We start from the raw sequence: 230,686 nt of genomic DNA, 5'->3' as shown, positions 1-230,686 counted from the left end.
CTGGCCGAGCAGTTGCACGACCGGCTCGCCGGGCACGGGCTGGCCTGCACCCGACTCGGCATTGAGGCGGTCACCGAGCACGGGCAGGAGCTGCACCGGGTGTGGCGGCACGACGGTCTGCTCACCGCCGCCGCCATCGCCGATCGGGTGCGCTGGCAGCTCGACGGCTGGCTCTCCGGCAGCAACGGTCGCGCCGGCGCCCGCCCGGCCCGCCCGACGTCCGGCATCATCCGACTGCGGCTGATCCCGGACGGGGTGATCGCCCAGGGTGGCCTACAGGCCGGCCTCTGGGGGGAGACCGGCGAGGAGCGGGAGCGGGCGCACCGGGCGTTGAGCCGCGTGCAGGGCATCCTCGGCCCGGAAGCGGTGGTCACGGCGGTGCTCGGCGGTGGACGTTCCCCGGCCGACCAGGTGCGCCTCGTGCCGTGGGGCGACGAGCGGCTCCCGGCCCGACCCGGCCCACCGGCCGTCGCCGGCGCGGCCGTCGCCGTCGCAGGCGCTGGCGCCGGCGTTGCCGGTAGCGGTGGTGCCCGTGCCGGTGCCGGTGCCGGCAACGGCCGCGCCGGCGGTGTCGGTCGCGGCGGTGGTGCCGGTGTTGCTGGTGCTGGCGGTGGTGCCGGCGGTGCTGGCGGTGGTGCCGGTGGTGGTGGTGGTGGCGGTGGTGCCGGCGGTGCTGGTGTAGGCGGTGGTGGCAGTGGTGCCGGTGGTGCTGGCGGTGGCGGTGTTGGTTCTGCGACCGGTCGAGGTGGGGGCACCCCGCCGTGGCCAGGTCGGCTGCCGCCGCCCGCGCCGGCTGTGGTGCTGCCCAGTCCGCTCGCCGCGACCGTGCACGACGCCGCCGGCGAGCCGGTGGTGATCAGCGCGCGGTTGGCGGTGAGCGCCGCGCCCGCCCGGCTGGTGGTCGGCACCGGGCAGCCCGCGGAGATCGTGGGGTGGGCCGGGCCGTGGCCGGTGGACGAGCGCTGGTGGGCGCCGGCCGAGGGCCGCCGCCGGGCCCGGTTCCAGGTCAGCCTGGCCGACGGTGCTGCCCTGCTGCTCGCCGTGGAGTCCGGGCAGTGGCTGGTGGAGGCGATCTATGACTGAGTCAGGTCGATCCCTGCCCGGCGTTGGCTGGCTCGATGTCGGCTGCTCCGGCGTTGGCTGGCTCGGCGTCGGTGAGTCCGGTGCTGGTTGGTCCGGTGTTGGTCGGTCCGGTGTTGGTCGGTCCGGTGTTGGTCGATCCGGCGTCGGCTGGCTCTGCGCTGACCGGGGAGCAGATGTCCTGATGAGCGTGATGACTCACAGGCATCATGATGCCTGTGAGTCATCACGCTCATCGCACCGCGCGCCGCTAGCGGGGCGACCACCGTCCTGTTCGTCGTCGACGCGGCCGTCAACCACCCTGCGGCCGGTCGGCCGCGCCACCACCCCCCGGCCGACCGACGCCGGGCGGGCCAGCGCGAGGCGGACCGAAGCCGGGCCGACCGACGCCGGGTGGGCTAGCGCGAGGCGAACCGGCGCCGGGCCGATCGACGCCGGGTGGGCCAGCGCCGGGCGGACCGGCGCGGGGTCGGCCAGCGCCGCCGGAGCGGTCGGATGAGTTTTCACAACCCGAAGATGCCCTGGTCGGAGCTGGAGAGCGTGCTCTCCGGCCGGGCCGGCGGCGGGCGACCGCGCGCCGAGCGGCACCTGCATGTGGTGGATCCGCTCGCCGTGGACGCCGACGGTGGTGACTCGCCGGCCTGGAGTCGCCACCGCGAACGGTACGAGCCGCCGCCGGAGCTGGCCCGTACCGACGGCGTGGTGCCCTACGCGGAGCTGCACGCACACACCAACTTCAGTTTCCTCGACGGCGCGAGTCACCCCGAGGAGTTGGCCGAGGAGGCGGCCCGGCTGGGGCTCACCGCGTTGGCCGTCACCGACCACGACGGCTTCTACGGGGTGGTCCGGTTCGCCGAGGCGGCCCGGACGCTGGGCCTGCCGACCATCTTCGGCGCGGAGCTGTCCCTCGGGCTGCCCGGTCCGCAGAACGGCGAGCCCGACCCGCACGGCGCGCACCTGCTGGTGCTGGCGCACGGCCACGAGGGGTACGCCCGGCTGGCCACCACCATCGCCCGCGCCCAGTTACGGGGTGGGGAGAAGGGCCGCCCGGTCTACGGGGAGCTGGAGGAGGTCGCCGCCGAGCTGAAGGATCACGTGCTGGTGTTGACCGGCTGCCGCAAGGGGCACGTGCCGGGTGCCCTGCTCACCGAGGGGGTGGATGCGGCGGCCCGGGAGCTGGACCGGTTGACCTCGCTCTTCGGCGCGGAGACGGTGGCGGTGGAGCTGACCGACCACGGTCATCCGGTCGACGCCGACCGCAACGACGCGCTCGCCGAGCTGGCCGCCGCGGCCGGGCTACCGACGGTGGCCAGCAACAACGTGCACTACGCCAGCCCGGGCCGGCGGCGGTTGGCCACCACCGTCGCGGCGGTGCGGGCCCGGCGCAGTCTCGACGAGATCGACGGCTGGTTGCCCGCGGCGGCCACCGCCCACCTGCGCAGCGGCGCGGAGATGGCGGCGCGGTTCGCCGCGTACCCGGGCGCGGTGGCGCGGGCTGCCGAGTTCGGGGCCGAGCTGGCCTTCGACCTTCAGCTCGTCGCGCCGCAGCTGCCGGCGTACCCGGTGCCCCCGGGGCACACCGAGATGAGCTGGCTGCGCAAGCTGACCGCCGACGGGGCACACGAGCGGTACGGACCGCCGCAGGCGCACCCGGCGGCGTACGCGCAGCTCGACCACGAGCTGAACATGATCGAGGAGCTGGGATTCCCCGGCTACTTCCTGGTGGTCTACGACATCGTCTCGTTCTGCCGCCAGCAGGACATCTACTGCCAGGGCCGGGGTTCGGCGGCCAACTCGGCGGTCTGTTACGCGCTGCGGATCACCAACGTGGACGCCGTCCGGCACCGGCTGCTCTTCGAGCGGTTCCTCGCCCCGGAGCGGGACGGTCCGCCGGACATCGACGTGGACATCGAGTCCGACCGGCGGGAGGAGGTGATCCAGCACGTCTACACCCGCTACGGCCGGGAGCACGCCGCGCAGGTCGCCAACGTCATCTCCTACCGGCCCCGGTCGGCGGTGCGGGACGTGGCCAAGGCGTTCGGCTTCTCACCCGGTCAGCAGGACGCCTGGAGCAAGCAGATCGACAGGTGGGGCTCGGTCGCCACGGTCGATGTCGAGGGCATCCCGGAGCAGGTGGTGGAGTACGCCAACGAGCTGCAGACGTTCCCCCGGCACCTGGGCATCCACTCCGGCGGCATGGTGATCTGCGATCGGCCGGTGATCGAGGTCTGCCCGGTGGAGTGGGGGCGGATGCCCGGGCGCAGCGTGCTCCAGTGGGACAAGGACGACTGCGCCGCGGTCGGTCTGGTGAAGTTCGACCTGCTCGGCCTGGGCATGCTCTCCGCGCTGCACTACGGCTACGACATGATCGGGTCCCGGCTGGATCTCGGCGACATGACGCTCGACGATCCCGAGGTCTACGACATGCTCTGCCGGGCCGACTCGGTCGGGGTGTTCCAGGTGGAGAGCCGCGCCCAGATGGCCACCCTGCCGAGGCTCAAGCCCCGCGAGTTCTACGACCTGGTGGTCGAGGTGGCGTTGATCCGTCCCGGCCCGATCCAGGGTGGTTCGGTGCACCCGTTCATCCGACGCAAGAACGGCCAGGAGCCGGTGACGTACGCGCACCCGTTGATGCGTAACGCGCTGGAGAAGACCCTGGGGGTGCCGCTGTTCCAGGAGCAGTTGATGCAGCTCGCCATCGACCTGGCCGGGTTCGACGCGGCCGAGGCCGACCAGCTGCGCCGGGCGATGGGCGCCAAACGGTCGATCGAGCGGATGACCCGCATCGCCGACCGGCTCTACGCCGGGATGGCCGAGCGGGGCATCACCGGTGAGCTGGCCGACGACGTCTACCGCAAGCTCACCGCGTTCGCCAGCTACGGCTTCCCGGAGAGCCACGCGATGAGCTTCGCCTACCTGGTGTACGCAAGCTCGTGGCTCAAGCGCTACCACCCGGCCCCGTTCCTGGCAGCGCTGCTCAACGCCCAGCCGATGGGCTTCTACTCACCGCAGACCCTGGTCGACGACGCCCGCCGGCACGGGGTGGAGGTCCGCCGTCCGGACATCAACGCCAGCGGGGCCCTGGCGGTGCTCGAATCCACCCCGGACACCCGGTGGGGCAGCGAGCCGGGCGAGCCGCCGCACGCCTGGGGACTGGGCGGCCCGGCCGTCCGGTTGGGGCTGTCCAGCGTCCGTACCCTCGGGTCGGACGTGGCCGAGCGGATCGAGGCCGAACGGGCGGCCGGTGGGGCGTACCGTGACATGCCTGATCTGGCCCGGCGGGTCGGTCTGACCGCCACGCAGCTGGAGGCGCTGGCCACCGCGGACGCCTTCGCCTGTTTCGGCCTGACCCGGCGGGAGGCGCTGTGGGCCGCCGGCGCGGCGGCCCAGGACCGACCGGGCCGGCTGCCCGGCACGGTGACCGGCGCGGCGGCGCCCATGCTGCCCGGCATGGAGGCCGTGGATCGGCTGGTCGCCGACGTGTGGGCCACCGGGTTGTCGCCGGAGAGCCATCCGGCCCGGTTCATCCGGGGGCAGCTCGACGTGCTCGGCGCGGTGCCGATCGCCCGGCTCGGCCGGGTGGAGCCGGGCCAGCGGATCCGGGTCGGCGGCATCGTCACCCATCGGCAGCGCCCGGCGACCGCCGGTGGGGTGACCTTCCTCAACCTGGAGGACGAGACCGGGATGCTGAATGTCACCTGCTCACCGGGGCTGTGGCAGCGCTACCGGCGGGTGGCCCGCACCAGCGCCGCACTGGTGGTCCGGGGGCGACTGCAACGCCACGAGGGGGTGACCAACCTGGTCGCCGACCGGCTGGACGCCATTGAGCCGCCGGTCAGTCCCGCCTCCCGCGACTTCCGCTGAACAGTGATCCACATTACGGTTTCTGACGCTGCGGAGCGGGAGACTCGTCCTGAGCGGGCAGAGCGGCCCGTGATCCGTGAGGGGGACTGACAAGTGATGGGAAACCACGCGTACACCGGTGGCGGAATCGCCAACGTCCGGCGGACCCGGCTGGGTGCCGGCTGGATGCCGTCGCACCTCACCGACCCCCGCGAGTACGAGGTGACGAACGGGCCCGTCGCCAACGAGCGTCGATCCCGGGCTGAGGACGCGGTCGAGGGCACCCAGTCCTGACCACTAGGCTCGACCGGGTGGAGCAGACCCGAGGCCGGTTCGCCGCGCCGCCGCTGACCCCCCGTACCGCCGTGATCTGGTCGGTGCTGAGCGCCGAGCTGGACCGACGTGGCGACGCCGAGCTGACCGTGCTGGACATCGGCGGGGGCACCGGCGGTTTCGCCGTCCCGTTGGCCCGCGCCGGGCACCGCGTCACCGTCGTCGACGCCAGCCCCGATGCACTCGCCGCGCTCACCCGCCGGGCCGCCGAGGCCGGGGTCGCCGACCGGATCGTCGCCGTACAGGGCGACGGCGACGCCCTCGCCGGCCTGGTCGAGCCGGCCGGGGTCGACCTGGTGCTCTGCCACGCCGTCCTGGAGGTCGTCGACGACCCGACGCCGGTGGTCGCCGCGTTGGCCACCGCGCTGCGCCCCGGCGGCGCGGCCAGCGTGCTGGTGGCGGGCCGGGCCGCGGCCGTGCTGGGCCGTGCCATGAACGGGCACCTGGATGTCGCGGCGTCGCTGGCCGCCGACCCGGCCGGCAGCGCCGGGCCGCGCGACACCCTGCGCCGCCGCTACGACGCCCCCGAGGCCGTCGCGCTGCTCACCGCCGCCGGGCTGGAGGTCGAGGACATCCACGGGGTACGCGTGCTGGCCGACCTGCTGCCGGCCACCGTCTCCGACGGGCAGCCCGCAGCCCTGGTCGAGTTGGAACTGGCCCTGGCCGCCCAACCCCCCTACCGGGACCTGGCCGCCCAACTGCACCTGTTCGCCCGCCGACCGGCATGACCGGTCCGGGCCTGCCCGCCGACGGGCGTACGCCGGTCGGCTCGTTTGGCCCTGGGCTGCCCGCCGACGGGCGTACGCCGGTCGGCGGCGCTGCGGCGGCCGACGTCGACCCGTCGCTGGCGGTCCTCGCGCCCGATCGGGCCGGCGGACGGCTCGCCGACGTGCTGCCCAGCGCGCTCGCCGTACTGGGCGTGCCCGGCTCGCCCGACCCGCTCGGGCTGGCGTCCGCACTGACCGGGGTACGCCGGATCGCCGTCCTGCTCGTCGACGGGCTCGGCTGGTACCAGGTGCCGACCGCCGCGCCGTACGCCCCGACGCTCGCCGGGCTGACCGCGACGGTGGGTCGACCACTCATCGCCGGCTTCCCGTCCACCACCCCCACGAGCCTCGTGACGCTGGGCACCGGCGTCGCACCCGGCGCGCACGGGGTGCTCGGCTTCACCGTGCGCGTGCCCGGCACCGACCGGGTGCTCACCCATACCGACTGGGCCGCCGACCCGTCGCCGCTGCGGTGGCAGCCGGTGCCGACCCAGCTCCAACGGGCCCGGTCCGCCGGTGTGACGACGACCGTGGTGAGCCGGCCGGAGTTCGGCGGCAGCGGGTTGACCCTGGCCGCCAACCGGGGCGGCGACTTCCGGGGCGCCGCCGGCGCGGATCAGGTGGCCACCGCCATGCTGGCCGCCCTGTGCGCCGGCGACGGGCCCACCCTGGTCTCCGGCTACCACCCCGACCTCGACCGGCACGGGCACCTCAGCGGGGTCGGCTCGGCGCCGTGGCGAAGCGCCGCCGCCGAGGTGGACACGCTGCTCGCCCGGCTGGTCGACGGGCTGCCGCCGGACGCGGCGCTGCTGGTCACCGCCGATCACGGGCAACTCGACATCCCCCTCGGGCACCGCTTCGACCTGGACACCGATCCACGGCTGCGCGACGGCCTGCGGGTGGTGGCCGGTGAGGCACGGGTGCGGTACCTGTACGCCGAGCCGGGCGCGGTGGACGACGTGGTGGCCGCCTGGTCGGCGGTGCTCGGCGACGCGGCCCGGGTGCGCACCCGGGAGGAGATGGTGGCCACCGGCTGGTTCGGGCCGGTGCCCGAGGAGCACCTGGGCCGGATCGGCGACGTGGTGGTGACCTGCAACGACACGTACGCCGTCCTGGCCAGCCGCACCGAGCCGCCGATGGCGTCGAAGCTGGTCGCGTACCACGGGGCGGACACCGCCGCCGAGCTGACCGTGCCGCTGCTGGTCGTGCGGGGCTGACCGGGGCATGGTCCGGACGGTCGGTCGCTGGTGGTGTCGTACCTCGGGGATAACCTGCACCGATGGGCCGCAGTCAGTCGTTGCCCCGGGGCGGTGATCCGCGCTTCGGGCCGGACGCCGACGACTCCGCCAGCGGCATCCTGCACGTCGACATGGACGCGTTCTTCGCCTCGGTGGAGGTGCGCGCCCGTCCCGAGCTGCGCGGCCGAGCGGTCGTGGTCGGTGGCGTGGGCCCGCGTGGCGTGGTCAGCTCCGCCAGCTACGAGGCTCGCCGCTACGGCGTGCGCAGCGCGATGCCGACCTCCCGGGCCCGGGCCCTCTGCCCGCACGCCGTCTACCTCCCGCCGAACTTCGCCGCGTACTCCGAGGCCTCGCGGGCGGTCATGCAGATCTTCCGGGACGTCACCCCGCTGGTCGAGCCGCTATCCCTCGACGAGGCGTTCCTCGACGTCACGGGCGCCCGCAAACTGTTCGGCTCGCCGGCCACCATCGCCCGGCTGATCCGCCAGCGGGTCGCCGACGAGCAGAGGCTGACGTGTTCGGTCGGGGTGGCGCCCAGCAAGTTCGTGGCCAAGCTCGGCTCCACCCGGGCCAAGCCCGACGGCCTGCTTGTCGTACCCGCCGGGCAGGTCCTCGACTTCCTGCACCCACTCCCGGTGGACGCGCTCTGGGGCGTGGGGGAGCGGGCCGCCGAGACGCTGCGCCGGCTCGGTCTGGCCACGGTGGGGGACCTCGCCGAGGCCCCGGTCGGCATGCTGCGCAGGGCGGTGGGCGCGGCGTCCGCGGCGCACCTGCACGAGTTGGCGTGGGGGCGCGACGCGCGCCGGGTCAGCCCCGAACACGTCGACAAGTCGATCGGCGCCGAGGTGACCTTCGACGCCGACGTGGCCGACCCGTTGGAGATCCGCCGAGCCCTGCTCGCGCTCAGTGCGAAGGTCGGCGTCCGGCTGCGGAGCGCGGGCCACGTCGGGCGCACGGTCACCCTCAAGGTACGACTGGCCGACTTTCGCACCGTCAACCGTTCCCGCACCCTCGGCGTACCCACCGACACGGCCCGGGAGATGTTCGACACGGTGTGGGCGCTCTACACCGCGCTGGACCCGGGTGAGCGGATCCGCCTCGTCGGTGTCCGGGTGGAGGGGCTCACCCCGGCGCAGGGCGCGCCCCGGCAGCTCACCCTCGGCGCGCCCGAGCGCGGTTGGCGGGAGGCGGAAGCTGTCGCGGACGCCGCCGCTGCCCGATTCGGGCGGTCCGTCATAGGTCCGGCCAGTCTGTTAGGCGACCGTGACGCTCATCGAAAGGAAAATCCACCCCGCCCGTAGGTCGTCCCGCTTTCCGACGCGCGACCCCCCTCGTAGACTTGCGGGTAAGCAGCCGGTTGGCTGCCACGGTCTGTCGGCCCGAGTGGGCCGACCAACGTGACCGGGGAGGAGTGCCGTGCCGCTCTCGGAGCACGAGCAGCGGCTGTTCGAGCAGATCGAGCGGTCGCTTGCCGAGGACCCCAAATTCGCCTCGGCCGTGCGCGCCAGCGATCCGCGCTTCCACGCGCGGCGTCGCCTGCTCGTCGCTGCCGGCGTGATCATCGCTGGCTTGGCCCTACTGGTCTATGGCGCGGTGATCAAGACTCCACCGCTGGCGGTGGCGGGCTTCGTCGTCATGCTGGCGTCGGCCGCGTTCGCGGTGCAGTCGCACCGGCGGGCGCAGTCACCCGACCTGCACGTGGTGGGTGGCACGACGAGTCGTCGTCGTCCCCGCGGTGGCCGTTCCGGTCGCCGACGGTCGATGCTGGACCGGATGGAAGACCGATGGCGGCAGCGCCCGGAGGGGCACCGCTGAGCGCGTCCCGCCGCTGAGGCGGGTCGACCACCGCGACGAGCGGGCCACCGGGAAACGCCCGGTGGCCGCCGTCGTTCCCTCATGCCCGAAGCACCGTGCTCGCCCCGCACCGTGCTCGCCCCGCACCGTGCTCGCCCCGCACCGTGCTCGCCCCGCACCGTGCTCGCCCCGCGCCGTGCCGCCGTGCTCGCCCCCCACCGTGCTCGCGACGCGACGCACTGCGCTGCCGTGCTCGTGCCGCGCTGCGCTGCCGTGCTCGCGTCGCGCTGCCCTCAGAGATCGCGTCGATCTTGCAGTTTCTGTTGTCCGTATGAGTGGAAATCCCCCTTATGCCGCGACAGAAAGTGCAAGATCGCTGGGGCTGGGGCTGGGGCTGGGGCTGGGGCTGGGGCTGGGGCTGGGGCTGGGGCTGGGGCTGGGCCCAGGGCCCAGGGCCGGGGCTGGGCGCTGAGGCTAGGGCTCAGCGCTGAGCGCTGAGGGCTGGGGCCGAGCGCTGAGCGCTGAGCGCTGGGCGCTGGGCGCTGAGGGCTGGGCGCTGGGCGCTGGGCGCTGGGCGCTGGGCGCTGGGCGCTGAGGGCTGGGGGCTGGGGGCTGGGGGCTGGGGGCTGGGGTGGCGCCCCGGGGTGGGGCCGGGGCGCCGCGGCAGCGCGCTTGAGGGCGTCGGTCAGCGGGCGGCTCGACCGGCCAGCACCCGGCGCGGGTTCCAGCGCAGCAGCCGGTAGCGCACCCGTGCGGTCAGCGCCACCAGACGGCCGGAGGCGTCGGCCAGGGCGATCCGCCAGCGCAGCAGCACCGACGGCGGCAGCACGGCGGCGAGCACCCGGGTCCGTCGATCCGCCCGGGACGACAGCGCCCCACGGACCGTGCGCAGCGCCGACGGCAACGGTTCACCGGTCAGTGGGGCCCGCGCGTACCGGGCCCGCTCCTCGGCACGGCCGAGCAGCCGTGCCGCCCCGATCGCCTCGGCGTCGTCGGGGAGAGCGTCCCGGACCAGCCGGTCGGCGGTCGCACGCGGCGTCTCGGTCCGGTCCACCCGGACCCGGTAGTCGACGAGCGTGTCGAGCAACTCCGCCCAGGCGGCGTGGGCGTCCGCGCGAGCGCGACCGGGGTCCGCCTCGACCACCATCACGCGTGCGTCGTCGGCCGCCGGCCCGTCGCTCGAAGCGGTGGCGGCAGTCGCGGCGTCCGGCCGACCGGCCCGCCGACGACGCAGTGCCCGACGACGAAGCGCCGGCACCGCCAGCAGTGCCACCAGCGCGAGTACGGCCGCCAGCCACCACGGCCACACCGGCGCCTGTTCGGCCGGCTTCGAATCCCCGAGCGACAGCCCGGTGTCGGTGTCCCGGTCGGCATTGTCCTGGTCGGTCGGCCCGGCCGACGATTCCGCGCCGCTCGGGCTGTCCGTGGCGCCGGCCTCCGGAGTGGACGGCTCGGGGGCGTCCGTGTCCGGCGCCCAGGCCGACCGGGTGGAGCCGGGAACGCCGTACGCCGGGGTGGCGTCGAACGGCACCCAGCCGATCCCGTCGAAGAAGACCTCGGTCCAGGCGTGCAGGTTGAGGTTGGTCAGCGTGTACGTGTCGCCGTCGCGCCGGCTGCCGTTGGTGAACCCGAACGCGACCCGCGCCGGGATGCCGGCCGACCGCACCAGCCAGGCCATCGCGGCGGCGTACTGCTGGCAGTAACCGACCTTGTTGGTCAGGAAGTTGACGATGTCCTGGCCGCTGCTGCCGCTCTCGGTGCTCAACCGGTACGTGAACCCGTTGTCCGCAGAGAAGTGCTGGTAGATGGCCAGCACCCGGTCGTAGTCGGTCCGCTTGCCCTGGATCAGCCCTTGGACCAGCTCCTCCACCTCGGGCACCGGTCCGGGGGTGGCGGTCTGCTGCCGGCGGAGCGGGTGTTCGGCGGGCAGCGTCTTCGCGGCCCGCAGGGTCGCCGGGGTGTACGTCGAGCGGATGTAGTCGAACGAGTACTTACGTCCCCGCGAGCTCTCCCGGTTGGAGAAGACGATCTGCTGGTTGGGGTCGTACGACCAGTTGCTGTTGAGGTCCTGGGTACGCACCGGCTCGGCGTACACCGGCATCAGGGACATGCTGAGGCTCTTGGTCACCTCGACCGTCGCCCGGTACTCGGCCTGCTGCACCCCCGGCCCGACCCGTTCGCTCGGGTCGGGCAGGTCGCGGTTGGCCGGCCGGCCACTCGCGGCGCGGGCCTGGAAACCGTTCGGGCGCAGCTCGTCGGCGACCGCGTAGCGGAGGTAGAACGGGCTCTGTTCCGACGTGGTCACCTTGACCAGGTCCACCACCTCGGACTGGTTGAGTTGGCCGGCGAGCGACGCGAACAGGTCGATCCGACCGGACGAGCCACCCACCCCCCGACCGTTGCCGTTGCCGTTACCCGTGCCCTCGGTGATCCGGTCGAGCAGCCCACCGCTCAGGCCGGGCACCGCCAGCGGCAGCACCACGGCCAGCACCACACCGACCACGGCGAGCCGACGACCGGCGGATGCCAGCGGCGACGCCTCCCACACGTCCACGTCACGACCGTCGCCGGTGAACCGGCGCCCGAACCGGCGTACCCGGTCGACGTTGTCGCTCACCAGCAGCCACAGGTAACCGGCGGCGCCCACCACGAACGGCACCGGGGGGACGCTGTCCACGTAGACGGCGACCGGCACCGAGTAGATCGCGAGCATCGGCAGCCCGGCCAGCGCCGGCCGGCGCAGTCCCACGGCCAGGACGTCCACCAGCACGGCCACCCCGCCGACGCCGAGCACGGTGATGAACAGCAGCGGATCGGTGTCCGGGACTTCGACGCCGTACGAGCGCATGTCCTGCGCCGAGCCGGCGAGCAGGTCGGCGAAGTGGCCGATCGTGCTGGGCGTGGGCAGGAGGGCCAGCAGCTCGCTGCCGCTGGGGAACAGCCAGGTCAGGGCGAGCAGCAGGGCGGCCAGCATGCCGAGCACCTGGCCCCAGAGCGGCGCGCGGACGAGTCGGGTCAGCGCGGCGACCCCGGCCACCACGGCGACCGCTATCACGCACTGGATCAGCCACGTCCAGGTCTGGAAGATGGCCGACAGCGGCGCGGCGGCGAGCAGCGTCGCGGCGGCCGCCACCAGACCGGTGTTCCGGCTGGCGATCATGAGGGGGACCTTCCGTTCATCGCACGCGGCCAGCGACCGTCTCGGCCAGCGCGGCCCGTAGGGCGAAGCCCTGTGAGCCGCGGCCCGCCTGCGGCCACAGCGCCGGCAGTCGGCTGCCGTGGTCGGCGCCGACCACGCGCCAGCCGCTGCGCACCATGGTGAGCACGGCGGCGCCGTGCGCGTGCTCCGCCTCGGCGCGAGCCTTCTCCGGGAGGCTCAGCCAGGTGGAGCTGTCCAACAGGAACCCGACACACGTCGCGCCGTTGCCGCGCAGCCCGGCCAGCAGCTCGGCCTCGGCGACGCTCACCGCGCCGAACAGCCCGATGATCAGCCCGCCGTCGGCGCGCTGCCGGACCCGCTGCACCAGCCCAGCAACCTCGGCCCGCTGGTCCAACCGCACCTCGGCCAGGTGGTCGAGCAGCACGCCGTCGCCACCGCCCTCCGAGGCGTCCACGTCGACCCCGGAACCGGTGACCAGGCGCAGCTTGTAGCCGGCCTGCCGCAGGTGAACGGCGATGCTCGCGGCGGCCGAGACCGCCCACTCGAAACTCGCCGTCGGCCCGTCGCCCCGGTGGCCGTACGCCCGGGTGTCCAGCACGACCGTGGCGCGGCTCTCCCAGGGCTGCTCCTCCCGGCGCACCATCAGCTCGCCGGTGCGCGCCGTGGACTTCCAGTGCACCCGGCGCAGGTCGTCGCCCCGGCGGTACTCCCGGGTCGCCGCGTCGTCCTCGCCGTGCACCGCGACCGAACGCGCCCGGCTGTCGCCGCTGCCCGCGTACTCCCCGGGAAGCCGGATCGACGGCAGGGGGGTGACCTGCGGGATGACCGTGAGGTGGTCGGTGCTGGGGAAGGCGCGGGTGAGTTCGCAGAGACCGAACGGGTCGGTCATCCGGACCACCAGCGGACCCACGTCGTAGCGACCGCGCACGTCCGCGCGGACCGTGTACGCCACGGAGCTGGCCTGGTGCGCGCCGAGCCGTTCCAGCACGACGCGGGGCCGGCTGCCCAGCGCGTACGGCAGCCGGTCCTCCAGCAGCAGGGTGCCGGTGGGCAGCCGGGAGAGGTTCTGCAGGCGCAGCACGATCCGCGAGTTGGCCCCGACCGGAACCCGGTGCGGGTCCAGCGAGCGGTTGCAGGCCAGTTTGTAGCGGCTGCGGCCCACGTAGGCGGCGGCGAGCAGCGGCAGGATGGCCAACAGCAGAGCCACCCGGAGCAGGTCCTTCTCGCCCAGGATGACGGCCGAGACCGCCGCGGCGACCGCGGCGGCCAGGAACGAGCGCCCGCGGGTGGTCAGCCCGCGCAGCCCGGCACGCACGTCACGGCCTCCGCGGCTCGTAGGGCGCGCGGCCGTTGCCGGTGGCGGGCCGGGTGTCGTACGGGTTGCGCTGGCGGTCGTGCGGCAGGGGCAGCCGGTGCACCAGCTCGGAGAGGATCGCGTCGGTGGTGCGCCGGGCGAGCTGCGCGTCGGCGGTCGGGATGATCCGGTGCGCCAGCACCGGCACCGCCAGGGCCTGCAGGTCGTCGGGGAGGACGTAGTCGCGGCCCTCCAGCGCGGCGACCGCACGGGCGGTGCGCAGCAGTTGCAGCGTCGCCCGGGGGGACGCGCCGAGGCGCAGGTCGTGGGCCTCGCGGGTGGCGGTGACGAGGTCGACCGCGTACTGCTTGACCGCGTCGGCGACGTGCACCTGCCGGACGGTGGCGATGAGCTGCCGGACCAGGTCGGCGTCGGCGACCGGACGCAGCTCGTGCAGCGGGTCGGTGGCGCCGTGGCCGTCGAGCATCGCCAGCTCCGCGCCGGCGTCCGGGTAACCCATCGCGATCCGCGCGGTGAAACGGTCGCGCTGCGCCTCGGGCAGCGGGTACGTCCCCTCCATCTCGATCGGGTTCTGGGTGGCGATGACCATGAACGGGGTCTGTAGCTGGTAGGTCACGCCGTCGACGGTGACCTGCCGTTCCTCCATGCACTCCAGCAGCGCCGACTGGGTCTTCGGCGAGGCCCGGTTGATCTCGTCGCCGACCACCAGGTTGGCGAAGACGGCACCCGGTCGGAACTCGAAGTCGTGGGTTTCCTGGTTGTAGACGCTGACGCCGGTCACATCGCTGGGCAGCAGGTCAGGGGTGAACTGGATCCGGCGGACCGTGCAGTCGATGGACCGCGCGAGGGCCTTGGCCAGCTTGGTCTTGCCGACGCCGGGAACGTCTTCGATGAGAAGGTGGCCCTCGGCGAGCAGCACGGCCAGGGCCAGCCGCACGGTGGCGGTCTTGCCCTCGATGACCTGCTCGATGTTGGCCACGATGGCCTCGCTGGCGGCGCGGAACTCGTCGTGCGGCAACAGGCCGCCCACCTCGTCCCAGGTCTGTTGTGTCACGGGCCTCCTCCTCGTCGCCGTCACGGCAGCTCTGTAGAGAGCACCTGGACCCGCCGTTGGGTTCGCGACGTCGAGCCTCGTTTGCCGCAGGAATCTCACTGGCCTCTCAGGCTAACCATGTTTGTCGTTATCGCCGACCCCCGCAGGTAGTCCGCCGGTTACGCCCCGATATTCGCCAGCTAGGGGGAACGGGTCGGACACGCCCGGTGGTCGGCGGGCCGAACCGGGCGCGCGGTACACTGCGGGCATGGCCGGAGTCTTCCTGCTTCTTACCGGGCCGTGCTGATGCGCTGAAGGCGCGACAGCACGGCAGCCCCTCCTGCGCGAGGGGCTTTTTTGTGCCCGCCGCCGGTCCGGCCCGGCGGTGCCGAGACGAAGCGAAGCGAAGCGAGGAGAGACGATGAGCGAGGCAGCCGCACCGGCGGGCGACATCCCCCCGTTCCGGTACACCGCGGCCATGGCCGACGAGATCGAGACTCGTTGGCAGGACACGTGGGCGCGCGAGGGCACCTTCAACGCCCCGAACCCGACCGGCCCGCTGGCCGACCCGAGCCACCCCCGGGCCGGCGCGGAGAAGCTGTACGTGCTGGACATGTTCCCGTACCCGTCGGGCGCCGGCCTGCACGTCGGCCACCCGCTGGGCTACATCGGCACCGACTGCTACGCCCGTTACCAGCGGATGGCCGGGCGCAACGTGCTGCACGCGATGGGGTTCGACGCGTTCGGGCTGCCCGCCGAGCAGTACGCCGTGCAGACCGGCACCCACCCCAGGACCACAACCGAGCAGAACATCGAGCGGTACAAGGCGCAGCTGCGTCGGCTGGGGCTGGCGCACGACGAGCGGCGCTCGGTGGCGACCATCGACACCGACTTCTACCGCTGGACGCAGTGGATCTTCCTGCAGATCTTCAACTCCTGGTACGACCGCGACGCCGGCCGGGCCCGTCCCATCGCCGAGCTGATCGCCGAGTTCGAGGGCGGCAACCGGGCGACCCCGGACGGCCGGTCCTGGGCCGAGCTGAGCGTCGCCGAGCGCCGCAAGGTCGTCGACGACCACCGGCTGGCGTACGTCTCGGAGGCGCCGGTGAACTGGTGCCCGGGGCTGGGCACCGTGCTGGCCAACGAGGAGGTCACCGCCGACGGCCGCTCCGACCGGGGCAACTTCCCGGTCTTCAAGCGCAAGCTGAAGCAGTGGATGATGCGGATCACCGCGTACGGTGACCGGCTGCTGGACGACCTGGACACCCTGGACTGGCCCGAGCCCATCAAGCTGATGCAGCGCAACTGGATCGGCCGGTCGCAGGGCGCGCACATCGACTTCCCCACGGCCGGCAAGCCGATCCAGGTGTTCACGACCCGACCGGACACCATCTTCGGCGCCACCTACATGGTGCTGGCGCCCGAGCACGAGCTGGTCGACGCCCTGGTGCCGGCCGCCTGGCCGCAGGACACCCGGGACGCCTGGACCGGCGGACACGCCAGCCCCGCCGAGGCCGTCGAGGCGTACCGCAAGGCGGCGGCCGCGAAGACCGACGTCGAGCGGCAGTCCGACTCCAAGGAGAAGACCGGCGTCTTCATCGGCGCGTACGCCACGAACCCGGTCACCGGCGGGCAGATCCCGATCTTCATCGCGGACTACGTGCTGGCCGGCTACGGCACCGGCGCGATCATGGCGGTGCCCGCGCAGGACGAGCGGGACTGGGCGTTCGCCGAGGTCTTCGAACTGCCCATCGTGCGCACCGTGCAGCCGGCGGAGGGCTTCGACGGCAAGGCGTACACCGGCGACGGCCCGGCCATCAACAGCGCCGCGCCCGAGCGCGGCCTGGACCTGAACGGCCTGGGGGTCGCCGACGCCAAGGCGGCGATCATCGCGTGGCTGGAGACGAACGGGCACGGGACCGGCGCGGTGACCTACCGGCTGCGGGACTGGCTGTTCTCCCGGCAGCGCTACTGGGGTGAGCCGTTCCCGATCGTCTACGACGAGTCCGGCGCGGCGATCGCCCTGCCGGAGGAGATGCTGCCGGTCGAGCTGCCGGAGGTGGACGACTTCTCCCCGAAGACGTTCGACCCGGACGACGCGGACTCCAACCCGGAGACCCCGCTGTCGCGTCGCCGCGACTGGGTCGAGGTCGAGCTGGACCTGGGTGACGGGCCGAAGCGCTACACCCGCGAGACCAACGTGATGCCGCAGTGGGCCGGCTCCTGCTGGTACGAGATGCGCTACCTGGACCCGACCAACTCCGAGCGGTTCGTCAGCGCCGAGAACGAGCGGTACTGGATGGGTCCGCGCGGCGAGGGTGACTGCGGCGGCACCGACCTGTACGTCGGTGGGGCCGAGCACGCTGTGCTGCACCTGCTGTACGCGCGGTTCTGGCACAAGGTGCTGTTCGACCTGGGTCACGTGTCGTCGTTCGAGCCGTTCCGCAAGCTGTTCAACCAGGGCATGATCCAGGCGTACGCGTACACCGACTCGCGGGGCAGCTACGTGCAGGCCGAGGACGTGGTCGAGCGCGACGGCGCGTACTACCTGGAAGACCTGGTGGTCAACCGCGAGTACGGCAAGATGGGCAAGTCGCTGAAGAACGTGGTGACCCCCGACGAGATGTGCGCGGCGTACGGCGCGGACACCTTCCGGGTGTACGAGATGTCGATGGGCCCGCTGGAGGTGTCCCGCCCGTGGGAGACCCGCGCGGTGGTCGGCTCGTACCGGTTCCTGCAGCGGGTGTGGCGGGCGGTCGTCGACGAGCAGACGGGCGAGCTGCGGGTCACCGACGACCCGGCCGACGAGGCGACCCGCCGGCTGCTGCACACGGTGATCGACGGGGTCCGTGGCGACATGGACGGCATCCGGTTCAACACCGCGATCGCCAAGCTGATCCAGCTGACCAACGGGCTGACCGGACTGTCGGCCACGCCCCGCGAGGTGGCCGAGCCGCTGGTGCTGATGGTGGCGCCGTTCGCTCCGCACGTGGCCGAGGAGCTGTGGCGCAAGCTGGGCCACGACACCTCGCTGACGTACGCGGACTTCCCGGTCGCCGATCCGGCGCTGCTGGTGGCCGACACGGTGACCTACCCGGTGCAGGTCAACGGCAAGGTCCGGGGCCGCGTCGAGGTGCCCGCCGACGCCGCCGACGAGACCGTCCGCGCGGCGGCCCTGGAGGCGGTCGCCGCGTCACTGGCCGGCAAGGAGCCCCGCAAGGTCATCGTGGTGAAGGGCCGAATGGTCTCCGTAGTCGTCTAACCCACCCCACCCCCGCCCCGCCGAGCCCCGCCCCGCCGATCTTGCAGTTTCGGTTGACGTTCCGTCCCCTGTGTCAGGGTTTGTCGGGACAGAAAGTGCAAGATCGGCGGGCGCCGGGGCGGGTCAGGCCGGGATGGAGCGGCGGCGGCGTTGGCGTTCGGCGCGCCACCACTGGTGTACGAGCACCAGGCTGGCGATCAGGCCCAGGCTGGCGGGGGCGGCCGCGTACCAGTTGACGTGCCCGGGTGAGCTGACCGCCGCGCCGATCGCCGCGTACCCGAACGCGGTCGGCGCGGAGGCGATCACGCTGCCGGCCAGGAACGGCAGCACCCGCGCGCCGGTCGTGCCGTAGCCGTAGCTGACCAGGCCGAACCCCGCGATCGGCAGCAGCCGGACGGTGACCACACCGACCACGCTCTGCCGGGCGAACCAGCCGTCGAGGCGGGCCAACCGACCGCGTACCCGTTCGGCGACGAACTCCCGACCGAGCAGTCGGCCGACGGTGAACCCGATCGCCGCGGCCACCAAGGCGGCGCCCAGGGCGTACGCGGCGCCCTCCAGAGGGCCGAAGATCGCGCCCGCGGCGAGCGTCACGAAGGTGCGGGGGACCAGCGCGACCAGGAGCAGCGCGCCACCGAGGATCGCCGCCACCGGGGCGAGATCGCCCAGTTGGTCGGCGAGCGCCGGCAGCCGCGCCGGATCCGGGCGGGGCACCAGGAGAAGCAGCAGCCCGCAGGCGCCGATGAGTGCGACCAGCAGGGCGAACCGGGCGGCCGACGGCTGCCGGAGCAGCCGTCGGACAGCGCGGATCATGCCCGGGCGGCGGCCACCGCTGAACGGCGCTCGTCACGGAGCCGGTCGGGCCAGGTGTCGTCCAGCGGCGGGAGCTGGTGTGCCCCGGTGGCCCAGCGCAGCAGCAGGTCGGCCAGGGCCGGGTTGCGTGCCAGCGCGGGGCCGTGCGAGTAGGTGCCGAGCAGCTTGCCGCGCCAGGCGCCCTCGGTGGCGCCGTCGTTGCCGATGCCGGCGGTGACCCGCGCCAGGGGGGCGACCTCCGGGCCGAGGTGGGTACGACCGCCGTGGTTCTCGAAACCGGTCAGCGGCGGCAGGCCCAGCCGGGGGTCGATCTCACCGGCCAGCTCGCCGACGGCCCGGCTCTCGCCCCGGTCGGACCGCAGGTCCAGCAGTTCCAGACCGCGGCACTGCACGCCCTTGGCGAAGAAGGACATCCCGAGCAGCTGGTAACCGGCGCAGACACCGAAGACCACCGAGCCCTGTGCGACCGCCCGGTGCAGACCGCCGTCGGCGATGAGCCGCTGCGCGCCCAGCGCCTGCGGGCCGTCCTCGCCGCCGCCGACGAGGTAGATGTCGGCCGTCGACGGTAGTTGCTGGTCCGAGCGCACCTCCAGCACCTCGACCGGCATGCCGCGCTGGCGGGCCCGCCGGGCCAGGATCAGCGCGTTGCCCCGGTCGCCGTAGGTGGACAGCAGGTCGGGGTAGATCCAGACGATACGCAGGCTCTCAGTTGACACGGTCCAACTCCGCTCGGATGTCCTGGAACGCGGTGTAGTTCGCGATGACCTCGAGCCGGCCGGGCGGGACCGACCGGACGGCGTCGTCGAACGTGCGGACGTGCTGGAAGGGCACGTCGTTGACGTCCAGCCGAACCGCCAGGTCGTATGCCCGGTCGCCGGTGATCAACACCTGCCGGCCGCGGAGCGGGGCGAAGTCGACGTCGAACAGCCAGGAGGTGTCCAACCCGTCGGGGTCGCGCGCGTTGATGGACAGCAGGGTGGGCGCCTCGTCGGCCATGTCGAACGCCTCCAGCCAACTGGCCGGGTTCTTGGCCAGCAGCAGCCGGATGTTGCGCCCGTCCCTGTCGACCTGCGCGTACCGGCCGGCCACCGAGGTCACGATGCCGAGGCGGGTCACCGCGTCGACGGGGCGTACGCCGAACTCGGCCGCCACGGCCAGCGCGGTCGCCGCGTTGCCCAGGTTGACCTTGCCGGGTAGCTGGAGGGAGACCTTGTGCCACGCCCCGGTGGGGTCGAGCACCCCCTCGTCCTCGACGACCCACTGCGGCTCCGGACGGCGCAGCGCGCAGCCGGTGCACCACCACTGCTCGCCGGAGCGGGCGATGGTGGAGCCGCACTCCGGGCAGACCCAGGAGTCGTCGTGCCAGCGCTGGCCGGCGCTGAACCAGGTGACGTGCGGCGGGTTGATGCCGCGCGCTGGGTCGGCCGGCGGGGTGGCGGCCCAGACCACCATCGGGTCGTCGGCGTTGGCCACCACCCGGACGTCGGTGTGCCGGACCAGGGCCGCGCGCCAGAGCTGCGCCATCATGGCGACCTCCTTGGCGCGGTCGAGCTGGTCGCGGGAGAGGTTGAGCAGCGCGACCACGTGCGGCTCGGTCGACTCCAGCACCTGGGCGAGGTAGTGCTCGTCGACCTCCAGCACCGCGTACGGGGTGCTGCCGGCCTTGGCCAGCGCCGAGGTGTGCCCGGTGGGCATGTTGGCGCCGAACGAGTTGGTGGCGACCCGGCCGAGCACGCCGACCGCGGCGGCGGTCAACCGGGTGGTGGTCGTCTTGCCGTTGGTGCCGGAGACCAGCGCGATGGCGCGGCCGGCCGACAGGTGCGCCAGCAGGTCCGGGTCGATCTTCAACCCGATCCACCCGCCGATCACCGAACCGTCGCCACGGCCGGCGGCCCGGGAGAGCGCCGCGGCGGTCCGTGACACGGAGCTGGCCACCTTGGCCCGTAGGGGCATTTTCGCGTCCGTCACGCGAGCGAGGTTACCGGACCGCCCGCCTCGCCAGATCGCCGCCGACGGTGAACCGTTCGGCCGTGGCGTTCGTGCGAGAGGGCGGTACGCGCTCCGCCGGACGGAGTCGATCAATGTCGGAAAGCGGACCACGCCGGGCGGGCGTACCGGCCCTCCACTGCGCTCCACCCCCTGTGACGTGCGGTTTTGCGCGCGGATCGGACGCGCCACGCGGGCGAATCTGGTTGCAGGTGGAGGGAAGTGGAGTAGAGTGGGGCCCAATGGTGAGGCCGGGAGGGCTCACCGGCCCGGGGGGTCAGCGGCGCCGCGAACGCCGCTCAAGGGCGAGGGGGTTGGGCCGATGTTTCTCGGCACCCATACCCCGCGCCTGGACGAGAAGGGCCGGTTGATCCTTCCGGCCAAGTTCCGGGATGAGCTGGCGGGGGGTGTCGTGGTCACGAAAGGGCAGGATCGCTGCCTCTACGTCTTTCCGACGCCCGAGTTCCAACGAATCGCGGAGCAGTTGCGCGCGCAGCCGATGACGCACAAGGCGGCCCGGGCCTACAGCCGGGTCTTCTTCGCCAGCGCGCACGACGAAGTGCCGGACAAGCAGGGTCGCGTGACGATTCCCGCACACCTTCGTGAGTACGCGGCGCTCGACCGGGACCTGGTGGTCATCGGCGCGAGCACTCGGGTCGAGATCTGGGACAAGGTCGCCTGGGAGACCTACCTCGCCGAGAGCGAAGACGACTTCGCCGACATCGAGGAGGGGGTGCTGCCCGGCGGTCTGTAGGGCGGAACGGCGCCCGACGTACTGCGAGATCTCCAGCCGCTTTCGAGCTCCTGGCATCACTTCCCCGGTGCCAGGCGCACGATCCAGGAATCCGGCGGAAGTCGGTGTCCGGCGGGAGCGGATGGGGATCTGGCGGTACGACGGGAGCGCCGTCTCCACGGCAGGCGCGCGAGAAGAACGGACGTTTCAACCAGTGGGGGTCATCATGGGGGAGTTGCGCGGCACGCACGTGCCGGTGCTGCTCGAGCGGTGTCTCGAGCTGCTGGCCCCCGCGCTGGGTCGAGGCGGCCGGACGGTGCACGTCGACGCGACGCTCGGCCTGGCCGGGCACGCGGAGGCGGTGCTCGAGGCGCATCCGCAGACCGTCCTGATCGGGCTCGACCGGGACACCGAGGCGCTCGCCCACGCACGGGTGCGGTTGGCGCGGTTCGCCGACCGGGTGCACCTGGAGCACGCCGTCTACGACGAGCTGCCCGAGGTGCTCGAGCGGCTGGGCTATCCGGGCATCGACGGGATCCTGTTCGACCTGGGTGTCTCGTCGCTGCAACTGGACGCGCCCGACCGCGGGTTCGCCTACGCGCAGGACGCGCCGCTGGACATGCGGATGGACCAGACGCGGGGGGTGACCGCCGAAGAGGTGGTCAACACGTACGCCCATCCGGATCTGGCCCGGGTGCTGCGGGTGTACGGCGAGGAGAAGTTCGCCGGGCGTATCGCCTCGGCGATCATCCGGGAGCGTGAACGCGCCCGGATCACCTCGTCCGCACGGCTGGCCGAGCTGGTCCGGGAGTCGATTCCGGCACCAGCCCGACGAACGGGCGGTCACCCGGCAAAGAGAACGTTTCAGGCTTTACGGATCGAGGTAAACAGAGAGCTGGCAGCGCTGGAGACAGCGCTGCCGTCCGCGCTCGACGCACTGACCGTGGGCGGTCGCATGGTGGTCCTGTCCTACCACTCGCTGGAGGACCGGCTCACCAAGGCGGCGCTCGCGGACCGGGTCCGCAGTAAGGGCCCGGTCGACCTCCCGGTAGAGCTGCCCGGGTCCGGTCCGACGTTCCGGCTGCTCAGCCGGGGCGCCGAACTGCCCGGGGAGGCGGAGGTCGTCGCCAACCCGCGCGCCGCCTCGGTGCGGCTGCGGGCAGCGGAACGGCTCGATCCGGACGCGACAGAGAAGGGGCGGACCGACCGCGAACGGTCCCGCCGACGAGTGAAGGCGATGCACCAACCGGGGACGGGGTCGACGGAATCCGTGGGGGATTCGGCGACGCCGGCGGACGGCAGAGGGACGGATATAGAGGGGGAGGGGACATGAACATTGACAAGCGCGACCGCCGGGACGTCACCGGCGGCGGGCAGCGCGCACCGCGGTCGGGGGGCCGGACCGCGGCGGAGCGAGCCCCGCGCGTGGGGAACGGTACGCCACGCATCGATCGGGTCAACCGGCAGGGGGAGACTCGCGCCCGGGGGGCGCGCGAGTTCCCGACCCAGGGCAGCGCCGCGCTGCGCCCGGCCGAGAAGTCCGGCGCCGCGGCGACCAGGCGCCCGCCGCGGCTGCGGGTGGCGCCACCGCCACCGGTGTCGGTGCCGCGCGCGCCGTTCGCGGCCCTGATCGTGGTGCTGGTGGTCGGCGGGGTGTTCGGCATCCTGGCGGTCAACACCAAGATCAATGAGAACGCGTTCCGGTTGGAGAAGCTCCAGCAGCAGCAGGCCCGACTGGACCTGGAGAAGCAGCAGCTCGACAAGGAGATCGCCGACGCCAAGGCGCCGGGGAACCTGACCGCCGAGGCACGTCGGCTGGGCCTGGTGGACTCCGGCGAGCCGGGGTACGTCCGGCTGCCCGACGGGAAGCTGCCCCTGGGCGTGCCCAAGCCGGCGACCGGCGAGCCGTCCGTCACCAGCCAGGGCGCAGGAGGCTGACCGGTGCCACCGAGGTCGGACGAGCCGCGCCGGGACCCCACGGGGTCCCGGCGCGGTTCTCGCCGTGACGCCGCCGACTCCGAGCCGCGCACGGGTGAGCCGGGGATCGGCGGCATCTCCGGCGCCCGGGCGTACACCCCACGGGGACGGACGGTCCGCGAGGAACGCGGCACGCCCGTGCGCGGCGCGAACGCCGAGCAGCGGCGTACCCCTCGTGGCAGCACGCGCTCCGGCGACCCGTTCCGCCCCGCGTTGCAGGTGCTCGACGGCGGCCGGGCGGCCGCCCGCTCCGGCCGGCGTGACGCTCCGGCGGCCGGCCGTGGCGGTGTCGTGCGCACCGTCGCGCCGCGGACCCCACGCGGCACCCCCGGCGACGTCCCGCCGCCGCGTCGCCGCACCACGCCGCGCGCGCCCGGTCGCGGCGACCGTCCGGCGGCCCGTCGGCCGTCCCGTAAGCCGCCGCGCCCGCCGAAGCTCGCCGACCCGCGGCTGCGCCTGCGCCTGGGCACCGTGCTCACCCTGGCGCTCTTCGTCGCCATCGGGGTGCGGCTGATCTTCCTGCAGGCGGTCGACACCCCCGCCTACGCCGGTGGTGGCGTCGCCGACCGCACCCGCACGGTGGAGCTTCCCGCCCCACGTGGGGCCATCTACGACTTCCGGGGCGAGCCGCTGGCGCACAGCGTCGAGGCACGGTACGTGTTCGCCGACCCGACCCTGATCGAGGACCGGGCCACCACCGCGAAGGCGCTCTCTCCGCTGCTCGGCATTCCCGCGTCGAAGCTGACCGACCTGATGAAGCCCCGCAAGCTGGAGACCGGCAAACCGTCCCGGTTCGAGTACCTGGCCCGGGGGGTGGAGATCCCGACGGCCAAGCAGGTGCTGGCGCTGGACCTGCCCGGCATCGGGGTGCACCGCGACGAGCGCCGTGAGGTGCCCGGCGACGACCTGGCGGCCAACCTGATCGGCTTCACCAGTCAGGACATGGTCGGTCTGGAGGGGTTGGAGGCCCGCTACGACGACCTGCTCGCCGGGCAGGACGGTAAGCGGGTGTACGAGGCGGGTCTCGGTGACCTCGCCGCGCCGATCCCTGGCGGCTACAGCGAGACGACTCCGGCGAAGCCGGGCAGCTCGCTGACCCTCACCATCGACCGGGACCTCCAGTTCCGCACCCAGCAGATCCTCAGCGCGGGGATGGCGGGGCAGAAGGGCGCGACCGCCGCGGCCGTGATCATCGACGTCGCCACCGGGGAGGTGCGGGCGCAGGCCAGTGACCCCACCTACAACGCCGCCAAGCCGGGGGACAGCGATCCGGTCGCCCGGGAGGACGCCGCGACCAGCTTCGTGGTCGACCCCGGCTCGGTGCACAAGGCGATCACCTACGGCGCGGCGCTCCAGGAGGGGGTCATCACCCCGGACACCACGCTGCCCATCGCGAACAGCATCAAGATGGGCGACACCTGGTTCTCCGACACGCACCCCGCCAACGGCCGGAAGATGAGCCTGCCGGGGATGCTGGCCTTCTCGTCGAACGTCGGCGCCATCACCGTCGCCGACAAGCTCGGCAAGGAGCGGCTGATCGACTACCAGAAGCGGTTCGGCCTGGGGCAGCCCACCCGCGAGGGACTGCCCGGCGAGGCCAGCGGCCGGCTGCTGCCGGCCGACGAGTGGAGCGGCTCGTCGTACGGGTCGGTGCCGATCGGGCACAGCGTGGACGCCACCCCGCTGCAGATGGCTGCGGCGTACGCCGCGATCGCCAACGACGGCACGTACGTGCAGCCGCACCTGGTCAAGGAGACGATCGGCCCGGACGGCAAGCGCACCCCGGCTCCGGCGCCGATCACCCGTCCCGTGCTCAGTCCGCAGAACGCGGCGGCGCTGCGCACCATCCTGGAGGCGGTCACCACCGTCGAGGGCGCCACCGGCACCCTGGCCGCAGTCCCCGGCTACCGGGTCGCCGGCAAGACCGGCACCGGCTGGCGTCTGGTCGACGGCAAGAAGCAGCCGGGTGAGGTGTCCTCCTTCATCGGCATGGCCCCCGCGGAGAAGCCCCGGTACGTGATCGCGGTCTTCGTGTACGCCCCCGGTGGTGGCGGCGCGGCGATCGCCAACCCGGCATTCCGGGACATGATGCAGTTCACGCTGCGTCACTACCGGGTGCCGCCATCCCCGAGTGGTTCCGCACCGAAGTTCGTGGTCTATCCGCGCTGACCAGCGGAGGCGCGACATCATCGGTGAGTGCCGACGAACCACCGGGGCGGCTGTGCGGCCGGAACCGGACGACCGGGTAGGGTCTGACGCCGTGCCCGGCAATCCACGTCCACGTACCGTGACCGGCGTCCGGCTCGGTGATCTCGCCGCCCGGCTCGCCGTCGACCTGCCGGCGGACGCCGCCGACGTGGTCGTCACGGGTGCCACCCACGCGAGCCAGGAGGTCCGCCCCGGCGACCTGTACGCGGCCCTGCCCGGCGCCCGCAGGCACGGCGCGGAGTTCGCCGTCGGCGCGGCCGAGGCCGGCGCGGTGGCCCTGCTGACCGACCCGGCCGGCGCGGAGCTGGCGGCGGCGAGCGGCCTGCCCGCTCTGGTGGTGCCCGACCCGCGCGCGGTGCTCGGCGAGCTGGCCTCGGCCGTGTACGGCGACCCGACCGCCGACCTGACCGTCATCGGCATCACCGGCACGGCCGGGAAGACGTCCACGGCCTACCTGGTGGAGTCGGGGCTGCGCGCCGCCGGACACACCACCGGGCTGATCGGCACCGTGGAGACCCGCCTGGGCGATCTGGTGATCGACAGCGTACGGACCACCCCGGAGGCGACCGACCTGCACGCGATGCTGGCCACCGCCCGCGAGCGGGGGGTCACCGCCGTCGTCATGGAGGTCTCCAGTCACGCCCTGGCCATGGGCCGGGTCGGTGGGGTGCGGTTCGCCGTGGGCGGGTACACGAACTTCGGCTCCGACCACCTGGACTTCCACGCCGACAGCGCCGACTACTTCGCCGCCAAGGCGCAGCTCTTCGACGGCCGGTGCGCGGTCGAGGTGCTCAACCGCGACGATCCGGCGCTCACGCCGCTCTACAAGCCGGCGACGGTCAGCTACTCGGCCGCCGGCGATCCCACGGCGACGTGGTGGGCCGACGGCGTCGACGGCGAGGGGTACGCCCAGCGGTTCACCGCCCACGGCCCGGACGGCGTGGTCGTGTCGGCCGGGGTGGCGCTGCCCGGCCGGCACAACGTGGCCAACGCGCTGCTGGCCATCGCCGCGCTGGTGGGCGCCGGGGTGGACCCACGGACCGCCGCCGACGGGGTGGCCGCCTGCGGTGGCGTCCCCGGTCGTCTGCAACTCGTCGACGTCGCCGGGCCGGTACGCGGCGTCGTCGACTACGCGCACAAGGCGGACGCGATCGTGGCGGCGCTGGCCGCGCTGCGGGAGCTGAGCGCCGGACGCCTGATCTGTGTGATCGGCGCCGGTGGGGACCGTGACCGGGGTAAGCGGCCGGTGATGGGCGCCGCCGCCGCCGAGGGGGCCGACGTGGTGCTGGTGACCGACGACAACCCGCGCACCGAGGACCCGGCCGAGATCCGCGCCGAGGTGCTCGCCGGGGCGTACCGGGCCGGCACCGCCGCCCGGATCATCGAGGTGGCCGGTCGGCGGGACGCGATCGACGAGGCCGTGCGGTTGGCCGAGCCGGGCGACGTGATCGCGCTGCTCGGCAAGGGCCATGAGCGAGGCCAGGAGGTGGCGGGCGAGATGTTCCCGTTCGACGACAGCACCGAGCTGGCCGACGCGCTGCGGGCCCGCTTCGCGGACCGGGCGGGTCAGCGGTGATCGCCCTGACCCTGGCCGAGGTGGCCGCGGCCGTCGACGGGCGGCTCGTCGCCGCCGATCCGGCCACCACCGTCACCGGCTCGGTCGAGTTCGACTCGCGCAAGGTCGGCCCCGGTTCGCTCTTCGTGGCGTTCCCGGGGGAGAAGGTCGACGGGCACGACTACGCGGTGACGGCCACCGAGGCCGGCGCGGTGGCCGTGCTCGGCACCCGCGAGGTGCCCGGGGTCCCGATGGTGCTTGTCGACGACGCCCTGGCCGCGATGGGTCGGCTGGCCCGCGCGGCGGTGGCCCGACTGCCCGAACTGACCGTGATCGGGGTGACCGGCTCGTCCGGCAAGACCACCACGAAGGACCTGATCGGTCAGCTCACCGCCCGGCTCGGCGCCACGGTCGCGCCGCCCGGCTCGTTCAACAACGAGCTGGGTCACCCGTACACGGCTCTGCTGGCCGGGCCGGACACCCGCTACCTGGTGATGGAGAAGGGCGCGCGGGGCATCGGACACGTGCGCTACCTGTGCGAGCTGGTGCCGCCGCGGATCTCGGTGGTGCTCAACGTCGGCACGTCGCACATCGGCGAGTTCGGCTCACAGGAGGCGATCGCCCAGGCCAAGGGTGAACTGGTCGAGGCGCTGCCGGCGGACGGGCTGGCCGTGCTGAACGCCGACGACCCCCGGGTGGACGCCATGGCGAGCCGCACGCGGGCGCGCGTGGTCCGCTACGGCGAGGCGGCGGACGCCGACCTGCGCGCCGAGGACGTCACGCTCGACGAGCGGGGCCACCCGTCGTACACCCTGGTCACGCCGGAGGGGCGCGCTGCCGTGCGGCTCGCGCTGACCGGTCGCCACCAGGTGGGTAACACGCTCGCCGCCGCCGCGGTCGCCCGGGAGCTGGGCATGCCGCTGACCGAGCTGGCCACGGCGCTCGGCGAGCTGGGGCTGAAGTCCACCCGACGGATGGACGTCTTCGACCGGCCCGACGGGGTGACGGTCATCGACGACTCGTACAACGCCAACCCGGCCTCGATGGCGGTCGCGCTCCGGGCGCTTGGCAGCCTCGGACGTGAAAGGCGTACCGTCGCGGTGCTCGGTTACATGGCCGAGCTGGGCCCGTTCGAGCGCGACGGCCACGCCGAGGTCGGCCGGCTCGCGGCCGAGCTGGGCGTCGACCGGCTGCTCGTGGTGGGCGAGCCGGCCGCGCCGATCCACGAAGGCGCGACAGCGGTAGCGAACTGGGGAGGAGAGTCGGTGCTGCTCACCGATCAGGCGGCGGCCGTCGAGGTGCTGCGGGGCGAGCTACGGCCGGGCGATGTCGTCCTGGTCAAGGGCTCCCGGTACCGGACCTGGGAGGTGGCCGACGCCCTGCGCGCCGACGCCGCCGGGGAGGCCAGCCGATGAGGGCGATCATCGTCGCCATCGGGGTGGCCTTCGTCGTCTCGCTGTTCTGCACCCCGCTCGCGATCAAGGTGTTCACCCGGCTCAAGGCGGGCCAGCCGATCCGGTCCGACGGCCCGGCCATGCACCAGGGCAAGAAGGGCACGCCGACGATGGGCGGCGTGGTCTTCATCCTGGCCACGGTGATCGCGTACGTGGCCGGCCACCTGGCCCTGACCACGCTGCCGGACGCCCAGATCGCGCAGGTGGAGCCGACCATCACGGCGCTGGTGCTGCTGGGGCTGATGGTGTTCTCCGGCGCGGTGGGCTTCCTCGACGACTTCCTCAAGGTGCGCAAGCGCAACAGCGCCGGCCTCAACAAGCGCGGCAAGCTGCTCGGTCAGATCCTGGTCGGCGCGGTCTTCGGCGTGATCGCGCTGTGGTTCCCGAGCACGATGACCGACGCGACGGGCAACGCCACCAACACCCAGACCGTGGGCAGCACCACGCTGAGCTTCATCCGGGACATCGACTTCCTGGAGGTCAGCAAGGTCGGGGCGGTCATCATCTTCATCTTCGTGGTGATGGCCGCGACGAACGGCGTCAACCTCACCGACGGTCTGGACGGCCTCGCCACCGGCGCGTCGGTGATGGTGCTCGCCGCGTACGCGCTGATCGCGTTCTGGCAGTACCGGCACTGGTGCGCCGACCCGAGCTACACGCAGCCGTACTGCTACGAGGTCCGCGACCCGTTGGAGATCGCGCTGATAGCCGGGGCCGCCGCCGGGGCCTGTGTGGGCTTCCTGTGGTGGAACACGTCCCCGGCGCGGATCTTCATGGGTGACACCGGAGCTCTGGGGCTGGGCGGCCTGATCGCCGGCATGGCGATGTCGACCCGCACGATCCTGCTGCTGCCGATCATCGGCGGGCTGTTCGTGATCATCACGATGTCCGTGGTGATCCAGATCATCTCCTTCCGGACCACCGGTAAACGTGTGTTCCGGATGTCACCGTTGCAGCACCACTTCGAGTTGGCCGGCTGGAGTGAGGTCAACATCGTGGTCCGGTTCTGGATCATCGCCGGCATCGGCGTGGCCATCGCCCTGGGCCTGTTCTACAGCGAGTTCCTCGCCAACATGACCTGACCCGTCGGACGCCGGCTCCCCGGGGCCGGCGTCCGGCCCGGGCGCTCAGGTCGGGGTCGGTGTGGGCGCCGCGGCCGGGGGCCCAGGGCTTGGGTGGCACGGGTGGCAGGGTGCTCGGCACGTCCTTTGCTCTGCTTCAGCGGAGGCAACATCGCGGCGACTCAACTGTCGCGCGGGTTGAAGCAGAGCAAAGGACGCGGTGGGGAGGGCGACCTCTCCGCCGGCGAGGGGCGAGACGGGCGGGGGCCGGGGCCCGACGGGCGAGGTCCGCCGGGCGGGCGACGTGCGGGCAGAACCGCTCGACACGCCCGGTGCGGGCGTTGTCGACCTCTCGGGCGCGCCGAGCGGTGATGATGTCCGTGTGGGGGAGGAACAAGACACCGAAGACAGGACAGTCGGGCGACCGCGACGGCCACCGACCGCGGAGGCGGGACGCGCCACGGAGGCTGGCAAGCAGTCCGACGGGGCGCGTGCCGCGGAACCGGGCGTGGCCAGGCGCGACGCGGCACCGGAAACGCCGGCGTCGCCGCCGCTGCGCGGGCTGGACGCGGCCGGTGGACTGGCCGCGCTGCGGGGCCTGCTGGACCGGCCGTTGGCCTCGTACTACCTGCTGCTGTCCAGCGCCGGCCTGCTGCTGCTCATCGGGTTGACGATGGTCTTCTCGGCGACCAGCGTGAGGGACTACGCCGAGGACGGCAACGCCTCCGCGTCGGTGACCAAGCAGGCCATCTTCGCGGTGATCGGCATCGGGGCGTTCTGGGCGTGCCAGCGCCTGCCCGCCAGCACGTACCGCACCCTGGGACGGCCGCTGCTGATCACCTCGGTCGCGCTGCTGCTCGTGCTCAACCTGCTGCTCGCGTACGCCCGACTGGCCGGCAAGGATTCGGCCCAGCTCGGCCCGTTGCGCGCCGAGCTGCTCTGGCTGTTCGTCGGTGGGATCCAGCTGCAACCCTCCGAGCTGGCCAAGTTCGCACTGGTGCTGTGGGGGGCGCACATCATCGCCCGCAAGGGCGCCGCGTTGGGCTGGTGGCGGGAGTTGGCGACCCCGCTCTTTCCCGTGATCGGGCTGCTCTTCGTCCTGGTCGGCTACAACGACGTGGGGACCATGCTCTGCCTGCTGGCCCTGGTCGTCGGCCTGCTCTGGGCCGCCGGCGTGCGGATGCGGGTCTTCGGGGCGCTGACCGCCGTCGGGTTGCTCGGCGTCGGTCTGCTCGTGGCGGTCGCCTCGCTGGGCGCCGGCTCCGGCGAGCGCGGCGCGGAGAACTACCGCCTGGCGCGGCTCACGCTCTTTCTCAACGCGCCGCCACCGGACCAGTGCGGCGACCCCTGCTACCAGATCTACCAGGGTCGGCTGGCCATCGAGCACGGCGGCTGGTTCGGTGTCGGCCTGGGCAAGAGCAGCCTCAAGTGGGACTGGCTGCCCGCCGCCCACAACGACTTCATCTTCGCGATCATCGCCGAGGAGCTGGGTGTGATCGGCTGCGCCGTGGTGCTGAGCCTGTTCGCCGTGCTCGCGTACACCGGTCTGCGGATCGCCCGGCGGGTCGACGACCCGTTCCGGCGGCTCGCCGCCGCGGCGGTGACGACCTGGCTGGTGAGCCAGGCGGTGATCAACATCGGTGGGGTGGTCGGGCTGCTGCCGATCACCGGTCTGCCGCTGCCGTTCATCTCCGACGGCGGAAGTGCCCTGGTCGTGACGTTGGCGGCGATCGGGATGCTCGCGTCCTTCGCCCGCGCCGAACCCGATGCGGCCAGAGCGCTGCATGCCCGTCCGTCGGCCCGGTGGGTCCGACTACTCTGGGCCCCGTTGCCGCCGCTTCCCGGCCGGCGTCGCCGACCGGCGACGCCACCGGCGGCCCGAGGGCCCGTGCCCCGGTCGCGGGAGCGGCGGAAGGACGACCAGGCCGCACCGCGCGGTGTCCGGCAGGGCCGGAGCCGTCAGGGTACGGCGAGCGAGAGGAGACGCTGATGGGTCCGCTGCGTTCGGTGGTGCTCGCGGGAGGTGGCACCGGGGGGCACGTCTACCCGCTGCTCGCCTTCGCCGACTGCCTGCGCCGACACGACCCGGGCGTCCGGATCACCTGTCTCGGCACACCCAAGGGCATGGAGAACGACCTGATCCCGCCGCACGGCTACGACCTGCGGCAGATCCCGGCGTACCAGCTGCCCCGGTCGGTGAACATGAACCTGGTCCGTACCCCGGGCCGGATGTGGACCGCGGCCCGCGCGGCGGGCAAGGTGATCGACGAGGTGCGCGCCGACGCGGTCGTCGGCTTCGGGGGGTACGTCTCGGTGCCGGCCTACCTGGCCGCGTGGCGGCGCGAGCTGCCGATGGTGATCCACGAGGTGAACGTGCCGCCGGGCGTCGCCAACCGCCTCGGCATGAAGTTCACCAAGAACGTCGCCGTGGGTTTCCCGCACCAGCCGAGCCAGGCCGAGTCGCTGCGGGACGCCACGGTGGTGGGTGTGCCGCTGCGCCGCAGCATCGCCGCGCTGGACCGGTACGCGATGCGCAACGCCGCCCGCGCCCGGTTCGGCCTTCGCCCGGATCTGCCGGTGCTCTTCGTGGCGGGTGGCTCGTCCGGCGCGCGCTCGGTCAACCTGGCGGTCTCCGGCGCGGCCAAGGAGCTGGCCCGCAACGGCGTGCAGGTGCTCCACGTGATGGGCGCCCGCAACGAGCCGGTGCCGATCCCCACCGACCTGCCGGTCCCGTACGTGACGTTGCCGTACCTGTCCGAGATGGAGCTGGGCTACGCGGCCGCCGACCTGATGCTGGCCCGGGGCGGGGCGATGACGGTCGCCGAGGTGGCCGCGATCGGCCTGCCGACGATCTTCGTGCCGTACCCGCACAGCAACCAGGAGCAGCGGCGCAACGCCCTGCCCGTGGTGGAGGCCGGCGGCGGTCTGCTCGTCGACGACGCGGAGCTGACCCCGGACTGGCTGGAGCGGGCCGTCATTCCGCTGATCCGCGACCCGCAACGGCTGTACGCGATGGGCGCGGCCGCGTCCGCGTACGGGCGGCGCGACGGTGACGAGGCGCTGCGCTCGTTCGTCCTCGAGGCGGTGGCCCGATGACCGCGCAGTTCACCCCGGCCGGCACGCTGACCGCCGAGGACCTGGGCGCCGTGCACCTCATCGGCGTGGGCGGGGTGGGCATGCTCGGCGTGGCCCGGCTGCTGCTCACCCGGGGCATCCGGGTCTCCGGTAGCGACCTGCGCGAGTGGCCGTCGCTGGCGGGCCTGCGGGCGCTCGGCGGCACCATCTACCTCAGCCACGAGGCGTCCAACCTGGACGGCGTGGACACGGTCGTCTACTCCTCGGCCATTCCGAAGGACCACCTGGAACTGGTCGAGGCCCGTCGTCGTGGTCTGCGGGTGCTGCACCGCTCGGAGGCCCTCGCGGCGGCGATGACCGGCCGCCGGGCGATCGCGGTCGCCGGCACGCACGGCAAGACCACCACCACGTCGATGGTGACGATGGTGCTCCAGCAGGCCGGTGTGGACCCGTCCTTCGTGATCGGTGGGGAGATCTCCGAGGTCGGTTCGGGCGCCCACCACGGCACCGGCGAGCACTTCGTGGTCGAGGCCGACGAGAGCGACCGCTCGTTCCTCATCTACCGCCCGTACGTCTCGATCATCACCAACGTCGAGCCGGACCACCTGAACACCTACGGCGACTACGCGACGCTGGAGGCGGCGTTCGCGGAGTTCGCGCGGCTCACCGACCCGAGCGGGTTCATCATCACCTGCGCCGACGACCCGGGCGGGCGGCGGCTGGCCGAGACCCTGCGCGCCGAGGGACGGCGGGTGTTCACCTACGGCGCGGCCGAGGACGCCGACCTGCGGCTGACCGAGATCGCGTCCTCCGCGCGCGGCGTGCGCTACCTGGCCGCGATCGACGGACGGTCGCTGGGCGAGTTCCGGCTGCCGGTGCCGGGGCGGCACATGGGGCTCAACAGCGCCGCGGCGGTGCTGACGGCGTACCTGCTCGAACTGCCCCTGGAGGCGGCGGAGGCCGCGCTGGCGGTCTTCCCCGGCGTGCGGCGGCGCTTCGAGCGCAAGGGCGTCGCGGACGGCGTGCTGGTCTACGACGAGTACGCCTACCACCCGACCTCGATCACCCTGGCGTTGCAGACGCTGCGTGAGGTGGCCGGGGACGGGCGGTTGATCGTCGTCTTCCAGCCGTACCGGCTGTACCGCACCCGCGACAACCAGGCGGAGATCGCCGAAGGGCTGGCCATCGCCGACGAGGTGGTGTTGCTGGAGGTCTTCGGGCCGGGCGAGCTGCGCCAGCCCGGCGAGGGTTCGGCGGCGCTGATCGCGGCGGTGGACCTGCCGGCCGACCGTAAGGTGTTCGTCGACTCCTGGGAGGCCGTGCCGGGCGAGGTGGCCCGGCGGGCCCGGACGGGCGACGTCGTGGTGACCATGGGCGCCCCACCGATCTCGCTGATGGGTGACGAGCTGCTGGCGGCGTTGGGGGCGCGTGCCGCCGACCCGTCGGCGACCACGGCCGTCGAGGAGCTGGCGACGACCCCGGCGATCGGCCAGCCGGTGCCGGGCGGATCCATCGCCGGCGGCGACGGGGCGGCCCTCGGCGCCGCCGCACCGGACGGCGCGAGGCCCACGGCCGGATGAGTCCCGGCCCCGCCCGCGGGCGGACCAGCCCTTCCGACGGCGGCTCTCCGCGGCGCGGCCCGGTCCGGCGTTGGCAGCTGGTCCGGGCCGGCAGCGACGCGGTGCCGGCGTCGACCCGCCGGTTCATGGCCCGCGCCCGGCAGCGCCGGATGCGGGCGGCGATGCCGTGGGCGGTGGCCGCCGGCGTGCTGGCGCTGCTCGGACTGATCGCCTGGGCGGTGCTCGGTACCGGACTGTTCGGTGTCCGGACGGTCACCGTCCAGGGTGCCGAGCTGGTCACGGACGTGCAGGTGCGCGACGCGGTGGGGGTTGCCGACGGGGTGCCGCTGGCGCGGGTGGACCTCGCGGCCGCCGCGCGTCGGGTCGGTGCGTTGGCGCCGGTGGAGCGGGCCACGGTGACGCGGGACTGGCCGGGCACGCTGGTGGTGAAGGTGACCGAGCGGACGCCGGTGGCGGTGGTGCCGCAGGCGGAGGCGTTCACCATGATCGACCGCAGCGGTGTGGCGTTCCAGACGGTGGCCCGCCGCCCGGCCGGGCTGCCGCTGGTGCGGGTGGTCCGACCCGCCGCCGCCGACCCGGACACCCGGGCCGCGCTGGAGGTGCTCGGCGCGCTGACCCCGCAGTTGCGTGCCGAGCTGGTGGACGTGAGCGTGGAGGGTCTGGCCCGGATCAGCCTGCGGCTGCGGGGGAACCGCACGGTGGTCTGGGGAGACGCCACGCGGAGCACGGACAAGGCCCGGGTGGCCACCGCGCTGCTCGGGGAGGACAGCGAGCGGATCGACGTCAGCGCGCCGGACGTGGTGACCTTCCGCTGACCGGGTGAGCGGGCCGTGGACGTGACGAGTCGCGCTCCGGCCGGCGACACGCCGACCGGGTCCTTGGCTCATCGCGCGGCGGCGCTTACGTTGCCCCGAAGAGGATCAGTGGTTGACATAACTGTAAGCCTCTAGTAGAGGGTGAGGGTTCACCTCTGATCCTCGCTGGTGGCGCTGTCGTCGACCGCTGGGCTGGCCACGCCGTACCCGGTCGGTCGAAGCCAATCTCGAAGGGAAAGGACCGGAGATGACACCTCCGCACAACTACCTGGCGGTCATCAAGGTCGTCGGCATCGGGGGCGGCGGCGTCAACGCCGTCAACCGGATGATCGAGGTTGGGCTCAAGGGCGTCGAGTTCATCGCGATCAACACCGATGCCCAGGCGCTGCTGATGAGTGACGCCGACGTCAAGCTCGACGTCGGCCGCGAGCTGACCCGCGGGCTGGGCGCGGGCGCCAACCCGGACGTGGGCAAGAACGCCGCCGAGGACCACCGCGACGAGATCGAGGAGGTGCTCAAGGGCGCCGACATGGTCTTCGTGACCTGCGGCGAGGGCGGCGGCACCGGCACCGGCGGCGCGCCCGTGGTGGCGAACATCGCCCGCAAGCTGGGCGCGCTGACCATCGGCGTGGTGACCCGGCCGTTCTCGTTCGAGGGCAAGCGCCGCCAGGTGCAGGCCGAGTCCGGGATAGACGAACTGCGCAACCAGTGCGACACCCTGATCGTCATCCCGAACGACCGGCTGCTGGCGCTCGGCGACCGCAACATCAGCATGATGGACGCGTTCCGCACCGCCGACCAGGTGCTGCTCTCCGGTGTGCAGGGCATCACCGACCTGATCACCACCCCGGGTCTGATCAACCTGGACTTCGCCGACGTCAAGAGCGTGATGAGCGGCGCGGGCAGCGCGTTGATGGGCATCGGCAGCGCCCGCGGCGAGAACCGCGCGGTCGAGGCGGCCGAGGCGGCCATCTCGAGCCCGCTGCTGGAGCAGAGCATGGACGGCGCGCGCGGCGTGCTGCTCTCCATCGCCGGCGGCTCCGACCTGGGCCTGTTCGAGATCAACGACGCGGCGCAGCTGGTCACCGACGCGGCCCACCCGGACGCCAACATCATCTTCGGCGCGGTCATCGACGACGCGCTCGGTGACGAGGTGCGGGTGACCGTGATCGCGGCGGGCTTCGACGGCGGCACGCCGGCGTACAAGGCGGCCGAGTCGCCTCGCAAGACCAACACCAACCAGCCGGCGCCGCAGACCACCCCGGTGCCGCCGCCGGCCACCCTGCCGGCCCCGACGCAGTCGCCGCGCCGGGTGCTCTTCGACGACGTGGACGTCCCCGACTTCCTCAAGAACGGCTCCTGAGCGCCGCCGATGACCGACAGCTCAGCCACGGTACGACCGGACCGGCGCGCCGAACTCGCGGCCGGTCTGGCGACGGTACGGGCCCGGATCGCCGAAGCCTGCAACCAGGCGGGCCGGGACCCCGCCGACGTCACCATGATCGCGGTGACCAAGACGTACCCGGCCGGGGACGTGGTGGCGTTGGCCGGGCTCGGGGTGGCCGACATGGGGGAGAACCGCGACCAGGAGGCGGCCGGCAAGGCGGCCGAGGTGGCCGCTGCCGGGCTCCGTCCACGCTGGCACTTCATCGGGCAGTTGCAGCGCAACAAGGCCCGTTCGGTGGTCCGGTACGCCGACGTCGTGCACTCGGTGGACAGCGTACGGCTGGCCCGGGCCCTGGACGGCGCGGCGGCGCAGCGGGAACGGCCGCTGGACGCCCTGGTGCAGGTGAGCATCGACGGCGACCCGGGGCGGGGCGGCGCGCTGCCCGGGTCGGCCGACCCGGAGTCCGGCCTGGACACGGTCGCCGCGGCGGTCGCCGAGGCGTCCACGCTGCGCCTGGCCGGCCTCATGGCGGTCGCGCCGCTGGGCTGGCCGCCGGAGCGGGCCTTCGCCCGGCTGGCCGAGATCGCCGAGGAGTTCCGATCGGTCCATCCGGGAGCGACAGCGTTGTCGGCGGGAATGAGCGGCGACCTGGAAATCGCGATCCGCTACGGCGCGACACATGTCCGCGTCGGTAGCGCGTTGCTCGGAATGCGTCCCACGCTGCGGTAGCCTGACCGCGAGACAGGCAAATTACATCAGTGTTGTTTCAAGGGCGGCCGATCCTGTGGGGGTCGTGACACGCGACGCGAATCGCGTGTCAGGGGATTGCCGTCCTGGTCCGATGGGCATGGTTGTCCACTCGCGACGGGCGACATGGCACGGGGGCGAGTGCCGCACGGCGGACGGAAGGGCGCGGGATGGGTGCACTGCGCAAGGCGGGGGTCTGGCTCGGTCTCGTCGAGGAAGACGATGAGCGGGCCTACGACGACGGTGACTACGACAAGGGTGGTTACCGTGACTCGCGCTACCGGCAGAGCCGGTACGCCGAGGAGTTCGCCGACGAGGACGACGACGACACCGAGGAGCCACCGGCTCCCCGGTCGCGCGCGAGCGAGCGGGGCCGGCTCTCCGAGCGGTCGGCCGGGCGGATCGCCGAGTCCGACCGGGGCGACTCCGAGCGTCCGGAGCGGGCCGAGCGCTCCAGCGTACGGTCGATCACGCGGTCTCCGGCGAGCGAGATGTCGGGCGCGCTGACGTACCACACGCGCGACAACCTGGCTCTCGCGCCGCAGGCCGTGACGCGGGAGCGCGTGGTCGTGCCCGAGGAGGAGCAGCGCTACCAGATCACCACCCTGCACCCGACCACCTACCGGGAGGCGCGCACCATCGGTGAGCACTTCCGCGACGGCGTACCGGTGATCATCAACCTCACCGAGATGGACGAGGCCGACGCCCGCCGTCTGGTTGACTTCGCGGCCGGTCTGGCGTTCGGGCTGCGCGGTACGATCGAGCGCGTGACCAATCGGGTGTTCCTGCTCTCACCGGCCAATGTCCAGGTCACCGCTGAGGACAAGGCCAAGATCGCTGAGGGCGGTTTTTTCAGCCTGAGTTGACCCCGCCCGACCCGAGGGACGTCGCTGACCGTGTTGTCGATCTTGCTGCAAGTGTTGTACCTGGTCCTTTATGTCTTCCTGCTTCTTCTTCTGTCCCGGTTCGTGTTGAGCGCCGTCCTGCAGTACGGCCGCCGGTGGCAGCCGGGCCGCGGAGCGGCCGCAGGACTGGAATCCGTGTGGAGCGTCACTGATCCCCCTCTCAACGCGTTGAGGCGTGTGATCCCTCCGCTGCGAATTGGTACCGTGAGCATCGACCTGGCCTCCCTTGTGCTCCTGGTTATCCTGTTCGTGCTGATGGAGTTCGTGTTAGGGCCGTCGATCAGGGCATCTGCCTGATGACCGACGCGCTTTCGCGGCCGCAACTGACCCGAGGAGTTTCGATGCCGCTGACCCCGGCCGACGTACACAACGTCGCCTTCAAAAAGCCGCCGATCGGCAAGCGGGGGTATGACGAGGAGGAGGTCGACGCCTTCCTGGACGAGGTCGAGCGCGAGCTCGCCCGTCTCATCGAGGAGAACAACGAGCTGCGCGCCCAGGTGGAGCGCGGCGGCCGTGGCGGTGCCCCCGCCGGCCCCGGCGGCGACGCCCGACTGGCGGCGGAGCTCAACGACGTCAAGGCCCAGCTCGACCGGGTCCAGCGCGACAAGTCCGCTGCCGAGCAGGCCGCCCGCGCCATGCAGGCCGAGCTGGAGCAGGTCCGCGCGACCGGCGGCCCGGCCGGCGTCACCGGCGACGGTGAGCAGCAGGCGCTGCGGGTGCTGATGATGGCCCAGCGCACCGCCGACGACCACGTGTCGGACGCGCGTCGCGAGGCCGACCAGCTGCTGTCCGAGGCGCGGAGCAAGGCCGAGGAGGTGACCCGCGAGGCTCGCGCGAAGGCCGACGCCCTGGAGCGGGACGCCCGCCAGCGGCACCAGGAGGCCATGGGCGGCCTGGACGCCAAGCGCACGGCCCTGCAGAAGCACATCGAGGAGCTCAAGCAGTTCGAGCGCGAGTACCGCACCCGGCTCAAGGCGTACCTGGAGAGCCAGCTGCGGGACCTCGACGGTCGTGGCCAGGGCCTCGAAGCCGAGATGACCCGCTCCGAGGCAGGCCGGGTCGCCGGCGGCAACGGGCTGGCCGCAGCGGGCCTCGCCGGTTCGTACGGCGGCGGGCGCTCCGGCGCCCTCGAAGCCGGACGCTGAGCACCGGCCGGCGATCGTTCTCCGCAGATGGTGACGGTCGCCGGCCCCGCCTGGACGGTACGACGCGGCAGGGGTGAGCCGTGATAGTCGCGAGTCTCCTGCTCATCCTCGTCGCTGTGGTGCTGCTGGTGTTCGGCCTGGCCGGTGGCTCCAGCATTCTGTTGACCATCTCCATCGCGGCCAGTCTGCTGGCCGCCGTGGCGTTGGTGGTGGGTGCCCGCCAGGCAGCCGCCAACCGCGCCTCGGCGGACCCAGGTCGGGTCGGCCCGCGAGACCGTGGCTCCTTCGGCTCCGCCGGCCGGACCGGGACGGGATCCCCGTACGGGCCACCGCTGGCCGAGCCGGACGTGCCGGTCCAGCACGTACCTTCGACGGTCGACGACGGCGGCACCGGGTGGCGGCAACCACCCGCGCCGCCGTCCGACCCCGAGCCGGCGTACGAGGTGGTCTCGCCGTACGAGTCCGACGCGGCGGTCGACGGCGGTGCACGCTCCGTGCCCGTCAGTCCCGCGTCACCGTTCGTGGCCCGTGCCGACGAGGCGTACCGGGCCGACGCCGTGGTCGCCGACGCGCTGGCCGACGAGCCCGCGGAGCAACCGGTCACCCCCGCCGAGGCGGCCCGCATCTCCCGGCTGCCCGACCCCGTCGAGGTGGTCGACGGCCGGCCCCGCTACCACCTGGCCGCCTGCCCGCACCTGATCGGCCGGACCCCGGAGACGCTTCCCGTCGCCGAGGCCGTCGAGCTCGGCTTCACGCCGTGCGCGGAGTGCTCGCCGGCGACCGCCCTGCTCATCGACGCCCGGCCGATCTGAAGAGCGGTGCCGGTGCCCCCGCAGGACGCGCTCACCGTGGCGGTACGGGTGAAGCCGGGCGCCTCCCGCGACGCCGTCGGCGGTCGCTTCGACGGCCCGCACGGCCCCGCCCTGGTGGTCGCCGTCCACGCCCCGGCGGTGGACGGTCGGGCGACCGAGGCGGCCCGCCGCGCCCTCGCCGCCGCGCTCGGCGTCCGGCCGGCGACGGTGTCGCTGCGGACCGGCGCCGCCAGCCGGGACAAGCTCTTCGTCGTCGACCGGCCCGCCCCCGAGTTGCCCGACGTGCTGCGCCGACTGCGCGACGGAGCCGCGGGGTGAGGACCGCCCGGGCCCGGCAACCGTGACGCCCGGGCTGGACATCGCGCTGCTGCTCGGCGCGGCCGTGCTGTTGGTGGCGGTTGGCGCGGTCCGGCTCTCGACCCGCCTCGGGGTGCCCAGCCTCCTGGTCTACCTGGCGCTCGGTGTGGCCATCGGCGAGGCCGGGCTCGGTATCCGCTTCGACGACGTCGACCTGACCCGGACCCTGGGCTTCTGCGCGCTGATCGTGATCATCGCCGAGGGCGGTCTCACCGCGCGGTGGAGCACGCTGCGTCCGGTGCTCGCGCTGGCGTCCGCGCTCTCCACGGTCGGGGTGGTCGTCAGCATCGTGGTGGTCGGCGTCGCCGTACACCTGTTGTTGGGTCTGGACTGGCGGTTGGCGCTGCTCTACGGCGCGGTGCTCTCCTCCACCGACGCGGCGGCGGTGTTCGCCACCCTGCGGCGGCTGCGGTTGCCGCCCCGGCTGGTGGCCACACTGGAGGCCGAGTCGGGCATGAACGACGCCCCGGTCGTGCTGCTGGTGGTGCTGCTGTCGCACCGGGGCCTGTCGCATCCGTGGTGGTACGAGGTCTCGCTGCTCTGTTACGAGCTGGGCGTCGGCGCGGCGGTGGGCGTGGGCGTCGGCCTCGCCGGCACCTGGGCGCTGCGCCGGGCGGCGCTGCCCTCGGCCGGCCTGTATCCGATCGCGGCGGTGGGGATCACCGTCCTGGCGTACGCCGCCGGCGCCGTGCTGCACGCCTCGGGCTTCCTCGCCGTCTACGTGGCGGGGGTGCTGCTGGGCAACGCCCGCCTGCCGCACCGCCAGGCGATCCTCGGCTTCGCCGACGGGCTGGCGTGGCTCGCGCAGATCGGTCTGTTCGTGCTGCTGGGCCTGCTGGTCGCGCCGGGCCGGTTGGATGCGGCGGTCCTGCCGGCGGTGGTCGCCGGTCTCGCGCTGGTGCTGCTGGCCCGGCCGCTGTCGGTGGCGGTCTCGGCGTTGCCGTTCCGGGTTGGCCTGCGGGAGCAGGCGTTCCTGTCCTGGGCCGGGCTGCGCGGGGCGGTGCCGATCGTGCTGGCCACCATCCCGCTCTCGCAGCGGGTGCCGGGCGCGGAACGCCTCTTCGACGCGGTCTTCGTGCTGGTGGTGATCTTCACGTTGGTGCAGACCAGCACGCTCGGCCCGTTCGCCCGCCGGCTGGGGACCACCGCGCCGGCCGAGGCCACCGAGATCCACGTGGAGACCGCGCCGCTCGAGCGGATGCGCGCCGACCTGCTGCAACTGGAGGTTCCGCCGGGCTCCCGGCTGGCCGGCGTGCACGTCGACGAGCTGCGGTTGCCGCTGGGCGCCTCGGTGACCCTGGTGTTGCGCGACGGGGTCGGTTTCGTGCCCGGCCCGGACACCCGGCTGAAGACGGGCGACAGCCTGTTGATCGTCGCCACCGGTGGGGTACGTGACGCCGCCGAACGGCGGCTGCGGGCCGTCAGCCGACGGGGTCGGCTGGCCCGATGGTTTGGCGAGTACGGAGATGAAGCGGTCGGTTGATCTGCTAGCGTTCCCTTTGCCCCAGTTAGGCAGGGCTCGGGGCGGTTCAGCGGTACGACGGTGCGCCACGTTGTCGGACGCCTGTACGTTCCGTATTCTTGCCAACCTCGGGAGTGCGCGGCCAATGTCGCCGTGCGCCCCTTTTCGTACTCAGGGGACGCCTTCGTCGGCGGCCCCTGACCAGGTGCCGCGACCGCGCGGCTCCCCGGCCGAGGGAGCGACCCATGGCGAAGCCAGCCGACACCAGGACCGCCGGCCGCAAGCCGGTGGCCAAGGCCACCCGCAGCGCGGCGGAGACCGAGAAGATCCGGGCGGCGCTGGCGGCGCGGCGGGACGAGCTTCGCGCCGAGTACGATCAGACGCTGAGCGAGATCACCGAGCTGCAGCGCGATCGGTTGACGGACTCGGCCGGGGACGACCAGGCCGACACCGGCACCAAGACGTTCGAGCGGGAGCAGGAGATCTCTCTCGCCAACAGCATCCTGGAACGGATCACGCAGGTCGAGCGCGCCCTGGAGCGCCTCGACGAGGGTGGTTACGGCTGGTGCGAGCGGTGCGGCAACCCGATCCCGGTCGAGCGCCTCGCCGCCTTCCCGTCGGCCACCCTGTGTGTGACGTGCAAGCAGTTGGAGGAGCGGCGCTAGAAGGCCCGGTCCCCGTCTGCGACGAGACGGTGAGCGATCACCGCCGAGACACCTCGATGGGGAGCGCATGACCGCAGCACCGCCCGCCGAACCCGGCCGTACCGACCCGGGTGGCGGTAAGCCCCGCCCCCGGGCCGTCGCGATCCTCGCCGGAGTGGCCCTGGTGGCCCTGCTGGCCGACCTGGTGACCAAGCACCTCGCGCTGGCCGCCCTCACCGACCGCGAGCCGGTCCGGGCGCTGGGCGGGCTGGTGTACTTCAGCCTGACCCGCAACAGCGGTGCCGCCTGGAGCATCGGGGCGGACTACACCTGGGTGTTCCCGCTGATCACCATCGGCGTGGTCGGCTGGATCGTCTGGATGGCGCTGCGGCTGCGCTCGCTGCCGTGGGCGGTCTCCCTCGGCCTGGTGCTCGGCGGTGCGCTGGGCAATCTGATGGACCGGATCTTCCGGGCGCCCGCGCCCTTCCACGGGCACGTGGTCGACATGATCAGCGTTTTCGGGCCGTACGGCGAGTACTTCCCGGTGTTCAACCTGGCCGACAGCTCGCTCGTCTGCGGCGTGGTGCTGGCCGTGCTGCTCGAGTTGACCGGTCGGCAGCGCGACGGCCGGCGGGCCGGCGGTGTCGGCGCCACCGACGACGCGGACGCCAGTGCCGACGCCGAGCAGCGGGAGCGGGCATGACCTCCGCCTTCGCCGCCGGCGGCGACCACCGCTCCCTGCCCGTACCCGATGGTCTCGACGGCATGCGACTGGACCAGGCCGTGTCCCGGCTCTTCGGTCTCTCCCGGACCGCCGCGGCCGCCCTCGTCGACGCGGGTGACGCCCTCGTCGACGGCGTCACCCGAGCCAACTCCCACAAGGTCAAGGCCGGCTCCTGGCTGGAGGTCACGCTGCCCGCGCCGGTCGCTCCGCCGACCGTGGTGCCGCAGGCGGTGCCGGGCCTGCGCGTGGTGTACGCCGACGACGACATCGTCGTGGTGGACAAGCCCGTCGGGGTGGCCGCGCACCCCAGCCCGGGATGGACCGGCCCGACGGTGATCGGGGCGCTCGCCGCGATCGGTCACCGCATCTCCACCAGTGGCGCCGCCGAGCGCCAGGGTGTGGTGCACCGCCTCGACGTGGGCACCACGGGAATCATGGTGGTGGCCAAGAGCGAGCAGGCGTACACCGCGTTGAAGCGGGCCTTCAAGTACCGCGAGGTCGACAAGGGCTACCACGCCGTGGTGCAGGGCCACCTGGACCCGCTGCGGGGGACCGTCGACGCGCCGATCGACCGGCACCCCACCCACGACTACCGCTGGGCCGTGGTGTCCGGCGGCAAGCCGAGCATCACCCACTACGACACCCTCGAGGCGTTCCCGGCCGCCAGCCTGGTCGACGTCCGGTTGGAGACCGGCCGGACCCACCAGATCCGGGTGCACTTCTCCACCCTGCGGCATCCCTGCGTGGGTGACCTGACGTACGGCGCCGATCCCACCCTCTCGGCCCGCCTCGGCCTGTCCCGTCAGTGGCTGCACGCCCGCGAACTGAGCTTTTTGCATCCCCGTTCGGGGGACGAGGTCCGGTTCGTCAGCGACTACCCTGACGATCTGGAACGTGCGCTTGAGATCCTGCGTGACTGAGCGGCGACCACCCGACATCGATCTGACGAGGGGATCCCGCCCGTGCGTGCCGGCGACCTGCTGCGGCAGCTGGACCAACGGCTGCTGCCGCCGTTGACCCGGGCGGTGGCCCGTCTCGGTGACACCTCGACGCGGTCCGGCGTGCTCAGCTGGGCCGCGGTGCTCTCCGCGGCGGCGGTGCTGGGTACGGCCGTCTGGGCCGTCGACGACGCCCCGGTCAGCGACCCGACGGTGGGCGAGGTGACCCGCGTCGGGGTGGCCGACGGCGACTCCGTCCCGGGCTACCTCAGCTCCGCGGCGGCCGACCTGGCCGCCCTGGGTCCGACCGCTCCGGCTGCCGTGGACGGGACGTACGCGCTGGTCACGCTCGACGCGTACCTGCCGCCGCAGCGACTGGCGACGGTGCTCGGCGACGTCCCGGTCTCGACGGTCTTCGGGCGGGTGCCGCTGCCCGGTCGGCAGACCGAGATCGTCCGGATGCCCGCCCTGCGGGTGCCCGACGACGTGGTCGCCCAGATGGAGCGGGTGGCCGCGCGCAAGGACGGCGAGGCCGCCGACTACCGGGCGCGGGCCGCCGCGGTGCGCGGCGACGGCGTCGCCGAACGCGAGCTGCGGGAGCGGTACGTCGTCGGCGCCGACGTGGCGAGCGCCGAGGCCCAGGCGTACCGGGCCGGCTGCGCCTGCGTCTACGCCGCGGTGGTGCGCGCGGCGCCGGAGGCGCTGCGCCGGGTGGCCTCCCGCCCGGACGTGCGGGCCGTCGATCCGGCGCCCGAGGTGTACCGGCTGGACCGTACGGTCTTCACGCCACCGCTGCCCGAGCAGAGCGACGTGGTCCGGCCGCCGGTCGACACCGGGCCGAGTCCGACGCCGACGCCGCGCGCGAGTGACGGGTCGACCTCGAGCACACCGAGACCGCCGGTGCCGATGGGCGAATCGTCGGAACCCGCACCGCTCGTAACGATTGCGTCACCCGAGCCGACCCCGGCGGAGTCCACCGAACCTGCCCCGTCGGCGCTCACCACCTCCCCGGACGCGTCCGACACCGGGCTGCTGGCGACCTCCCCACCGTGATCTGGGCCGGGCGGCGTGCGTCCTCAGGAGTGGTCCGAATAGGGTTTGGTTCGTAGCCTGTCAGGCAGAGATCGATGGCGCTGGGAGGGCGGGCCGTGGAGGGCAGTGAGACCGGCTGGGGCCGGCCGGCCGAACCAGCGCCGAGGTGGCGGGCGTTGCTCGACCGTGCCCGGCTGGGCGGTCGGGCGGCGGAGCAGCCCGAGCCCGAACGCCGCGCCGACGAGGCGGCCCCGGACCCACTGCCGCGACGCGCGGCCCCCAACGGCTACGCGGGGCGCGCGTCGGCCATCGGGCATCCGGCCGATCTGTCGTACGGCCAGGAGCCCGGTTACCGGGCCGAGGGGACGTACCGGGTCGACCCGGCCTACCGTGCCGAACCGGGATACCGCGCCGAGCCGGACTACCGGGCCGAGCCGGCGTACCGCTCGGAGCCGGACTACCGCGCCGAGCCGGCGTACCGGTCCGAGCCCGCGTACCGCTCGGAGCCCGCGTACCGCGCGGAGCCGGACTACCGCGCCGAGCCGACGTACCGTGCCGACCCGACATACCGCGCCGAGCCCGGTTACCGCGGCGAGCCGGGCTATCAGGCCGAGCCGGGTTACCAGGCCGAGCCGACCTACCGGGCCGAGCCGGGTTACCAGGCCGCGCCGGGTTACCAGGCTGAGCCGGAGCCGCGTCGTGGCGAGCCGGAGTCGCGCTACGCCATCCTGGACAACGGCTACCGGCAGGGCAATCCCGTCGCTGAGTCCCGGTACGCGCTGCTGGAGACCGGTTACCAGCCGGAGACCGGCTATCCGGCGACCGCGCCGCCGGTGACACCGGCCCCCGCGATCGCGCCGCCGCCGGTGATCCCGCCCCCCGCCCCGCCGGTCGCGCCGCCGCCGGTCGCGTCGGTCACCCCACCCGGGTCGGCCCTCGCCGAGCGCGGCTACCCGGCCCGGGTGGAGTGGCGTCCGCAGGGCGTCGACCAGGAGTCCGAGCGCGCCACCGGGGTGCTCCGCCGTGACCTGGGCACACCCCGGGTGTTCGCGTTCGCCAACCCCAAGGGCGGCGTGCACAAGACCACCGCCACCGTGCTCGCCGCCGCCACCGTCGGAAGCGTGCGAGGGCGGGGCGTACTGGCCTGGGACGACAACGAGCTGCGCGGCACCCTCGGGTTGCGCGCCGGCAGCGCCCGGCACGCCCGCACCATCCGACACCTGGTCAGCGACCTCGCCCAGATCGAGATCCTGGAGGGCGCGACCCTGCTGGAGCGGCTGGACGACTACCTGCGGCACGCCTCCGACGGCTCGTACGACGTGCTGGCCGGCGAGGAGAGCCCGCGCTTCGCCCAGCGGCTCGACCAGTTCACCGTCAAGCGGGTCCTCGAACTGCTGCGGCGTACGCACGACGTGATCTGCGTGGACACCGGCAACAACGTGGAGAGCCCCAACTGGCGCACCGTGATGCACGCCGCCGACCAACTGGTGGTCACCACCGTGCCCCGCGAGGACGCGGCGTTCAGCGCCGACTGGATGCTCGACCTGCTGCACGAGGAGGGCATGGGCGAGCTGGCCGACAACGCGGTCACCCTCATCTCCTGCCCCACCCCCGGCCGCTCGTCCTTGCAGGACGACCTGGAACGGCACTTCGCCACGCGAACCCGCGCGGTGGCCGTGGTGCCGTACGACCCGGCGTTGGAGACCGGATCGTCGATCGAGTACCACCAGCTCCAGCCGGAGACCCGCCAGGCGTGGCTGCGCGCCGCCGCGGCGATGGCGGAGCCGTTCGCCCGGTGAGCTGGTTCGCCGCCACCGGCGCCGCGGCCCGTCGCGGGGCCTGAGAGGATCATCGGGTGAGCCCGGACAACCCCGACCCTGAGCGGCAGGCCGACACCACCGACGACCGGCCCGCGCCGCCATCGACGTCGGCCGTGCCGCCGACGTCGAGCGGGTCCGCACCGCCGAGCGCGTCGGCTGGACCGTCGCCCGCCTGGCCGCCGCCCTGGTCGCCGCCCGACGGGGGTCCGGCCTCGTCGGCGTACCAGAGCTCGCTGGAGCTGACCTTCGACGAGCCGCGCCGGCCGCTGCGGACGGCGGCCACGGTGCTCGGCGTCACCCTCGTCCTGGCCGTGCTGGGCGCGCCGCTCGGGCTGCTCTGGGCGGCGTTCGCGCCGGACACCCCGGTGCTCAAGACCGCCGAGGGGGCGATCTACGCCGAGCCCCAGCCGGAGCAGCCGATCGCCGCCGATGGCTGGTTCAGCCTGCTCGGGCTGGCATTCGGCGTGCTCGCCGCACTGGCCCTGTGGTTCCTGCTGCGTCGCCGACGCGGCCCGGTCGGACTGGTCGGCGCGGTGCTGGGCACGCTCGCCGCGGCCCCGGTGGCCTGGCAGGTGGGGCGTCGGGTCGGGCTGGCGACGTTCGACCGGCTGTTGGACACCGCCCCGGCGGGGCAGGCCTTCACCAAACCCGCCGACCTGCGGGCCGGCGGGGTCGACTGGCTCGGGCACGTGCTGCCGGTGCCGCACGGCAACCTGCTGCTGCCGGCGTTCGGGGCCGCCGTCACGTACACCCTGCTGGCCGGCTGGTCGCGGTGGCCGTCGCTGCGCCCGGAGCCCGACCCGGCGTCGTTCAGTTGGGTGTCGGCGGGGACGCCAGCTCCGACAACGGCACCGGAACCGCCCGCACCTGGCGCAGCAGAGCCGCCTCGCGGTTGAGCAGCCGTAGCTCGGCGCGCAGCCGGGCGGCGGTGTCGTCGATGGCGAGCAGCCGCTGCCGGTCGTCGACGGTCAGCGCGGCGGTGGCCGCCACCAGGTGCGACAGCACCGTCGGGTCCTCCGGAAGCTGCTCGGAGATCTCCTCCGGGTCGGGGCGGATCAGGCTCAGGTACTGCCGGAACACCGCGATCACGCGGGCGGCCAGCAGGTCGGCGACCTCGTCCGGCCCGTTGGCCTCGGGTAGCCACTCCACCGCGGCCGTCAGGTAGGGCGCGGTGGCGTCCTCGACGTCGGCGATGCGGAATCGACGTCGGCCGACCGTGACGATGTCGAAGCCACCGTCGGCCAGCTCGGTGACCTGACGCAGTTCGGCGGTGCAGCCCACCTCGTGCAGGGTGACGTCGCCGACCCCGTTGCCCGCGCGAGCGCCGGGCCCGGTGGGGGCGACCTCCCAGCCGGCCTGGATGGCCACCACGCCGAACTCGCGCGGCGCGCCCTCGGGCAGGTCGACAAGGTGCCGGACCAGGGCCCGGTAGCGCTCCTCGAAGATGTGCAGTGGCAGCACCAACCCGGGAAAGAGCACCGTTGCGAGCGGAAACACCGGCAGCCGTGCGGTCACGCCGTCGAGCGTAACCAATCGCGTCCGCGACGGCGTGGCCCGGCTCACCGTCCCGCCGAGCGGACGGCCCGGGTGGGCGACGGACGGGCCGCCTAGACTCGCAAGGGTGCTGAATCGGATCGACCTGCGCGACGGTCTCGGTGACCCGCGCCGTCTGCTGCCCCGTGCCCAGCTCGACGTGTCCGTTGCCGTCGAGCGGATCCGCCCGCTGGTGGAGGCGGTCCGCGAGCATGGGTACCCGGCGATCCGGGAGGCCAGCGAGCGGTTCGACGGCATCTCGCCGGAGGTGCTGCGGGTGCCGGTCGAGGCGATCGCCGAGGCTGAGGGGGTGCTCGACCCGGCCGTGCGCGAGGCGCTGCTGGAGTCGATCAGCCGGGCCCGCAGGGTGCACGCCGACCAGCGGCGTACCGACCACGTCACCCAGGTGGTGCCCGGCGGCACGGTCACCGAGCGCTGGCTGCCCGTCGACCGGGTCGGCCTCTACGTCCCCGGCGGCCTCGCCATGTACCCGTCGACGGTGGTGATGAACGTGGTGCCGGCCCAGGCGGCCGGAGTGCGTTCGCTGGTGGTGGTCAGCCCGCCGCAGAAGGACAACGGCGGCCTGCCCGACGCCCGGGTGCTCGCGGCGTGTGCGCTGCTCGGCGTCGACGAGGTGTACGCGGTCGGCGGCGCCCAGGCGGTCGCGATGCTGGCGTACGGGTCGGCCGTCGATCCGGCCGGCGAACTGCGCTGCGAGCCCGTCGACCTGGTCACCGGGCCGGGCAACATCTGGGTGACGGCCGCCAAGCGGCTGCTGCGCGGTGTGGTCGGCATCGACGCCGAGGCCGGTCCGACCGAGATCGCCATCCTGGCCGACGACACCGCCGACCCGGCGCACGTCGCCGCCGACCTGATCAGCCAGGCCGAGCACGACCCGCTCGCGGCGAGCGTGCTCGTCACCCCGTCGCCGGCGCTCGTCGACGCCGTCGAGGCGGAGCTGGCCCGGCAGGTGCCGGCCACCAAGCACGCCGAGCGGGTGACCACGGCGCTGACCGGCGAGCAGAGCGGAGTGGTCCTCGTCGACGACCTCGAGGCGGGGCTGCGGGTGGTCGACGCGTACGCGGCCGAGCACCTGGAGATCCAGACGGTCGACGCGCGGGAGTGGGCGCTGCGGGTCCGCAACGCCGGGGCGATCTTCGTGGGCGCCTGGTCGCCGGTGTCACTCGGCGACTACTGCGCCGGCTCCAACCACGTGCTGCCCACCGGCGGCTGCGCCCGGCACTCCTCCGGGTTGTCGGTGCAGTCCTTCCTGCGCGGGGTGCACCTCATCGAGTACACCGAGGCCGCGCTGCGCGACGTGGCGCCGCACGTGGTGACCCTGGCGACCGTCGAGGACCTGCCGGCGCACGGCCAGGCCGTCCAGGCCCGCTTCCCGGGAGAGTCGGCGTGAGCGGCCTCGACGATCTGCCGATCCGCGACGACCTGCGCGGACTGTCGCCATACGGGGCGCCGCAGCTCGACGTGGCGGTGCGGCTCAACACCAACGAGAACTCCTACCCGGTGCCGGAGCCGGTCGTCGAGGCGATCGGCAAGGCGCTCGCCGCCGAGCTGCGTGACCTGAACCGCTACCCCGACCGGGACGCGGTGGCCCTGCGCGCCGACCTGGCCGAATACCTGGGGCACGGGCTCACCGTCGAGCAGGTGTGGGCGGCGAACGGCTCGAACGAGATCCAGCAGCAGCTCCTTCAGGCCTTCGGCGGGCCGGGGCGCACCGCGTTGGGCTTCGTCCCGTCGTACTCGATGCACCCGCTGCTGGCCCTCGGCACCGGCACCCGGTGGGTGCCGGCGCGGCGCGGCGTCGACTTCGGGTTGACCGCCGACGAGGCGGTCGCCGAGGTCCGCGAGCACCGGCCCGACGTGGTCTTCCTCTGCTCGCCCAACAACCCGACCGGCACCGCGCTGGATCCGACGGTCGTCGCCGCCGTGCTCGACGTCGCCCCCGGGATGGTGGTCGTCGACGAGGCGTACGCCGAGTTCGCCCGGCCTGGCACGGTCAGCGCCCTCGCGGTGCTGCCCGGCCACCCGCGGCTCGTGGTGACCCGGACGATGAGCAAGGCCTTCGGCTTCGCCGGTGGCCGGTTGGGCTACCTGGCCGCCGACGCGGCGGTGGTGGAGGCGGTGCAGCTCGTCCGCCTGCCGTACCACCTGTCCGCGCTGACCCAGGCCGCCGCCCGCGCGGCGCTGACCCACCGGGACGCCCTGCTCGGTACGGTGACCGCCGTGATGGCGCAGCGGGACCGGATCGTGGCGACGCTGCGCGGTCGTGGCCTGCGGGTGGCCGACAGTGACGCCAACTTCGTGCTGTTCGAGGTCGGCGGCGACCAGGCCACCGTCTGGCGCGCCCTGCTGGAGCAGGGGGTGCTGGTCCGTGACGTCGGCCTGCCCGGCTGGCTGCGGGTGACCGCCGGCACGCCGGCCGAGACCGACGCATTTTTGACTGCAATGGAGGCTGCAGCGATGGGAGCGCGAGGAGTGAGCTTGCGAGCCCCGCAGTCGCGACCGAAAGGTAAGCAATGAGCCGGACCGCCCGGGTGGAGCGGATCACCAAGGAGACCAAGGTCCTCGTCGAGATCGACCTCGACGGCACCGGCGCCGCCGAGATCAGCACCGGTGTGGGCTTCTACGACCACATGCTCCACCAGATCGCCCGGCACGGCGGCTACGACCTGACCGTCCGCACGGTGGGCGACCTGGAGATCGACGCGCACCACACGATGGAGGACACGGCCCTCGCGCTGGGGGCCGCGTTCGACCAGGCGCTGGGCGACAAGGCCGGCATCCGGCGGTACGGGTCGGCGACCGTCCCGATGGACGAGGTGCTGGTCCGGGCCGCGGTGGACCTGTCCGGCCGCCCGTACGTGGTGCACGACGAGCCGCTGCTCGCGCCGTACATCGGGCCGGTCTACGCGACGAGCATGACGCGGCACATCTGGGAGTCGTTCGGCCAGGCGGCCCGGGTGACGCTGCACGTCGACGTGCTGCGGGCGGCGCGTCCCGGTGGCCACCCGGACGCGCACCACGTGGTGGAGGCCCAGTTCAAGGCGGTCTCCCGGGCGTTGCGCGAGGCCACGGCGATCGACCCGCGGGCGGCGGGCGCGATCCCGAGCACGAAGGGCGCCCTCTGATGGGTGCCGCGTTGCCGACTCTGCTGTTGATCCTTGCCGGGGTGCTGGTGGGTGGGGCGTGGTCGCTGCACCGGCAGGGCGCTCCGCGGGGGGCCGTCGTGGTGACCGCGCTGCTGGCGCTGCTCGCCACGGCCGCCGGGGTGCTGCGGCTGATTCCGGAGTCGGGGTCGTGACGGCCGATGTGGTGGTGCTCGACTACGGGTCGGGCAACCTGCGTTCGGCGGAGCGGGCGCTGGCTGCGGCCGGCGCGGCCGTCCGGGTGACCGACGACCTGGCCGCGGCGGCCGCCGCCGACGGTCTCGTGGTGCCGGGAGTCGGCGCGTACGCCGCGTGCATGGCGGGTATCGAGGCGCTCGGCGCGGGCCCGGTGATCGCGGAGCGGGTGGCGGCGGGTCGGCCGGTGCTCGGCATCTGTGTGGGCATGCAGGTGCTCTTCGAATACGGCGAGGAGCACGGGGTCGTGTCGAAGGGCCTCGGGCTGCTGCCCGGCGGGGTGACCCGGTTGGCGGCGCACCGTCTGCCGCACATGGGCTGGAACACGGTCCGCGCGCCCCGGGCTTCGGTGCTGTTCGCCGGCCTGCCGGCCGAGAGCCGGTTCTACTTCGTGCACTCGTACGCGATGGGCGACCCGGCGGCGTTGGCGGGCGCGGGCGCGCTGGTGACCACGGCCCATCACGACACCGACTTCGTGGCGGCCGTGGAGCGAGGGCCGCTGTCGGCGGCGCAGTTCCACCCGGAGAAGTCCGCCGACACCGGTGCCGCGCTGCTGCGCAACTGGCTCGCCACCCTGCCCGCCGGTGACTGAGCGTCGACACCGTCCCGCGTTCGACCTGCGGGCGTCGCGGTGAGTCGGGAACGGGCCCGCCGGCGGGCGGAACGTGAGGCGGAGTTGGCGCGCGAGCGGGCGGTCCGGCAGCGCCGGGTGGCCCGTCGGCAGCGCCGCCGCGCGGTCCTGCGTCGGCTGACGCCGCAGGTGCGGCGGGGTCGTTCGGGCCGGCTGGCCCGGCACACGCGGGGCGAGCGCGCGGCGATCGTGTTGCTCACCGGTGCGGCGATGATCCTGATCTGGACGTTCGTCGACGATCTGGCGCTGCGCGTCGCGCTGATCGTGTTGTTGCTGCTCGTACTGCCGGCGATCGTGGTGATCGCCCTGGACCGTCGTACCTGATCGAGGAGAAGACGTTGAGCCTCACCCTTTTACCCGCCGTGGACGTCGCCGACGGCCGGGCCGTCCGGCTCGTGCAGGGCGCCGCCGGCAGCGAGAGCGTCTACGGCGACCCGCTGGACGCGGCGCTGGCGTGGCAGCGCGACGGCGCCGAGTGGATCCACCTGGTCGACCTGGACGCGGCTTTCGGGCGGGGCACCAACGCGCACCTGCTCGCCGAGGTGGTGCGCCAGCTTGACGTGCAGGTCGAGTTGTCGGGTGGGATCCGCGACGACGAGTCGCTGCGCGCGGCGCTGGGCACCGGGGCGGCCCGGGTGAACATCGGCACCGCCGCCCTGGAGAACCCGGAGTGGTGCGACCGGGTCGTCGGGGAGTACGGCGACCGGGTCGCGATCGGGCTGGACGTCCGGGGTCAGACGCTGTCCGCGCGGGGGTGGACCCGCGACGGCGGTGACCTGTACGAGGTGCTGGAGCGCCTGGACAAGGCGGGGGCCACGCGGTACGTGGTCACCGACATCACCAAGGACGGCACCATGCGCGGGCCGAACCTGGATCTGCTGCGGGACGTGTGCGCGCGGACCGACCGGCCGGTGATCGCCTCCGGTGGTGTGTCCACGCTGGACGACCTGCGGGCCCTGGCCGCGCTGGAGCCGCTGGGTGTGGAGGGTGTGATCGCCGGCAAGGCGCTGTACGCGGGCGCGTTCACGGTGGCCGAGGCGCTGCGTACGCTGGCCGAGGCGTGACGGTCACCCGGCTGGGCTCGGGCGGGCCGTGGGAGCAGAGCTACGGCTACTCGCGGGTGGTGCGGGCCGGTGACCTGGCCCTCACGGCGGGGTGCACCTCCACCGTGGACGGTCGAGTGGTGCATGTCGGGGACGCCGCCGCGCAGACGGCGCAGGCGCTGCGGATCGGGTTGGCGGCGCTCGCCGAGGTGGGCGTGGAGCCGGGTGACGTGGTGCGGACCAGGATGTACGTGACCGACCGGCTGCACGCCGACGAGGTTGGCCGGGCGCACAACGCGGTCTTCGGCGCGGTCCGACCGGTGGCGACGCTCGTGATGGTGGCGGGTCTGCTCGATCCGGAGCATCTGGTCGAGGTGGAGTTGGAGGCGTACGTCGGCGACCGCTGACTCCGGCGGTGGTCCCCGTCACGGCGACTTCCGCGCTGATCGGTTGTGCACAACTTAATTGCGGGCTACGGTTCACCGGTGACCGATGACCTGGTGCTGCGCCGGCAGGTGTGCTTCGCGCTCTACGCCGCGTCGCGCGCCCTCACCGACGTGTACCGGCCGATCCTCGACGAGGCCGGGCTGACCTACCCGCAGTACCTGGTGCTGCTGGTCCTCTGGGAACGCCCCGACGACCCGCCCGCGGTGTCCGAGCTCGGCGCCGAGCTGCGGCTCGACTCCGGCACGCTCTCCCCACTGCTCAAGCGGCTGGAGAGCGCGGGCCTGGTGGTGCGCCGACGCTCGGCTCGCGACGAACGGCGGGTCGAGGTGGGCCTCACCGAGCAGGGTCGGGCGCTGCGGGAACGGCTCTGCGGCGTCCCGCTGCGAATCGCGCAGGCCACCGGCCTGGGCCTCGACGAGCTCGTCGCGCTGCGCGACACCCTCACCCGGGTCACCGAGACCGTCCATCGACAGAAGGAGCAGTGACCATCATGAAGGTTCTCTACACCGCGTCCGCGACCGCCACCGGTGACGGCCGGGACGGCCACGTCGAGACCTCCGACGGCACCTTCGCCATGGACCTGGCGTCGCCGAAGGAGTTGGGTGGCGAGGGTGGCGGCAGCAACCCCGAGCAGCTCTTCGCCGCCGGCTACGCCGCCTGCTTCCACAGCGCCCTGCGCATCGTCGGTCGCCGCGCCAAGGCCGACGTGACCGGTTCCGTCGTCTCCGCCGAGGTCGGCATCGGCCCGAACGGCAGCGGTGGCTTCGGGCTCACCGCGCAGCTCGTCGTCGACCTGCCCGCCGTACCCCGCGAGACCGCCGAGCAGCTCGTCGAGCAGGCCCACCAGGTCTGCCCGTACTCCAACGCCACCCGCGGCAACATCGACGTCGTGCTCACCGTCCGCGAGACCCTGGCCGCCTGACCGTCCGTAGCGGCCCCGGACCCCCATTCGCGTACGGAAGGACGACCACCCCGATGACCAGCAACCGCGAGATCCACCTGGCCCGCCGCCCCGAGGGTTGGCCCACCGAAGACACCTTCCGACTCGTCGAGACCGACGTCCCGACGCCCGGACCCGGCCAGATCGTGGTCCGCAACCAGTACGTCTCCGTCGACCCGTACATGCGGGGACGGATGAACGACGTCAAGTCGTACGTGCCGCCGTTCGCGCTCGACGCCCCGCTCGACGGGGCCGCCGTCGGCGAGGTGGTGGCCAGCGAGTCACCCGACATCGCCGTGGGCGACACCGTCCTGCACGGTCTCGGCTGGCGGGAGTACGCGCTCCTCGACGCCGGTCGCGCCCGCACCGTCGACGCGAGCCTCGCCCCGGCCAGCGCGTACCTGAGCGTGCTCGGCATGCCCGGGCTCACCGCGTACGCCGGTCTGCTGGAGGTCGCCGCCATGAAGCCCGGCGAGACGGTCTTCGTCTCCGCCGCGGCCGGCTCGGTCGGCAGCCTGGTGGGTCAGATCGCCAAGCTCAAGGGCGCGGGCCGGGTCATCGGCAGCGCCGGCTCGGCCGCCAAGGTCGAGCGGCTGCGGGCGCTCGGCTTCGACGCCGCGTTCGACTACCACGACGGCCCGGTCCGTGACTCGCTGCGCGCGGCCGCCCCGGACGGCGTCGACGTCTACTTCGACAACGTCGGTGGCGACCACCTTGAGGCCGCGATCTCGGCCATGAACCTGCACGGCCGGGCCGCCATCTGCGGCATGATCGCGCAGTACAACGCCACCGAGCCGCCGGCCGCGCCGCGCAACCTCGCGCTGGTCATCGGCAAGCGGCTCACCCTGCGTGGGTTCCTGGTCAACGACCACAACAACCTGCGCGCGACGTTCGTCCAGGACGTCGCCGGGTGGCTGCGCGAGGGCACACTCTCCTACGACGAAACGGTCGTCGACGGCATCGAGAACGCCCCGGCGGCGTTCCTCGGGCTGCTGCGCGGCGAGAACCTGGGCAAGATGCTCGTCCGGGTGTGACGTGCGTGTCCGGCGCGGCGGTCGGCCCCCTCGGGTCGGCCGCCGCGCCGTACGCGGAGGATAGGGTGGCGGCATGACGGTGGCGGTACGGGTGATCCCCTGTCTCGACGTGGACGCCGGACGGGTGGTCAAGGGGGTCAACTTCCTCGACCTGCGCGACGCCGGCGACCCGGTGGAGCTGGCCGCCGCGTACGACCGGGCCGGCGCCGACGAGCTCACGTTCCTCGACGTCACCGCGTCGTCCAGCGACCGGGGCACCATGCTCGACGTGGTGCGCCGCACCGCCGAGTCGGTCTTCATTCCGCTGACCGTCGGGGGCGGGGTCCGGCAGGTCGGCGACGTCGACACGCTGCTGCGCGCCGGGGCGGACAAGGTCGGCGTCAACACCGCCGCCATCGCCCGGCCGGAGCTGATCGCTGAGATCGCCGACCGGTTCGGTCGGCAGGTGCTCGTGCTCTCCCTCGACGTCCGCCGCGCGGCCACGGGCGACACGCCCAGCGGGTTCGAGGTCACCACCCACGGCGGCCGGCGCGGCACCGGCATCGACGCGGTCGGCTGGGCCCGGCAGGTCGCCGAGCTGGGCGCGGGGGAGATCCTGCTCAACTCGATGGACGCCGACGGCACCAAGGCGGGCTTCGACCTGGAACTGATCGGCGCGGTCCGGGCCGTGGTGGACGTACCGGTCGTCGCCAGCGGCGGGGCCGGTGAGGTGGCGCACTTCCCGCCGGCGATCGGGGCCGGGGCCGACGCCGTCCTCGCGGCCAGCGTCTTTCACTTCGGCGAGCTGACGGTGGGCGAGGTCAAGGACGCCCTGCGCCGCAGCGGCCACCCGGTGCGCTAGCGGCTCATGCGAAGGAGGACCACATGGACCGTGCCTTCCTGACCACCGCCACCTGGCGCAAGAGCAGCCGCAGCTTGAACGGGAATGCCGAGTGCGTCGAAGTTGCTCTGGCGTCGCACGCGGTCGCCATCCGTGACTCCAAGAACCCGTGGGGTCCGTCCCTGGTCGTGACCGTGGCGGCGTGGACGGCATTCATCGACGGGGTCAGGCACGCCAGCACGCGGCCCTGATCCACGCGAGTCGAACACCGACGCCGCTGACCCGCTGTGGCTGCCCGCCGTGTCGATGTGCTGTTGAGTGGTATACCTCAGAGGTATCAATATGACTCTCAGGTATACCGCTCACGACCGCATCCGCCCCCACGGCGGTGACCGGGGGTCACCGCCGACCGCCGGCGCAGGGTGACGGCGGACCCAGATGGTACGCGTCGTGCGCGACCAGATCCGCAAATGCTCCCGCCCATGCCCAGCACCGGACGCGGGCGCGGACCCCACATCTCGTGAGGAGTCAGCGCAGCACGGGGATGGTGTCGAGCTGATCGGGGCGGAGGTTCGACCTGATGATGCCGGACGGTCGCTGACGATCCGGAGCGCATGCGACGGCCTCTTCAGGAGTGACCGCGTAGTCGACGCTGAAGTCATGATCGGCGTGCGGTAGATCCTCGTCCAGAAGTTGGCTCTGGTGGACGGTGGTGGCGATTGCCGTTTCCCTGGTCACGAGGCCGGCCTCGGCCAGGAGCGCGATCTCCAGGTCGGAGTAGCCTGCCCCCTTGCCGAGCCGTACGCCGTTCGGTCGGCTGATCGCGACGCTGCCGCACACGATCACGTCCACCGGGCGCATGTCGTCGGTGCCGACTGTGGGCGCGACCTCGGGCGCACCGGTGCTCGTGGCCGCAATCTCGAACGGAACGTCCAGAACGGCCGGGTCGAGCAGGTAGAAGGGTTTCGGCGTGGCGAGTCGCGGGACCGCCATGTAGAGCAGCTTGCCCTCTTGGAGGGCGCGGACCCGGACGGGCAGCTGGGCCCGGTCGGGATTGCACTTGACGACCCGCGCCCGCTTCCAGACTTCCAGATCGGCGAGCCGGGCCGCTGCGTCTTCCTTGCCGGCGAAGTCGGGGATGTGGCCGTGGACGCCGGGCGGTGCGACGCCTTCGCGTTCGAGGAGGTCCCAGACGGCTCGTCGAACGGCCTGCTTGGCCTCGTCGGTGCTTGTCACGCTGGTGCTCCTAGGGAGTCATGAGGGTGAGGAGCCGGTCGTTGACGTCCTGGACCAACGGTTGCCCGCTCCAGGGACGCAGCTGCCGGGCAGCGGCAAAGGCGAGCGTGAGGCCACCTCCGGCCCGGGTCCGCTCGATGACATCGACGGCGAGATTCAGGTAGGAGACGGCAGTGTCGAGGTCGCGGTGGCGGATGTTGGCGAGGGCGAGATTGCCGAGGACGACAGCGGTCGACTTACGTCGCACGGCGATCAGGTGATGAGCTGTCTCCAATGCTTTGACGGCTTTGGTTGACTGGCCCAACGACAACCAGCAGGAGCCCGCCAGTCGCGCGTAATGGCTGGGACAGTAGAGAGCTGCGGCCGGATCCTGTGTGCCGACCGAGGCGAAATGATCTTCGGCGGCTCCAAGTGCCTCAGTGCAGTCAGGAACGTGGCCGAGCATGGCATGTGCCTCGGCACAGTGCAGGTGGGCGAGGCCAGCGAGCACGTGACTGTCGCGGCGACTCACCGCAGCGGCCTGTGTGGTCAACGCGAGGGCGGCGGTCGGCCGCCTCGTCCCGTAAAGCGCGAGGTAGCTCTTGCGAAGGATCGCGTTGGCTTCGGCGACCGGGTCGCGGGCTTCTCTCGCGGCGCTGATCGCCTGGTCGAAGTAGGTCGCGCTGGCGGCGTGGTCGTGTCGCTGCGTGGCGTCCCATACGAGCTGGCCCATCAAGGTTGCCGCTTCGGCGACCGCCGCGGCCAGTTCCCGCCGAACTGAACCGACATCGGCGTGCTGGCGGAGGAAGACCGCCTGACCGTGCAGTTGTGCCGCTTCGGCGAGCAGGAGGGTCGAGGGCGTCTGGTCGTAGCGTTCGTCCAGATGCCGCACGCGCTCCCGCAGGCGTGCCACGGTGATCAGGTCGACGCGACCAGGCAGCCGCAACGCGTAGGCGAGACGTCCGTCGGGGGTTGCGGGCGGCTGATGGGTGTCGGGCAGGAGAAGATCGGCCAGTTCCTCGATGGACACCTTGAGCGCCGTGGCCAGGTGTGGACGGTGCCAAGGCTGCGGGTCCGTCTCCGCGCGTTCCCACCGCACGATGGTGGAACGATCCACGCCGAGGACTTCGGCGAGCCGTTCTTGGCTGAGTCCGATCGCCTTGCGTCGCTGCGCCAGCCGATGCCGCCGAAAGCCGGGCGCGCGCCGCCCCATGCCGTCGCTGCGTGTCACAGACCCATTTATCCAGCTCATACAGGTCGTCGCAATGGGGATGCATCGGTTCTGCGCCATTGACGCACTGGGACCTGCCGGCTCGCAGCGGTTGGGTGGATGACGAGCGACCAAGCGAGCTACTGAGCGGAGGGTGCAGCGTGAGCTGTTCGAAGCGCGATCGCACCGATGATCTAGTAGAGCGCTCAGGTCTTGCTCATGTCCGGACGACTCCCCACCTGCGTACCGCCATCGGGGCTGCGCGGGTGGGTGATCGGCGGTCTCTCCCGAGCCGCCGTGCGGCGGCGGTGGGCTCGCCATTCCCCCGGCGAGCCCACCGCCGGCCGTCTCGAGGGAACGTGGGCGCATGACCGTGCACCGGAACCGGTCAAATGAAGGTGGGCATGTGCCGATGCGTCCCCTGTGGCTGTGCCACCGTTGCGGGCAGCCGTGGCCGTGCGGGTCGGCGAAGCTGGCTCTCGTGGCCGAGTACCGGGACGTGTCGTTGAGCCTGTTCCTCTACCTCGCCGGCTGTCTGCACGAGGCCATTGATGACCTGCACCGGCTCAACCCCACCGTGACCGGCACCGCGGCTGATCTGTTCGATCGGTTCCTCGGCTGGCCGGTCCGGCACCGCCGCCTGTCCAGCGCCGAACCGCAGACACCGGAGGGGACATGACAGCGCCCGTCACGTACACCGTGCACACCGCCGAATCGGCCACGACCGTGTTTGCGGCGCTGGTGTGTCTGTACGCGGTCGTCTACGCGGAGCCGCCCTACGCCGAGGGGCCGGAGCAGGTGGCCGGTTTCGCCGACGGCTTGCCCGACGAGTCACGACGCCCCGGGTTCACTCTCGTGGTCGCCGAGGACGCGGACGCGCTGGTGGGTGCGGCGTACGGGTGGACGATGCCTGCCGGGCGGTGGTGGAGGCGCGCCGACGCCGAGCCTCCTGCCGATCTCCGCGCCGCCGACAAGTTCGCGGTGCTGGAGTGGATCGTGCACCCCGAGCGGCGCGGTGCGGGCATCGGCGCGGAACTCATCCGCCGGCTCCTCGACGGGCGGCCCGAACGGTGGGCGACCCTCTCGTCCAACCCGGCCGCACCCGCCCGCATCATCTACCAGCGGGCGGGGTGGCAGTGGGTCGGCGGATCGGCGATGCCCGACGGCACGCCGATGCACCTGCTCGCCCTGCCGCTACCCGTCGCACCCGTCCAGCGTCCCTGAGCGCCGCTGGGCTTCAGTGGCCGCCGGAGTGGCCCTCGGGTGACCGGCGGGGGGTGGGGATCGAGCGCACCGCGTACTCCTGCACGGCCGCCGCGTGGTCGGCCTCCTCCAGGACCCAGTCGGCGCTGCCGGGCGCGTGCCGGCGGCTCAGCACGCCCTGCACCGTGTCGACCATCGTGGCGACGCCGGCCCGGGGGCGGCTGCGCCAGAGCTGCTCACCCTCGGCGGTGATGCGGAACCATCCGTCGGCGACGGTGACCAGGCCCGCGCCGACCAGCCGTTGGACCGCGGCCTCCACCTCGTGTCGTTCGGGAATCGCGTGGTTGAGATGGTCGGCGGTGGACAGCACGTCGGTCAGACGTACGCCCTCCGGGCGGCGGCTGGTCGCGGACCGTCGGTGTCGTCCGGCGCCGCTCGCGATGACCAACGACACGAAGATCCAGGCGTCGCTCCAGCGCCAACCGTTCTCCCCCATGCAGTGATGATGACGGCGAGCGACGCGGAAGGGAACACCCACCCTCCAACGAGCCCACTTCCACCAGCGCGGCGTGCCGGTCCGTGAACGGTCGGTGAACGGTCACGCGGCCGGGGCGTGCGAGGGGCCACCGGCAGTGACCGCCGATTCGTCGTCAGCGTCGGCCGTGGCCGGGGGCACCGCGACGAGCGGGATGAAGAACTGCGCCAGCGGACCGATGGCCAGCGCGTAGGCGACCGTACCGACGCCGACGGTGCCGCCGAGCAGCCAGCCCAGGGCGAGCACCGTGACCTCGATGACGGTACGCACCAGTCGCACCGAGAAGCGGGGATGGCGGGCGACGAAGCCGGTCATCAGCCCGTCGCGCGGGCCGGGGCCCAGGCGGGCGCCGAGGTAGAGCGCGGTGGCGGCGCCGTTGGCGACGATTCCGGTGATCAGAAACGCGATGCGGAGCCCGAGAGGGCCACCGGTGGGCATGAGGGCCAGGGTGGCGTCCACCACGAGGCCGACCACCACCACGTTGCTGACGGTGCCGAGGCCGGGCCGCTGTCGCAGCGGAATCCACAGCAGCAGCACCAGAGCTCCGACGCCGATGGTGACCGTGCCGAAGGAGAGCCCCGTGAGCTCGGACAACCCCTGGTGGAAGACGTCCCAGGGGTCGAGGCCCAGGTGGGAGCGGACCATCAGGGCCATGCTGAGCCCGTAGAGGACGAGCCCGGCGTAGAGCTGGGTGAGCCGTCGCACCGGCCGTTCCCGGAGATTGCCAATCAGTGCCATGCATGCCACCCTAGGTGCCAATCCTCCCGGAGGAAGAAGCCAATATCCGAGGAGTGGCCATGACCGGTCAGGTGCGAGGGGTCCAATTGGCGCGGCTGCTGGGGCAGTGGCACGCCCTCCCGGGCCGTCGCCGCAGCCCCGACTACGCCGCACTCGCCGGGGCGGTACGCGGGCTGCTCGCCGACGCCCGGCTTCCCCTGGGCGTACGGCTGCCGGCGGAACGCGAGCTGGCCGAGGCGCTGCGGATCAGCCGTACCACGGTCACCGCCGCGTACCGGGAGCTGCGCGAGACCGGCCACCTGGCCAGCCGCCGGGGCGCCGGCAGTTGGACGATGCTGCCGGGCAACCACCGGGTCGCCAGCACCGGCCTGTGGACCCCGCTGGACGACCGGGACATGATCGACCTCGGCGTCGCCGCGTTGGCGGCCCCGCCGCAACTGCTCGGGGCCTCCCGGGCCGCCGTCGAGGACCTGCCCCGCTACCTGGGCGGCGCCGGCTACCACCCGACCGGCATCGGTGAACTGCGCGAGGCGGTGGCCGCCGGCTACACCGCGCGAGGGCTACCCACCTCGGCGGACCAGATCATGGTCACCAGCGGCACCCAGCACGCCCTGGACCTGGTGCTGCGCCTCGCCCTGGCCCCCGGCGGGAACGTGCTGGTCGAGTCGCCGACGTACCCCAACGCGCTCGCCGCGCTGGCCGGCCGGCGGGCCCGGATCGCCACCCACGGTCTGTCCGCCGACGCCGGCGGCTGGGAGCCCGACCTGTTGCTGGGCAGCCTGCGGCAGACCCGGCCCAAGTTGGCGTACCTGATCCCGGAGTTCCAGAACCCGACCGGGCACCTGATGCCCGCCGCGTTGCGCGAGCGGGTGGTCGCCGCCGCCCACGCCGTGGGCACCGACCTCATCGTCGACGAGTCCTTCGTGGACCTCCCGCTGGACGGCGTCGAGCTGCCGCCCCCCACCGCCACGTTCGACCGGCACTCCCGGGTGGTCAGCATCGGAGGGATGAGCAAGCCGTACTGGGGTGGTCTGCGGATCGGCTGGGTACGCGCGTCCGCGCCGCAGGTGCAGCGGCTGGCCGCCGTCCGGGTCGGCGTCGACATGTCCAGCCCCGTGCTCGACCAGCTGGTGGCGGTACGCCTGCTCGCCGACGCGGCGGCCATCGTCGCCGACCGTCGAGCGCAGCTCGCCGCCCAGCGCGACGCGTTGCTCGGGGCGCTGGCGCACCGACTCCCGGACTGGCGGGTGACCGTGCCGCGCGGCGGCGTGACCCTCTGGGCCGAGCTGGACGGCCCGGTGTCCAGCGCGCTCGCCCGGGCCGCCGAGGAGGTCGGCGTACGGCTCGCGCCCGGGCCCCGGTTCGGTCTGGACGGCACCCTGGAACGTTTCCTGCGACTGCCGTTCACCCTGCCGGCGGCCGAGCTGGTGGAGGCCGTGGAGCGGATCGCCACGGTCCGTTACGACCTGGACCGCAGCGATCGGCAGCGGTGGCCGGAGCCGTCGGTCATCGCCTGAGCCCGTACGGCCGCCGATCGAGACGCCGGTGGCCCCACACCCGAGCGGGTGCGGGGCCACGACGGTCCGTTGCTACAGCTCGGCGAGGGTGCCGGCGTACATCTTGTCGATCTCGGCGGAGAAGTTGCCCTCCACGCCCCGTCGCTTGATCTTCAACGACGGGGTGATCTCGCCGTCCTCGATGGTCAGGTCACGCGGCAGGATCGCCACCTTCTTGATCGTCTCCCAGCGGTTCAGCTTGGCGTTGAGCTGTGCGACGTACTCCTCGACCATCGCCTGCGCCTCCGGCGAGGTGACGATCCCGGTGTAGTCGCGGCCCTCCAGCGGGCCGCCGGCCACCCAGCCCCGGATGGCGTCCGCGTCGAGCGTGACGAGCATCGTGCAGAAGTTGCGCGCCTGCCCGATCACGACCGCCTGCGAGGTGTACGGGCAGATGGCCTTGAACATGCCCTCGATGTGCGAGGGCGCGATGTACTTGCCGCCCGAGGTCTTGACCAGGTCCTTCTTGCGGTCGGTGATCCGCAGGTAGCCCTTCTCGTCGAGCGTGCCGATGTCGCCGGTGCGGAAGAAGCCGTCCTCGGTGAATGCGGCGGCGGTCTCCTCGGGCAGGTTGTGGTAGCCGCGCATCACCGGCCGACCCCGCACCAGGATCTCGCCGTCGGTGTCGATCCGGCACTCCAGGTCGCCCATCGCCTTGCCGACCGTGCCGATCTGCAGCCCGTCCGGCGGGTTGACGAAGTTGCCGGCGCTGGTCTCGGTGAGGCCGTAGCCCTCCGAGATCGGCAGGTTGGCCGCGGCGAAGAAGGTGGCGATCTCCGGGCTCAGCGGCGCGGCGCCGGAGACCAGCACCCGCATCCGGCCGCCCAGTCGCGCCTGGAGCTTGCTGAACACGAGCTTCTCGGCCAGCCCGTACCGGAGCTTGAGCCCGGCCGGCACCGGCTTGTCGGCCTGCTCCAACGCGACCTTCTCCTTGCCGACCTGCACGCCCCAGGCGAAGATCTTCGCCTTCGCGCCGCCGGCGCCCTGCGCGGTGGTCACCGCCCGGTTGTAGACCTTCTCGAAGACCCGGGGTGCGCCGCACATCAGCGTCGGACGGATCACCGCGAGCAGGTCGACCAGCTTCTCCACCCGCCCGTCCACGTAGGTCGGCAGGCCGACGTGGATCGCGCCGCAGAGCAGCGTCTTGCCGAACGAGTGCGCCAGCGGCAACCACAGGTACTGCAGGTCGTCGTCGCGCAGCAACCCGACGTCGGCCTGCGCCACCGCCTCCCAGCACCAGCCACCGTGCAGCAGCTCGACACCCTTGGGCTGACCGGTGGTGCCGGAGGTGTAGATCAGAGTGGCGAGGTGGTCGGGACCGATGCCGGCGACGAGCATGTCGATCAGATCGGGCTCGGCGGCCAGCGTCTGCCTGCCCCGTTCTTCCAGCTCGGTGAGGGTGAGCTGGGGGATCGCGGCGTTCGGGTCGGGGGTGCCGTCGAAGAGCACGACGTGGGTCAACGCCGGCAGGTCGGCTCCGGCTATCTTGGCCGCCTGCGCGGGGTTCTCCGCGAAGAGGACCCGTGAGGCGGAGTCAGCGATGATGTACGTCGCGTCCGCCGGCTCGGTGGTCGGGTAGACGGTGGTGGTCGCCCCGCCGGCGCACATGATGCCGAGGTCGGCGACCACCCAGTCGAGCCGGGTGTTGGCCAGGATCGCGACCGGGTTCTCCTGGCCGACGCCGAGCGCGTGCAGGCCGGCGGCGACGGCTTTGGCGCGCTGGCCGACCTGCTCCCAGGTCAACCAGTCGGGCCCCGAGTCGTCAGGGGTCGGGGACGCGAACGCGTGCCGGTCGGGGGTGGCCGCCACGCGCTTGAGGAACATGTCCGGGATGGAACGGTACGGTACATCGAGAGCCATCGCTGTAGCCGCCTTCGGGGGTGGTGACGTGACGGTCGTCACGTCATAGTGGTTACCGAAGAGTATTGCCTGATACCGGGCATCGGCTAGTGCCGGTGATCGTCCGGTGATCTCGCCGCGCCGACCGGCGCACCGGTCAGGCGTAGCGGGCAGCCACGACTGACCAGTCGTAGGTGGCCCGGACCCAGTTGCGTCGCGCCGCCAGCGGCGACTGGAACCCCTCGACGCCGCTGGCGAGCAGTCCCTCCTCCGCCGCCTGGTACGCCGCCAATCCCCGGTTGAAGCGGTCCGCGGCGGCCCGTAACGCGTCCGCCTCGTCGAGGCCGCGCTCCTGGGCGATGACCGTCACCAGGTTGTGCGCGTCCGGGTCGGACCGGCTCTCCTTGCCGTAGGAGAAGAGGTCGTTGCACCAGCACACCAGGTCCACCGCCAGCAGGTCCAGGGCGGTCAGGGCCGCGTCGGCGCGCCCGGCCGGCCCGAGTGGCTGATCCGACGCGAGGTCGGTCAGGGTGAGGCAGGGGTGTACGCCGCCGATGTGCCGGCGCAGTTGGACGTACTCCGTCACCCCCGGCACGCGGCGGCGCTCCCGGTTGGCGGCCTCCCAGAGCAGCGCCAGCAGGTACTGGCGGACCTGGCTGACGAACCGCAGCAGCATCGGCGGCCGACCCTCGGCCCGGGTACGGCGGCACAGGTCGTGCAGCGCGGTGCCCAGCGGGCCGACCTCCGGCGGTAGTGCGGCGGCCGGATCACCGGCGCGGTCCAGCACGTTGAGCAGGGCGGCGATGACCGGCGCGAGCCGGCTCGGATCGGCGCCGAGGCCGTCCTCGTCGCAGGTGTCGTCCATGACGAAGAGCCAGGAGATCAGGTCGGTGAGGAGGCGCAGCCCCCGCACCGGCCCGTCCGGGCAGGCTCGGCCCGCCAGACCGGCGGCGTCCGCCCGTTGCAGTCGATGAATTTGACCGGAGTTGACCAGGCCGAAAGCGCGCGCCCACTCGACGCTTTCGTTGGCCACCCGATCTGTGGACTTGTGGCGCCCCGCCATGAAGGAGGGTTCCCGTAGCGCCGAGATTGCGAAACTTCGCATCGTGTGCCCCCACATCGTGCCGCCCCGGCGCGGAACGGCGCGGTGAAGCGTACGGGAGGAGGTATCGGTACGCATCGTTGGGACTGGGGCATTCGTCCGACCTTGCTGTGACCGATTAAGCGCAGAAAGTCACATGCCCAGGCTGGCGTTGCGTAACTGTCGGGCCGACGCCGCGGAGCCGTCGAGCTGGACCCGCGCGACCCGCTGGCGTCCGGAGAGGAACAGGGCCAACTCGGCCGGTGCGCCCACCACGCGTAGTCGTTCGCCGCCACGGCCGACGGAGACCTCGCCGTACCCGGGCGCCTGCACGTAGAGGTCCGCCGGGAAGCGCCGCAGCGTCAGCCGGGCCATCGGTGCGGCTCGCTTCCACAGCGCGGCCTGCAGGCCGCGCGGCAACTCGCGCGGCTGCCAACCTCCGACGGCCCGCCGGACGTCCTCGTGGTGGATGAAGAACTCCATGGCGTTGACCAGCTCGTCGGTCAGCGGGTTGCTGACCGGGCTCCACAACGGCGGCCGGCGAACCTTCGCCACCAGTTCCGCGTAGGGCTCGGCGGCGAGCCGGCGGCGGACCCGTTCGGCGTACCCCCGCAGTGGCGGCAGCATGATCCCGCCGGCCGCGTCCAGACGGCGCTCGCGCAGCACCAGGTGCGCGGCGAGGTCGCGCGTCGCCCAGCCCTCGTTGATCGTCGGGGCGTCGGGCCCGAGGGCCAGGAGGAGGTCGGCCAGCGCCTCGCGCTCGGCTCGGGCGTACCGCGACATGGGCCGATCGTAGGCCCGGACCTCCGCCGCCGCGCGCCGAGCGGGAGCGGGTCGCGCCGGGCGTACGGCCTCGTCCGGTACGTGATGGTCGACATATCCCGTCGGGGTCGGCGGTGCCGGCCCGCAACGGTAAGGATGAGGTAGATAATTGTGGCTTACGGCGGGGGAGAGCGTGGCGAGCAGGACAAGCCGGGACGTGCTCGGCAGAGGGCTGGGGGTTCTGCGGCAGGCGATTCGGGAGCAGCCACGGATCTTCACGGTCGCCGTGGTCGGCAGCGTGCTGTTCGGCTCGATGGTCATCGTCAGCGCCTACGTGGTGGGCGCGGTGGTCGGCGACGTGGTGGTGCCGGCGATCGCGCGCGGCGAGGTCGGCGTGGGCGCGCTGACGCTGGCGGCGGTCGCCCTGTTCGGGATCAGCGTGCTGCGGGTGGTCGGCATCTTCGGCCGCCGGCTCGGCGCCGGCTACATGCAGTACCGGCTCCAGGCCTCCTACCGTCGCCGGGTCACCCGCCGCTACCTGGACCTGCCGCTGTCCTGGCACCACCGCAACGCCACCGGCACCCTGCTGTCCAACGCCAACTCCGACGTGGAGGCGGCCTGGTATCCGATCGCCCCGCTGCCCTTCGCGGTGGGCACGCTGGTGATGCTGGTCGGCGCGATGGTCTCGCTGTTCGCCACCGACTGGGCCCTGGCCCTGGTCGGTCTCGCGGTGTTCCCCGCGCTGTTCGCGCTCAACGTCGTCTACTCCCGCCGGATGGCGCCCCGCCAGGCCCGCGCGCAGCGGCTGCGCGCCGAGGTCAGCGGCATCGCCCACGAGAGCTTCGACGGCGCGCTGGTGGTCAAGACGATGGGCCGCGAGGCGCAGGAGACCGCCCGGTTCGCCGGCCGTGCCGGTGAGCTGCGCGACGCCCTGATCGCGGTCGGCCGGCTGCGGGGCGTCTTCGACCCGCTGCTGGAGACGCTGCCCAGCCTCGGCACCCTGGCCGTGCTCGTGGTCGGGGCGTTCCGGCTGCGCCAGGGCGCGATCAGCGTCACCGAGCTGGTCAGCGTCGCCTTCCTCTTCACCGTGCTGGCCTTCCCCGTGCGCGCCATCGGCTGGGTGCTGGCCGAGCTGCCCCGCAGCGTCGCCGGCTGGGACCGGGTGCGCCGGGTCCTCGACGCCACCGGCGAGATGCCGTACGGACAGCGGACGCTCGACCCGGCCACTTCCGGGCCGGCCACCCTCACCTTCACCGACGTGCACTTCTCCTACCCGCCCGCCGAGGCTCACCAGCCCGGGGCGCAGGTGCTCGGCGAGGTCGGCTTCACCGTCCCGGCCGGTCGCACGGTCGCCCTGGTCGGGCCGACCGGTGCCGGCAAGTCCACCATCGCCTCGCTGGCGGTACGCCTGGTCGACCCGGACTCGGGCACCGTCGTGCTGGACGGGGTCGACATGCGTGACCTGACCGCCGCGTCGCTGGCCGGCACGGTCGCGCTCGTGGCGCAGGTGCCGTTCGTCTTCGACGACACCGTACGGGCCAACATCGCCCTGGACCGCCCGGGCATCGACGACGAGGCCGTGTGGGCGGCGCTGCGCCTGGCCGAGGCGGACGGTTTCGTGGCGGCGCTGCCGGACGGGCTGGACACGATGGTCGGCGAGCGGGGTACCTCGCTCTCCGGCGGGCAGCGGCAGCGGCTCACGCTGGCCCGCGCCCTAGCCGGGCGGCCCCGCCTGCTGGTGCTCGACGACGCGACGAGCGCCGTGGACCCCCGCGTGGAGGCGGCCATCCTCGCCGGCCTGCGCTCCTCGGCCGGTGAGCCGGGCGTTCCCGCCGCGTCGATCCTCGTCGTGGCGTACCGCCGGGCCACCATCGCCCTCGCCGACGAGGTCATCTACGTCGAGCAGGGGCGGGTGGTCGCGCGGGGCACGCACACCGAGCTGCTGGCCACCGTGCCCGGGTACGTGGACCTGGTCACCGCCTACGAGCAGGCGGAGGTCGACCGCGCGCAGGAGCGCGCGTACGACGACGAGGTGGCGCCGCTGCCGTCGGGCCTGGAGATCGAGGTGGACCATTGAGTACGACGGTTACGACGGTGACGACCGACCAGCGGGACGAGCAGCCGGAGACGACCTGGCGGACGCTGCGGCGAGGGCTGGCCCTCTCACCGGAGCTGCGGACCGGGCTGGCCGCCACCCTGGCCCTGGCGCTGGTCTACATGGTGGGCCGGGTGGCCGTTCCGGTGGCGGTGCAGCAGGGCATCGACCGGGGCATCGTCGGCGGTCTGAAGCTGGACGTCGTCTGGTCGGTGGTGGTGGTCACCGCGGCGATCCTCGTGGTCACCACGGCCTGCGGCTACCTGATGATGCGCCGGCTGTTCACGGTCAGCGAGACCGCGTTGGCGAACGTGCGGACGCGGGCGTTCCGGCACGTGCACGACCTGTCGATGCTGCACCAGCAGTCGGAGCGGCGTGGCTCGCTGGTGTCCCGGGTGACCAGCGACGTGGACCAGATCACCCAGTTCCTCCAGTGGGGCGGGGTGATCCTGCTGGTCAACCTGGGTCAGTTGGTGGTGACGACGGCCGTCATGGCCGCGTACTCCTGGCAGTTGACCCTGGTGGTGCTGGCGGCGTTCCTGCCGGCGGTGCTCGTCATCCGGCAGTTGCAGCGCCGCCTCGGCGCGGCGTACGCGACGGTGCGTCAGCGCACCGGCGCGTTGCTGGGCGCGATCGGCGAGAGCGTGGTGGGCGCGCCGGTGATCCGGGCGTACGGCATCGCGGGGCGTACCGAGCGGCGGCTGGACGAGGCGATCGACGCGCAGCGCGTCGCGCAGCAGCGGGCCATCCGGATCAGCATCGTGGGCAGCTCGGTCGGTGAGTTGGCGGCCGGGTTGGCGCTGGCCGGCGTGGTGGTGCTCGGCGTGACGCTGGGTGTGGACGGCACGCTGTCGATCGGCCAGCTGACCGCGTTCCTCTTCCTGGTGACGCTGTTCATCCAGCCGGTGCAGATCGCCACCGAGGTGCTCAACGAGGCGCAGAACGCGATCGCCGGCTGGCGGCGGGTGCTGGACGTGCTGGACGTCGCCCCGGACGTCGCGGACCCGGGGGAGCAGGGCCGGGACCTGCCGGTCGGTCCGTTGGACATCCGGTTCTCGGGCGTACGGTTCGCCTATCCCGGCGGTCTGCCGGTGCTGCACGACATCGACCTGGAGATCCCGGCGAAGAGCCGGGTGGCGGTGGTCGGCGAGACGGGCAGCGGCAAGACGACCTTCGCGAAGCTGCTGACCCGACTGATGGATCCGTCGGCGGGGGCGGTGCTGCTGTCCGGGGTGCCGCTGGCGCAGGTGCGCTTCGACTCGCTGCGCTCGCGGGTGGTGATGGTGCCGCAGGACGGGTTCCTCTTCGACGCGACGGTGGGCGACAACGTACGGTTCGCCCGGCCGGAGCTGACCGACGAGCAGCTGGGGGCCGCCTTCACGGAGTTGGGCCTGGCGGACTGGCTGGACGGTCTGCCCGCCGGCCTCGACACCCCGGTGGGCGAGCGTGGCGAGGCGTTGAGCGTCGGGGAGCGGCAGCTCGTCGCGCTGGCGCGGGCGTACGTGGCCGATCCGGATCTGCTGGTGCTGGACGAGGCGACCAGCGCGGTGGACCCGGCGACCGAGGTGCGGTTGCAGCGCACCCTGGACGCGGTCACGCGGGGGCGTACGACCCTCGCCATCGCGCACCGGCTCTCCACCGCCCAGGCCGCCGACGAGGTCATCGTGGTGGACCGGGGGCGCATCGTGCAGCGTGGCCCGCACGACGAGTTGGTGCGCGACGCCGACTCGGTCTACGGCCTGCTGTACGCCTCCTGGCTGGAGCAGACCAGGTAACGGGTCGATTTTCCATGGTGTCGGCTGGTGGACGCGGTGGTGCGCGTGCTCTACGCTCCGGTTAGGTAAGGCTAACCTTTGAAGGAGGTTGCGCCATGCGGCCCAGCCCCGCCGAGATCGTCCGCACCCTCGTCGCCGGTCGCCTGCCCGGCCTCGTCCACCTGGCTCGCCGCCCGGGTCCGCACCACGCCCGGCACGTGACCGACCCCGACGGCCGGGTGCTGTTGCTGGTGCCGGTCGCCAGTCACCTGGGCGCCGCGCTACAGCCCGTCGCCGGGGGCGCCGACGTCGCGGTGGTCCTGGACGTCCTCGACCTGCCTCCCGCCGCCGGCGCTCCCGGCCTCGGGCGGGCCTGGGTCTCCGGCTGGGCCGTGGAACTGCACGAGGACGAGGCACGCCGTGCCGCCGTCGACTTCGCCGCCGTCGAGCCGACCGGCGACCTGCTCGACGTGGGCGCCCGCTTCCGGCTGTTCCGCTTCGAGGTTGCCGAGGTCCGTTGGGAGCGGGCCGGCGTCGTGCACCGGATCGACCCGGGGGAGTACGCCGAGGCGGAACCGGATCCGGTGCACCCCGTCGAATCGCTGCTGCTCGCCGAGTTCGCCCAGCGCGACCCCGCCGCCGTCACCGACTACCTGCGCCGGCAGCTCGGGCTGACCGAAGAGGCTCCGGACGGGCCGCCGCGCGTGGTGCGGGTGGACCGCTACGGGCTGGTGGTCTCTCTCGGACGCCCCGGCGCGCGGCGGCGCGTCCGACTGGCGTTCCCGTGCCCGCTCACCGGTCCCGACGAGCTGGGCCGACTGCTCCCGCCGCTGCGCCGCCCCGCCGACGTGCACCCGCCCCGCTAGATCGGCAGCGACCCGGTCAGGTACCGCTGGACGCTGGGGCCGATGGTGGCGACCAGGAGCTCCGGATCGGCCGACGCGACCGGCTCCAGCCGTACCACGTGCCGGATCATGGCGAGGCCGATCAGCTGGGTGGCGACCAGCGAACCGCGCAACGGGACCTCGGCCGGATCGACGTCGAGCTGGTCGAGCACCCGGCGCAGCACCTGCGTGGTGACGAACTCCCGCAGCAGCCGCGCGGTCCACTCGCTGCTGAGCACCGAGCGCACCAGCGCCACCCCGGCGCTGCCGGCCGGAGAGTCCCAGATGCCGATGAAGGTCCGTACCAGCCGCTCGCCGACGCCGTCCTGGTCACCGGCCAGCACCGCCGGCAGCAGCTCGGCGGGGTCCACGGGGAAGTTCATCGCGGCCCGGAAGAGCTGGTCCTTCGTGCCGAAGTAGTGGTGTACCAGAGCCGGGTCCACCCCGGCGGTGGCGGCGATGGCGCGGATCGGCGCGGCGTCGAAACCGCGTTCGGCGAACGTCGCCCGCGCCGCGTCGAGGATCGCCTCCCGGGTGTCCGGGTTGCCGGGTCGCCGGCCGGTACGCCGCGTCATCGCCGCCCCTCGTTCGTCCGCTGACGCCGCCGGTCCCCCGACGGCGGGTGGCGACCCGCCCCGCGCGGGCCGCCGCCGGTCGGTCAGCCGGTGCGCCGACGCAGGGTCGCCGCCGCGAGCACCAGCGCCAACACCACCGCGCCGAACACCACGCCCACGTCCACCCACATGGTCGCGGTCGGCTCGGCGTGGGCGCCGACCTCCTGCAACGCCTCGATGGCGTACGTCAGGGGCAGGGCGTCACTCAAACCCTGGAGCCAGCCGGCCATCTCGGAACGGGCCACGAACAGCCCACACAGCAGGAGCTGCGGGATCACCACGACCGGGAGGAACTGTACTGCCTGGAACTCGGTGCGGGCGAAGGCGCTGCACAGCAGGCCGAGGGCGACCCCGAGCACCGCGTCGAGCACCGCGATCCCGATCACCAGACCGCTGCTGCCGAGCGTTCGCAGGTCGAAGACCCAGTACGCCAGACCGGCCGCCAACGAGGCCTGCACCGCGGCGGCCAGCCCGAACGCGATGCCGTACCCGAAGAGCAGATCGAGCTTGCCCAGCGGGGTGGTGAGCAGCCGTTCGAGGGTGCCGGACGTGCGCTCGCGCAGCATCGCGATGCTGGTCACCAGAAACATGATCACGAAGGGGAAGGTCCCCAGCATCACCAGCGCGACCCGGTCGAACACCGACGGCTGTCCCGGCGGTGTCGGCTTGTCGGCGTACATGTAGTAGACCAGCGTGAGCAGGACGGTCGGCACCACCACGAGCAGCGCGATCGTCCGCCGGTCGTGCCGGAGCTGGCGCAGGACGCGGCCGATGGTGGCCGCCAGGATCCGCACGTTCATGAGTTGTCCCGTCCGGCGGACGCCTTCGCCTCGCCGGCCCGGATCAGCCGCAGGAACGCCTCGTCGAGATCGTCCACGCCGGCCGCGGCGCGGATCGCGTCCGGGCTGTCGTCGGCGATCAGCCGGCCCTCACGGATCAGCAGCAGCCGGTCGCAGCGGGCCGCCTCGTCCATCACGTGGCTCGACACCAGCAGGGTGGTGCCGGCGGCGGCCATGGCGTGGAACCGGGCCCACAGGTCGGCCCGCAGCACCGGGTCCTGACCGACGGTGGGCTCGTCGAGGATGACCAGCTCCGGGTCACCGACCAGGGCGCAGGCCAGCGAGGCCCGACTGCGCTGGCCGCCGGAGAGGGTGGCGACGAGTTGACCGGCCGCCCGGGCCAGCCCGACGGCGGTCACCGCCTCGTCGGCCTCGGCGCGACCACGCCCGTACAGGGCCGCGAAGTAGCGGGCGTTCTCCCGCACGGTCAGGTCGGCGTAGACGCTCGGCGCCTGCGTGAGGTAGCCCACCCGGTGCCGCAGCGCCGGGGCGCCCGCCGGCTGGCCCAGCACGGTCACCGTCCCCGAGGTGACCACCTGCACGCCGACCACCGCGCGCATGAAGGTGGTCTTGCCGCTGCCGCTGGGCCCCAGCAGGCCGGTGACGGCGCCCCGCGGAACGGCGCAGGTGATGCCGTCCAGCACCCGCCGCCCGCCTCGATCGACCACCAGGTCGCGGACGCCTATCGCGTCGTCCATCGCGCACCTCCAAGAAACTCATCATTCGTTGAATTCCACGCTAGAGGGGAGTGGGTGGCCCGCGCAACGGGCGGCCTGTCCTCTGGTGCCCGCCCTCGCGCCCAGCGTGACAACGGGCAGTAGGCTTCGGACCGGACAGCAGGTCCGGCAACGGGCATTGCGTGCTGATCGGACGTACGGCACGATGACGCCGTGGGTCACGCTCCGTTACCGCACAGCGGATTTCTTGAGGACTGGGCCGCGCGGTTGCGGGACGCCGCCGAGCGACCGGTCGTCGGCATCCTGCTGCGCGGCAGTCACGCCCGGCGGGCGGCCACCGCGCACAGCGACGTCGACCTCGACGTGCTGGTCGGTGGCTCGCCGTACGCCGCCCGCCGCGCGTACCTCGCCGAGACCGCCGGACGGGTCACCCACGTCTCGGTGGCGGCGCGCGACGTCCGCTCCTGGGTGCACCGGCTCGGCGAGCCGGCCGACTGGGCGTTCGGACTGCCGGTCACCGCGCCGGCCCGGCTGCTCTGGGCGGACCCGCACTGGCGGCCCCGGATCGACCTGCCGGTGCTCTGCCAGCCCGCCGAGCCGCCCCGCCTGGAGGAGCTGATCGCCCTGCTCGGCAAGGCCGCTGCCGCCCGCGCCGCCGCCGACCGCCTCGGGGTCCGGCTCGCCGTGGCGGACCTGGCCCGCCTCTGCCCCTCGGTACTGCGCCCGGCGAACCCGTCGGTGCGGGTGTCGTCCCGGCGCGCGGCGTTCGCGGCGGCCCTGGAGCTACCGGTCGCCCCGGTCGGCTACCGCGAGGACATGCTCCTCTGCCTCGGCCTGCGCCCGGGCGCCACCGGGCAACTCTGGGCCGCCGCCGTGCGGCTGGTCGCCGGCACCCTGCCGCTGATCCGCCCGTACGCCGGGGAGATCGCCGACTCCTCCGGCACCGACCTGGCCGACGCCCTGGTCGACGGCCGCCTCGACCGTTACGTGGCCCAGCTCGCGCGGCCCGTGGGTCACCGGCCGAACCCTCGGCGGGAGCCGTCGCCGGTGCCCACGCCACGTGCGGGAGAATGGGCAACTGTGCCCGTACCTGACGCGCCGGTGACCGGCGTTCCCAGCGAACCGAGTGGCCCGGCGGCGTCGGCGCCGGTCCGCCCGTCCCGGCTCGATCCGGCCGTCGCGGCCCGGCTGCGCCGCAACGCCGACGGCCTGGTCGCCGCCGTGGTACGCGCGCACGACTCCGGCGAGGTGCTGATGGTCGCCTGGATGGACGACGAGGCGCTGCACCGCACCCTCACCACCGGCCGGGCCACCTACTGGTCGCGCAGCCGACGTGAGTACTGGGTCAAGGGCGCCACCTCCGGGCACCACCAGTACGTGCGCTCGGTCGCCCTGGACTGTGACGGCGACGCGCTGCTGGTCAGCGTCGACCAGGTCGGCGCCGCCTGCCACACCGGGCACCGGACGTGCTTCTTCACCGAGCTGCCGGTGACCGGGGCCGAGGCATGACCGACGGCGCGGTGAGCCCCGACCTGCCCACCTTCACCGACCTGGCCGCCCGCTGGCGTGTCGTACCCGTCACCCGACGGCTGCTGGCCGACGCCGAGACTCCGGTGGGGGTCTACCGCAAGCTCGCCGGCGGGCCCGGCACGTTCCTGCTCGAATCGGCCGAGCAGGGGGTCGGCTCGGCGGGCATGGCCTGGTCGCGGTACTCGTTCATCGGCGTACGGAGCAGCGCCACCCTCGTCGAGCGGGACGGCGCGGCGACCTGGCTCGGGCAGCCCCCGGCCGGGCTGCCCACCGACGGTGACCCGGTGCGGGTGCTGCGGGACACCGTCGCGGCGCTCGCCGGGCCGCCGCACGGCCCGGGTGACGGCCTTCCCCCGCTGACCGGGGGCATGGTCGGCTATCTCGGGTACGACCTCGTCCGCCGCTTCGAGCGGCTGCCCGAGCTGACCGAGTCCGACCTCGGCGTGCCGGAGCTGGGCATGATGCTCGCGACCGACCTGGTGGTGCTCGACCACTACGACGGCTCCGCCATCCTGGTGGCGAACGCGGTGCTGCCACCGCTGGACGCCCCCGGCCGCGACGCGCACGTCACCGCCGCGTACCACCACGCGGTGGGCCGCCTCGACGCGATGACCACCGCGCTGTCCCGGCCCATCCCGCCGATGATCTCGACGGTCGCGCGTCAAGCTGCCGGCGAGGTCGTCTGTCGTACGCCCGAGGGGGGCTACGTCAAGGCCGTGGAGGCGGCCAAGGAGGCGATCCGGGCCGGCGAGTGCTTCCAGATCGTGCTGTCCCAGCGGTTCGAGCGGACCACGCACGCCGACCCGCTGGACGTCTACCGGGTACTCCGCACCAGCAACCCCAGCCCGTATATGTACCTGCTGCGCTTCGACGGGTTCGACATCGTCGGCTCGTCGCCGGAGGCGCACCTGAAGGTCACCGCCGGCGCGGACGGGCGGCGGCGGGCGTTGCTGCACCCGATCGCGGGCACCCGACCGCGCGGCGGCACCGCGGCGGCCGACGCCGGCCTCGCCGCCGAACTGCTCGCCGATCCCAAGGAACGCGCCGAGCACGTCATGCTCGTCGACCTGGGCCGCAACGACCTGGGCCGGGTGTGCGAGCCGGGCAGTGTCCAGGTGCCCGAGTTCGCGACCATCGAGCGGTACAGCCACGTGATGCACATCGTCTCCACCGTGACCGGCACGCTGCGTGACGACCGTTCCGCGTTCGACGCGCTCGCCGCGACCTTCCCGGCCGGGACGCTCTCCGGCGCGCCCAAGGTGCGCGCCATGGAGATCATTGAGGAGTTGGAGCCGGTACGCCGTGGCGTGTACGGGGGCACGGTCGGCTACTTCGGCTTCGGGGGCGACCTGGACATGGCGATCGCCATCCGGACCGCGCTGATCCGCGACGGCCGCGCCTACGTGCAGGCCGGCGCCGGGGTGGTCGCCGACTCGGATCCGGCCGCCGAGGAGCAGGAGACCCGCGACAAGGCCGCCGCCGTGCTGGCCGCGATCGCCGCCGCCGAAACGCTGAGGGCGGCCCGGTGAGCGTGGGGGGTCGGCGCGAGCTGACGTACGCGATGCTGCTGTGTCTTGCCGGCGCGGGCCTGGCGCTGTGGATGGCGACCCGGGGCTGGTCGGTCGAGGTGACCGCGCGGCCGGCGCCGTTGCCGCCGGTGCGCGCGGCCCGCAGCGGGGCGGCCCTGCTGCCGTGGCTGCCGGCGCTGGCCGTGGTGGCGTTGGCCGGTGGTGGCGCGGTGCTGGCCACCCGGGGGCGGGTACGGCGGCTGCTGGGTGTGCTGCTCGGCGCGCTGGGCCTGGCGGTGTCGGCCGGCGCCGGTTACGGACTGGTCGCCGACCTCGGCGGTGTGGTGAGCCGGCAGTGGCCGGCGCTCTGCCTGGTCGGCGGTCTGCTCGTGGTCGTGGGTGGCGGGTGGACGGCGCTGCGGGGCGGCGGGTGGCCGGCGATGGGCGCCCGGTACGAGCGGCCGGCGCGGACCGTCACGGAGAGTAAACCGACGACGGCTTCCGCGCCGGGCCCGATGGCCGGTCGGCGGACCACCGAGGCGTGGGACGCGTTGGACCGGGGTGAGGACCCCACGGCCGGCTGATCAGCCGACGGGCTGACGGTCCCGCTCCCGGACGACCGGCTGGCGGTCCCGCTGCGGGCGGGCGGCGGCGCGGGTGGCGGTCAGCTCGGCCACGAGGCGGTCCAGCTCGGCGCGTCGGTCGGCGCGGGCCCGGTCGGCGCAGACGGCCTCCCAGGCGTTGCCGCGTGCCGTACGCATCCGGCCCTCGCCGACGACGGCCCGCTCCAGGGTGTGCACCATTCCGACGGCGAGCGACGCCATGGTCCGGGAGATGGTGGTCAGTCCGATGCTGGGGTTCGACTCGGCAGTATTCATGGCTCACTCCGCACGAGGAGTCGGCGACGGTGGGGCAGGCGCGTCATCGAGTCTGCCCGAGGACGATGCTCACCGGCCGACGTTTCGTCGGGGTGACCGCCCCGTCAACTGTCCCGCCACGCCCGCGACCTGGGAGGGGCCGTTCGGCCTTGAGCTTGCTCACAACATCGACTTCCGTCGCTGTCGTCGGGCGGCGAGCCGGAGTGGATGGCATGATCGATGGGTCGGCCCGGTTCGACCGGAGCCGTCGGGCTCTCGTCGTGTGACGGCGGTCAATACGGAGGTGGCGCTGCGTGACATCCCCTTCACGGCAAGTCGGCCATTATGCCGCAGGCCTTTTCGTGAGCAGCGCCATACCCCCGGCTCCCGGCCTCGGTCGGGTGCCCCTAGCATCGGCCCATGACACCCGGAGAGGGGAGTCCGTTGGTGACTGCTGAGCATGCGCACGCGGAGGGGGACGAGGCCGGTCAGGCAGCGTCCGTAAGCGTGCTCGACGAGATCCTGGCCGGCGTGCGCGAGGACGTCGCCCGTCGCCAGGAGCAGGTTCCGTTGGAACGGATCCGTGAACTGGCCGCGGCGGCGCCGCCGCCGCTGGACGCGTACGCCGCGCTGCGTAAGCCCGGCGTGGCGGTCATCGCCGAGGTCAAGCGTTCCTCACCGTCCAAGGGCCGGCTGGCCGAGATCGCCGACCCGGCCGACCTGGCCGCCGACTACGCGGCGGGCGGCGCGCGGGCCATCAGCGTGCTGACCGAGGGCCGCTGGTTCGGCGGTTCGTTGGACGACCTCGCCGCCGTCCGGGCCGCGGTCACCGTGCCGGTGCTGCGCAAGGACTTCGTGGTCTCCAGCTACCAGGTGCACGAGGCGCGTGCGCACGGCGCCGACCTGGTCCTGCTGATCGTGGCCGCCCTGGAGCAGAACGTGCTGATGGGCCTGCTGGAGCGGATCGAGTCGCTGGGCATGACCGCGCTCGTCGAGGTCCACGACGAGGAGGAGGCCGACCGGGCCCTGGAGGCCGGCGCGCAGGTGATCGGGGTCAACGCCCGTGACCTGCGTACTCTTCAGGTGGACCGCTCGGTGTTCGAGCGGATCGCGCCGGGCCTGCCGAGCAGCGTCGTCAAGATCGCCGAATCCGGCGTCCGCGGGCCGCACGACCTGATCCGGTACGCCTCCGCCGGCGCCGACGCGGTCCTGGTCGGCGAGGGACTGGTCACCCAGAAGAGCCCACGCGAGGCGGTGGCCGAGTTGGTCAACGCCGGCAACCACCCGGCGACGCCCCGGCCGGTGCGCTGACCGCGCCGGTGTGACGCCCCACCGAGAGGATTGTCCGATGAGCGCCGACGCGCTGGCCCCGGTGGCCGGTTCGCAGCCCGACTCCGCCGGCCACTTCGGTCGCTTCGGCGGTCGATTCGTGCCCGAGGCCCTGGTGGCCGCGCTGGACGAGCTCGACGGGGCGTGGCGTACGGCGATCGCGGACGAGTCCTTCCGGGCCGAGTTCGGGGCGTTGCTGCGCGACTACGCCGGCACGCCGTCGCTGCTCTACGAGGCCCGCCGGTTCTCCGCGAAGGTCGGCGCCCGGGTGCTGCTCAAGCGCGAGGACCTGAACCACACCGGCGCGCACAAGGTTCGCAACGTGCTCGGCCAGGCGCTGCTCACCAAGCAGATGGGCAAGACGCGGGTGATCGCCGAGACCGGGGCGGGCCAGCACGGCGTCGCCACCGCTACGGCCGCCGCCCTGTTCGACCTCGAGTGCGTGGTCTACATGGGCGAGGTGGACACCGAGCGGCAGGCGCTCAACGTGGCCCGGATGCGGATGCTCGGGGCCACCGTCGTTCCGGTCACGACCGGCTCGCGCACCCTCAAGGACGCGATGAACGAGGCGATGCGCGACTGGGTGGCGAACGTCGACGCGACCCACTACCTGATCGGCACCGCCGCGGGGCCGCACCCGTTCCCGGCCATGGTGCGGGACTTCGTCCGGGGCATCGGCGACGAGGCCCGGCAGCAGTGCCTCGACCTGACCGGCGCGCTGCCGGACGCGGTCACGGCCTGCGTCGGCGGCGGCTCCAACGCGCTGGGCATCTTCCACGCCTTCGTCGGCGACGAGACCGTCCGGCTGTACGGCTTCGAGGCCGGCGGGGACGGCGTGGCCACCGGCCGGCACGCGGCCAGCATCACCGGTGGGTCGGCGGGCGTGCTGCACGGCAGCCGCACGTACGTGTTGCAGGACGCCGACGGGCAGACGTTGGAGTCGCACTCGATCTCCGCCGGCCTGGACTACCCGGGCGTCGGGCCCGAGCACGCCTGGCTGCACGACACCGGCCGGGCCAGCTACCTGCCGGTCACCGACGAGGAGGCGATGGCCGCCTTCGAGCTGCTCTGCCGCACCGAGGGCATCATCCCGGCGATCGAGAGCTCACACGCGCTCGCCGGCACCGTGACGCTGGCCCCGAAGCTCGCCGCCGAGCTGGGCCGGGAGCCCACCATCGTGGTGAACCTCTCCGGCCGGGGTGACAAGGACGTGCACACCGCCGGGGACTACTTCGGCATCCTCGACAAGGAGCGCTGACGTGAGTCGCATCGGGGTGGCCTTCGACAAGGCCCGGGCCGACGGTCGGGCCCTGCTGGTGGGCTGCATGCCGGCCGGGTTCCCGTCCGTCGAGGGCAGCATCGCGGCCATGACGGCGATGGTCGAGGCCGGCGTCGACGTCATCGAGGTGGAGATCCCGTACTCTGATCCGGTGATGGACGGGCCGGTCATCCAGAAGGCCAGCGACATCGCGCTGGCCGGCGGCGTCCGTACGGCCGACACGATGCGCATCATCGAGGCCGTCGCGGCGACCGGTGCGCCCGTCGTGACGATGACCTACTGGAATCCCGTCGAGCGGTACGGCGTGGACGTGTTCGCCCGTGACCTGGCTGCCGCCGGTGGCACCGGCCTGATCACACCGGACCTGATTCCCGACGAGGCTGCCGAGTGGCTGGCCGCCTCGGACGCCCACGGGCTGGACCGCACCTTCCTGGTGTCGCCGTCGTCCACCGACGCCCGGCTCGCGATGACCGTCGAGCACTGCCGGGGGTTCGTCTACGCCACGGCGGTGATGGGAGTGACCGGCGCACGAGCGCGTACGTCCGACGCCGCTCCCACCCTCGTCTCCCGGGTGCGCGGGGTCACCGACCTGCCCGTCGGGGTCGGCCTGGGCGTGGGCACGGGCGCGCAGGCCAGCACCGTCGCCGGGTACGCCGACGGGGTGATCGTCGGCAGCGCGCTGGTGCGGTGCGTGCTGGACGCCTCCTCCGAGGCCGAGGGGCTGACCGCGCTGCGTACCCTGAGCGCCGAACTCGCCGAGGGCGTCCGCAACCCGGCCCGCTGACCCTTCGGACCGTTCGCGGCGCGGGCGCCGGGCCTGCCGTGCCCTGAAGACCGTGATGCCTGTGCGTCATCAAGATGACGCACAGGCATCAGGCTCTCTGGCGGGTGCGCTCCCGGGCACAGGCTCACCGACGAGCGTTGACCCGGCGCGGGACCGCTGTGTGGAGTCAGCGACTGAGGGACGGGTCCGTCGCCGTCTCGCCGCGCAGCACCCGGCCGGCGGCATCGGTGACGACCGCGGCGACCGCCCAGGTGAGCGCGCTCATGGACAAAGAGCCTACGGCGGCGCAAACCAGAAGTCATCGGGATGGACGTGCGGCGGCCCGGGGTGCCGCTGCGGGGGTGTGCAGCGGTAGCGTGTGCACCCGTGACCATCGCCTCGCTATCGCCCCAGGCGGCCCTGCCCAGTCCCAGCACCGCCGTCTGGCAGCTGGGGCCGTTCCCGCTGCGGGCGTACGCGCTGTGCATCATCGCCGGCATCGTGCTGGCCTGCTGGGTGACCGAGCGCCGGCTGCGCCAGCGTGGCGTCGCGCCCGGTGCGGTGCTCGACATCGCCGTCTGGGCGGTGCCCGCCGGCATCATCGGCGCCCGGATCTACCACGTGATCACCTCGCCGGAGAAGTACTTCGGCGCGGGTGGCGATCCGCTCAAGGCGTTCTTCATCTGGGAGGGCGGCCTCGGCATCTGGGGCGCGGTCGCCGGCGGCGCGGTCGGCGCCTGGATCGCGGCCCGGCAGCTCGGCATCCCGTTCGGCGTGGTGGCCGACGCGCTGGCCCCCGGGCTGCCGCTGGCGCAGGCGGTCGGCCGGTTGGGCAACTGGTTCAACAACGAGCTGTTCGGTGGCCGGACGACGCTGCCGTGGGGTCTGGAGATCCACCGGATGGACCCGGACAGTCCGGGGCACGCCCTGCGCGACGACGCCGGCCAGCCGATTCTCGAGCCGGGCCTCTACCACCCGACGTTCCTCTACGAGCTGCTGTGGAATCTCGGGGTGGCGGGGCTGGTCCTCGTCCTGGACAAGCGGCTGAAGCTCGGGCGGGGCCGGGCGTTCGCGCTGTACGTCATGGGTTACACGGCCGGCCGGTTCTGGATCGAGCTGATGCGCACCGACGAGGCCAACCAGATCTTCGGCGTACGGCTCAACGTGTGGACCGCGGCCCTGGTCTTCCTCGGCGCGTTGGCCTACTTCGTGCGGGTCCGTGGCCCCCGCGAGTATCTGATCCCGATCGGCGCGGCAGCCACCCCCACGCCGCCCACGTCGTCCGACGTGTCGCAGGTCGACATCTCCGCACGCGAGACCGGCGCGCGCGCCGCCGCCCCGGAGGGCTACCGGGTGGTCAGCGAGGAGCAGTACGACACCTGGCGGGACACCGGCGTCGCGCCGCCGGAGCCGGCCGACGACGTACGCCCCGAGGGTGCCGAGCCCTCCACCGACGACGAGCAGCCGTCCGTCGACGACGCCGCCGACGGTGACCGGGCCGACGAATCGACGGACGGCACGCCCGAGGCGCGCGACGGGGCCCGGGCCGACGCCACCGGCGCGCGCCCCGCCGACCGGGACAGCTGAGCGGGGGCGGTCCGATGCGAAGCGCGGTGGTGGTCGGCGCCGGGGTCGGTGGCCTCGCGGTCGCCGGCGCGCTGGCCCGGTCCGGCTGGCAGGTCACCCTGCTGGACCGTGCAGAGCGGGTCCGACCCGAGCCGACCGCCGTGGTGCTCTGGCCCAACGGCGTGCGAGCCCTCCAGGCCCTCGGCCTGGGCGCCGGTCTGGCCGCCATCGCCACGCCGCTGCCCGACGGCGGCGTACGCCGTCCGGACGGGCACTGGCTCGTGCAGCCCCGGCCGACGCCGGCCGACCGGATGCCGGTGGTGGTGCATCGGGAGGACCTGCACGACGCCCTGATCGCCGGGCTCGGCGACCGGGTCGAGCTTCGTACCGGGGTGACCGTGCGCCACGTGCGCGTCGACCCGGGCGAACGCCCGGGTGTGCACGACGGACGGCAGACCATCGAGGCCGACCTGGTGGTCGCCGCGGACGGCACGGACAGCGTCATCCGCCGCCAACTCGCGCCCGAGGCCGGCGTGGTCAGCTCCGGCTGCGCCGCCTGGCGGGCCGTCATCCCCTGGTACCGGGCGCCCCGGCTGCCCGCCGACCAGCCGATCGCCGGCGAGGTCCTCGGGGCGGGCTACCGCTTCGTGGCCGCCTCGCTGGGCGAGCGGGGCTCCTCGGGCGGCTCCACGCGTGGTGGCATCTACTGGGTGGCCACGGCGGCCGGCGCGCCCCGTCCGGAGCCGCCGGAGACCCAGCTCGCTCTGCTACGCCGCTGGTACGCCGGCTGGCCCGCGCCGATCGGCGCGCTGCTCGACGCCACCGATCCGAGCGACCTGGTCCAGCAGGAGGTGCGCGAGCTGCGCCCGCTGCCGCGCGCGTACGGCTTCGGCGTCGGGCCGGGCGGGGTGGTGCTGCTCGGCGACGCGGCGCACGCCATGCCGCCGCACCTCGGGCAGGGCGCGTGCCTCGCGTTCGAGGACGCCGCCACCCTCGCCTCCCTGCTGCGCGAGGCCCGGCTACCCGATGCCGTGCAGACGTACGACCGGGTGCGCCGTCCCCGGGCGGCGACCGTGGTCCGGCAGACCCGCCGCATGTCGGCGGTGCTGCAGACCCGGGGCCGGCTGGCGCTGCGGGCCCGCGACGCCGCGCTCGGCACGATCAACTCGCGGCTGCTCTCCAGCGCCGCCGCCTCCGCGGCCCAGTGGCGTCCGCCGGCCTGACCGGCGGCGCTCAGCCGGCCGCGCGCGCGGTCGTCCGGAGCGGTGGCGTGGCTCAGGGAATCAGCGCGGCGGGTTCGGCGATGCAGGCGGTGCCGATGCGGCGGAAGCCGACCCGCAGGTAGACCCGGGCGATCTCCTCGCTGCCGGCGGAGAGGAAGACCAGCCCGGTGCCGGCGGCGACCAGTTCCCGGGCGAGGGTGGCCGTCAGCGCCGCGCCCATCCCGCGTCGGCGGGCGGACGGCAGGGTGGCCACCCCGGCGATCTCGGCGACGTCGTCCACGCGCATGGCCATGCCGCTGGCCAGCGCGCCCTCGGTCGGCGTGCCGGCCAGCGCGGAGATCCGTCGGCCGTCGGCGATGCGGGCCCGCTCCTCGTCGAGCGCGGCCAGCTCCAGCTCGGTGACCGCCGCGTCCCGCGCGGCCGGTCCGGCCTCGCCGGGCTCGGTGCCGGGTACGCCGAACGCCACGGCCGCCACGGCCCGCCGGGCGGCCACGTCCGCGGCGAAGTCGGGCGAGTCCGCCGCCAGCACCCGCACGGGTACGTCGGAGAGTGTCGCCGGATCGGGCAGGGCGGCCGGGTCGAGGACCATCAGCGGGGCCTCCAGCACGGACAGCCCGGCCGAGCGGGCCACCGCGAGGAACTCCGGCGTCGTGTCGTGCACCCACTCGAAGGCCTCCGGCAGGCCCAGCTCACGCTGGCGTGCCCGGACGGCCGTCACGTCGGCCAGCGACGGCGTCTCGGTGGCGTCGATCCGGGGGCGGGCGTAGAACGGCCAGCCGGCGCCCTCACGGACGAACAGCACCAGAGCGCCGTGCTCTTCGACACTGGCGACGTCCCGGGGCACGGCGTCGTAGAAACGTTCCAACCGGTCGAAGATGTCCTTGCGCACCGAATCCACCGCGCGAGACTACACGTCCCAGACTCTGGACGGTGTGATCAATCTTGAGTGGCCTTGTGCCCCCAGCCCTAACGTAGACTCAATAGACCCACGGGCCGACGTCGTCCCCACCATGATCCAACCTGAGTGACGACAGGAGGCCCGGTGGCTCAGCCGTACGCGGATTCGACACAGCCGCACCCGCACAGCCCGCAGGCGTCCCCGACGCCCGGCCCCCGCCCTGAGGCCCAGGGCCTCTACGACCCGGCGCAGGAGCACGACGCCTGCGGGGTGGCCTTCGTGGCGGACCTGTACGGCCGACGGTCCCATTCCGTCGTCGCCAACGGGCTCGGCGCGCTCTGCCGCCTGGATCACCGCGGTGCCCGGGGCGCGGAGCCCAACACCGGCGACGGCGCCGGCATCATGATCCAGGTGCCGGACGCGTTCCTGCGCGCCGTCGCCGAGGTTCCGCTGCCGCCGGCCGGCGAGTACGCCACCGGCCTGGTCTTCCTGCCCGACGACGACGCCGCCGAGGCGCGCGCCCGTCGGGTGGTCGAGAAGTACGCGCTGGTCGAGGGGGCGGACCTGCTCGGCTGGCGGGACGTGCCGATCGAGCCGGACGGGCTCGGCGACACCGCCCTGGCGGCCATGCCCCGGGTCCGGCAGGTCTTCGTGGCTGCGCACCGCCTCACCGACTCGCCCGCCGGGCCGGCCGGCTCCCCGCTGCGCGGCATCGAGCTGGACCGGGTGGCGTTCTGCCTGCGTAAGCAGGCCGAGCGGGAGACCGCCGAGCGGGGCGTGCCGGCGTACTTCCCGTCGCTGTCCAGCCGCACCATGGTCTACAAGGGCATGCTCACGCCCGACCAGCTGCCGGCGTTCTACCCGGACCTGCGCGACGAGCGGGTCGACAGCGCGATCGCGCTGGTGCACTCCCGCTTCTCCACGAACACGTTCCCCTCGTGGCCGCTGGCGCACCCGTACCGGTTCATCGCCCACAACGGCGAGATCAACACGATCCGCGGCAACCGGAACTGGATGCAGGCCCGCGAGGCGCTGCTGCGCTCGCCGAACGTGCCGGGCAACATTCGGCGCGTCTTCCCGGTCTGCACCCCCGCCGCCTCGGACTCGGCGAACTTCGACGAGGTGCTGGAGCTGCTGCACCTGGCCGGCCGGAGCCTGCCGCACGCGGTGCTCATGATGATCCCGGAGGCATGGGAGAACGACCCCGGCATGCAGCCGGACAAGCGGGCGTTCTACCGCTTCCACGCGAGCCTCATGGAGCCGTGGGACGGGCCGGCGTCGGTCGCCTTCACCGACGGCGAGATCGTCGGCGCGGTGCTGGACCGCAACGGGCTGCGCCCGGGGCGCTGGTGGCAGACCGACGACGGTCTCGTGGTGCTGGGCTCCGAGGCGGGCGTGCTCGACCTCGACCCCGCCCACGTGGTGGCCAAGGGTCGGCTCCAGCCGGGCCGGATGTTCCTGGTCGACACCGTGGCCGGCCGGATCGTGCACGACGACGAGATCAAGTCCGAGTTGGCCGCCGCCGAGCCGTACGCCGAGTGGCTGCACGCCGGGCTGATCGAGCTGGACGACCTGCCGGCCCGTGAGCACACCGTCTACACCCACGACTCGGTGCGCCGCCGCCAGCAGACCTTCGGCTACACCCAGGAGGAGCTGAAGGTCCTGCTCGCGCCCATGGCGCGTACCGGCGCGGAGCCGCTGGGCTCGATGGGCACGGACACCCCGATCGCGCCGCTGTCGACGCGGCCGCGACTGCTCTACGACTACTTCCATCAGCTCTTCGCGCAGGTCACCAACCCGCCGCTGGACGCCATCCGCGAGGAGTTGGTGACCAGCCTGGCGTCGACGATCGGGCCGGAGGGCAACCTGCTCGACCCGAACGCGGCGAGCTGCCGGCAGATCGTGCTGCCGCACCCGATCATCGACAACGACGAGCTGGCGAAGATCCTCTCCATCGACGAGGACGGTGACCTCCCCGGCTTCAAGGCCGTCCGGGTCTCCGGCCTGTACCGCCTGCGCGACGGCGCGGCCGGGATCAAGGCGCGGCTCATCGAGATCTGCCGGCACGTCTCCGAGGCCATCGAGGACGGCGTACGCATCCTGGTGCTCTCCGACCGGGACTCCAACGCCGATCTCGCGCCGATCCCGTCGCTGCTGCTCACCGCCGCCGTGCACCAGCACCTGGTCCGCGAGCAGACGCGGACGCAGGCGGCGCTGATCGTGGAGTCCGGCGACTGCCGCGAGGTGCACCACGCGGCGGTCCTCATCGGGTACGGCGCGGCGGCGGTCAACCCGTACCTGGCGTTCGAGTCCGTGGAAGACATGATCTCCACGGGCGCGCTCGCCGGCGTCGAGGCGACGAAGGCGGTGCACAACTACGCCAAGGCGCTCGGCAAGGGCGTTCTCAAGATCATGTCCAAGATGGGCATCTCGACGGTCTCGTCGTACTGCGGGGCGCAGGTGTTCGAGGCGGTCGGCCTGGACAGCCGGCTCATCGACAGGTACTTCCGGGGCACCCCGAGTCGGATCGGCGGCGTCGGACTGGCCGGTGTGCACGCCGAGGTGGCCGCCCGGCACGCGCTGGCCTGGCCGCCGGCGGGCACCGCCGACTCGGACCGGCTGGAGGTCGGTGGCGAGTACCAGTGGCGTCGCGAGGGTGAGCTGCACCTGTTCAACCCGGAGACGGTCTTCCTGCTGCAACACGCCACCCGCAGCCGGCAGTACGACGTCTTCCGCCAGTACACGTCCAAGGTGGACGCGCTCGCCGCGCAGGCCGGCTCGCTGCGGGGCCTGTTCACCCTGCGCACCGGGGTCCGTCCGCCGGTGCCGATCGACGAGGTCGAGCCGGCCTCCGAGATCGTCAAGCGATTCGCCACCGGCGCCATGTCGTACGGCTCGATCTCGGCCGAGGCGCACGAGACGCTCGCCATCGCGATGAACCGCCTCGGCGGCAAGTCCAACACCGGCGAGGGCGGCGAGGACGTCGAGCGGCTGCACGACCCGCTGCGCCGCTCCTCGGTCAAGCAGATCGCCAGCGGTCGGTTCGGCGTGACCAGCGAATACCTGGTCAACGCCGACGACCTCCAGATCAAGATGGCCCAGGGCGCGAAGCCCGGCGAGGGCGGTCAGCTACCGGGCAACAAGGTCTGGCCGTGGATCGCCCGTACCCGGCACGCCACCCCCGGCGTCGGCCTGATCTCGCCGCCGCCGCACCACGACATCTACTCCATCGAGGACCTCGCCCAGCTCGTGCACGACCTGAAGTGCGTCAACCCGGCGGCCCGGGTGCACGTCAAGCTGGTCAGCGAGGTCGGCGTCGGCACCGTCGCCGCGGGCGTGGCCAAGCTCAAGGCCGACGTCATCCTGATCTCCGGTCACGACGGTGGCACGGGCGCGTCCCCGATGAACTCGCTCAAGCACGCCGGCACCCCGTGGGAGCTGGGCCTGGCCGAGGCGCAGCAGACGCTGCTGCTCAACAAGCTGCGCGACCGGGTCACCGTGCAGGTCGACGGCCAGCTCAAGACCGGCCGGGACGTCCTGGTCGCGGCGCTGCTCGGCGCGGAGGAGTTCGGTTTCGCGACCGCCCCGCTGATCGTCTCGGGCTGCGTGATGATGCGGGTCTGCCACCTGGACACCTGCCCGGTCGGCATCGCCACCCAGAACCCGGTGCTGCGCGAGCGGTACACGGGCACCCCGGAGTTCGTGGAGAACTTCTTCCTGTTCCTCGCCGAGGAGGTCCGGGGTTATCTGGCCGAGTTGGGCCTGCGGTCCATCGAGGAGGCGATCGGGCAGAGTGAGCTGCTCGACGTGGCCCCGGCGCTGTCGCACTGGAAGGCCAACGGCCTCGACCTGGCCCCCGTTCTGCACCTGCCGGAGCTGCCCGCCGACACCGTCCGACGCGGGGTCCGCGCCCAGGACCACGGCCTGGAGCACGCCCTGGACAACGAGCTGATCGCGCTGGCCGCCCCGGCGTTCGCCGACGGCGCGCCGGTGCGGGTCGAGGTGGCGGTGCGCAACGAGCACCGCAGCGTCGGCGCGATGCTCGGCGGCGAGGTGACCCGCCGCTTCGGCGGCGACGGCCTGCCCGAGGACACCATCGAGTTCGTGCTGCACGGCACCGCCGGCCAGTCGTTCGGCGCCTTCCTGCCGAGGGGCGTCACCCTGCGGTTGCACGGCGACGCCAACGACTACGTGGGCAAGGGCCTGTCCGGCGGACGCATCGTCGTGCGTCCGGACGCCGCCGCGCCGTTCCTCGACCCCGAGGCCGAGCCGGGGCAGCGCGCGGAGGACCAGATCATCGCCGGCAACACCATCCTGTACGGCGCGACGGCGGGCGAGGTCTTCCTGCGCGGCCGGGTGGGGGAGCGGTTCGCGGTGCGCAACTCCGGCGCGGTCGCCGTGGTCGAGGGCGTCGGCGACCACGGCTGCGAGTACATGACCGGCGGCACCGTGGTGGTGCTCGGCGCGACCGGCCGCAACTTCGCCGCCGGCATGTCCGGCGGGACCGCGTTCGTGCACCGGTTGGACCGGTCCCGGGTCAACGCCGAGCTGGTCGACCTGGCGCCGCTGCGCGAGCAGGAGCAGACGCTGCTGCACGAGCTGGTCCAGCGGCACGTCGCCGAGACCGGTTCGGCGGTCGCCGAGGAGCTGCTCAAGCGCTGGCCGGAGGCGGTGGCCGAGTTCACCGCCGTGGTGCCCCGCGACTACCGCCGGGTGCTGGAGATCATGAAGGCCGCCGAAGCCGCCGGCCATGACGTCGACGACGCGGTGATGAGCGCGCTCAGCGCGCCGGTCGCGTCCGTGCCGCCCGCGCCGCGGGCGGCCACCCCGGAGGTGGCCCGTGCCTGACCCGAACGGTTTCCTGCGCTACGACCGGCGTCTGCCGGCCCGCCGACCGGTACCGGTGCGGATCAGCGACTGGCGCGAGGTCTACCCGCCGGCCGGCGAGGAGCTGATCCGCGAACAGGCCACCCGGTGCATGGACTGCGGCATCCCGTTCTGCCACGACGGCTGCCCGCTGGGCAACCGCATCCCGGACTGGAACGACCTGGTGCGGACCGGCAACTGGGACGCCGCCGTGGAGTCCCTGCACGCCACCAACAACTTCCCGGAGTTCACCGGGCGGCTCTGCCCGGCGCCCTGCGAGGCGGCGTGCGTGCTCGGCATCGCCGGTGGCCAGCCGGTGACGATCAAGCAGGTCGAGGTGGAGATCGCCGACGCGGCGGCGGCCCGCGGGTTCACCCCGCACCCGATCCCGACGCCGTCGGGCCGGTCGGTGGCCGTCGTCGGCTCCGGGCCCGCCGGTCTCGCCGCCGCCCAGCAGCTCGCCCGCGCCGGCCACGCCGTGACGGTGTACGAGCGCGACGACGCGATCGGCGGTCTGCTCCGGTACGGCATCCCCGACTTCAAGTTGGAGAAGCGGCACATCGACGCCCGGTTGGCCCAGCTCACCGCCGAGGGGGTGCGCTTCCGCACCGGCGTGAACGTCGGCGTCGACGTCACCGCCGAGCAGCTGCGCGCCGAGCACGACGCGGTGCTGCTGGCCTGCGGCGCGTTGCAGGGCCGGGACACTCCGGAGACGCCGGGGCGGGCGCTTCGGGGCGTACACCAGGCCATGGCCCACCTGGTCGCGGCGAACCGGGCGGTCGCCACCGCGACCACCGAGGAGGCCGCCGAGCGTCGGTTGGCGCGGGCGGTGCTGCCCGACGGCACCCCGATCGACGCGGCCGGCAAGCACGTGGTGATCATCGGTGGCGGTGACACGGCGGCGGACTGCCTCGGCGTCGCGCACCGGCAGGGCGCGGCGGGCGTGCACCAGCTCGACCTGTACCCGCAGCCGCCGACCGAGCGCGACGAGGCCCGGGACCCGTGGCCGACCTGGCCGTGGCTCCTGCGCAACTACCCGGCGCACGAGGAGGGCGGCGAGCGGGTCTTCGCCGTGGCGGTGCAGGAGTTCGTGGACGACGGCACCGGCCAGGTGCGGGCGGTACGGATCGCCGAGGTGACGGTCGAGAAGGTGGACGGCCGACGCGTGGTCACGGTGGTGCCGGGCTCCGAGCGGGAGCTGCCCGCGGACCTGGTGCTGCTGGCGATCGGATTCGAGGGCACCGAGCAGCAGCCGCTGCTGGAGCAGTTCGGGGTGGCCCGCCACGCCCGGGGTGCCGTCGACGCCCGGGACGACTGGCAGACCGAGTCGGACGGCGTGTTCGTGGCCGGGGACATGCACCGGGGCGCCTCGCTGATCGTGTGGGCCATCGCGGAGGGGCGCGCGGTGGCCGCCGCGATCCACGGCTACCTCGGGGGTGTCGGCGCGCTGCCCGCCCCGGTCGGCCCGGCCGCGCAGCCGCTGGCCGCCCGCTGAGCTGAGGGGCCCGGCCGGCACGGCGAGGTCGCCGTGCCGGCCGGGCATTCCCCGAGGTGAAACCATTCACAAATCTGGGCAAAAAGGTTTGAGCCGGCAAGACTTGTCGGCTGCCGAACCGCGCTGCGATCGGCTCGTCGTACGTCGTCGATCGCTGGAGGTTCGTCGTGGCCACGGGTGCCACCTTCGCCGCGCTGCGCCACCGTGACTACCGGATCTGGGCGCTCGCCGGTTTCGTCTCCGTCATCGGGACCTGGATGCAGGTCCTCGGAGTCAACTGGTACGTGCTGAAGGAGACCGGCTCGGCGACCTCGATGGGCGTCGCCGTGCTGCTCCAGGCGGCCCCCACGCTGCTGCTGAGCGTCTGGGGCGGTGTGCTGGCCGATCGGCTTCCCGCCCGTCCGCTGCTGATCGCCGCCCAGGTGGCCCACGCCGCGTTCGCCGCGGGCCTCGCGGCGGTCGCCCTCACCGGGGTCGGCGGGCTTCCGCTGATCTTTGCGATCTCCCTGGCCAGCGGCGCCGTCTCGGCGATCGAGGGGCCGGTCATGGGCCGCTGGTCCTCGACGCTGGTGGACCGCGAGACGCTCGGCAACGCGCTGGCGCTCGGCTCGCTCACCAACTCCGCCGGACGCATCCTCGGCATGAGCCTCGGGGCCGTCGGCGTCGCCGGCGTCGGCCCGGCGCTGCTCTTCGGCGTCAACGCGGCGAGCTTCGCCGCAGTGGTGGTGGCGCTGCTCGCCGTACGTCCGGGGGCCGTGGCCGGCGCGGTGGCCACCGACGGCCCGACCCGCCACGGCGTCCGCGCCGGCTTCTCCTACCTGCGCGGACAACCGGTCCTGCTGCTCGCGCTCGCCCTGTCGTTCGTGCTGGGCAGCCTCGGCCGCAACTACCAGGTGACGATGGCGGCGATGAGCGACGGACCGCTGGCCGTCGGCGCGTCCGGCTACGGCCTGCTGTCCACGGTGTTCGCGGTCGGGACGGTGGTGGGCGCGCTCGTCGCCGCACGGCGGCGGTCGCTGAGCTACGGGACCCTGGTCGGGGCCGGCCTGCTGGCCAGCGGCCTGCAGATCGTCGCGGGTGTCGTCCCGGGCGTCTGGAGCTTCGCCGCGGTGATCCTCCCGATCGCCGCCGCCGCGGTCGTCATCGACACCACCGTCGGCACCCGTGCCCAACTCGACACCGACGGCGCGATGCGCGGCCGGGTGCTCGCCGCGCTCGCGGTCACCGGCTCGGTCTCGGCCGCCGTCGGCGCGCCGCTGCTCGGGTGGCTGGCCGAACACGCCGGGCCACGGCAGACGCTCGTCCTGGCCGGCTCGGCCGCCGCGATCGCCACCACGGCGGCGGCCGTCGCCCTGGACCGGCAACACGGCCGTGCCGCTACGCTCACGCTGGTCGTCCCACGGCCACGCCATCCGGTACGGCGAGCGGCGTGGCGGGCAGCCCGCGTCGTACGGCCGGCCGGTGCGGTGTGCGTCGTCGCCAACGGTGGAACCGCCGCGGGTCCCCTCCGGCTTGGGGAGCTGACCCTCGCCGGCCGGGGCGCGCGGCACTGAGACAGCGGTCACCACTTCCGGGACCGGGCGACACGAAGATCATCGTTACGCTGCGATCATGGACAACGAGGAGCGGTTGCGGCGTACCCGCCGGTGGCTGTGGATCGTGCTGATCGGCCTCTTCCTGAGCGGGGCCACCGCGTTTCCACTGGAGATCGAGGTGCGCTGGCTGCTGCGCGCGCTGGACCCGCTCGCCGGTCAGTTCCCGGCGCTCGTCGCCTGGATCGAACGGGTCCACACCGGACTGGTGACGGCGGACCGGGACTACCCGTTCCTGCTCTACGGCACCGACTGGCTGGCCTTCGCCCACCTGGTGCTGGCGGTGGCGTTCTGGGGCCCGCTGCGCGACCCGGTGCGCAACGTCTGGGTGGTACAGGTCGGCATGATCGCCTGCGCGGGGATCATCCCGTTGGCGCTGATCTGCGGCCCGATCCGGGACATCCCGTGGTTCTGGACGCTCGTCGACCTGTCCTTCGCGGTCGGGGCGTTCCCGCCGCTCTGGTTCGCCTATCGCCACATCCGCGCCGTCGAAGCGAGCACGGCCGAGCCGGCGGGGTCTGCGGCGGCCGCGGACCGTTCGGTGGCGCCGGCGTCCTGAGACGCCGATCCCGTCTCCGCAGCAGCCTGCGCGACCCGGTCGACCCCGAATCCGACAGCTGGCGACGACGCCGGCCCGGCGGTCAACCACCTCTGCGCGTCCTTTGCTCTGCTTCACTCCACGCAACACCGCACGTCCGATAGTCGGACAACCGGTGTTGCGTCCGTTGAAGCAGAGCAAAGGACGCGTGGGGGAGAGGTGGCGGGGCGCAGCAGTGGCAGGTGAGATCGCTCTGGCGGGACCAGCGGGTACGCGGAAAGGCCCGCCGCACGGGCGACGGGCCTTTCCGGGTGACGACTGCCGCTAGTGCGACAGCAGGCGGTGCGCCTCGTGGGACTCGCGGATCTTGGACCAGGACTTCGGCTCCGCCGGCGGGGCGGCCCTGCGTGCGGCGCTGGCCACGTCCGGTCGGCCGGCGGTGAACAGCCAGGTGGTGAAGAGATCGTCCAGGTCCAGACCGGAGATCCGTTCGGCCAGCGCCTGGAACTGCTCGATGGTGCCGTTGCCGTACCGGTGTTCGGCCGTCCACGCCGGCAGGATCGCGAAGAACGCGTCGTCGCCGACGGCCAGCCGCAGCTGATGCAGGGTCATCGCGCCCCGGTCGTACACCGCGTTGTCGAAGATCCGGTCGGCGCCCGGGTCACCGGGCAGCACCTGCCAGAACTCGTCGTCGGCGGGGTAGCTCGCGTACGTGAAGTCGAAGACCTCCTGCGCGGTGCCCTCGCCCTGCTCCTCCGACCAGAGCCACTCGGCGTACGAGGCGAATCCCTCGTTGAGCCAGATGTTGCGCCACTCGGCCACCGAGACCGAGTCGCCGAACCACTGGTGGGCGTTCTCGTGGGCCACCACGTACGTGTTGGCGCCGCGCCGCCAGAAGCCCGGCCCGTACACCGGGCGGGTCTGCGTCTCCAGGGCGAAGCCGATGCCGTCCACCGGGCCGGCCACGCCGCCCTGCGCCTCGAACGGGTACGGGCCGAAGATCCCGCTCTCCCAGTCGACGATCTCACCGGTGCGCTCGATGCTGGCCCGGGCCGCCGGCCCGAGCGCGCCCAGCGACGTGCTGTACGCGTTGACGACCGGCTGGCCGCTCGGGGTGGTGTCGGTGACGATGTCGTACTGGCCGATGGCCATGAACGCCAGGTAGGTGGCGGTGGGGGAGGTGGTCCGCCAGATCCAGCGGGTCCGATTGCCGGCCTCGGCCAGCGGCGGCCTCGGCTGCACGCCGTTGCTGATCACCTCGACGCCGGTCGGCACCGACACGGAGATGTCGAAGGTGGCCTTGTCCAGCGGGTGGTCGTTGCTCGGGAACCACCACCAGGCCGACTCGGGCTCGTTGACCGCGAGCGCCCCGTCGTCGGTACGGGTCCAGCCGGTGTAGCCGCCGACCAGCGTCTCGGACGGCACACCGCCGTAGCGCACCACGATGGTGAGCTGCTGGCCCCGGGAGATGGTGCGGGACGGGGTGACGACCAGCTCGTGCGTGCCCGCGGTGCTGGCGTCGGCCTCCCAGCCGTTGACGCGTACCGACTCGACGTCCAGCAGGAAGTCCAGGTTGAACGCGGAGAGGTCCTGCGTCGCGGTGGCGAGGATCGTCGTGGTGCCGGTGAGCCGGTCGGTGGCCGGGTCGTAGCGCAGCCGGACGTCGTAGTGCGAGACGTCGTAGCCACCGTTGCCGTAGTCGGGGAAGTAGGTGTCGCCCAGGCCGGCCGCGCCGGGTTGCGGCGCGGCGGTGACGACCGGTCGGCCCCAGGCCGCCGGGGCGGCCGCGGCGGGCGCGCCGGTGAGCGTGGTGCCGGCGGTGGTGAGGGTCAGGGCGGCGGTGGCCGCCGTGAGGACTCGACGCACGAGGTGCACTCCCTCCATCGGGTTTTCGCATCGCCAACCTAATCGACAGCTGTGAACGTCGCTGGCCCGGCGCGCGCGGCAGGGCGCCGCCGCCACGATCCGAAAGCGGGGGTCGGTTACTGTCCCGGCGTCACCGGTGTCCGTTAGGGTTTGCGCGAACCGGACGGCCGTGACGTGGGAGGCGATGCGTGGGCAGGCTCGCGTCGGCGTACGGGCAGGCGGTCACCGCCCACCGGGCGGCCCGTACCCATCTGGACGCGGCCCGGGCCGTGCTCGGCGTGGCGCCGCCTCCGACGCCCCGGGCGGGTGGGGCCGACCTCGTCGCCCGGCTCGCGCGCCTCGGCGGCGCGCTGGCCACACCGACCCCCGGCGTCGCCGCCCTGACCGACGAGCCGGTCGCGGTGCGCGTCGGCGAGGCGTCCACCGAGGACGGCGGGTTCGCGGTGCTCGTGCCGCTCGGCGGCGGCCACCACCTGGCTTTGGACACCGACGCCCGGGACGGGCGGGTCGCCGCGCTGCTGCGGGCGTTGGTGCTGCGGCTCGTGGCCACCGCGCCACCCGGTCGGGTCCGGGTCGCCGGCATCGACACCGCCGCGCTGGGCGCGACCTTCGGCCCGCTGCGCCCGCTGCTCGACGCCGGGGTGCTCGACCCGCCGGCCACCAGCGAGGCCGAGGTGACCGCCCTGCTGGACGCCGCCGAACGGCACGCCCGCGCCGCCCAGCACGCCGAGCCCGCCACCCGGCAGCTGCTGCTGGTGGTCGCCACCGCCGCCCCCGCGCCACGGGAGCTGGCCCGACTCGCCGCGCTCACCCACGCCGGCCCGGCCGCCGCCGTCTGCGTCCTGGTCGCCGGGCATCCGTCCCGGCTGCCCGGCGAGACGTCGCCGCCGCTGGGCAGCACCACCGCCATCCGGCTCACCGAGGGGTACGCGCACGTCGGCGACCCGCCCGGCACCCCGTTCAGCGCCGACGGCAGCGGTCTCGCCGCCCCCGTGCTGCTCGACGGCGACCCGCCGCCGGCCTCGGTCCGCGCGCTCGCCGAGCACGTCGGCGCGGCCGCCCGACGCGCCGACGCGCTGCCCTTCGCCGCGCTGCTGCCCGAGCGGCGCTGGGCCGAGTCGGCGGCCAACGGCCTGCGCACCGTCGTCGGCCGGGCCGGCGCCACGCCGCTGACCGTCGCCTTCGATGACGCAACCCCGCACTGGCTGGTCGGCGGGCGGACCGGCGCGGGCAAGACGGTCTTCCTCCTCGACGTCCTGTACGGGCTGGCCGCGCGGTACTCACCCGCCGAGTTGCAGCTCTACCTGCTCGACTTCAAGGAGGGCGTGAGCTTCACCGAGTTCGTGCCCACCGGCCGCGACCCGTCCTGGCTGCCGCACGCGCGCGCGGTCGGCATCGAGTCCGACCGCGAGTACGGCCTGGCGGTGCTGCGGGAACTGCGCCGCGAGGCACAGCGGCGCGCCACCGCGTTGAAGCGGCACGGGGTCACCAAGCTCGCCGACCTGCCGCGGGACAATCCGCTGCCGCGCATCGTGGCCGTCATCGACGAGTTCCACGTGCTCCTGGCCGGCAACGACGCCCTGGCCCGCGAATCGGTCGACCTGCTGGAGGAGTTGGCCCGCAAGGGCCGCTCGTACGGCATCCACCTGGTGCTGGCGAGCCAGAGCATGACCGGGATCGAGGCGCTCTACGGCCGGGCCGAGGCGATCTTCGGGCAGTTCGCGCTGCGGGTGGCACTGCCCGGCGGTGGCGGCGTCCTCGACCAGCTCAACGACGCCGCCGCGGCCCTGCCCATCGGCGCCGCCGTCATCAACACCGCTGCCGGCGCGGTCGGTGCCGACACCGTCCTGCGCTTCCCCGACGCGCACGCCGCCGCCGGGGAACTCGCCGCGCTGCGCCACGAGCTGTGGCAGGCCCGTCCGCCGGGCTCGCGGGCCCCGGCGGTCTTCAAGGGGTACGAGGCGGCCCGCATCGAGGACGATCCCACCTTCGCCGGGCTGCGTCCCGGTGGCCGCCGCCCCATGGCGCTGGTCGGCCGGACGGTCGACGTGCACGGCACCACCGCGCTGTTCCTCATGGACACCACGCCCGGCCGGCACCTCGCCGTCGTCGGCACCACACCGGCCGGCGCGGACGTGCTGCGCGCCGCCGCGCTGAGCCTGGCCCGTCAACACACCCCTGGTGACGTCCGGTTCCAGGTGGCCTCCCTGGTCACCGCCGCCGATCCGGTCGCCGCCGAGACCGAGGCCACGCTGCGGGCCGCCGGTCACCCGGTGCACCGCCTCGACGCGGCCGGACTACGCGACCGGATCGCCGCGCTGGCCGCCGAGCCGGCCGGCCGCGAATACCTGGTGGTGTTCGGGATGGACGCCGCCGCGCCGGTGCTGGGCGCGTCCGACCCGGTGACGTTCCGCTCCGGCCTGGACGACCTGCGTGCCGTGCTGCGCCAGGGCCCCGCGCATGGCGTGCACCTGCTGGGCTGGTGGCGTGGCCTGCGCCGGCTCTCCGACGACCTCGGCGGCACCCAGAACCGCGACGACGTCGCCTGCCTCGTCGCGCTCAACGTGCCGGGGGCGGAACTCGCCCTGCACCTCGGCGTGCACGACCTCGCCTACACACCGCGCGCCGACCGGGCGCTGCTGGTCGACCGGCACGACCAGCGGACCAGATTGATCGTGCCGTTCGCCCGCGACGGGCACGAGCCGGACGGGGAGCGCTGACGGTGTCCTTCGAGGAGTACGCGGCACTGGCCCGACAGCTCGCCGAGCACCGCCGCGCCGGTGAGCGGGACGCCGCCGCCGAGTCCGCGCGTCGCCGCGACCTGTACGCCGCCGCCGAGTACCTGCACCAGCGCCTGACCGCCCAGGGCCAGCGTCTCGACCAGCTCGGCCGCGCGATCGGCGTCGACCAGCCACCGGCCGCCGCGCCGCCCGGTCCGACGGGCGCAACCGGCTCGACCGGTGACCCCGCCGCCTGGCCGGGCCCGCCCACCGAGGCCGCCCCGCCGGCCGGCCCAGGACCACGCACCGCGCCTGCCGGGTTCGCTCCGCCGACGGCGCCCGGCTCGCCTGCCGGGTTCGCCCCGCCGACGGCACCCGGCTCGCCCACCGGGTCTGCCTCGCAGGCAGCGCCCGGCTCGCCCACCGGGTTCGCCTCGCCGGCAGCGCCCGGCTCGCCTGCCGGGTTCGCCCCGCCTGCGGGGGCGCCCGATTCGCGGGACGGGGATTCCGGCGGCGCAGCCGGCGCGCCGGGGCGGGCGGGTGTCGGGGCGTACCCCGAACTGCCGGCGGGCCCGGCGCGGCTGGCGCTGCCGACGGCCATGAGCCCGGCGGGCGGCGGGGTGCCGACGCAGCGTGCGGCGGCGGTCGACCCGGTGGTGGAGCTGGAGTTGGCCCGGCGGATGGCCGACGAGGCCGACCGGCACGGGCAGCAGGCCGAGCTGCTGGCCCAGCGGCCGGCGCTGCTGCCGACGTGGTCACCGCTCGCGCGGGCCGTCGCCGTCTACGCGGCCTGCGGGACGGCGGCGGGGGTGTTGATGATGACGCTGGTGCTCGCCTCCGGAATCGGGCTGGTCGACGGCTTCACCCTCGGCGCGTGGATCTGTGCGGGTCTGCCGGCGCTGGCGTTCTTCGCGGGCTACCTGGTGTTGGGCCGGTGGGGGAGGCCCGCCATGGTGGCCGGTACGCCGCCGCGTTACCTGCCGCTCGGGTTCGCGATCTGCTTCCTGCTGGTGCCGCTGGGCTACTGCGCCTACCTGGTGCTGTTCCGCGCCCTGCGCTGAGCCTTAGCGACCGGCTCGGCCGGGTGCTCCGCGACGCGGGCCGACGGGCTCGGACGCCGCAGCTCGGTCAGCTCGTGGTCCAGCAGGTCGGCCAGTCGCTCGAACCGGTCGGGCCGATCCTCGCGGGTGATTCCCCGGCTGGGCATCTCGACCGTCATCAGCAGGTACAGGTGCAGGCGGTAGAGGCTGAGCCGACGCAGGGTGGCCTCGTCGAAGACCACCGGATCGGTCGCGGCGCCCCGGTAGCCCCGCAGGAACGGGTTGTCCGGCTCGTCCTCCACCCGCCGGTAGATGAAAGGCGACACCAGGTCCATCAGCGGGTCGCCGAAGAGGAACCGCTCACCGTCGACGATCCCGCGCAGGTGCAGCTTGCCGTCGGCCTCGGGTTCGGGCTCGGGCTCGGGCTCGGCGAGCACGTTGCCGTCCCAGCCGTCGAAGTGCAGCAGCGCCGGCCGGCGTACCTCGTCCAGAATCGACGCGTACCGCTCGGGCAGCTCCCGGATCCGCTCCGGCGAGGTGGGCAGCCGGACGTCCCAGTCCGCCGCGTCGGCCAGCAGCCCGTCGAGCATGGCGGTGAACGCCTCGCGCCACGTCGCGCCGCTGGCCCGGCCACCGTCGTACCCGTAATGGTGGCCGCTGATCCGGTGCAGCGCGGCGATCGCGGCTCCGAAGTCGTACCGGGCGGGAGCGTCGTCGAGGTGCTGTTCCGAGTCCGTCCACTCCCGCAGCGAGCGGCCGGGAATCAGGCCGCTGACCAGCCACTCGCCGAGGTCCGGATCGTCGCCGTGGTGCAGCAACGGCGGCACGGGCACCTGCGGCGCGTGCGTGGACACCAGGCGGAGGTACCGCGCCTCAGCCGCGCACAGGCCCTGCTCGTAGCGCAGCAGCGGTACGTCGGGCCGGGGCGCAACCTTCAGCACCACCTCGCGCCCGTCGTCGAGCACCACCCACCACACCGTCGCGAAGCCACCCCCGGTGATCGGCCCACAGTCCGCCATCGCCTGGCCCGCGCCGAAGGACGCCTCCACGTAACGGCGCACCTGGTCGCGGTCCAGTGGCCGCTGCGTGCGGCTCAGCGCGTCCACCTCTTCCTCCCCGCTCGTGACGCCCGCCAGAGTGCCAGATCCCTCGACGAGCTGCGCCGCCGCCGCGAAAACGCCGTCCCGTTCCGGCCGGGGTTTCCTTGATCACTTGATGCCTACCAGCTGTGGAGCGCCTGCTCTGACTGGTCAGTATCAAGTGATCTTCCGAGAACGCGGCTGGTAGCTCACGACTGGGCGATCGAGCGGTCGCGCTGGGTACGCGGATCTCGTACGCTCCCTTGTGGTCTCCGCCGGCGCAGTGGTGGAGGCGATGGTCGACCATGGGGAGGGTGCGCGTGAGCGCAGCGCAGATCATCGCGAAGTTGGCGGCGGCGTCGCAGAAGCTCGAAGAGGCGAAGGCCAAGACGGCGGCGGCGGCCCAGGACGCGGCCGAGGCGCGATCCCTCGTGGCCGGCGCTCTGGAAGGCGTGGCGGCCGGTCCTCTTGTCGGCATGATCGACGCCTACCGCCAGGCCCTGGCCCAGGCGTCTCAGGGCGGTGAGCCGGCCAAGCAGCACGTCCAGGAGACGATCGCCAAGGTACGTGCCCTGGGGAACTGAACACGCTGTGCCGACGGAGATCGTCGCCAGCCGAGCACGTTCTCCGAGCGGCTGGCGACGCGAGCACTCCGGTGACCGTCAGCGGGTGACGCGGACCTCGCCCTCGATACGCGGGGAGTAGTCGCAGTCGATTGGGGTGCACAGCGCCACACTCCCGGTGGCGAGCGCGATGCCCCGGTTGAAGGCGAAGCCACCGCTCTCCGCGTACACCCGGCCGGTCACGGCCTGCGGGACGCCGGTGCAGGTGAACATCGCCCCGCCGCTGCCGTACGCGACGTTGTCGCCGGAGCGTTGACGCAGACTCATCTCCGCGCCGCCGGACCGACCGGCTTCGCAGGTCACGGTGAGGGTGATGTCGACGGCGACACCGCGTGCGACGAGTTTCGCCGAGGTGACCTCGACGGTGCTGGCCGCGCTCGCCGGGGTCGGTACGAGCAGCGCGCACAGGGACAGTCCGAGTAGGGCGGCGGTGGTGGTGACACGGCGCACGGCGGGCCTCCTCAATGGAGTGGCTGCGTTTCCACGGTCACGGTAGCCATCGCCGGCAGTCGTCACCATCGATCGATCGTGCGGGTGCGGGGTGGCCGACGGGTGGGGGCGGTGGGACGGGTGAGCGTGATGCCTGTGCGTCATCTTGATGACGCACAGGCATCAGAGATTCAGCGGACATCGCTCCCCGGGAGCCCCGCAACGGCCCGGCGGCGGTCAGGCGCGTGAGCGGGGCAGGCAGCACTTCTTGTACTTCGTGCCCGAGCCGCACCAGCAGACGTCGTTGCGGCCCGGCGGCCAGGAGGTGATGCCCGCGTCGTCGAGGCTGTCGGCGTACTCGTCGAGGGTTTCCTCGTCCACGGGGTCGGCGCCGGCGAAGGCCGCCAGACCCTCGACGCTGCCCGCCACGATGCCCAGGCCGCCGCCGCCGAGTCCGGACGCGTCGACGAGGGCGCGCTCGATCTGGGCGCGGTGCTCGTCCCAGGTGCTCGGGTAGCTCTCGGCCAGAGTCGGCCAGCGCACCAGCAGCGCGTCGAACTCCGGCTTCGGCCAGAAGAGCAGCGTGGCCGGACCGTCGTCGAACGCGTCGGCGGCGTGGCTGGCCGCGTCGCGCAGCCGGTCGGCGAGGTTGTCGTGCTCGTCGTGCGGCAGACCCAACTCTTCGCGCAGGTCGTGCCGCCGCTGAGCCAGGCCGAAGATCATGGCGGCGGCCGTGTCCTGGGCGTCCTCGGACTCGTGCTGATGGGTGCGGCTCCGGTCCACCATCGCGTCGAGTGCCGCGGTGAGCCACTCGACCGCCGTCTCGGACTGTCCGGCCTCGGCCAGCTCGTCGATGAGGTGGACGGCGTCGGGGTCGGTCTCCAGGAGCGGGCGCAGCTCGGACAGCGCCGCCAGTCCCTCGTCGACTCGGCCGAGGCGCAGCAGCAGGCCGCCGCGCATGGCACTGACGTACGTGTTGTCGTCGGGCTGTTCGGCGATGGCCCGGGTGGCCAGGGCGAGGGCATCGTCCAGGTCACCCGCCTGGTCCAGGATGTCCGCGGCGACCACCAGGGCGTACCCGGTGTCGGCGGGGTCAGCGACCCGGCCCTCGTCGACGGCGCTCACCAACTCGGTGACCAGCGCCGCCGGGTTGGGGCTCTTTGGTCCGAGGGCGCCGATCTCATCGATGCGGTCGGCGGTGAGCAGGTCGGGCATGGGCACATCCTGACGAACGACGGTGACGACCGGCCAGCGTACCCCGACACACGGCGCAGCCCGGGCGGTGAACCGCCCGGGCTGCGACGCGGACCTCAGCGGGTCGCGGGCATGGTGGCGAACTCGCCGGCTAGCTCGGACTCGACGATCGCCGTGGCGGACGGCCGGCGACCGGCCGACGCCCGCCGGGCGGACGGGACGGCGAGGGCCGCGAGCGCGGCGGCGAGGGCGATCGCCGTGAGGAGGAGAAATCCGGCGGTGAAGCCCGCCTCCCGGGGCAGGCCGCTGGCCTGCGGGTGGGCGGTGATCACGCCGCTGACCACGGCCGCGCCGATCGCGCCGCCGATGGTACGGATGTTGGCGTTCATGCCGGTCGCCACGCCGGTCTGGCTGGCCGGCACGCTGGCGACGATGAGGTTGGCCATCGACGCGAAGGCCAGGCCGATGCCGAGGCCGACCAGGCCACCGGCGACGGCGACCTCCCAGCGGGTGTCGTGCGCGGCGGCGAGCATCGCGGACGCGGCCACGTTGAACGCCGCGCCGGTGGCGAGCTGCGCCTTGGCGCTGAACACGGCCTGGAGCCGGCCGGCGAGGATGCCCGCGACGAACATCGCGACCAGCATCGGCAGCATGAGCAGGCCGGCCTGGCTGATGCTGGCGCCGAAGCCGTAACCGGCCGCGGTCGGGGTCTGCACGAACTGGGGCAGGAACGCGTACACGGAGAACATCGATCCGCCGTAGAGCAGGGCGACCAGGTTGGTGGTCCAGACGCCGGGCAGACGCATCATCCGCATGTCGATCAGCGGGTTGGTCGAGCGCAGCTCGGCGATCAGCCAGCCGACCAGCAGCACCACGGCGAGCGCCAGCAGGCCGAGCACGCGGGTGCTGGTCCAGCCCCAGGCCGCGCCCTGGCTGATGGGCAGGAGCAGCGCGACCAGCCAGCCGGAGAGCAGCAGGGTGGCCCGCCAGTCGATGCGACCGGGGGTACGCACCGGGGACTCGGGGATGAACAGGTGCGCGGCGACGGCGGTCAGCCCCACCACGACCAGCGGGATCCAGAACAGCCACCGGTAGTCCAGCGCGGTGACGATCGGGCCGGCCAGTACGACGCCGAGGCCACCGCCGGCGGCGACGATCGCCGAGATGGCGGCGACGGCGCCGCCGACCCGGGCGGCGGGAAACTCGTCGCGGATGATGCCGAACGACAGCGGGAAGACCGCGCCGCCGATGCCCTGGACGACCCGGGCGATGATGAGCACGCCGATGTTCGGCGCGATGGCGGCCACCAGGCAGCCGAGGGCGAGGGCGGCGAGCGAGACGACGAGCATCCGCTCCTTGCCGACCATGTCGCCGACCCGCCCGAGGATCGGCGTGAAGATCGACGCCGAGAGCAGGTAGGCGGTCAGGACCCAGGTCACGGTGTTCTGGGAGGTGTGCAGGTCCTGCTGGATGGTCGGCAGCACCGGGGTGATCAACGACTGGAGCATCGCGAAGAATCCGGCGCCGGCCGCGAGCACGGTGAAGGTGAGCCGACGCGAGCTGCGTCGGGAGGTCACTGCCACGAGAGAAACTCCTGAAATGGTACGGAAGGAGACGTGTGTCACCCGTCGTCGGCGGCGGGCAGGTTGTCGGGTCCGGGCGATCGGGTGGCCAGGCGGATCGGGCGGGTCCCGAGGTAAGCTATCCGGAGGCAGGCCTCCGGGAGTTCCGGAGGGGTGCCTCCACTAAGCTAGCGGAGGGTTGCCTCCGGATGCAACCAGGACGAGGTGACGCACGTCATGACCAGCGCGGGGGTGCCCGAGGTTTTCGCGCAGCGGCCCAAGCGGGCCGACGCGCGGCGTAACTATGACGCCCTGATCGCCGCGGCACGTGACGCCTTCGCCGAGAACGGCGCGGCCGCCTCCCTGGAGGACGTGGCCCGCCGAGCCGGGGTGGGTATCGGCACCCTGTACCGCAACTTCCCGACCCGGCGGCACCTCTTCGAGGCCGTCTACGTCGAGGAGGTGCGGGCGCTGAGCCGCTCCGCCGAGGATCTGGCCGAACTGCCCCCGTGGGACGCCCTCGTCGCCTGGCTGCACCGCTTCGTCGCGTACGTCGCCACGAAGCGCGCGCTCGCCGAGCAGTTGCTGCACGACTCGGAGATCTTCGGGACCTGCCGGACGGAGATCTACGCCGCCGGCGAGCCGCTCATGAGTCGTGCCCAGGCCGCCGGCGTGGTCCGCGACGACATCGGTTTCGACGACGTGGTGCGCCTGATCAGCGGGTTGACCATGGCCCAGTTCCCGTCGCCGGAGCAGCGCGACCGTGTCCTCGGTGTCGCCCTCGACGGGTTGCGCCCGACAGCCGCCACCCGCTGACGACGCTCACTCGTCGACCAGCACCAGCCACTCGTCGTCCAGGCGTCTGACCGTCGTGCCCGCCGGCCACCGATGGTCGGGATCGACGACCGCCCGGGCCTGCTCCACCTGGGGTGGTCGGCTGAACTGCGTGTCCCGGAAGCTGGCCATGCCGTGGAACCGGGCCCGGCCGAAGTTCGCGGCGTCGGTGAAGCGGGCCCGATCGAACAGCGCCTCCGCGCCGAAGGTCGTCCAGCGGAACAGCGCCATGTGGGCGAAGCGGGCGGAGTGGAAAGCGGCCGGTCCGGCGAACCTGGTGTGCTCCATCGACAGGGCGCCGTCGAAGACCGCCTCCTGGAAGGTGGCGGCCTCCTCGAACCGGGTCGCGTCGAAGCTGGTCGGCTGCCCGAACGTCACCCGGCGGAACGAGGTCGGCCCGGCGAAGTGGGACCGCCGGCAGGACAGACCGTCGGTGAACGTGGCCCCGTCGAAGCTGGCGGGGCCGTGGACGTGGATGTCGTCCAGCACGATCTCGCCGTCGGTCGTGACGTTGTCGAACACCAGGTCGCCGAATCGCGCCGCGCCGAGCAGCAGCCGCCCCCGCGTCGTCGCGCCCGCGAAGCTGGTCGCGCCGGTGAACGCCGCCCCGGTGAAGGTCGCGTCGACGAGCGTGCAGCCCTCGGCGTCGAAGTCGACGAGCGCGGCGCCGGTCAGGTCCAGCGTCACGCCCGGCCAGTACGCCGTCTCGTCCTGGGCGCGCAGGTGCCGGGTCAGGACCCGCTGCGCGGTGCGTCGGACCTCCGTCTCGCGCGGTTCGTCGTCCGGCGGGGACATCCGCAGGTACGCGCAGAGCACCGCCACGATCGTCGACCGCTGGGACGGATTGTCCTGCCCGAGACGCTCCAGCGCGTGCAGCCCGCCGAGGCGTACCGCCGCGCTGTCGTTGCCGAGCAGCTCGACCGCCCGGGTGTAGAGCTCGGTGAGCCGGCGTTCGGCCGCGTCGTGCTCGGCGGCGGCGGACTGTCGGTCCTGCTGGCGCTGCGCGGCCTCGGTCACCGACTCGGCGTGTGCCTGCACCCGGTCCCGGTGGGCCTGGTCGCGGGCGGCGACGGCCTCCTGGTGGCGCTGGGCCCGCTCGGCGATCCACTGCCGGCGGGCGGCCAGCAGCAGGGCCAGCCCGCCGCCCGTGCCCGCCACCACGGTCAGGCCGGTGCGGATCGCGTCGATGCGCAGCGTGGCCCGTGTGTCGGGCTGAACGGCCCGGTCGGCCTCGGTGAGCAGCAACCCGAGCACCAGCCAGCCCAGGGCGGCGGCGAGCAGCAGGCCGACCAGCACCAGCCACCACGGCATCACCCGCAACTGACGCTCGGGAGGTTCGTCGGCGGCCACGGCCACAGCATGCCATCGGTCGTCGCGACGCGGGGGCGTGCAGGTGCTGCCGGTGTCCGGTGTGGAGCGTGACCGGTTTGCCGGTTTGCGCCGTCGGCGGGACAACGGGTTACCGGCGCGTAACAAGTCATTGACGTTGCCGAATTGTTGCGGGCATCATCGTCGCACGGTCGACCGGACACCCCCACCCATCTGCCCGGATCGTCGGGCGCCTCCCCCCGGAGGTGCAGCCATGCTGCTCCGAAAGACCGTCCTCGTCGTGTCCCTGGCCACCGCCGCGCTTCTCGCCTCGGCGGGAACCGCGACCGCCGCCCCCGTCGCCCCGGCCTCGACCACCGCCGCCGCCGCCAACCCGGTCATCGTGGTCGGCGGGCTCAGCGGCGTCGCCGTCGCGTACGAACCGATCGCCGCCCGGCTGCGCGCCGACGGCTACCGCACCTTCGTCTACCAGCTACCCGGGTTGGGCCTCGGCGACATACCCGCCTCGGCACGCGCGTTCGCCGGGTACGTCGAGCAGGTACGCGCCAGCACCGGCGCGGCGAGCGTCGACGTCGTCGCCCACTCCGAAGGCGGCCTGGTCAGCCGCTACTACCTCAAGCGACTCGGCGGCACCGCCACCATCGGCCGGTACGTCAGCCTGGGCACACCCCAGTACGGCACGTACGTCGCCAACATCGTGGCGTTCCTCGGCCTCGGTAGCTGTGCCGGCATCGTCGCCTGCCAGCAGATGACCATCGGTTCGGCGTTCCTCGCCGACCTCAACTCCGGCGACGACACCCCCGGCTCGGTGCGCTACACCACCATCCGCACACTCCAGGACGAACTGGTCCGGCCGACCGGCAACGCCGCCGTCAACGACGGCGCGACGAACGTGCTCATCCAGGCGTACTGCCCGCTGCGGGTGGTGGGGCACCTCGGCCTGGTGCTCGACGGAACGGCGTACACCATCGTGCGCGGCGCCCTGGTCGACGGCCCGGTGCGACCCAACTGCCTCGCGGTGTGACCGCCGGCGGCGCGGTGGTCCCGTGGGGACCGCCGCGCCGCGCCCGCGACGGCGACTGTCGGGTCCGTGACGATCCTGGGAAACGGTGTGGCAGACATCAGACGTCCTCGATAACCTGCTCCGGCCGTCCACTCCCGACAGTGGACGCCATCCGTCGAGAGGGAGCAGCAGGCATGACCGAGCCGCAGCGTGTGCCACCGGAGAGCACACCGCCGACAGTGCCGCAGCTCGACGTCCGGGCCGCCGAACCCCCGGCCGCCGACGCGCCACCGCCCACCGGCGGGTTCGCGGACCGGCCACCGGGTTACCCGAACGCCCTCATCTGGCTGCGCGCCGGGATCCTGCGGGACTGGCGGGGCGTGCTCGGCGCGTTCGTCGCCACCTGGTTCTACCTGCCGATCGCGCTGCTCCTGGCGTTCTGGGGTGGCCTCAGCTTCGCCGCGTTCGGCCTCTTCGCCGGCGGCTCCGGCGCGGACGACCAGATCCCCACGGCGCTGCGTGACGCGCCCCTGATCGGGCCGCTGCTGGACGCGTTCCTCAGCCGCTCCGGCGGGATGCTGGGCGGCGTGGCCGGGTTCGTGGTCGGTTTCCTCGCCGGTTTCCTCGCCGTGCTGGTGCTGCCCTGGCTGGCCGTCGTGGACGAGCCTCTCGCGCTGCTCACCGGCCTGATCGGCACGGTCGTCGCGGCGGCGCTGATCGGCGTCGTCTACACGCTCTACCGGGTGCTGCTCGAACCGAGCCTGCTGGTGGTGTCCGGCGCGCGCCAGCCCAGCCGCCGAGAGAACGCGCGACTGCGTCCGCTGCTGGACGACTGCGCGCGACGCCTCGGCCTGCCCAGCGTGCCCCGGCTGCTGATGGAGGACGACCCGGTCCTGAGCAACGCCCGCACGTACGCCCGGCACGTGGTGGTCACCACCGCCGTGCTCGGCGAGCCGGACGACGAGGTCGCGGCGCTGCTCAGCCACGAGCTGGTGCACTGGCGTACGGGGGACGAGATCACCAGCGCCTTCGTCCGCGGCGTCGGCCTGCCGCTCACCCTCGCCCACGCACTGCCCACCTGGCTGATGCGGACGTTCCCGCACCCGGCCACCAACTTCGTGGTGTTCCTGTTCTTCTGGCCGGTGCTGCTCACCATGCGGTACGTGGTGCTGCCCCTGCACGCCCGCGACGTACGGGCCGCCGAGTACCGGGCCGATCTCGGCGCGGTGCTGACCGGGCACGTCGACGGCCTCCGGCGCATCCTGGAGCGGCGGCTCTCCTTCGAGACCGGGCGCAGCGGCTGGGACGAGGCGGTCTGCGCCACCCACCCGCCGCACGAGCTGCGGCTCGACGCGCTGGAGCGCGCGTCGGTGGCGGGGGCGGCCGTCCAGTCCGGCGTACCCGCCGACGCCGCCGCGTCGGTCACCGCCGAACGGCTGTTCGGCCACAGCGGCCCGGTCGGCACCCGCCGCACCTGGCTGCTGGTCGGCGTTCTCGCCCTCGTCGCGTGCCTCGGCGCCGGCGGGCTGAGCGTGATCCAGTGGGCGTTCTTCCGGCCCCAGGCGACGGTCGACGGATTCTTCTCCGCGCTCGCCGACCGGGACAGCGAGGCCGCGCTCGACCACCTCGCCGACTCCGGCGACGGCACCGACCACAGGCTGCTCGCCCAGCTGCTGCGCGGCAAGGGCTACCAGCCACCGACCGACGTCGAGGTCACCTCCCTGGAGCGGGACGACGACACGGCCACCGCCACGGTGGCGTACCGGCTGGGTGACGCGCGGCAGACCGCCATCCTCACCCTGCGCCGCGAGGAGGAGACCACCGCCGGTCTGTTCCACGGCTGGCGGTTGGCCGGTGGGCCGATCCCGCTCAACTCGTCGATCGCCGAGCCGGGCGTACGCCTCAACGGGGTGGAGCTGCCCGTCGCCACCGAGGGTCCGCCGCTGGTGCTGCTGCCCGGCCTGTACACGGCGACCGGCCCGTCCAGCGCGCTGAGCGAGACGCCCGCCGAGTCCCTGCTGGTCGGCCCGGGGGAGACCTCGGCGATCCTGGAACTGGCCCCGGTGCTCAAGCCGACGGCGGTCGAGGCCGTGCAGAGCCGGGTACGCGTCTGGTTGGACGAGTGCGCCAAGCAGACGGTCGCCGCCCCGCCGGGCTGCCCGTTCCGCTACTACGGCGGCGCGGCGCAGAAGGTCACCTGGAAGATCCTGGAGTACCCGAAGGTCGCCGTCGAGTTGACCGGCCCGAGCACCGCCCGGGTGTCGACGCCGGTCGAGGGGCAGGGCCGGGTGCAGGTCAGCGGCACCACCACGTACTTCGGCACCAGCTCACCGTTCAGCGACGACAGCACGCTGACCGTCGCGGGTCTCGCCGCCGCCGACGGGGACGCCGTCACCTTCCAACCCGCCTCCGACTGACCGGGAGACCCACCGTGACCGACAGCGACACCGCTGCCCGGCTGCCCGTCCGGCTGACCATCAACCCCCGGCAACGGCAGCCCGCGGCGGTCGACCTGCTGACCTGGATCCACCGCCGCCCGGAGTACCGGCCGGTGGTCCGGGCGGCCGGCGGTGGCGGGGGACGACCCGGCTTCAGCGATGCCGTGATCATCGCGGTGCTGGCGCAGGGGTTGCTGCCGGGGCTGTTCAACCTGTTGCAGTCCTGGGTGGACCAGCAGCGCACCGAGGCGAGCATCCGGATCCAGTCCGGGGACACCGAGGTGGAGTTGCAGGTCAGCGGGCGCACGGACTCGGCGCGCCTGCTGGCCCAGGCCACCGAGGCGCTGCGCGCCGCGCGCGAGACCGGTCCGGACGCCGCCGACTGAGTCAGCGGCGTCCGGGCCGGCGCGGTCAGCTCGCCTTGGCCAGCGCCTCGAACTCGTCGTCGGTGAGCCGTACGTCGGCGGCGCCCACGTTCTCCTCCAGGTGCGCCACCGACGACGTGCCCGGGATCGGCAGCATCACCGGCGACCGACGCAGCAACCAGGCCAACGCGAGCTGCGCGGGCGTCGCGCCGTGCGCGTTGGAGATCGCGTCCAGTGGGCCGCCCGGTCGGGCCAGCTCCCCGGTGGCGATCGGGAACCACGGAATGAACGCCAGGTCGTTGCGCTCGCAGTAGTCCAGTACGTCCTCGGCGCTGCGGTTGGCGAGGTTGTACAGGTTCTGCACGGAGACGATGTCGGTGATCGCCCGCGACTGCTCGATCTGCTCGACGCTGACCTCGGACAGCCCGATGTGCTGGATCTTGCCCTCCTGCCGCAGCAGCGCCAGCTCGCCGAGCTGGTCGGCGAGCGGGACCAGGGGGTCGATCCGGTGCAACTGGTACAGCGGGATGCTGTCCAGGCCCAGGTGACGCAGGCTCAGCTCGCACTGCTGACGCAGGTACTCCGGGCGGCCCAGCGCACGCCAGTCGCCCGGGCCGGACCGACTCAGGCCGGCCTTGGTCGCGATCACCAGGTCGTCGGCGTACGGGTGCAGAGCCTCGCGGATCAGCAGCTCGGACACGAACGGCCCGTACGAGTCGGCGGTGTCGATGAACGTCACGCCCAGCTCGACCGCTCGACGCAGCACCCGTACCGCCTCGGCCGGGTCCTTCGGATCGCCCCACACGCCCGGGCCGGTGATCTGCATCGCTCCGTAGCCGAGGCGGTTGACCGTGACGTCACCCCCGATCCGGTACGTGCCGGACGCCTTCGCGGGCTGCTTACTGATATCGGTCGCCATACGCACATCCTTCATCGTCGTGGCCGTGGCGGAGGCAGGACGACAATCCACCACCTCGTGATCGTCCCCCGGGATCCGCCCGTCATGCCGCGGCCCGCCCGATTGTGCGCCGGGACACGGCTGGCGCTCTCCGTATCCGGTCTGCTACGCCTGATCCGAGTCGGCGCGGCCGGCGGGGGAGGCACGATGTGGCGACGGTTCAAACCCGACCCGGTGGGCCGGTTGCGGGAGCGCCTGGACCGCTTCGCGGCCACCGCCGACCGGCGGGCGGTCCTCGACTCCGGCGCGATCCGTGACGCGGAGGCCGTCATGGACCTGGTGACAGCCACGCCCACGGACGGGCCGCTGCCCGAGCGGGTGGTCGAGGGCATGTCCCTGCTGGCCGGCCTGCACTGGTACCGCTACCAACTGCTGCCCTCGGGCGAGGACGCCGACGACCTCGACCAGGCGCTGCGGCTCACCGAGTTCCTGCTGCGCTTCGCGCCGGAACGGGTACCGCCGCCCCTGCTGGCGTTGCTGCGCTCGCGGCACGCTCCCGGGCCGGCGGGAACGCCGGCGCGCCCCCGGCCCACCCGCCCGGCCGCCACCCGCTCCGGCGACAACGCTGCCAACGCCCGGTACGTCGAGGCCGTCCTCCTGATGGCCGCCGCCGAGACCAACCGCGACTACCGGGCCGCCGACCAGGCCGAGGCGCTGCTTCGCCAGGCGCTGGCCGACACGCCCGCCGGTGCGCCGGAGCGCCTGCACTACCTGTCCGCCCTCGGCAAGGTCCACCGCGACCAGTTCCAGCACCTCGGCCGACGACGGGCCCTGGCGGGGGCCGTCGCAGCGCACCGGGAGAGCCTGGAGGCGACCGCCGCCGGCGACCCGGAGCGTCCCGTACGGCTGTTCAACCTCGGCAACGTCCTGGGCGACACGTACGACGTCGACCGCGACGCCGCCGCGCTGGACGAGGCGATCACCGCGCTGCGGGACGCGGTCCGGGTCGCCGCGCCGGGCACACCGGTGCGCACGATGGCGCGGATGAACCTCGGCCAACGGCTGCGTGACCGGTGGCGGCTGCACCGGCGCCCCGGCGACCTCGACGAGGCCGTCGACGCCTTGGCGGCCGCCCGGGAGAGCGCCGATCCCCGGGTCGCGGCGCTGCACGGCGCCGCGCTCGCCGAGCGGTTCGCGCGCGATCGGACGCCCGCCGACCGGGACGCCGCCATCGAGGCGTACCGGTCGGCGTTGACCGGGTTCGGTGGCCTCGACCCGGAGTTGGCCGGCACCGCCCGGTTCGGGCTCGCCACCCTGCTCGCCGAGCGGCACCACAGCGCCGCCGACCCGGCCGACCTCGACGCGGCGATCGACGCGTACCGGGCCGCCACCGGGTCCGGGTCGACGCCCGACGGGACGGACGGCGACGACCTGCGCCACATCGCGGCCGGTCTGCTGGTCAGCCGGTACGAGCGGCGGCGGCGGGCCGACGACATCACCGAGGCGGTACGGGTGCTGCGCGCCGGCGTGGCCTCCGCCCGGGACCCGGTCCAACGGGCGTACCGGCTCGCCGATCTCGGTCACGCGCTCGCCCTGGGCCACGCCGACCTCGGCGGGGTGAGCGCGCTGCGCGCCGGCCGCGACGCGCTGACCGAGGCGGAACGGCTGCTGCCCCGGACCGACCCGCTGCGACCGCACGTCCTCAACAACCTCGGCAACACCCTGCGCGAACTCTCCGACCTGGCCGGCGAGCCGGCGCTGCTGGAACCGGCCGCGGTCGCCCTGAGGTCGGCCGTGGCCACCGCCGCGCCGGACGACGCGTCCCTGCCCCGCTACCGCTCCAACCTGGGCCTCGTGCTGCAGGCCCTGTTCGCCTCGACCCAGGACCTGGCGACCCTGACCGAGGCGATCCAGGTGCTGGCCCAGGTGACCGACACGACGCCGCCCGGGCACCCGGACCGCCTGCCGGCGTTGACCAACCACGGCTCCGCGCTGAACCGCCGGGTCGAGCTCTTCCTCGACGGCACGCTCCCCGCCGACGGTCGGACCGCCGACCAGGTCGCGGCCGGTATCGCCCGGGACTCCGACACCGCCGTGGCCGCTCTGCGCGAGGCCGCCGAGCTGGCCGAACAGGAGGCCGACCCCACCGAGTACGCCCAGACGGTCGGCACCCACGCGCTGGCCCACCTGCTGCGGCATCGCCTCAACGGCGACCTGTCGGCGCTGGACGAGGCGGTCCGGCTGCTCGATCGGCTGAGCCGAGTGCCATCGGCCGGCGCGGACCGGCACCGGATCCTCACCAACCTCGGCAACGCTCTCCTGCTGCGCCACCAGGCCGGCCACGCCGATGCCGACGCCACCGCCATGCTGGCCGCCTACCGGGGGGCGGTCGACGAGCTGAGCCCCGAGCATCCCGCCCGCACCATGTGCCTGAGCAACCTGGCCACCGCCCTCGAGCGGGTCGCCGAGACCGGCGCGGGTGACTCCGGCGCGGTGGCCGAGGCGACCTCCGCGCTGCGCGCCGCCGCGCACGTCGAGTCCGCGCCGTCGCTGCTGCGGGCGACAGCCGCCCGGCGGTACGCGTCCCACGCCGCCCAGGCGGGCGACCTGCCGGCCGCGCTCGACGGGTACACCACCGCCATCGAGCTGATCGACCTGGTGGCCTGGCACGGCATGGACCCCGACGACCAGACCCGCCTGCTCGGGCGCTTCCCCGGACTGGCCAGCGACGCCGCGGCGGTCGCCATCGCCCTGGACCGCCCGGAGCGCGCGGTCGAGCTGCTCGAATACGGCCGGGGAGTTCTGCTCACGCGAGCTCACGACGCGGGCGCGGACCTCGCCGCGCTCCGCGCGCAGGCGCCCCGCCTCGCCGACCGCCTCGCCGACCTGCAAGCCGCCCTCGACCACTTCCCGACGCGCTCGCCCGGGGCCGTCTCGCCGGACGGGTGGGGCCGTGGCGGGTCGGACGCCGGGACCGGAGCGACGCCGGAGCAGCGGTACGACCTCGCCACCCGCCGCCGGCACCTGCTGGCCGAGATCCGCGACCGGCCCGGTCTCGCCGACTTCCTCCGCCCGCCACCCTTCGACGAACTGGCCCGGGCCGCCGTCGGGGGCCCGGTGGTGCTGGTGAACGTCGCCGACCGGCGCTGCGACGCGCTGGTCGTCGCCGACGGTCGGGTCACCGTGGTGCCGCTGCCGGAGCTGACCCTGGCCGAGCTGATCGTCCGGACGTCGGGCTTCCTGAGCGCGATCGCGGTGCTCACCGGTCCCTCGGCGGCGGACGTCCCCCCGCCGCAGGTACGGCGTCGGCACGCGGTGGCCCGCGCCGAGATCGTCCAGATCCTGGACTGGCTGTGGCGCGTCATCGCCGTACCCGTCCTCGATGTGGCTCTGCCGACCCCGACCTCCGCCGACGCCGAGCCGGCGGTCGGCGGCTGGCCCCGGCTGTGGTGGTGCCCCACGGGCGTGCTCACCCTGCTGCCGCTGCACGCGGCCGGCCCGCCCGACGGCGACGGGGTGCTCGACCGGGTGACGCCGTCCTACACGGCCTCGCTACGGGCGCTGACACACGCCCGCCGGGGCGGCCCGACACCTCCCGGGCCGGTCGACGCGGCGCTGTTCGTCGGCATGCCGCAGACCTCCGGCCTGGCCGACCTCCCCGGTGTCCCGCGCGAGGAGAAGGTCGTCCGGCGGCACCTAGGCCGGGTGCGTTCCCTCATCGGCCCGGTCGCCAGCCCGGCGGCGGTGCTCGACGCCCTGCCCGAGCAGCCCGTCGCGCACCTGTCCTGCCACGGCACGCAGGATCTGCGCTTCCCGACCCGGGGACGCCTCGAGCTGGCCGGCGGCGCGCTGAGCGTCCGCGACCTGTGGCGTCCGGCGGGGCGTCCGGCCGCGCTGGCCGTCCTCTCCGCCTGCGAGACCGTACGCGGTGGGGCGGCCCTGCCCGACGAGGCGCTCACCCTCGGCACGGCCTTCCAACTGGCCGGCTTCCGGCACGTCATCGGCGCGTTGTGGTCCATCTCGGACGCGCTGACGGTGCGGCTCTGCGCCGAGCTGTACGACGGGTTGGCGGTCGGCGCAGGGATCGCTCCGGAGAGCGCGGCCGTGGCCCTGCACTCGGCCGTCCGCCGCCTGCGCGCCGCCCTGCCCGACCACCCGGACACCTGGGCCGGCTACGCCCACCTCGGCCCCTGACGGCCGCGCACACCCCGGCGGGATCAGCGGCCGGGGGCGTACCAGGTCACGCCGACGGCCGCGACCAGCAGCGCGGTGCACAGCAGCACCAGCACCACCCCGGTGCGCAGGGATCGGACCGCCGCCATGGCCTCCTGGTGGTCACCGAGTGGGGCCGGCGGGAGAGCCGCCACCGGGGTCACCGTCAGCGGACCGTGTGCCGCGCGGAGCAGCGCGAGCGCTCCGGCCGCGCCCGCGGCCAGCGCGGCGAGCAGCAGCAACCCGACCAGCGCGCCCCAACCCGCCGCGAGCGTGGTCACGTCGGAGCGGCCCCGGATCAGGCTGAACCCGACCAACGCCACCAGCAGGCCACCCAGGCCGTTGCGCCAGGCCAGCGCCGCCGCGCGTACGCGCTCCAGCTCGCCGCGCAGCAGCCCGGCGAGCTGCTGCGCGCGGCGCAGGTCGGCGACGGTCGCGGGCGGGCCGGGACGGAGACGGATCATGCCCCGACCTCCAGCCACAGCGTCCAGTACGCCCCGCAGCCCCGCAGCCCGGCGGGGCACCCCGGGTGCTCGACCTCGCACTCGCACAGCAGCGTCCGGTAGCCCGGGTCGGGGGTCGCGGCGTCCTTGCGGTAGACCGTGTCGACGAGCGTGGTGGCGCTCGTGTGGCCGCAGCGCGGACAGCGCCCGCTCAGCACCACCGCGAACTCGAACTCCTGGGCCCGGAAGTCCGCCGCGGCCCGCGTGGCGTACGCCTCGTCGGTCACCTCGGCGTACGGCAGTGGGCTCGGCGTCGGCCCGTCGTCACTCATCCCGACCTCCCGCCACCGACACCTGGACCGTCCACCGTAGCCGGTGACCACACCGGCGTACGCCCACGTGCCGTGTCCGCGTGCCGTCCGTCCCGGGGGAGTTGCGCGGAGCGACAGGTACCGCCCCTTGCGGCGTGCGAGGCTGAGCGCGTGCCGGTGACGCCGGCTCGGGCGGCCGGCGTCGAGCGTGCCGGCGCGACGGCGGAGGGAGGATCATGCCGCAGGTGCCGCAGGTCGACTTCGCGCTCGACACGTACGAGTGCATCGTGATCTATCCCGGCGCGGCCGGACGAGCCCTGCCCCCGGAGACCGTGCAGCGGTTGCAGGCCGAGCACGCCGAGCACATGCGGGCGCTGCAACGCGGCGGGATCATCCTGGTCGCCGGCTCGGTGGACGGCCCGGCCCGTACGCCGGAGCCGCCGATCGGCTTCGGGTTGGCCCGCACCGGCAGCGTCGAGGACGTGCGCAGCGTGTTGGAGGCCGACCCGGCGGTGCAGGCCGGCCTCTACCGGGTGGACGTGTTGACCTTCCTCTGCCCGGCCGGCTCACTGGAGTTCCCGCTGGTCAAGGCCAGCGGCTGACCGTCGGTTTCAGAGACGGGTGTCGTGCCGGTGACGGCGTCGGGGCCGGCGCCGGTGTTACCGTCGCGCGGACGGCGTGGACCGGTCGTCCGCGTCCGGCCAGGCGGCGCACGACCCGCGTGACCTGCTCACCGCCGTGCCCGCTCGACCCGTCCCCGGGGTGTCGGAGAGGGCCGTCGCCGGGAGCGGCCCGACACCGGCTCCGCGCGGAGGCGTACGATTCCCGGCGCGCGGTCGCCGTTGCCCGTCGCCACAACGTTCCGGTGCGCTTGCGCCCGCCGGCCCGACGCGTGCCACGCGTCGTTGGACACCTGTTCCACTGCCTGCAAGGGGTCGGCCCCGAGTCCGACCCGAAGGAGAGACTAGCCTGATGGGCGTGACACGCCGCGCGAAGATCGTCTGCACTCTTGGTCCCGCCACCTCGTCGCCGGAGCGCATCCGGGGCCTCGTCGAGGCCGGTATGAACGTGGCGAGGCTCAACTTCAGCCACGGCAGCCACGCCGACCACGAGGCCGTCTACCGACTGGTCCGGGAGGCGTCGGAGGCAGCAGGAAAGCCCGTCGCCGTCCTCGCCGACCTTCAGGGCCCCAAGATCCGGCTCGGCAAGTTCGCCGACGGCCCGCACGAGTGGCGCACCGGCGACTCGGTCGTGATCACCGGCGACGACATCCTCGGCACCAAGGAGCGGGTCTCCTGCACCTACACCAAGCTGCCGCACGAGGTGAAGCCCGGCGACCGGCTGCTGATCGACGACGGTCGGGTCGCCGTCGAGGTCACCGACGTCACCGGCAACGACATCCGCTGCCTGGTCACCGAGGGCGGCCCGGTCTCCAACAACAAGGGCGTCTCGCTGCCCAACGTGGCCGTCAGCGTGCCCGCCATGTCGGACAAGGACGCCGAGGACCTGCGTTTCTCCCTGGGGCTCGGCGTCGACCTGGTGGCCCTCTCCTTCGTCCGCTCGGCCGAGGACATCAAGCTCGTGCACGGCATCATGGCCGAGGAGGGCGTGTTCCGGCCGGTGCTGGCCAAGGTCGAGAAGCCGGAGGCCGTGGAGCACCTCGAGGCCATCGTGCTGGCCTTCGACGGCGTGATGGTCGCCCGTGGCGACCTCGGTGTCGAGATGCCGTTGGACGAGGTCCCGCTGGTGCAGAAGCGCGCCGTGCAGCTCTGCCGGGAGAACGCCAAGCCGGTCATCGTGGCCACCCAGATGCTCGACTCCATGATCGAGAACTCCCGCCCCACCCGCGCGGAGGCCTCCGACGTCGCCAACGCGGTGCTCGACGGCGCGGACGCGGTCATGCTGTCCGGCGAGACCAGCGTCGGCAAGTATCCGGTGCTCACCGTCAGCACCATGGCCAAGATCGTGACGACCACCGAAGCCGGTTCCATCGGGGTGCCGCGCCTGCAGCACGACCCGCGTACCCACGGTGGCGCCCTCACCGTGGCCGCCTCGTCGATCGCCCGGGCCATCAACGCCAAGGCGCTCGTCGCGTTCTCGCAGACCGGTGACACCGTGCGACGGCTGTCCCGCCTGCACTGCGACCTGCCGCTGCTGGCCTTCACGCCGGTTCCCGAGGTGCGCGACCAGCTCGCCCTCACCTGGGGCGTGGAGACCTTCCTCATGCCGTTCGTGCAGCACACCGACGACATGTTCCGTCAGGTCGACCAGGCGCTGCTCGGCCTCGACCGGGCCAACCCCGGTGACTACGTGGTGATCGTCGCGGGCAGCCCGCCCGGCACCCCCGGCTCGACCAACACGCTGCGCGTGCACCAGCTCGGTTCGCTGGTCGACGCGGCGTCGGCGCGGGCGCTGCAGTGAGCGACGGTCGGGTCGCGGTCGGCCAGGCAGCGGTCGACCAGCTGCTGGAGGTACTGGACCTCGACCCGACCGGGGAGATGACCTTCCGGGGGATGAGCCCCCCGGTCGGTCCCCAACGGGTGTACGGCGGCCAGGTAGCCGGTCAGGCCCTGGTCGCCGCCGGCCGCACGGTGGACCCGGAGCGCTTCGTGCACTCGCTGCACGGCTACTTCGTCCGCCCCGGCGACCCCGCCGAGCCGATCGAGTACCAGGTGGAGAACATCCGCGACGGCCGCTCGTTCTCGGTGCGCCGCTCGGTCGCCCTCCAGCACGACAAGCCGATCTTCTTCATGTCGGCGTCGTTCCAGCGGGCCGAGGAGGGGTTGGACCACCAGGCCCCGGCCCCGCTGGACGTGCCGCCGCCGCAGGACGTGCCGACGATGTCCGACCGGCTCTCCCGCTATCCGGAGCGCCTGGGCATCTGGGGGCAGATCCCCCGCCCGATCGACGTGCGCTATCTGGGGGAGCCCGGCTGGGTCCGCCCCGGCGACCGGCCCGCGGACCCGCACCAGCGGGTCTGGATGCGCATCGACGGCAAGCTGCCCGACGACCCGCTGCTGCACGCGTGCGCCCTCACCTACGCCTCGGACCTCACCCTGCTGGACTCGGTGCTCTCGGTGCACGGCGAGGTGTGGGGGCCGGGCGGCGTGGTCGGCGCGAGCCTGGACCATGCGCTGTGGTTCCATCGGCCGTTCCGCGCCGACGAGTGGTTCCTCTACGACTGCTGGAGCCCGTCGGCGTCCGGCGCGCGAGGGCTGGCGACCGGCCGGATGTTCACCACGGACGGCCGGCAGATCGCCAGCGCCGTCCAGGAGGGTCTGCTGCGCCGCGTCGGCGCCTGACCCCCGACCGGTCACGCCTGGTGGATGGCCTCGCCGGCGATCTCGATCTGCACGGTCCTGCCGACGAGGACGCCGCCGCTCTCCAACGCGACGTTCCAGAGCAGGCCGTAGTCCTCCCGGTTGATCTCGGCGGTCGCGCTGAATCCGAAGATGTTCTGCCCGTACGGATCACGCCGCGCGCCGCCGAAATTCACCTGTAGGTTCACCGCGCGGGTGATCCCCTTCACCGTCAACTCGCCAGCGAGCACAAAACGATTGGGCTCGGACGGCGGCGGGGGATTGTGACTTCTGCCTCGTCCGCCGAGTCGGTGGTTGCGCAGACGTGCCCAGTAGAAAATCGGGTCGTCGTTGTTCTGCCACGTGATGCCCGTGCTTCGATATTCGAGAGTGGGATAACGCTCCACGTCGAGGAAGTCGGCGCTTTTCAGGTGGGTGTCCCGGTCGGCGCTCCCGGTGGAGATGCTCGCCGCCGCGATGGTGGCGCTCACCCCGGAGCGCAGCGGATCCTCCCCGACCGTGATCTCCGCGCTCGCCTCGGCGAACTCGCCACGCACCGGGCTCACCATCATGTGCCGGGACAGGAAACCGATCCGCTTGTGCGCCTGATCGAGGCGGTAGGTGCCGGCGATCGGGATGGTCATGCCATCCCAGGTGCGTGTGGCGACATCGGTCATGGTGTTGCCTTCCCCCCGGGGTTAATCAATGTCCGGCCCCAACTTCGCCAACCGGCCGGACAGGCGTACCGCCCGCCCAGCATAGGGACGCTCGGAATCGACCTTTCGGGCCCCACCGGTTAATGGATCAAGGTGCGCCGCCCTATTTGTTATTGGTCGATGCGTGACCGATCGGCCGAGGGTCGCCGGTACCGGCGGACGACCTGCGGGCTAACCTTGCCGGCATGCGTCTCTCCGCCCGGGTCGACTACGCCCTCCGCGCGGCCGCCGAGTTGGCCGCGACGGCCAGTGGCCCCGGGCGGGGCCGGCCGGTCACCGCCGACCAGATCGCCCGTGCGCAGGAGATCCCGCCGAAGTTCCTGGAGAGCATCCTGTTGCAACTGCGCCGGGGTGGCATCGTGCACGCCCAGCGTGGTCCGGAGGGTGGCTACTGGCTGGCCCGCCCGGCGGAGGAGATCTCGCTCGCGGAAGTGATCCGGGTGATCGACGGGCCGCTCGCGCACGTGCGTGGGCAGCGCCCCGAGCAGCTCGGCTACCACGGTCCGGCCCGCGCGCTCCAGGAGGTCTGGATCGCGCTGCGCGCGAGCGAGCGCGAGATCCTGGAACTGGTCAGCGTCGCCGACGTGGCCGCGGGGGCGCTCCCCGCGCGGGTCACCGAGTTGGCCGCCGACCCCCGCGCCTGGACCTGACGGGTCCCGGGGCTGACGCGTCCCGGACCTGACGCGCCCCGGGACTGATGCCTCCCGGACCTGACGCCTCCCGGGCCTGCGGTCCTCGGCGCCGACCTGCTGGCGTCCCATCCACCGATCAGACACTTGACCCCGGCCTCCACCGTGCCGCATTGTCGACCAAGTCGATAGGAGATACCGAAAAGTCAGGGGGCGCTCGTGCGCAAGCTACTGGTCCTCGCTCTGGTCGGGCTCGTCGCGCAGTTGATCGATGGTTCGCTCGGCATGGCGTACGGGCTGACCTCGTCCACGTTGCTGCTGGTCGTCGGGGTCGCTCCCGCCGCCGCCTCGGCGTCGGTGCACCTGGCCGAGATCGGCACCACGCTCGCCGCCGGGGTCGCGCACTGGCGATTCGGCAACGTCGACTGGCGCGTGGTGACCCGCATCGCGCTGCCCGGCGCGATCGGCGCGTTCGCCGGCGCCACCCTGCTCAGCTCGATCTCCACCGAATCGGCCGCGCCGTGGATGGCCGCCATCCTCTTCACGCTGGGTACGTACCTGCTGGTGCGCTTCGCCCGACCGTTGCGTACCGGTCGGGTCGGCGGTCGGCTGCGCGGCCGCTTCCTCGGCCCACTCGGCCTGTTCGCCGGCTTCGTCGACGCGACCGGCGGCGGGGGCTGGGGCCCGGTGGCCACACCCGCGCTGCTGGTCTCCGGTCGACTGGAGCCGCGCAAGGTGATCGGCTCGGTGGACACCGCCGAGTTCGTGGTCGCCGGCGCCGCAAGCGTGGGCTTCCTGATCGGGTTGGGAACGGAGGGTTTCCTCCTCCCCACCGTCGTTGCCCTGCTGATCGGCGGGCTCATCGCGGCTCCGCTGGCCGCCTGGCTGGTACGCATCGTTCCCGCCCAACTGCTCGGCGCGGCCGTCGGCGGTGTCATCGTGCTGACCAACGCCCGCACCCTGATCCGGTCCGCCGAGGTGGACGGCCCGCTCGGCCCCACCCTGTACGCCCTGCTGGCCGCCGGCTGGCTGACCGCGCTGGTCTTCGCCGTACGGGCCCTGCGCCGCACCCGCCAGGCCCGCGCGACCGGCGCGGCCGCCAGCGAGTCCGCTGCCACCGTGCCGGCCACGGCACCCGCCGCTGGATTGCCGGTGCTTCCCGAGCCGGCCGCTGTCATCCCCGGCGTTGCCGACGGCAGCGCACCGGCCGATCTCAGCGTCGCCGGAACGCCGGGAGCGCGCTGACCCGCGCGCCGTCCCGGTGGCAGCGACCTGCTCGGCACGCCCGGGCCGGTCGCCCGTCCTGGTGTGGCGAGAAGCCGCTGGACTCCTCACCTTCGCGTCCACCGCCTTCCAGCAGCCGGTGCCGCTCGTGCGACGGCTGGCGGGGGCGAATTCCCCCAGCCAGCCGTCGGTGTTCGCGGCGGCGTGCCTTGCCCCGGTGAGCGTGATGCCTGTCAGTCATCTTGATGACTGACAGGCATCACGCTCAGGTGAGTCCTCGCCCCCCGCAGGAGGCGAGATGCGACGCTGCCGCCGGTCGTCGGCGTCAGGTCGCGAAGATCTGGCGGTGTCCGCAAGCGGCGACGCCGCCACGCCGCGATGCCGCCACGTCGGCGATCTCGCGGGGTCTCCGCGCCGCGATGCCGCCACATCGGCGATCTCGCGGTCATCACGACTGATCACCGGGCTGATCGGCGGGGACCGTCGATCGGTGGCGATCGGGCAGCGGCAGCGCCCGGGTCGTCAGCGCGCCAGCAGCTTGTCCGCCGCCTCGGCGAGCAGCGTCCACGTCTCGTCGATGTGCGCCTCGGTGGTCTGCGGTGCGCCGACGGCCAGCCGCAGCGTGTACCGGCCGGCCACCCGGGTGTGGGTCAGGTGTGCCCGCCCGGTGGCGTTGACCGAGGCCAGCAGTTCGGCGTTCGTGTCGTCGTCGGCCAACAGCCGGAAGCAGACCAGCGAGAACGGGTGCGCCGCGGCCAGCTCGAACCGGTCGTCGGCGCGGAGGTGTGCCGCGAACCGGGCGGCCAGGGCCACGCCGGAACGGATGTGCGCCCGCAGCCCCTCGACCCCGTACCAGCGCAGCACGAACCACAGCTTCAGCGCCCGGAAGCGGCGGCCCAGCGGCACCTGCCAGTCCCGGTAGTCGAGCACCGCTCCCGACTCGGAGGCGGCGTTGCGCATGTACTCCGGCAGCACGGTCAGCGCCTCGACCAGCTCGCTGCGGTCGGCGACCCAGAACGCGTCACAGTCGAAGCCGGTGAGCAGCCACTTGTGCGGATCGAAACAGTACGAATCGGCGTACTCCAGGCCGGTGTGCGACCAGCGCAGCTCGGGGCAGACGGCGGCGGCGCCCGCGTACGCCGCGTCGACGTGCAGCCAGATGCCGTACTCGGCGCAGATCGCCCCGATCTCCGCCACCGGGTCGACGGCGGTGGTGGAGGTCGTGCCGATGGTCGCGACCACGATGGCGGGTACGTCCCCGGCGGCCAGATCCGCCTCGATCGCCGCGCGCAACGCGTCCGGGCGCAGCGCCTGGGTGTCCGGATCCACGTCGAGCGCCCGGACCCCGTCCGCGCCCAGTCCCGCGATTCGCGCGGCCTTTTCGATCGAGGAGTGCCCGTGCACCGACGTGTACGCGCGGTAGCGCCGGTCGATGCCGGTGGCGCGCCAGCGACCCCCGCTGGCGCGGTGCAGCGCGGCGAGGGTGGCCACCAGGGTCGCCGAGGACGCGGAGTCCTGGATGACGCCGCCACCGGACCCGGTCGAGGAGAAGCGCGGCGGCAGGTCGAGCAGCTCGGCCAGCCAGTCCATCATGACCGTCTCGAGTTCGGTGCAGGCCGGGCTCGTCGCCCACATCATGCCCTGCACCCCGAGCCCCGAGCTGACCAGGTCACCGAGCAGGCTGGGACCGGAGGTGTTCGCCGGGAAGTAGCCGAAGAAGCCGGGGTGCTGCCAGTGCGTCAGCCCCGGCAGGACGATGGCGTCCAGGTCGGCGAGGACGGCCTCGACCGGTTCGCCGCCCGTGGTGGGCGGCGAACCCGGCAGAGCCTCGGCCACCGTGCCCGGCGGGTCGGTGGAGGTGACCGGTCGCTGGTGCAGCGTGCTCCAGTAGTCCGCGATCCAGTCGACGACGGCGTGGCCGGCGCGGCGGAACTCGTCCGGGTCCATGTGCGGGGCGCTCACCCGGTCGAGTTGATCAGGCGGTGTGGGGAGTGGTCAAGAGCGGTACGGGGTGACGGCCGTCGATATTGCGGACCGGAAAGCGCTTGCCCTACGATGCGGCTGAGCCGGATCCGAGTACCAGGGCGTCAACCCCCGACCAGATCGCCGTTCGCCGCCGCCGCGGCGGACCGTCCACCGTGCCACCCGGGCAGGGCAGGTGGGCCAGAGCGGTCACCACCGGATCCCCGGAGGCAGTTCATGCACCCGTCAAGACAACGGCTGACCGTGCTCGCCGCCTCGACGGCGGCAGCCGTCGTGGCCGGCGCCGTCGGCGCGGTCGTCGCCTCGGCCGCCGCCGTCGGCTGCCGCGTCGACTACCAGGTCACCAACCAGTGGCAGGGCGGCTTCGGCGCCAACGTCACCATCACCAACCTCGGCGACCCGGTCAACGGCTGGACCCTCACCTGGTCCTACGCCGCCGGCCAGCAGATCTCCCAGGCGTGGAACGCCACCGTCAGCCAGTCCGGCGCGCAGGTGAGCGCGCGCAACGTCGACTACAACGGCGCGCTCGCCACCAACGGCACCGCCTCGTTCGGGTTCAACGCCTCCTGGACGAGCAGCAACCCGGCGCCGGCCAGCTTCACGCTCAACGGCGTCACCTGCACCGGAGCGCCACCCACGGGCGAACCGACCACGCCGGCCCCGACCACCCCACCGCCGACCACGCCGCCGCCCACGACGCCGCCACCGACCACGCCGCCGCCCACGACCCCTCCGGCCGGGGCCAAACAGATGGAGAACCTCGACCGAGGGCTGGTCAGCGTCCGCTCCGGCAACGGCAACCTGGTCTCCTGGCGGCTGCTCGGCACGGAGACCTCCGGCGTGTCGTTCAACCTCTACCGCGGCTCGACCAGGGTCAACGCCAACCCCATCACCGGCGCCACCAACTACCTCGACAGCGGCGCGGCGGCCGGCTCGACGTACACCGTGCGGGCCGTGGTCGACGGCGCCGAGCAGGCGGCGTCCGCGCCGGCCCTACAGTTCGCCAACGGCTACCTGGACGTGCCCCTCCAGGTGCCGGCCGGCGGCACCACCCCCAGCGGAGAGAGCTACACCTACAGCGCCAACGACGCCTCCGTCGGCGACCTCAACGGCGACGGCACCTACGAGATCGTCCTCAAGTGGGATCCGTCGAACGCCAAGGACAACTCCCAGTCCGGCTACACCGGCAACGTCTACGTCGACGCGTACACCCTGACCGGCACCCGGCTGTGGCGCATCGACCTGGGCCGCAACATCCGGGCCGGCGCGCACTACACCCAGTTCCAGGTGTACGACTACGACGGCGACGGCCGCGCCGAGGTGGCCATGAAGACTGCCGACGGCACCCGCTCCGGCACCGGTCAGCTCATCGGCTCGTCGTCGGCGGACTACCGCAACTCCAGCGGCTACGTGCTGTCCGGGCCGGAGTACCTGACCATGTTCAACGGCCAGACCGGCGCAATCGCATCCACCGTCAACTACGACCCGCCGCGCGGGACCGTCTCGTCCTGGGGCGACTCGTACGGCAACCGGGTGGACCGGTTCCTCGCCGGCACCGCCTACCTGGACGGCCAGCGTCCGTCACTGATCATGGCCCGGGGCTACTACACCCGCGCGGTGATCGCGGCCTGGGACTTCCGCAACGGCTCGCTGACCAAGCGCTGGACGTTCGACTCGAACTCCTCCGGCAACGGCGCGGCGGCCGGCCAGGGCAATCACCAGCTCTCCGTGGCCGACGTCGACGGCGACGGCCGCCAAGAGATCGTCTACGGCGCCGCCACCATCGACGACAACGGGCGGCTGCTCTACTCGACGGGCAACGGGCACGGCGACGCCCTGCACGTCGGGGACCTCGACCCGGGCCGCGCCGGCCTGGAGGTGTTCAAGGTCGACGAGGACGCGAGCAAGCCCAGTTCCTGGTTCGCGGACGCCCGTACCGGTCAGATTCTCTGGTCGACGCCGGCCTCCGGCGACAACGGCCGGGGTGTCTCGGCGGACATCTGGGCCGGCAGCCCCGGGGCGGAGTCCTGGTCGGCGGCGGTCTCCGGCCTGGCCAACACCCGTGGGCAGAACATCGGCCGCAAGCCGTCGTCGACGAACTTCCTCGCCTGGTGGGACGGTGACCCCGTCCGGGAGTTGCTGGACGCCACGAGGATCGACAAGTACGGCACCGGCGGCGAGACCCGACTGCTCGACGGCAGCGGTGTCGCGTCCAACAACGGCACCAAGTCCACGCCGTCGCTCTCCGGCGACATCCTGGGTGACTGGCGCGAGGAGGTGATCTGGCGGACCACCGACAGTCGGGCGTTGCGCATCTACAGCACACCCACCCCGACCAGCACCAGGATCCACACCCTCATGCACGACCCGCAGTACCGGGTGGCCATCGCGTGGCAGAACACCGCCTACAACCAGCCGCCACACCCGGGGTTCTTCATCGGCGACCAGATGGCGGGTCCACCTACCCCGAACATCTACCTACGCTGATCTGACCCTGGTGGTATTGATCGCGTTCGCCTAAGGTGGCAGGCACCGGGCCGCAGCCGCGGAATCCGCACAGCTGCAGCCCGGTGCTCCACACCGCGGCATTCCCGACCCGTCCCGACCGGGAATGCCGTACCACCACCGGCACCAACATTAGGCACCGTCCGGGTCGCGGGAGTGACGCTGACGTGAAGATCGTGTTTCACGCCTCCCGGCGCAGGCCTCCGGCCACCTTCTCGGCGATCAACTCGTACGACCGCACCCGGTCGGCCACGTCGTACACCAGCGTGGTGAGCATCAGCTCGTCGGCACCCGTGCGCTCCTGCAACTCGGTGAGCTGCCGCCGCACCGTCTCCGGCGAGCCCATCGCCTGACCCTCGCGCCGTTGCAGCACGAACTCCCGCTCGATCTCGGTGTACGGGTACGCCGCCGCCTCGTCCGGCGTCGACAGCGGCTCCGGTCGACCGGAGCGCAGCTTCAGGAACGACAGCGCGCTCGGCCCGGCCAGCCACTCGGCGCGCTCGTCGGTGTCGGCGCAGACCGCGTTCACGGCCACCATCGCGTACGGCTTGTCCAGCCACTGCGACGGGCGGAAGTTCTGCCGGTACAGCGCCAGCGCCGGCAGCGTGTTCGCCGAGCTGAAGTGGTGCGCGAACGAGAACGGCAGACCCAGCAAGCCGGCCAACTGGGCGCTGAAGCCGCTCGACCCCAGCAGCCACACGGCCGGCTGCTCGCCCCGACCCGGGGTGGCGATGATCTGCCCCGGCTTCTCGCCGCTGAAGTAGTTCATCAGGTCGGCCAGCTCACGCGGGAAACCCTCCGCCGACAGGCCCTCCATGGTGCGCCGCAACGCCAGCGCGGTCACCTGGTCGGTGCCCGGGGCCCGGCCGATGCCCAGGTCGATCCGGCCCGGGTGCAGCGCCTCCAGGGTGCCGAACTGCTCGGCCACCACCAGCGGCGCGTGGTTCGGCAGCATCACCCCGCCCGAACCCAGCCGGATCGTCGACGTGTTCGCCGCCAGGTGCGCCAGCAGGACCGCCGGCGCGGAGCTGGCGATCGCCGGCATGTTGTGGTGCTCGGCCACCCAGAACCGGCGGTAGCCCAGCTCCTCGGTGCGCCGGGCCAACTTGGTGGTGGCCTCCAGCGCCGCGCCGGCGGTGGCGCCCTTCGCGACCGGAGCAAGATCAAGAACAGACAACGGTACGGTGATCACACCTCGTGCCAACTCCCCGGCCTGCCCGTTCATTCCGACGGTCGCTCAGCCCACCCCACGCGCCTGCTCGAAGATCAGGCTGGTCTGCGTGTGCTGCACCACCGGATCGACCGCCAGATGGTCCAGCACGAAATCCCGCAACGCGTCACCCGACGCCGCCCGCACGTGCAGCACGTAGTCCTCCGCGCCCGCCACGTGGAACACCGACACCACCCCGGGCAGCCGCACCGATCGCGCCCGGAACGCGTCCACCGCCGCCCGTTCGTGCGCCGTCAACCGCACCGACACCAGCGCCTGCAACGGCAGGCCCAACGCCGCCGGATCCACCTCCGCGTGGAAACCCCGGATCGCCCCGCGCTCGCGCAACGCCCGAGTACGCGTCAGACACGTCGACGGCGCCACCCCCACCCGCTCGGCGAGCGCGTTGTTCGGCAACCGGCCGTCCGCCACCAACTCGGCGAGGATCGCCCGGTCCACCTCGTCCAGGGCCGGATACGGCCGCACATCGTTCGACTCAGAGGGCATCCGAGCATCGTCCCCCGAACCACCGGCCAAAACCAGGGCCCTGAACAGAATCATCCACCAAACTGTTGCCCTCAGGTTGGCAGATGTTCGACCCTACCCGCATGACGACGGTGGACACCCGAGCCGTACACGCCGGCCGCGACGACCTGCGCACGCTCGGCGTGCAAGTACCACCGATCGACCTCTCCACCACCAACCCACTGCCCTCGGTCGACGACGGCGGCGCCGCCTACGAACACCTCGCCACCGGGGGCACCCTGCCCGCCGACGCCAGCGCCGTCTACCAGCGGCTCTGGAATCCCACCGTCGCCCGCTTCGAGACCGCCCTCGCCACCCTCGAAGGCACCGCACAGGCCGTCGCCTTCGCCAGCGGCATGGCCGCCCTCACCGCCACCCTGCTCGCCGCCACCCGCGACGGCCACCGCCACATCGTCGCCGTACGCCCCCTCTACGGCGGCACCGACCACGTCCTCGCCACCGGCCTGCTCGGCACCACCGTCACCTGGGCCCACCCCGACCAGGTCGCCACCGCCATCCGCCCCGACACCGCGCTGGTCATGATCGAGACGCCCGCCAACCCCACCCTCGACCTCGTGGACATCGCCGCCCTCGCCGGCGCGGCCGGCGACGTGCCCCTGCTCGTCGACAACACCGTGGCCACCCCCGTCCTGCAACAACCCGCCCGCCACGGCGCCGCCCTCGTCCTGCACAGCGCCACCAAGAGCATCGGCGGCCACGGCGACGTCCTCGCCGGCGTCGTCGCCTGCGACGAGGCCTGGGCGGTGCGCCTGCGCCAGGTCCGCGCCGTCACCGGCGCGATCCTGCACCCCCTCGGCGGGTACCTTCTGCACCGCGGCCTGCAGACACTGCCGCTGCGGGTGCGCGCCCAACAGGCCGGCGCCGAGAAACTCGCCGGCTGGCTCGCCGACCATCCCGCCGTACACCGGGTGCATCACCCCTCGGTGTACGACCCGGCGGCGCTCGTCGGCCGGCAGATGTCCGGACCCGGCAGCCTCCTCGCCTTCGAGGTACGCGGCGGCGCGTCCGCCGCCGCCACCGTGGCCGCCTCCTGCCGGCTCATCACCCACGCCGTGTCCCTCGGCGGCGTCGACACCCTCATCCAGCACCCCGCCTCGCTCACCCACCGACCCGTCGAGGGCGACGCGAAGCCCGACGGCGCGCTGCTGCGCCTCTCCGTCGGCCTCGAAGACCCCGAGGACCTGCGCGCCGACCTCGCCCAGGCGCTCGACGCGATCGCCTGATCAGCGCAGCTCGCGGTTGCCCAACACCCGGGTCGGCGAGCCCTCCCGGGCCACCCGCAACATCGCCCGGCCGATCCCGTCCGTGGTCGTCACGTGGTTCGGCAGCAGCCGCCGCAACACCGGGAACAGCGGACGGGTCACCGCGTACCCGATCCGGTAGGCCCGCGTCCGCGACACCGCCCCGTACGTCGGCTGGATGAACCCGGGCCGCGCCGCGTACCCGTTCGGCAGCAGGTCCAGGACCGCGTTCTCGGTGCGGCCCTTCACCCGCGCCCACATCACCCGACCCTGCCCGGTCGAGTCGGTGCCGACGCCGGAGACGTACACGAACGTCACCTGCGGGCTCACCTCGGCCAGCAACCGGGCTGCCGCCATCGGGAAGTCGTAGCTGACCCGGGTGTACGCCGCCTCGTCCAAACCCAGCGACGAGACACCCAGGCAGTAGAAGCAGGCGTCGACGCCGGTCAGCTCGGCGCGCACGGCATCCAACTCGCCCACGTCAGGGACCGTCAGCTCACGCAGCTTCGGATCCTGGCGGCCCGTCGGCCGCCGGCCGACCGTCACGACCTCCCGGACGTCGTCGGCGAGCAGGCACTCCCGCAACACGCCCTGACCGACCATGCCGGTCGCACCGAAGATGACCACCCGCATCAGATCCACCCCTGTCGTCGGTCCCGCCACAGGCTCCCACGATCGGCATGACCGCTGACGCCGGGGGAAAGCCGCTCCGGCCGACACCGCCGAACCGACAGAGGGGGACGAACATGCCGTTCATCACCGTGGGCACCGAAAACAACACCGCCATCGACATCTACTACGAGGACCACGGCTCCGGCCAACCCGTCGTGCTCATCCACGGCTTCCCCTTCAACGGCGCCACCATGGAGAAGCTCGCCAGCCCCCTGCTCAAGGCCGGCTACCGGGTCATCACCTACGACCGTCGCGGATTCGGGGCCTCCAGCCAACCCGACACCGGGTACGACTACGACACCTTCGCGGCCGACCTCAACACCCTCATGACCGAGCTGGACCTGCGCGACACCATCCTCGCCGGCCACTCCATGGGCACCGGCGAGGTGACCCGCTACCTCAGCAGGTACGGCTCCGACCGGGTCAGCCGGGGCATCCTGCTCGCCCCGCTCGCGCCGTTCCTGAGCAAGACCGCGGACAACCCCGAAGGCGTCGACGGCAGCGTCTTCGACGGCTTCCGGCAGGCCATCGCGGCCGACCGGTTCGCCTACCTCACCGCCTTCTGCGCCAGCTTCTTCAACTACGACCAGACCAAGGGCAAGCAGGTCAGCGAGGAAGCGTTCAAGGCGCACCGGGCCATCGGCGCGCAGGCCTCCGCCCGCGCCATGTACCAGTGCATCGACGCCATCACCACCGACTTCCGCGCCGACGTGCCCCGGCTCAACCTCCCGGTCCTCATCGTCCAGGGCGACCAGGACGCCGTGCTGCCCTACCCGGTGACCGGCCAACGGCTCGCCCCGATGCTGCCCGACGGCACCCTCGTCACCCTCAAGGGCGCCCCGCACGGCATCCCGTGGACCCACGCCGACGAGGTCACCAAGGCGATCATGGACTTCATCGGCGCGCCGGCCATGGCCCGCGCGTGACCGGGATCAGGACTTCGCGCCGACGTGCCGGTCGAGGGTGGCGACCGCGTCGCGGCGCGCGACCGACAGGCAGTTGCGCCGGCTCATCCGCCAGGCGACACCGAGCAGGTCCAGGCTCCACTGGCAGAGCCCCATGATGTCGGCCGACTCGTTGACGAACAGGTAGCGCGGGTAGATGTACTCCTTGCCGCGCACGCTCACCCGGTTGGCGAACCGGCAGCCGTCGGAGTGGAACAGACCGCGCACGAAGTCGCCGGGGTGGCGCTCGACGAGCGACCGTTGCCAGTCGGCCAGGACGATCGGTCGCTCGTGCTTCCTGCCGGGACCGTGCTGCGGGAACAGACACGGCCAGTGCGTGCCGTAGCTCTGCACACTGACGCAGCCGGCCTGTTGGACCCGCTGCACCTTGGCGGCCAGCACGTGCCGCATAGCGGTGTCGCAGGCCTCGATCAAGCCCGGCCACCTGTCGCTACAGGAGATCCGAAGCGCGGGAACCCGGGCGGAGGTGACCAGGTGTCCATCTCCCAGGTAGAGGCCGAGGAGGTAGAGGTACGCAGCGGGATCTGTCCGAATGTCGACGTCGGGCCGGCAGCGAAAGCAGCGTACTGCGGTGCCGTGCCCGCTCGACGTCGCCTCTTTGCACCAGCCTCGGACTGTCGGGTAGGGGAGTCTGAGGCGTCGAGCGACCTCGGCCACCGTGCTGCCGGACAAGTGCTGCTGCCGCGCTCGTAGGCGTAACTCAGGTGGGTGCACAGCTGGATTTTGGAACAGCCGTACGACAAGTTTGGTGCCCCCGGTGGGATTCGAACCCACACTGTATGCAGTTTGAGTGCATTGTCTCTGCCGTTGGACTACAGGGGCCTTTGGTTTCCCGGCCCGGATAGATTACCCACTACGCTGAGGGCGGTGACACCCGGCTGGGCGGGTGTCGGGTTCGAACTGGTGGGGGTAGGGCTGGTGGCTGAGACGCCGACGGATGCCGAGCGCAGGCGCGTGCTGATCGCCGAGGACGAGGCGCTGATCCGGCTGGACCTCGCCGAGATGCTCGTCGAAGAGGGCTACGAGGTGGTGGGGGAGGCCGGCGACGGCGAGACCGCCGTGCGCCTCGCCGAGGAGCTGAAGCCCGACCTCGTCATCCTCGACATCAAGATGCCGATCATGGACGGGCTGGCCGCTGCCGAGCGCATCGCGGGCGCGCGGATCGCCCCGGTGATCATCCTCACCGCGTTCAGTCAGCGGGATCTGGTGGAGCGGGCGCGGGCGGCGGGCGCGATGGCGTACCTCGTGAAGCCCTTCCAGAAGAGTGACCTGGTCCCGGCGGTGGAGATCGCGTTGTCGCGGTACTCGGAGGTCGCGGCCCTGGAGGCCGAGGTCGCGAGCCTGACCGACCGCCTGGAGATCCGCAAGACGGTGGAGCGCGCCAAGGGCGCGCTGATGACGACGTACGGGATGACCGAGCCGCAGGCGTTCAAGTGGATCCAGCGCACGGCGATGGACCACCGGATGACCATGAAGGAGGTCGCCGAGCGGATCCTCGCGGAGACCGCCGGCGGTGAGGTGGCGCAGCAGCCGAGCGTCTGACGGCGTACGGCGTGCACGGGGCCGCCGAGGCGGCCCGTGGTGGTTAGCATCGACGGGTGTCCGTCCGACGGGTGATCGCGGTGTTCGGCCTGTTCGCGCTGCTGCTGGCGGGCTGTGACGGTCCGTCCGCGCCGAGCGGTGGCGGGTCGACGGCGGCCGGCGTGCCGGCGTCGCGGCCGGCGTGGCAGGCGGTGACGCTGCCGGCGCCGCCCGGTGGGGCGGGCCGCGTCCTGGTTCGGGATGTGGCGGCATGCGCGGGCCGATGGTTCCTGGTGGGCGGTGTCGCGGACGCGTCGGGCGGTACCCGTCCGGCGGCGTGGACCAGTGTGGACGGTACGGCGTGGTCGGCGCTGCCGGTGCGGGCGGATTCGTTCTACGGCAAGCAGAACGTGCTGTCGTCGGTGGCGTGTCGGAACGGTCGGGCCGCGATGATCGGCGCGAAGGTCGGCGGGGCGCACGGCTATCCGCGGGTGAGCACGTGGCGGCAGGTGGCCGACGGCGCGTTGGTCGAGGTGCAGGCGTCGTTCGAGACGTACGGCGGGCCGAAGGCGGTGAACGTGTCCCGCCTGGCGGCGGGTCCGTCGGGTTGGTTGATCGTGGGTAACCGGTCGGCGGGCGCGGCGTCCTGGGTGTCGTCGCCGGCGGCGGCGGAGTTCGCGCTGGTGGAGGGCGCGCCGGGGCTGGCGAGTGACGCCGTGGGGGTGACCTGGGCGTTCGACGCGGTGGCGACGTCGTCGGGGTGGTTGGCGGTGGGTGGACTGCTGCCGGCTGGTCGGATCGACCGGGATCCGGCGGTGTGGTCGTCGCCGGACGGCCGGTCGTGGCAGCGCACGGTGTTGCCGGGTGGTCCGGAGTACGAGGAGTTGCAGCGGGTGGTGCTGGCCGGCGGGGTGCCGGTGGCGGTCGGGTTGCGGGGGGCGACGTTCGGCGCGTGGCGTCAGGAGCCGGCGGGCTGGGTGGCGGCGGGCGCGTTCGGGCGGCGTTCGGACGCGGGTGTGCCGCAGGTGGCGTCGCTGGTGGCAGCGGAGGATCGGCTGTTCGCCGCGGTGACGGACGGCGCGCGTTACTCCGTGTGGGTGTCGACGGATCGGGGTGGGTCGTGGCGCGAGGCCGCGCTGCCGCTCGATGTGGCGGCGGGCGCCGACCGGGACGTGTCGGTGGTGGCGGTCGGTGACCGGTGGTGGGTGGCGGTGGACGACGGTTCGCGGTCGGGGTTGTGGTGGGCAAGTGGAGTCGGCGGCTGAGGACGAAGCTCGTCGTCCCACATTCTGGACGGCCTCAGTCTCGATGTTTGTGCAGTTCAGGCCGCCTTTTCGGTGCGATTTGCGGGAACGACCGGGTGTGGGCGGTCGCCGACCGGGCGCGGGCTTAAGGACCGATCGACGGATTCACCTGTTACGCGCATCGACAGGATTGCCCGCGTCTTCGTAACGGTTTCGCAGACCCCGCGTCCAGGCCTTCCGGGACGGTGTGCGGTGTCGGTACGCTCCGCCATCACGAGCCGTTACGCAGGGGTCGTCCCTGCGGGGTGGGTGGATCTGCGGTCAGCGAGCTGTCGCCGTTGCTACGGGTCAGCCGCGTCCGCATCTGGAGGAGGTCAGGAAGCCGTGAGGCGAAGCTATGTACGGGCGCTGGGCACCGTTGCGCTCGCCGCGACCCTGGTGGTCGCGGCTGGTTGCCAGGATTCCGGTGGCGGCGACGGTGGAACCGCGTCCGGTGACTGCGGTGGCAAGATCGCGATCTTCGGCGCGTTCACGGGTGACAACGCGGGTCTGGTGATCCCGTCGCTCAACGGCGCGAAGCTCGCCGTGAAGCAGTTCAACGAGGCGAACCCGAACTGCAAGGTCACCATGCAGGAGTTCGACACCCAGGGCGACCCGGCGGTCGCGACCCCGTTCGCGAACCAGATCGCGGGCGACCAGTCGTTCCTCGGTGTCATCGGTGGTCACTTCTCCGGTGAGTCGGACGCGACCATGCCGATCTACCAGGCCGCTGGCCTGGCGATGGTCAGCCCGTCGGCGACCCGCACCGACCTCACCCAGAAGGGCAACACGTCCTTCTACCGGGTCGTCGGCAACGACGGCACGCAGGCCGGCGCGGTGGCGAGCTACCTGAAGGCGCAGAACGCGGCGAAGGTCTTCATGGTCGACGACGCGAGCGCGTACGGCGCGGGCATCACCGAGGAGCTGGGCAAGCAGCTCGGCCCGCTGGTGGTCAACAAGGACAAGATCCAGGAGCGGCAGGCGCAGTTCGACGCCACCATCTCCAAGATCAAGTCGGCGCAGGCGGACTACGTCTTCTACGGCGGTTACACCCGTGAGGCCGCTCCGCTGGTGAAGCAGATGCGCGCCGCTGGCGTCCAGGCCAAGTTCGTCGGCCCGGACGGTCTGTACGACCCCGCGTTCCCGAAGGGTGCCTCCGGTGGCGCCGAGGGCGCGATCATCACCTGCCCGTGCCTCCCGGCCGACAAGGCCGGCGGCACCTTCTCGGCCGACTACCAGAAGGAGTACGGCATCGCGCCGGGTTCCTACGGTGCTGAGGGCTTCGACGGCGCGAAGATCTACCTGGACGCCTTCAAGGACGGCAAGAAGACCCGGGCCGACATCCTGGCGTACGTGAAGTCGTACGACAAGCAGGGTGTGTCGAAGTACATCAAGTTCGACGCAAAGGGTGACGTCGACCCGTCGAAGGTCGTCATCTGGGCCTACCAGATCAAGGGCGAGGCCATCGAGCCGCTGCAGGAGCTCAAGCTCAGCTGACGCCAAGGCGATGGAGTGCGGCCGGGGTGTCTCACCCCGGCCGCGCTCGATTCAAGGAGACCCCCGGTGCATTTCGATGAACTGATCGGTCATCTCGGCCAGCACACGGTCGATGGCCTTTCCAAGGGCGCCATCTACGCCCTGATCGCCCTTGGCTACACCCTCGTCTACGGCGTCCTTCGTCTGATCAACTTTGCGCACTCCGAGGTCTTCATGGTCGGCACCTTCGCGGTGCTGATCCTGTGGAACCAGCTCGGGGTGGAAAATAACCCGCCGATCGGCCAGGCGATCCTGTTCCTGCTGCTCGGCCTGATCGTCGCGGCGGTCGCGTCCGGCGGCACGGCGCTGGCGCTGGAGCGGGTCGCGTACCGGCCGCTGCGGCGCAAGAACGCGCCCCCGCTGATCTTCCTGATCACCGCGATCGGTCTGTCGCTGGTGTTCGTGGAGCTCTTCGGGCAGGTGCTGCCCGAGCTGCTCGGTGGCGTGCTGCCGGACGTGTTCGGCCGGCCCCGGCAGATCGTCGGTATGCCGACGATCATCCAGCAGGAAACCCTGTTCACGATCGGCAACACGGCGATCACGAACATCCAGTTGATCGTGTTCATCGCGGCCGTGGCCATGATGGCGGTGCTCGACTGGTTCATCAACCGGACCCGGTACGGCCGGGGCGTGCGCGCGGTGGCGCAGAACCCCGAGACGGCCGCTCTGATGGGCGTCAACCAGGAGCGCGTGATCATGCTGATCTTCGTGCTCGGTGGCATCATGGCCGGCGCCGCCGCTCTGCTGTGGAGCATGCGGTTCGGGTTCACCCAGAACAGCATCGGCTTCGTGCTCGGTCTGAAGGCGTTCACCGCTGCCGTCCTGGGCGGTATCGGTAACCTGCGCGGCGCGCTGCTGGGCGGCCTGTTCCTCGGCATCGTCGAGGTCTACGGCGCCACGCTGTTCGCGTCCAACTGGGAGGACGTCATCGCCTTCGTGGTGCTGATCGTGGTGCTGATGTTCCGGCCGACCGGTCTGTTGGGTGAGTCGCTCGGGAGGGCCCGCGCATGATCGACAAGATTCGCTCCGCAGATCGGCGTCGGGTCTCCCTCCTGACGTCGGTGGGTGACCGCTGGCGGGCGCTCACCAAGTGGCAGCAGGCTCTCGGGCTGGTCGCCTTCGTGGCGGTGCTGTACTACCTGCCGCTGCTCGGCATTCCCGGTCTGACGTGGTTGCGTACCGACTCGATCCAGGGCGGTAACAACTGGGCGGGTGTGCTCTTCGTCTGCGCCATCTACGTGCTGGTCGCGATCGGTCTGAACGTGGTGGTCGGCCTCGCCGGCCTGCTCGACCTGGGTTACATCGGCTTCTTCGCCATCGGGGCGTACAGCGTGGCGCTGTTCGGCTCGGTGAACTCCCCGGTGGTGAAGTGGATCCAGCAGGAGTTCGACCTGCCGCCGACGTGGGCGGTGACCTGGGCGATCTGCCTGTTCATCGCGATCGTGCTGACGATGGTCTCCGGGGTGCTGCTGGGCTGGCCGACGCTGCGGCTGCGCGGTGACTACCTGGCCATCGTGACGCTGGGCTTCGGCGAGATCATCCGGATCGTGGCCCGCAACGCCACCGGCCTGACCAACGGCCCGGTCGGCATCTCGGCCATCCCCGGCCCGGAGGGCGCGCCGTCGCCGGACAACAAGGTGTTCGGTCTGATCGACGCGAAGCCGTGGTACTGGTTGGCGATCACGTTCGTGCTGGTCATGGTGTTCCTGGTCCGTCGGCTGGAGCACAGCCGGGTCGGCCGGGCGTGGCTGGCCGTGCGCGAGGACGAGGACGCCGCCGCGGTGATGGGCGTGTACCCGTTCAAGTTCAAGCTCTGGGCGTTCGCCATCGGCGCGGCGCTCGGCGGCCTGTCGGGCTTCCTGTTCGGTAGCCGGAACGCGTTCATCGACCCGACGCAGTTCAACGCGAACCTGTCCATCCTCTTCGTCGCGATGGTCGTGGTCGGTGGCTCCGGCAACATGCTCGGCGTCTCGCTCGGCGCGGTGCTGCTGGCGTACCTGCCGGAGCGGTTCCGCGACTTCGCCGACTACCGCTGGTTGGTCTTCGGTCTGGCCATGGTGCTGGTGATGATCCTGCGTCCGCAGGGTCTGATCCCGAGTCGGCGGCGTGCCCGCGAGTTGAAGGACCGCGCGGCCGAGGCAGAGGAGGCGCCCGCTCATGTCTGACCAGACCACCGACACCGTGACGCCGAAGATCCCGACTCAGCCGGGTCCGCGGCAGGTCCTGCTCGAGGTCGACGACGTCACGCTGCGCTTCGGCGGCGTCGTCGCCCTCGACAAGATCAATTTCCAGATCTACGAGGGTGAGATCCTCGGCCTCATCGGGCCGAACGGCGCCGGTAAGACCACCAGCTTCAACGTGATGACCGGGGTCTACCGGCCGACCTCCGGCGCGGTCCGGTTCCGGGGCCAGAAGGTGACCGGCCGCAAGCCGCACCAGATCAGCCAGCTCGGCATCTCCCGCACCTTCCAGAACATCCGTCTCTTTCCCGAGATGACGGCACTGGAGAACGTGATGGTCGGGACGGACTCGCGGCACAAGACCAGCGTCCCCGGGGCGCTGTTCCGGCTCTACCGGGTGCGTCCCAAGCCGGAGGAGCTGCCCCAGGTCACCGCCGCGTCCGGGCTCGCCCGGTCCTGGCAGCAGGTGCGCCTGTCGGCCGCGAAGATCTTCGGTTTGTCGCGGCACATCCTGGAGGAGCGGGCCGCCGAGGCCAAGGCCCTGGAGCTGTTGCGCTTCGTCGGCATCGCCGACCGGGCGAACGACGAGGCCCGCAACCTGCCGTACGGCTACCAGCGGCGGTTGGAGATCGCCCGCGCGCTGGCCACCGAGCCGAAGCTGATCTGCCTGGACGAGCCGGCCGCCGGCTTCAACCCGGCGGAGAAGGAGGAGCTCCTCACCCTGATCCGCAATATCCGTGACATGGGTCTGACCGTCCTGCTCATCGAGCACGACATGCGGCTCGTCATGGGCGTCACCGACCGGATCGTGGTGCTGGAGTTCGGCCGCAAGATCGCCGAGGGTGCGCCCGCGGAGGTCAGTCGCGATCCGAAGGTGATCGCCGCGTACCTGGGGGAGCCCGCCGATGAGCCTGCTTGAGCTGGAGAACGTCGCCGTCGCGTACGGCCGGATCGAGGCGCTGCACGGGATCAGCCTCACCGTCGACGAGGGTGAGGTGGTGGCCCTGATCGGCGCGAACGGCGCCGGCAAGACCACCACCATGCGGGCCATCTCCGGGACCCGGTCGCTCGCCGGCGGACGTATCACGTTCAACGGCGAGGACATCAGCAAGCTCCGGGCCGACCTTCGGGTGGTGCGGGGGTTGTGTCAGTCCCCGGAGGGTCGGCAGATCTTCCCCGGGATGACGGTGATGGAGAACCTGGACATGGGGGCGTACACCCGGCGGGACTCCGCCGGCATCGCCGCCGACCTGGACCGGGTGCTGACCCTCTTCCCGCGGCTGGCCGAGCGGCGCAAGCAGGCCGGCGGCACCCTCTCCGGCGGCGAGCAGCAGATGCTCGCCGTCGGCCGGGCGCTGATGAGCCGTCCGAAGCTGCTGCTGCTCGACGAGCCGTCGATGGGTCTCGCCCCGCTGGTGATCCGGCAGATCTTCGACATCATCACCGAGATCAACCAGCAGGGCACGACCATCCTGCTGGTCGAGCAGAACGCCCAGCAGGCCCTGTCGAGGGCCCACCGCGGGTACGTGCTCGAGACCGGTCGGATCGTGAAGGAGGGGTCCGGGCAGGACCTGCTGCACGACCCGTCGGTCAAGGAGGCGTACCTCGGCGTGGCCTGAGCCAGGGCGATCCGGCGGCCGGCCGTCCCCGTCCGGGGGTGGCCGGCCGCCGGCGTTCGGGCCGGTGGCGCGTTTTCGCCGCTGGTGCGGTGCCGCCACCCGGGGATGTCGGTGCGACGGACTAGAGTCGCTGCCGTGACAGCTACGACGCCGCGCCTGCTCCTCGTCGACGGACATTCCATGGCATACCGGGCGTTCTTCGCCCTGCCAGTGGAGAACTTCTCCACGACGACGGGTCAGCCGACCAACGCGGTGTACGGGTTCACGTCGATGCTGATCAACGTGCTGCGCGACGAGCAGCCCACCCACATCGTCGTGGCGTTCGACGTCTCCCGCCGGTCCTTCCGCACCGAGAAGTACGCGGAGTACAAGGCCGGCCGCAGCGAGACCCCGACCGACTTCAAGGGTCAGGTCAGCCTCGTCAAGGAGGTCCTGGCGGCGTTGCAGATCCCCGTCGTCGAGATGGAGGGCTACGAGGCCGACGACGTCATCGCGACGCTCGCCTGCCAGGCCCGTGACCAGGGCATGACGGTTCTGATCAGCACCGGCGACCGGGACGCGTTCCAGCTCGTCGGCGACCAGGTCACCGTGCTCTACCCCCGTAAGGGAGTCTCCGACCTGGCCCGGATGGATCCGGCGGCGATCGAGGCGAAGTACGGCGTCGGCCCCGAGCGGTACCGTGACCTCGCCGCCCTGGTCGGCGAGACCAGCGACAACCTGCCCGGTGTGCCGGGTGTCGGGCCGAAGACCGCCGCCAAGTGGATCACCACGTACGGCGGGGTGGAGGGCGTCATCGCCCGCGCCGACGAGATCAAGGGCAAGGCCGGCGACAGCCTGCGGGAGCGGCTCGCCGACGTGATCCGTAACTACGAGATCAACTGCCTGGTCTCCGACCTGGAGCTGCCGCTGCGCCCGGAGGACGCCCGCTGGGCCGGCTGGGACCGCGAGGCCGTCCACCAGGTCTTCGACACGCTTGAGTTCCGCATCCTGCGCGACCGCCTCTACCAGTATCTGGAGTCCGTCGAGCCGGAGGCCGAGTCGGGCTTCGACCTGACCGGCGAGGTGCTCACCGAGCCGGGCGCGCTCGCGGCCTGGCTGGACGCCCACGCTCCGACCGGCACCCCGGTCGGGCTGGCGGTCAAGCTCGACACCGGTCCCAATCGCCGGCACACCGCCTCGATCACCGGGCTCGCGCTGGCCAGCGCCGGTGGCGCGGCCGCCTGGGTCGACCCCAGCGGGCTCGAGGCCGCCGACGAGAACGCCCTCGCCTCCTGGCTGGCCGACGCGCAGCGGCCCAAGGTGCTGCACGACAGCAAGCCTGCGGTGCTGGCCTGCGCCGCGCACGGCTGGGAGCTGGCCGGCATCGTCCGCGACACCCAGATCGCCGCGTACCTGGCCCGCCCCGACCAGCGGTCCTACGACCTGACCGACCTGGCCCTGCGCTACCTGCACCGCGAGCTGCGGGTGGACGCGCCCGAGACCGGCCAGCTCACCCTCGACGGGCTGGGCGACGACGGGGTGGCCGAGCAGAACCTCATGCTCCAGGCCCGCGCCACCCTCGACCTCGCCGACTCCATCGACGCCGAGCTGTCCCGGGACGGCGAGCAGTCCGCACGGCTGATGGCCGGGGTGGAGCTGCCGCTGATGCGGGTGCTCGCCGGGATGGAGCGCACCGGCATCGCCGCCGACACCGACTACCTCTCCGAGTTGGAGGCGCACTTCGCCGCCGAGGTGAAGGCCGCCGCCCAGGGCGCGTACGAGGCGGTGGGCCGGGAGTTCAACCTCGGCTCGCCCAAGCAGTTGCAGGAGATCCTCTTCACCGAGCTGGGCCTGCCGAAGACCAAGAAGATCAAGACGGGTTACACCACCGACGCCGACGCCCTGCAGTGGCTCTACGCGCAGCAGCCCCACCCGGTGCTGGCCCACCTGCTGCGCCACCGCGACGTCGCCAAGCTCAAGTCGACGGTGGACGGTCTGCTCAAGTCCGTCTCCGACGATGCTCGGATCCACACCACCTTCAACCAGACGGTCGCGGCCACCGGCCGACTCTCCTCCACCGAGCCCAACCTGCAGAACATCCCGATCCGCACCGAGGAGGGCCGGCGCATCCGCCGGGCCTTCGTGGTGGGCGAGGGGTACGAGTGCCTGCTCACCGCCGACTACAGCCAGATCGAGATGCGGATCATGGCGCACCTCTCCTCGGACGACGCGCTCATCGACGCGTTCAACTCCGGGGCCGACTTCCACGCCGCCACCGCCTCGTCGGTCTTCGGTGTGCCGGTCGACGAGGTCACCCCGGACCAGCGACGCAAGATCAAGGCGATGAACTACGGCCTGGCGTACGGGCTCAGCGCGTTCGGCCTGTCCCAGCAGCTCTCCATCAGCACCGAAGAGGCGCGCGGGCTGATGGAGAACTACTTCGCGGGCTTCGGTGGCGTACGCGACTACCTGCACCAGGTGGTCGCCAAGGCTCGCCAGGACGGCTACACCTCGACCATCCTGGGCCGCCGTCGCTACCTGCCCGACCTGGTCAGCGACAACCGGCAGCGCCGCGACATCGCCGAGCGGATGGCGCTCAACGCCCCCATTCAGGGTTCCGCCGCCGACATCATCAAGGTGGCGATGCTGCACGTCGACACCGCGCTCGCCGACGCCGGTCTGCGCTCCCGGATGCTGCTGCAGGTGCACGACGAACTGGTCTTCGAGGTCGCGCCCGGCGAGCGGGAGGCGCTGGAGGCGCTGGTACGACGCGAGATGGGCGGGGCCTACCCGCTGTCGGTGCCGCTGGAGGTGTCGGTGGGCGAGGGCCGCGACTGGAACAGCGCTGATCACTGATCTTCCGGTTGTTTGCGCTGGTCGCCGCTGGGGGTTCCGGGGCAGCCCGACCCGCTCCGGGCGGTCAGGCTTGATCCCTGCGCGGGTCGGGCTGCCCCGGAACCCCTGACCCGGTCGCCGCAGTCGCGTCGGGTGGGTATGAGCGGTGATCCGCGCAACTTCGGGGAAACTGCTGGATCCGGTCTTCGGAGGCAGCAACTCCGCCGATGTTGTGCGGATCTTGAGTCGTGCGCCGATCTTGCGCAGGCCGCATGCGTGTCTCGGGGCGCGAGTCCGCTGCGGAGGCGGCCCGGTCCGCTACTTCATCGGGTCGTGGCCCCAGTTCATGAGGGACCAGCGCCACTTCGTGTCGCGGACGTCGCCGGACGGGCGCTGCGCCATGTGCCGACGGACGTAGCCCACCACCTTGCGCATGTGCTTGTAGTCCGCCTCGGAGAGGTCCGCACGCTTGCGGCGGAGCAGGTTGATGATCTTCCGGCCGGACTCGTGTCCGACGGACTCGCCGCCGCCGGTACGGCCGCCCTTGTGCCAGCCGACCTGCTTCGACTCGTCGGTCTCCAGCCACGTGGACAGCTCACCGGGCTTCATGTTCACCGCCTCGGTGAACTCCCGGTAGGTGTCCCGACCGTCGTCACTTCTGCTCATGGCGCAACGCCCCCGGGCGGTGGGCCACGTCGCGGCCCGTGCCGTCACTGCGGACCCGGTACTGCGGGTCGTCCGGCGACGCGTTCACCGCGCGCCCGCGAATCCGCGTCCGTTCGGTGATCGTGCCCTGCACCACGCCGTACGCGCGGCTGCCGTGGGCCGACCAGGAGACACGGTCGCCCTGGTGGAATCTCTGTTCGGCCATGCCCCCGGCTACCCGACGCGGCCGGGGCGAAACGACTAGGGCGTGATCTCGGCGATCGGCAGCTTCATGTCGAACGGCTCGGTCAGCTCGATCACGTCGGCGCCGTCAGCGACCAGCTCGTACTGCCGTTCACCGCCCGGTCCGACGTGGTCGCCGATCCGGTACGCGTACACGTGCACCGGGTCCTGCTCGATCCGCCAGTAGAAGGGGATGCCGGCGGCGGCGTACTCGCCGGGCTTCGCGAACCGGTCGATCCGCCGCGTGCCGGGCGAGACGATCTCCACGGCGAGCACGACATCCGCCGGCCGCAGCGTGGACCGGTTGGACGGAATCTCGGCGCGGCAGAGCAGCACGTCCGGTTGCCGGCTGGTGTTGCGGCTGAGGGCGACTCCGACTGCTTGGGCGGCACGAAAGTCCGCCGGGGCGTGCGAGCGCAGCCACAGCCACAGCAGGCCGCAGATGTCTTGATGGCCCAGGGTGGGGGAGGGCGTCACCTGGACAACTCCGTCGACGAGTTCGACGCGTGGGGCGTCGTCCGGCAGGGCGAGCAGGTCCTCCAGCGTGTAGTCGGCACGCTGCTGCCGCATCGGGTCCGGACACCAGGGGCCAGGTGATGTCGGGATGGGCTCGGCGCTCATGGGTCGGAGCCTACCGGCGATCGATGAGGCGCAGGTCGGACAACGCGTGCGGCGCGATCAGTCGGCGGGGCGTTCGGTGACGAAGATGGCGGTACCGGGGAAGAGTCGTCCGCGCAGCGGGCTCCACTGGCCCCAGATCCCGTCGTGCCCCTCGGGCCACTCCGGCTCCACGAGGTCCAGCAGCCGGAAGCCCGCGCCGGCAAGTTCCCGGATCCGGTCACCGAGGGTCCGGTGCTGCTCCACGTACGTGGCCACGCCGTTCTCGTCCTGCTCGACGTAGGGGGAACGGTCGAAGTACGAGTGCACGGCCCTCAGCCCGCCCTCGCCGGGGTCGTCCAGGAAGATCCAGCGCATCGGGTGGGTCACCGAGAACACCCACCGGCCGCCCGGGCGCAGCACCCGGTGCACCTCGGCGAGCAGGGCCGCCGAGTCGTCCACGAACGGGACCGCCCCGAACGCCGTGCAGGCCACGTCGAAGGACCGGTCGGCGAACGGCAGCGCGAGCGCGTCGGCCTGCACCAGCGGGACGCGTACCCCGGTGGCGTCGGCCGCCTTGGCGGCGTGCCGCAACATGCCGGCGGACAGGTCGAAGGCGACGGGCCGCGCGCCCTGGGTGGCGAGCCAGCGGGCGGCCGCGGCGGCGCCGCAACCCACCTCGAGCACCCGCCGCCCCGACACGTCGCCGAGCAGGTGGGCGTCCGCCTCGCGCAACCCCTCCGGGCACCAGACGAAGTCCACGTCGCCGAGGAACGCGCCGTGCTCGGCCTGGTAGTCGTCGGCGTCGGCGTCCCACCAGCCGCGGTTGGCATGCCTGACCTCGGCGTCGCCCACCCGGCGCCGGGTCACCCGGCTGTCGTCATCCACCCGCTCACGCTAGGCCCCACCCACCCCGTTGGGTACGGCGGCGCGTCCACGATCTGCGGGATTCCGCGCGACGGTGCGGGCGTGATCGACTCGGCTTCCGCGACCTCGGAGTGTCCGGGCCGGCGGGACACCCCGGTTTCCAGGGAGGCCCAGCCGCCCGCGACCACCCGCCCGTGGCGGGGCTGCTGGGGCCGCTGTGACCTACGAGACACGAGGGGTCGTTTCCGGGCGATTGTTCGCCTTTCGCAGGTCATCGCGCGGCGAGGAGGCGGGAGGGCTTGCACGCTGTGGTAATGCGCACGGTAGGCTAGACGATGCGCTCGCGGATCGTGTGTCTCGGCAGGGAGCAGGTGCGCGGTCGTCGGAGCCACATCATGATCTCACTAGGCGATCGTTCGGTGTGTCCGGCGACGGATCCGCTGGCGCGAACAGGTCACCGCGACACCAGCCTGCTGTGACAACCCACCGACCGGAGCAACCGCCCACATGACGAGCAGCATCGAGGCCCCCTCGAGCGCCACCCGGGTCACCCACGACGATCTCGGTTCCGAGGAGGCTTTCCTCGCCGCGATCGACGAGACCATCAAGTACTTCAACGACGGCGACATTGTCGAAGGCACCGTCGTCAAGGTCGATCGGGACGAGGTCCTGCTCGACATCGGCTACAAGACCGAGGGTGTCATCCCCTCTCGGGAGTTGTCGATCAAGCACGACGTCGACCCCGCCGAGGTTGTGACGGTTGGCGACCACATCGAGGCCCTGGTTCTCCAGAAGGAGGACAAGGAGGGGCGTCTGATCCTCTCCAAGAAGCGGGCGCAGTACGAGCGGGCCTGGGGCACGATCGAGAAGATCAAGGACGAGGACGGTGTCGTCCGCGGCTCGGTCATCGAGGTCGTCAAGGGTGGTCTCATCCTCGACATCGGCCTGCGCGGCTTCCTGCCCGCGTCCCTGGTCGAGATGCGGCGCGTGCGTGACCTGCAGCCGTACGTCGGGCGTGAGCTCGAAGCCAAGATCATCGAGCTGGACAAGAACCGCAACAACGTGGTGCTGTCCCGCCGGGCCTGGCTCGAGCAGACGCAGTCCGAGGTGCGCACCGAGTTCCTCAACAAGCTGCAGAAGGGCCAGGTCCGCAAGGGCGTCGTGTCCTCGATCGTCAACTTCGGCGCGTTCGTGGACCTCGGCGGCGTCGACGGTCTGGTGCACGTCTCCGAGCTGTCCTGGAAGCACATCGACCACCCGTCCGAGGTCGTCGAGGTGGGCCAGGAGGTCGAGGTCGAGGTCCTGGACGTCGACCTGGACCGCGAGCGTGTCTCCCTGTCGCTGAAGGCGACGCAGGAGGACCCGTGGCGGCAGTTCGCCCGCACCCACGCGATCCAGCAGATCGTGCCGGGTAAGGTCACCAAGCTGGTTCCGTTCGGCGCGTTCGTCCGCGTCGACGACGGCATCGAGGGTCTGGTCCACATCTCCGAGCTGGCCGAGCGCCACGTGGAGATCCCGGAGCAGGTCGTCCAGGTCGGCTCCGAGGTCATGGTCAAGGTCATCGACATCGACCTTGAGCGCCGCCGGATCTCGCTGTCGCTCAAGCAGGCCAACGAGGGCTTCGTCGAGGGCGAGGAGCACTTCGACCCGACCCTCTACGGCATGGCCGCGACGTACGACACCGAGGGCAACTACATCTACCCGGAGGGCTTCGACCCGGAGACGGGCGAGTGGCTCGAGGGGTACGACAAGCAGCGCGAGACCTGGGAGAACCAGTACGCCGAGGCCCGTCAGCGCTGGGAGGCCCACACCAAGCAGGTGCAGACCTCTCGCGCCGCCGACGCCGAGGCCGCTGCCAACCCGGCTCCCGCCGTCCCGGCTGCCGGTGGCGGCACCACCTCCTCGTCCAGCCCGGCCCCGAGCCGGCAGACCGAGGAGCCGGCCGGCACCCTGGCCACCGACGAGGCGCTCGCCGCTCTGCGGGAGAAGCTCGCCGGCGGTAAGTGACCCGCTGAACGACGACAGGCCCCGTCTCCCGCGATCCTCGGATCGCCGGAGGCGGGGCCTTCGCCGTGCCCGCCGCGCGGCTTTGTGGTGATCACGCGATGGCCTGGGCGCTGGCGGGGGCAGCGGTCCGGGGGCAGCGGTCAGGGGGCAGCGGTCACCTCACACGCTTTGCTCTGCTTCAACGGAGGAAACACTCGATGTCCGATTACCGGACGGCAGGTGTCTCCTGGGTTGAAGCAGAGCAAAGGGAGAGCGAGACAGATCCGGGGCCGGGCGGGTCAGGGCTTCCCCGCGGGGTGGACCTGTTTGGCGGGTGGCCCCCGATCCGGTTGACTGTCCTGGTGCTGAGGGTGGGATTGACCGGCGGGATCGGGTCGGGCAAGAGCGCGGTGGCCGCGCGGCTGGTGGAGTTGGGCGCGGTGCTCGTCGACGCCGACCGGGTCGCCCGGGAGGTCGTCGCGCCGGGCACCGAGGGCCTCGCCGAGATCGTCGCCACCTTCTCCGCCGCCGTGTTGGACGCCGACGGCGCGCTGGACCGCGCCGCGCTGGGCGCGCTGGTGTTCTCCGACGAGACCGCCCGCCGCCGGCTGGAGGCGATCACCCACCCCCGGGTACGGGCGCGGACCGCCGAGCTGGTCGCGGCGGCACCGCCGGACGCGGTCGTCGTCAACGACGTACCGCTGCTGGTGGAGGTGGGACTCGCGCCGACGTACCACCTGGTGGTCGTGGTGCAGACGGCCGTGCCGACCCGGCTCGAGCGCCTGACGCGCGACCGGGGAATGGCCCGCGCGGAGGCCGAGCGGCGGATCGCCGCGCAGGCCGACGACGATCGGCGGCGGGCCGTCGCCGACGTGGTGGTGACCAACGACGGCAGCCTGGCGGCGCTGCACTCCGCCGTGGACGCGTTGTGGCGGCAGCGGCTGCGACCCTACGAGCACAATCTGCGGCAGCGGCGGGTCGCGTCGTCGCCGGAGCGCCCCGACGCGGCGGAGGCCGACCCGAGCTGGCCCGAGCAGTACGCGCGGCTGGCGGCCCGGATCCGCCACGCGCTCGCCCCGGCGGACCTGCGGATCGACCACATCGGCGCGACCGCGGTGCCCGGGCTCGCCGCCGACGACGTCATCGACGTGCAGGTCGCCGTGCCCAGCCTCGCCGACGCCGACGGGCCGCTGGCCGAGCGGCTGGCGGGTGCGGGGTTCCCCCGGGTGCCGGGGCACTGGTGGGACGACCCGCGCCCGGCCGGCCGGGGGCGGTGGGAGAAGCGGCTGCACGGCAGCGCCGATCCGGGTCGTCCGGTGCGACTGCACGTGCGGGCGGCGGACTCGCCCGGCTGGCGGTACGCGCTGCTGATGCGGGACCACCTGCGCGCCGACCCGGGCCGACGGGCCGCGTACCTGCTGCTCAAGCGCGATCTGGTGGACGCGGCGCCGCACGTCGGTGACTCCGGCACGGCCGGCGACCCCTGGTTCGACGAGGAGTACCTGCGGGCCGAGCAGTGGGCCGCGCAGACCGGCTGGCGGCCCTGACTCCTGGTCAGCGTGCTCCGCGCGGTCGGCCGGCGGCACGCGGTGGCGGCGCGAGGCGGGGCACCACGGCGGGGGCGAGGTCCAGCTGGGCCCACGCGCCGGGGCCGGTGCGCAGCTCCACCCGGCGCAGCAGGCCGTCCCGGTCGATCCAGTGGCGCAGCCGTGCGGCGCCCGTGCGGAACTCCACGACGTCCACCGTCCGCCCGTCGACGAGGCCCTCGCGGACGCGCACGGGCGCGTCACGCCGCGCCGCCGGGTCGGCGGCGGCCACCGCGGCGACGACCAGCAGGTCCAGGTCGTCGCGGGCGGACCGGGTCGTCCGCCACCCGCCGGAGGGGACCGGGAACGGCGGCCGTCCGGGCGTCTCGGCCGTGCCACCACCACCGGCATCGGCGGGTACGTCCGCACGGTGCAGGCCGGTGGCGTCGCGGTGCAGGAGCGTCCGGCGATCGGGTACGCCCAGGTCGGCGATCGCCACATAGGCGGTACGGGCGGTCCAGCTCAACCAACCGGCGCCCCGCAGATTGGTGTCGACGCCCACCGGCGCGGTCAGCGTCAGCGTGGCGCCGCCCTGGCCACGCAGCCGGGCCGGCAGCGCGTCCCACCGCCGCTGCTCGGCCTCGGTGAGCGCCCGTGGCAGGCCGGGTCGACCGCCGAGCGCGTCCACCGGATGCAGCGTGGGACGGTCGATCCGGTCGAGGAGCACGGTGACCGGCCCGACACCGGGCAGTCGTGTCACCAGTTTGTGCAGCCGCCCGTCCCGGTCGAGCCAGTAGCGGGCCGACCCGTGGCCGGCCGCCGTCGTGGTGGCCCCTGCTGCGGTGCTGGCAGCCGTTGGCGTCGCGGCGGCCAGTGACGCCTGGAGTACGTCCAGCGGCCCGGCCGCGGCCGTCTCCTGGGCGACCCAGCGCGCGTCACCACCGTTCACGACCGGGTCCGGGCGGTCGGCGGCGAGGCCGAGGAGCAGGTCGAGGACCGACGCCAGGCTCGTGCCGGGGGTCAGGTGACGCAGCCGCCAGCGGTCCGTCGGCGGCACCAGCGGAGGCGCGGCCGGGGTGGGCACGGCCGTCGGGTCCGGTCGGACCACCAGGACCGGGCCGGCGCTCTGCAGCAGGCCCCGGTCGCCGCCCGCCCCCGGCCCGCCGACGTCCAGGTAGAGCAGGGGACGCGACCAGTCCACCCAGCCCACCAGCTCGGTACGGGCGGCACCTTCGCCGGCGGTGACGCGTACACCGGCGCGCAGGTCCCGCAGGTTGGTGACCCGCACGGCGGCCAGCCGGTCGGCCTCGGCGACGGTCAGCGGCCGGGCCGGCGCGGGGGGCTCGGGCGCCCAGCTCAGCAGCACCAGCACCAGCGCCGCCGCCGACGTCACGGCGGTCAGCGCGAGCAGGAGCAGCAGCGTACGGCGACGGCGGCTGGCCCGGGCCGGTCCGCCGCGGTGGCCGGTGTCGCCGACGTCGGTGCTCCGGTCCCCAGCGTCCGCGCGGCCGGTCCGGCGGTCCCGGACGCCGCGCCGGGCGCCGCGCTCCGAGGTGCCGGCGCTGCGGTCTCCGGTACCGGCGCGGGTGGTGCGGTCGGTGGTGTCGGTGGGAGTGCTGCGGTCCCTGGTACTGCCCGCGCCGGCGCTGCGGGCCGTGGTGTCGTCCCGGGTGGTGTCGTCGGAGGAGGGCGCCGGGGCTCCAGAGGTGTCCACGGATGTGAAACGGGTGGGACGGCATCGGGTGACGAGCCCGGAGGGGGAAGCAGGGGCGCTCGCGGCGGCCGGTCTGCGCCATGAGCGCGACCACACGGGTGCGCACGCCGGACGAGCCGGGTGCTGCGGACCGCTGTGCCGGGGGCGGCCGGCCGTGATGACGGCCTGGCCACCGGCCCGGTCGGCCGCCGCGAGCGGCCTACATGAAGAGGGTAGTCCCGGTGACATGGGCCACACAATGGGAATATTGAAGCCGATCACGTACCCTGCGCGACGGCCGAACATGTCGGACCTGCGGCGTACCGTTGAGGTCATGGCGCTCGACATTCCTCGGCTCGACGGCCGCTTCCAGGTCGTCAGCGACTACCAGCCGGCCGGCGACCAGCCGGCCGCCATCGACGACCTTGAGCGCCGGGTGCGGCGCGGCGACCGGACCTCGGTGCTCCTCGGCGCGACCGGCACCGGTAAGAGCGCCACCACCGCGTGGCTCATCGAGCGGCTGCAGCGCCCGACCCTGGTGCTCGCCCCGAACAAGACGCTCTGCGCGCAGCTCGCCAAGGAGTTCAGCGAGCTGATGCCGCACAACGCGGTCGAGTACTTCGTGTCGTACTACGACTACTACCAGCCCGAGGCGTACATCCCGCAGACCGACACCTACATCGAGAAGGACTCCTCGATCAACGAGGAGGTCGAGCGGCTGCGGCACTCGGCGACGATGTCGCTGCTCACCCGCCGCGACGTGATCGTCGTGGCCACCGTCTCGGCGATCTACGGCCTGGGCACCCCGGAGGAGTACCTGGACCGGGCGGTGAAGGTGAAGGTCGGTCAGGACCTCGACCGCGACCAGTTGCTCCGCCGGCTCGTCGACATCCAGTACACGCGCAACGACATGGCCTTCCAGCGGGGCACGTTCCGGGTCCGCGGTGACACGTTGGAGATCATCCCGGCGTACGAGGAGCTGGCGGTCCGCATCGAGCTGTTCGGCGACGAGGTGGAGAAGCTCTACTACCTCAACCCGTTGACCGGTGACGTGGTCCGCGAGGTCGACCAGTTGGTGATCTTCCCGGCGACGCACTACGCGGCCGGTCCGGAGCGGATGGAGCGGGCGATCCGCGACATCGAGGCGGAGCTGGCCGAGCGGCTGGCCGAGTTGGAGCGCCAGGGCAAGCTGCTGGAGGCGCAGCGGCTGCGGATGCGCACGACGTACGACATCGAGATGATGCGCCAGGTGGGCTTCTGCTCCGGCATCGAGAACTACTCGATGCACATGGACGGGCGGCTGCCCGGCAGTCCGCCGCACTGCCTGCTCGACTACTTCCCGGACGACTTCCTCACCGTGGTCGACGAGTCGCACGTGACGATCCCGCAGATCGGCAGCATGTACGAGGGCGACGCCTCCCGTAAGCGGATGCTCATCGACCACGGTTTCCGGCTGCCCAGCGCCGCCGACAACCGGCCGCTGCGGTTCGACGAGTTCCTGGAGCGGGTCGGCCAGATGGTCTGCCTCTCGGCGACCCCGGGCACGTGGGAGTTGGAGCAGTCCCAGGGCGAGTTCGTCGAGCAGGTCATCCGCCCCACCGGTCTGGTCGACCCGGAGGTCGTGATCAAGCCGACCAAGGGCCAGATCGACGACCTCATGCACGAGATCAAACTGCGGACCGACCGGGACGAACGGGTGCTCGTCACGACGCTCACCAAGAAGATGGCCGAGGACCTGTCGGACTACCTTCTGGAGAACGGCGTCCGGGTGCGTTACCTGCACTCCGAGGTCGACACGCTGCGCCGGGTCGAGCTGCTGCGTGAGCTGCGCAAGGGCGAGTACGACGTGCTGGTCGGCATCAACCTGCTCCGGGAAGGTCTGGACCTGCCCGAGGTGTCGCTGGTGGCGATCCTCGACGCCGACAAGGAGGGCTTCCTGCGCAGCGGCCGGTCGCTGATCCAGACCATCGGGCGGGCCGCCCGTAACGTCTCGGGTCAGGTGCACATGTACGCCGACAAGATCACGCCGTCGATGGCGGCGGCGATCGACGAGACCGACCGGCGTCGCGCCAAGCAGATCGCGCACAACGAGGCGCACGGCATCAGTCCGGAGCCGCTGCGCAAGAAGATCCACGACATCCTGGACGACATCTACCGCGAGGCGGAGGACACCGAGAACTCCCGGGTCGGTGGTGCGGTCCGTCAGCTCTCCCGGGGTAAGGCGCCGGTCAAGGAGACGCGCAGTCGCAGCCGGTCGACCGCCGCCACCACGTCGCGGGAGGGGATGGCCCGCGCCGACCTCGCCCAGCTCATCCAGGAGCTCAACGACCAGATGCTGGCCGCCGCCCGCGAGCTGCAGTTCGAGCTGGCGGCACGGATCCGCGACGAGGTCGCCGACCTGAAGAAGGAACTCCGCGGGATGGACGCCGCCGGGGTGAAGTGACAGCCGGGCCCGCCCACGCTCGACCGACCCGGTGACGAGCGGCGTGGGCGGGCGTGTCTCGGCCACGCATCGGGTGGGCGGTTCGTGCGGCGAGCGGGAAGGGCAGTCGGGTGCGATGACGCCGGTCGACGACGAGCTGGTCCTCGGGGTGCCCGAGATCCGTCTGCGTCCGTTCGTCGACCGGTACATCGGCTACCGGGAGCGCGCGGACGTGCCCCTGGTCCGTCGGGAGACCGCCGGCGCCTTCGTGGTGCTGATCCTGGGCTGGGGCGCGCCGCTGGACGTGGCCGATCCGCGCAGCGCCGAGCGTGGCGTCGAGCGGGTGGACTCGTTCGTGGCCGGCACCTTCGACGGCTGGTGCACCACCCGTACGGTGGGCGTGGGGGAGGGCGTGGAGCTGCTGCTGACCCCGCTGACCGCCCGGCGCGTCCTCGGCCTGCCGCTCGCCGGGCTGACGAACCGGGCAGTGGGCCTCGGGCACCTCCCCGGCCGCTGGCTCGAGCAGCTACGGCACCAGCTGGCCGACGCCGGAGGCTGGCCGCAGCGCTTCGCGCTCCTGGACGCCGCACTCGCCGACCGCCTGGCGGCGTGCCCACCCGTCGATCCCCGCCTCGACTGGGCCTGGCGATGGCTCACGGCGAGCGGTGGGCGCGGCGGTGTCGGCGAGCTCGCCACCCAGCTGGGGTGGAGCCGACGACATCTGTCGGCCCGGTTCCGGGAGGACGTCGGCCTGCCACCGAAGACGGCGGCCCGGTTGATGCGCTTCCAACACGCGCACGCGGCGCTGCGCGCTGCCGCCGCGACCGGATCGCCGCCCGGGCGTGAACGGGCCGTCGACTGGGCCGAGGTGGCGGTCCGGTGTGGCTACTACGACCAGTCGCACCTCATCCGGGACTTTCACCAGTTCGCGGGCGCCACACCGGCGGCGCTGCTCGCCGCACGCTCCCCCGTCTGACGTGAGACGCCGTCGGCGCGTGAGACCGACGGGCGGGGACGATCAGCCACTGAAGCCGCGCATGGTCAACTCCAGATCGCCGATCTGGCGGTGTCCCACCGCCCTGATGCCGCCATGTCGGCGACCTGGTGTGGATCAAGATCAATTCACGATCGACTCCGGTTCAGGGAAGTGGGGGTGTCCTGAGCGCGCTGACAGCCCGGTTTGCGGGAACCTGTGGGTCGGGCCGCTCCAGCGCCGCGATCGGGCGCAGGATGGGCTACCCGGGTCACATTCGTCCAATCGGGGAGTCGACTCCGGCCGGAGACTTGTCGCTATGCGAATCGTCTATCCGATCCTTCGTTATCCCGATCCCCGCGCCGCGATCGACTGGCTCTGTTCCGCGTTCGGTTTCCAGGTGCATGCCGTGCACGAGGCGCCGGACGGCACGGTCGCCCACGCCGAGCTCGTCCTCGACACCGGCATGATCATGCTGGGTCCTCGGGTCGGTCCGGCGTCTCCGGCGTCCGAGGACGACTGGTCCGTCTACGTGGCCGTGCCCGACGTCGACGCCCACTGCTCCCGAGCGCGTGCCGCCGGAGCGGACATCACCCGGGAGCCGTTCGACACCGACTACGGGTCGCGCGACTACGCCGCCCGTGACCTGGCCGGTATCCACTGGTCGTTCGGCACGTACCGCCCGTGAGCCGCGTACCGCCCGTGAGCCGCGTACCGCCCGTGAGCCGTGTGCCGGCCCGTGAGCCGTGTGCCGGCCCGTGAGCCGTGTGCCGGCCCGTGAGCCGTGTGCCGGCCCGTGAGCCGTGTGCCGGCCCGTGAGCCGCGGGTCGGCCCTGAGCAAAGTGCCGAGCCGAGTGCCGGCTGACCGCGCCTACCGACCTGAGCACTGAGCAGGAAGGGAGGCTTCGACGGCAGCGGATTCCCCGCCTTGCGTGATCGCCTCCGTTGCGGTGCGCCACCGCGCTATTGCACTGGGTGATCGTCCTGCGTACGCTCCCTCGATGGGGAGGCGGGGATGCCGTTGCCAACAAGTCCTGTCATTCGACGCGCGCGCCTCGGCGCTGAGCTGCGTCAGCTACGCCGCCGCGAGGCGCTGACCCTGGAACAGGTCTGCGACCGGTTGGGCTGGGCCTCGACGTCGAAGCTGTCCCGCATCGAGCTGGGGCAGAGCCGTCCGGATCTCGCCGACGTGCTGGATCTGCTCGACGTCTACCAGGTGCCCGGGTCGGTCCGGGACGCGCTGATCGTGATCGCGCGGGACGCGGCCACCAGCCGCGGCTGGTGGAAGGCGCTCGGCGAGATGAGTGAACGGCAGCGCGTGTACGCCGAACTGGAGGCGGGCGCGGCCGACATCGTCGAGTACCAGCCGGCGGTCGTGCCGGGGCTGCTCCAGACGGCGGCGTACGCGCGCTCGCGGGTCGCCGCCGGTGCCCTGCTCACTCCCGAGATCGACGTGGAGGCCGAGGTGCGGGCCCGGGCGCTGCGGCAGGAGGTGCTGCGCCGAGCCGATCCGCCGCGCTACACCGCGGTGCTCGCCGAGGCGGTGTGCGACCCGGGCGACCTGCCGGTCGACGTGTGGCGGGAGCAGCTACGGCACCTGGTGGCGGTGACCGGGCTGGCGCACGTGACGGTGCGGCTGCTGCCACGCGGGCTGGCCGGCGGCGGGCTGCACCCGCTCACGCCGTACTCCTGGTATGCCTTTCCGGACCCGGCGGACCCGCGGACGGTGATGCTGGAGGCGTTGACCACCGACGTGCGCCTGGCGACCGTGCTCGACGTCGACAGGTACGAGCGGATGACCGAGGCGCTGCTGGCGGCGGCGCTGTCGCCGGAGGAGACGGTCACCGCCCTGGCGCGCCGCGTCGGGCAGTAGGACTCGCCCGCGCGGCCACCGGGCCCGGCGCCCCCGAGTCCGTCGGGACCGGCGACCCGCGCGTGCGGGAGGCACGGTAACCCCGGGGTACGACAGGTCCACTCAGGCCGGTACGTCGAGGAAGTGCTCGACCACCGGCGGCCCGGCGAAGTGCGGCCCGATGAGCGCGCGCCACTGCGCGAACCGTTCGGTGTCCCGGAAGTTCTTCTCGTGCGCCTCGACCGAGTCCCACTCCACGAGCAGCACGAAGCGGGTGGGGGACTCGATGCCCCGGGTCATCCGCACCGAGCGGCAGCCGGGCGTCCCGGCGAGCACCGGGTGGCCCTCGGCGTACGCGGCGGCGAACGCGTCCTCGTGTCCGGGCAGTACGTCGATCAGCGCGACCTCAAGCACCATGCCGGAAAGCCTCCCACGGCTCGGGGTAGCGCGGGTGCCGCGGGGTCTGTTCCGGCGTCGACACACGCCCTAAGGTCACACAACATGATCATCGACTGGCTGACCGCTACCGCGTTCCGGGTCGGGGGCGTCGGCACGACCTGGGCGGAGCTGCTGGGGTTCGCCACCGGCGTGCTCAACGTGTGGCTGGTGGCCCGGCAGCGCGTCGCCAACTGGCCGATCGGCATCGCCAACGTGCTGCTGCTCATGCTGCTGTTCTGGACGGCCGGGCTGTACGCCGACGCCGGCCTTCAGGTCGTGTACGTGGCGCTCGGCTGTTACGGCTGGTGGCACTGGTTGTTCGGGGGCGAGCGTCGGACCCGCCTGACGGTGAGCCGGACCGGCGGGCGGGAGTGGGCAGCGCTGGCGGCCGCGGGTGTGCTGCTCACCGGCGCGCTCTGGGTCCTGCTGGACCGGGCCACCGACTCGACGGTGCCGCTGCCGGACGCGCTGACGACGGCGCTGTCCCTGCTGGCGACGTACGGGCAGACCCGCAAGCGGGTGGAGAGCTGGTGGCTCTGGATCGCGGCCGACCTGATCTACATCCCGCTGTACGCCTACAAGGGGCTGCATCTGACGGCCGTGCTGTACCTGGTCTTCCTCGCGCTGTGCGTGGTCGGGTTGCGGGCCTGGCGAGCCGATGAGCGCCGGATCGACCGGGGCGCCCCGGCGGCGCCCGGCCCGGCCCCGGTGAGCGCGTGAGCGCGACCGCGCCGGCGCGACGCCCCGAGTTCGGGCACGGGATGGTGGTGGGCAAGTTCTATCCGCCGCACGCCGGACACCATGCTCTGATCGCGGCGGCGGCCGCCCGCTGCGCCACGGTCACCGTGGTGGTGGCCCCGTCACGCCGGGAGTCCATCTCGCTCGCGGCCCGGCTGGACTGGCTGCGCGAGGCGCACGCGGACACACCCTGGGTCCGGTTTGTCGGCCGGTACGACGACCATCCGGTGGACTACGCCGACCCGGCGGTCTGGGACGCGCACTGCGCCGTGTTCCGCGAGGCGGTCGGACCGGAGCAGGTGGACGCCGTCTTCTCCTCCGAGGCGTACGGACCGGAGCTGGCCCGCCGCTTCGGGGCCGTACCCGTGTCGGTCGATCCGGATCGGCGGACCGTGCCGGTCTCCGGCACGGCGGTCCGCGCGGACCCGGCGGGCCACTGGCGGTGGCTGAGCCCGCCGGTGCGGGCCGCTCTCGTGCGGCGGGTGGTGGTGGTCGGCGCCGAGTCGACGGGCACCACCACGATGGCCGAGGCGCTCGCCGCCCACTACGGGACCGTCTGGGTGCCGGAGTACGGGCGGGAGTTGACGGCCCGCAAGCTCGCCCGGCTGCGGGAGCGGTCGCCCGGGGCGACGATCTTCGACGTCCGCTGGGACCGCGACGACTTCCGCGCGGTGGTGCGCGAGCAGCAGGCGGCCGAGGACGCGGCGGCCCGGTCGTCGGGGCCGTTGCTGTTCTGCGACACCGACGCGCGGGCCACCGCGATCTGGGAGGAGCGCTACCTGGGCAGCGCCTCGCCGCAGGTGCGGGCCGCAGCCCGCCGGCCGGCGCTCTACCTGCTGACCGACCACCGGGGCGTGCCGTTCGCCGATGACGGGTTGCGCGACGGCGAGCACCTGCGGGCCTGGATGACCGGGCGGTTCCGCGACGAGCTGGCCGCCAGTGGTGTGCCGGTGGTGGAGTTGACCGGATCGCACGCCGAGCGGTTGGCGCGGGCCGTGCGGGTCTGCGACGACCTGCTGGCCGCCGGCTGGTCGTTCGCGGACCCGATCACCGCACCCGACACGCTAGCCTCCTAGGACGGTCAAGGGGGTGTGTGGTGGGTACCGCCTGCCCCAGGTGTGATCACGGCGCGTGGTGGGCAACAATGGTCCGCGAGGAGGGGAGTATTCCCCCGCGACGAAGTCGTCAGCACGGACGATCGCCGGATTCTCGGTGACCGACCCGGCTTCGTCGGTCGCCGACCCGTTCGCGGGTCGGGGGCGGAAGAGACCTCCGACAGTCACCAGAGTGAGCGACAGCGGCACGCCGGCCCCGGCAGGGGCGTACGGTGTGCCCGACGCCGCGTGTCTGCCGGAGGAATGAACGTTGGACGTGTCCGGATTGGTGTGGGCGGGAACCCTCGTCGCACTGTCTGCGGTGCTGCTCGTCGACCTGCTGATCATCGGTCGGCGCCCGCACGAGCCGAGCGTGCGTGAGTCGAGCCTCTGGGTCGCCTTCTACGTCGGCCTCGCGCTGCTCTTCGGCGTCGGCGTCTGGCTGACCTCGGGGGCCAGCTCGGCGGGGCAGTTCTACACCGGCTGGCTCACCGAGTACAGCCTCTCGGTGGACAATCTCTTCGTCTTCGTCATCATCATGGCCCGGTTCGGGGTGCCCCGGCAGTACCAGCAGAAGGTGCTGCTCATCGGCATCGTGTTGGCGTTGGTGATGCGCGGCGGGTTCATCGCCGCCGGAGCGGCGTTGATCTCGCAGTTCTCCTGGGTCTTCTACATCTTCGGCGCGTTCCTCATCTACACGGCGGTCAACCTGGCCCGCCAGGGTGAGCCGGACGAGGACGAGTTCTCCGAGAACGTCCTGATCCGGTGGAGCCGCCGGGCGCTGCCGATCTCCAAGGGCTACGACGACGCGAAGCTGACGACCCACGAGAACGGGCGGCGGCTGTTCACGCCGATGCTGATCGTGATGATCGCGATCGGCACCACCGACCTGATCTTCGCGCTGGACTCGATTCCGGCGATCTTCGGCATCACGCAGGAGCCGTACCTGGTCTTCACCGCGAACGTGTTCGCGCTGATGGGTCTGCGTCAGCTCTACTTCCTGCTGGGCGGCCTGCTCGACCGGTTGATCTACCTGAGCTACGGGCTGGCCGTCGTCCTGGGCTTCATCGGGGTCAAGCTCGTGCTGGAGGCGCTGGCCGACAACAACCTGCCGTTCATCAACGGCGGGGAGCACGTCGCGTGGGCGCCGCACATCCCGATCTGGCTGTCCCTGCTGGTCATCATCGGCACGCTGGGCATCGCGACCGTCGCCAGCCTGGTCAAGTCCGCCCGGGACCGACGTCGCGAGCTGGCCGAGGCCCGGCGCTGAACGTCGCCGTCCGGGCGCGGTGACGCGCCCGGACGGTCAGACCCGGTGCACGCCCACCAGGGTGGCCGTGCGGTCGGCCGGTAGGGGCTCCTCCACCACCCGCCGTCGTCGGTAGCAGGCGTGCAGCATCCGTCGGTCCGTCGAGCCGTCGGCGGCGGCGGTGACGATGCCGATGTGGTGGATCTTGCGGCCGGGTCGGGCGAAGAAGTAGAGGTCGCCGGGGCGCTCCGCGCCCAGGTCGAGGGGGGTCGTCGCCACGGCCTGGTCGTCGGCGTCGCGGGGGAGGAGCACCCCGAACCGCCGCCAGGCCAGGTGGACGAGGCCCGAGCAGTCGATGCCGTACGCCGACAGCCCACCCCAGATGTAGGCCACGTCCAGCAGCCGCTGGGCCACCGCGAGCGCGTCGGCGGCGCTGGCCGGCCCGCTCGCCGGCCCGACGAGGTGCCCGTCGGGCAGCCAGAGCGGCGCGGCCCGACCCGGGACGTGGACTGCCCGCCAGCCGTCGTGGGCGGGACCGGCCGGTACGAGACGGGTGCCCACGACGACACCCGGCAGCACCACCGGTCCGTCCGGAAAGGCGTGCAGCCCGGTGACGGTGGCGTCCACGACGAGCGGGTCGCCGCCGACGACCGGGTCCTGCGGGGCCAGCTGGTCGGCGGGGAGCCAGCCCGGGTAGCCACGGGGATCGAGCTTGGCGGCCGGCTGCTCGACGGCGACGACCCGGGCCCAGCCGTCCGGGCGCAGCTCGTCGATCAGCACCCGCTCGCCGAGCAGGAGCTGACTCAACACGCAGTCGCCGACCTGCTGGTCGGTGTCGAGGCCGGAGACCCAGGTCGGGATGTCGACGCCGGCCGTGAGGGCGGGACGGTCGACCGGCCGGACCGCCTCGGGAGATGACCACAGCGTCGCCACCGCGACCCGGACGAGGGCCTCGCGGCCCGGTTGAAGCTCCACGTCGACCCCCAGCTCGTCTCGGCTGTCGGGGAGAACCCTATGAAGAAAAGCGACGAACCTCAACCACGAGTCTGCATCTTTACTTCAGTCAGACCGGAAATGCCCAGGCCAGGCGCGTCTGGTAGGACCACGGTCGACCCCTCGTAGCGGATCCCACCCTGTACCGGCGACCAGGCGAGCCACCAGGCCGCGTCCAGGTCGGCGACCGCCGTGGTGCCGTACGCGGCCACCAGACTCGCCGCCGCGCCGATGCCCACCTGACTCTCCATCATCGACCCGACCACCGTGCCGAGCCCGTGCGCGCGGGCCAACTCCAGCAACGTGCGCGCCGGGTGCAACCCGCCGCACTTGGCCAGCTTGACGTTGACCAGATCGGCGGCCCGACGGCGGATCACCTCCACCAGGTCGCGGACCCCGAAGACCGCCTCGTCGGCCAGGATCGGCACCGACACCCGGTCGCTGACCCACGCCAACCCGTCCAGGTCCCAGCGGGCCACCGGCTGCTCGACCAGCTCGACGTCCAGCTCGGCGTCCTCGATGCCCCGGATCACGCGGACCGCCTCGCGCGGCGTCCAGCCCTGGTTGGCGTCCAGCCGGATGCGCACGCCATCGCCGACCGCCGCGCGCACCGCCCGTACCCGGTCCAGGTCACCGGCCGCATCCGTCCCGACCTTGAGCTTCAGCACGCCGAAGCCGTCCGCCCGCCGCTGGCGCGCGGCCGCCGCCAGGTCGACCGCGTCGCCCGCGGCCAGGGTGACGTCCGTCGGGACCCGCAGGGTCGTGCCGCCGAGCAACCGCGCCAGGGGTACGCCCAGACGCCGCGCCGCCAGGTCGTGCAGCGCGACGTCCACCGCCGCCTTCGCCGCCTCGTTGCCGACCACCGCGCGCTGCACCTCGGCACAGCGGGCCACCAGGTCGTCCGGGTCGCGTCCGGTGAGCAGTGGACCGAGCAGTTCCCGGACGCAGGCCTCGGCCCCGGCGACCGAGGCCCCGGTGACCTGCCACACCTGCGGCGCCTCGCCGAAGCCGGACCGACCGTCGGTGTCGACCAGCTCGACGATCAGGGTGTCCACCGTGGTGGTACGGCGCAGCGCGGTGACGAACGGGGTGTGTAAGGGGGCGGAAACCCGGTGGGTGCGTACCGCCGAGATCGTCATGTGGGGCGCGGCTTGAGACCCCTCCGCTTGCAGGCGAAGAAGGAAACGCCGCTACCTCCCTTCGATATTCGTGTTACACGATGGACCGCTGGAATGTGAGGCATGGGTCATGCGGCGAAGCGAGCGTACAGGTATCACTTCTATCCGACCGCCACGCAAGTCGAGCAGCTCAGCCGCACCTGACCTTCCGCGATCTTGCACTTTCTGTGGCGAAATAAGGGGCATCTCACGCGTATCGGCAACTCAAACTGCAAGATCGCCGGGGCCGGGGCCGGCCGCAGTGTGGCGGAGGAGGCCACTTGGGGCAGCCTGTACGCGTACCCGGGGCGGACTGCCTCGGTTCAGGGAGGGGGACCGGATGGCCGGGCGGGACTGGGAGATGGTGGGCGCGCCGAACGCGCGTGACCTGGGTGGCCTCGTCGGCGTCGACGGGCGGCGCGTACGCGTCGGGCAGTTGATCCGCACCCCGGCCCTGGGCCGGCTCACCGACTCCGACCTGCCGGTGCTGGCGAAGCTGGGCCCGGCGTGCGTGCTCGACCTGCGGGACGGCTCGGAGATCGCGGTCGCCCCGACGGACCGGCTGGTCGGCGAGCCCCGGGTGGTGCACCTGCCGGTGCACGATCCGGAGCATCCGGTCTTCACGTACGTCTCGGCGGTGCTGCTCGGCCACGACCTCGACTCCTACGAGGAACTGGCCCGGCAGGGCACGGCGGGGGCGATGGCCGAGATCTACCGGTGGTTCGTCACGGGGGAGTCGGCGCGGGTCAACTTCGGCGCGGCGGTGCGGCTGGCCGCCGCGCCGGACAATCTGCCGTTGGTCTACCACTGCTCGGCCGGCAAGGATCGCACCGGCTGGCTCACCGTCATCCTGCTCACCGCGCTCGGGGTGGACGAGGCCGCGATTCGCGCCGAGTACCTGCGCAACAACGAGCTGACCGGCAGTCTGCGGGCGGTGATCGTCGAGGCGATGCGCCGGCGGAACCCCGAGCTGAACGTCGACGCGGTGCTGCCGGTGCTGGAGGTCCGCGCCGAGTACCTCGACGCCGGCTACGACGAGGTGCGCCGGGTGCACGGCTCGTTCGACGGCTACCTGCGCGACGGGCTGGGGCTGACCGAGGACGTCCTCACGGCGTTGCGGGCGCACCTGCTGGAGTGACCGGCGCCTCGGCGCGGGCGGCCCGACCGGCGACGATCAGCGCCTGGCCGGCCGCGTACGTCGCCATCACCAGGACCGGCGCGCCGGGGGGCTCGGCCACGCCGGCCACCCCGGCCGCGATCAGCAGGTCGGAGCCGAGGAACAGGGCGGCGCCGAGGCCGACCCGCCGGCCCTGGGTGACGGCGGTGGTGGCCATCGCCGCCAACGCGAGCGCGTAGCCGGCCACCGGCACGGCCAGTCCGGCGTCGGTGAGCCCTGGCCACATCCAGGCCAGCGCGGCGACGGTGAGCACCGCGTACCCCACCGGAACCACGACCAGCGGTGGCCGACGCAGCGCGGTCGCGGCGCCGTCGCGGGTGAAGGCCGCGAGGTAGCAGAGGTGCGTGCCGAGGAAGCAGGCCATGCCGGCGAGAAACCAGCCGGTGCCGGCGACCAACAGCGCCACGTCGCCGCCGGTCGCGAAGGCCAGCCCGGCGAGCACCAGCCGGTCCGGCCGGGCGCCGCGGTCGGCGGCGACCCGCCAGAGGTACGCGGCGAGCAGCGGCATCAGCAGCGGCTTGGTGAGCGTGAACGCCAGGTCGCTGTCGGTGGCGTTGGCCAGCAGGTTCGCCGCGGTCACGGCGAGGAAGGCGGCCAGGATGGTGCGGCTGCGGGGCATCGGCGGCTCCGGGGTGGGGGTCCCGGCAGTGTAGGGCAGGCGGGGTGGGCTCAGAGGCGGTGGCGGGCGGCCCAGACCCGGGCCGAGACGCGGGCGAGGAGCTGGCAGGCGTCGTCGTCGCCGTCGCCCAGGTCGGTGGTGGTGCACACGGCGATCACGTACGGCGGGGCGTCGTCGGGCAGCACCACGCCGACCCCGTGGCGCACACCGCGTACCCAGCCGTTCTTCAGCGCGATGCGGGTGCCCTCGGGCAGGCCGGCGGCCAGATCCTCGCGGTGCTCCTGCGCGAGCAGCACGTCCAGCATGGCGGCGCAGCCGGCCGGCGAGGCCAGGGGGCCGGGGGTGGTCGCGCCGCTGGCCAGCGCTCCCAGCACGGCGGCCAGGTCGGCGGCGGTGACGGTGTTGGTGATGCCGGCGTCGCGGGCCGCGAAGTCCTCGATGCCCCGGCCGGTGACGCTGTCGCGGGCGCCCGCGACAGCCCACACCTGCGCCACCGCGGGCAGCCCGACGTGCCCGATGACCAGGTTGGTGGCCAGGTTGCTGGACCGCACGATCATCCGCTCGGCCAGCCAGCGCAGCGACGCCGTGGCGCCGAGCCGGTCCCAGACCGCGTCGTCGTTGTCGTAGTGCGGGGCGCAGGAGAACCGGGGCGCGCCGGGCTGGGCCGAGTCGAACTCGTTGACCACCGGGACGTGGGCGTCCAGGTCGAGCGTGCCGGCCTCGGCGGCGCGGTGCAGCGCCCCCAGCACCGCCACCTTCATGGTGCTGGCCGCGTAGTGGCCGGCGTGGGCGTGGCGCGTCCAGGTCGGCGGCGCGTCGAGTCGACCCACGTACGCCGAGACGGTGCCCGGCACCGCGTCCAGGAGGGCGTCGAGATCATCCCAGGTCATGCCGGTGACCGTAGTCGAGGAGGACGACGTCGGACGGACGTACCCCGGCGGGAAAGCGAAAGGGCGCGTCGGCCGCAAGCGGCCGACGCGCCCGGTGCCGGTGTGGGTCAGCCGGCGTGCTTGCGGCGGGCGGCGGCCCGGCCACGCTGCTGCTGGTCGAGCACCACCTTGCGGATGCGCACCGCGGTCGGGGTGACCTCGACGCACTCGTCCTCGCGGCAGAACTCCAGCGCCTGCTCCAGCGAGAGCTTGCGCGGCGGGATCAGCTTCTCGGTCTCGTCCGAGGTCGAGGCCCGCATGTTGGTGAGCTTCTTCTCCTTGGTGATGTTGACGTCCATGTCGTCGGAGCGCGAGTTCTCGCCGACGATCATGCCCTCGTACACCTCGGTGGTCGGCTCGACGAAGAGCTGACCGCGCTCCTGCAGGTTGATCATCGCGAAGGCGGTGACCACGCCCGACCGGTCGGCGACCAGCGAGCCGTTGTTGCGGGTGCGCAGCTCGCCGAACCACGGCTCGTACGATTCGAAGACGTGGTGCAGGATGCCGGTGCCCCGGGTGTCGGTCAGGAACTCGGTGCGGAAGCCGATCAGGCCGCGCGCCGGCACCAGCCACTCCATCCGGATCCAGCCGGTGCCGTGGTTGACCAGCTGCTCCATCCGGCCCTTGCGGGTAGCGAGGAGCTGGGTGATCGCGCCCAGGTACTCCTCCGGGGCGTCGATGGTCAGCCGCTCGACCGGCTCGCAGGTCTTGCCGTCGATCTCCCGGGTGACGACCTGCGGCTTGCCGACGGTCAGCTCGTAGCTCTCCCGGCGCATCTGCTCGACCAGGATGGCCAGCGCCAGCTCGCCGCGGCCCTGCACCTCCCAGGCGTCCGGTCGCTCGGTGGGCAGCACCCGCAGCGACACGTTGCCGATCAGCTCCTTGTCGAGCCGGTCCTTGACCATGCGGGCGGTGACCTTGGAGCCCTTGACCTTGCCGACCAGCGGCGAGGTGTTGGTGCCGATGGTCATCGAGATGGCCGGCTCGTCGACGGTGATCAGCGGCAACGCCACCGGGTTCTCCACGTCGGCGAGCGTCTCACCGATCATGATCTCCGGGATGCCGGCGACGGCGATGATGTCGCCCGGGCCGGCGGTCTCGGCCGGCTTACGCTCCAGGCCCTCGGTCATCAGCATCTCGGAGATGCGGACCCGCTGGGTGCTGCCGTCGGTGCGGCACCAGGCGACCGTCTGGCCCTTGCTGATCGTGCCCTGCCGGACGCGGCACAGCGCCAGCCGGCCCAGGAACGGCGAGGCGTCGAGGTTGGTGACGTGCGCCTGCAACGGCGCGTCGTCCTCGTACGCGGGGGCCGGAATGGTGTCCAGCAGGGTGCGGAACAGCGGCTCCAGGGAGTCGCTGTCGTCGGGCACCGAGCCGTCGGCGGGCTGGGTCAGCGAGGCGATGCCGTCCCGGGCGCAGGCGTAGACGATCGGGAAGTCGATCTGCTCCTCGTCGGCGTCCAGGTCGAGGAAGAGCTCGTAGGTGTCGTCCACGACCTCCTTGATCCGGGCGTCCGGACGGTCCACCTTGTTGATCACCAGGATGATCGGCATCCGGGCCCGCAGCGCCTTGCGCAGCACGAAGCGGGTCTGCGGCAGGGGACCCTCGCTGGCGTCGACGAGCAGCACCACGCCGTCGACCATGGTGAGGCCGCGCTCGACCTCGCCGCCGAAGTCGGCGTGGCCGGGGGTGTCGATGATATTGATGGTGACCGGGTCGGAGCCGTCCGCCGGCAGGTAGCGCACGCCGGTGTTCTTGGCGAGGATGGTGATGCCCTTCTCCCGCTCCAGGTCACCGGAGTCCATCACCCGCTCGGTCGTCTCGCCTCGTGCGCCGTACGCGCCGGCCTGCCGCAACATGGCGTCGACCAGGGTGGTCTTGCCGTGGTCGACGTGAGCGATGATGGCGACGTTGCGGAGGTCGGTGCGAAGCTGCATACCCTCTATCCTTCCGCCTGCGCTCGCGCAGGCTGCGTCGGGGTCACCCCCAGGTGCCCCTGATCTATGGTGAAACCGCTGTGCCGGTGGTTCTCCCGGCTGGCATGCTGGCTCCCGTGTTCCGGGGGCCTGAGTGCACGACCTGCTGACCTGGGTGCAGGGTCTGCCCACCCTGTGGATCTACCTGGCCGCCGCGCTGATCGTGGCGGGCGAGACCGCGGTGATCTTCGGCCTGCTGGTGCCGGGCGAGGCTACCCTGCTGCTCGTCGGCTTCCTCACCTACAACGGTACCTTGCGCCTCGGACCGGCGTTGCTCGCGATGATCGTCTCGGCGTTGGCCGGCGACGCGCTGGCCTTCCGCGCCGGCCGGCGCTACGGCCCCCGGCTGCGCGCCGGGCTGGGCCACCGGGTCGGGCCGGGCCGGTGGAGCAGGGCCGACGCGATGCTCGCCCGCCTGGGTGGGCGGGGCGTGTTCGCCGCGCGGTGGGTGGCCTTCGCCCGCACCCTGGTGCCCCGGCTGGCCGGTGCGGCCGGCATGCCGTACCGGCGGTTCGCCGTGTGGAACCTGGCCGGGGTGGCGACCTGGGTGGTCGGCTCGATCCTGCTCGGCCACCTCGCCGGTGAGTCGTACGACACGGTCTCCCGGGTGCTCGGCCGGGCCACCGGCGCGGCACTGGCGTTGCTGGCGGGACTGCTGGGGGTGGTGCTCGCCGGCCGGTGGCTCGGCCGCAACCCCGACCCGGCCCGCGCGCTCCTGTCGCGGGCCGCCGCGCTGCCGCCGCTGCGCTGGCTCAGCGCCCGGTACGGGGTGCTGTTCTTCCTGGTCGCCATGCGGATCGGACCGGCCTGGACGCTGCTGCTCAATCTGGCCGTCGGGCTGCTGCTGCTCTTCGCCGCCGGGCTGGCCATCGCCGGGCTGCTCGCCGTGGTGGTGCGCAACAGCGGACTGGCGGCGCTGGACGGGGCGATCGACGCCTGGTTCACCGCCCGCCGTACCCCGGACGCCGCCGACGCCACCCTGGTCGTGGTGTCACTGGTACGCGGGTGGGCGCTGATCGTGCTGGTGGCGATGGTGGCGGCGGTGCTGGCGTGGCGTCGTCGTCCGCTGCGCACCGACCTGCTGAGCGTGGTGGGCACGGTCGGCGCGTTCGTGCCGCTGGTGGTGCTGGCCGTGGTGGCCGAGTTGACGGGTACGCCCGGCGGCCCGGGCGGGCACGAGGCCGTCCCGTTCCCGACCCAGAACGCGGTGGTCGCGGCGAGCCTCTGCACCCTCGCCTGGCTGGTGTCGCGCAACGCGCGCTGGCCGGTGGCGGTGGCGGCGTGGACGGCCGCCGCCGCGGGCGTGCTGGGGGTCGGCGTCGCCCGGCTCTACCTGGGCCTGGACACGGCGAGCGGTACGGCGGCGGCGGTGCTGCTCGGCGTGCTGTGGACGGTGGTGTTCATGGTCGCCTGGGCCACCCGGGACCGCGCGGTCGGAGGGCGGAAGCAGTCGTCCGATCCGGTCCGACCGTCGTCGCAGGGGCAACCCCGCCCCGTCGAACCTTGCTAATCTGCGGCGACTGTTCGACGGGGGAGGATCACCATGCGTCAACGAGCCGGTCGGGTGGGCGCGCTCGTGCTCGCCGCCGTGCTGGTCGCCGGCGGCACGGTCGGTTGCGCCGGCAAGGGGGAACGCCCGCAGGACCAGGCCGCCGCCCCCGTCTCGGTCACCGATGCGCCGACCGACGAGCCCGTCGACGAGCCGTCCGTCGAGGCGAGCCCCTCGCCGAGCGCGGTGGCGGCGATGGGGGCCGCCCCGAGTCGTAGCGCGTCGGCCTCCCCGACGCCGTCGAAGAAGCCGACCCGTACGTCACCGCCCACGAAGCCGCGCGTCGTCGCCAAGGCGCCCACCGAGACGAAGGTCCCGCCGGCGCCCCCGAAGCCCGCCCCCTCGTCCTGCAAGCCCAGCTACAAGGGCACGCAGGCGAGCCGCGCCGACGTGAAGGCGGCGCTGACCGACGCCGCCGCCCGCACCTACTGGCCCAGCTCGGCGCCGGAGCTCAAGGTCCCGCTCAACCTGGTCAAGGCCACCGCCTGGCAGGAGAGCGGCTGGCAGTCCAACATCTACGCCTGCGACGGCGGCGTCGGGCTGATGCAGGTGATGCCGGGCACCGCGACCTGGATGAACCAGCGCTTCGACCAGAGCTACGACATCGCCGACTACCGGGACAACGCGTACCTGGGCGCCAACTACCTGGCCTGGCTGACCAAGTACATCGGCGACATGTACTTCGAGTCCGACTTCCGACTCGACGCGGACCTGTGCACCGACGAACTGGACTCCTGTCTGCTCAACGCGGTGATCGCCGCGTACAACTTCGGGCACGGGGCGGTGGCGCAGGAGGGCGAGCCGCTGGCCATCCCGAACCCGTCGTACGTGCGCAACGTGCGGGCGCTGATGACCGAGTGCGTCTGCCTGGGCTACTGAGCACGCCGACGGGGGTGGGGTTCCGGCCCCGCCCCCGTCGCGCGGGCGGTCAGTCCCGCGCGGTCACCCGCTCGGGCGTCGCCGGCGCGTCGACGTCCGGGTGGGCGTCGACGCGGCCCGGCCACCAGAAGCGGTCGCCGAGCAGGAACGCCAGCGCCGGCACCAGGACCGTGCGGACCAGCAGGGTGTCCAGCAGGACGCCGATGCACACGATGATGCCGATCTGCGTCAGCGTGATCAGCGGCAGCACGCCCAGGACGGCGAACACCGCGGCCAGCAGCACCCCGGCGCTCGTGATGACACCTCCGGTGACCCGCAGCGCGGAGAGCATGCCGTCGCGGGTGCCGGCGCTGCGGGCGTCCTCACGCGCCCGGGTGACCAGGAAGATGTTGTAGTCCACGCCGAGCGCCACCAGGAACACGAAGGCGAGCAGCAGCACGCCGCTGTCCAGCGCCGGGAAGTCCAGCACGTGGTCGAAGAGCAGCCACGCCGCGCCGAGGCTGGCGAAGAACGACGCGATCACGGTGAGCACCAGCAGCACCGGCGCGACCAGGCCCCGCAGCAGCAGCACCAGCACCGCGCCGACCAGCAGCAGGATGATCGGCAGGATCAGCCGCAGGTCCCGGTCGTTGGCCTCGTCGGAGTCGTACGTCGCGGCCACCGAGCCGCCCACGATCGCCCCGGCCGGCGGCTCGGCGCCCGTGACGGCCGGGGGAGCGGAGTCGGGTACGGCGGCGACCGCGTCGCGCAGCGCCTCGATCGCGCGGTCCGAGGCGGGGGTGCCGGGTTCGGCGTCCAGCACCACGTCGACCTGGGCGACGGCCTGGCCGGCGTCGCCCGGTCGCGCCGAGGCGACGCCGGGCACGGCGGAGGCGACGTCGGTGACGGCCCGTACCGCCGCCGGGGTGGTGAGCACGGCCACCGGCTGGGTGCTGCCGGCCGGGAACGCGCGGGCCAGGGTCTGTGCGCCGGTGACCGCCTCGGGCGCGGCCCGGAACTGCTCGGTCTCGGACAGTCCGGTGCGGATGCCGAGCCCACCGAGGGCCAGGCCGCCGAGCAACAGGGTCGACAGGACCGCGACCACCACCGGTCGGCGCTGTACGAGGGCGCCGAGCCGGCCCCAGAGCCGGCCCTCGCGGGCCGGGCCACCGACCCGGGGTACGAACGGCCAGAACAGGCCGCGACCGAAGAGCACCAGCACGGCGGGGAGCACGAACAGCGCCGAGAGCATGGCGAAGACGACACCGGTGGCGCAGGCCACGGCGAGGGCCCGGTTGGTCTCCTGCTCGCTGAGCAGCAGGGTGAGCACACCGAGCACCACGGTGCCGCCGCTGGCCAGGATGGGCTCGGCGGTACGGCGCAGCGCGGCCCGCATCGCGGCGAAGCGGTCCTGGTCGCGTCGCAGCTCCTCGCGGTAGCGGGCGATGAGCAGCAGGGCGTAGTCGGTGGCGGCGCCGAACACCAGCACGCTGGCGATGCCGGTGACCTGGCCCGGCTGGAGGTTGATGCCGACGGCCGGCACGATCGTGTCCACCGCGCGCAGGGTGATCTGTTCGGTCGCAGCGACCACGACCAGCGGCACGATCCACAGGAACGGACTGCGGTACGTGATCAGCAGGAGCAGGGCGACCACGGCGGCGGTCACCGCGAGCAGGGTGACGTCGGCACCTTCGAAGACCGACGACAGGTCGGCGGTGAGGGCGGGGGCGCCGGTGACCTCGGCGGCGAGCGGGTCGGGCAGGTCCGTCAGGGCGTCGCGCAGCTCGGCGACCCGTGCGGTGACCTCCTCCTGACCACCGGAGGTGTCCAGCGGGACGGCGACGAGCGCGACCGTACCGTCCGGTGAGACCTGCGCGGGGCTCACCCGACCGCCCACCGCGAACCGGCCCAGGTCGCCGGAGCGGGAGGCCAGGGCGGCCCGGTCCGTCTCGCTCAGCGCTCCGCCACCCTCGCGACTGACGACCACGATGGCCGGTTGGACGTCGCTGGTGGGCAACTGGTCCTGGAGGCGCTGCACCTGGGTCGACTGCCACGCGGCGTCCAGGCCGGTGGCGGAGACCGGCGCCGGGTTGTCCGGCCGCGGGACACCGAAGACGACCGCGGCGACGACGAGCGCGGCGGCGACGGTGAGCCAGGCGGCGAGCCTGCCCCGCGCGACCCTGGTGAAGACGGACATCGCTGACTCCCAGGTCTTTCGAGTGTCGAGTATCTTGACGGTCGAGATTATCGACGGCTGTTCTATGCTGCAACCCGGGTACCGACGACGGGGAGAAACGGCGCGAGGTGGCGACTCACGGCATGTACCGGCGGCGCGACACGCGCCGCGAGCAGCTGGTCGCGGAGATCACCAACAACCTCCGGCGGTACGCGGTCGACGCCCAGCAGGTCGGTCACGCCTTCGCGAACCTGCACGGCCTCAACCCGACCGACCTGAACGCGCTGATCGCCGTCATGGACGCCGAGCTGTTCGGCGACCCGATCACGCCCGGCCGCCTCGGTGAGCAGCTCAACCTCTCGTCCGGCTCGGTCACCGCCCTGATCGACCGTCTGGAGCGGGCCGGGCACATCCGCCGCGACCGGGACACCACCGACCGGCGCAAGGTGCTGCTGCACTACGCCGACCAGGGCGCCGCCCTGGCCATGGAGTTCTTCCGGCCACTCGGCGCCCGTACCGACACCGTGATGGACCGCTTCGACGAGGACGAGCTGGAAGTGGTGCACCGGTTCCTGGCCGAGATGGGCGAGTCGCTGCGGGCGCACCGCGACGCGGTCCGTGCCGCCCGGCCTGGGCCGCCCCACCGGACCACGGGCTGACCGTGCCCGGCCGGCTCGTCGCCCGCCTCGCCGCCGCCGCGCTGCGGCTGCCCGTGACGCGTCCCGGCCCGGTCCGGGTCACCCGGGACATCCCGGTCCGCGCCCGGGACGGCGTGGTGCTGCGTACCGACCACTACGCGCCGCCCGGCCCGTCCGCGCCGACCGTGCTGATCCGCACCCCGTACGGGCGGGGCGGTCCGTTGCGGCTGCTCGGCCGGTTGCTCGCCGCGCGGGGCCGGCACGCCGTGATCCAGTCCTGCCGAGGGACCGGCGGCTCGGGTGGCACCTTCGCCCCGCTGGTGCACGAGCGCGACGACGGGGTCGACACCCTCGACTGGCTGCGCCGCCAGCCCTGGTGGTCCGGCGCGCTCGGCATGTTCGGGGTCAGCTACCAGGGGTTCGCCCAGTGGGCGCTGGCCGCCGACGCCGGCGAGGAGCTGCGCGCGATGGTCGCGGTGGTGACCGCCTCGGCCACCCGGGACTCGACGTACGCGGGGGAGTCGTTCGCCCTCGACACCGTGCTGACCTGGGCCGAGCTGCTGCACGGCCAGACCGTGCCGTGGCTGGCCCGGCAGCGGGAGCTCAAGCGGGGACAGCCCCGGCTGGCCGCCGCCCTCGACCACCTGCCGTTGGCCGAGGCCGACCGGGTGGCCACCGGCATCACCATCCCGTTCTTCCAGGAGTGGTTGCGCCACCACACCCCGGAGGCGGCGTACTGGCGCGAGCGCGTCTTCGCCGACCGGGTGGCCCGGGTACGGGCGCCGGTGGTCATGGTCACCGGTTGGCACGACATCTTCCTGCCGGCCCAGCTCGACGACCATGCCGCCCTGCGCGCCACCGGCGCTCGACCGCGCCTGGTGATCGGGCCCTGGACACACGGCAGCCCCGGGCTGTTCGTGGCGGCCCTGCGCGAGGGCCTGACCTGGCTCGACGAGCACCTCGACGGGCCGCTGGACGACGAACGTCCGCCCCGCGCCGCCCCCGTCCGGCTGCACGTGGGTGGTCCGGGCGGCGGCTGGCGGGACCTGCCGGACTGGCCGCCGCCGACCGTCGCGACCGCCTGGCACCTGCATCCCGACGGTGAGCTGGCGGTACGTCCCCCGGTGGCGTCGAGGCCCGACGAGTTCCGGTACGACCCGGCCGACCCGACCCCGTCGCTGGGTGGGCCGCTGCTGGTCGCCAAGCGAGCCGGTCCGGTGGACAACCGGCGGGTCGAAGCCCGCCCCGACGTGCTGACCTACACCAGCGCCCCGCTCGCCGAGCCGGTCGAGGTGATCGGCCCGGTACGCGCCGAGCTGTTCGTCCGGAGCGAGCTGCCGCACCTGGACGTCTTCGTGCGGCTGTGCGATGTGGACCGGCGCGGTCGGTCGTGGAACGTGTGCGACGGCCTCGTGCGGGTCACACCCGAACGCTTCTCCGCCGACGCCTCCGGGGTGCTGCGGGTACCGGTGGCGCTGTGGCCGACCGCGTTCCGGTTCGCCGCCGGGCACCGGCTGCGCGTGCAGGTCGCCGGTGGCGCCCATCCACGGTGGGCACGCAACCCCGGCACCGGTGAACCTCTCGGTACGGCGGTGACGCTGCGTGCCGGTTGGCGGCAGGTTCACCACGACCCGGCGTACCCCTCGATGCTGGTGTTGCCGATCGTCCACACTGCCCCGGCGTCGCCTCCAATCTGAACAGACCACCTCTGAGCTGGGCATTCACCGGAAGTGCGGGCTATGGTTGAGCCAACGCCCGGCGCCGTGCATCAGCAGACCGGGCTCGCCCAAAGCCCGACACCGCGTACGCGGTGTGACGTCGTGCCCGGTCCCCGCCCCACCTGAGAGGGGGACCCCATGACCCGGGCCCCAGAGAACTTGTTGGCCCTTCGACGCCTGCTCCTCGCCCACCTCGACAACGCCCCCGGCCCGGACGACCTGGATCCGGCGGAGGTCGGCATCGTCGGCGACCCGGCCCATCGGGGTGGCTATCACTGCGGTTCGGACCGGGTGGTCCCGAACGACTACTCGGTGGTCGAGTCGCCCCGGGACCGGGCCGGACTGACCCTGGACGCGGCGGCGATCGACGTCGGCGAGTTCGAGGTCCTCTCCGGTGGCGGTCGGCACAACCTGCCCAGCTTCTCGGTGTGGTGTGTGGCCCAGTGCGTCGCGAACGCGGCCGACACCCGGGACATCCGCGAGATCATCTACAGCCCCGACGGTAGGACCGTGAAGCGGTGGGACCGGCTGGGCAAGCGCACCAGTGGGGACAGCTCGCACCGCTGGCACACCCACTTCAGCTTCTTCCGCGATGCCATCAAGGCGGGCCGCGACCAGCGGCCCCTGTTCAGTCGCTACCTCAGCACCATCGGACTCCTGGAGGACGTCGACATGACCCCCGAAGAGCACAACTGGCTGGCCACCGTCCACAAGAACCTGACCGTGCTGGACGGCCGCAACCCGATCGGACAGATCTACACCCGGATGGCGGAGGGTCGGGACGACACCGGCGCCCCGGTCAGTGGCAACTGGAACCTGAAGTCGATGACGAAGCAGCTCACCGACCTGCAGAACACGCTCAACGCGCTGGCCGGGAAGGACTTCACCGACGAGGAGGCGATCGTCCAGGGCGTGCTGGCCGGGCTGACGCCGGAGGAGATCGCCGCGGCCATCCCACCCACCATCGCGAAGCAGGTCGCCGACGAACTGGCCCGCCGGCTCGTCGCCTGAACGGGTGGAGGCGGCCCGTCCCCACCGGGCCGCTTCCACCCATCCGACGTGGTTCGCAACGATTGTTGAGCAATAACGGTTGCGCAATAGCTCTTGCTGATGCCATGCTGCCGGCATGGAGAAGCCCGACGTACGCCAGGTCACCGACTCGCGGGTGCTCGCGGCCATGGCACACCCGCTGCGCCGCCGACTGATGGACGTGTTCAAGGTGCACGGCCCGTCGACCGTCGGCATGCTCGCCGAACGCACCGACCAGGCGCCGGCGAACGTCAGCCACCACCTCAAGGTGCTCGCCGCCGCCGACCTGGTCGCCGAAGCCCCCGAGCTGGCCCGGGACCGCCGCGAACGCTGGTGGAAACTGGTCACCCGAGGAGTGCGTTGGTCCTCGACCGACTTCGACACCGATCCCGCCGACCGCGCCGTCGCCGACGCCGCCACCTCGCTCAACCTGGACCGGCACGTCGCGCTGGCCCGTGCCTGGCACGCCGCCGAGGAGACGGCGCAGGCCGCCTGGGGCGACGCGCCGTTCTCCTCCGACCGGTGGCTGCACCTCACGCCCCACGAACTGGACGAGCTGGGCGCCGAGATCAACGCTCTGCTGGCCCGCTGGGAGGACCGGGAGCTGTCCGACGACAACGCCGAGCGCCAGCCGGTGTTCGTGTTCGTCCACGGCGTACCGGCCCGGCCGTGACGGCGGCCACCCGCACCGATCCCACCCCGGTCCGGCCGGTCGGTGGGCTGCTGCGCCACCGCGACTTCCGCCTGCTCTGGGCCGCCCAGACGGTCAGCAGCATCGGCAGCAACGTCACCGTCGTCGCGCTGCCTCTGGTGGCGGTCGCCGTGCTCGACGCCAGCACCCTCCAGGTCGCGTTCCTCACCGCTGCGGCCTGGCTGCCCTGGCTGCTGATCGGCCTGCCGGCCGGGGCGTGGGTGGACCGCTTGCCACGCCGGCCACTCATGGTGGCCTGCGACCTGATCTGCGCGCTCGCCTTCCTCAGCGTGCCGCTGGCCGCCCTGCTGGGCCGCCTCACCGTCGCCCAACTGCTGCTGGTCGCCCTCGGCGCGGGCGTGGCGCGGGTCTTCTTCGAGACCGCCGACCAGGTCTACCTGCCGGTGCTGCTGCGACCCGAGCAACTGCCCGACGGCAACGCGAAGCTCCAGGCCACCCAGACGGCGAGCTACGTCGTCGGGCCCGGCGTCGCGGGCCTCATCGCCCAACTCGTCGGAGCGGTCGCCGCGCTGCTGCTGGACGCGCTGACCTTTCTGCTCTCCGCCGTGTTCCTGCTGCGGATCCGTGCCACCGAGGCGCGCCCGGGGCGGCGGGACCGATCCCGGTCGCTGCGCCGGGACATGGTCGAGGGGCTGCGCTTCGTCATCGGCGACCCGTACCTGCGGGTGCTGACGCTCTACGGCGCGGCCAGCAACGTCGGTCTGACCGGCTACCAGGCGGTCCTGGTGGTGTTCCTGGTCCGCGAGCTACGACTCGCGCCGGGCCTGGTGGGCCTGCTCGTCGGCGTGATGAGTATCGGGGGCATCGTCGGCGCGCTGCTGGCGACAGTGGTTGCCCGGCGCTTCGGCAGCGCCCGTGCCCTGCTCGTCGGGGCGGCGCTCACCGGCCCGCCCGCCCTGCTCATCCCGTTGGCCGGGCCCGGCGTCGGGCTGGTCTGGCCGGCGCTCGGCGGCGTGCTCGTCAGCCTCGGGGTCGCCGTCGGCAACGTGGTCAAGGGCGCGTTCCGGCAGACGTACACGCCGCACCACGTGCTCGGGCGCGTGACGGTGAGCATGCAGCTGCTCAACTACGGCACCATCCCGCTGGCAGCCGTGCTGGCCGGGGCGCTCGGCGCGCGTTACGGCGTCGGCACCGCGATCACCGTGATGACGGCCTGGTCGGCGCTCACCCCGTTGATCCTGCTGATCGGACCGCTCCGGCGGCGGCGGGACCTGCCCGCCGCCCCGGCAGCGTCGTGAGTGCACTGCGACGGCGGCCGGGAACCGACCGCCGTCACCGGCACGGAGCTACATCGGGCGGACGTTGTCCGCCTGCGGGCCCTTCTGCCCCTGGGTCACCTCGAACTCGACCTTCTGGCCCTCGTTGAGCTCCCGGTAACCGCTCGTCGCGATGGCGGAGTAGTGGACGAACACGTCCGGCCCTCCGCCATCCTGCTCGATGAAGCCGAAGCCCTTTTCCGAGTTGAACCACTTAACCGTGCCGGTTGCCATGCATCTCTCCCTGTTCAAAGCGGCGGACCACCGGCCTCGAGGCCGATGGTCGCCCGTACCTGTTCGACAGTAACGGGCGAAACCCCGATCTGCCGGCCGAAGTGCCGTAGGTCTTCGTTCGAACTCAGATGAACACTCCGCGTCGCCCGCGCGCCAAAGCCGCCCCGAGCCCTCCGTCGTGCGGCATGCTTGCGCCGATGAGGGGTGCCGCAGCCGCCGCGCTGTCCGAGCTGGAGCGCGAGATCGACGCGCCCGGCGCCGGCCTGGACCGGCTCCGGCTGGTGCCGACCCCGTTCGTCCCGGAGGTGCGGCTGCACCTCGCCGAGGACGCGATCGTCTGGTGGGCCCGGATGGAGGCGCTCGCCGGGCACACCCTGACACCGCCGTACTGGGCCTCCGCCTGGGCCGGCGGCCAGGCCCTGGCCCGGCACCTGCTGGACCACCCGGAGCTGGCCGCCGGGCGTCGCGTCCTCGACCTCGCCGCCGGGTCGGGACTCGTGGGCATCGCCGCCGCGCTGGCCGGCGCCGCCGACGTCGTGGCCAACGACATCGATCCGTACGCCGTGGCGGCCGTCACCGTCAACGCGCGCGCCAACCGGGTCAGCGTCGACGTCAACGGCGACGACCTGCTCGACCGCGACGGCGCCGACGCCGACCTGGTGGTCGCCGGTGACGTCTTCTACAGCCGTCCGATGGCCGCCCGGATGCTGCCGTTCCTCCGCCGGGCCGTCGCCTCCGGCGCCGAGGTGCTGGTCGGCGACCCCGGCCGGGGGCACCTGCCGGTCGACGGGCTGCTGGTGCTGGCCGACTACCCGGTGCCCACCACCGAGCCGTCGGTCGACCCGTCGCCGCGCCGGGTGCGGGTGCTGCGACCCGCGTGACCCGCCGGTCCTCTCAGGGGTGACCCCGAGGTGGACACCAGGGGGCGGTAGGGGCTGCGACCGGATGTCCGCGGTGGCACACCGGCCATAGCGTACGAGGCATGACGCAATGGCTGGCCCAGGTCGGAGAGTTGCCCATCCTGGTGCTGATGGGCGTACTCGGACTGGTGATGCTCTTCGACGCCGTACCGCTGCTGGGCGTGCTCGTCCCCGGGGACGTGGCGATCCTGGCGGCGGTCGGGGTGGGCCGACCGGCCACCGGGCTGGCCACCTTCGCCGCGGTGCTCGCCGGATGCCTCGCCGGCTGGTCGCTGAGCTTCCTGATCGGTCGCCGGTACGCCGAGCCCCTGCGCCGCAGCCGCGTCGGAGGCTGGATCGGCGAGTCACGCTGGAGCGCGGCCGAGGGGATCCTCAGCCGGGGCGGCGGACGGATGGTGATGGTCGCGCCGTTCCTGCCGGTGTTCAACGCCCTGCTGCCGCTGGCCGCCGGCGGACTGCGCATGTCGTACCGGCGGTTCCTCGGCTGCGCGGCCCTCGGCGCGACGGCCTGGGCCGGTCTCTACCTGGCGCTGGGCACCGCGTCACGGTCGCTGGCCGCGCTGCTGCCGGGGGCACCCAGCCCGTTGCTGGTGACCATGGGCGTGGGGTTGGTGCTGGCCACCGTCGTGTTGCTGGGGGCGCGGCGGCGGCTGTTCGCTCTTGCTGGTTGATCTGGTTGATCTGGTTGATCTGGTTGATCTGGTTGATCTGGTTGCGGTGGGGGGCGGGGGCCTGCCGTGCCCGGCTCCGGGCGGTCAGGCTTGATCCCTGCGCCGGGCACGGCAGGCCCCCGCCCCCGTCGTGGTCCTGATCCGCCGGCAGGGTCGCGGGCTGCCGGTTGTGGTTCGACCTTCGGTGGTTCTCGGTCAGCGTTGGGTGGCCCGCTTGGGTGGCCCGATTGGGTGGCCCGATTGGGTGGCCCGCTTGAGGTGGCTTGGTCGGGCTTCCGTGGGTGGCCCGGTTGGGTGGCCCGGTCCGGGGGTGGGGTGGGGTGGGTTACCAGCCTCGGGTTCGCCACTGGGGGAGGGCGGGGCGTTCGGTGCCGAGGGTGCTGTCCTTGCCGTGGCCCGGGTAGAACCAGGTGTCGTCCGGCAGTTGGTCGAACAGCTTGTGCTCGACGTCGTCGATCAGCGCGGCGAAGCGCTGCGGGTCCTTGTCCGTGTTCCCTACGCCACCGGGAAAGAGACTGTCGCCGGTGAAGAGGTGGGCGGTGCCCTCCGGATCGCGGTAGAGCAGCGCGATCGACCCCGGGGTGTGCCCCTTGATGTGGATGACCTCCAGCGCGCAGTCCCCCACCGTGACGGTGTCCCCCTCGGCCAGGTGCTCCGCCTCGATCGGCAGCCCGGAGGCGTCGTCGGCGTGCACCAGGGCCCGCGCGCCCGTCTTGGCGACCACCTCCTCCAGCGCCACCCAGTGGTCCATGTGCTGGTGGGTGGTGACCACGGCGGTCAGGCCGCCGTCACCGACCAGCTCCAGCAGCCGGGGCGCCTCGTTGGCGGCGTCGATCAACACCTGGTCGCCGGTGCCGGAGCACCGCAGCAGGTAGGCGTTGTTGTCCATCGGGCCGACCGACAGCTTGCTGATCGTGAGCCCGGACAACTCCCGGACCGCCGGCGGGCCGCCGTGGGTGACATCTCCGCTGTAGGTCATGACGTGTCGACATCCATTCCGGGGTGGAGGAAGTGCTCGGCGGCCGTGCGGTGGCCTCGCTCGGGCGGCGCGGCGGTGCGCACGCGTCGACCCTAGCGGGCGGGCGCCGCGCCGTCGTCGCGGAAATCGCTTTCGGCGCGTCGCGTCGCGCCCTACCGTCGGCGTCACATGCGGCACTCGGACGTCGGACGGAGGTGGTGTTCATGCCGGACGTGGCACGCGTGTTCCGCCATCACCCGCTCGACACCGATGAGGATCCCATGACCATCGATCTGACCGCCCTCGGCTGGGACGCCGACCGGGCGTCGTACGCCGCCCGACGTGGCGAGCGCCACCCCGGGCGGGTTGCCCGGGTGGACCGGGGAGTCTGCACGGTGCTCACCGCCGACGGCCCGGTCCGCGCCAGCCTCGGCCCCTCCGTGCTGGCCGCCGCCGCCCAGGACCCCTCCGCGCTGCCCTGCGCGGGGGACTGGGTGCTGCTCACGCACTGGCCGGACCGCCGGATCACCGTGGCGGCCGTGCTGCCCCGGCGAGCCGCCCTGATTCGCCGTACCGCCGGCAAGGACGCCAGCGGCCAGGTGCTGGCCGCGAACCTCGACGCGGCCGCCGTGGTGGAGCCGGTGCACCCGGAGCCGGACGTCGGCCGCATCGAGCGGCTGCTGTCCCTCGTCCACGAGTCGGGGGCCCGGCCGCTCGTGGTGCTGACGAAGTCCGACCTCGCGGCCGACCCGGCCGCGCTGGCCCGTCAACTCGCCGCCGTCGCACCCGGCGTCCCGGTGCTGGCCGTCAGCGCCGAGCGCGGCAGCGGGCTGGCCCCGCTGCGCGCCGAGGTCGCGCCGGGTCGCACGCTGGGGCTGCTCGGGCCGTCCGGCGCGGGCAAGTCGAGCCTGGTCAACGCGCTCGCCGGCGCGGTGATGATGCCGACCCAGTCGATCCGCCGGGTCGACGGCAAGGGTCGGCACACCACCACCTGGCGGGCCCTGGTGCCCATCCCGGGTGGTGGCGCGGTGATCGACACGCCCGGCGTGCGGGCGGTCGGTCTGCTGGACGGCGTGACCGGGCTGGACCGGGCGTTCGCCGACATCGCGGGGCTGGCCGACGGCTGCCGGTACGCCGACTGCCGGCACGACGGCGAGCCGGCCTGCGCGGTCCGGGACGCGCTGCGTACCGGTGAGCTGTCCGCCCGCCGGTGGGAGAGCTGGCGTCGGTTGCAGGGCGAGGTGGCTCACGAGAGCCGGCGGCGCGAGGCGCGGCTCGCGGCCGAGCGGCGCGGCGGCTGGCGCTCGGCGCGACGCCGGGCGGCCCGCCCGCCGTCGCCCGGTGGCTACTGACCGGGCCGTCGGCGGGCGCTCGGCCGGCGCGGCCGACCGGGCTGAGCTGGGGGAATGTGCGGGCGGGGGAAACTGTCGTACCTCGGGGCTAGAGTTGCCGAGGCGTGTTTTCCGCGCCCGCACGACCGCTCGGAACCAGCACAGAGCGGGACAGACCCTCCGCTTCACCTTCACCCGGGAGTACACGTACCGTGGCCGACCGACTCATCATCCGTGGCGCGCGCGAGCACAACCTGCGTGACGTCAGTCTCGACCTGCCCCGGGACGCTCTCATCGTGTTCACCGGGCTGTCCGGGTCGGGCAAGTCGAGCCTGGCCTTCGACACGATCTTCGCCGAGGGGCAGCGGCGGTACGTGGAGTCGCTGTCGTCGTACGCCCGGCAGTTCCTCGGCCAGATGGACAAGCCCGACGTCGACTTCATCGAGGGGCTGAGCCCGGCCGTCTCGATCGACCAGAAGTCCACCTCGCGCAACCCGCGCTCCACCGTCGGCACCATCACCGAGGTCTACGACTACCTGCGGCTGCTCTTCGCCCGCATCGGTGAGCCGCACTGCCCGGTCTGCGGCGAGCGGATCTCCAAGCAGAGCCCGCAGCAGATCGTCGACCGGGTCCTCGCGATGGCCGAGGGCACCAAGTTCATGGTGCTCGCCCCGGTCATCCGAGGCCGCAAGGGCGAGTACGTCGACCTCTTCGCCGAGCTGCAGGCCAAGGGTTACGCCCGGGCCCGCGTCGACGGCGTGGTTCACCCGCTGACCGAGCCGCCCAAGCTCAAGAAGCAGGAGAAGCACACCATCGAGGTGGTGATCGACCGGCTCACCGTCAAGCCGAGCGCCAAGCAGCGGCTGACCGACTCGGTCGAGGCCGCGCTGGGCCTGTCCAGCGGCCTGGTGCTCCTGGACTTCGTCGACCTGCCGGAGGACGACCCGGAGCGGGAGCGCCGCTACTCCGAGCACCTGGCCTGCCCCAACGACCACCCGCTGGCCATCGAGGACCTCGAGCCCCGGGTGTTCTCCTTCAACGCCCCGTACGGCGCCTGCCCGGAGTGCACGGGCCTGGGCACCAAGAAGGAGGTCGACCCGGAGCTGCTGGTTCCGGACCCGGAGCGCAGCCTGCGCGAGGGCGCCATCCAGCCGTGGTCCACCGGGCACAACCTGGAATACTTCCTGCGCCTGCTGGAGGCCCTCGGCGAGGCCCAGCACTTCGACGTCGACACCCCGTGGCGGGCGTTGCCGGCACGGGCGCAGAAGACGATCCTGCACGGCTCCGACGACCAGGTGCACGTGCGCTACCGCAACAAGTACGGCCGTGAGCGCTCCTACTACACCGGCTTCGAGGGTGTGGTGCAGTGGATCGAGCGCCGGCACTCCGACACCGAGTCCGAGTGGTCCCGCGACAAGTACGAGGGCTACATGCGGGACGTGCCGTGCGCGGCGTGCGGGGGCGCTCGGCTCAAGCCCGAGGTGCTCGCCGTCACCCTGGCGGGCAAGAGCATCGCCGAGGTCTGCAATCTGTCCGTGGGGGAGTGCGCCGACCTGCTCGCCGGCATCGAGCTGACCGACCGGCAGAAGCTGATCGCCGAGCGCGTCCTCAAGGAGATCAACGCCCGGCTGCGGTTCCTGCTCGACGTCGGCCTGGACTACCTCTCCCTCGACCGGGCCGCGGGCACGCTCTCCGGTGGAGAGGCGCAGCGCATCCGGCTCGCCACCCAGATCGGCTCGGGTCTGGTCGGCGTGCTCTACGTGCTCGACGAGCCGTCGATCGGTCTGCACCAGCGCGACAACCACCGGCTCATCGAGACCCTGATCCGGCTGCGCGGGCTGGGCAACACGCTGATCGTGGTGGAGCACGACGAGGACACCATCCGGGTCGCCGACTGGATCGTCGACATCGGGCCCGGCGCGGGCGAGCACGGCGGCAAGATCGTGCACAGCGGCTCGGTGCCGGCGCTGCTGAAGAACAAGGAGTCGCTCACCGGGGCGTACCTGGCGGGTCGCCGGTCGATCCCGACACCCGCGACGCGCCGTCCGCAGACCAAGGACCGCGAGCTGGTGGTGCACGGCGCGCGCGAGCACAACCTGCGCAACCTGACCGTCTCGTTCCCGCTGGGTCAGCTCATCGCGGTCACCGGCGTCAGCGGCTCGGGCAAGTCGACGCTGGTCAACGACATCCTGTACGCGGTGCTGGCCAACCAGATCAACGGCGCCCGGCTGGTGCCCGGCCGACACACCCGGGTCTCCGGGCTGGAGAACGTGGACAAGGTCGTCGGCGTGGACCAGTCGCCGATCGGTCGTACGCCCCGTTCCAACCCGGCCACCTACACCGGTGTCTGGGACCACGTCCGCAAGCTCTTCGCCGAGACCACCGAGGCCAAGGTCCGGGGGTACGGGCCGGGTCGGTTCTCGTTCAACGTCAAGGGCGGCCGCTGCGAGGCGTGCTCCGGCGACGGCACCATCAAGATCGAGATGAACTTCCTGCCCGACGTGTACGTCCCCTGCGAGGTCTGCAAGGGCGCCCGGTACAACCGGGAGACCCTGGAGGTGCACTACAAGGGCAAGACCGTCTCGGACGTGCTGGAGATGCCGATCGAGGAGGCCGCCGAGTTCTTCTCCGCCATCCCCGCCATCCACCGGCACCTCAAGACCCTTGTCGACGTCGGCCTCGGCTACGTCCGCCTCGGTCAGCCCGCGCCGACCCTCTCCGGCGGCGAGGCGCAGCGGGTCAAGCTCGCCTCCGAGCTGCAGAAGCGCTCGACCGGGCGCACGGTCTACGTGCTCGACGAGCCGACCACCGGTCTGCACTTCGAGGACATCCGCAAGCTGCTGATGGTGCTCGAGGGCCTGGTCGACAAGGGCAACACCGTGATCACGATCGAGCACAACCTCGACGTGATCAAGACCGCCGACTGGCTGATCGACATGGGCCCCGAGGGTGGCCACCGGGGCGGCACCGTGCTCGCCACCGGCACCCCGGAGGAGGTCGCCGAGGTGGCCGAGAGCCACACCGGCCAGTTCCTGCGCCAGGTCCTCAAGCTCGACGGCGAGGCCAAGGGCGCGGCGGCGGCCACCACCCGGGCCGCCAAGGCCAACGGCGCGACCAAGGTGCGGGCGACCCGCAAGGTGCCGGCCGGCGCGCGCTGACCACTGGGGTCTGTTTCAGGAGGGCGGGCCAGCTCTCCCGAGACAGACCCTGGGCAACTCTCTCGGGGCGGGTCGGGCAACGGCCCGCCCCGCCCCTTTTGCCGGGGTCGCACGGGTGCCGGGGTGAACTATCCGGCACAGTTGCGCGTGGAAGGAAGTGTGGCCGGCTCTCGGACCGGCGCACTGGGCGAGAGAGAGGCGAGGCATGAGCGACGATCAGGCGCTGACCGGACCGGGCACGCAGACCCGTCGTACCCTGCTCACCGGCGTCGGGGCGGTCGGCGCGGCCGTCGTCCTGGCTGCATGCGGCAGTGACGACGGCAGCGGCAGCGACGGACCCACCAGTGGCGGCCCCGCCGTGCCCAGCACCGGTGACGCCGGCGGCGGCGATCGGCAGGACGCCCAGTCGCTGGCCACCACCGCCGACATCCCGGTCGGCGGCGGCAAGATCCTCGCCGCCGAGGGCGTGGTGATCACCCAGCCCGCGGCCGGTCAGTTCAAGGGCTTCAGCCCCATCTGTACGCACCAGAACTGCCCCGTGTCGAACGTCGACGGCGGCACCATCAACTGCACCTGCCACGGCAGCAAGTTCTCGATCGAGGACGGCTCGGTGAAGGCCGGCCCGGCCACCAAGCCGCTGCCACCGAAGGAGATCAAGGTCACCGGCGACCAGATCTCCCTGGCCTGACGGCTGGGCCGCTGGCCGGGTGGGCGGCGCGCCCGCCCGGCCGTTGATCAACTCGCGTTGCCGAGGTCGGGGTGTCCCGCGTGCGACGATGCCCCGACCTCCGGTACCCCGAGTCGATCTAGCGGTCGGCGTGGCGTGTCGGGGGTGCGGACTAGGCTTGGTGGTGTGGCTGACCCCTCGACCTACCGTCCCGCACCCGGCACCATCCCGGAGTCACCGGGGGTCTACCGCTTCCGCGACGGCACCGGCCGGGTGATCTACGTCGGCAAGGCGAAAAACCTGCGCAGCCGGCTCAACTCCTACTTCGGCGACGTCTGGAACCTGCACGAGCGCACCCGCCAGATGGTCACCACCGCCGAGTCGGTGGACTGGATCACCGTCGGCACCGAGGTCGAGGCGCTCCAGCAGGAGTTCACCTGGATCAAGCAGTACGACCCCCGGTTCAACGTCCGCTACCGCGACGACAAGTCGTACCCCTATCTGGCCGTCACCCTCGACGAGGAGTACCCGCGGCTCCAGGTGATGCGCGGCGCGAAACGCAAGGGTGTGCGCTACTTCGGGCCGTACTCGCACGCCTGGGCGATTCGCGAGACCCTCGACCTGCTGCTGCGGGTGTTTCCCGCGCGGACCTGCTCGGCCGGCGTGTTCAAGCGGGCCGGCCAGGTCGGCCGTCCCTGCCTGCTGGGGTACATCGGCAAGTGCTCGGCCCCGTGCGTCGGCACCGTCTCGGCCGACGAGCACCGTGCCATCGTCGACGGGTTCTGCGACTTCATGGCCGGCCGCACCGACACCATGGTCCGCAAGATCGAACGCGAGATGACCGAGGCCAGCGAGGCGTTGGAGTTCGAACGGGCCGCCCGCCTGCGCGACGACGTGGCCGCCCTTCGTCGGGCCATGGAGAAGCAGACCGTCGTGCTCGGCGACGGCACCGACGCCGACGTGGTCGCGTTCGCCGACGATCCTCTCGAAGCGGCCGTACAGGTCTTCCACGTCCGCGACGGCCGGGTCCGCGGCCAGCGCGGCTGGGTGGTGGAGAAGACCGAGGACCTGACCACCGGCGACCTGGTGCACCACTTCTGCACCCAGGTGTACGGCGGCGAGCACGGCGAGGCGGACGTACCCCGTGAGTTGCTGGTGCCGGAGCTGCCGACGGACGCCGACGCGCTCGCCGACTGGCTCACCAGCCACCGGGGCAGCCGGGTGTCGTTGCGGGTGCCGCAGCGCGGCGACAAGCGCACCCTCCTCGAAACCGTCGAGCGCAACGCAAAGGACGCGCTGGCCCGGCACAAGCTCAAGCGCTCCGGCGACCTGACCACCCGCGGCAAGGCGCTGGACGAGATCAGCGAGGCGCTGGGCATGCCCACCGCGCCGTTGCGCATCGAGTGCTTCGACATCTCGCAGATCCAGGGCACCGACGTGGTGGCCAGCATGGTGGTCTTCGAGGACGGGTTGCCCCGCAAGAGCGAGTACCGGCGGTTCATCGTCCGGGGCGCCACCGACGACCTGTCCGCGATGTCCGAGGTGCTGCGCCGCCGCTTCGCCCGCTACCTCGACGCGCGCACCGAGACGGGCGAGGTGGGCGTGGAGTCGGCCGACGACCCGGCCACCCCGGTAGACCCCGTCGACCCGCAGGTCGGCGTCCTGATCGACCCGACCACCGGCCGGCCCCGAAAGTTCGCGTACCCGCCGCAGCTGGTGGTCGTCGACGGTGGCGCCCCGCAGGTCGCCGCCGCCGCGCAGGCCCTCGCCGACCTGGGCATCGAGGACGTGGCCCTGTGCGGGCTGGCCAAGCGACTGGAGGAGGTGTGGCTCCCCGACGACGAGTTCCCGGTCATCCTGCCGCGCACCTCCGAGGGCCTCTACCTGCTGCAACGCGTCCGCGATGAGGCGCACCGCTTCGCGATCACGTTCCACCGCCAGCGCCGCTCCAAGCGGATGACCGAGTCGGCGCTGGACAACGTCCCCGGCCTGGGCGAGGTACGCCGCAAGGCGCTGCTGCGGCACTTCGGCTCGCTCAAGCGGCTCTCGACGGCAACCGTCGAGGAGATCACCGAGGTGCCCGGGGTCGGTCGCCGTACCGCCGAGGCCATCCTGGCCGCCCTGGACACGGGCCCACGAGCCGCCGACAGCACGCCGACGACCCCCGACGCGGAGCCGGCACCTGACGACGAGCCGGCGTCCGGTCCGGCGTCGGTGTCCGGTCCGGGTTCGGTGTCCGGTCCGGGTTCGGTGTCCGGTCCGGGTTCGGTGTCCGGTCCGGGGTCGGTGTCCGGTCCGGGGTCGTCGTCCGACCCGGAGTCGGTGTCCGGTCTGGGGTTGTCGTCCGACGCGGAGTCGGCATCCGACGCGGAGTCGGTGTCCGGTCCGGGGTCGTCGTCCGACGCGGGGGCGGCGTTCGGGGCTGGGCTGGCTTCCGGTCCGGCGTCGGCGGCCGGGCGGACGCCCGGCACCGGGATCGCCGGCTGAGGCGAGCTGGCGTTCGGCACGGGACCGGCGTCTGGCGCGCGGAAAGTCCGCGGGGACGCCGCTTGCCTGGCGCCCAAGGGACGCCCAGCGCCGGGGTGACCTCGGCGGCGCGGGTTGCCTGGCGCGGCTAGCTCCGCTCCTCGCCATGATCGACTCGACATCGCCGATGTCGCGGTATCAACTCGCCCCGAACAGCGCGATATCGCCGAAGTCGAGTGGATCACCCCCGCGACCGCCCCGCGACCGCCCCGCGACCGCCCCGCGACCGCCCCGCGACCGTGCCGCGACCGTCCCGCGACCGTCCCGCGACCGTCCCGTGACCGTGCGCGACCGGCGCAGTATGGGGCTTGTGACCGATTCCTCGGGGCTGGCTGGGCGCTGCTCGGGCACCCCGACTGCCCACTCGAAGCCGCGTGGCGTACGCCGCACTCCATGATCGTGCTCGAACCTGGTTGTAGTGGTGTCGTTCGGCGACGAGGGCACTCTTTCCTGGATCGAGTGCGGTCGTGCCGGTGGTGCGTCCTCGTCGGTGGTGTGTCGTCTCGAACCCGTGACCATCTCGCAGAGGCGATCTCGTGAGAATGGCGTAGCCGAGTGCGTAATGGGGCGTCACGGATACGACGTATGTCCGGTTCTGGGCAGCTGGGGGCGGTGGTCGACCGCACTCTGGCGGCGGAATTGGCGACCCGACGGCGACGTTATGCCAGCCGTGCCACCGCGACCCTCGGGTCGCCGCGGAGGGCAGTCCCCGGGAACACCCGCCGGGCCGGCGTCGTTATGCCTCCCGCACCACCGAGCAGCATCACGCCGGCTCGTGGCAACCGCCGCCGGGAACATCCGCCGGGCCGACGTCGTTACACCCCCGCACGGCCGAGCAGCACCGGCCGCGCCCCGGTCCGCCGGGCGGGAATGACCTGCCGCCCCGGACCGTTGCACCACCTCCGAGCAGGCCCCATGTCGGGCCGCCGGGCCGATCCCCCAGAACTTTCCCCGCACAGCACACCCCCGTGTGCCGAGTGCGTATCCCCCGATGAAGCAGAGGAGCACGCCATCATGCGTACCGATCTGATCCGTAAGACCGCCCTGACCGCCGCTGGCCTCGCGTTCGCCGGTGGAGCGATCGCCGGACCGGTGACCGCCGCCTACGCCATGGCCGACGCCAAGCCCACCACGCAGACCCAGGCCGACCGTAAGGGTCATGGCGAGCGGGAGCTCGGTGTGCGGTACGAGGCGCAGCCGAACTTCTACTACTGCGGCCCCGCCGCTACCCGTAACGCGCTGAGCGTGCAGGGTAAGAACATCGACGTGCACGCGATGGCCAAGGAGATGGGCACCACCGAGGCCGGCACCAACTCCATCAACGACATCACCCCGGTGTTGAACAAGGAGACCGGCAAGGCTGACGCCTACCGCTCGGTGGAGATCAGCAGCCCGGACGCGGACGCCAAGCAGACCGACACGCTGCGCGCCGACATCGTCAAGACCGTGGACGACGGTCGGGCCGTGGTCGCCAACATCGCCGGCACCAGCGTCGACACCGACGGCAACACCCACTCCTACGAGGGCGGGCACTACATCAGCGTGACCGGCTACCGCGACAACGGCAACGTCGTCACGATCGCCGACTCCGCCAACCCGGACACCGCCGCCTACCAGATCACCGTCGAGCACCTCGCCGACTGGATCGCCACCCGCGGCTACGCCACCAGCTGAGTACCGACCGAAAGGGCCGGACCCCACCACGGGGTCCGGCCCTTTCGGCATGCCCAGGGTCAGTCGGCGAGGACGGCCAGGATCTGCTCGCCGTACTTGGCCAGTTTGTTCTCGCCGACGCCGCTGACGCCGGACAGCTCGGCCAGCGAGGTGGGCGCGTCGCTCGCGATCTGGCGCAGCGTCGCGTCGTGGAAGATGACGTACGCCGGGACGCCCTGCTCTTTCGCGGTGGCCGCTCGCCAGGCGCGCAGCCGCTCGAAGACGGACGCGGCGGCCGGGGTCAGCTCGGCCACGACCGTTGACGAGCCGCGTGGCTTCGACGAGCGGCTCGATGCCGGCCTCTCCGGTTCGCGGCGCATCGTGACGGTACGGCGGCGGCCCAGCACGTCGGCGCTCGCCTCGGTCAGCGCGAGCGTGCCGTAGTCGCCCTCCACGGCGAGCAGCCCCTCGGCGAGGAGTTGTCGCACCACGCCCCGCCACTCGGCCTCGCTCAGCTCGGTGCCGATACCGAAGACGGTGAGCGAATCGTGGCCGTACTGGCTGATCTTGTCGGTCTGCTTGCCGAGCAGGATGTCGACGCAGTGCCCGGCGCCGAACCGCTGGTTGCGTTCGCGGTCGAGGCGGAACACGGTGGAGAGCAGCTTCTGGGCGGCGACCGTGCCGTCCCAGGACTCCGGCGGGTTGAGGCAGGTGTCGCAGTTGCCGCAGGCGGCGGTGTTCGTCTCGCCGAAGTATTCGAGCAGCTGCACCCGGCGGCACCGGACGGTCTCGCAGAGCGCGAGCATCGCGTCCAGGTGCGCGGCGAGGTTGCGGCGGTGCGCGAGATCGCCGTCGGACGTCTCGATCATCTTGCGCTGCTGCACCACGTCCTGGAGGCCGTACGCCAGCCAGGCGGTGGATGGCAGCCCGTCCCGGCCGGCGCGGCCGGTCTCCTGGTAGTAGCCCTCGACCGACTTGGGCAGGTCGAGGTGGGCCACGAAGCGTACGTCGGGCTTGTCGATACCCATGCCGAAGGCGATGGTGGCCACCATGACCAGCCCGTCCTCGCGCAGGAAGCGCTGCTGGTTGGCGGCGCGGGTCGCCGCGTCGAGGCCGGCGTGGTACGGCAGCGCGGCGATGCCGTTGGCGGTCAGGAACTCGGCGGTCTTGTCGACCGAGGCGCGGGACAGGCAGTAGACGATGCCCGCGTCACCGGGATGCTCGTCGCGCAGCAGGGCCAGCAACTGCTTGCGGGGCTCCCGCTTGGGCACGATCCGGTACTGGATGTTGGGTCGGTCGAAGCTGGCGACGAAGTGCCGGGCGTCGTCGAGGCCCAGCCGGGTGGCGATCTCGCGGCGGGTGGCGCTCGTCGCGGTGGCGGTCAGCGCGATGCGGGGGACCTGCGGCCACCGCTCGTGCAGCATCGACAGGGCCAGGTAGTCGGGCCGGAAGTCGTGGCCCCACTGCGACACGCAGTGCGCCTCGTCGATCGCGAACAGGGCGATGCGCCCCCGGTCCAGCAGAGCGAGGGTGGACCGGACGCCGAGCGCCTCCGGTGCCAGGTAGAGCAGGTCCAGCTCGCCGGCGACGAAGGCCGCCTCGACCCGACGGCGGGCGTCCAGGGTCTGGGTGGAGTTGAGGAAGCCGGCGCGTACGCCGACCGCGGTGAGCGCGTCCACCTGGTCCTGCATGAGCGCGATCAGGGGCGACACGACGACCGCGACGCCGTCGCGGACCAGGGCCGGGATCTGGTAGCACAGCGATTTGCCACCACCGGTCGGCATCAGCACCAACGCGTCGCCGCCGGCGACGACATGGTCGATGACCTGCTGCTGGAAGCCGCGGAAGGCGTCGTAGCCGAACACCCGGCGCAGCGCCGTCAGCGCGTCGCCGGTACGCAGGTCGGTCGGGGAAGCCATCCGCGGAGTCTACGAGTTGTCCCCGACAGCACCGCCCGCACGCCGGCCGACGCGCCCAACCCCACCGCGACCGTTACTGACCCGTCGCGCCGTCTCAGTCGCCCCAGCAGAGCCCGCCGATGCCCGCCGCGCTGTGAAAGCCGGGGTGTCCGGTGACGTCCATGCACACTTCGTTGTCAGGGCCGATCCGGCCGCAGAACACCGGCTCGACGTGGTGCCAGGCGTCGGCCCGGGACAGGAGCGCGGCCCCGGCGGCCACCTCGGGGCGCAGGGTCGTCAATCCCTCCGTGTAGACCACGGCCTGGTCGCGGGCCTCCATCAGGTCAGTCGCCAGGTAGGACAGGTGCAGCGTCCAGCGTCGGCCCGCCGGCCGCTCGCGCTCCGCCGGACCCAGCGAGATGAGGTACGACGACAGGGCCTCCGGCTTCGCCAACGCGAACGCGATGGCGGCCCTGACCCGCTCGGACACATCGGCCCGGTCGAGTAGAGCGGTCAGGTCGTCCTGGACGTCGCGGGGTTGCCGTGGCTCCGGCTCCCAGCGAGACGATCGATTGTCCGTCACGATTCCCTGCCTCTCCGTAGCGGGTGCTCACCAAGAGACTGGACCAGCCACGTCGAAAATGCAACGTCGTGATTCTTCCGAGTCGATGCTTGTTTTGGAGCGACTTATGAACAAGGATCGATCCATCACAGCGGAGGTGATGGTGGCGATGGCGCAGGTGCCCAGTCCGACGATCAGGGCCCGCCGGCTGCGGCGCGAGTTGCGTCGCCTGCGGGACCGCACCGGCCACACCGCCGAGGAGGTCGCCAAGATCCTGGGCTGGCACCGGACCAAGGTCATCCGCTTCGAACTCGGACACTCGCGGGTGATGCCCAAGGACCTGCCTCCGTTGCTCGACCTCTACGACGCGTCAGGGGACGAGCGAGAGTCGCTGACCGCGTTGCTCCGGCAGTCGCGCCAGAAGGGATGGTGGAGCGCGTACGGCGACGTGCTGCCGGACGACTACGTCGGCTTCGAGGCGGAGGCGACATCCATCAGCGCGTTCGAGTGTCTGTACGTGCCCGGCCTGTTGCAGACGGAGGAGTACGTCCGCGCCATCGTCAGAGCGGGCCGCAGCACCGCCGACCAGGACGAGACCGACCGAGTTGTGGCGGCGAGGCTCGCCCGCAAGGCCCTACTGTCGCGTGACCTGCCGCCGTCATTGTGGGCGGTGTTGGATGAGGCGGCGGTTCGACGGGTGGTGGGCGGCCCGAAGGTGATGCGTGCGCAGCTCACTCGCCTGATCGAAGCGTGCGCGATGCCCTGGGTCGAGATCCAGGTCCTGCCGTTCTCGGCCGGGGCGCACGCGGCGATGGCCGGAGCCTTCACCCTGCTGGGCTACGCCGACCCGATGCTCGACCCGGCCGTCGTGTATCTCAGCAACGACTCCAGCACGCTGTTGCTGGAGGAGGACCGGCAGGTGGCCCGATATAGACTCATGTTCGACCACCTCCGGGCCAAGGCACTCGACCCTGACCGGTCTGCGGACCTTCTCACGCGGATCGCTGCCGAGGTCCCGGACTGAGTCCGACACCTTGGAGCGCTGCCGATGACCCCCGCGAAGCTGGCACGGGTTTCCTGGCACAAGAGCAGCCGTAGCGGCGCGAACGATTCGAACTGCGTCGAGGTGGCCGTACTCCCCGAGGGGCTGGCCGTGCGGGACTCCAAGGACCCGGCCGGCCCGGCGCTCGTCTTCGGTCGGGACGCCTGGTCGTCGTTCGTGACCGGTCTGCGGAGCGATCCGCTCGGTTGAACGTTCCGTCGCCGGGGGGCGGCGCTACCACGCCCTCGGCCCGCCCGCGGCGCGCGGCGGCGGGCGCGCCCGCCCCGGTCCCGGACGGCGGGATAGAGTCGCTGATTGACCAATCGCGGCCGACGGCGGCCGCGGCGCCACGTCTTGGGGGTACGGGTGAGCGAGGCGCACACTGCCGGTGACGGGCAGCCGACGGCCGAGTCGGAGACCACCCTGGTGGTGGTCACCGGCCTGTCCGGTGGCGGTCGCAGCACCGTCGCCCGCGCGTTGGAGAACGTCGGCTACTACGTCGTGGACAACCTGCCGCAGGCGCTCATGCTCGACATGGCCGAGCTGGCGTTCAAGGCCGGCGGGGCCGCCCGGCGTACGGCGATGGTCCTGGACGTGCGCTCGCGCGCCTTCTCCACGGACCTGGCCGGGGCGATCCGGGAGCTGAAGGAGCGCGGCTTCTCGCCCCGGGTGGTGTTCGTCGACGCCGACGACGAGGTGCTGATCCGTCGGTTCGAGAGTGTCCGGCGTTCGCACCCGTTGCAGGGCGACGGGCGGCTCGCCGACGGTATCGCCGTCGAGCGCGGGCTGTTGGAGGAGGCCCGCGACCAGGCCGACGTGATCATCGACACCAGCCACCTGAACGTCAACCAGCTCCGCCGGCGCATCGAGGAGCTGTTCGGCGGCGAGGACGCCCGCCGGCTGCGGGTGACCGTGCTCTCGTTCGGCTTCAAGTACGGCCTGCCGCCGGACGCCGACTTCGTGCTGGACGCCCGGTTCCTGCCCAACCCGTACTGGGTGCCGGAGCTGCGTGAGCACACCGGGCGCGAGGAGGCGGTCAGCGCGTACGTGCTGGGGCAGGAGGGCGCGGACGCCTTCGTCGCCTCGTACGCCGACCTGGTCAACGCCACCACGACGGGGTTCGAGCGGGAGGGCAAGCGGTACCTGACGGTGGCCGTGGGCTGCACCGGCGGCAAGCACCGCAGCGTGGCCATCGCCGAGGAGCTGGCCGGCCGGCTGCGTCAGTCGGGGCTGGCGGCCAACGCCCAGCACCGTGACCTGGGGCGGGAATGACGACGCGCCGGGTGGTGGCGTTCGGCGGCGGGCACGGCCTGTCGGCGTCGCTGCGCGCGCTGCGGCACTGCGCCCCCGAACTCGACCTGGACATCACCGCCGTGGTGACCGTCGGCGACGACGGCGGTTCCAGTGGCCGGTTGCGCGCCGAGCGGGGCGGCCTGCCCCCGGGTGACCTGCGGCAGGCTCTGGTCGCGCTGGCCGGCGACCATCCGGCCACCCGACGCAGCGCCGGCCTCTTCCAGCACCGCTTCGCGGCGGCCGAGGCTGTCCGCGTACTCCGGCATGCCCGGACCGAAGCGGCCCCGGCGGCGGCGGACGCGCCCGGCGTCGACGCGGGCCCGGCGGCCCGAGCGCACGCGGCCCCGGCGGCGGACGCGCCCGGCGCGGGCGCGGACCCGGCTGCCCGAAATCCGACAGACGCGGACCCGGGGGCGGGTGACGCGGCCCGCGCGGACGGCCTGGCCGGGCACGCGGTCGGCAACCTGGTGCTCTGCGGCCTCATGGAGCTGCTCGGCGACCCGGTGGCGGCGCTGGAGCACGCCGGGGCGATGCTCGGCGCGGTCGGGCGGGTGCTGCCGATGTCGCGCCAGCCCGTCGACATCGAGGCGCGGGTGCGCGGGGTCCACCCGGACGCCCCGGACGAGGTACGGACCGTGCGCGGCCAGCACCAGGTGGCGGTCACCACCGGGCGGGTCGAGTCGCTGCGCCTGACCCCGGCCGCCCCGGCGGCCTGCGCCGAGGCCCTGGCCGCGATCGGCGCGGCGGACTGGTTGATCTTCGGGCCGGGCAGCTGGTACACGAGCGTCCTGCCGCACCTGCTGGTGCCGCAGCTGGCCGACGCGATCGTCTCCAGCTCGGCCCGACGCCTGGTCACGCTGAACCTGGCCGCGGAGAAGGAGACCCTCGGCCTCTCGGTCGCCGATCATCTCGCGGCGCTGCACTGGTACCTGCCCGAGCTCAAGGTGGATCTCGTGCTGGCGGACGCCAAAGCGGTGGGTGACCCGGAACCGGTCGAACGTGCGGCAGAATCGCTGGGTGCCCGCCTGGTCCTCGCCCCCGTCGCCGTCACCGACGGCACTCCCCGCCATGATCCGGCTGCCCTGGGCGCCGCGCTGGTGCCTGTCCTGGGCGCCGATCGTTAGACACGTACGTAATCACCGGCGACACGCCGGAACAGGTCCGTGAGGGGACGCACAATGGCGATGACGGCTGCGGTCAAGGACGAGCTGAGTCGGGTCGACGTGCCCAAGCCCTGCTGTCGGCGGGCGGAGATGGCCGCGCTGCTGCGCTTCGCCGGAGGGCTGCACATCGTCTCCGGCCGGGTGGTGGTGGAGGCGGAGCTGGACACCGGCGCGGTGGCGCGTCGGCTGCGCCGGGAGATCGCCGAGGTCTACGGCTACCCGAGCGAGATCCACGTGCTCGCCTCCGGCGGTCTGCGCAAGGGCAGCCACTTCATCGTCCGGGTGGTCAAGGACGGCGAGGCGCTCGCGCGGCAGACCGGCCTGCTCGACGTCCGCGGTCGGCCGGTGCGAGGGCTGCCCCCGCACGTGGTGGCGGCGAACGTCTGCTGCGCGGTCTCGGCGTGGCGGGGCGCGTTCATGGCGCACGGCTCGCTCACCGAGCCCGGCCGCTCCAGCGCGTTGGAGATCACCTGCCCGGGGCCGGAGTCGGCGCTCGCGCTGGTCGGCGCGGCCCGCCGGATCGGCATCACGGCCAAGAACCGTGAGGTACGCGGGGTGGACCGGGTGGTCGTCAAGGACGGCGACGCGATCGCCGCGCTGCTCACCCGCATCGGCGCGCACTCCAGCGTGCTGGCCTGGGAGGAGCGTCGGGTACGCCGGGAGGTGCGGGCCACGGCCAACCGGCTGGCCAACTTCGACGACGCGAACCTGCGCCGCTCGGCGCGCGCCGCGGTGGCCGCCGCCGCCCGGGTCACCCGTGCGCTGGAGATCCTGGCCGACGAGGCGCCCAACCACCTGACCGACGCAGGAAGGCTGCGCCTGGAGCACCGGCAGGCGTCGCTGGAGGAGCTGGGGGCGCTGGCCGACCCGCCGCTGACCAAGGACGCCATCGCCGGGCGGATCCGCCGCCTGCTGGCGCTGGCGGACAAGCGGGCCCGGGACCTCGGCATCCCGGATACGGAAGCAGCCGTCACGCCCGACATGCTCGTGGTCTGATAGGACGGTGGGCCCGTACGGTGCGCCGGGAGCACGACCCGGCGCAGTGTGCTCCCGCACGCTCGGATAGGGTCGCTGAGTACGGCAAGGGGGCCGACATCGGCACTTCTCGTCGTGCCCACCGCCTCGGGCGGTCAGGTCCTCAGACCGCGCGGCGGGGTGGCCGAGATGAATCGTCGACGGCCGGCTCCAACGGTCGGCGCACACCATTCCCGCCGGCCCGTTGAGTCAAGCCGGCGGACCAGAACGCGAGGAGATGGGACCTGTGACCATCCGGGTTGGCATCAACGGCTTTGGCCGAATCGGCCGTAACTTCTTCCGGGCAGTGCTGGCGTCCGACGCCGACATCGAGGTCGTGGCGGTCAACGACCTGACCGACAACGGCACGCTCGCCCACCTGCTCAAGTACGACAGCATCCTGGGTCGCCTGCCGTACGAGGTCAAGGCCACCGCCGACGAGATCACCGTGGGCGGCAAGACCATCAAGGCGTTCGCCGAGAAGGACCCGGCGGCGCTGCCGTGGGGCGAGGTCGGCGCGGACGTCGTCATCGAGTCGACGGGCTTCTTCACCGACGGCACCAAGGCCAAGGCGCACGTCGACGGCGGCGCCAAGAAGGTCATCATCTCCGCCCCGGCGAAGAACGAGGACGTCACCGTGGTCATGGGTGTCAACCACGACACCTACGACCCGGCGAAGCACACCATCATCTCCAACGCCTCGTGCACGACGAACTGCCTCGCGCCGATGGCGAAGGTCCTGCAGGACACGTTCGGCATCACCAAGGGTCTGATGACGACGATCCACGCGTACACCCAGGACCAGAACCTCCAGGACGCGCCGCACAAGGACCTGCGCCGGGCGCGCGCCGCCGCGCTGAACATCGTCCCGACCTCCACCGGCGCCGCGAAGGCCATCGGCCTGGTGCTGCCGGAGCTGAAGGGCAAGCTCGACGGGTACGCGCTGCGGGTGCCGATCCCGACCGGCTCGGCCACCGACCTGACCGTCGAGGTCGGCCGGGAGACCACCGTGGACGAGGTCAACGCCGCGCTGAAGGCCGCCGCCGAGGGCCCGCTCAAGGGCATCCTGGTCTACAACGAGGACCCGATCGTCTCCGCCGACATCGTCACCGACCCGGCGTCGTGCATCTTCGACGCGCCGCTGACCAAGGTCATCGGCAACCAGGTCAAGGTCGTCGGCTGGTACGACAACGAGTGGGGCTACTCGAACCGCCTCGTCGACCTCGTCAAGCTGGTCGGTTCGTCGCTGTGAGCATCCGGACCCTCGACGACCTGCTCGCCGAGGGGGTGTCGGGTCGGCGCGTGCTGGTGCGCGCCGACCTGAACGTCCCGCTCGACAAGCAGACCGGTGACATCACGGACGACGGCCGCATCCGCGCGGTGCTGCCGACCCTCGGCGCGCTTGTTGAGGCCGGCGCGAAGGTGGTCGTCTGCTCGCACCTGGGTCGTCCGAAGGGCGCGCCCGACCCGCAGTTCAGCCTGAGCCCGGTCGCCGGGCGGCTCGGTGAGCTGCTGGGCGCCCCGGTGCGCTTCGCCACCGACACGGTCGGCGACTCGGCCCGTTCCACCGTCGCCGACCTGGCCGACGGTCAGGTCGCCCTGCTGGAGAACCTGCGCTTCAACGCCGGTGAGACCAGCAAGGACGAGGCCGAGCGGGGCGCGTTCGCGGACCAGCTCGCCGCGTTCGGCGACGCGTACGTCGACGACGCGTTCGGTGCCGTGCACCGCAAGCACGCCAGCGTGTACGACGTGCCGGCGCGGCTGCCGCACGTGGCCGGCCGGCTGGTGCTGCGCGAGGTCGAGGTGCTCTCCAAGCTGACCAGCGAGCCCGAGCGGCCGTACGTGGTGGTGCTCGGCGGGTCCAAGGTCTCCGACAAGCTGGCCGTGATCGAGGCGCTGCTGCCGACGGTCGACCGGCTGCTCATCGGCGGCGGAATGTGCTTCACCTTCCTCAAGGCCCAGGGCCTGGAGGTGGGCACCTCGCTGCTGGAGAAGGACATGGTCGAGACCTGCCGCAACCTGCTGGAGCGGGCCGACGGCAAGATCATGCTTCCGGTCGACGTGGTGGTCGCGGACGCGTTCGCCCCGGACGCCGCGCACGACACGGTCCGCGTCGACGGCATCCCGAGCCACCGGCTCGGCCTGGACGTCGGCCCGGAGACGGTCGCCGGCTTCTCCGCCGCCCTGTCGCAGGCCAGGACGATCTTCTGGAACGGCCCGATGGGCGTGTTCGAGATGCCCGCCTTCGCGGCGGGCACGCGGGGCATCGCCGAGGCGATCACCAAGGCCGACGCGTTCAGCGTCGTCGGCGGCGGCGACAGCGCGGCGGCCGTGCGGGCGTTGGGCCTGGACGAGTCGTCCTTCGGTCACATCTCCACCGGTGGCGGCGCCTCCCTGGAGTACCTGGAGGGCAAGACCCTCCCCGGCATCGCGGCCCTGGAGAACTGAGCATGTCGAGCACGACCCGCCGGCCGCTGATGGCCGGCAACTGGAAGATGAACCTCAACCACCTCGAGGCCAACCTGCTGGTGCAGAAGCTGGCCGCGAGCCTCACCGAGAAGCAGCTCACCGAGGTCGAGACGGTGGTCCTGCCGCCGTTCACCGACCTGCGCACCGTGCAGACGGCGGTCGACGGCGACAAGCTGCTGATCGGCTACGGCGGGCAGGACCTGTCCCCGCACGCGTCCGGCGCGTACACCGGCGACATCTCCGGGCCGATGCTGGCCAAGCTCGGCTGCACGTACGTGGTGGTCGGGCACTCCGAGCGGCGGGCCTACCACCACGAGGACGACTCGGTCGTCAACGCGAAGGTGAAGGCGGCGCTCACGCACGGCCTGACCCCCATCCTCTGCGTGGGGGAGGGGCTGGACGTGCGCGAGCAGGGCACCCACGTGGCGCACTGCTCCGACCAGCTCGACGGCGGCCTCGCCGGGCTCACCCCCGAGCAGGTACGCCAGGTGGTCATCGCGTACGAGCCGGTCTGGGCGATCGGCACGGGCAAGACGGCCACCCCGGAGGACGCCCAGGAGGTCTGCGGCGCGGTTCGCCAGCGGTTGGCGGAGCGCTTCGGCTCCGAGACCGCCGACGCGGTCCGGGTCCTCTACGGCGGCTCGGTCAAGGCGTCGAACGTCGCCTCGATCATGGCTCAGCCGGACGTGGACGGCGGCCTGGTGGGCGGCGCGAGCCTGGACGCGGAGGAATTCGCGCAGATCTGCCGGTTCCCCGAGCACATCGCTCGCTGATCGCTCGCTATTCTGGACACCGCCCGTCCACCGGCCGGTGCCGGAGTGCCCGACCTGTCCGGGCGAGGATCGCTACGAGAGGACTGCCCCCAGCCATGCCGATCTGGTTCGCATACACGTTGATCGTGTTGCTGGTCATCACGAGCGTTCTGCTCACCCTGCTCATCCTGCTGCACCGCGGTAAGGGCGGCGGGTTGTCGAGCATGTTCGGTGGCGGTGTCAGCTCCAGCCTCGCCGGCTCCTCGGTGGCCGAGAAGAACCTGGATCGTTACACCGTTCTGGTGGGTGTCGTCTGGTTCGCGGCGATCGTCGGGCTGGGTCTCTGGCTCCGTCTCCAGATGAACAGCGGCACCTGAGCGAGCCCGCCAAGTCGTACAATCTGCGCGCGGTCCGTCACTCGACGGACCGCGCGCAGTCTTTTCTCCGCTGCACCACCGCGTCGCCCGCCGCCCATCGGAGACGGCGGCGGGTCCCCTCCGACGACAGGAGCGAGCAGCCGTGCCCAGTGGCAACGTCATCCGTGGCGCCCGCGTCGGGTCCGCGCCCATGCGCCCCGACGAGCGGCACCAACCGGCCCCCCGACAGGCCGTCACCTACTGGTGCCGCAACGACCACCAGACCGACATCCGGATCGCGGCCGACGCCACGGCGCCGCCGCTCTGGGACTGCCCCCGCTGCGGGCTCCCGGCCGGCCTGGACGCCGAGAACCCGCCCGGACGCGTCCGCGCCGAGCCGTACAAGAGCCACCTGGCGTACGTGAAGGAGCGGCGTACCGCCGAGGAGGGGGAGGCGCTGCTGGCCGAGGCCCTCGCCGCGCTGCGCCGCCGACGCGGCGAATAGACGAAAGGGCCCCTCGCCTTCAGGCGAGGGGCCCTTCGTCGCGGTCTGGCGCACGCTGCGGCGTGAGCCGGTCCAGCGCGGGCTGCGGCGTGAGCCGGTCCAGCGCGGGCTGCGGCGTGAGCCGGTCCAGCGCGGGCCGCGGCGTGTGCCGGTCCAGCGCGGGCCGCGGCGTGTGCCGGTCCAGCGCAGGCTGCGGCGGGAGCCGGTCTAGCGCAGGCTACGCAGGCGGGCCGGCACGTCGGCGGCGGCCGCGCGGTCCAGCAACCAGCGGGTACGGTCCACGCCGTGCACCCCGGCCGCCGGGAGCTGCATCGGCCCCGCGCCGGCCAGCGCCATGCCCACCGCGCGAGCCTTGTCGGCGCCGCCGGCCACGAGCCAGACCTCCTCGGCGGTGTTGATCGCCGCCAGGGTGAGGGTGGTCCGCACCGGCGGCGGCTTCGGGCTGCCCCGCACCGCGCTGACCGGCCGCGTGTCGTGGTGCACGGGGTGCTCCGGGAAGACCGAGGCGACGTGCCCGTCCTCGCCCACGCCGAGCATCAGCACGTCGAAGTGCGGCAGCGCGGCGTGCCCCGGCCGGGCGGCACGGGCCAGCTCCTCGGCGTACGCGGCGGCGGCCGCCTCGGGGTCGTTGCCGGCCGGGCCGTCGGAGGCCGGCATGGCGTGCACCCGGGCCGGGTCCAGCGGCACCGAGTCGAGCAGGGCGGCCCGGGCCTGGGTCTCGTTGCGCTCCGGGTCGCCGGACGGCAGGAACCGCTCGTCGCCCCACCACACGTCGACCCGGGACCAGTCGACCGCGTCGCGGGCCGGCAGTTGCGCCACCGCCCGGTAGACGGCGGCGGCGATCCGACCACCGGTGAGGACCACCGCGGCCTCACCCCGGTCGGCCTGGGCGTCGAGCACCTTCACCAGCAGTCGGGCCGCCACGGCCTGCGCCAGCAGGTCGGCGTCGGCGTGGACGGCGACACTCGCCTCACTCATGGGTTGGGCCTTCGTTTCCGGACCGCTGGGCGGTCGCTGTCGCGTCGTGCCCGGACGCCGAGCGTCCGGAGGGGGCGGTGCGGGGCCGGGACGTGGCGTCCCGGCCCCGCCGGTGTCGTTCTGCTCAGCTCTCGCCGCTCGTGCCGGCGTGCGCGGTGACCCCGGCCTCGGCGCGCTGGGCCGTGGCCGGATCCTTCCAGACGTGCACCCGCTGTGGCGGGCGCTGTTCCAGACCGCGCAGGCCGGCGGTCGCGCCCAACGCCTCCGCGTACACCTGGTCGGCGTCGAGGCGGCGCAGTTCCTCGGCCAGCTCGTCGCCGAGCGGCCGACGGACCAGCGGCAGCGCCCGATCCTCCTGGCCGGTCCGTCGGAACACCGCCAGGCTGTCCTCGCGGGTCAGCGTCAGCTTGTCGCCGTTGGCACAGGTCAGCTGCACCTCGCGCATGCGCGGGAACTCGTCGCTGTCCACCCGGCGCGGGGTGATGCCGAGTCGACTGGACAGCCAACCGGCCATCAGCGTCGCCGTCGGGTCGCTGGGCGGCGCGACGATGGTCGCCTCGGTGACCTTCGCCTCGGTGGTGTCGAACGCCCCGGCCACCAGGGTCCGCCACGGGGTGATCCGGGTCCACGCCAGGTCGGTGTCGCCCGGGGCGTAGTCCCGGGCACGCTGGCGCAGCGCCTCGATCGGGTCGGCGGCCTGCGCGGAGTCGGTGATCCGCCGGTCGGCGACCACGCCGAGGAAGTCGGTGGCGATCTCGGCGGGCGGCTCACCGTGCCACCAGGTCACCACCGGCACGTCCGGCACCAGCAGCGGCATCACCACCGACTCGGCGTGCAGGGCGAGTCGCCCGTACATCCGGGTGACCACCGCCTCGCACGGGCCGAGACGACCGCCGACCACGATCTCCGCGTCCAGCCGGTTGCGTTCCCGCTCGATGTCGGAGCGGACCACGACCACCAGCCGGCACGGGTGGGCGGCCGCGGCGATGGTCGCCGCCGCCTCCGCCTCGCGGACGCGCTTCTCGTCCACCACCACGATGAGGGTGAGCGCCATGCCGCTGGCCACACCACCGGCGCTGCGCCGCTCGGCGGCCAGCGCCTTGACCACCTCGTTGCCGGTGGTGTCCCACAGCCCGATCATGCTCTTCTCCAAGCGCGGCCCTCGCGGGCCAGCATCTCGTCAGCCGCCCGTGGACCCCACTCGCCGGCCCGGTACGGCTCCGGCGTGGTGCCCGCCCAGGCGTGCTCCAGCGGGTCGATGACCTGCCAGCTCTGCTCGACCTCGGCAGCGTCCGGGAACAGGGTGCGGTCCCCGATCAGCACGTCCAGCACGAGTCGCTCGTACGCCTCCGGGCTGGACTCGGTGAACGCCTCGCCGTACTGGAAGTCCATGGCGATGTCGCGGACCTCCATGGTGGTGCCCGGCACCTTCGAGCCGAACTTGAGCACCACGCCCTCGTCCGGCTGCACCCGGATGACCAACTGGTTGTTGCCCAGCGACTCCATGTCGGCGTCGTTGAACGGCAGGTGCGGCGCCTTCTTGAACATGATGGCGACCTCGGTGACCCGCCGGGGGAGGCGCTTGCCGGCCCGGATGTAGAACGGCACCTCGGCCCAGCGCCGGTTCTGGATGCCGAGGCGCACCGCCACGTACGTCTCCGTGGTGGAGTCGGCGGGTACGTCCTGCTCCTCCCGGTAGCCGACCGCGCGCTCGCCGCCCACCCAGCCGGGCAGGTACTGGCCCCGCACGGTGTCCCGGGCCACGTCCCTGGGCAGGGTGATCGCCTTGAGCACCTTCAGCTTCTCGGCGCGGATCTCGTCCGCGTCGAAGCTGGTCGGCTCCTCCATCGCCACCAGGGCCAGGAGTTGGAGCAGGTGGTTCTGCAGGACGTCGCGGGCGGTGCCGACGGTGTCGTAGAAGCCCGCTCGGGTGCCGATGCCGACGTCCTCGGCCATGGTGATCTGCACCGAGTCGACGTACTTCGAGTTCCACAGCGGTTCGAACAGGTTGTTGGCGAACCGCAGGGCCAGGATGTTCTGGACCGTCTCCTTGCCGAGGTAGTGGTCGATCCGGAAGACGTCCTGCCGGGTGAACACGTCGTCGACGAGGTCGTTGAGCGCCTTCGCCGACGGCAGGTCGTTGCCGAACGGCTTCTCCACCACGACCCGCCGCCAACCGCCGGACTTGTCGTTGTCGGCCATCCCGGTGCGGGCCAACTGCTTGAGCACCACCGGGAACGCCGCCGGGGGAATGGAGAAGTAGAACGCCGCGTTGCCGGCGATGCCGTGGGTCTGGCGCAGGTCGTCCAAGGTCGCGGAGAGCTGGTCGAAGGCGGCGTCGTCGTCGAACGAGCCGCCCACGAACTTGATGTTGCCGGCCAGCCGCGCCCACACCTCGTCCCGCCACGGCGTACGGGCGTGCTTCTTGGCCGCCTCGCAGGCCAGGGTCTCGAAGTCACCGTCGCCCCAGTCGCGGCGCGCGAAGCCGAGCACCACGAAGCCGGGTGGCAGCAGCCCACGGTTCGCCAGGTCGTAGACCGCGGGCAGCAACTTCTTGCGGGCCAGGTCGCCGGTCACCCCGAAGATCACCAGAGCGCACGGCTCGGGGATCCGGGGCAACCGGCGGTCCTGCGGGTCGCGTAGCGGGTTCACGCCTTGGGTCACGTCGTCCGTCCTCACGTGCGCAGCTGACCGGCCGCGTCGAGCAGTTGGGCGACCCCGGCGGCCCGGTCGGTCAGGTGCAGTCGCAGCACCGGCCGCTCCCGGCCGGCGAGGGCCTGCCGGTCGCCGGCGGCCTGCGCCGCCTGCAACTCACCGAAGGTGTACGGCTTGCCGGGCACGTCCAGGTCCTCAGCGACCGCGCCGGTCACCTGGAGGTAGCTGCCCACCTGCGGGCCACCCTTGTGGTACTGACCGGTGGAGTGCAGGAACCGCGGCCCCCAGCCGAAGGTGACCGGACGTCCGGAAGCGCCGGCCAGCAGCGGGCGTAGCCCGGCCGCGTCGGCGTCGGCGAACCGGTCGAGGTACGCCATGACCGCCAGGTAGCCGTCGTCGCCGAGCCCGTCGAGCAGCCACCGCAGCACCCCGGCCAGGTCGCCCGGGGCGCCCTGCGGCGCGTACACCTCGATCGCGCCCTCGGTGAACGACGGCGTCTCCGTCGGCAGCCCCGAGGCCAGGATCTTGTTGGTGTTCTCCTTGGACTCGGTGACGTTCGGCTGGTTGAACGGGTCGATGCCGAGCACCACGCCGGCCACCGCGGTGGCGTACTCCCAGGCCAGGAACTGCGCGCCGAGCGGGCCGTTGACGGCCACGTCCGGGGCGGCGCCGCCGCCCGGCACGTCACCGGCGGACAGCGCGCCGCCGTAGGTGACGGTCAGCACGTCGGGGCCGGTCACGCCGGGGCTCTGCGGCGACTCCACGACCACCGGCAGGATGCCCACGCCGGCCTTGCCGGTCGACTCGGCGATGAGCTGCTCGGCCCAGTCGCCCAGGCCGTCGATGCCGGTGCCGTCCGACACCAGGGCGACCTTGTCGCGGGCCAGCGTGGCGGCGGCGCCCAGGGCGGCGCCCAGCGCCAGCGCCGGGTTGTCGCTGTCGCCGGCGAGCGACCGCGCCAACGCGTCGGCCTGGTCGATCAGCTCCGCCACGTCGACGCCGGCCAGCGCGGACGGCACCAGCCCGAACGCGGTCAGCGCCGAGTACCGGCCGCCCACGTTCGGGTCGGCGAGCACGGTGAACGCGCCCATCTCGGTCGCGGTCTTCTCCAGCGGCGAGCCCGGGTCGGTGACGATGACGAAGTGCCGACCGGCCTCCGCCTCGGTCATCCCGGCGTCCAGGAACGCCTGCCAGTAGGCGCGGCGGTGGCTGTCGGTCTCCACCGTCGAGCCGGACTTGCTGGCGACCACCACCACGGTGCCTTCCAGCCGGTCACCGAGGGCCGCCCGGACCTGGCCCGGATCGGTGGTGTCCAGCACGGTCAACGGCCGGCCCAGGGTCTGGGTGATCACCTCGGGAGCGAGCGACGAGCCGCCCATGCCGGCGAGCACGACGTGGTCCAGGTCGGCCAGCTCCGCCTTCAGCTCGGCGAGCTGCGGCAGCAGGTCCCGGCTGCGCTGGTGGGTGTCCACCCAACCGAGCCGGATCTTCGCCTCGGCCTCGGCGTCCGGACCCCACAGGGTCGGGTCCTTGGCGGCCAGCCGCCCGGGGACGCCGGCCTTGACCAGCGCCTCCCGGGTCGAGGCGGGCGCGGACTTGTCGACCGCGTCCGCGCCGTAGACGGCGAGCCCGGCGGCGGCCTCCGCCGGCTGGTTCAACACATCGCTCATGCCGTCACTCCACTTCGCTGCGTGCTGATCGGCTCGCTCACGCGCCACCGGCCTTCTCCGCCGCCTTGGCGTTGCCCTTGGCGGCCTTGTTCGGAGCGCCCTGTCCCGTGCCGGCCGCCTTGAGCGACTTGCTGACGCCGTCGAGCAGCTCCTGCCAGCTCGCCTCGAACTTCTCCACGCCCTCGCGCTCCAGGGTGGCGATCACGTCGGCCATGTCCACCCCGACCGACTCCAGGTCCGCGAAGACCTTCCGGGCCGCGTCGTAGGAACCGGTGACGGTGTCGCCGCGGGTCTCGCCGTGATCGGCGTACGCGTGGATGACCGACTCCGGCATGGTGTTGACCGTTCCGGGGGCGATCAGCTCCTCGACGTAGATGACGTCCCGGTAGTCCGGGTTCTTCGTCGAGGTGGAGGCCCACAGCGGCCGCTGCGGGTGCGCCCCGGCGGCCTCGAGCGCCTTCCAGCGGTCCGAGGAGAAGACCTCGGTGTAGCGCTCATAGGCCAGCTGCGCGTTGGCCACGGCGGCCTTGCCGCGCAGCGCCTTGGCCTGGTCCGAGCCGATCTTCTCCAGCCTCTTGTCGACCTCGGAGTCCACCCGGGACACGAAGAACGACGCGACCGAGCCGATGGTGGACAGGTCGTGGCCGTTGGCCTTGGCCCGCTCCAGACCGGTCAGGAACGCCTCCATGACCGCCGAGTAGCGGTCCAGGCCGAAGATCAGCGTCACGTTGACGCTGATCCCCTCGGCGAGCGTGTCGGTGATCGCCGACAGGCCCTCCTCGGTGGCCGGGATCTTGATGAAGAGGTTGGGCCGGTCGACCAGCCACCACAGCGCCTTGGCCTCGGCGACCGTCTTGTCGGCGTCGTGCGCGCTGCGCGGGTCCACCTCGATCGAGACGCGGCCGTCCACGCCGTCGCTGCCGTCGTACGACGGGCGCATCACGTCGCACGCCCACCGTACGTCGTACGTGGTGAGCATGCGGACGGCCTCTTCCACGTCGACGCCACGGATGGCCAGGTCACGCAGCTGCCAGTTGTACTCGTCGGCGTCGCTGAGCGCCTTCGCGAAGATGGTCGGGTTGGTGGTCACCCCGGCCACGTGCTTCTCGCGGCGGAGCTGGTCCAGCCCGCCGGAGCTCAGACGTACCCGGGAGAGATCGTCGAGCCAGACCGCCACACCCGCGGCGGTGAGCTCATTCAGCTTGTCGGTCATGCCGTCCACGCTCCCTCAGTTGCCGGTCGTGAAACCGGTGATGTCGCCCACCCGGGCCAGCGAGGCGTGCGCCGCCGCCACGATCCGGTCGGGGGTGAACCCGAACTGCTCGAAGAGCACGGTGTGCGGGGCGCTCGCGCCGTAGTGCTCGATGCTGACGCTCTCGCCCAGGTCGCCGACGACTCCGCGCCAGGACATCGCGATGCCCGCCTCCACGCTCACCCGTGCCTTTACCCCGCGTGGGAGCACCGACTCCCGGTACGCCTCATCCTGCTCGTAGAACCACTCCTGGCAGGGCATCGAAACCACCCGGGTCGGGGTGCCGTCGGCCTCCAGCCGCTCCCGGGCGTTCAGGGCGAGCTGCACCTCGGACCCGGTGCCGATGATGATCACCTGAGGCTTACCGTTGGACGCCTCGGCCAGCACGTAACCGCCCTTGGCGGTCCCGGACGCATCGCCCAGAACCTCTCGGTCCAGCGTCGGCAGGGCCTGGCGGCTCAGCGCCAGCGCGGTCGGCCGGTCGGTGTGCTCCAGCGCCTGCCGCCAGGCCCACACGGTCTCGTTGCCGTCCGCCGGGCGGACCACGTCCAGGCCCGGAATGGCGCGCAGCGCGGTCAGGTGCTCCACCGGCTGGTGGGTCGGGCCGTCCTCGCCCAGGCCGATCGAGTCGTGCGTCCAGACGTACGTCACCGGCAGCTTCATCAGCGCGGCCAGCCGCACCGAGGGGCGCATGTAGTCGCTGAACACGAGGAACGTGCCGCCGTACGGGCGGGTGCCGCCGTGCAGGGCGATGCCGTTCAGGATCGCGCCCATGGCGTGCTCACGGATGCCGAAGTGCAGCGTGCGGCCGTACTCGTGGCCCGGGAAGTCCTTGGTGGCGTGCGACGCCGGGATGAACGACGGCTCGCCCTTCATGGTGGTGTTGTTGCTCTCGGCCAGGTCGGCCGAGCCGCCCCACAGCTCCGGCAGCACCGGGGCGAGCGCCTCCAGCACCTTGCCGGACGCGGCCCGGGTGGCCACACCCTTGGCGTCGGCGGGGAAGACCGGCAGCGCGTCGGTCCAGCCGTCGGGCAGCACCCGGCCGGCGAGCCGCTCGTAGAGCGCGGTGCGCTCCGGGTTGGCCTTCTTCCAGGCGTCGAACGACGCGGTCCACTCCTGCTCGGCGTCCGAGCCGCGACCCATCACCGTGCGGGCGTGACCCAGCACCTCCTCGTCGACCTGGAAGGTTTGCTCCGGGTCGAAGCCGAGGATGCGCTTGGTGGCCTTGACCTCGTCGGCGCCGAGCGCCGAGCCGTGGATCTTGCCGGTGTTCTGCTTGTTGGGGGCGGGCCAGCCGATGATGGTGCGCAGCGCGATGAAGGAGGGGCGGGTGGTCTCCGCCTTGGCGGCCATCAGCGCGTCGTACAGCGCCTCGACGTTCTCGTGGTAGTCGCCCTGGTCGGCGTCGCCGGTACGCCAGTCGACCGTCTGCACGTGCCAGCCGTACGCCTCGTAGCGGGCCGCGACGTCCTCGCTCTTGGCGATGCGGGTGTCGTCCTCGATCGAGATCTCGTTGTCGTCGTAGATCAGCGTGAGGCCGCCAAGCTGCTGGTGCCCGGCGAGGGCGCTCGCCTCGTGGCTGATGCCCTCCTCGATGTCGCCGTCGGACGCGATGCACCAGATGTTGTGGTCGAAGACCGACGTGCCCGGCTCGGCCTCCGGGTCGAACAGGCCGCGCTCGCGGCGGGCGGCCATGGCCATGCCGACCGCGTTGCCCAGGCCCTGCCCGAGCGGACCGGTGGTGGTCTCGACGCCCGGGGTGTGGCCGTGCTCCGGGTGGCCCGGGGTCATCGAGCCCCACTGGCGCAGCGACTTCAGGTCGTCGAGGCTCAGCGGGTAGCCGGACAGGAAGAGCTGGATGTAGAGCGTCAGGCTGGAGTGGCCGGCGGAGAGCACGAACCGGTCCCGGCCGGGCCAGTTCGGGTCGGCCGGGTTGTGCCGCATGACCCGGTTGAACAGAAGATAGGCCGCGGGCGCGAGGCTCATCGCGGTGCCCGGGTGGCCGTTGCCGGATTTCTCCACGGCATCCATGGCCAGCACGCGGACGGTGTCGACGGCCCGGCGATCGAGGTCGGACCAGTTGAGTGCGGAGTGCTCGGGTCGGTTGGCAGCCACGATGGTTGTGCTCCTCGGCAGATGGGCGGAACCCTCACTGGTGACCCTATCGAGCGTGACTAAACGTCCGCCCGGGGATCTCGCATGGTGTGCGGTACGTGACGGTCGGCCAGGTGGTTCAACCCGGTGGTGTGACGGCCCGCACCGTTGTCGGGTCGGCCGGGCAGCCAAAACGACGACGCGTAGTGTGTGGGTCGGTGTGCGGTCCCCGAGCGGGCCTCGCCGATCCGATCTCCCCGTGCCGATGCCGGAAGGTGGCAATCCGTGAGCATGATCACCGAGCGCCCCGCGAGCAACCCCGCCGGGCAGCCCCCGGCACGGGCGGCCGAGGGTCCGGTGGCGCGGCGGGACGTACGCGCGATCGTGTCGGCGTACGTGGCGCTGACCAAGCCGCGCATCGTCGAGCTGCTGCTGGTCACCACCATTCCGGCGATGATGTTCGCCGAGGGTGGCCTGCCGTCGCTGTGGCTGATGGCCGTGGTGCTCGTCGGTGGCTCGCTCGCCGCGGGGGCGGCCAGCGTCCTCAACTGCTACATCGACCGCGACATCGACCAGTTGATGCGGCGGACCAAGCGGCGTCCGCTGCCGGCGCACACCGTGTCGCCCCGTAACGCGCTGGTCTTCGGTCTGGTGCTGGCGGCGGTCTCGATCGTGCTGATGGCGGTGTTCACCAACCTGCTCGCCGCCGGCCTGACGCTCGCGGCGATCCTCTACTACGACGTCGTCTACACGATGTGGCTCAAGCGCTCCACGCCGACGAACACCTTCTGGGGTGGCGCCTGCGGGGCCGCCCCGGTGCTCATCGGATGGGCGGCGGTCACCGGCGGGCTCGCCCCGGCGGCCTGGGCGCTGTTCGCGGTGGTCTTCTTCTGGCAGATGCCGCACTTCTACCCGCTCGCCATGAAGTACAAGGACGACTACGCCCGCGCCGGCATCCCGATGCTGCCCGTGGTGGCCTCGACCCGCCGGGTGAACGCCGAGATCCTGATCTTCGCGTGGCTCACCGTGCTCACCTCGCTGGCTGTCTGGCCGCTGGGGCTCAGCGCGATCTACGGAGTGCCCACGTTGGTGGTGGGCGCCATCTTCATTCTCGAGGCGCACAAGCTCTGCCGGCGGGCCACGCGCGGCGAGGCGGTCAAGCCGATGCGGCTGTTCCACTGGTCGACGACGTACCTGACGATCGTGTTCGTGGCCGTCGCGCTCGACGCGCTGATCTGACCCCGCGCGGCGCGCGGGCCAGGGGTTTCGCCGCCAATCCTGCGAACAGTCACCATCGTGGATGAGTTGTCCCGGTTTAACGTCACATCAGAGTAACTTTCGGCATGAGTCGGATCGACTCAATCTGCGGTGCCTGCGGCCTGGTTTGCTCCGGCAGTTGAGGCGGTAAAGTCCGTATTTAAGCGGACAAAGAGTCTGTGCTCTCCCTTAAACCTGTAGGTAATTGGCATCACAAAAGGTTCATGGTTCTCGCCCGCGCGAGTGGAACTCTGCTTAGGCTTCGCGTCATGGCAGATGGTTCCGATACGACGCTGACGGCCGAGCAGACCTCCGGCGAGCAGGCCCCGCAGGGTCTGGTCGCGGGTCTCAAGTCGTTCGCCGCCGGGCACGGCGGCGCGAAGGCCGTCATCGAGTACGTCGGTAAGCGCGGCGCACGGATCGTCCTCGTGGGCGGCGACGGTGAGTGGGGCGACCAGTTCGCCGAGGACACCGTCACGGCCCGGGAGGCGTGCGCCAAGGCGGGAGTCACCGTCGAGAACGCCTGGGAGCGTGAACTGATGGACCAGATGCGACCGAGCAACGACCTCTGGCGGTCGATGGCCCGGCGCACGATGGCCCGCTGAGATAGATAGATAGCTGAATTGACCAACCACCACCAGTCGGCCCGGGGGAAACCCCGGGTCGCTCTCGTCACCTGCTCCCGCCTGGTCGACCTCGACCCCGACGACCGCCTCGTCCTCGACCCGCTCGCCGCCCGGGGGATCACCGCCGAGGTCGCCGTCTGGGACGACCCGGCCGTCGACTGGGCCGCGTACGACCTGGTCGTGCTCCGCTCGCCCTGGGACTACGCGCTGCGCCGCGACGAGTTCGTCGCCTGGGCCGCCACCGTGCCCACCCTGGTCAACCCCGCCCACGTGGTGCGGTGGAACACCGACAAGCGCTACCTCGGCGAGCTGAGCGCCGCCGGCGTACCCACCGTGCCGACCTCCTGGGTCGAGCCGGGCGACACCTGGACGCCGCCCGCCGACAGCGGCGAATACGTGATCAAGCCGTCGGTCAGCGCGGGCAGCCAGGACACCGGCCGGTACGACCTGGCCGACCCCGAGCACCGGACCCTGGCCGAGGCACACGTGCGCCGCCTCTCGGCCGCCGGCCGGACGACGATGGTCCAGCCGTACCTGCGCGCCGTCGACACCGAGGGCGAGACCGCGCTGCTCTTCCTGACCGGCCCCGACGGTCTCGCGTACAGCCACGCCATCCGCAAGGGCCCGATGCTGACCGGCCCCGACCTCGGCCCGGACGAGCTGTACAAGGACGAGGAGATCAGCCCCCGTACCGCCGCGGCCGAGCAGTTGGCCGTCGCGCAGCGGACCCTCGCGGCGGTCCCCGGCGGCACCGGGCAGCTGCTCTACGCCCGCGTGGACCTGATTTCCGGCCCGGACGGCGACCCGGTCCTGGTGGAGTTGGAGCTCACCGAGCCGTCGCTCTTCCTCGGGTACGCCGACGGCGCGCCCGACCGCCTCGCCACCGCCATCGCCACCCACCTGCCCCGCCCGGCCTGACCCTCGTCCGGCCTGACCTGTCCGGCCTGACTCTGTCCGGCCTGACTCTGTCCGGCCTGACTCTGTCCGGCCTGACTCTGTCCGGCCTGACTCTGTCCGGCCTGACTCTGTCCGGCCTGACTCTGTCCGGCCTGACTCTGTCCGGCCTGACTCTGTCCGGCCTGACTCTGTCCGGCCTGACTCTGTCCGGCCTGACTCTGTCCGGCCTGACTCTGTCCGGCCTGACTCTGTCCGGCCTGACTCTGTCCGGCCTGACTCTGTCCGGCCTGACTCTGTCCGGCCTGACTCTGTCCGGCCTGACTCTGTCCGGCCTGACTCTGTCCGGCCTGACTCTGTCCGGCCTGACTCTGTCCGGCCTGACTCTGTCCGGCCTGACTCTGTCCGGCCTGACTCTGTCCGGCCTGACTCTGTCCGGCCTGACTCTGTCCGGCCTGACTCTGTCCGGCCTGACCCTGTCCGGCCTGACCCCGTCCGGGCAGGGCGCTGCCCCGGCCGGCCCCGGGCGTGTGCCCCTGCTCCGCGCGCGTGCCCTACCCCGGCCGCCTGCCGCCGCCCGGCCTCGGGCGCGTGCTGCCCGGCCTCGGGCGCGCGTCCCAAGATCCGCGCAGTATCGGGGATGTTGCTGCTTCCCGGGCGCGGGAGACAGCAACATCCCCGATGTTGTGTAGATCTTGATCCGGGGCCGGGGCTGGCCCTGTCGCACATGTGGCCGTTGCCGCTCGGTCGGCGGTCGGCTCGCCCGCGCTTCGGCATGATCGTGCTCGATCCAGGATCGAGTGGCCTCGGTGTGCGGAGGAGGCCACCACATCCTGGATCGAGCACGATCTTGACGTCAGTCGCCCTCCCCGACGCGCCGATCTTGCACTTTCTGTGGCGACGGAAGGTGCATCCCCACGCATTTCACCAACCGAAAGTGCAAGATCGCCGAGGGCGTGGGGCGTGGGGCGTGGGGCGTGGGGCGTGGGGCGTGGGGCGTGGGGCGTGGGGCGTGGGGCGTGGGGCGTGGGGCGTGGGGCGTGGGGGTGTGGGGGTGTGGGGCGCAGGGCGTCGCGCACAGCCGCGTGGGGCGTGGGGCGTGGGGGTGTGGGTCAGGCTGGGGTGGGGACGGGCTCGGTCTTCGGGACTGCGGTGGTTTCGGGTGCCGGGGTGATCGGGTGGCGTTCGCGGGTGGACCACTGGACCGACAGTGCGGCCAGGAGCACCAGGCACGAGCCGAGCATGTGCGCGCCGACCAGGAGCGCCGGCACGTGGGTGAAGTACTGCACGAAGCCGATGAGCCCCTGACCCAGCTCCACCGCCAGCAGGACGACGGCGGCCCGGGTGGCCCGCTGAGCGCCCACCGCGCGGAAGGCGAAGATGAGCGCCACCGACAGGCCGATCAACAGGAAGACCCCGTCGGCGTGGACCTGGGAGATCGACTCCGGGTCCAGGCCGTTGCGGGCCGCGCCGTGGTCGCCGGCGTGTGGGCCGCTGCCGGTGACCCAGGTGCCGATCACCAACACCGCGGCGGTGACGCCGGTGGTGATCCGGGCGAGCGCGCGCAGGGGAGTGGGGACCACGGCGACCGTCGGGCCGTCCGGGTCGCCGATCCGCCGCCAGAGGGCGTACGCGGCGGCGATCACCGCCATCGAGGCGAGGAAGTGCAGCCCGACCACCCAGGGGTTGAGGTTGGTGAGCACCGTGATGCCGCCGACGACCGCCTGGGCGGGGATGCCCAGGAACACGGCGACGGACAGCGCCAGGAGCCCGGGTCGGCGGGGCCGGTGGGTCAGCACGGCCAGCACGGTGGCCAGCGCGATGAGGCCGACCGCGAAGGTCAGCATCCGGTTGCTGAACTCGATCACCCCGTACACGCCCATCTCGGGGGTCGTGACGTACGAGTCGTCGGTGCACCGGGGCCAGGTGGGGCAGCCGAGGCCCGACGCGGTCAGCCGGACCGCCCCGCCGGTGACGACGATGGCCACGTTCGCGATGATCGAGGCGAGCGCGAGGCGGCGCAGCAGGACGCCGGAGACCGGACGGACGATTCGGTTCACGGCGCAAATCCTACGCACCGTAGTGATCGAGGTTCGTCCGACTCCGTCGACGCGGTGGTTCGGATCACCGGGGCCCGGGTTTGCCACCCTCCGGGCAATTACGTAACGTTGGCGTTGTGAAAAACGCGGCGGCGCTCTCCGGGCACCAGCCGGCGGCTGTTCCAGCCGTCGGCGCGTCCGCGTCCGCCCTCGTCGGGGCCTCGTCGTCCGTGCTGGGCGGCTCCCCGACGGAGACCTCCACCCGGGACCGCGTCACCCAGCTGCTGTTGGAGCGGGGCGCGACGACTGCCGCGCAGCTCGGTCTGGCGCTCGGCCTCAGCCCGGCGGCGATCCGCCGGCACCTGGACGCGATGCTCGCCGACGGTGACGTCGTCGCCCGCGAGCAGGCCGTGCAGGGCAGTCGTGGTCGGGGCCGTCCGGCCAAGGTGTTCGTGCTGACCGAGGCGGCTCGGGGCCGCTGTGGCACGCACCACTACGACAACATGGCCACCGCCGCCCTGCGCTGGATCGCCCGCAGCGGCGGCCCGGACGCGGTCGAGGCGTTCGCCGCCGAACAGGTCTCCGCGCTCGAGTCGCGCTGTCGTGCCGCCATGGAGGACGCCGGCGACGACCCTCTCGCGCGGGCCGAGGCACTCGCCGGAGCGCTGACCGCCGAGGGTTACGCTGCCAACGCGACCACGATCGCCTCCGGCGGCCAGCTCTGCCAGCACCACTGCCCGGTGGCGCACGTGGCCGCCGAGTTTCCCCAGCTGTGCGAGGCCGAGACCGCGGTGATCTCCCGTCTGGTCGGCACCCACGTGCAGCGCCTGGCCACCATCGCGCACGGCGACGGGGTGTGCACGACGCACATCCCGACCCAGCCGGGCCGTGCTTCATCCGGTAATCCCGTCACCACTGTGAGGACAGATAGATGACCGAGCAGATCGTCCAGCCCCTGACCCAGGAAGAGCAGCTCGCCGCCCTGGGTCGCTACGAGTACGGCTGGTCCGACCCGGACGTCGCCGGGGCGGTTGCCCAGCGCGGCCTCAACGAGGCGGTGGTGCGGGACATCTCGGCCAAGAAGAACGAGCCGGCCTGGATGCTCGACCTGCGCCTGAAGGGTCTGCGGCTGTTCGGCCGCAAGCCGATGCCGGCCTGGGGCGCGGACCTCACCGGCATCGACTTCGACAACATCAAGTACTTCGTGCGGTCCACCGAGAAGCAGGCCACCAGCTGGGAGGACCTGCCCGAGGACATCAAGAACACGTACGACCGGCTGGGCATCCCCGAGGCGGAGAAGCAGCGGCTGGTCGCGGGTGTCGCGGCGCAGTACGAGTCGGAGGTCGTCTACCACAAGATCCGTGAGGACCTTGAGGAGCAGGGCGTCATCTTCCTCGACACCGACACCGCCCTCAAGGAGCACGAGGACATCTTCAAGGAGTACTTCGGCACGGTGATCCCGGTCGGCGACAACAAGTTCGCCGCGCTGAACACCTCCGTGTGGTCCGGTGGCTCGTTCATCTACGTGCCGAAGGGTGTGCACGTGGAGATCCCGCTGCAGGCCTACTTCCGGATCAACACGGAGAACATGGGCCAGTTCGAGCGGACGCTGATCATCGTCGACGAGGGCGCGTACGTGCACTACGTCGAGGGCTGCACCGCGCCGCTCTACTCCTCCGACTCGCTGCACAGCGCGGTCGTGGAGATCATCGTGAAGAAGAACGCGCGCTGCCGCTACACGACCATCCAGAACTGGTCGAACAACGTCTACAACCTGGTGACCAAGCGCGCCGTCTGCCACGAGGGCGCGACCATGGAGTGGGTCGACGGCAACATCGGCTCGAAGGTGACCATGAAGTACCCGGCCGTCTACATGACCGGCGAGCACGCCAAGGGCGAGGTGCTCTCGGTGGCGATGGCCGGCGAGGGCCAGCACCAGGACGCCGGCGCCAAGATGGTGCACGCGGCCCCGCACACCAGCAGCACCATCGTGTCGAAGTCGATCGCCCGTGGTGGCGGCCGGACCTCGTACCGGGGTCTGGTGCAGGTGCTGGAGGGCTCGCACCACAGCCGCAGCACGGTCAAGTGCGACGCGCTGCTGGTCGACACCATCTCCCGCTCCGACACGTACCCGTACGTCGACATCCGCGAGGACGACGTGTCGATGGGGCACGAGGCGACCGTCTCCAAGATCAGCGACGACCAGCTCTTCTACCTGATGAGCCGGGGTCTGAGCGAGGACGAGGCGATGGCCATGATCGTGCGCGGCTTCATCGAGCCGATCGCCAAGGAACTCCCGATGGAGTACGCCCTGGAGCTGAACCGGCTCATCGAGCTCCAGATGGAGGGCGCGGTCGGCTGACGCCGCCTCCGCCCGGCCACGGCCGGACCCGGACCCGGACCCGGTACGCCGGGTCCGGTCCAGCCCGCTTCGACCCTCCGATACATGACAGACCAAGGAAGAGATGACTACCCAGGCTTCCGCGCCGCCGCCCAGCACCAAGTCGCAGGCGCTGCGCTCGTACGACGTCGCCGACTTCCCGGCCCTCACCGGCCTGGAGGAGGACTGGCGCTTCACCCCGCTCAAGCGCCTCCGCGGCCTCGTCGGCGACGTGCCGGCCGAGACCGGCACGGTCCGGCACGAGTACGGCGACCTGCCCGAGGGCGTGTCCGTCACCCGGATCGGCCGTGACGACGAGCGGGTCGGCAGCGTGCTCACCCCGGTGGACCGGGTCAGCGCGTTGGCGTACGGCGGCGCCGCCGACGCCCTGTTGGTGCGGGTGGCCCCGGACGTGGTGCTCGGCCAGCCGGTGGGCCTGCGGGTGGTCGGCACGGGCGCGGGGCAGCCGGCGTTCGGGCACACGTTCGTCGAGATCAGCCGCTTCGCCGAGGCGACCCTGGTGCTGGAGCACGTCGGGTCGGCCACCCTGGCCGACAACGTCGAGGTGACCGTGGCCGACGGCGCGAAGCTGACGCTGGTCACCGTCGCCGACTGGGCCGACGACGCGGTCCAGGCCCAGCACCTGAAGGTCAAGCTGGGCCGCGACGCCAAGGTCATCCACATCCAGGTGTCCATGGGCGGCGACCTGGTCCGGCAGTTCACCAGCGTGGAGTACACGGGCCGGGGCGGCGAGGCCGAGCTGTACGGCGTCTACTTCGCCGACGGCGGCCAGCACCTGGAGCACCGGCAGCTCGTCGACCACAACGTGCCGGACTGCCGCAGCTACGTCGGCTACCGGGGCGCGTTGCAGGGCGCGGACGCGCACACCGTCTGGGTGGGCGACGTGCTGATCCAGGCCGAGGCGACCGGCACCGACACGTACGAGATCAACCGGAACCTGCTGCTCACCGACGGCGCGCGCGCGGACTCCGTACCCAATCTGGAGATCGAGACCGGCGAGATCGCCGGCGCTGGCCATGCCAGCGCGACCGGCCGCTTCGACGACGAGCAGTTGTTCTACCTGATGGCCCGGGGTATCCCGGAGGGTGAGGCCCGCCGTCTGGTGGTCCGTGGCTTCTTCGCCGAGGTGATCAACAAGATCCCGGTCGAGGAGCTGCGTGAGCGCCTGGGCGACGCGATCGAGGCGCGACTCGCCAAGGCCGGCGCCTGATGATCCGGATCTGCTCCACCGAGGACGTGCCGAAGGGCACCGCCATCAGAGCGGAGGTCGACGGCACGCCGATCGCCCTGGTGCACGCCGAGGACGGCGAGTTCTACGCCGCCTACGACGAGTGCTCGCACGCCGCGGTCGCCCTCTCCGAGGGTGAGGTCGACGGCTGCACGCTGGAGTGCTGGTTGCACGGCTCGCGCTTCGACCTGCGCACCGGCGCGCCCAGCGGCCTGCCCGCCACCGAACCCGTACCCGTCTACCCCGTCGAAGTCCGCGACGGCGACATCTACCTGAGCCTGACGCCGAGTAATGGAGTGACCCGATAATGAGCACCCTGGAGATCCGCGACCTGAAGGTGTCGGTCAAGCTGCCCGAGGGTGAGCTCAAGCCGATCCTGGCCGGTGTCGACCTGACCGTGAAGTCCGGTGAGACCCACGCGATCATGGGCCCGAACGGCTCCGGCAAGTCGACCCTGGCGTACTCGATCGCCGGCCACCCCAAGTACGAGATCACCGGCGGCACGGTGACCCTCGACGGCGAGGACGTCCTCGCCATGACGGTCGACGAGCGCGCTCGCGCCGGCCTCTTCCTGGCCATGCAGTACCCGGTCGAGGTGCCCGGCGTCTCGGTGGCCAACTTCCTGCGGACCGCCAAGACCGCCGTCGACGGCGAGGCGCCGAAGCTGCGCACCTGGGGCGGCGAGCTGCGGGGCGCCATGGAGCGCCTCCAGATGGACCCGGCGTTCGCCCAGCGCAACGTCAACGAGGGCTTCTCCGGCGGTGAGAAGAAGCGCCACGAGATCGTCCAGTTGGAGCTGCTCAAGCCGAAGATCGCCATCCTCGACGAGACCGACTCGGGCCTCGACGTGGACGCGCTGCGCGTGGTCAGCGAGGGCGTCAACCGGGTCCGCGACACCGGTGACACCGGCGTGCTGCTGATCACCCACTACACGCGGATCCTGCGCTACATCAAGCCGGACCACGTGCACGTGTTCGTCGCCGGTCGGATCGTCGAGCAGGGTGGCCCGGAGCTGGCCGACAAGCTCGAGGCCGAGGGTTACGAGCGGTACGCCGCCGGGGCCGGTTCGGCCAAGGCCTGAGTGAGAAGGGCGCTGCCGAGATGACCAGCATCGCGATCCCCGAGGGGATGCCGCAGTACGACGAGGTGCCGCGTTTCGACGTGGCCCGGGTGCGCGCCGACTTCCCGATCCTCGATCGGGAGATCAACGGGCACCCGCTGGTCTACCTCGACAGCGCCAACACCTCGCACAAGCCCCGCCAGGTGCTCGACGTGCTCGACGAGCACTACGCGCGGCACAACGCCAACGTGTCCCGCTCGGTGCACACGCTGGGCACCGAGGCCACCGAGGCGTACGAGGGGGCGCGGGCCAAGCTCGCCGCGTTCATCAACGCGCCGAGCGTCGACGAGGTGGTGTTCACCAAGAACTCCACCGAGGCGATCAACATCGTGGCGTACGCCTTCTCCAACGCCTCGCTGCGTCCGGACGGCGACCCCCGGTTCCGCCTCGGTCCCGGCGACGAGGTGGTCATCTCCGAGATGGAGCACCACTCGAACATCGTCCCGTGGCAGCTGCTGTGCGAGCGCACCGGCGCGACCCTGCGCTGGTTCGGCGTCACCGAGCAGGGGCGGCTGGACGAGTCGGGCCTGGAAGACCTGATCACCGAACGGACGAAGATCGTCTCGCTGGTGCACATGTCGAACATCCTCGGCACCGTCAACGCCACCTCCCGCATCACCGCGCGGGTGCGCGAGGTGGGCGCGCTGCTTCTGCTGGACTGCTCGCAGTCCGTGCCGCACCTGCCCATCGACGTGGTCGACCTGGACGCCGACTACATCGTGTTCACGGGGCACAAGATGCTCGGCCCGACCGGCATCGGCGTGCTGTGGGGGCGCGGTGAGCTGCTGGCCGCCATGCCACCGGTGATGGGCGGCGGCTCGATGATCGAGACGGTGACCATGGCCCGGTCGACGTTCGCCGCGCCGCCGGCCCGCTTCGAGGCGGGCACTCCGCCGATCGCCGAGGCGGTCGCGCTCGGTGCGGCGGTCGACTACCTCACCGGCATCGGCATGCCCGCCATCCAGTGGCACGAGAAGGAGCTGACGGCGTACGCGCTGGACGCCCTCGGCTCGGTGCCCGACCTGCGGATCTTCGGCCCGACCGTACCGATCGGCCGGGGCGGCACCATCTCGTTCGCCCTCGGTGACGTGCACCCGCACGACGTGGGCCAGGTGCTCGACTCGCTGGGCGTGCAGGTCCGGGTGGGTCACCACTGCGCGAAGCCGGTGTGCAGCCGGTTCGGCGTCCCGGCGATGACCCGGGCGTCGTTCTACCTCTACACCACCACCGGGGAGATCGACGCCCTGGTGGGCGGTCTGGAGCAGGTACGGAAGGTGTTCGACTGATGGTCCAGCTCGATCAGCTCTACCAGGAGATCATCCTGGATCACTACAAGCACCCGCACGGGCGGGGCCTGCGTGACGCCGACGACCCGGCCGACCAGGTCGCCGAGGCGCACCACGTCAACCCGACCTGCGGCGACGAGGTCACCGTCCGGGTGGCCACCGACGGCACCGTGCTGCACGACATCTCGTACGACGGCATGGGCTGCTCGATCAGCCAGGCCTCGGCGAGCGTGCTGCACGAGTTGCTGCGCGGTCGAGGCGCCGGGGAAGCATTTGAGGTGCACGAGGCGTTCGTCGAGTTGATGTCCGGACGTGGCCAGGTCACGCCGGACGAGGACGTACTCGGTGACGGGGTGGCTTTCGCGGGCGTCGCCCGCTATCCCGCCCGGGTCAAGTGCGCGCTGCTGCCGTGGATGGCGTTCAAGGACGCGGCGGCTCGCGCCGGTGTGGGCGTGAGCCCGGAGGTGAAGGCGTGAGCGAGCGTCAGCGAACGGATCATCGGTTCAGCGCGCCGCACGGCGTCACGGAGCGAAGCGGAGAGATGGCATGAGCGAGAATACGGCTACCGCGGCGACGCCCGAGGCCGACGACACCGTCACGGCGCAGGCCGGTGCGGTGAGTGGCGACGCCGTCGCCCCGGCGGGCGACGCTGCCTCGGTGGGTGGCGCTGCTCCGGCGGGTGACGCTGCTTCGGCGGATGGCGCTGCTGCTCCGGCGGGTGACGCGGCCTCGGTGGGTGGCGTCAGCAAGGCCATGATCGCCGACATCGAGGAGGCGATGAAGGACGTCGTCGACCCGGAGTTGGGCATCAACGTGGTCGACCTGGGCCTGGTGTACGGGGTGCACGTCGACGACGAGAACGTCGCGACCCTGGACATGACGCTCACCTCGGCGGCGTGCCCGCTGACCGACGTGATCGAGGACCAGGCCCGCCAGGCCCTGACCACCGGTCCCGGTGGAGGCCTGGTCAACGACATCCGGATCAACTGGGTGTGGCTCCCGCCGTGGGGTCCGGACAAGATCACCGACGAGGGTCGGGACCAGCTCCGTTCCCTCGGTTTCAACGTCTGACCCGACTCCCGATCTTCTTCGTCGAGCGCGGTGCCCTCCGGGGCGCCGCGCTCGACTCGTTCGAGGGGTGAAAACTTCTAGTGGAACGGATCGTTCCGGTCTGCTAGGCTGAATTCAGAACGGAGCGGAACGTTCCGTTTCACAGGATCCATTCGACGGGCAGCGGAAGAGGGTCGGGACAATGAGCGAGACGGCAGTGGGGCAGTGGCGGATCGTGCTCGACGAGGCGCACCGGGCGTTGCGGACGACGGCCGAGGGGATCCCGGCCGAGGCCTGGGACCTGTCCACCCCCTGCGAGCTGTGGACGGTCACCCAGGTGCTCCAGCACGCGACCGGCGACCAACTCGCCTACGTCGGGGCGATCACCGGCGGATCGGGACCGGAGGAGGACCCGTTCGCGCCGTCCGGGCGGATCGAGGGGGACAAGTTGACCGGCGTGAACGCCGCCCTCGACGCGTCCGCCCGGGCCTGGGCGGGAGTCGCCGACGACGACCCGCAGGTGCCGACGCCCCTGCCGCACGGCGCGCTGCCCGCCCATACGGCTGCCGTCGCTGCCGCCCTCGACGCGGCGGTGCACGCCTGGGACATCGCGGTGGCCACCGGCCAACCGTCCCCGCTCCACGACGACCTGGCCCGCCCCCTGCTCGATGTCGCGCGGCAGATCGTCGAGCCGCTGCGCACCTACGGTGCGTACGCGGCGGCGCTCGACCCGGGCGTGGAGGCCGACGACGTCACCGCGCTGCTGTCCTACCTCGGTCGCGACCCCCAGTGGACCGGCACGCGGCACTGACCCCGCGCCCGACCCGGCCAAGATCGCGCTCGATCATGGATGTAGTGGCCTCGGCGACGCACCGAGGCCACTACATCCTGGTTCGAGCACGATCTTCGACTGGCGCGCGGGCCGCCCGCCGGACGGGCTCGTCGCCGGCCGGCGACCCGGGTAGGACTCGCGCAACTTCACTGATGTTGCTGTCTCCGGCGCGTCTGAGGCAGCAACTTCGGTGATGTTGTGAGGATCTTGGCGCGGGGCGCGGGGCGCGGGGCGCGGGGCGCGGGGCGCGGGGCGCGGGGCGCGGGGCGCGGGGCGCGGGGCGCGGGGCGCGGGGCGCGGGGCGCGGGGCGCGGGGCGGTTGTGCGCCGATCTTGCACTTTCTGTGCCGGCATATTACGCAGGGATGGACATCTCGGCGTTCCTAAGTGCAAGATCGGCGCGGGGGGCGCGGGGGCGCGGGGGGCGCGGGGGGCGCGGGGGGCGCGGGGGCGCGGGGGGCGCGGGGGGCGCGGGGGGCGCGCGGGGACGCGGCGGGGAAACTCCGTTGCGACGGGTGCTTGTCGGCGCGCAGGATGCCGGTGTGATCGAGGCGTACGCGATGCGGGTTCTGGTCCCTGCGACGACTGCCGGTCGTCGACAGCGGCCGGTGCCGGCGCGGGCCTCGATCCGGCGCCGACGGTCGTGAGCGGGGCGTTCCTCGCCGGCCTGGTGGCCGGTTACGGCGTCGCCATTCCGGTCGGCGCGATCGCGATCCTCATCCTGGGGCTCAGTGCCCGTACCTCGTTCCGGGTCGGCGCGGCGGCGGCGCTCGCGGTGGCGACGGCCGACGGGATCTACGCGGCGGTGGCCGCGCTGGGCGGCGCCGGGCTGGCCGGGGTCATCGCGCCGGCCGCCGGCCCACTGCGGGTGGTCGCCGCCGTGGTCCTGCTGGGGCTGGCGGGGCACGGGCTCTGGCGGACCTGGGTCGCCCACCGCTCCCGTCGGACGCCGGCGGCGCGGGGCGGTCGGGGCTTGGGTACTCCGGGCCGGGCCTACGTGGCGCTGCTCGGGTTGACCCTGCTGAACCCGACGACGGTGCTTTACTTCGTCGCGTTGGTGCTCGGTCGTCCGGACACTGCCGACGCGGGACCGGTGCCGGCGGTCCTGTTCGTGGCCGGGGTGTTCCTGGCGTCGGCGAGCTGGCAGCTGCTCATCGCCGGCGGTGGCACGGTGGTCGGCCGGGCGCTGACCGGCCCGCGGGGCCGACTGATCACGGGCGTGCTCTCCAGCGTTCTCATCGCCGCGCTGGCGGTGGCGGCGCTGCTGCCCGGCTGACGGTCCGCCCGCTGCCCCCGGGGGCGCAGGCCAGGCTGGTCGCCTCCCACGCCGGTCGCGACGCCGGCTTGGCCGTGTCGTCACGCCGGTCGCGACGCCGGCTGAGTCACGTTTCTGACCCGGTCGGGATGGCGGGCTGACCGTCGATCCGAGCTGGCCGTGTACGGTCGGGCGGTGACCAGTCGACCTGCCGCCGGTGGAGGTCGGTGGGTCGAGGTCGACCCGGCCCGCGTCGGCCGCTGGGTCGAGGGCTTCGCCGACCGGCACGGCCCGCCCACCACCACCGCACGGGAGTACGGGCTGCTGCTCACCGCCCCCGACGGAGCCACCGCCGAGTTGCACAGCCCACCCGGGTCACCCGCCACCGACGACGTGGCCGCGTTCGTGGCCGCCGCTGGCAGGTCGTACCGGATCGGTCTGCTGTTGGCCCGCAAGGGCGCGGTGGCGATCGGCGTGGCGCAGGGCGCCGAGCTGGTGGTGTCCAAGGTGGACACCCGGTACGTGCAGGGGCGCACCGCGGCCGGTGGGTGGTCGCAGCACCGGTTCGCCCGGCGGCGGGACAACCAGGCCAAGGCGGCGCTCGGTGACGCCGCCGACCTGGCCGTACGGCTGCTGTTGCCGGAGGCGGCGAAGCTGGCGGCCCTGGTCTGCGGCGGTGACCGGCGGGCCGTGGACACGGTGCTCGCGGACCGACGACTGGCCCCACTCGTGCCGCTGCGGGCCGAGCGGCTGCTCGACGTGCCGGAGCCTCGGCACGCGGTCCTGGTCGCGGCGGTGAGCGCAGCTCGGGCGGTACGCATCCGGTTGCGCGACCCGGCCCCGGCATCGGACTGACCGCGACGGCCGCTACCCGGCCCCGACCCCGGACTGACCGCGACGGCCGCTACCCGGCCCCGACCCCGGACTGACCCCGACGGCCGCCGGCGGCGGCGCCATGACGAACCGGCCGCCGGGTCGAGTCCGCAGCAGAGACGACCGCCACCCGTACGGGGGTTCGCGGGGTGGTGCGGCGCGGGCGGTCGGAGGATGGGCGCGTGGAGTTCCTGGTGGACATGGTGACGACGGTGCCGGACGGCACGTCGGAGGACGGGGTCGCCGAGATGCGGGCGCGCGAGGCGGCGCGTTCGGCCGAGCTGACGGCGCAGGGCAGTCTGTTGCGCCTGTGGCGGCCGCCGCTGGCGCCGGGGGAGTGGCGTACGTGGGGGCTGTTCGAGGCTGCCGACGCGGACGAGTTGGAGGCGGTCCTCGCGTCGATGCCGCTGCGTGCCTGGCGACGGGAGACCGTCACGCCGTTGACGCCGCACCCGAACGACCCGGGTCAGCCGGGGCGGTGACCGTGGCCGACAGCGAGGTGGAGATCCTGCGCACGGTCCTGGACCGGTGGAGGTCGGCGGTCGACGCCCACGAGCCGGACCGCGTCGCGTCGGTCTTCGCCGAGGATGCGATCTTCCAGGGCCTGCGCCCGTACGTCGTCGGCCGGGACGGCATCGCCGCGTACTACGCCGCGCAGCCGCTCGGCCTGACCGCCGCGTACGAGATCCGGGAGAGCCGGCGGCTCGCCGCCGACGTGGTCCTCGGCTATCTGGAGGTCGAGTTCGGCTTCGCCGACCGGTCGACGCTGACCGTGCACCTGGGCGTGGTGGCGCGGCGGATCGGGGATGCCTGGCTGATCGGGCACTACCAGGTGTCGCAGCTCGACTGAGCGGGCCGACGACAGTCGTGGCAGGCCCGCTCGGCGGGCCTGCCACGATCACGCGGTACGGGTGTCAGAGCTGGTCGGTGCCGAAGGTGTCGCAGCTCTTCGGGTCGCCCCGGTCGTAGCCCTGGGTGAACCAGCGCTTGCGCTGCTCGGACGTGCCGTGGGTGAACTGGTCGGGGTTGACCCGTCCGCCGGAGCGCTCCTGGATGCTGTCGTCGCCGATCGCCTCGGCGGTGTCGACGGCCTGGCTGATGTCGGTCTCGGTGATGGACTTGAACAGCGGCTCCTTGCCGCTCTTGTCCTTGCTCTCGGTGGCGTGCTTGGCCCACGCGCCGGCGTAGCAGTCGGCCTGCAACTCCAGCCGCACGGAGGCGGACTTGGGACCGCTCTGGTCGCCCTGACCGGCCTTGGCGTTGGTGCCGAGCAGGTCCTGGACGTGGTGGCCGTACTCGTGGGCGAGCACGTACGGCTGCGCGAACTCACCCTTCGCCCCGAACCGGGTGGCCAGCTCGTCGTAGAAGCTCAGGTCGATGTACACCTTCTGGTCGGCCGGGCAGTAGAACGGGCCGACGCCCGAGTCGGCCTGTCCGCAGCCGGTGTTCACGGCCTGCTGGAAGAAGTTCGTGGTGGTGGGCTCGTAGTTGCCGTTGCCCAGCTCCGGGTACGCCTTCTTCCAGTAGTCCTGGATGCTGTTGACGAAGAGCAGGTTGCGGCAGCGCGCGTCGTCGAGACGGTCGGGGTTTGCGGTGGAGCAGACCTGGTCGAGGTCGTCACCCCCGGCCTGGCCGCCCTCGTCGCCGTTGTTCATCGCGTTGAGGCCGAAGCCGCCGCCGAGCAGGGCGATGATGACGGCGACCACGATGCCGATGATGCCGCCCCGGCCGCCGCCTCCCGGGATGGGGATGCCCATGCCGCCCCCGCCTCCGCCGCCGCTGCCGCGGCCCAAATCGTTGGCCTGGGAGGTGTCGAGCTCGGCCCGCTCGTTGAGTTCCATGCTGACCCCGATCGCCTGAAGTCGGTGAATGTCGTGTGTGTGGCGTTTCGTCGTGTGAGTGCCGGACGGGGTCCGGACAGGCGTTCCGGTACCCGATGATCTTGATCGGTAATCCGGGCGGGCCGTACGCGAGCGCCCGGTACACTTGTCGCCGTGCCGCGCTGCGAAGGCTGAACCGCCCCGCGCCGACGGGCCCACCGCCCGCCGGCGCTTTCGCGTGCCCTGAGTCAGCCTTCCAGACCCCGAGAGCGAGTCCCACGAGATGATCACTGCCACCGGCCTGGAACTGCGTGCCGGCTCCCGGATCCTGCTGTCCGACACCACCCTGCGCGTGCAGCCCGGTGACCGGATCGGCCTGGTCGGCCGCAACGGCGCCGGCAAGACCACCACGCTCAAGGTGCTCGCCGGTGAGGGACAGCCGTACGGCGGCCAGATCGACCAGCGCAGCGCCATCGGCTACCTCCCGCAGGACCCCCGCACCGGCGACCTGGAGGTCACCGGGCGCGACCGGGTGCTCTCCGCCCGGGGCCTGGACGTGCTGATGTCACAGATGAAGGAGATCGAGGAACGCCTCGCCGAGGACGCCGACGAGAAGCTGGTCCGTCGGTACGGCGCGCTGGAGGACCAGTTCGCCGCCCTGGGTGGGTACGCCGCCGAGGCCGAGGCCGCCCGGATCTGCGCCAACCTCGGGCTGCCGGACCGCGCGCTCGCCCAGACCATCGGCACCCTCTCCGGCGGTCAGCGTCGGCGCATCGAGCTGGCCCGGATCCTGTTCCGCGACGCCGGCGAGAACGGCGGCGGCATCCTGCTGCTCGACGAGCCGACCAACCACCTCGACGCCGACTCGATCACCTGGCTGCGCAGCTTCCTCTCCAATCACAAGGGCGGGCTCATCGTGATCTCCCACGACGGCGCGCTGCTGGAGTCGGTGGTCAACAAGGTCTGGTTCCTCGACGCCACCCGCTCGGTCATCGACGTCTACAACCTGGGCTGGAAGGCGTACCTGGAGGCCCGCGAGACCGACGAGCGACGCCGCCGCCGGGAGCGGGCCAACGCCGAGAAGAAGGCCGGCGCGCTGATGGCGCAGGCCGACAAGATGCGGGCCAAGGCCACCAAGACCGTCGCCGCGCAGAACATGGCCCGCCGCGCCGAGAAGCTGATCTCGGGCCTGGAGGAGGTACGCGTCGCCGACCGGGTCGCCAAGGTGCGCTTCCCCAGTCCCGCGCCGTGCGGCAAGACGCCGCTGACCGCGACCGGCCTCTCCAAGTCGTACGGCTCGTTGGAGATCTTCACCGACGTCAACGTGGCCGTGGACCGGGGTTCCCGGGTGGCCATCCTCGGGCTCAACGGCGCGGGGAAGACGACGCTGCTGCGGATGCTCGGCGGACTGCTCAGCCCCGACACGGGTGAGGTCCACGCGGGGCACGGCCTGCGGTTGGGCTACTACGCGCAGGAGCACGAGACGCTGGACGTGGAGCGGACGGTGCTGGAGAACATGCGCGCCGCCGCGATCGAGCAGTCCGACACCGACCTGCGCAAGATCCTCGGCGCGTTCCTGTTCTCCGGCGACGACGTGAACAAGCCGGCCGGGGTGCTCTCCGGCGGCGAGAAGACCCGGTTGGCCCTGTCCACGCTGGTCTGCTCCGGCGCCAACGTGCTGCTGCTCGACGAGCCGACCAACAACCTGGACCCGGTCAGCCGTGAGCAGGTGCTCGACGCGATCGCCAACTACCCGGGCGCGATCGTGCTGGTCACGCACGACCCGGGCGCGGTGCTCGCGCTCAAGCCGGACCGCGCGATCCTCCTGCCCGACGGCGACGAGGACGCCTGGAGCGACGACCTCCTCGAACTGGTCGAGCTGGCCTGACCGCCGCCCGCCGGCCGGGTCGCGTCGCGGGGCACGGCGGCCGGCTCGCGCCGCGGGGCAGGGCGGCCGGGTCGCGTCGCGGGGCACGGCCTCAGCCCAGCAGGTCGACCAGTCGGCCGAGCACGCCGGAGCTGACCAGGATCACCACGCCGATGCCGACGAAGATCGCCGGTACCAGCCAGTGCCCGGCACGCTCGACCAGAGCGACCACCCGCCGGTGGCCGCCGAGCCAGGCCGCGGCGGCGCACCACAGACCGATCAGCACCACGAAGACCAGCAGGAACACCGCGCTGTCGCCGGGGCCGAGGGCCCGGAACACGGGTACGTAGACGGCCACGTTGTCAGCCCCGTTGGCGATGGTCACCCCGGCCACGCCGAGGGTGCCGGTGACGACCGCGGCGGCCTCGTCGTCGTCGCGGTGCCACAGCGCCCGGACGCCCAGCGCGATCGGCAGCAGGCCGAGCAGCCCGGTCCACGGGTCCGGCACGACCAGCAACCCGGCGGCGACCACCGCGCTGGCCAGCGCGAGCGCGCCGATGCCGAGGTACTGGCCGGCGACGATCTGCCAGGTGCGGGGCCGGCCGGTGGTCCGGGCCGCGACGAAGAACAGCGTGAGGATGACGATGTCGTCGATGTCGGTGGCGGCGAAGACGACGGCCGCGCCGGCTGCGGTGCCGAACAGGTCGATCACCCCGGGAGCGTACGGGTGGGATCGTCACCGCGCCGAAGTGGCCCGCACCGGACCCTTCGGAAGGATCACTCTATCGGGAACCTGACATTGCATAGCGTGTCGGTTGGCGAAGAGTTGATATCTGGCGCATGATCGTCCGAGGCGGTCTAATAGGTGGGACCGTATCCGAACCGCACAGTCTGGGACGTGAGGACACAGCATGGCAGCCACTGGCACAGCCACCAGCACTGAGAAGGGTCGCCGGATCGTCGGAGCCGAGCGTCAGACGCTCGCCAAGGACCTGGTAAAGCGGTACACCTCGGGGGAGAGCATCCGCGCGCTGGCGGCCTCGACCGGCCGTTCCTACGGGTTCATCCACCGAGTGCTCACCGAGTCCGGGGTTCAGCTGCGTCAGCGCGGCGGTGCCCGGCGCCGCAAGAAGGCGTGACCCGCCCCTTAGCGTCGTTGACCAGCGCCGCGCCCCGGGCAGTCCGGTGACCGCCGAGGCAACCGGGGTTCGGCTGACCTGCGACGGGCCGGTCGCCACGGTGACGTTGTGCCGGCCCGACGTGCTCAATGCCCAGACGCCGGCTATGTGGCGCGCGATGAGCGAATTCTCGCGCGACCTACCCGGCGACGTACGGGTGGTGGTGGTCCGGGGCGAGGGGCGTGCGTTCTCCGCCGGCCTCGACCTCGCGGTGGCCGGCGCGTCCGGCCCGGGGTCGTTCGCCGAGCTGGCCACGCTGCCCGAAGACGAGTGCGCGGACCGCATCGCCGACTTCCAGGGCGGCTTCACCTGGCTGCACCGACCGGACGTCATCTCCGTGGCGGCGGTGCAGGGGCATGCGATCGGCGCCGGCTTCCAGCTCGCCCTCGCCTGCGACCTGCGGGTCGTCGCGACCGACGCGAAGTTCTCGATGGCCGAGGTGACGCTCGGGCTGGTGCCCGACCTGGCCGGCACGAAGCGTCTCGTGGAACTCGTCGGCTACTCCCGGGCTCTGGAGATCTGCGCCACGGGCCGCCGGCTGGACGCCGCCGAGGCCGAGCGGATCGGCCTCGCCACTCTCGTCGTACCCCCGGCGGAGCTGGACGACGCGGTCCGTGACCTGACGGCGGGCCTGCTGGCCGGCCCGCGCGACGCGGTGGTGGAGATCAAGGCGCTGCTCGCGGGCGCGGCCGGGCGGTCGCACGCCGACCAGCAGCGGGCCGAGCGTGAGGCGCAGACCCGCCGCCTCCGCGATCTCGCCGGCCGGGGCGAATAGTAAGGACCGCGCGGGAAGATCCGGGTTACGACCGAGGTTGTCACACCTGTCGGGAGAATTGACCCGTCAGCGCGTTCGCCCGACGACCCGGAGGTGAGTGGTGTCCAACCCGATGTCCGGCGGTGGCATGGCCGGGTGGAGCATGCTCCGGTCGATGCGCAACCGCGACGAGGTCTCGGCCCACCGGCTCAAGCGCGGGGTGGCCCGCCGCATCGTCGCCTTCGCCCAGCCCTACCGGCGCGACATCGTCGTCTTCCTGGCCACGGTCGTGCTCGCCGCCATCATCGGCGTCGCCACGCCGGTGCTCGCCGGTGACGTGATCAACGCGATCAACCGGGGCGGCACCGAGGCCGGTCAGCTCGTCATCCGGTTGGCGCTGTTCATCGCCGCGCTGGCGGTCGCCGACGCGCTGCTGTCCCTGGCCCAACGGTGGTATTCCGCCCGCATCGGCGAGGGCATCATCCTCGACCTGCGCACCCGCGTCTACGACCACGTGCAGCGGATGCCGTTGCAGTTCTTCACCCGCACCCAGACCGGCGCCCTGGTCAGCAGGCTCAACAACGACGTGCTCGGGGCCCAGCGGGCGTTCACCTCCACCCTGTCCGGCGTGGTCAGCAACGTCATCCAACTCGTGCTCACCGCTGCCGTGATGTTCACTCTCTCCTGGCAGATCACCGCGCTGTCGCTGGTGCTGCTTCCGATCTTCATCATTCCGGCACGCCGGGTGGGTCGGCGGCTGGCCGACATCACGCGCGAGGCGTACAACCTCGACGCCAAGATGAACGCGACCATGACCGAGCGTTTCGGGGTGGCCGGCGCGCTGCTCGTGAAGCTCTTCGGCCAGCCCGACATCGAGGCCCGCCGGTTCGCCGGACGTGCCGAGCGGGTGCGCGACATCGGCATCCAGTCCGCCATGTACTCGCGGACGTTCTTCGTGGCGATGCTGCTGGTCGCCTCGCTGGCGCAGGCGCTCACCTACGGTCTCGGCGGTTGGCTCGCCGTCACCGGCGGCGTCAGCGCCGGCACGGTCGTGACTCTCGCGCTGTTGCTCACCCGCCTGTACGGGCCGCTCACCGCGCTGTCCAACGTCCGGGTGGACGTGATGAGCGCGCTGGTCTCCTTCGACCGCGTCTTCGAGGTGCTCGACCTCCAGCCCGGCATCGTGGAGAAGCCCGACGCCGTGCCGGTGCCCCGGGGCGCCGGCCGGGTCGACTTCCGCGACGTGCGCTTCCGCTACCCGAGCGCCGCCGAGATCTCCCTCGCCTCGCTGGAGGAGGTGGCCACCCTCGACCGCACGGTCAACGAACCGGTGCTCAAGGGCGTTTCGTTCAGCGTCGAGCCCGGGCAGATGGTCGCCCTGGTCGGCCCCTCCGGCGCCGGCAAGTCGACGCTGTCGATGCTCGTCTCCCGGATCTACGACGTGACCGACGGCCAGGTCCTGGTCGGCGGGGTGGACGTCCGCGACGCCACGCTCGCCTCCCTGCGCGACGAGATCGGCGTGGTCACCCAGGACTCGCACCTGTTCCACGAGACGATCGCCGAGAATCTGCGCTACGCCAAGCCCGACGCCACCGACGACGAGATCTGGGCCGCGCTCGCCGGCGCCCAGGTCGCCGACCTGGTCCGGTCGCTGCCCGACGGGCTGGACACGACGGTGGGGGAGCGCGGTTACCGCTTCTCCGGCGGCGAGAAGCAGCGCATCGCCATCGCCCGGCTGCTGCTCAAGGCCCCGTCGATCGTCATCCTCGACGAGGCGACCGCCCATCTCGACTCGGAGAGCGAGGCCGCGGTGCAGCGCGCGCTGTCGGTGGCCCTCGCCGGACGTACCGCCCTGGTGATCGCGCACCGGCTCTCCACCGTCCGGGACGCCGACCAGATCCTCGTGCTCGACGGCGGGCGGATCGTCGAGCGGGGCCGGCACGACGAGCTGGTCGCGGTCGGTGGTCTGTACGCCGAGCTGTACCGCACGCAGTTCGCGGTCGCCGACTCGCCCCGCCCCTTCGTGGACGCGACCGGCCCCGAGCCGGTGGTCATGCCCCTGGGCACGTACGTCGCCGACGAGGCGATGCCGCCCGCCGCCGCCAACTGACCCGTCAGGCGCCCATCGCGGGGCGTGGTGAGTCGGTCGTGCGGATGCCCCGGGAGCGCAGCAGCGCGTTGATCCGGTCCGTTGTCTGCGGGTCGGGCTTGCGCAGCGTCCAGACGCGGCCCACGACGACCGCGTTGTTGGGGCCGGGCACGTCCCACGGCCCGCCGTCCGGGTAGACGGCCAGGGCGACTTGGCCGAAGCCAGGCCGGGTCAATCCGGCTTGGTGGATCTCTTCCCAGCGGTAGCGACGGGTGACCCGGCCTCGACGCCGAACCCACAGTCCGGTCTCGTCAGCCAGCAGGGCGTCGTCCCGCTGCCGCCAGGCCACGATGACCGTGGTGAGAAGCAGGGCCACCGGCACGAAGGGGAACGTTGCCCGCCAGATGCCGACGGCGACCAGCGCGGCGAGCACTCCGACCGGGATGAGCACCGCGGGCCACAGGCGCGAGGCGAGCAGTTCATCCAGATCAGGCTTCTGCGGGTCAGCCATGCGGGGTTCGTTCCCCGTCCACCATGGAACGACACTCCCGATCATCATGCGGGGCGACTCGATACCGGTCGCTGGCATGGAGACGGCCGAGCGGACCACGGCATGCCGCCGGGACCGCTCGTCGGACTGTCCCACCTTGGTTGATCATGAAGTAATCGCCACTCGCGTCGGCGTGTCGTGGCAACAACTTCATGATCAGCGGGCTTGGGCGGGGCGGGGGTAGCGGGTCAGCGCGTGGTCAGGTCGGGCAGACCTGTGGCTGCACGTAGTTCGGCGAACGCCGTGCCCAGCGTCACCGGGGTGAAGTGCGCGTTCAGGCCGCTCGGGTTCGGCAGCACCCACAACCGCGCCCCCGCCAGCGCCTCCGGCTGCGGCCCGAAGGTGGCCTTGGGTCGCTGGAAACCGATCCGGTACGCGGTCACCCCCACCACGGCCACCCACTGCGGCCGGTACCGGGCCACCTTGTCGGTCAGGATCGCCGCACCGTCGAGAAGTTCCTGAGGGCTCAGCTCGTCGGCGCGGGCGCTGGCCCGGGCGGCCATGTTGGTGATGCCCAGCCCGAGGGCCGGCAACTCGTCCTGCTCGCTCGGGTGCAGCAGGCGGGGAGTGAACCCGCCCAGGTGCAGCGCCGGCCAGAACCGGTTGCCGGGCCGGGCGAAGTGCCAGCCGGTGGCCGCCGACCAGAGGCCGGGGTTGATCCCGACGAAAAGCACCGCCAACCCCGGGGCGAGCACGTCGGGAATGGTCCGGTCCGCGGCCGCCGCCAGCTCCGCCCGGGTGGGCCGCGGATGCGTGACACCCGCGCCGGTACGACCGCCCGGAGCCGGCGGCACAGCGCCGGCACGACTGCCCAGCGCTGGCGGCACAGCACCGGTACGACCATCGGTGCCTGGTGTCGGAGCGCCCGCTGTCACAGGCCGCGCAGTGCGCCGCCGTCGACGGGCACGGTGAGGCCGGTCAGGTAACTCGCGGCGGGGGAGAGTACGAAGGCGGCCACCCGGCCGAACTCGGCCGGGTCGCCGAGGCGGCGCAACGGGATGATGGCCTCCGCCTCGGCGCGGGCGCGCTCCGGATCACCG

At 72.5% G+C, this 230,686-nt stretch carries 203 protein-coding genes, 1 tRNA gene and 3 pseudogenes (2 of these 207 running past the window's edge); 144 read left to right on the top strand and 63 right to left on the bottom strand.

Translation table 11 applies throughout. The features are described from left to right. From ACQPZK_RS22690 to ACQPZK_RS22660, 7 genes are all read left to right on the top strand, one after another. A protein-coding gene (locus ACQPZK_RS22690; RefSeq protein WP_433534919.1) for a DNA polymerase Y family protein crosses the window boundary here: on the top strand, positions 1–1,083 show its 3' portion. 774 nt of this gene lie to the left of the window's left edge; the window shows 1,083 of its 1,857 coding nt (coding positions 775–1,857); its start codon lies off the left edge, out of view; the stop codon is at positions 1,081–1,083. 492 nt (positions 1,084–1,575) lie between these two features. Beyond that, positions 1,576–4,944: an error-prone DNA polymerase gene (locus ACQPZK_RS22685; protein ID WP_433534918.1), complete on the top strand. Its 3,369-nt coding sequence runs from the start codon at positions 1,576–1,578 to the stop codon at positions 4,942–4,944. Between the two features lie 93 nt (positions 4,945–5,037). Then, entirely contained in the window at positions 5,038–5,217 is a 180-nt protein-coding gene (locus ACQPZK_RS22680) for a hypothetical protein (RefSeq protein ID WP_355049450.1), read from the top strand. Then, complete coding sequence (locus ACQPZK_RS22675; RefSeq protein WP_433539282.1) at positions 5,214–5,984, top strand: methyltransferase domain-containing protein; 771 nt, start codon at positions 5,214–5,216, stop codon at positions 5,982–5,984. The genes ACQPZK_RS22680 and ACQPZK_RS22675 overlap by 4 nt, the downstream gene beginning before the upstream one ends. Then, a complete protein-coding gene (locus tag ACQPZK_RS22670; protein ID WP_433534917.1) occupies positions 5,981–7,240 on the top strand; it encodes an alkaline phosphatase family protein in 1,260 nt (419 codons plus the stop codon). Before ACQPZK_RS22675 ends, ACQPZK_RS22670 begins: the two co-directional genes overlap by 4 nt. A 62-nt stretch (positions 7,241–7,302) precedes the next feature. Next, positions 7,303–8,562, top strand: coding sequence for a DNA polymerase IV (locus ACQPZK_RS22665; protein ID WP_433534916.1), 1,260 nt, complete (start codon positions 7,303–7,305; stop codon positions 8,560–8,562). A 115-nt stretch (positions 8,563–8,677) separates the two neighbouring features. After that, positions 8,678–9,076 (top strand): DUF3040 domain-containing protein, encoded by a 399-nt coding sequence (locus ACQPZK_RS22660; RefSeq protein ID WP_433534915.1) that lies wholly within the window; start codon positions 8,678–8,680, stop codon positions 9,074–9,076. A 664-nt stretch (positions 9,077–9,740) separates the two neighbouring features. Here ACQPZK_RS22660 and ACQPZK_RS22655 read toward each other — a convergent pair. Genes ACQPZK_RS22655 through ACQPZK_RS22645 form a run of 3 tightly spaced genes read right to left on the bottom strand, consistent with a single transcriptional unit; the run spans position 9,741 to position 14,584 of the window. Continuing rightward, positions 9,741–12,215: a transglutaminase TgpA family protein gene (locus ACQPZK_RS22655; RefSeq protein WP_433534914.1), complete on the bottom strand. Its 2,475-nt coding sequence runs from the start codon at positions 12,213–12,215 to the stop codon at positions 9,741–9,743. 16 nt (positions 12,216–12,231) lie between these two features. Further along, positions 12,232–13,530 (bottom strand): DUF58 domain-containing protein, encoded by a 1,299-nt coding sequence (locus ACQPZK_RS22650; RefSeq protein WP_433534913.1) that lies wholly within the window; start codon positions 13,528–13,530, stop codon positions 12,232–12,234. 1 nt (position 13,531) lies between these two features. Next, complete coding sequence (locus ACQPZK_RS22645; RefSeq protein WP_433534912.1) at positions 13,532–14,584, bottom strand: AAA family ATPase; 1,053 nt, start codon at positions 14,582–14,584, stop codon at positions 13,532–13,534. A gap of 400 nt (positions 14,585–14,984) precedes the next feature. On the opposite strand from ACQPZK_RS22645, the gene leuS reads away from it, so the two are divergent. Further along, positions 14,985–17,825, top strand: coding sequence for a leucine--tRNA ligase (gene leuS, locus ACQPZK_RS22640; protein WP_433534911.1), 2,841 nt, complete (start codon positions 14,985–14,987; stop codon positions 17,823–17,825). Positions 17,826–17,948: 123 nt separating this feature from the next. Here the strand turns inward: leuS and ACQPZK_RS22635 are convergent, their stop codons facing one another. The 3 genes from ACQPZK_RS22635 to ACQPZK_RS22625 are packed head-to-tail and all read right to left on the bottom strand — an operon-like array spanning position 17,949 to position 20,591. Then, on the bottom strand, positions 17,949–18,638 hold the full coding sequence (locus ACQPZK_RS22635; protein WP_433534910.1) for a TVP38/TMEM64 family protein: 690 nt from the start codon (positions 18,636–18,638) through the stop codon (positions 17,949–17,951). Then, positions 18,635–19,354, bottom strand: coding sequence for a type 1 glutamine amidotransferase (locus ACQPZK_RS22630; protein ID WP_433534909.1), 720 nt, complete (start codon positions 19,352–19,354; stop codon positions 18,635–18,637). Before ACQPZK_RS22630 ends, ACQPZK_RS22635 begins: the two co-directional genes overlap by 4 nt. After that, positions 19,344–20,591: a MurT ligase domain-containing protein gene (locus ACQPZK_RS22625; RefSeq protein ID WP_433539281.1), complete on the bottom strand. Its 1,248-nt coding sequence runs from the start codon at positions 20,589–20,591 to the stop codon at positions 19,344–19,346. Before ACQPZK_RS22625 ends, ACQPZK_RS22630 begins: the two co-directional genes overlap by 11 nt. A gap of 355 nt (positions 20,592–20,946) precedes the next feature. Between ACQPZK_RS22625 and mraZ the strand changes: the two genes are divergently transcribed. The 25 genes from mraZ (at position 20,947) to ACQPZK_RS22500 (ending at position 47,951) form a co-directional block, all read left to right on the top strand. Further along, on the top strand, positions 20,947–21,378 hold the full coding sequence (mraZ, locus tag ACQPZK_RS22620; RefSeq protein ID WP_355049459.1) for a division/cell wall cluster transcriptional repressor MraZ: 432 nt from the start codon (positions 20,947–20,949) through the stop codon (positions 21,376–21,378). Between the two features lie 205 nt (positions 21,379–21,583). Continuing rightward, complete coding sequence (rsmH, locus tag ACQPZK_RS22615) at positions 21,584–22,690, top strand: 16S rRNA (cytosine(1402)-N(4))-methyltransferase RsmH (protein ID WP_433539280.1); 1,107 nt, start codon at positions 21,584–21,586, stop codon at positions 22,688–22,690. Beyond that, positions 22,687–23,295 (top strand): septum formation initiator family protein, encoded by a 609-nt coding sequence (locus ACQPZK_RS22610; RefSeq protein ID WP_433534908.1) that lies wholly within the window; start codon positions 22,687–22,689, stop codon positions 23,293–23,295. Before rsmH ends, ACQPZK_RS22610 begins: the two co-directional genes overlap by 4 nt. A gap of 3 nt (positions 23,296–23,298) precedes the next feature. After that, on the top strand, positions 23,299–25,503 hold the full coding sequence (locus ACQPZK_RS22605; RefSeq protein ID WP_433534907.1) for a peptidoglycan D,D-transpeptidase FtsI family protein: 2,205 nt from the start codon (positions 23,299–23,301) through the stop codon (positions 25,501–25,503). A 52-nt stretch (positions 25,504–25,555) separates the two neighbouring features. Continuing rightward, positions 25,556–27,118 (top strand): UDP-N-acetylmuramoyl-L-alanyl-D-glutamate--2,6-diaminopimelate ligase, encoded by a 1,563-nt coding sequence (locus ACQPZK_RS22600; protein ID WP_433534906.1) that lies wholly within the window; start codon positions 25,556–25,558, stop codon positions 27,116–27,118. Then, positions 27,115–28,512: a UDP-N-acetylmuramoyl-tripeptide--D-alanyl-D-alanine ligase gene (locus ACQPZK_RS22595; protein WP_433534905.1), complete on the top strand. Its 1,398-nt coding sequence runs from the start codon at positions 27,115–27,117 to the stop codon at positions 28,510–28,512. The genes ACQPZK_RS22600 and ACQPZK_RS22595 overlap by 4 nt, the downstream gene beginning before the upstream one ends. Continuing rightward, positions 28,509–29,633, top strand: coding sequence for a phospho-N-acetylmuramoyl-pentapeptide-transferase (gene mraY, locus ACQPZK_RS22590; protein WP_433534904.1), 1,125 nt, complete (start codon positions 28,509–28,511; stop codon positions 29,631–29,633). Before ACQPZK_RS22595 ends, mraY begins: the two co-directional genes overlap by 4 nt. A gap of 487 nt (positions 29,634–30,120) precedes the next feature. Next, positions 30,121–31,602, top strand: coding sequence for an FtsW/RodA/SpoVE family cell cycle protein (locus tag ACQPZK_RS22585; protein ID WP_433534903.1), 1,482 nt, complete (start codon positions 30,121–30,123; stop codon positions 31,600–31,602). Beyond that, entirely contained in the window at positions 31,602–32,708 is a 1,107-nt protein-coding gene (gene murG, locus ACQPZK_RS22580; RefSeq protein WP_421472316.1) for an undecaprenyldiphospho-muramoylpentapeptide beta-N-acetylglucosaminyltransferase, read from the top strand. Before ACQPZK_RS22585 ends, murG begins: the two co-directional genes overlap by 1 nt. Then, positions 32,705–34,267 carry a UDP-N-acetylmuramate--L-alanine ligase gene (gene murC / locus ACQPZK_RS22575; protein ID WP_433534902.1) on the top strand — a complete coding sequence of 521 codons (1,563 nt, stop codon included), beginning with the start codon at positions 32,705–32,707 and terminating at the stop codon, positions 34,265–34,267. The genes murG and murC overlap by 4 nt, the downstream gene beginning before the upstream one ends. Beyond that, complete coding sequence (locus ACQPZK_RS22570) at positions 34,264–35,082, top strand: cell division protein FtsQ/DivIB (RefSeq protein WP_433534901.1); 819 nt, start codon at positions 34,264–34,266, stop codon at positions 35,080–35,082. The genes murC and ACQPZK_RS22570 overlap by 4 nt, the downstream gene beginning before the upstream one ends. Positions 35,083–35,329: 247 nt before the next feature. Further along, positions 35,330–36,445 carry a cell division protein FtsZ gene (gene ftsZ, locus ACQPZK_RS22565; RefSeq protein ID WP_421472313.1) on the top strand — a complete coding sequence of 372 codons (1,116 nt, stop codon included), beginning with the start codon at positions 35,330–35,332 and terminating at the stop codon, positions 36,443–36,445. 9 nt (positions 36,446–36,454) lie between these two features. Continuing rightward, positions 36,455–37,198, top strand: coding sequence for a YggS family pyridoxal phosphate-dependent enzyme (locus ACQPZK_RS22560; RefSeq protein WP_433534900.1), 744 nt, complete (start codon positions 36,455–36,457; stop codon positions 37,196–37,198). Between the two features lie 188 nt (positions 37,199–37,386). Further along, positions 37,387–38,082 carry a cell division protein SepF gene (locus ACQPZK_RS22555; RefSeq protein ID WP_433534899.1) on the top strand — a complete coding sequence of 232 codons (696 nt, stop codon included), beginning with the start codon at positions 37,387–37,389 and terminating at the stop codon, positions 38,080–38,082. 30 nt (positions 38,083–38,112) lie between these two features. After that, on the top strand, positions 38,113–38,418 hold the full coding sequence (locus ACQPZK_RS22550) for a YggT family protein (RefSeq protein WP_355049471.1): 306 nt from the start codon (positions 38,113–38,115) through the stop codon (positions 38,416–38,418). 44 nt (positions 38,419–38,462) lie between these two features. Beyond that, on the top strand, positions 38,463–39,266 hold the full coding sequence (locus ACQPZK_RS22545; RefSeq protein WP_139586062.1) for a DivIVA domain-containing protein: 804 nt from the start codon (positions 38,463–38,465) through the stop codon (positions 39,264–39,266). Positions 39,267–39,346: 80 nt separating this feature from the next. Further along, the gene (locus ACQPZK_RS22540; protein WP_433534898.1) at positions 39,347–40,078 is read left to right on the top strand and encodes a hypothetical protein; all 732 of its coding nucleotides are present in this window, start codon (positions 39,347–39,349) and stop codon (positions 40,076–40,078) included. Positions 40,079–40,084: 6 nt separating this feature from the next. Continuing rightward, entirely contained in the window at positions 40,085–40,396 is a 312-nt protein-coding gene (locus ACQPZK_RS22535) for a DUF167 domain-containing protein (RefSeq protein WP_433534897.1), read from the top strand. A gap of 22 nt (positions 40,397–40,418) precedes the next feature. Then, on the top strand, positions 40,419–41,918 hold the full coding sequence (locus ACQPZK_RS22530) for a potassium/proton antiporter (protein WP_433534896.1): 1,500 nt from the start codon (positions 40,419–40,421) through the stop codon (positions 41,916–41,918). A gap of 224 nt (positions 41,919–42,142) precedes the next feature. Beyond that, on the top strand, positions 42,143–42,562 hold the full coding sequence (locus ACQPZK_RS22525) for a TraR/DksA family transcriptional regulator (RefSeq protein WP_007463005.1): 420 nt from the start codon (positions 42,143–42,145) through the stop codon (positions 42,560–42,562). A gap of 67 nt (positions 42,563–42,629) precedes the next feature. After that, a complete protein-coding gene (gene lspA, locus ACQPZK_RS22520) occupies positions 42,630–43,244 on the top strand; it encodes a signal peptidase II (RefSeq protein ID WP_433534895.1) in 615 nt (204 codons plus the stop codon). Continuing rightward, positions 43,241–44,185, top strand: a complete 945-nt coding sequence (locus tag ACQPZK_RS22515) for an RluA family pseudouridine synthase (RefSeq protein ID WP_433534894.1) — start codon at positions 43,241–43,243, stop codon at positions 44,183–44,185. The genes lspA and ACQPZK_RS22515 overlap by 4 nt, the downstream gene beginning before the upstream one ends. A 42-nt stretch (positions 44,186–44,227) precedes the next feature. Further along, positions 44,228–45,256 (top strand): hypothetical protein, encoded by a 1,029-nt coding sequence (locus ACQPZK_RS22510; protein WP_433534893.1) that lies wholly within the window; start codon positions 44,228–44,230, stop codon positions 45,254–45,256. A 95-nt stretch (positions 45,257–45,351) separates the two neighbouring features. Then, positions 45,352–47,034, top strand: coding sequence for an AAA family ATPase (locus ACQPZK_RS22505; protein ID WP_433539279.1), 1,683 nt, complete (start codon positions 45,352–45,354; stop codon positions 47,032–47,034). Between the two features lie 56 nt (positions 47,035–47,090). Continuing rightward, complete coding sequence (locus tag ACQPZK_RS22500) at positions 47,091–47,951, top strand: DUF2567 domain-containing protein (RefSeq protein WP_433534892.1); 861 nt, start codon at positions 47,091–47,093, stop codon at positions 47,949–47,951. Here the strand turns inward: ACQPZK_RS22500 and ACQPZK_RS22495 are convergent. Further along, positions 47,866–48,570, bottom strand: a complete 705-nt coding sequence (locus ACQPZK_RS22495) for an LON peptidase substrate-binding domain-containing protein (protein WP_433534891.1) — start codon at positions 48,568–48,570, stop codon at positions 47,866–47,868. The two genes, ACQPZK_RS22500 and ACQPZK_RS22495, sit on opposite strands and share 86 nt — an antisense overlap. Positions 48,571–48,676: 106 nt before the next feature. Here ACQPZK_RS22495 and hisD point away from each other — a divergent pair, with 106 nt between their 5' ends. The 13 genes from hisD to ACQPZK_RS22430 all read left to right on the top strand — a co-directional run bounded on the left by hisD (position 48,677) and on the right by ACQPZK_RS22430 (position 57,113). After that, positions 48,677–49,999, top strand: coding sequence for a histidinol dehydrogenase (gene hisD / locus ACQPZK_RS22490; protein ID WP_433534890.1), 1,323 nt, complete (start codon positions 48,677–48,679; stop codon positions 49,997–49,999). Further along, the gene (locus ACQPZK_RS22485) at positions 49,996–51,126 is read left to right on the top strand and encodes a histidinol-phosphate transaminase (protein ID WP_433534889.1); all 1,131 of its coding nucleotides are present in this window, start codon (positions 49,996–49,998) and stop codon (positions 51,124–51,126) included. The genes hisD and ACQPZK_RS22485 overlap by 4 nt, the downstream gene beginning before the upstream one ends. Next, positions 51,123–51,734 (top strand): imidazoleglycerol-phosphate dehydratase HisB, encoded by a 612-nt coding sequence (hisB, locus tag ACQPZK_RS22480; RefSeq protein WP_355049484.1) that lies wholly within the window; start codon positions 51,123–51,125, stop codon positions 51,732–51,734. Before ACQPZK_RS22485 ends, hisB begins: the two co-directional genes overlap by 4 nt. After that, complete coding sequence (locus ACQPZK_RS22475) at positions 51,734–51,907, top strand: hypothetical protein (protein ID WP_266244462.1); 174 nt, start codon at positions 51,734–51,736, stop codon at positions 51,905–51,907. Before hisB ends, ACQPZK_RS22475 begins: the two co-directional genes overlap by 1 nt. Further along, complete coding sequence (gene hisH, locus ACQPZK_RS22470; protein WP_433534888.1) at positions 51,904–52,539, top strand: imidazole glycerol phosphate synthase subunit HisH; 636 nt, start codon at positions 51,904–51,906, stop codon at positions 52,537–52,539. The genes ACQPZK_RS22475 and hisH overlap by 4 nt, the downstream gene beginning before the upstream one ends. 39 nt (positions 52,540–52,578) lie before the next feature. Further along, positions 52,579–52,902: a hypothetical protein gene (locus ACQPZK_RS22465; RefSeq protein ID WP_433534887.1), complete on the top strand. Its 324-nt coding sequence runs from the start codon at positions 52,579–52,581 to the stop codon at positions 52,900–52,902. A gap of 14 nt (positions 52,903–52,916) precedes the next feature. Beyond that, complete coding sequence (gene priA / locus ACQPZK_RS22460) at positions 52,917–53,642, top strand: bifunctional 1-(5-phosphoribosyl)-5-((5-phosphoribosylamino)methylideneamino)imidazole-4-carboxamide isomerase/phosphoribosylanthranilate isomerase PriA (RefSeq protein ID WP_433534886.1); 726 nt, start codon at positions 52,917–52,919, stop codon at positions 53,640–53,642. Then, a complete protein-coding gene (locus ACQPZK_RS22455) occupies positions 53,639–54,028 on the top strand; it encodes a RidA family protein (protein WP_433534885.1) in 390 nt (129 codons plus the stop codon). Before priA ends, ACQPZK_RS22455 begins: the two co-directional genes overlap by 4 nt. A gap of 78 nt (positions 54,029–54,106) precedes the next feature. Then, positions 54,107–54,553 (top strand): MarR family winged helix-turn-helix transcriptional regulator, encoded by a 447-nt coding sequence (locus ACQPZK_RS22450; RefSeq protein ID WP_433534884.1) that lies wholly within the window; start codon positions 54,107–54,109, stop codon positions 54,551–54,553. Positions 54,554–54,558: 5 nt separating this feature from the next. Beyond that, positions 54,559–54,990 carry an organic hydroperoxide resistance protein gene (locus ACQPZK_RS22445; RefSeq protein WP_433534883.1) on the top strand — a complete coding sequence of 144 codons (432 nt, stop codon included), beginning with the start codon at positions 54,559–54,561 and terminating at the stop codon, positions 54,988–54,990. A gap of 53 nt (positions 54,991–55,043) precedes the next feature. Further along, positions 55,044–56,042 (top strand): NADP-dependent oxidoreductase, encoded by a 999-nt coding sequence (locus ACQPZK_RS22440; RefSeq protein ID WP_433534882.1) that lies wholly within the window; start codon positions 55,044–55,046, stop codon positions 56,040–56,042. Between the two features lie 73 nt (positions 56,043–56,115). After that, positions 56,116–56,883 (top strand): imidazole glycerol phosphate synthase subunit HisF, encoded by a 768-nt coding sequence (hisF, locus tag ACQPZK_RS22435; RefSeq protein WP_433534881.1) that lies wholly within the window; start codon positions 56,116–56,118, stop codon positions 56,881–56,883. 23 nt (positions 56,884–56,906) lie between these two features. Beyond that, positions 56,907–57,113, top strand: a complete 207-nt coding sequence (locus ACQPZK_RS22430) for a DUF397 domain-containing protein (protein WP_433534880.1) — start codon at positions 56,907–56,909, stop codon at positions 57,111–57,113. 277 nt (positions 57,114–57,390) lie between these two features. Here ACQPZK_RS22430 and ACQPZK_RS22425 read toward each other — a convergent pair whose 3' ends face one another. Then, the gene (locus ACQPZK_RS22425) at positions 57,391–58,098 is read right to left on the bottom strand and encodes a 5-formyltetrahydrofolate cyclo-ligase (protein WP_433534879.1); all 708 of its coding nucleotides are present in this window, start codon (positions 58,096–58,098) and stop codon (positions 57,391–57,393) included. Positions 58,099–58,108: 10 nt separating this feature from the next. Further along, positions 58,109–59,368, bottom strand: coding sequence for a helix-turn-helix transcriptional regulator (locus tag ACQPZK_RS22420; protein WP_433534878.1), 1,260 nt, complete (start codon positions 59,366–59,368; stop codon positions 58,109–58,111). Positions 59,369–59,654: 286 nt separating this feature from the next. Between ACQPZK_RS22420 and ACQPZK_RS22415 the strand changes: the two genes are divergently transcribed. Both ACQPZK_RS22415 and ACQPZK_RS22410 read left to right on the top strand, forming a co-directional pair. After that, positions 59,655–59,966: a hypothetical protein gene (locus tag ACQPZK_RS22415; protein WP_433534877.1), complete on the top strand. Its 312-nt coding sequence runs from the start codon at positions 59,655–59,657 to the stop codon at positions 59,964–59,966. After that, on the top strand, positions 59,963–60,511 hold the full coding sequence (locus ACQPZK_RS22410) for a GNAT family N-acetyltransferase (protein WP_433534876.1): 549 nt from the start codon (positions 59,963–59,965) through the stop codon (positions 60,509–60,511). Before ACQPZK_RS22415 ends, ACQPZK_RS22410 begins: the two co-directional genes overlap by 4 nt. Before the next feature lie 13 nt (positions 60,512–60,524). On the opposite strand, the gene ACQPZK_RS22405 is transcribed toward ACQPZK_RS22410, so the two are convergent. Both ACQPZK_RS22405 and ACQPZK_RS22400 read right to left on the bottom strand, forming a co-directional pair. Beyond that, positions 60,525–60,986, bottom strand: a complete 462-nt coding sequence (locus tag ACQPZK_RS22405; RefSeq protein WP_433534875.1) for a hypothetical protein — start codon at positions 60,984–60,986, stop codon at positions 60,525–60,527. Positions 60,987–61,088: 102 nt separating this feature from the next. Further along, entirely contained in the window at positions 61,089–61,763 is a 675-nt protein-coding gene (locus ACQPZK_RS22400; protein ID WP_433534874.1) for a YczE/YyaS/YitT family protein, read from the bottom strand. 59 nt (positions 61,764–61,822) lie between these two features. On the opposite strand from ACQPZK_RS22400, the gene ACQPZK_RS22395 reads away from it, so the two are divergent. Next, a complete protein-coding gene (locus ACQPZK_RS22395; protein ID WP_433534873.1) occupies positions 61,823–63,280 on the top strand; it encodes a PLP-dependent aminotransferase family protein in 1,458 nt (485 codons plus the stop codon). A 72-nt stretch (positions 63,281–63,352) separates the two neighbouring features. On the opposite strand, the gene ACQPZK_RS22390 is transcribed toward ACQPZK_RS22395, so the two are convergent. The 3 genes from ACQPZK_RS22390 to ACQPZK_RS22380 form a co-directional block, all read right to left on the bottom strand. Continuing rightward, positions 63,353–65,179 carry an AMP-dependent synthetase/ligase gene (locus tag ACQPZK_RS22390; protein WP_433534872.1) on the bottom strand — a complete coding sequence of 609 codons (1,827 nt, stop codon included), beginning with the start codon at positions 65,177–65,179 and terminating at the stop codon, positions 63,353–63,355. 136 nt (positions 65,180–65,315) lie between these two features. Beyond that, entirely contained in the window at positions 65,316–66,191 is an 876-nt protein-coding gene (locus ACQPZK_RS22385) for a terpene synthase family protein (RefSeq protein ID WP_433534871.1), read from the bottom strand. 201 nt (positions 66,192–66,392) lie between these two features. After that, entirely contained in the window at positions 66,393–67,022 is a 630-nt protein-coding gene (locus ACQPZK_RS22380; protein ID WP_433534870.1) for a TIGR03085 family metal-binding protein, read from the bottom strand. Positions 67,023–67,194: 172 nt separating this feature from the next. On the opposite strand from ACQPZK_RS22380, the gene ACQPZK_RS22375 reads away from it, so the two are divergent. The 3 genes from ACQPZK_RS22375 (at position 67,195) to ACQPZK_RS22365 (ending at position 71,716) form a co-directional block, all read left to right on the top strand. Beyond that, positions 67,195–69,078, top strand: coding sequence for an ABC transporter ATP-binding protein (locus ACQPZK_RS22375; RefSeq protein WP_433534869.1), 1,884 nt, complete (start codon positions 67,195–67,197; stop codon positions 69,076–69,078). Positions 69,079–69,095: 17 nt separating this feature from the next. After that, the gene (locus ACQPZK_RS22370) at positions 69,096–70,871 is read left to right on the top strand and encodes an ABC transporter ATP-binding protein (protein ID WP_433539278.1); all 1,776 of its coding nucleotides are present in this window, start codon (positions 69,096–69,098) and stop codon (positions 70,869–70,871) included. A gap of 95 nt (positions 70,872–70,966) precedes the next feature. Further along, a complete protein-coding gene (locus ACQPZK_RS22365; protein ID WP_433534868.1) occupies positions 70,967–71,716 on the top strand; it encodes a DUF2470 domain-containing protein in 750 nt (249 codons plus the stop codon). On the opposite strand, the gene ACQPZK_RS22360 is transcribed toward ACQPZK_RS22365, so the two are convergent. The 3 genes from ACQPZK_RS22360 to ACQPZK_RS22350 all read right to left on the bottom strand — a co-directional run bounded on the left by ACQPZK_RS22360 (position 71,713) and on the right by ACQPZK_RS22350 (position 73,885). Continuing rightward, positions 71,713–72,309 carry a TetR family transcriptional regulator gene (locus tag ACQPZK_RS22360; RefSeq protein ID WP_357170748.1) on the bottom strand — a complete coding sequence of 199 codons (597 nt, stop codon included), beginning with the start codon at positions 72,307–72,309 and terminating at the stop codon, positions 71,713–71,715. The genes ACQPZK_RS22365 and ACQPZK_RS22360 overlap by 4 nt on opposite strands. Before the next feature lie 83 nt (positions 72,310–72,392). Continuing rightward, positions 72,393–73,148, bottom strand: coding sequence for an ABC transporter permease (locus ACQPZK_RS22355; protein WP_433534867.1), 756 nt, complete (start codon positions 73,146–73,148; stop codon positions 72,393–72,395). Further along, positions 73,145–73,885: an ABC transporter ATP-binding protein gene (locus tag ACQPZK_RS22350; RefSeq protein ID WP_433534866.1), complete on the bottom strand. Its 741-nt coding sequence runs from the start codon at positions 73,883–73,885 to the stop codon at positions 73,145–73,147. The genes ACQPZK_RS22355 and ACQPZK_RS22350 overlap by 4 nt, the downstream gene beginning before the upstream one ends. A 192-nt stretch (positions 73,886–74,077) precedes the next feature. Between ACQPZK_RS22350 and ACQPZK_RS22345 the strand changes: the two are divergent. From ACQPZK_RS22345 to ACQPZK_RS22330, 4 genes and pseudogenes are all read left to right on the top strand, one after another. Further along, a pseudogene (locus tag ACQPZK_RS22345) lies at positions 74,078–74,716 on the top strand (phosphoribosyl-AMP cyclohydrolase); the annotation flags it as partial. Positions 74,717–74,944: 228 nt separating this feature from the next. Beyond that, positions 74,945–75,373: a phosphoribosyl-AMP cyclohydrolase gene (gene hisI / locus ACQPZK_RS22340; protein ID WP_433539277.1), complete on the top strand. Its 429-nt coding sequence runs from the start codon at positions 74,945–74,947 to the stop codon at positions 75,371–75,373. Then, entirely contained in the window at positions 75,370–76,923 is a 1,554-nt protein-coding gene (locus ACQPZK_RS22335; RefSeq protein ID WP_433534865.1) for an anthranilate synthase component I, read from the top strand. The genes hisI and ACQPZK_RS22335 overlap by 4 nt, the downstream gene beginning before the upstream one ends. After that, positions 76,920–77,486, top strand: coding sequence for a Trp biosynthesis-associated membrane protein (locus ACQPZK_RS22330; RefSeq protein WP_433534864.1), 567 nt, complete (start codon positions 76,920–76,922; stop codon positions 77,484–77,486). Before ACQPZK_RS22335 ends, ACQPZK_RS22330 begins: the two co-directional genes overlap by 4 nt. Here the strand turns inward: ACQPZK_RS22330 and ACQPZK_RS22325 are convergent, their stop codons facing one another. Beyond that, positions 77,487–77,780, bottom strand: coding sequence for a hypothetical protein (locus ACQPZK_RS22325; protein WP_433534863.1), 294 nt, complete (start codon positions 77,778–77,780; stop codon positions 77,487–77,489). 486 nt (positions 77,781–78,266) lie between these two features. Here ACQPZK_RS22325 and trpC point away from each other — a divergent pair, with 486 nt between their 5' ends. The 5 genes from trpC to ACQPZK_RS22300 all read left to right on the top strand — a co-directional run bounded on the left by trpC (position 78,267) and on the right by ACQPZK_RS22300 (position 83,919). Then, positions 78,267–79,070, top strand: a complete 804-nt coding sequence (gene trpC, locus ACQPZK_RS22320; RefSeq protein ID WP_433539276.1) for an indole-3-glycerol phosphate synthase TrpC — start codon at positions 78,267–78,269, stop codon at positions 79,068–79,070. 37 nt (positions 79,071–79,107) lie between these two features. After that, positions 79,108–80,346: a tryptophan synthase subunit beta gene (gene trpB, locus ACQPZK_RS22315; protein ID WP_433534862.1), complete on the top strand. Its 1,239-nt coding sequence runs from the start codon at positions 79,108–79,110 to the stop codon at positions 80,344–80,346. A 1-nt stretch (position 80,347) separates the two neighbouring features. Then, positions 80,348–81,151, top strand: coding sequence for a tryptophan synthase subunit alpha (trpA, locus tag ACQPZK_RS22310; protein WP_433534861.1), 804 nt, complete (start codon positions 80,348–80,350; stop codon positions 81,149–81,151). Positions 81,152–81,517: 366 nt separating this feature from the next. After that, positions 81,518–82,717, top strand: a complete 1,200-nt coding sequence (gene lgt, locus ACQPZK_RS22305) for a prolipoprotein diacylglyceryl transferase (protein WP_433534860.1) — start codon at positions 81,518–81,520, stop codon at positions 82,715–82,717. Between the two features lie 14 nt (positions 82,718–82,731). After that, the gene (locus ACQPZK_RS22300) at positions 82,732–83,919 is read left to right on the top strand and encodes an FAD-dependent monooxygenase (RefSeq protein ID WP_433534859.1); all 1,188 of its coding nucleotides are present in this window, start codon (positions 82,732–82,734) and stop codon (positions 83,917–83,919) included. Positions 83,920–83,971: 52 nt separating this feature from the next. On the opposite strand, the gene ACQPZK_RS22295 is transcribed toward ACQPZK_RS22300, so the two are convergent. Next, positions 83,972–84,817, bottom strand: a complete 846-nt coding sequence (locus ACQPZK_RS22295; protein WP_433534858.1) for a GNAT family N-acetyltransferase — start codon at positions 84,815–84,817, stop codon at positions 83,972–83,974. A gap of 144 nt (positions 84,818–84,961) precedes the next feature. On the opposite strand from ACQPZK_RS22295, the gene gltB reads away from it, so the two are divergent. The 4 genes from gltB to ACQPZK_RS22275 all read left to right on the top strand — a co-directional run bounded on the left by gltB (position 84,962) and on the right by ACQPZK_RS22275 (position 93,329). Next, complete coding sequence (gene gltB / locus ACQPZK_RS22290) at positions 84,962–89,665, top strand: glutamate synthase large subunit (protein WP_433534857.1); 4,704 nt, start codon at positions 84,962–84,964, stop codon at positions 89,663–89,665. Further along, on the top strand, positions 89,658–91,178 hold the full coding sequence (locus ACQPZK_RS22285; RefSeq protein WP_433534856.1) for a glutamate synthase subunit beta: 1,521 nt from the start codon (positions 89,658–89,660) through the stop codon (positions 91,176–91,178). Before gltB ends, ACQPZK_RS22285 begins: the two co-directional genes overlap by 8 nt. A gap of 167 nt (positions 91,179–91,345) precedes the next feature. Then, the gene (locus ACQPZK_RS22280; protein WP_433534855.1) at positions 91,346–92,731 is read left to right on the top strand and encodes an MFS transporter; all 1,386 of its coding nucleotides are present in this window, start codon (positions 91,346–91,348) and stop codon (positions 92,729–92,731) included. Between the two features lie 58 nt (positions 92,732–92,789). Beyond that, complete coding sequence (locus ACQPZK_RS22275; RefSeq protein ID WP_433534854.1) at positions 92,790–93,329, top strand: hypothetical protein; 540 nt, start codon at positions 92,790–92,792, stop codon at positions 93,327–93,329. Positions 93,330–93,632: 303 nt separating this feature from the next. Here ACQPZK_RS22275 and ACQPZK_RS22270 read toward each other — a convergent pair whose 3' ends face one another. After that, on the bottom strand, positions 93,633–95,174 hold the full coding sequence (locus ACQPZK_RS22270) for a M1 family metallopeptidase (RefSeq protein ID WP_433534853.1): 1,542 nt from the start codon (positions 95,172–95,174) through the stop codon (positions 93,633–93,635). Positions 95,175–95,362: 188 nt separating this feature from the next. Here ACQPZK_RS22270 and ACQPZK_RS22265 point away from each other — a divergent pair, with 188 nt between their 5' ends. Together ACQPZK_RS22265 and ACQPZK_RS22260 are read left to right on the top strand one after the other, a co-directional pair. Further along, complete coding sequence (locus ACQPZK_RS22265; RefSeq protein ID WP_433534852.1) at positions 95,363–97,894, top strand: FtsK/SpoIIIE domain-containing protein; 2,532 nt, start codon at positions 95,363–95,365, stop codon at positions 97,892–97,894. A gap of 2 nt (positions 97,895–97,896) precedes the next feature. Then, positions 97,897–98,955, top strand: coding sequence for a hypothetical protein (locus tag ACQPZK_RS22260; protein ID WP_433534851.1), 1,059 nt, complete (start codon positions 97,897–97,899; stop codon positions 98,953–98,955). On the opposite strand, the gene ACQPZK_RS22255 is transcribed toward ACQPZK_RS22260, so the two are convergent. After that, complete coding sequence (locus tag ACQPZK_RS22255) at positions 98,925–100,040, bottom strand: phosphotransferase family protein (protein WP_433534850.1); 1,116 nt, start codon at positions 100,038–100,040, stop codon at positions 98,925–98,927. The two genes, ACQPZK_RS22260 and ACQPZK_RS22255, sit on opposite strands and share 31 nt — an antisense overlap. A 293-nt stretch (positions 100,041–100,333) precedes the next feature. On the opposite strand from ACQPZK_RS22255, the gene ACQPZK_RS22250 reads away from it, so the two are divergent. Next, positions 100,334–100,597, top strand: coding sequence for a DUF6244 family protein (locus ACQPZK_RS22250; RefSeq protein WP_433534849.1), 264 nt, complete (start codon positions 100,334–100,336; stop codon positions 100,595–100,597). 78 nt (positions 100,598–100,675) lie between these two features. On the opposite strand, the gene ACQPZK_RS22245 is transcribed toward ACQPZK_RS22250, so the two are convergent. From ACQPZK_RS22245 to ACQPZK_RS22235, 3 genes are all read right to left on the bottom strand, one after another. Next, positions 100,676–101,086 carry a hypothetical protein gene (locus tag ACQPZK_RS22245; RefSeq protein ID WP_433534848.1) on the bottom strand — a complete coding sequence of 137 codons (411 nt, stop codon included), beginning with the start codon at positions 101,084–101,086 and terminating at the stop codon, positions 100,676–100,678. A gap of 216 nt (positions 101,087–101,302) precedes the next feature. After that, entirely contained in the window at positions 101,303–102,280 is a 978-nt protein-coding gene (locus ACQPZK_RS22240) for an SEC-C metal-binding domain-containing protein (RefSeq protein ID WP_433534847.1), read from the bottom strand. A gap of 95 nt (positions 102,281–102,375) precedes the next feature. Then, positions 102,376–103,842, bottom strand: coding sequence for an MFS transporter (locus ACQPZK_RS22235; protein WP_433534846.1), 1,467 nt, complete (start codon positions 103,840–103,842; stop codon positions 102,376–102,378). A 216-nt stretch (positions 103,843–104,058) separates the two neighbouring features. Between ACQPZK_RS22235 and ACQPZK_RS22230 the strand changes: the two genes are divergently transcribed. After that, entirely contained in the window at positions 104,059–104,637 is a 579-nt protein-coding gene (locus tag ACQPZK_RS22230) for a TetR/AcrR family transcriptional regulator (protein ID WP_433534845.1), read from the top strand. A 6-nt stretch (positions 104,638–104,643) separates the two neighbouring features. On the opposite strand, the gene ACQPZK_RS22225 is transcribed toward ACQPZK_RS22230, so the two are convergent. Continuing rightward, positions 104,644–106,005: a pentapeptide repeat-containing protein gene (locus tag ACQPZK_RS22225; protein WP_433534844.1), complete on the bottom strand. Its 1,362-nt coding sequence runs from the start codon at positions 106,003–106,005 to the stop codon at positions 104,644–104,646. A 232-nt stretch (positions 106,006–106,237) separates the two neighbouring features. On the opposite strand from ACQPZK_RS22225, the gene ACQPZK_RS22220 reads away from it, so the two are divergent. From ACQPZK_RS22220 to ACQPZK_RS22210, 3 genes are all read left to right on the top strand, one after another. After that, entirely contained in the window at positions 106,238–107,008 is a 771-nt protein-coding gene (locus ACQPZK_RS22220) for an esterase/lipase family protein (protein WP_433534843.1), read from the top strand. A gap of 173 nt (positions 107,009–107,181) precedes the next feature. Next, entirely contained in the window at positions 107,182–109,404 is a 2,223-nt protein-coding gene (locus tag ACQPZK_RS22215) for a M48 family metalloprotease (RefSeq protein ID WP_433534842.1), read from the top strand. Between the two features lie 14 nt (positions 109,405–109,418). Beyond that, positions 109,419–109,811 carry an effector-associated constant component EACC1 gene (locus ACQPZK_RS22210; RefSeq protein ID WP_433534841.1) on the top strand — a complete coding sequence of 131 codons (393 nt, stop codon included), beginning with the start codon at positions 109,419–109,421 and terminating at the stop codon, positions 109,809–109,811. 25 nt (positions 109,812–109,836) lie between these two features. Here ACQPZK_RS22210 and ACQPZK_RS22205 read toward each other — a convergent pair whose 3' ends face one another. Next, complete coding sequence (locus tag ACQPZK_RS22205; RefSeq protein WP_433534840.1) at positions 109,837–110,709, bottom strand: aldo/keto reductase; 873 nt, start codon at positions 110,707–110,709, stop codon at positions 109,837–109,839. Between the two features lie 186 nt (positions 110,710–110,895). Between ACQPZK_RS22205 and ACQPZK_RS22200 the strand changes: the two genes are divergently transcribed. Then, a complete protein-coding gene (locus tag ACQPZK_RS22200) occupies positions 110,896–114,882 on the top strand; it encodes a CHAT domain-containing protein (RefSeq protein WP_433534839.1) in 3,987 nt (1,328 codons plus the stop codon). A 23-nt stretch (positions 114,883–114,905) separates the two neighbouring features. On the opposite strand, the gene ACQPZK_RS22195 is transcribed toward ACQPZK_RS22200, so the two are convergent. Further along, positions 114,906–115,364 carry a hypothetical protein gene (locus tag ACQPZK_RS22195; protein WP_433534838.1) on the bottom strand — a complete coding sequence of 153 codons (459 nt, stop codon included), beginning with the start codon at positions 115,362–115,364 and terminating at the stop codon, positions 114,906–114,908. Further along, the gene (locus ACQPZK_RS22190) at positions 115,361–115,675 is read right to left on the bottom strand and encodes a hypothetical protein (RefSeq protein ID WP_433534837.1); all 315 of its coding nucleotides are present in this window, start codon (positions 115,673–115,675) and stop codon (positions 115,361–115,363) included. Before ACQPZK_RS22190 ends, ACQPZK_RS22195 begins: the two co-directional genes overlap by 4 nt. Positions 115,676–115,890: 215 nt before the next feature. Between ACQPZK_RS22190 and ACQPZK_RS22185 the strand changes: the two genes are divergently transcribed. The 3 genes from ACQPZK_RS22185 (at position 115,891) to ACQPZK_RS22175 (ending at position 118,956) form a co-directional block, all read left to right on the top strand. Beyond that, positions 115,891–116,256 carry a YciI family protein gene (locus tag ACQPZK_RS22185; RefSeq protein ID WP_433534836.1) on the top strand — a complete coding sequence of 122 codons (366 nt, stop codon included), beginning with the start codon at positions 115,891–115,893 and terminating at the stop codon, positions 116,254–116,256. A gap of 370 nt (positions 116,257–116,626) precedes the next feature. Next, complete coding sequence (gene pyk / locus ACQPZK_RS22180) at positions 116,627–118,075, top strand: pyruvate kinase (protein ID WP_433534835.1); 1,449 nt, start codon at positions 116,627–116,629, stop codon at positions 118,073–118,075. Then, the gene (locus tag ACQPZK_RS22175) at positions 118,072–118,956 is read left to right on the top strand and encodes an acyl-CoA thioesterase (protein WP_433534834.1); all 885 of its coding nucleotides are present in this window, start codon (positions 118,072–118,074) and stop codon (positions 118,954–118,956) included. Before pyk ends, ACQPZK_RS22175 begins: the two co-directional genes overlap by 4 nt. 11 nt (positions 118,957–118,967) lie before the next feature. On the opposite strand, the gene ACQPZK_RS22170 is transcribed toward ACQPZK_RS22175, so the two are convergent. Beyond that, the gene (locus ACQPZK_RS22170; protein ID WP_433534833.1) at positions 118,968–119,597 is read right to left on the bottom strand and encodes a YceI family protein; all 630 of its coding nucleotides are present in this window, start codon (positions 119,595–119,597) and stop codon (positions 118,968–118,970) included. A 257-nt stretch (positions 119,598–119,854) separates the two neighbouring features. On the opposite strand from ACQPZK_RS22170, the gene ACQPZK_RS22165 reads away from it, so the two are divergent. Both ACQPZK_RS22165 and ACQPZK_RS22160 read left to right on the top strand, forming a co-directional pair. Continuing rightward, the gene (locus ACQPZK_RS22165; protein ID WP_421472247.1) at positions 119,855–120,319 is read left to right on the top strand and encodes an RrF2 family transcriptional regulator; all 465 of its coding nucleotides are present in this window, start codon (positions 119,855–119,857) and stop codon (positions 120,317–120,319) included. A 198-nt stretch (positions 120,320–120,517) separates the two neighbouring features. Next, entirely contained in the window at positions 120,518–121,543 is a 1,026-nt protein-coding gene (locus ACQPZK_RS22160; RefSeq protein WP_433534832.1) for a sulfite exporter TauE/SafE family protein, read from the top strand. A 501-nt stretch (positions 121,544–122,044) separates the two neighbouring features. Here ACQPZK_RS22160 and ACQPZK_RS22155 read toward each other — a convergent pair. Then, positions 122,045–123,484: a pyridoxal-dependent decarboxylase gene (locus ACQPZK_RS22155; protein WP_433534831.1), complete on the bottom strand. Its 1,440-nt coding sequence runs from the start codon at positions 123,482–123,484 to the stop codon at positions 122,045–122,047. Between the two features lie 237 nt (positions 123,485–123,721). Here ACQPZK_RS22155 and ACQPZK_RS22150 point away from each other — a divergent pair, with 237 nt between their 5' ends. Continuing rightward, positions 123,722–125,992 carry a cellulose binding domain-containing protein gene (locus ACQPZK_RS22150; protein ID WP_433534830.1) on the top strand — a complete coding sequence of 757 codons (2,271 nt, stop codon included), beginning with the start codon at positions 123,722–123,724 and terminating at the stop codon, positions 125,990–125,992. Positions 125,993–126,191: 199 nt separating this feature from the next. Here ACQPZK_RS22150 and ACQPZK_RS22145 read toward each other — a convergent pair whose 3' ends face one another. Beyond that, on the bottom strand, positions 126,192–127,202 hold the full coding sequence (locus ACQPZK_RS22145; RefSeq protein ID WP_433534829.1) for an LLM class flavin-dependent oxidoreductase: 1,011 nt from the start codon (positions 127,200–127,202) through the stop codon (positions 126,192–126,194). 45 nt (positions 127,203–127,247) lie between these two features. Beyond that, entirely contained in the window at positions 127,248–127,727 is a 480-nt protein-coding gene (locus ACQPZK_RS22140; RefSeq protein WP_355049541.1) for an Lrp/AsnC family transcriptional regulator, read from the bottom strand. 83 nt (positions 127,728–127,810) lie between these two features. Between ACQPZK_RS22140 and ACQPZK_RS22135 the strand changes: the two genes are divergently transcribed. Continuing rightward, positions 127,811–128,989, top strand: a complete 1,179-nt coding sequence (locus tag ACQPZK_RS22135; protein ID WP_433534828.1) for a trans-sulfuration enzyme family protein — start codon at positions 127,811–127,813, stop codon at positions 128,987–128,989. On the opposite strand, the gene ACQPZK_RS22130 is transcribed toward ACQPZK_RS22135, so the two are convergent. Beyond that, positions 128,990–129,640: an NAD-dependent epimerase/dehydratase family protein gene (locus ACQPZK_RS22130; protein WP_433534827.1), complete on the bottom strand. Its 651-nt coding sequence runs from the start codon at positions 129,638–129,640 to the stop codon at positions 128,990–128,992. 113 nt (positions 129,641–129,753) lie between these two features. Between ACQPZK_RS22130 and ACQPZK_RS22125 the strand changes: the two genes are divergently transcribed. Then, the gene (locus tag ACQPZK_RS22125) at positions 129,754–130,605 is read left to right on the top strand and encodes an alpha/beta fold hydrolase (RefSeq protein ID WP_433534826.1); all 852 of its coding nucleotides are present in this window, start codon (positions 129,754–129,756) and stop codon (positions 130,603–130,605) included. A 6-nt stretch (positions 130,606–130,611) separates the two neighbouring features. On the opposite strand, the gene ACQPZK_RS22120 is transcribed toward ACQPZK_RS22125, so the two are convergent. Both ACQPZK_RS22120 and ACQPZK_RS22115 read right to left on the bottom strand, forming a co-directional pair. Further along, positions 130,612–131,058 carry a hypothetical protein gene (locus tag ACQPZK_RS22120; RefSeq protein WP_433534825.1) on the bottom strand — a complete coding sequence of 149 codons (447 nt, stop codon included), beginning with the start codon at positions 131,056–131,058 and terminating at the stop codon, positions 130,612–130,614. A 332-nt stretch (positions 131,059–131,390) separates the two neighbouring features. Further along, positions 131,391–131,466 (bottom strand) — tRNA-Leu (locus tag ACQPZK_RS22115). Between the two features lie 96 nt (positions 131,467–131,562). Between ACQPZK_RS22115 and ACQPZK_RS22110 the strand changes: the two genes are divergently transcribed. From ACQPZK_RS22110 to polA, 8 genes are all read left to right on the top strand, one after another. Beyond that, positions 131,563–132,186: an ANTAR domain-containing response regulator gene (locus ACQPZK_RS22110; protein WP_355049623.1), complete on the top strand. Its 624-nt coding sequence runs from the start codon at positions 131,563–131,565 to the stop codon at positions 132,184–132,186. Positions 132,187–132,242: 56 nt separating this feature from the next. Further along, positions 132,243–133,430, top strand: a complete 1,188-nt coding sequence (locus ACQPZK_RS22105; protein WP_433534824.1) for a hypothetical protein — start codon at positions 132,243–132,245, stop codon at positions 133,428–133,430. Positions 133,431–133,793: 363 nt separating this feature from the next. Continuing rightward, positions 133,794–134,945 (top strand): branched-chain amino acid ABC transporter substrate-binding protein, encoded by a 1,152-nt coding sequence (locus ACQPZK_RS22100; protein WP_433534823.1) that lies wholly within the window; start codon positions 133,794–133,796, stop codon positions 134,943–134,945. A 66-nt stretch (positions 134,946–135,011) separates the two neighbouring features. Next, positions 135,012–135,995 carry a branched-chain amino acid ABC transporter permease gene (locus tag ACQPZK_RS22095; protein WP_433534822.1) on the top strand — a complete coding sequence of 328 codons (984 nt, stop codon included), beginning with the start codon at positions 135,012–135,014 and terminating at the stop codon, positions 135,993–135,995. After that, positions 135,992–137,149 carry a branched-chain amino acid ABC transporter permease gene (locus ACQPZK_RS22090; RefSeq protein ID WP_433534821.1) on the top strand — a complete coding sequence of 386 codons (1,158 nt, stop codon included), beginning with the start codon at positions 135,992–135,994 and terminating at the stop codon, positions 137,147–137,149. The genes ACQPZK_RS22095 and ACQPZK_RS22090 overlap by 4 nt, the downstream gene beginning before the upstream one ends. Next, entirely contained in the window at positions 137,142–138,083 is a 942-nt protein-coding gene (locus ACQPZK_RS22085; protein WP_433534820.1) for an ABC transporter ATP-binding protein, read from the top strand. Before ACQPZK_RS22090 ends, ACQPZK_RS22085 begins: the two co-directional genes overlap by 8 nt. Then, positions 138,070–138,783 carry an ABC transporter ATP-binding protein gene (locus ACQPZK_RS22080; protein WP_422735957.1) on the top strand — a complete coding sequence of 238 codons (714 nt, stop codon included), beginning with the start codon at positions 138,070–138,072 and terminating at the stop codon, positions 138,781–138,783. Before ACQPZK_RS22085 ends, ACQPZK_RS22080 begins: the two co-directional genes overlap by 14 nt. A gap of 135 nt (positions 138,784–138,918) precedes the next feature. Continuing rightward, positions 138,919–141,618 carry a DNA polymerase I gene (gene polA / locus ACQPZK_RS22075; protein WP_433534819.1) on the top strand — a complete coding sequence of 900 codons (2,700 nt, stop codon included), beginning with the start codon at positions 138,919–138,921 and terminating at the stop codon, positions 141,616–141,618. Between the two features lie 300 nt (positions 141,619–141,918). Here polA and ACQPZK_RS22070 read toward each other — a convergent pair. From ACQPZK_RS22070 to ACQPZK_RS22055, 4 genes and pseudogenes are all read right to left on the bottom strand, one after another. Further along, a pseudogene (locus tag ACQPZK_RS22070) lies at positions 141,919–142,263 on the bottom strand (DUF3140 domain-containing protein); the annotation flags it as partial. Continuing rightward, on the bottom strand, positions 142,250–142,468 hold the full coding sequence (locus ACQPZK_RS22065) for a DUF2945 domain-containing protein (protein ID WP_433534818.1): 219 nt from the start codon (positions 142,466–142,468) through the stop codon (positions 142,250–142,252). The gene ACQPZK_RS22065 and the pseudogene ACQPZK_RS22070, both read right to left, overlap by 14 nt. A gap of 35 nt (positions 142,469–142,503) precedes the next feature. Next, positions 142,504–143,106, bottom strand: coding sequence for a Uma2 family endonuclease (locus tag ACQPZK_RS22060; RefSeq protein ID WP_433534817.1), 603 nt, complete (start codon positions 143,104–143,106; stop codon positions 142,504–142,506). A gap of 57 nt (positions 143,107–143,163) precedes the next feature. Continuing rightward, complete coding sequence (locus tag ACQPZK_RS22055) at positions 143,164–143,970, bottom strand: class I SAM-dependent methyltransferase (RefSeq protein ID WP_433534816.1); 807 nt, start codon at positions 143,968–143,970, stop codon at positions 143,164–143,166. 486 nt (positions 143,971–144,456) lie between these two features. On the opposite strand from ACQPZK_RS22055, the gene rpsA reads away from it, so the two are divergent. Together rpsA and coaE are read left to right on the top strand one after the other, a co-directional pair. Further along, positions 144,457–145,956: a 30S ribosomal protein S1 gene (rpsA, locus tag ACQPZK_RS22050; protein ID WP_433534815.1), complete on the top strand. Its 1,500-nt coding sequence runs from the start codon at positions 144,457–144,459 to the stop codon at positions 145,954–145,956. A 341-nt stretch (positions 145,957–146,297) separates the two neighbouring features. Further along, positions 146,298–147,482, top strand: a complete 1,185-nt coding sequence (gene coaE, locus ACQPZK_RS22045) for a dephospho-CoA kinase (RefSeq protein ID WP_433534814.1) — start codon at positions 146,298–146,300, stop codon at positions 147,480–147,482. A 7-nt stretch (positions 147,483–147,489) separates the two neighbouring features. Here the strand turns inward: coaE and ACQPZK_RS22040 are convergent, their stop codons facing one another. Then, positions 147,490–149,175: a hypothetical protein gene (locus ACQPZK_RS22040; protein ID WP_433534813.1), complete on the bottom strand. Its 1,686-nt coding sequence runs from the start codon at positions 149,173–149,175 to the stop codon at positions 147,490–147,492. A gap of 313 nt (positions 149,176–149,488) precedes the next feature. Here ACQPZK_RS22040 and uvrB point away from each other — a divergent pair, with 313 nt between their 5' ends. From uvrB to ACQPZK_RS22020, 4 genes are all read left to right on the top strand, one after another. After that, the gene (gene uvrB / locus ACQPZK_RS22035) at positions 149,489–151,597 is read left to right on the top strand and encodes an excinuclease ABC subunit UvrB (RefSeq protein ID WP_433534812.1); all 2,109 of its coding nucleotides are present in this window, start codon (positions 149,489–149,491) and stop codon (positions 151,595–151,597) included. Between the two features lie 115 nt (positions 151,598–151,712). Then, on the top strand, positions 151,713–152,552 hold the full coding sequence (locus tag ACQPZK_RS22030) for a helix-turn-helix domain-containing protein (protein WP_433534811.1): 840 nt from the start codon (positions 151,713–151,715) through the stop codon (positions 152,550–152,552). A 316-nt stretch (positions 152,553–152,868) separates the two neighbouring features. Beyond that, positions 152,869–153,237: a VOC family protein gene (locus tag ACQPZK_RS22025; protein ID WP_433534810.1), complete on the top strand. Its 369-nt coding sequence runs from the start codon at positions 152,869–152,871 to the stop codon at positions 153,235–153,237. A gap of 327 nt (positions 153,238–153,564) precedes the next feature. After that, positions 153,565–154,422, top strand: coding sequence for a helix-turn-helix domain-containing protein (locus ACQPZK_RS22020; protein WP_433534809.1), 858 nt, complete (start codon positions 153,565–153,567; stop codon positions 154,420–154,422). A gap of 102 nt (positions 154,423–154,524) precedes the next feature. Here the strand turns inward: ACQPZK_RS22020 and ACQPZK_RS22015 are convergent, their stop codons facing one another. Then, on the bottom strand, positions 154,525–154,818 hold the full coding sequence (locus ACQPZK_RS22015; RefSeq protein ID WP_433534808.1) for an antibiotic biosynthesis monooxygenase family protein: 294 nt from the start codon (positions 154,816–154,818) through the stop codon (positions 154,525–154,527). An 84-nt stretch (positions 154,819–154,902) separates the two neighbouring features. Here ACQPZK_RS22015 and pnuC point away from each other — a divergent pair, with 84 nt between their 5' ends. The 3 genes from pnuC (at position 154,903) to ACQPZK_RS22000 (ending at position 157,941) form a co-directional block, all read left to right on the top strand. Then, on the top strand, positions 154,903–155,559 hold the full coding sequence (gene pnuC / locus ACQPZK_RS22010) for a nicotinamide riboside transporter PnuC (RefSeq protein ID WP_433534807.1): 657 nt from the start codon (positions 154,903–154,905) through the stop codon (positions 155,557–155,559). Further along, positions 155,556–156,653 (top strand): AAA family ATPase, encoded by a 1,098-nt coding sequence (locus ACQPZK_RS22005; protein WP_433534806.1) that lies wholly within the window; start codon positions 155,556–155,558, stop codon positions 156,651–156,653. Before pnuC ends, ACQPZK_RS22005 begins: the two co-directional genes overlap by 4 nt. A gap of 289 nt (positions 156,654–156,942) precedes the next feature. Then, complete coding sequence (locus ACQPZK_RS22000) at positions 156,943–157,941, top strand: TerC family protein (RefSeq protein WP_433534805.1); 999 nt, start codon at positions 156,943–156,945, stop codon at positions 157,939–157,941. Positions 157,942–157,977: 36 nt separating this feature from the next. Here the strand turns inward: ACQPZK_RS22000 and ACQPZK_RS21995 are convergent, their stop codons facing one another. Both ACQPZK_RS21995 and ACQPZK_RS21990 read right to left on the bottom strand, forming a co-directional pair. Beyond that, on the bottom strand, positions 157,978–158,895 hold the full coding sequence (locus tag ACQPZK_RS21995) for an NlpC/P60 family protein (protein ID WP_433534804.1): 918 nt from the start codon (positions 158,893–158,895) through the stop codon (positions 157,978–157,980). Positions 158,896–158,954: 59 nt separating this feature from the next. Then, positions 158,955–160,052 (bottom strand): mandelate racemase/muconate lactonizing enzyme family protein, encoded by a 1,098-nt coding sequence (locus ACQPZK_RS21990; protein WP_433534803.1) that lies wholly within the window; start codon positions 160,050–160,052, stop codon positions 158,955–158,957. Positions 160,053–160,154: 102 nt separating this feature from the next. On the opposite strand from ACQPZK_RS21990, the gene ACQPZK_RS21985 reads away from it, so the two are divergent. Beyond that, positions 160,155–160,235, top strand: coding sequence for a helix-turn-helix domain-containing protein (locus ACQPZK_RS21985; protein WP_433539275.1), 81 nt, complete (start codon positions 160,155–160,157; stop codon positions 160,233–160,235). 175 nt (positions 160,236–160,410) lie between these two features. Then, positions 160,411–161,208 carry a tyrosine-protein phosphatase gene (locus tag ACQPZK_RS21980; RefSeq protein ID WP_433534802.1) on the top strand — a complete coding sequence of 266 codons (798 nt, stop codon included), beginning with the start codon at positions 160,411–160,413 and terminating at the stop codon, positions 161,206–161,208. Here the strand turns inward: ACQPZK_RS21980 and ACQPZK_RS21975 are convergent. The 3 genes from ACQPZK_RS21975 to typA form a co-directional block, all read right to left on the bottom strand. After that, the gene (locus ACQPZK_RS21975) at positions 161,177–161,866 is read right to left on the bottom strand and encodes a lysoplasmalogenase (protein WP_433534801.1); all 690 of its coding nucleotides are present in this window, start codon (positions 161,864–161,866) and stop codon (positions 161,177–161,179) included. The genes ACQPZK_RS21980 and ACQPZK_RS21975 overlap by 32 nt on opposite strands. 50 nt (positions 161,867–161,916) lie before the next feature. After that, on the bottom strand, positions 161,917–162,756 hold the full coding sequence (locus ACQPZK_RS21970; RefSeq protein WP_433534800.1) for a serine hydrolase: 840 nt from the start codon (positions 162,754–162,756) through the stop codon (positions 161,917–161,919). Between the two features lie 107 nt (positions 162,757–162,863). After that, positions 162,864–164,732, bottom strand: coding sequence for a translational GTPase TypA (gene typA, locus ACQPZK_RS21965; protein WP_433534799.1), 1,869 nt, complete (start codon positions 164,730–164,732; stop codon positions 162,864–162,866). Positions 164,733–164,865: 133 nt separating this feature from the next. Here typA and ACQPZK_RS21960 point away from each other — a divergent pair, with 133 nt between their 5' ends. Both ACQPZK_RS21960 and ACQPZK_RS21955 read left to right on the top strand, forming a co-directional pair. Then, positions 164,866–166,281: a DedA family protein gene (locus ACQPZK_RS21960; RefSeq protein ID WP_433534798.1), complete on the top strand. Its 1,416-nt coding sequence runs from the start codon at positions 164,866–164,868 to the stop codon at positions 166,279–166,281. 33 nt (positions 166,282–166,314) lie between these two features. Continuing rightward, complete coding sequence (locus tag ACQPZK_RS21955) at positions 166,315–167,199, top strand: lytic transglycosylase domain-containing protein (protein ID WP_433534797.1); 885 nt, start codon at positions 166,315–166,317, stop codon at positions 167,197–167,199. A 49-nt stretch (positions 167,200–167,248) separates the two neighbouring features. Here ACQPZK_RS21955 and ACQPZK_RS21950 read toward each other — a convergent pair whose 3' ends face one another. Continuing rightward, a complete protein-coding gene (locus ACQPZK_RS21950) occupies positions 167,249–169,375 on the bottom strand; it encodes an MMPL family transporter (protein WP_433534796.1) in 2,127 nt (708 codons plus the stop codon). 122 nt (positions 169,376–169,497) lie between these two features. Here ACQPZK_RS21950 and ACQPZK_RS21945 point away from each other — a divergent pair, with 122 nt between their 5' ends. From ACQPZK_RS21945 to ACQPZK_RS21925, 5 genes are all read left to right on the top strand, one after another. Beyond that, positions 169,498–170,013 carry a MarR family winged helix-turn-helix transcriptional regulator gene (locus ACQPZK_RS21945; protein WP_433539274.1) on the top strand — a complete coding sequence of 172 codons (516 nt, stop codon included), beginning with the start codon at positions 169,498–169,500 and terminating at the stop codon, positions 170,011–170,013. Between the two features lie 2 nt (positions 170,014–170,015). Further along, on the top strand, positions 170,016–171,689 hold the full coding sequence (locus ACQPZK_RS21940; protein WP_433534795.1) for a CocE/NonD family hydrolase: 1,674 nt from the start codon (positions 170,016–170,018) through the stop codon (positions 171,687–171,689). Between the two features lie 159 nt (positions 171,690–171,848). Next, on the top strand, positions 171,849–172,721 hold the full coding sequence (locus ACQPZK_RS21935) for a hypothetical protein (protein ID WP_433534794.1): 873 nt from the start codon (positions 171,849–171,851) through the stop codon (positions 172,719–172,721). 115 nt (positions 172,722–172,836) lie between these two features. Next, on the top strand, positions 172,837–173,412 hold the full coding sequence (locus ACQPZK_RS21930; RefSeq protein WP_433534793.1) for an ArsR/SmtB family transcription factor: 576 nt from the start codon (positions 172,837–172,839) through the stop codon (positions 173,410–173,412). Next, positions 173,409–174,689 carry an MFS transporter gene (locus ACQPZK_RS21925; RefSeq protein ID WP_433534792.1) on the top strand — a complete coding sequence of 427 codons (1,281 nt, stop codon included), beginning with the start codon at positions 173,409–173,411 and terminating at the stop codon, positions 174,687–174,689. Before ACQPZK_RS21930 ends, ACQPZK_RS21925 begins: the two co-directional genes overlap by 4 nt. 48 nt (positions 174,690–174,737) lie before the next feature. On the opposite strand, the gene ACQPZK_RS21920 is transcribed toward ACQPZK_RS21925, so the two are convergent. Then, positions 174,738–174,941, bottom strand: a complete 204-nt coding sequence (locus ACQPZK_RS21920; RefSeq protein ID WP_007072071.1) for a cold-shock protein — start codon at positions 174,939–174,941, stop codon at positions 174,738–174,740. Between the two features lie 197 nt (positions 174,942–175,138). Here ACQPZK_RS21920 and ACQPZK_RS21915 point away from each other — a divergent pair, with 197 nt between their 5' ends. Further along, complete coding sequence (locus ACQPZK_RS21915; protein ID WP_433534791.1) at positions 175,139–175,822, top strand: class I SAM-dependent methyltransferase; 684 nt, start codon at positions 175,139–175,141, stop codon at positions 175,820–175,822. A gap of 101 nt (positions 175,823–175,923) precedes the next feature. Next, positions 175,924–176,532, top strand: coding sequence for a DedA family protein (locus tag ACQPZK_RS21910; RefSeq protein WP_433534790.1), 609 nt, complete (start codon positions 175,924–175,926; stop codon positions 176,530–176,532). 325 nt (positions 176,533–176,857) lie between these two features. On the opposite strand, the gene ACQPZK_RS21905 is transcribed toward ACQPZK_RS21910, so the two are convergent. Beyond that, positions 176,858–177,511: an MBL fold metallo-hydrolase gene (locus ACQPZK_RS21905; RefSeq protein ID WP_433534789.1), complete on the bottom strand. Its 654-nt coding sequence runs from the start codon at positions 177,509–177,511 to the stop codon at positions 176,858–176,860. A 260-nt stretch (positions 177,512–177,771) separates the two neighbouring features. Here ACQPZK_RS21905 and rsgA point away from each other — a divergent pair, with 260 nt between their 5' ends. From rsgA to ACQPZK_RS21880, 5 genes and pseudogenes are all read left to right on the top strand, one after another. Further along, positions 177,772–178,842, top strand: coding sequence for a ribosome small subunit-dependent GTPase A (gene rsgA, locus ACQPZK_RS21900; RefSeq protein ID WP_433534788.1), 1,071 nt, complete (start codon positions 177,772–177,774; stop codon positions 178,840–178,842). Between the two features lie 191 nt (positions 178,843–179,033). After that, positions 179,034–181,979: an excinuclease ABC subunit UvrA gene (gene uvrA / locus ACQPZK_RS21895; RefSeq protein ID WP_433534787.1), complete on the top strand. Its 2,946-nt coding sequence runs from the start codon at positions 179,034–179,036 to the stop codon at positions 181,977–181,979. Positions 181,980–182,184: 205 nt separating this feature from the next. After that, positions 182,185–182,667 (top strand): Rieske (2Fe-2S) protein, encoded by a 483-nt coding sequence (locus tag ACQPZK_RS21890; protein ID WP_433534786.1) that lies wholly within the window; start codon positions 182,185–182,187, stop codon positions 182,665–182,667. Between the two features lie 165 nt (positions 182,668–182,832). Then, positions 182,833–184,770 (top strand): annotated as a pseudogene (uvrC, locus tag ACQPZK_RS21885) (excinuclease ABC subunit UvrC); the annotation flags it as partial. A 1,416-nt stretch (positions 184,771–186,186) separates the two neighbouring features. Next, on the top strand, positions 186,187–186,846 hold the full coding sequence (locus ACQPZK_RS21880) for a C39 family peptidase (RefSeq protein WP_433534785.1): 660 nt from the start codon (positions 186,187–186,189) through the stop codon (positions 186,844–186,846). A 59-nt stretch (positions 186,847–186,905) separates the two neighbouring features. Here ACQPZK_RS21880 and recQ read toward each other — a convergent pair whose 3' ends face one another. Both recQ and ACQPZK_RS21870 read right to left on the bottom strand, forming a co-directional pair. After that, positions 186,906–188,744: a DNA helicase RecQ gene (gene recQ / locus ACQPZK_RS21875; RefSeq protein ID WP_433534784.1), complete on the bottom strand. Its 1,839-nt coding sequence runs from the start codon at positions 188,742–188,744 to the stop codon at positions 186,906–186,908. A 94-nt stretch (positions 188,745–188,838) separates the two neighbouring features. Further along, positions 188,839–189,306, bottom strand: coding sequence for a hypothetical protein (locus ACQPZK_RS21870; protein ID WP_433534783.1), 468 nt, complete (start codon positions 189,304–189,306; stop codon positions 188,839–188,841). A 148-nt stretch (positions 189,307–189,454) separates the two neighbouring features. Here ACQPZK_RS21870 and ACQPZK_RS21865 point away from each other — a divergent pair, with 148 nt between their 5' ends. From ACQPZK_RS21865 to ACQPZK_RS21820, 10 genes are all read left to right on the top strand, one after another. Further along, positions 189,455–190,309, top strand: a complete 855-nt coding sequence (locus tag ACQPZK_RS21865; protein WP_433539273.1) for a helix-turn-helix domain-containing protein — start codon at positions 189,455–189,457, stop codon at positions 190,307–190,309. Between the two features lie 24 nt (positions 190,310–190,333). Next, a complete protein-coding gene (locus ACQPZK_RS21860; protein ID WP_433534782.1) occupies positions 190,334–190,537 on the top strand; it encodes a DUF397 domain-containing protein in 204 nt (67 codons plus the stop codon). Between the two features lie 156 nt (positions 190,538–190,693). Then, positions 190,694–191,599 (top strand): RNase adapter RapZ, encoded by a 906-nt coding sequence (gene rapZ, locus ACQPZK_RS21855; RefSeq protein ID WP_355049588.1) that lies wholly within the window; start codon positions 190,694–190,696, stop codon positions 191,597–191,599. Continuing rightward, the gene (locus tag ACQPZK_RS21850) at positions 191,596–192,744 is read left to right on the top strand and encodes a gluconeogenesis factor YvcK family protein (protein ID WP_433534781.1); all 1,149 of its coding nucleotides are present in this window, start codon (positions 191,596–191,598) and stop codon (positions 192,742–192,744) included. The genes rapZ and ACQPZK_RS21850 overlap by 4 nt, the downstream gene beginning before the upstream one ends. A gap of 54 nt (positions 192,745–192,798) precedes the next feature. Continuing rightward, on the top strand, positions 192,799–193,779 hold the full coding sequence (gene whiA, locus ACQPZK_RS21845) for a DNA-binding protein WhiA (RefSeq protein ID WP_030337350.1): 981 nt from the start codon (positions 192,799–192,801) through the stop codon (positions 193,777–193,779). 265 nt (positions 193,780–194,044) lie between these two features. Next, complete coding sequence (gene gap, locus ACQPZK_RS21840) at positions 194,045–195,049, top strand: type I glyceraldehyde-3-phosphate dehydrogenase (protein WP_421472195.1); 1,005 nt, start codon at positions 194,045–194,047, stop codon at positions 195,047–195,049. Next, on the top strand, positions 195,046–196,245 hold the full coding sequence (locus tag ACQPZK_RS21835) for a phosphoglycerate kinase (RefSeq protein WP_433534780.1): 1,200 nt from the start codon (positions 195,046–195,048) through the stop codon (positions 196,243–196,245). Before gap ends, ACQPZK_RS21835 begins: the two co-directional genes overlap by 4 nt. A 2-nt stretch (positions 196,246–196,247) precedes the next feature. Next, positions 196,248–197,039, top strand: coding sequence for a triose-phosphate isomerase (gene tpiA / locus ACQPZK_RS21830; RefSeq protein ID WP_433534779.1), 792 nt, complete (start codon positions 196,248–196,250; stop codon positions 197,037–197,039). Positions 197,040–197,134: 95 nt separating this feature from the next. Continuing rightward, on the top strand, positions 197,135–197,395 hold the full coding sequence (gene secG, locus ACQPZK_RS21825; RefSeq protein WP_355049593.1) for a preprotein translocase subunit SecG: 261 nt from the start codon (positions 197,135–197,137) through the stop codon (positions 197,393–197,395). Positions 197,396–197,537: 142 nt separating this feature from the next. Next, positions 197,538–197,879, top strand: a complete 342-nt coding sequence (locus ACQPZK_RS21820) for an RNA polymerase-binding protein RbpA (RefSeq protein ID WP_357134282.1) — start codon at positions 197,538–197,540, stop codon at positions 197,877–197,879. 207 nt (positions 197,880–198,086) lie between these two features. On the opposite strand, the gene pgl is transcribed toward ACQPZK_RS21820, so the two are convergent. The 6 genes from pgl to tkt form a co-directional block, all read right to left on the bottom strand. Beyond that, positions 198,087–198,857 carry a 6-phosphogluconolactonase gene (pgl, locus tag ACQPZK_RS21815; protein ID WP_433534778.1) on the bottom strand — a complete coding sequence of 257 codons (771 nt, stop codon included), beginning with the start codon at positions 198,855–198,857 and terminating at the stop codon, positions 198,087–198,089. Between the two features lie 124 nt (positions 198,858–198,981). After that, entirely contained in the window at positions 198,982–199,998 is a 1,017-nt protein-coding gene (locus ACQPZK_RS21810) for a glucose-6-phosphate dehydrogenase assembly protein OpcA (RefSeq protein WP_433534777.1), read from the bottom strand. Beyond that, positions 199,995–201,509: a glucose-6-phosphate dehydrogenase gene (zwf, locus tag ACQPZK_RS21805; protein WP_433539272.1), complete on the bottom strand. Its 1,515-nt coding sequence runs from the start codon at positions 201,507–201,509 to the stop codon at positions 199,995–199,997. Before zwf ends, ACQPZK_RS21810 begins: the two co-directional genes overlap by 4 nt. Positions 201,510–201,532: 23 nt before the next feature. Beyond that, on the bottom strand, positions 201,533–203,182 hold the full coding sequence (locus ACQPZK_RS21800) for a glucose-6-phosphate isomerase (RefSeq protein WP_433534776.1): 1,650 nt from the start codon (positions 203,180–203,182) through the stop codon (positions 201,533–201,535). A 37-nt stretch (positions 203,183–203,219) separates the two neighbouring features. Beyond that, positions 203,220–204,395 carry a transaldolase gene (gene tal / locus ACQPZK_RS21795; RefSeq protein ID WP_433534775.1) on the bottom strand — a complete coding sequence of 392 codons (1,176 nt, stop codon included), beginning with the start codon at positions 204,393–204,395 and terminating at the stop codon, positions 203,220–203,222. A gap of 15 nt (positions 204,396–204,410) precedes the next feature. Beyond that, complete coding sequence (gene tkt, locus ACQPZK_RS21790; protein WP_433534774.1) at positions 204,411–206,549, bottom strand: transketolase; 2,139 nt, start codon at positions 206,547–206,549, stop codon at positions 204,411–204,413. Between the two features lie 264 nt (positions 206,550–206,813). Between tkt and ACQPZK_RS21785 the strand changes: the two genes are divergently transcribed. The 3 genes from ACQPZK_RS21785 to ACQPZK_RS21775 all read left to right on the top strand — a co-directional run bounded on the left by ACQPZK_RS21785 (position 206,814) and on the right by ACQPZK_RS21775 (position 209,329). Beyond that, on the top strand, positions 206,814–207,767 hold the full coding sequence (locus tag ACQPZK_RS21785; RefSeq protein WP_433534773.1) for a heme o synthase: 954 nt from the start codon (positions 206,814–206,816) through the stop codon (positions 207,765–207,767). Between the two features lie 287 nt (positions 207,768–208,054). Next, positions 208,055–208,390, top strand: a complete 336-nt coding sequence (locus ACQPZK_RS21780) for a hypothetical protein (protein ID WP_425734050.1) — start codon at positions 208,055–208,057, stop codon at positions 208,388–208,390. An 18-nt stretch (positions 208,391–208,408) separates the two neighbouring features. Further along, the gene (locus ACQPZK_RS21775) at positions 208,409–209,329 is read left to right on the top strand and encodes an ATP-grasp domain-containing protein (protein ID WP_433534772.1); all 921 of its coding nucleotides are present in this window, start codon (positions 208,409–208,411) and stop codon (positions 209,327–209,329) included. 1,088 nt (positions 209,330–210,417) lie between these two features. Here ACQPZK_RS21775 and ACQPZK_RS21770 read toward each other — a convergent pair. Beyond that, on the bottom strand, positions 210,418–211,383 hold the full coding sequence (locus tag ACQPZK_RS21770) for a COX15/CtaA family protein (RefSeq protein WP_433534771.1): 966 nt from the start codon (positions 211,381–211,383) through the stop codon (positions 210,418–210,420). Positions 211,384–211,574: 191 nt separating this feature from the next. On the opposite strand from ACQPZK_RS21770, the gene ACQPZK_RS21765 reads away from it, so the two are divergent. The 13 genes from ACQPZK_RS21765 (at position 211,575) to ACQPZK_RS21705 (ending at position 222,238) form a co-directional block, all read left to right on the top strand. Beyond that, positions 211,575–212,279, top strand: a complete 705-nt coding sequence (locus ACQPZK_RS21765) for a helix-turn-helix transcriptional regulator (protein WP_433539271.1) — start codon at positions 211,575–211,577, stop codon at positions 212,277–212,279. After that, a complete protein-coding gene (gene sufB, locus ACQPZK_RS21760) occupies positions 212,276–213,706 on the top strand; it encodes a Fe-S cluster assembly protein SufB (RefSeq protein ID WP_433534770.1) in 1,431 nt (476 codons plus the stop codon). Before ACQPZK_RS21765 ends, sufB begins: the two co-directional genes overlap by 4 nt. A 103-nt stretch (positions 213,707–213,809) precedes the next feature. After that, positions 213,810–214,955 (top strand): Fe-S cluster assembly protein SufD, encoded by a 1,146-nt coding sequence (gene sufD, locus ACQPZK_RS21755; RefSeq protein ID WP_433534769.1) that lies wholly within the window; start codon positions 213,810–213,812, stop codon positions 214,953–214,955. Further along, on the top strand, positions 214,955–215,281 hold the full coding sequence (locus tag ACQPZK_RS21750; RefSeq protein ID WP_433534768.1) for a non-heme iron oxygenase ferredoxin subunit: 327 nt from the start codon (positions 214,955–214,957) through the stop codon (positions 215,279–215,281). The genes sufD and ACQPZK_RS21750 overlap by 1 nt, the downstream gene beginning before the upstream one ends. Continuing rightward, positions 215,281–216,054 carry a Fe-S cluster assembly ATPase SufC gene (gene sufC / locus ACQPZK_RS21745; protein WP_433534767.1) on the top strand — a complete coding sequence of 258 codons (774 nt, stop codon included), beginning with the start codon at positions 215,281–215,283 and terminating at the stop codon, positions 216,052–216,054. Before ACQPZK_RS21750 ends, sufC begins: the two co-directional genes overlap by 1 nt. A gap of 20 nt (positions 216,055–216,074) precedes the next feature. Then, the gene (locus ACQPZK_RS21740; protein WP_433534766.1) at positions 216,075–217,379 is read left to right on the top strand and encodes a cysteine desulfurase; all 1,305 of its coding nucleotides are present in this window, start codon (positions 216,075–216,077) and stop codon (positions 217,377–217,379) included. Beyond that, positions 217,379–217,855: a Fe-S cluster assembly sulfur transfer protein SufU gene (gene sufU, locus ACQPZK_RS21735; RefSeq protein ID WP_433534765.1), complete on the top strand. Its 477-nt coding sequence runs from the start codon at positions 217,379–217,381 to the stop codon at positions 217,853–217,855. The genes ACQPZK_RS21740 and sufU overlap by 1 nt, the downstream gene beginning before the upstream one ends. Before the next feature lie 70 nt (positions 217,856–217,925). Then, positions 217,926–218,450 (top strand): metal-sulfur cluster assembly factor, encoded by a 525-nt coding sequence (locus ACQPZK_RS21730; protein ID WP_433534764.1) that lies wholly within the window; start codon positions 217,926–217,928, stop codon positions 218,448–218,450. Between the two features lie 181 nt (positions 218,451–218,631). Continuing rightward, positions 218,632–219,240, top strand: coding sequence for a TIGR03086 family metal-binding protein (locus tag ACQPZK_RS21725; protein WP_433534763.1), 609 nt, complete (start codon positions 218,632–218,634; stop codon positions 219,238–219,240). Positions 219,241–219,903: 663 nt separating this feature from the next. Further along, entirely contained in the window at positions 219,904–220,536 is a 633-nt protein-coding gene (locus ACQPZK_RS21720) for a LysE family transporter (protein WP_433534762.1), read from the top strand. A 174-nt stretch (positions 220,537–220,710) separates the two neighbouring features. After that, positions 220,711–221,370: an acVLRF1 family peptidyl-tRNA hydrolase gene (locus ACQPZK_RS21715; protein ID WP_433534761.1), complete on the top strand. Its 660-nt coding sequence runs from the start codon at positions 220,711–220,713 to the stop codon at positions 221,368–221,370. 200 nt (positions 221,371–221,570) lie between these two features. Next, positions 221,571–221,870, top strand: coding sequence for a muconolactone Delta-isomerase family protein (locus tag ACQPZK_RS21710; RefSeq protein WP_433534760.1), 300 nt, complete (start codon positions 221,571–221,573; stop codon positions 221,868–221,870). Between the two features lie 2 nt (positions 221,871–221,872). Beyond that, positions 221,873–222,238 carry an SgcJ/EcaC family oxidoreductase gene (locus ACQPZK_RS21705; RefSeq protein ID WP_433534759.1) on the top strand — a complete coding sequence of 122 codons (366 nt, stop codon included), beginning with the start codon at positions 221,873–221,875 and terminating at the stop codon, positions 222,236–222,238. Positions 222,239–222,302: 64 nt separating this feature from the next. Here the strand turns inward: ACQPZK_RS21705 and ypfJ are convergent, their stop codons facing one another. Next, complete coding sequence (gene ypfJ, locus ACQPZK_RS21700; RefSeq protein ID WP_433534758.1) at positions 222,303–223,229, bottom strand: KPN_02809 family neutral zinc metallopeptidase; 927 nt, start codon at positions 223,227–223,229, stop codon at positions 222,303–222,305. A 262-nt stretch (positions 223,230–223,491) separates the two neighbouring features. Here ypfJ and ACQPZK_RS21695 point away from each other — a divergent pair, with 262 nt between their 5' ends. Continuing rightward, positions 223,492–225,096, top strand: coding sequence for an ABC-F family ATP-binding cassette domain-containing protein (locus tag ACQPZK_RS21695; RefSeq protein ID WP_433534757.1), 1,605 nt, complete (start codon positions 223,492–223,494; stop codon positions 225,094–225,096). A gap of 91 nt (positions 225,097–225,187) precedes the next feature. Here ACQPZK_RS21695 and ACQPZK_RS21690 read toward each other — a convergent pair whose 3' ends face one another. Beyond that, positions 225,188–225,787, bottom strand: coding sequence for a cadmium resistance transporter (locus ACQPZK_RS21690; RefSeq protein ID WP_433534756.1), 600 nt, complete (start codon positions 225,785–225,787; stop codon positions 225,188–225,190). A gap of 199 nt (positions 225,788–225,986) precedes the next feature. On the opposite strand from ACQPZK_RS21690, the gene ACQPZK_RS21685 reads away from it, so the two are divergent. The 3 genes from ACQPZK_RS21685 to ACQPZK_RS21675 all read left to right on the top strand — a co-directional run bounded on the left by ACQPZK_RS21685 (position 225,987) and on the right by ACQPZK_RS21675 (position 229,117). Then, entirely contained in the window at positions 225,987–226,214 is a 228-nt protein-coding gene (locus tag ACQPZK_RS21685; protein ID WP_007462679.1) for a helix-turn-helix domain-containing protein, read from the top strand. A 46-nt stretch (positions 226,215–226,260) separates the two neighbouring features. Further along, positions 226,261–227,028 (top strand): enoyl-CoA hydratase/isomerase family protein, encoded by a 768-nt coding sequence (locus ACQPZK_RS21680; protein WP_433534755.1) that lies wholly within the window; start codon positions 226,261–226,263, stop codon positions 227,026–227,028. 112 nt (positions 227,029–227,140) lie between these two features. Beyond that, complete coding sequence (locus ACQPZK_RS21675; protein WP_433539270.1) at positions 227,141–229,117, top strand: ABC transporter ATP-binding protein; 1,977 nt, start codon at positions 227,141–227,143, stop codon at positions 229,115–229,117. A 4-nt stretch (positions 229,118–229,121) separates the two neighbouring features. Here ACQPZK_RS21675 and ACQPZK_RS21670 read toward each other — a convergent pair whose 3' ends face one another. From ACQPZK_RS21670 to ACQPZK_RS21660, 3 genes are all read right to left on the bottom strand, one after another. Further along, on the bottom strand, positions 229,122–229,607 hold the full coding sequence (locus ACQPZK_RS21670; RefSeq protein WP_433534754.1) for a hypothetical protein: 486 nt from the start codon (positions 229,605–229,607) through the stop codon (positions 229,122–229,124). 227 nt (positions 229,608–229,834) lie between these two features. Beyond that, a complete protein-coding gene (mug, locus tag ACQPZK_RS21665; RefSeq protein ID WP_433539269.1) occupies positions 229,835–230,440 on the bottom strand; it encodes a G/U mismatch-specific DNA glycosylase in 606 nt (201 codons plus the stop codon). Between the two features lie 77 nt (positions 230,441–230,517). Next, on the bottom strand, positions 230,518–230,686 hold the 3' end of the coding sequence (locus tag ACQPZK_RS21660; RefSeq protein WP_433534753.1) for an SDR family oxidoreductase. The gene runs 593 nt beyond the window's last position; only the last 169 of its 762 coding nucleotides appear in the window; the start codon falls outside the window, past its right edge; its stop codon occupies positions 230,518–230,520.

This window comes from Micromonospora sp. CA-249363 (genome assembly GCF_050950185.1).
In the GTDB taxonomy this organism is placed as follows: domain Bacteria; phylum Actinomycetota; class Actinomycetes; order Mycobacteriales; family Micromonosporaceae; genus Micromonospora.
The sequence above is the reverse complement of the archived record's forward strand: the minus strand, read 5'-3'. Positions and strand labels throughout refer to the sequence as shown.

Coding starts and splice junctions, on each gene's coding strand:
- ACQPZK_RS21910 (WP_433534790.1), top strand. CDS start 175,924: ATGACGCAATGGCTGGCCCAGGTCGGAGAGTTGCCCATCCTGGTGCTG.
- ACQPZK_RS22080 (WP_422735957.1), top strand. CDS start 138,070: ATGAGCCTGCTTGAGCTGGAGAACGTCGCCGTCGCGTACGGCCGGATC.
- ACQPZK_RS22350 (WP_433534866.1), bottom strand. CDS start 73,885: ATGGACGACGCGATAGGCGTCCGCGACCTGGTGGTCGATCGAGGCGGG.
- lspA (WP_433534895.1), top strand. CDS start 42,630: ATGACCGCAGCACCGCCCGCCGAACCCGGCCGTACCGACCCGGGTGGC.
- ACQPZK_RS22300 (WP_433534859.1), top strand. CDS start 82,732: ATGCGAAGCGCGGTGGTGGTCGGCGCCGGGGTCGGTGGCCTCGCGGTC.
- typA (WP_433534799.1), bottom strand. CDS start 164,732: ATGCAGCTTCGCACCGACCTCCGCAACGTCGCCATCATCGCTCACGTC.
- ACQPZK_RS22200 (WP_433534839.1), top strand. CDS start 110,896: ATGTGGCGACGGTTCAAACCCGACCCGGTGGGCCGGTTGCGGGAGCGC.
- ftsZ (WP_421472313.1), top strand. CDS start 35,330: ATGACACCTCCGCACAACTACCTGGCGGTCATCAAGGTCGTCGGCATC.
- ACQPZK_RS22380 (WP_433534870.1), bottom strand. CDS start 67,022: ATGTCGCGGTACGCCCGAGCCGAGCGCGAGGCGCTGGCCGACCTCCTC.
- ACQPZK_RS21725 (WP_433534763.1), top strand. CDS start 218,632: ATGAGCGAGACGGCAGTGGGGCAGTGGCGGATCGTGCTCGACGAGGCG.
- ACQPZK_RS22365 (WP_433534868.1), top strand. CDS start 70,967: ATGCGGCCCAGCCCCGCCGAGATCGTCCGCACCCTCGTCGCCGGTCGC.
- ACQPZK_RS22025 (WP_433534810.1), top strand. CDS start 152,869: ATGCGAATCGTCTATCCGATCCTTCGTTATCCCGATCCCCGCGCCGCG.
- pnuC (WP_433534807.1), top strand. CDS start 154,903: ATGATCATCGACTGGCTGACCGCTACCGCGTTCCGGGTCGGGGGCGTC.
- ACQPZK_RS21890 (WP_433534786.1), top strand. CDS start 182,185: ATGAGCGACGATCAGGCGCTGACCGGACCGGGCACGCAGACCCGTCGT.
- ACQPZK_RS21920 (WP_007072071.1), bottom strand. CDS start 174,941: ATGGCAACCGGCACGGTTAAGTGGTTCAACTCGGAAAAGGGCTTCGGC.
- ACQPZK_RS22065 (WP_433534818.1), bottom strand. CDS start 142,468: ATGGCCGAACAGAGATTCCACCAGGGCGACCGTGTCTCCTGGTCGGCC.
- sufB (WP_433534770.1), top strand. CDS start 212,276: ATGACCGAGCAGATCGTCCAGCCCCTGACCCAGGAAGAGCAGCTCGCC.
- ACQPZK_RS22440 (WP_433534882.1), top strand. CDS start 55,044: ATGACCAGCAACCGCGAGATCCACCTGGCCCGCCGCCCCGAGGGTTGG.
- ACQPZK_RS22240 (WP_433534847.1), bottom strand. CDS start 102,280: ATGCCCGACCTGCTCACCGCCGACCGCATCGATGAGATCGGCGCCCTC.
- ACQPZK_RS21780 (WP_425734050.1), top strand. CDS start 208,055: ATGGCAGATGGTTCCGATACGACGCTGACGGCCGAGCAGACCTCCGGC.
- ACQPZK_RS22275 (WP_433534854.1), top strand. CDS start 92,790: ATGGACAACGAGGAGCGGTTGCGGCGTACCCGCCGGTGGCTGTGGATC.
- ACQPZK_RS22545 (WP_139586062.1), top strand. CDS start 38,463: ATGCCGCTGACCCCGGCCGACGTACACAACGTCGCCTTCAAAAAGCCG.
- trpB (WP_433534862.1), top strand. CDS start 79,108: ATGAGCGCCGACGCGCTGGCCCCGGTGGCCGGTTCGCAGCCCGACTCC.
- mraY (WP_433534904.1), top strand. CDS start 28,509: ATGAGGGCGATCATCGTCGCCATCGGGGTGGCCTTCGTCGTCTCGCTG.
- ACQPZK_RS21945 (WP_433539274.1), top strand. CDS start 169,498: ATGTACCGGCGGCGCGACACGCGCCGCGAGCAGCTGGTCGCGGAGATC.
- ACQPZK_RS22325 (WP_433534863.1), bottom strand. CDS start 77,780: ATGAATACTGCCGAGTCGAACCCCAGCATCGGACTGACCACCATCTCC.
- ACQPZK_RS22400 (WP_433534874.1), bottom strand. CDS start 61,763: ATGGCACTGATTGGCAATCTCCGGGAACGGCCGGTGCGACGGCTCACC.
- ACQPZK_RS21975 (WP_433534801.1), bottom strand. CDS start 161,866: ATGCCCCGCAGCCGCACCATCCTGGCCGCCTTCCTCGCCGTGACCGCG.
- ACQPZK_RS22090 (WP_433534821.1), top strand. CDS start 135,992: ATGATCGACAAGATTCGCTCCGCAGATCGGCGTCGGGTCTCCCTCCTG.
- ACQPZK_RS21695 (WP_433534757.1), top strand. CDS start 223,492: ATGATCACTGCCACCGGCCTGGAACTGCGTGCCGGCTCCCGGATCCTG.
- ACQPZK_RS22230 (WP_433534845.1), top strand. CDS start 104,059: ATGACCAGCGCGGGGGTGCCCGAGGTTTTCGCGCAGCGGCCCAAGCGG.
- ACQPZK_RS21980 (WP_433534802.1), top strand. CDS start 160,411: ATGGCCGGGCGGGACTGGGAGATGGTGGGCGCGCCGAACGCGCGTGAC.
- tpiA (WP_433534779.1), top strand. CDS start 196,248: ATGTCGAGCACGACCCGCCGGCCGCTGATGGCCGGCAACTGGAAGATG.
- sufC (WP_433534767.1), top strand. CDS start 215,281: ATGAGCACCCTGGAGATCCGCGACCTGAAGGTGTCGGTCAAGCTGCCC.
- ACQPZK_RS22390 (WP_433534872.1), bottom strand. CDS start 65,179: ATGGCTCTCGATGTACCGTACCGTTCCATCCCGGACATGTTCCTCAAG.
- uvrB (WP_433534812.1), top strand. CDS start 149,489: ATGGCGCTCGACATTCCTCGGCTCGACGGCCGCTTCCAGGTCGTCAGC.
- ACQPZK_RS22360 (WP_357170748.1), bottom strand. CDS start 72,309: ATGACGCGGCGTACCGGCCGGCGACCCGGCAACCCGGACACCCGGGAG.
- ACQPZK_RS21950 (WP_433534796.1), bottom strand. CDS start 169,375: ATGTCCGTCTTCACCAGGGTCGCGCGGGGCAGGCTCGCCGCCTGGCTC.
- ACQPZK_RS21800 (WP_433534776.1), bottom strand. CDS start 203,182: ATGAGCGATGTGTTGAACCAGCCGGCGGAGGCCGCCGCCGGGCTCGCC.
- murC (WP_433534902.1), top strand. CDS start 32,705: ATGACCGCGCAGTTCACCCCGGCCGGCACGCTGACCGCCGAGGACCTG.
- ACQPZK_RS22395 (WP_433534873.1), top strand. CDS start 61,823: ATGACCGGTCAGGTGCGAGGGGTCCAATTGGCGCGGCTGCTGGGGCAG.
- whiA (WP_030337350.1), top strand. CDS start 192,799: ATGGCGATGACGGCTGCGGTCAAGGACGAGCTGAGTCGGGTCGACGTG.
- pgl (WP_433534778.1), bottom strand. CDS start 198,857: ATGAGTGAGGCGAGTGTCGCCGTCCACGCCGACGCCGACCTGCTGGCG.
- mraZ (WP_355049459.1), top strand. CDS start 20,947: ATGTTTCTCGGCACCCATACCCCGCGCCTGGACGAGAAGGGCCGGTTG.
- ACQPZK_RS22410 (WP_433534876.1), top strand. CDS start 59,963: ATGACAGCGCCCGTCACGTACACCGTGCACACCGCCGAATCGGCCACG.
- ACQPZK_RS22415 (WP_433534877.1), top strand. CDS start 59,655: ATGACCGTGCACCGGAACCGGTCAAATGAAGGTGGGCATGTGCCGATG.
- tal (WP_433534775.1), bottom strand. CDS start 204,395: ATGACCGACAAGCTGAATGAGCTCACCGCCGCGGGTGTGGCGGTCTGG.
- ACQPZK_RS22085 (WP_433534820.1), top strand. CDS start 137,142: ATGTCTGACCAGACCACCGACACCGTGACGCCGAAGATCCCGACTCAG.
- ACQPZK_RS21740 (WP_433534766.1), top strand. CDS start 216,075: ATGACCAGCATCGCGATCCCCGAGGGGATGCCGCAGTACGACGAGGTG.
- ACQPZK_RS21955 (WP_433534797.1), top strand. CDS start 166,315: ATGCGTCAACGAGCCGGTCGGGTGGGCGCGCTCGTGCTCGCCGCCGTG.
- murG (WP_421472316.1), top strand. CDS start 31,602: ATGGGTCCGCTGCGTTCGGTGGTGCTCGCGGGAGGTGGCACCGGGGGG.
- ACQPZK_RS22015 (WP_433534808.1), bottom strand. CDS start 154,818: ATGGTGCTTGAGGTCGCGCTGATCGACGTACTGCCCGGACACGAGGAC.
- ACQPZK_RS22030 (WP_433534811.1), top strand. CDS start 151,713: ATGACGCCGGTCGACGACGAGCTGGTCCTCGGGGTGCCCGAGATCCGT.
- ACQPZK_RS22670 (WP_433534917.1), top strand. CDS start 5,981: ATGACCGGTCCGGGCCTGCCCGCCGACGGGCGTACGCCGGTCGGCTCG.
- ACQPZK_RS22420 (WP_433534878.1), bottom strand. CDS start 59,368: ATGGCGCAGAACCGATGCATCCCCATTGCGACGACCTGTATGAGCTGG.
- ACQPZK_RS22445 (WP_433534883.1), top strand. CDS start 54,559: ATGAAGGTTCTCTACACCGCGTCCGCGACCGCCACCGGTGACGGCCGG.
- ACQPZK_RS22515 (WP_433534894.1), top strand. CDS start 43,241: ATGACCTCCGCCTTCGCCGCCGGCGGCGACCACCGCTCCCTGCCCGTA.
- ACQPZK_RS22655 (WP_433534914.1), bottom strand. CDS start 12,215: ATGATCGCCAGCCGGAACACCGGTCTGGTGGCGGCCGCCGCGACGCTG.
- ACQPZK_RS21915 (WP_433534791.1), top strand. CDS start 175,139: ATGAGGGGTGCCGCAGCCGCCGCGCTGTCCGAGCTGGAGCGCGAGATC.
- ACQPZK_RS22475 (WP_266244462.1), top strand. CDS start 51,734: ATGGGTGCCGCGTTGCCGACTCTGCTGTTGATCCTTGCCGGGGTGCTG.
- leuS (WP_433534911.1), top strand. CDS start 14,985: ATGAGCGAGGCAGCCGCACCGGCGGGCGACATCCCCCCGTTCCGGTAC.
- ACQPZK_RS21905 (WP_433534789.1), bottom strand. CDS start 177,511: ATGACCTACAGCGGAGATGTCACCCACGGCGGCCCGCCGGCGGTCCGG.
- ypfJ (WP_433534758.1), bottom strand. CDS start 223,229: ATGGAACTCAACGAGCGGGCCGAGCTCGACACCTCCCAGGCCAACGAT.
- ACQPZK_RS21865 (WP_433539273.1), top strand. CDS start 189,455: ATGGCGCAGGTGCCCAGTCCGACGATCAGGGCCCGCCGGCTGCGGCGC.
- ACQPZK_RS22190 (WP_433534837.1), bottom strand. CDS start 115,675: ATGAGTGACGACGGGCCGACGCCGAGCCCACTGCCGTACGCCGAGGTG.
- ACQPZK_RS21935 (WP_433534794.1), top strand. CDS start 171,849: ATGACCCGGGCCCCAGAGAACTTGTTGGCCCTTCGACGCCTGCTCCTC.
- ACQPZK_RS22625 (WP_433539281.1), bottom strand. CDS start 20,591: ATGCCCCTACGGGCCAAGGTGGCCAGCTCCGTGTCACGGACCGCCGCG.
- ACQPZK_RS22125 (WP_433534826.1), top strand. CDS start 129,754: ATGCCGTTCATCACCGTGGGCACCGAAAACAACACCGCCATCGACATC.
- recQ (WP_433534784.1), bottom strand. CDS start 188,744: ATGGCTTCCCCGACCGACCTGCGTACCGGCGACGCGCTGACGGCGCTG.
- ACQPZK_RS22560 (WP_433534900.1), top strand. CDS start 36,455: ATGACCGACAGCTCAGCCACGGTACGACCGGACCGGCGCGCCGAACTC.
- ACQPZK_RS22220 (WP_433534843.1), top strand. CDS start 106,238: ATGCTGCTCCGAAAGACCGTCCTCGTCGTGTCCCTGGCCACCGCCGCG.
- ACQPZK_RS22140 (WP_355049541.1), bottom strand. CDS start 127,727: ATGCCCTCTGAGTCGAACGATGTGCGGCCGTATCCGGCCCTGGACGAG.
- sufU (WP_433534765.1), top strand. CDS start 217,379: ATGGTCCAGCTCGATCAGCTCTACCAGGAGATCATCCTGGATCACTAC.
- ACQPZK_RS22355 (WP_433534867.1), bottom strand. CDS start 73,148: ATGAACGTGCGGATCCTGGCGGCCACCATCGGCCGCGTCCTGCGCCAG.
- ACQPZK_RS22635 (WP_433534910.1), bottom strand. CDS start 18,638: ATGATCCGCGCTGTCCGACGGCTGCTCCGGCAGCCGTCGGCCGCCCGG.
- ACQPZK_RS22685 (WP_433534918.1), top strand. CDS start 1,576: ATGAGTTTTCACAACCCGAAGATGCCCTGGTCGGAGCTGGAGAGCGTG.
- ACQPZK_RS21675 (WP_433539270.1), top strand. CDS start 227,141: ATGTCCGGCGGTGGCATGGCCGGGTGGAGCATGCTCCGGTCGATGCGC.
- ACQPZK_RS22165 (WP_421472247.1), top strand. CDS start 119,855: ATGCGTCTCTCCGCCCGGGTCGACTACGCCCTCCGCGCGGCCGCCGAG.
- ACQPZK_RS21985 (WP_433539275.1), top strand. CDS start 160,155: ATGGGTCATGCGGCGAAGCGAGCGTACAGGTATCACTTCTATCCGACC.
- ACQPZK_RS21810 (WP_433534777.1), bottom strand. CDS start 199,998: ATGATCGGGCTGTGGGACACCACCGGCAACGAGGTGGTCAAGGCGCTG.
- ACQPZK_RS22610 (WP_433534908.1), top strand. CDS start 22,687: ATGAACATTGACAAGCGCGACCGCCGGGACGTCACCGGCGGCGGGCAG.
- ACQPZK_RS22205 (WP_433534840.1), bottom strand. CDS start 110,709: ATGGCGACCGATATCAGTAAGCAGCCCGCGAAGGCGTCCGGCACGTAC.
- ACQPZK_RS22525 (WP_007463005.1), top strand. CDS start 42,143: ATGGCGAAGCCAGCCGACACCAGGACCGCCGGCCGCAAGCCGGTGGCC.
- secG (WP_355049593.1), top strand. CDS start 197,135: ATGCCGATCTGGTTCGCATACACGTTGATCGTGTTGCTGGTCATCACG.
- ACQPZK_RS21685 (WP_007462679.1), top strand. CDS start 225,987: ATGGCAGCCACTGGCACAGCCACCAGCACTGAGAAGGGTCGCCGGATC.
- ACQPZK_RS21850 (WP_433534781.1), top strand. CDS start 191,596: ATGACGACGCGCCGGGTGGTGGCGTTCGGCGGCGGGCACGGCCTGTCG.
- hisB (WP_355049484.1), top strand. CDS start 51,123: ATGAGCCGGACCGCCCGGGTGGAGCGGATCACCAAGGAGACCAAGGTC.
- ACQPZK_RS22150 (WP_433534830.1), top strand. CDS start 123,722: ATGCACCCGTCAAGACAACGGCTGACCGTGCTCGCCGCCTCGACGGCG.
- sufD (WP_433534769.1), top strand. CDS start 213,810: ATGACTACCCAGGCTTCCGCGCCGCCGCCCAGCACCAAGTCGCAGGCG.
- ACQPZK_RS22170 (WP_433534833.1), bottom strand. CDS start 119,597: ATGACCATCCCGATCGCCGGCACCTACCGCCTCGATCAGGCGCACAAG.
- hisF (WP_433534881.1), top strand. CDS start 56,116: ATGACGGTGGCGGTACGGGTGATCCCCTGTCTCGACGTGGACGCCGGA.
- ACQPZK_RS21860 (WP_433534782.1), top strand. CDS start 190,334: ATGACCCCCGCGAAGCTGGCACGGGTTTCCTGGCACAAGAGCAGCCGT.
- pyk (WP_433534835.1), top strand. CDS start 116,627: ATGGGCGTGACACGCCGCGCGAAGATCGTCTGCACTCTTGGTCCCGCC.
- ACQPZK_RS22405 (WP_433534875.1), bottom strand. CDS start 60,986: ATGGGGGAGAACGGTTGGCGCTGGAGCGACGCCTGGATCTTCGTGTCG.
- ACQPZK_RS22555 (WP_433534899.1), top strand. CDS start 37,387: ATGGGTGCACTGCGCAAGGCGGGGGTCTGGCTCGGTCTCGTCGAGGAA.
- ACQPZK_RS22665 (WP_433534916.1), top strand. CDS start 7,303: ATGGGCCGCAGTCAGTCGTTGCCCCGGGGCGGTGATCCGCGCTTCGGG.
- ACQPZK_RS22185 (WP_433534836.1), top strand. CDS start 115,891: ATGCCGCAGGTGCCGCAGGTCGACTTCGCGCTCGACACGTACGAGTGC.
- ACQPZK_RS22135 (WP_433534828.1), top strand. CDS start 127,811: ATGTTCGACCCTACCCGCATGACGACGGTGGACACCCGAGCCGTACAC.
- ACQPZK_RS22335 (WP_433534865.1), top strand. CDS start 75,370: ATGACCGACGGCGCGGTGAGCCCCGACCTGCCCACCTTCACCGACCTG.
- ACQPZK_RS21730 (WP_433534764.1), top strand. CDS start 217,926: ATGAGCGAGAATACGGCTACCGCGGCGACGCCCGAGGCCGACGACACC.
- ACQPZK_RS21880 (WP_433534785.1), top strand. CDS start 186,187: ATGCGTACCGATCTGATCCGTAAGACCGCCCTGACCGCCGCTGGCCTC.
- ACQPZK_RS21990 (WP_433534803.1), bottom strand. CDS start 160,052: ATGACGATCTCGGCGGTACGCACCCACCGGGTTTCCGCCCCCTTACAC.
- ACQPZK_RS22130 (WP_433534827.1), bottom strand. CDS start 129,640: ATGCGGGTGGTCATCTTCGGTGCGACCGGCATGGTCGGTCAGGGCGTG.
- ACQPZK_RS22020 (WP_433534809.1), top strand. CDS start 153,565: ATGCCGTTGCCAACAAGTCCTGTCATTCGACGCGCGCGCCTCGGCGCT.
- ACQPZK_RS22430 (WP_433534880.1), top strand. CDS start 56,907: ATGGACCGTGCCTTCCTGACCACCGCCACCTGGCGCAAGAGCAGCCGC.
- ACQPZK_RS21670 (WP_433534754.1), bottom strand. CDS start 229,607: ATGGCTGACCCGCAGAAGCCTGATCTGGATGAACTGCTCGCCTCGCGC.
- rpsA (WP_433534815.1), top strand. CDS start 144,457: ATGACGAGCAGCATCGAGGCCCCCTCGAGCGCCACCCGGGTCACCCAC.
- ACQPZK_RS22060 (WP_433534817.1), bottom strand. CDS start 143,106: ATGAGCGCCGAGCCCATCCCGACATCACCTGGCCCCTGGTGTCCGGAC.
- ACQPZK_RS21970 (WP_433534800.1), bottom strand. CDS start 162,756: ATGACCTGGGATGATCTCGACGCCCTCCTGGACGCGGTGCCGGGCACC.
- ACQPZK_RS21930 (WP_433534793.1), top strand. CDS start 172,837: ATGGAGAAGCCCGACGTACGCCAGGTCACCGACTCGCGGGTGCTCGCG.
- ACQPZK_RS22570 (WP_433534901.1), top strand. CDS start 34,264: ATGAGTCCCGGCCCCGCCCGCGGGCGGACCAGCCCTTCCGACGGCGGC.
- ACQPZK_RS22195 (WP_433534838.1), bottom strand. CDS start 115,364: ATGATCCGTCTCCGTCCCGGCCCGCCCGCGACCGTCGCCGACCTGCGC.
- ACQPZK_RS21750 (WP_433534768.1), top strand. CDS start 214,955: ATGATCCGGATCTGCTCCACCGAGGACGTGCCGAAGGGCACCGCCATC.
- rsmH (WP_433539280.1), top strand. CDS start 21,584: ATGGGGGAGTTGCGCGGCACGCACGTGCCGGTGCTGCTCGAGCGGTGT.
- rsgA (WP_433534788.1), top strand. CDS start 177,772: ATGACCATCGATCTGACCGCCCTCGGCTGGGACGCCGACCGGGCGTCG.
- ACQPZK_RS22215 (WP_433534842.1), top strand. CDS start 107,182: ATGACCGAGCCGCAGCGTGTGCCACCGGAGAGCACACCGCCGACAGTG.